The sequence below is a fragment of the Pseudoalteromonas sp. S408 genome (assembly GCF_005886645.1).
GTDB lineage: Bacteria > Pseudomonadota > Gammaproteobacteria > Enterobacterales > Alteromonadaceae > Pseudoalteromonas.
The window spans coordinates 1-230,686 of the sequence record NZ_PNDY01000004.1 but is presented as its reverse complement, the minus strand read 5'-3'; the positions used below and the strand labels follow the sequence as shown (position 1 = coordinate 230,686).

Genomic DNA, 230,686 nt, shown 5'->3' with positions numbered 1-230,686 from the left:
AGTATTAATGCGCCACGCCGATGACCCTACCCCGCTTATTTGCAGCGCAAGCTGGGAAGGCGAAATTACACAAACCCAACATGGCGAAGGCGGGTTTGGTTACGACCCGGTATTTTTTGTTGAAGAGCAAAACTGTACCAGCGCCGAGTTAACCAAAGAGCAAAAAAATGCTGTGAGCCATCGCGGTCAAGCACTACAGGCTTTGCTAAATAAGCTACAACTAAAAGGCGGCCTGTGACTCTTCCTCCTCTAAGTTTATATGTGCACGTACCTTGGTGCGTGCAAAAATGCCCTTATTGCGACTTTAATAGCCACGGGCAAAAAGGCGACATACCAGAAGCCGAATATGTTCAGCATTTAATAGACGATTTAAAAGCCGACTTACACTTAGTCCAAGGGCGAAAAATTCACAGTATATTTATTGGTGGCGGTACCCCAAGTTTATTGACCGGTGATGCTTATACACGCCTACTAAGCGAAGTAGATAGCCTTATAGGCCTTGCCGATAATTGTGAAATAACCCTCGAAGCAAACCCAGGCACAGTAGAAACGGGCCGATTTAAAGAGTATGTGAAAGCAGGTATAAACCGCATTTCAATTGGCATACAGAGCCTGCAAAGCGACAAGTTAAAAGCGCTTGGCCGCATTCATGGTGCTAACGAGGCAACCTATGCAGCAGAGCAAGCCAAAGAAGCTGGTTTAAATAGCTTTAATCTTGATTTAATGCACGGCTTACCAGGGCAAACCTTAGACGATGCATTAAGTGATTTAAAGCAAATTATTGCCCTCGATCCGCCACATATTTCGTGGTACCAACTTACCATAGAGCCTAATACTCAGTTTGCATCTAAACCGCCAACACTTCCTCAAGATGAAACTCTGTGGGATATTCAAGAACAAGGCCAAGCAATGCTTGCAGAAGCAGGTTATATACAATACGAAATTTCAGGGTATGCAAAACCGGGCTATCAATGCCAACATAACTTAAATTATTGGCGGTTTGGCGATTATCTGGGGATTGGCTGTGGTGCTCATGGTAAGGTTACCAATGCAAAAACCGGCATAATTACCCGAACTGAAAAGGTCAAACATCCCCGTGGCTACATGGATATGGTAAAGCCTTATTTGTATAAAAGCTGGCACGTTGAGCAAGACGATTTGGCTTTCGAGTTTTTTATGAATCGCTTTCGCCTTGTAGAGCCATGCCCGATTGAAGACTACAGTGCGCTGACTAATCAGCCATTGCAAAGCCAACAAGCAGCTTTAAATAAAGCCATAAAAACCGGTTTATTAATAGAAAAAGACGGTCACTGGCAAGTGAGCCTTAAAGGGCATCGCTTTTTAAATGACCTGCTAGAATTGTTCGTATAATGCATTGGGCGTTATACGTCATGTAAAGCGAATACATGAAAAATTAAAATACCCTAATGGGTTTCTAACAACAAAAGGGAAAACAATGCGTAAACTTACCTTTATTGCAGCAGCTGTGAGTGTTGCACTCCTTGCTGGTTGCCAACAAGCACCACAACAATCTGTAACCACTCCAATTGTACAAGCGCAACCTGTACAAAGCGAAATTGACAAAGCCAATGCGTTTTTTGAAGATACCTTTAACCGTGATGTGATGAGCAGCCCGGTTTACCAAACTTACATGGGTATTAAAAAAGATTACGATAAGTGGGATGACGGCAGCGAAGAGCAAAAACTCAAAGACCTCGCTGAAACTAAAGCCGACTTAGTTGCCCTAAACGCGATTAACCGCGACCTGCTAGACGATGCAACTAAAGTAAGCTACGACTTAAAAAAACAAGACTTAGAAAGCTCAATTGCTGACTTTAAATGGCGTTACCACAACTACCCTGTAAACCAAATGTTTGGTACACACTCTATGGTGCCTGCTTTTTTAATAAACCAACATTCAATTAGTAATGTTAAAGAAGCAAAAGACTACATTTCGCGTTTAAATGGGGTGCCTACGGTATTTGACCAATTAGTAACTGACTTAGAAACACGAGCAGATAAAGGCATTATTGCACCTAAGTTTGTGTTTCCACATGTTATTGATTCAAGCAAAAACATTATTCAAGGTGCACCATTTGAAAAAGGTGACGATTCAACACTTTTAGCAGACTTTAAACGTAAAGTAACGGCACTTGAAATCAGCCAAGACGAAAAAGATGCACTTATTAACGAAGCAACTGACGCGTTAAAATCGGCAGTTAAACCAGCTTACTCAAAGCTTATTAACTACCTAGCACAACTTGAAAAACGTGCTGACGACCGTGATGGTGCTTGGAAATTACCTGAAGGTAATACCTTTTACAATAATGCACTTAAACGCACAACCACCACTGATTTAACGGCAAAAGAAATTCATGCAATTGGCCTGTCTGAAGTAAGCCGTATACATGACGAAATGCGTGAAATTAAAGATAAAGTAGGCTTTAAGGGCGACCTAAAAGCGTTTATGCAGTTTATGAAAACTGATAAGCAATTTTACTACCCAAATACAGCAGAGGGTAAACAACGCTACCTTGACGAAGCAACAGCTATGATCGACACAATGAAAGTGCGTCTTGATGAGCTATTTATTGTGAAGCCAAAAGCCGACCTTAAAGTAAAAGCAGTTGAAGCTTTCCGTGAAAAAGCGGCGGGTAAAGCATTTTACCAACAGCCTGCGCCAGATGGTTCACGCCCAGGTATTTACTACGCAAACCTTTATGACATGGAAGCGATGCCAACGTACCAAATGGAAGCACTGGCTTACCATGAAGGTATTCCGGGTCACCACATGCAAATAGCTATTTCGCAAGAACTAGAAGGTGTGCCTAAGTTCCGTAAGTTTGGCGGCTACACAGCCTACATTGAAGGTTGGGGTTTATACTCTGAGCTTGTACCTAAAGAAATGGGTATGTACTCAGACCCATACTCAGACTTTGGTCGTCTTTCTATGGAATTATGGCGCGCGTGCCGTTTAGTGGTTGATACTGGTATTCACGCAATGAAGTGGACTCGCCAAGAAGGGATTGATTACTACGTGAATAACACCCCTAATGCCACTTCTGACGGCGTTAAAATGGTTGAACGTCACATTGTAATGCCTTCGCAAGCAACGGCTTACAAAGTAGGTATGTTGAAAATTTTAGAACTACGTGAAGACGCTAAAAAGCAACTTGGCGACAAGTTTGATATTCGTCAGTTCCACGATGTAGTGCTAAAAAATGGCCCTGTGCCACTAAACGTACTAGAAAACTTTGTAAATGAATGGGTAGCAAGCAAAAAAGCTTAATCCCAATTTATAAAGCTAACTAAAAGGTCGCTTATGCGACCTTTTTTGTATTTTGTACCATTTGGCAATAATAGGTTAAGCTAAACAAAAAGGTATTTAAAAGGCGCAAAAATTATGGAGTTATGCATACAGTTACTTAACGCACGTATTTCAAAGCATCAATTAAATGAACTTGATAATGATTTTAAGCAGTTAAGTCCAGCCCAACAAACACAGCAGCTTAATCATCTGTACGAAAGCGCTTTGCGTATGAGTATTAAGTACGATTTTATGCAAAATGTAGCAACACGTATTTTAGCAAGCAATACCCCACCTGCACCTTTTATCAATCAGTTAACAACCACAGATGCCTTGACGTTTTTTACTCCGGCGCTTAGAGAAAATAAGGGCTTCTTGGCACAAGATACCCAAGGCAATAATGTGTTACACACTGTATTTAAACACGCTAATGCCCAAAAGCTGGCATTTAACTATATACGCTCATTAATGTTATTTGAATCTAACGATGACTTAGTAAAAGCGCTTGCCCAACCCAATGCTCGTGGCCTAACACCTGTTGCTTGTTATATTGCGTATGCAAATAAACCAAGCACGCCGGTTAAGCATGAATTTTCGGCACTGTTAGCCTTGATGGAAATAGAACAAAAACAGAACCCAACAGCTAAACAGCAGTTGGCAAATATATTAAAAGGAACAGATCTTAACGAAACCAGTATTTTACTTAGTGCTGCTTACCTGCAACGTTCAACCGCGCAAGTTGCACATTTAGTTAAAGCGGTTTAGGACGTGAGAACCTTGATAGATTAAGCGTTGGCCAATCGAGTAACTATTTTACCAAGGTACCAAATTTGTAACCTAATGAGTTACATAAATACTAAACACACCGCTATAAATTTAACCTAGAATAATAAATAGATCCTAGTCGTTTAAGTAGTATTCAACAGTGGTTACGACTCTTACGTTTTTTATTTGTGGTGTATTTGAATCGCGATTAGTAATACTAAACTGCCCTTGGCGAGCTGTTTTTATTTTTCCTAGTTTTGAATTGGAATCCCTAGCAAACTTGTTAGCTACTTCGCGGGCTTTTTCAGTTGCTTGTTGAACCATGGCCGGTTTCACATCGTTTAGCCCTGTAAAAATATACTCAACACGTGTTTCGTAACTATCTTGTACTATGGCAATATTTTGTTTAGCTAATTGGCTTACTTTGCTCAGCGCATTTTGCACCTTGTCTACAGCGCTAGAATAAACGGTCATATTTGAACGAACAATGTACCTAAATTGCTGGTTTTCATTGCCGTACTCGCGCGCCTGTTTATCAACAATAGATTGGCTACCAAGTGATATTTCGGCGTCATCAAAACCATGCAGTTTTAAAAATGCGATCACGGCAGCGTTTTTTTTCTCAACCCTATTTACCAACTTTTCAAGGTCGTTATCTGCATCGCTAAATTGCAAAGGCCATATAACAGTATCGGCAATCACCTCTTGCTCTGCTAATCCTTTAACTTGAACTGTGCGCTCCATTTCTTTTACGTTTAGTGCTGCTCTTTTTAAAATAAACCCTAAGCTAATTAAGCCTAGGCTTAAAAAAATAGCCGCCAGCACAGTGTGAAAACCAGGTGTTTTAATCACAGTACACTCCTTGATTGATATCAATAATACGTATCTATAAACTCGAAATAACCTGTTAAACAGGGTACATTGAGACAATGTATAACGCAAAATTTAAAAGCTAAGGAAACGCAATGAGCCTAAAGCGAATTAGTCAGTTTTTTAACCCAAGCTCAGTGGCAGTAATAGGCGCGTCAAATAATGCCTCTCGTGCCGGTTTTGTCGTTATGCGTAATTTGTTACAAGGCGGCTTTAAAGGACCAATCATGCCTGTAACGCCAAGCTATAGCGCTGTTCATGGCGTACTTGCATACCCGTGTATTAATGATCTACCTAAAGTGCCTGACCTTGCCGTTATTTGTACCAATAAAAATACCCTGTTCGACATTATTAGCCAACTAGGCGAGCTGGGCTGTAAAAGCGCTATTATCATTGCCGATGGCTTAACGAACGATCAAAAAAGTGCGCTAAAAGCATGCGCCCATAAACACAACGTTACTTTATTAGGCCCTAATAGCTTGGGGCTATTAATTCCCCACATTGGGTTAAATGCCAGCTTTTCTCATACAGTGGCAAGCCCAGGTAAAATTGCCTTTGTGTCTCAATCTGCAGCAGTTTGTTCAACCATATTAGATTGGGCTAAAAATAAGGATATTGGCTTTTCGTACTTTGTTTCTGTGGGAGGGTGTTTAGATATTGATTTTGATGAGCTGCTCGACTTTTTAGGTCGTGATTCAAAAACTAAAGCTATTTTACTTTATATTGATAATATTGAAGACATCCGTGGCTTTATTTCGGCCGCAAGAGCGGCTGCATTTAGTAAACCTGTTATTGCCATAAAAACTGGAAAGACAAATGCTGGCGCTCTTGCGGCAGAGATCCATTCCGGTGGAAAACAAAGCTCTGATGCCGTATACGATGCCTTATTTCAACGTGCGGGTATGCTGCGCGTTAACGACCTACGAGAGCTATTTGCTGCAACACAAACGCTCGCCATGCACCCAAAATTATTGCAAGTTGAACAGCTCACTATTTTAACAAATGGAGGAGGCCCGGGTGTTATGGCGGTCGATGAGCTAATTCAACGATCTGGGAAATTAGCGGCGCTTAGTAGTGAAACACGCAGTGCGCTTAATCACGTTATTCCCCGCTCGGAAGCAACCTCCAACCCGATTGATATTTTTGGTGACTCGGCACCAGCGCGTTACAAACAAGCATTAGAAATATTATTGCATGCAAAAGAAGTAAAAAACTTATTGATAATACACACCCCATCGGCACTGGCTCCAAGTGAAGACTACGCCAATGTAATTGTTCAAGCGCTGCAAACGTTGCCCAAAATGGCTCGCCCTTATGTGTTTACCAACTTTATGGGTGAAGATGCTTCATTCGCAGCCAGAAAAATATGCGCTAATAATGCAATTCCTACTTATCGAACACCTGAAGGCGCTGTCGGTGCGTTTATGCACTTGGTATCGTATCGTCGAAACCAAAAACATTTAACGCAAACGCCAGAGTCGAACACCGACGATGCAAAAATAAACAAAGCTGCTGCCACAACGTTAATAACTGAATATTTAGATGAGGAACAAACCTATCTACCCACTCACAATGCAAGCCAAGTACTAAGCCACTATGGTGTTGAATGTATTGAAACTAAAGTGGCGTACACACCCACTGAGGCAAAAGAGCAAGCAATAGAGCTTGGTTTTCCCGTTGCGCTTAAGCTTATAAGCCCAAGTATTGCTTCTAAGTCTGAAGTCGGCGGCGTGGTTTTAAATCTCAACGATGCCAATGAAGTTGAGCAAACCGCATTTGCGATGCTTATTCGTATTAAAAACACTTATCCGGATGCGACGATTGATGGGTTTTCACTCCAAAAAATGGCACCGCGTGCAGGTGCAAACGAGCTGCGGATTGCAATTAAAACAGAGCCTAATTTTGGCCCCGTTATTTTACTTGGTGAGGCAGGTACAGGGCTTGAGTACGCTCAAGCGGCAGTAGCCCTCCCTCCCCTTAATATGAACTTGGCTAAATATTTAATTGCTGCCGCACATGATAAAGGCGTATTAAAAGATCGCATTTTACCTGAAAAGGTCGACAAATATCGTTTATGTGCGTTGCTCACGCGTATTTCACAGCTCGTTGTGGATCAACCCGATATTAGCGCAATGGAACTTAACCCAATACTTGCAAGTAACGGGCAATTTTTAGTACTTGATGCCACCATAACGCTAAATCGATATCAGTCAAAAAGTAACCGCAAACGGTTATGTATTCGCCCCTACCCTATAGATCTTGTAGAAATAGTAACGCTAAAAAATAATACTCAAGCAACGCTTAGGCCAATAAAACCTGAAGATGAACAAGCCCACAAGGCATTTGATCAATCACTCAATAAAGAAGATCGTTACAAACGCTTTTTTGGCGAGTTACCTCAATTTAACCACGATCAACTCGCTAAAATGACTCAAATTGATTACGACCGAGAAATGGCGTTTATTGTTTGCCAACGCTTAGAGGGAAAAACACGTACCTTAGGGGTGTCGCGTGTGATTATGGATCCCGACAACGTGCATGCTGAGTTTGCTATTGTGGTTCGTTCTGACTGCCAGGGCTTAGGGCTAGGTCGAATTTTAATGAATGCTGCAATTAACCATTGTAAACGCCAAGGCGTTGAATGGATTGAAGGTATAACACTACCAGAAAACACAGGTATGATTGAACTTGCCCGCAAGTTGGGCTTTAAAGTAAGCCGCGATTTTGAAGAAGGCAGCATTAACATGGTGCTCAACACAAAATAAACTCAGCCCAATAACTTACGTTATGTTCAGAGCGCCTAAAACCAGTAAGGCGCTATAATATTGCAACTTAACGTGCACTGTGCTCAAAAGGACTAGTAACACCATTTTGATATTTATGACCGCTTATCTATGATCCGCATGTAGGTTACTACCAAAAATACCTTGCCAGTCACGTACTATGAGCGCTGGTACATCTTCACTTGGAACAGGCTTACTAAATAAATAGCCCTGAAAATGCTTGCACCCTAACGCGGTTAAAAACAGAAGCTGCTGCTGGCTTTCAACTCCCTCAGCCACACACTCTTTGCCTAAACTGTGTGCCAATGTGAGTGTTGATTCAATAATTGCCTCATCATCAGAATCAATACCGATGTCTTGCACAAAACTTCGATCAATCTTAAGCACATCTATAGGAAAACGCTTTAAATAAGTCAGCGATGCATAGCCGGTACCAAAGTCGTCCATATAGAGTTTACAGCCTAACTCTTTTAACTTTTTCATACTTTGCAGTGCAAGGTTTGAGTCACGCATTAAAATAGATTCTGTTATTTCAAATACAATAGCCTCTGATGGCACGTTAGCATTAATAAGCGCTTTTTTAATCTCTGGCACAAGCTCTATAAATTCAAAATCTAATGCCGATAAGTTAATCGATAAATACAAATCAGGAGATGCTTTTCGCCATTCGTTAAGCTCATTCAATGCTCTGCCAAAGGTTTGTAGCATTATTTTAGTTATTAAACCAACACCTTCAGCCGCCAACGAAAACTCCTGTGTTTGGATTCGTTTATTTTCAGGCCAGCGAAGTAATACTTCAAAGCCTTCAGTTTGATGTGTGTGAGCATTTATAATAGGTTGGTAGTAATTACAAAACTCATGCTCTTGATAGGCTTTTGTTAACTGTGATTCTAAATGAAGGGCTTTTTGAACATGCTGATTCATTTCTTGTTTGTAAAATTGATAATTACTTTCAAGCGCACCTTTGGCATGATAGAGCGCAATGTTTGCCGCCTTCAGTAAGGCACCACTTTGTGTTGCATCATCAGGAGAAATAGCAACACCAATGCTTAAATTAATATTCACTACTTGGTCGTTAATACTTATATTTTGATTCACGCAATCCATAAGTTTGGTACAAATAAGTAATACCTCTTCTATTTGGTGAATATCTTCAACCAGAACCACGAATTCATCACCACCAAATCGTGCAATACTGTCTGATGTACGTAGTGAGCATTTTAATCGCTCTGCAACTTTTTTAATAAGTTCATCGGCAACTTCGTGGCCTAATGAATCATTAAAATATTTAAAGCGCTTAATATTAATATGTAAAAGCGCAGCTTTGCATAAGTGCTTTTGGGCTTGCTCAAGGGCATGCTCAACCCTATCATTAAACAACGTACGATTTGGTAAGCCGGTTAACACATCAAAGTTAGCGAGTTGGTGCAGTTCACTCTCTGCCAGTTTTTGTGCGTGTATATCAGTTAAAATAATCACGTAGCTGCTTAAGCGTTGTTCTGTATCAGCAACCGCACTTATTTTAACTAGCACATGGCGCGACTCTCCATTGTGAAGGCGTACCATATCTTCACAAGAAAAATGCTCCCCTTCTGAGAGCTTTTTCATAATACGTAAGTAATCAACACGGCTTTTAGGCGACATACCTAAGTTTAACGCCCTGCTTGAAATGGGCTCTGCAGCAAAGTTAAAAGCGGTTTGAAGTGATTTATTAGAGGCACGAACATTAAAGTTTTTATCGAGAATAAAAACCCAATCACGAGTTTGTTCAAAAGCAGCAGTAAATAAGCGTGCGTGCTCTTCAAATACCATTTCACGGGTCATGTTAGTGTATGTACCCGCTACTTTTTGAGGTGTTTTCTCATCCCACTCAACCACTTTGCCAAAGTCTTTATACCAACGCCAATAGCCTTTGGCATGGCGTACACGGTATGTGCAGTTAAAGTAGCCTTTATCGGTCGACAAAAACTCTAACCACTCTAAACGAAATAGTTGTTTTTCTTGCGGATGTATTTTAGCCAAGTATTCATCAAGGCTTACAGTATCGTGTTTATAACCCAGTTCATTACTTAAACGAGGCTGATAAATACTTGGGTTACTTGACTGCCAATCCCATACGCCAGACTCACTGCCTTCAAGGGCAAGCTTTAAACGCGACTCACTGTCTTTACTTTCTTTATGCGCAGCCAATAAGATACGTTGAATTTTATTACGTCGCCTGACCCACATGGCAATAAAAAATAAAAATAAAGCGCCGTATAACACCATAAAATAAGGCGCACGCCAAAGTGGGTATTTAACCTTTATTTTTAATGTAGCTGGCTTGGTAAAAATTCCCGTTAAGGGGTCTTTAGCCCAAACTTTTAATGTATAACTACCTGGGTTTAACTTAGGAAATAGTACTCGGTTGTTATTTCTTGCGTAGGTTTTTTGCCCGTTATCAAGCTGGTACTCATAGATAATACGTTCTTGATTACTAAAAGCCATTGCAGAAAAAGCCACTTCAAGACCAATGTCATCGTGGTTTAAAACGACTTCATTCAGAGGTTGCCTTAAATCGCGAGATAACTCTCGAGACATTAAATTTACCCGCGTTATATTTACATGCTCTATAAGCGGCTTATAACTTTGGTTTTCCATTGGATGAAAATACGTTATTCCTTTTAACCCCCCATATACAATGCGGCCATCGTTAAGCTGCGCCATTGCTGAGCTATTAAATTCAGCCGATAAAAGCCCCTCGGCTGTACTAAACTGCTGAAAGTGGAGCGTTTCTGGATTTAAACGCCAAATACCTTTATGGCTACTCATCCAAATCATACCGTCGTCGTCAAGCACCATACTATAAAGTAATGTACCTAGTTTATTCTTATCAAGATCAATAGTATGAAGGTGTTCATACGTTGATGAATCAATACCAATTAAGCCAAAGTTAGAAAGAGAGATCCACAACACGTTGTTATTATCAATTACGTATGAAAGCACACTAATTGCAACGTTTTCATGTTGTTTGGGTACTTTATAAATCATTTCTAACGCTAAGTTGTTAGGGTTTAATTGATATAAAATACCGGCATTAAAAAAGAGTGGCCAGTCAGGTTTATTTGGTAAAGCGGGTAAAAAACCATGCGCTAAAAAAGGGTTAAATTGTGCCAATTCACCGCCCAATCGTGTCACAATTTTGGTGTCTATATTATAAACAAACGCGCCATGGTCACGATGCATAAAATATAAATCGCCATTTGGCATTAAAGCAACACCGTGTACCCACCCTGAGATATGATCTTGGTTTGCCACATTTTTTGTTTTAGGTTCAGTGACTTGATACGTATTTGGATCAAAAATATACAAGCCTCGATTTGTATTAAGCCAAAGCATATTTTTATAGGGCATAATTTGCCAAACACTAAACTCGCGTGTGTAAGCGTCAGCTTTATAATCTTTTAAATATACTTTGCTGGTATTGGTTTTTAAATCAACCTCAGTTAAGCCATTATTGGTTGCAAGCCAGAGCTTTTCGTTAAATTCGGTTATTCCCCATATTGAATGGTGAGATAAACCTGCGCCACCCAGCACACTGCCATCAACATTGTTAAAATGATACGTATCTTTTGATAGATAAAAGGCACCATCACTTTTTGTGGCCACCCATACGCCACCAGACTTATCTTTGGCCATATCAATAATGCTGGTGTCGGCTAAGGTATACTTACTCTGTGTAATTCGTGTGTTTTTTATCAATTCACCGGTATTTAAATCAAATTTAAATAGCCCTTTATCTGTAGCTAGATCTATTTCACCTTGGTTGTAATCTATCTTCCACACATTAAGGTCGGCCAGTAATACCTTATTTTTAAAGGCAATATCAGGACGCTCAAACATGCTTGGCAAATCGCTAATATCAACCTGATACATCCCCTTTACGGCCCCCACTAATAACTGGCCATTTTCTCCCAACGCAAACGACTTCACGTTGTTTTGATAAATATGATCAGCTTCGCCCTTTAAATGCTGCAGTGGACGGGTTAAATTATTTGCAATATCATAAACATAGGCGCCATGAGAGGTCGCTATAAAAATGTAACCGTTATAATGAAACAAGCTTCTTACTAATGTATTTTTGTATTCTTTAGGCAGCTCAAAAACAGATTCAATCACACCGCTTTGAATATCGAGCTTCGCAAAATCTCGATCTCGTCCAATCCATAGTGTTTTTGAATCAGCCGCTAGCATGGTAAATACTGATTGATTAAAAATTTGCTCTTCGTTGCTTGGAGGACTTAAAAATTGCTTGTAAGTATCTGTGGCTGGATCATATCTAAAAAGACCCTCGAGTAATGAGGCAATCCAAATATAACCGTCTACGTCTTGGTATATTCTGTCAATAATTGCTTCTTCTAGCTCTCCATTTGGGCCATTAATCGGGGTTACTTGATACCCATCGTAACGGTTTAATCCCCCTTCGGTAGAAAGCCACAAATACCCGTTATTATCGATAAGTATGGTATTAACGTAACTTTGTGATAGGCCTTCACTGGGTGATAAACGCTTAACTTGTGCACCAGCCTGGCAACTCACTATAGTTATTAAAACTAAGCAGCAACTTAAAATCCAATTAACGCCCTTACTCATGGTCATTCCATATGGTTTTTTATTTTTATGGGTACTCTAGTGCGACAATATTACGGTGCTTATACATATCAAAAAGTACGTGTAGATCAGCAGTATATGTTAACACTTGGTTAAAACCAATACTGAGGTATAAATCGACTATGTTTTTAAATGCAAAGGTATAAACATGCATGTGTTGATGCTTCAAAAGATCAGTTATTAATTGCTTTGCTAGCCCTTTTGAGCGGTGTTCTTTAGCAACATAAACCGTGGATAAAAACAAAAAATTGTATTTATGTTGCACCCTACATGCAGCCACTATTTGCTCATCTAAGTATATAACCCATACTTGATCTTGCTTATTAGCGCGCCCGCTAGCCCCATGTAGTTTGTAAAATTTATTTACTAAGGGTGTTTTTACTTTATCTAATAATTGGGTGGTATACATTTTAACTAAGCATTAGTGCCAAATATTGCTCAAATTTTTGTTTTAATACCGTTTGCTCTGCTACTGGACGGCTATGGATTGTATTATAAACTTGCTCGCGTGTTTTTTTATTACGCTTAATTTGGTATGCCCAAAATGAGGCTTCATAGTCGAGCTGGATTTGGTACTTATCTTCACGTGGTAATAAACATAGGTTAAAACTCACAGGATTTCCTCATTCTTTATATGGCTTAGGGTGTAATACATAGCTTGCAGTGCTGGGCAAAAAGCAAGCACCTTGCTATTATACGCCTCTTATTAATTTATCTCAGCAGTAATTGGAAATGATAATGCAAAGACGCTGTAGTATGTTGTTTCTATTAATTAGTTTAATATTTAGCGCAGCCAGTTATAGCAACCAAAACACGCTCACATTTAACCGCCCTGATAACGTACCGCAAGCAAATTATGTTCTTGAGCTTCTTACACTCGCCTACAAGGACATAGGCTACGAAATACACCTTATCGATTTTAATCCCCAAAATGCTCTTCGCGCTGCTAATAATGGCACACTAGACGGACAGTTGGGTCGAGACAACAGTATAGAGGTAGATTTTCCTAATTTGCTGCCTGTTAACTACCCATTGTTCAAGTTTAAATTAATACTGTATAAAAACTGCCAGCAAAGCATATTAAACCGGCTCGATAACGTCGCTATTTTAGCTGATTGCCCCATACAAGCACAGTACATAAAAAATACGCAATTTGATGGTAATGTAATTGAAGTAAAAAATATAAGTACGCAACTAAACCTGCTTACTCAAGAAAAAGTAAAAGGTATATTGCTACTCGATTTTGCATCTGACAGTCTACCAATCCAGCATCCTGATGTTTGCTACCAAAAAGAGACACTACGTGTAACACCTGTTTATCATTACTTAAACAAACAAAATGCGCACCTAATTGAAGGCTTAGAAGCGGCACTCAATAAACTTCATAACAATGGCACGGCTTATGCGCTTAAAGCTAAGTACAATATGTATGATTAAAAATCGAATCCGTGCTGCTTTGTCGTGTTAGTTGCACTTTCAACTTGCTGTTTTTTGAGAAGATATCGCTTGTAGCGCTGCTGACATAGGCTCAAAACTTTTTTCTTTTGTGCATTGGTTAAAGAGTTCCATAAAAATCGCTCGTCACGACTACGGTAACACCCTTTGCAATACCCTCTATTGTTAACTAAGCAAATACTTTTACAAGGACTTGGAATATCAAATATTTCAATTTGTTGCATAGCATACACCGCTTAGTTAAGGTCATACTTGCAGTATAGCGTTATTTTTAAACAAAAAAAAAGTAGCAATACTATTGCTACTTTTTACTTTATTTACTTAATGCTAAAGCGATTCAGGGCTTTTAACATTTATTTGTGCTTTACGATGAAATGGTTTTGCATACATAGCCAATACAAGTGGCTTAAGCTCTTCAGGTACCTGCGCAATACGTTGTTCAAATGTTGCCGTATCTGGAGAGTTAATTACCGACTCTTTACAACCACCAGCAATATAATTGCCTGGATGTAAGTAAAATGAATCTATTATTTGCTGGTCAATAGTGTTAGCAAGTTCCTCAGCGCTATCGCATTGTGACTCAATAGGCTGCCCAAAAGCTAAATGAACATGGCCCTTTGCCGTACTAAAGCCTTCAACAATGCTTAAAATATCTTCACCCACCGACTTAACATATTCACCATGTTGTTGCTTATGATAAAGCTCTTTAGCTTTTGCTATAGCACATGGCTCATATTGATAAGAAATAGACACAGGCACAACTTTTAACTCTTTAATGTATTCACCAAACTCTTTCTTTTGCTTACGGCCATTAAGTTGCAACATTTTTAGTAATGCAGGATCGGTTTGATCAAAGCCATCTTTAGCGCGCCCTTCTTTTTGTGCAATCCAAATGGAGTGCCCGCCCATTAGTGAGTCATAAATATACGATGACAATTGCGTAAGGGCTTTTAGCATTTCTTTAGGGGCTTTAGCTGAGCGCTTAACAATAAAGCTTTTATTTAAACGCATCAGCTCTGTTATGTAGGGTATTTGCAGTAAATTATCGCCAATAGCTATTCGTACCGTTTTCATTTTATGTTGGTATAACCCCCAGTTAACAAGCGCAGGATCAAGCACTATATCGCGGTGGTTAGAAACAAATAAATAAGCTTGATTAGGATCTAATTTATCTAAACCTGAAAAGGTGACTTTTGACGTGGTGCGTTTTATAAGTTTATCTAAATACGTAGCAACTTCATTTTGAACATCTTCAACGCTCGTTACTTTTCCCCACTTTTTGCGTAGTTGGCTTCTTACCAATGGGCGGGCAATAAATGGCACTGCGGATAGAAAGCGCGGTAGGTTATACTTAGCAATGACATCTATAAATGCATCATCACTCATTAAACGCGCTAATGATGCGTTAACCTCATTGTCGTTGTAAGGTCTTATGTCTGCGTACTTGTCTTCTAATTCACTCATTACTGCATCTATAAAGTTAAAAAACGGCACGTAAAATACGTGCCGTTTGCATTATTGGTTCGAGTATAACTCAGGCAAACTAAAATGCGAACTAAGTCAGACTATTGCAATTTAATACACACTAATAAGCAAGCTTAAAAGTACTTATATAACAATAAATTAAGAAATGCTCTTACCAGTTACCTTTCGCTTTGCCTGTAGTGCTATGACAAGCAAACGCAGAATAAGTGCGATTAAAATTACACCACAAACAAAGCTTAGCCAATGGGGTAATACTTGATGCTCTTCACCTAGTAGGGGGGAAACAACGAAGCCAAACTCCGTTACTAAATAATCCGTTAAAAAACCAAAAATCAATGCAACCCCAATAACCCCTATGAGATAGGCGAATACAGCACGCTTACCAAGCTCATTAGCAACCACACCTAACGTAGCAATATTTGTTGCCGGCCCTGCGAGCATAAACACTAACACCGCTCCCGGCGATACTCCACTCAATAACAAGCCTGCGGCAATAGGCGTAGATGCAGTGGCACAAATATACATGGGTATACTGATCAAAATCACCACCAGCATAGCCAGAATCCCACTGCCCCACTGTGTTAAAAATGATTCTGGAACATAAGTTTGTACCAATGCGGCAAAGAATAAACCAATCATTAACCAGACCATGGTATCTGATAGTAGTTTATTGCAGCTAAAACTTATCGCTCGTCGTATCTTCTGCGATTGACTTTGCAATGCCTTGTTTGGTTTATCACAGCAACTGGTTTTGACTTCTGGCTCCGCCGTTTTAGACGCACAGCAACTGATTTTGACTTCTGGCTCCGCCGTTTTAGACGCACAGCAACTGATTTTTGTTTGCGCATCTGCCGTTGGCTTTGTCTGCTGCCTATCAGTATCTCGCCCCACTAACACACCTGCAACAATAGCACTGCAAATCGCAGCTATGGGACGAATAATAGCCATAAACGGACCTAATAACGCATACGACACAGACACAGAATCAACCCCCGTTTCAGGCGTCGATACTAAAAACGCTGTAGTCGCACTTTTTGAAGCTCCTGCGCGTCTTAAGCCTATTGCAGCAGGTATAACACCACATGAACACAACGGCATCGGTGCTCCAATTAAAGCCGCTTTCACTGTGGTCAAAAAGCCTTCTTTACCCAAATGTTTATTTAAAAAATTGGCCGGTAAATACACATTTAATAACCCAGCAATCAACAAACCCAGCATTAACCAAGGGGCAGATACTAAAAACAACTGCCAAAAATTATTAAATAAGTCCATCGATGTCCTCCAAGGTTGTTAATATTGAACAGTTATCAGCGGGCTCTTGTCCGCCACAGCACTTATCAGCAAGTACCGATAGCGATTGATGAAAACGTGTTAGCTCAGCAATGCGCTCTGCAACTAGATCACGCTTTTGTATCGTTAAATCTTTCACTTCATGGCACGAATGCTGGTGCTTTTTAAATTTTATTTGCAGTAACTCTTTGATCTCTAACAAGCTAAAACCAACATTTTTAGCACGTAAAATAAACTTCATTTGCTTCAGTGATGCCTCACCATAATCACGATAACCGGCTTCTGTTCGAGTTAATGGCGTTAACAAATTATGTTTTTCATAGTATCTTAGGGTATCTGTTGAGACACCTAACTGATTTGCAAACTCACCTATTTTCATTTGTTTCTCCAATGAGTGTATTCTCAACTGATGCCAACTATAAACCTTAGAGTACACACCAAGGTCAAGTATTAAAATTATTTTACTTAATTAGGATACATCATGAAAATTACCGTTCTCGATAACGCTACATTAGCAAATACATCTCTTGCCTGCATAGAGCAGTTGGGAAGCCTTACGACCTATGACCTTACCAGTCCAGAGCAAGTTATTGAGCACAGCAAAGAAGCTGACGTTTTAATTACTAATAAAGTGGTGTTAAATCGCGAAACAATTAGCCGGCTAAAAAATCTAAAACTAATATGTGTAAGCGCCACGGGCACTAATAATGTCGATTTAGAAGCCGCTAAAGAGCTTGGCATCGCAGTGACAAATGTTGCTGGTTACTCTACACCTTCAGTTGTTCAACACACCTTTTCTTTAATAACAAACCTACTTGGAAATACTCATCGTTATCAAGCTGATTGCCAACAAGGAGCATGGCAAAAAAGTGAGATGTTTTGTCGTCTTGATTACAGCTTTAATGATTTACAAGGTAAAACACTCACCATTATCGGCGGCGGCACGCTAGGGCAAGCCGTTGCAAAAGTAGCTGACGCATTTGGTGCTAATGTAGTTATGTCTGAGCGCAAAGGCGCAGCATGTCGTGATGGCCGAACGCCTTTTGATGAAGCTATTAAAACAGCCGATATAATTAGTGTTCATTGCCCACTAACAGACGATACCCGAGACCTAATCACGCTCAACGAATTTAATATGATGAAGCCCAACTGCCTTATTATTAACACAGCACGTGGCGGTATAATTAATGAGGCCGATTTAACAACGGCACTTGAGCAAAACATTATTGCTGGCGCAGGGGTCGATGTATTAACGAAAGAGCCCGCAGAACATTCAAATCCGCTAGCCAATTATAAAGGGGACAACCTATTACTCACACCCCATATTGCGTGGGCAAGCACTGAGTCAATCGTACGATTAGTTAAAGAAGTAAGTTTAAATATAAAAGCGTTCAAGCAAGGAGAATCTCGTAGCCGCTTAGTTTAGAACTTGTCTTAGCCAAGTAACCTGAGCTCTGAATAGTAAATAACTTAATCAGCGCTTAGGTTAAATAAACTAAAAAATGGTTTTTTTTGCTAATTTTTTTATTTTTTAAAATTAAAAAACAACCAAAAAACCATAAGCAACTGATTATAAATAAAATTTAAACTTGGCGTATACTTTGCCTTACTATCATTAATAATTAAGCAAAAACGATTAAGGTACATATAAAAATGAATAAATCTCTACTAGCAGCTGCACTTATTACTCCATTTTTAACGGGTTGTGTTATTGCCGTTTCTGATGGCGAAGCAGAAACGCACTGGGCAGGTAATGACTCAACGAGCTGGCAAACAAAACATAAAAATAATCGCGAAGCTATCTCAGAGCTAAAAATGGATAGTAGTTATCAGTCGGTATTAACAACGCTTAAAACCCCTAACTTTACCGAGTTATTAAAAAAAGGGGATGATGTTTATCAAGTCTTATTCTATGCGACTCATAGTATTCATTCAGATGGGAAAATGACTAAAGATGAGTGTACGCCACTGATATTTAAAAACGATAAACTAATCGGTATTGGTGATAGCGCATTAAATATGGTTAGCCACTAAAACACAAAAAGCGCCAGTACGTTACTGGCGCTTTTTTAATATTAGTGAGCGACCACTCTATTACGGCCTGCCTCTTTTGCTTCATACAACCCTAAATCAGCCTCTTCTAATAATGAATGCTCTGAGGTTGAGCGGCCACCTTCCATGGTTGCAACACCAATACTGATAGTTATGCACTGTGCATTTAAAGATGTTTTGTGCTCTATATTTAGTTCGTTTACTGCGTTTTTGAGTTTATTTGCAAACGCAATTGCGTCCTTTTTCGATACATCAGGTAAAATAGCAGCAAACTCTTCTCCACCGTAGCGGGCAATAAAGTCACTACCACGTTTACATTGTGATAAAAGAGATTGAGCAACCTTTTTTAAACATTCATCACCGGCTCTGTGGCCGTATGTATCGTTGTATCGCTTAAAATAATCTATATCTATTAAAAGTACAGATAGCCCCGAGCCACCTCGTTTGCTTCTTCGCCATTCTCGAGACAAATTTTCATCAAGGTAGCGTCGATTGGGTATTTCAGTTAATCCATCAATGGACGCTAACATTTCAAGTAAATCATTTTTTTGTTTTATCAATAATTGATTTCGTACTCGCACTCTTACTATAGAAGCACTGAATGGCTTAGTAATATAGTCCATCGCGCCGAGCTCTAACCCTTTTGATTCATCAGCATGCTCTTGGTTAGCAGAAATAAAAATAACTGGAATAGCCTGGGTAATAGGGTTTTCTTTTAACTTAACAATAAGTTCAAAGCCGTTCATAACGGGCATTACAATATCAAGTAAAATCAAATCTACATGTGTCGTTCTTACAAAAGCAAGCGCCTCCTCTGCACTTTTAGCTAACAACACCTCATGCTCTTCACCTAACGTTTTCTCAAGCACTAGCCTGTTAAGAGGATCGTCGTCAACTACAAGCACTTTGGCTTTATTTGACATCAACTGCCTCCAGACCTCTAATAAATACAATAACTTGTTTCAACTGCATAATAAGCTCTTTTAATATTTCATCTTCAGGATCATTCGTTGCTTTGAGGTTTTGCTCGCATTGCAGTGCACAAGACGATAACCGTTTAAAGCCCAAATTACCTGATACTCCTTTGATACTATGCACTAAACGTACCAAGTCACCTTTAGCGGTACATTCGTCAATTTGTTGTAATTGAGCTTCGCAAAGGTTGGCAAATTTATCCACCATATTGTTCAGTAAGGCCTCATCAGCACTAAACTGAGCTAAGGCAAACGCTCTATCAAAAAACATTGTTTTAGCTGGAAGTTGTGTATCAGCAATCGCATCAAGCAGTACCTTTGCTACAACAGGCTTAGTTAAATGTTTATTCATACCGCATTTTAGCGAACGCGCTACATCAGCAGGTTCACAATGTGCTGTTAGTGCAAATATAGGTAACTGCTTATCGTCAAACTGTTGACGAATCAATGCCGTAGCTTGGCAACCATCTATATGCGGCATTTGTACATCCATTAATATAAGATCAGGTTTCAAAATCTGCAGTAGCTCCATACCGTCAGAGGCATTAGTTGAAGTTACAACATTTACATTAGCCTTTTTTAGAACACTTCTTATAATTTCTAGGTTTAGTTGATTATCGTCAATTGCCAAGACCAATAAACCCGATACTTCTTTGTTTGGTTTAGCCGCATCTATATTTACATCACTGGCTATGTGCTTTAATGCAGCACTACTGCTCAAATCAAATAATCGCTGCCCTAGTCCAGATGCTTTAACATGCTGCGCTAATAAGCCTTCACTCATAGATGAACTAAAGGTCAGCTGATGATTAATAATAATCACCGATACTGCTTGTGAAGTAAGTGAGTCATGTATTGCTTTGACATTTAATAGCTCAGGTAAATCCGCCTCATCAACAATGAGCTGTGTACACCCCGAGAGTTTAATTGGGTAATTCAACGCTTCATCCAAGTCAATACTGGTTAATTCTGAATAGGCGTCTACCGCGCGTTTTAAAGCTCGGCTTCGCTGGGATATAATAGCCAAAGCATCAACAGGCAATAGCTGATTTTTTGTATCATCTACCTGTAAACTAATACTGAAGTAAAACTCACAACCAAGGCCTTTTTCACTGTTTAGGGCTATTTCTCCCCCCATAAGAGAAACCGCATGCTTAACAATAGCGAGCCCAAGCCCTACCCCTTGGTGAATTCTGGTTGATGATTCATCGCCTTGTGTAAATGCATCAAATAAACGCAGTTGATCGTCTTTACCTATTCCGCTACCTGTATCTATTACGCTAAAGCAAATTTCTTGCTCTTGGTTGTTGCCATCGATTAGCTCCATTTTTAAAGTTATTGAGCCTTTATGAGTAAATTTAACAGCATTCGTTAATAAATTACCCAATACTTGTTGCAACCTGATGTTGTCACACACTAAATTAGGGGAAATTAAAGGGTCAACGTCAATAATAAACTCTACACCTTTTTGCTCACACAAAGGTCCGGTTAAGCTATCGCATATATCAACTAATTCAACCACACTAAATGGGCTGAGTTTTAACTCAGCTTGCGCACTTTCTACTCTGGCAAAATCAAGCATACGGTTAAGCATAAGCAATAAGCTTTCTGCTGCTTGCTTGGCTTGATCTGTTTGCTGTAATTGTCTGTTTGTCAGCCCCTGCTCTATTAGCATATCGAGCAAACCTAAAACAGCATTCAATGGGGTACGAATCTCATGACTTAAATTCGCTATAAAGCGACTTTTGGCAAGGGTTGCACGCTCAGCATTATGCTTCGCTTTAGTTAGTGCACTCACGTCTTGTAAGTGGATAACGTAATATGAAGGTTCACGCTTTTCATCCCACACAAGCGATACGCTAAGTTGTAACCAACTCGTCAGCTTTCCTCGTGCTAGTGTTAAATGGTAGACCTCTTTCTTATCATCAAGCAATTGCGCTAACGTTGTTTTAATTTCCAGCCACTGACTGTCGTCAAACAGCGACTTAAGCTGTTCTCCTACCAATACATTGTGTTCAATAAACAGTTTTCGTGCTGCTTTGTTAACTTGCAAAATTGTTTGATCTAGTGATAACAGCACAACACTATTAGCTGCAAATTCAATAGCGCTTCTAAATTTAGACTCAGAAGCTTTAAGCGCGTGTAACGTTTGCTGCTGCTCAGTTATGTCTCTACCAATTCCCATTGTGCCAAGTAAGTGCTGATGTTCATTATAAAAAGGCGCAATCGTTAATTGATAGGACTTATCCTCATTATCAACACGCTGCTGAACATTACTTCTATTTTGTAACACTTGCTTTTCTAAAACACTTATTTGTTCATGCTCTGTGGTTATATCTTGTATACGCCTTCCCACTAACGCACTTTGACCGCGCCCAATATAGGCTTCAAACGCCTTGTTACATCCTAAAAATGATCCATCAATATTTTTAAAATATATAAAATCAGGAACACTATTTAACATTGTATTAAGTAATGCTAAGTGCCGCTCTTTAGCTTGATAACTTCGCGTTAGTTTTTCTGATTGAAGTTTAAGCTTTTCGTCTAACTCTCGGTTTACTTCCTGCAATGACTCCACCAGCTGTTGATTTTTAGCAAATACGTGCTTAATTTTAGTAAACCAGGGTTGCCAATTAATGGGGATTTGATAATTAGATTGCACTGTAGCGTCGGTATCGCTTTGCTCTAGGTAGTGCATTAAATGCGTCATAGGTTTCAAAAATATACGCTGGCTTAACCAAAAAAACACACTAAACATTAAACTTAAAAACAGTGTTAAAAATACAAATTCAAGTAAAACTTCATACCTAATTGTATTTACTAAGTTTGATTTAGGCTCATAAAATGCAGCATGAATAGGCAAGTTAGCTTTGGGCTGCATAAAGAAATTGGTACTGCTGGTTAATACTGTTAACTTTTCACCTGTGGTTGACACTTCAGGCCAATGTTCGTTTAATGTTAATCCCTGAGCTACAGGGCTTTGTGTACTGGCAATAACCTCATCAAAACGATTAATAAATATATATTCACCTTGGCTTGGTGTTATTTTTTTTAACCACGCAGACATAACTTCCACATCATAAATAACAATAATGTAGTCATTTGAGCCTAATTCTCGCTGGCGTCCAATTGAATAATAAGCCTTACCATCTATGTTAACTATAGGGCTAGAAGAGAGTAGATTGTTTTTAAAATCGGGCCTAAAACGCCCTTCAAGAATCTCTGTTAGTAACAGGCTTTTGCTTTTATTTCGTCTTGATACAAATGCAGCACCACTTTCATCAACATAGGCAACCGCAGTAAGTGATTGCATAAGTGCTAACGTAGTATTAAATGATGACCCTAGTTTCACAAGCTGTTGCCACTTTAAAAGCGAGTCTGGTGAAAGGTCAAAGTCTCCTTTTCCTACAATTTCTGTTCCTTGGACGGTAAAGTGCCGATAATAATACCCATCGTATTGATTAATGCCTTCAAGTAGCTTGCTGCTTGGTTTGCTAAAAGTGGGCTGCGCGTATAAATCCAGCATGCTAGCCATTAAATCGTTAATTGACTGCATACCATGGTTTATCTGAGCCGATACATTTAAAAAATCGGCTTCACGTTTTTCAACGGTGCGCTCAAGCTTAATATTATAAATATGTAAACACAGTAAAAATGCAACGATTAAAGGCACCAACAGGGCAATAATTAAAGAGCGGTAGTAATGTTTGAGAGGTAAAAAATTCACGTGAAATCTGCTATTTGGCCCGAAAATCAATCATTAGACTATCGAGCCAAATAGTTAAGCGCAAGTTATAAATTCTCTTCCGCAAATGAAGCTAATCGACTTCGTACAACACCATTGAGGTTTATAGTTGCGCTGCCTTCAAAGTTTTTAAAACGCTCCACAATATAGGTTAAACCTGATGTGACTGGGGTTAAGTAATTACTGTCTATTTGTGCCAAATTACCAGTACAAATGAGCTTAGTTCCTTCACCGCACCGAGTAATAATTGTTTTAAGTTGAGACGCTGTTAAATTTTGGCTTTCATCTAAAATAACAACCGCATTTTGAATACTGCGGCCACGCATAAAATTAACCGACTTAAACTGTACATTGGCCTTTTCCATAATGTAATTTCGGCTAGATATTGGGTTCTCGTCGCCTTTATGCAGTACCTCAAGCGTGTCGGTAATAGCGGCAAGCCACGGCGCCATTTTTTCCTCTTCCGTGCCAGGTAAAAAACCAATAGATTCTGCAATTTCAGGCGTGTTACGCGTTACAATAACTTTATCGTAAATACCTTTTTCAATAACCAATTCAAGCGCACAAGCAAGCGCTAGTAATGTTTTTCCACACCCTGCAGGTCCAGTTAATATTACCAATTCAATGCTAGTATCAAGTAATGCATCCAGCGCCATACCTTGATAAATATTTTTGGGCTTAACGCCCCATGCATGATGATGCATTAACCGCTCAACACTAATATCTTTTATAGTAATGTGTTCATCATCAAACGACTTTACCCTAGCCGCAAAGTGATTACCCTCATCAAGTAAATACTCATTACAAAATACATCGGGTATTAGATTTTTAGGCACATGATGAAACGTATCTCGCCCATGTTGCTCTGTGTTGCACTGCCCTACATGTCCCCAAAAATCACCTTCTATTTTTTTATAACCGCTAGTGAGCAAGCTAATATCATCAATAAGCTGATCAGTTCGGTAATCCTCTACATATTTAAGTCCTGCGCCTTTTGCTTTTAAACGCATGTTTATGTCTTTGGTAACCAATATCACTTTTGAGTCGCTATGCTGCTTTTGTAAATATACCGCACAATTAATAATCCGATGATCGTTTTCATTGCCCGGCAACCCCGAAATTGAGTCTGCAAATAAATGGTCATTAACAATAATGAGCGTACCGGCAGAACTCGATTTAGCCTTTTTATTACTTGGCAAAGCAACGCCTTGTAGCATTTGTTCAGGGGTTGCGTTTTTAAGTACCTCATCTAAACCACGAATTGCAACGCGGGCATCGCGGCTTACATCGTGTTTTCTATCCTTTATGTGATCCAGCTCTTCTAAAACAGTCATTGGGATAACCACGTTATGTTCTTGAAAAGACAAATAAGCGAGGGGCTCGTGGAGGAGTACGTTGGTGTCTAGCACATACATTTTACTTTCAAGGTTCGAAGCTTTTTCCATAGCACTTTCCTTACGTTTTATGATTTTTATGCTATACCAAAATAACTAAGTAAAACGGGCAAAAATCAAAACCTGCAATACTTAATTGCCAAGGCATATTGAAAGTTTAGTCTATTTGCCATAAAAGTCCGTTTTATTACAACCTGAATTTAGTTTTTATTTACCTTTTTAATAGGTTAAAAAATGGCGGTTTTATTCTTTATAATTAACACTTATAAAATTAATTAAAAGTGAGCTAAATAGCGCCTTGCAGTGGTGTTAGCTTACAGGTAACATAGCCGCCTTTTTCATCATAGACGAGACATACATGAATTTTTCCTTAGGTCAGCGTTGGATCAGTGATACAGAGTCAGATTTAGGATTAGGTACGGTTGTTGCCATTGAAGGCCGACAGGTCAGCATATTATTTCCAGCCAGTGGCGAAAACCGTGTTTACTCTACAGCAGAAGCACCGGTTACCCGTGTGGCATTTAATCCAGGCGATGTGATCAAAAGCGTTGAAGAATGGGAATTAGAAGTAGAGTCTATTGAAATTCAGGGTGAACTACTTTGTTACGTGGGCACCCGTGTTGATAATGGCGAAGAAGCAAAGTTAAAAGAAACTTTTTTAGATCATTTTATAAAGTTTAATAAGCCACAAGACCGTTTATTTGCCGGCCAAGTAGATCGTTTTGATCGTTACACACTGCGTTACCAAACATGGCAACATAAATTTGAACGTGAACAATCGCCCATTAAAGGGTTAATTGGTCAGCGTGCTAATCTTATACCCCACCAGCTTTATATTGCCCAAGAAGTAGGTAAACGTTTCGCACCACGCGTACTTTTATCTGATGAAGTAGGCCTTGGTAAAACGATTGAAGCAGGCATGATACTGCATCAGCAAATTATTAGTGGCCGCGCAAGCCGCGTACTTATTGTTGTACCTGAAAACCTGCAGCACCAATGGTTAGTCGAAATGCTACGCCGCTTTAACTTACGTTTTTCTATTTTTGATGAAGAGCGTTGCGACGAAGCCTTTGCCGATTCACCAAACGTATTTGATACAGAGCAGCTTGTGCTTACAAGCCTTGAGTTTTTAACCAAGAAAAAACGCTGGTTTGAACAAGCCACATTGGCTGATTGGGATCTATTAGTTGTTGATGAAGCACACCACTTAAGCATTAATAACGGTAAACCAAGCACTGAATATCAACGCATGGCTGAGCTTAGCCAAGATATCCCTGGCCTTATTTTACTTACTGCAACACCAGATCAGCTAGGCCATAGCAGTCACTTTGCGCGCTTACAATTACTCGACCCAGACCGCTTTTACGACTATGACGTATTTAAAGAAGAAGAAGCAAATTACAAAGACGTAGCGCAAGCGGCAAACCAGTTATTACAAGATCAAGCTCTTGACGATAATGCAAAAGCAACGCTTATTGAGCTATTAAAAGAAACCGACATTACCGTTATTCTTGAAAAAGCGCAGCAAGGCGATTTACCAGCGCGTAAAGAAATACTTAATATGTTGCTCGATCGTCACGGTACTGGCCGTATATTATTCAGAAACAGCCGCAGTGGCATTGATGGCTACCCAAGCCGCAAATTACATGCTTACCCTATGGCATTGCCAAAACAGTACAAAACGGCCATGTCTGTACTTGGTAGCATGAGCGGTATTCAAAATGCAGAACTAAGTGCACATCGCGCTCTTTTCCCTGAAAAAATATTTCAAGAGTTTGAAGGCGAAAGCGCAAGCTGGGGATTATTTGACCCACGTGTAGATTGGTTAATCGACACGCTTAAAACACTAAAACATGAAAAAGTTTTACTTATTTGTGCAAAAGCCGAAACCGCCATTAGCCTTGAGCAAATACTGCGTGAACGCGAAGCAATTAAAGCCTCGGTTTTCCACGAAGGTATGTCAATTATAGAGCGTGACCGCGCAGCAGCATTTTTTGCCGACGAATACGACAACGCACAAATACTATTGTGTTCAGAAATTGGCTCTGAAGGTCGTAACTTCCAGTTTTCGCATCATTTAGTGTTGTTTGATTTACCGCTAAACCCTGATTTACTTGAGCAACGTATTGGCCGTTTGGACCGCATTGGGCAAACGCAAGATGTGAATATTCACGTACCGTACTTTGAAAACACAGCGCAAGAAGTATTACTGCGTTGGTACAACGAAGGCCTTGATGCGTTTGAAACAACATCAACTACAGGGCAATTATTGTATAAAGAGTTTCGCGACGATTTACTTGAATACATTTCAGCGCATAACTGTGATGAAGACGAGCTAGATCCACTGCTTGAACAAGTTGCTCAGCAAAATGCTGTGCTACGTAAAAAAATGGAAAGCGGGCGAGATCGTTTATTAGAGCTGCATTCTTCTGGCCAAGGTGCTGCTGACTCTCTGGTTACTGACATAGAAAAACTCGATAACCAGTTTGAACTGCCAAGTTACATGATCAACGTGTTCGACACTTTTGGTGTAAGCCAAGAGGATAAAGGCGAGAACACCATTATTTTAAAGCCTACTGAACACATGTTAAACGCGTCATTCCCATCGCTTAAAGATGATGGAATGACAGTTACATTTGACCGCGACACCGCACTTTCACAAGAAGATGTACACTTTATCAGTTGGGATCACCCAATGGTGCAAGGCACAATGGACATGATTTGTGACGATGACTTTGGTAGCGCATCGGTAGCCTTACTTAAAAACAAAAAACTTCCCGCGGGCACTTTTTTTGTTGAGTTGATATTTGTTGCCGAAGCAATGGCGCCTAAAGTATTGCAAGTGGGCCGCTTTTTACCCCCTACGCCTATTCGTATATTACTTGATAAAGCCAGCAATAACTTAGGCGAAAACGTCGCATTTGACGGGTTTAACCAACAGCTTTCAGCCGTCGGTCGTCAAACAGCAAGTAAACTGGCAGGTGCATTGCAAAGCGCAATTCACCCAATGATCACGACTGCAAAAGACATGGCACAAGAAAAACTCGATGTTATTCGTGCAGCGTCGCTAGCTAAAATGCAAAGCACGCTAATTGAAGAACAATCTCGTTTAGAAGCCCTTAAACAAATTAACCCGAATATTCGCCAAGAAGAAATTACTTTCTTTGATAAGCAGCGCAGCGAGTTGACTACGCACATTGAAAAAGCGCAGTTACAACTAGATGCAATTCGCTTAATAGTTGTTTCTCACTAGGGGTTTTTGAGCTTTAAGTTTATAGCTGTCAGTCGTTAGTAAAAATGACAGCTTAATAAAGCGCGGTATTTATACCGCGCTTTTTTATATTCAAAAAATGCATATAAATTAGAAGCCTTTGTACAGACTATCAATGTTTTCCTTGAGCCTTTGCCCTTGCTCCCCTAAAATAGTGCCCTTCAAAATCATTAAGGTCGGCCGTGTTAGTTAATTACAATCCCCCAATGAACCCGTATTTAACCATACTTTTTCAAGACGACGACTTGCTCATTGTTAATAAACCCAGCGAATTATTGACCGTACCTGGTAAAGATCCTAAACATGCCGACAGCTTAATTAACCGAGTGAATCGCGTGTTTCCAACCGCACGAATTGTTCACCGCCTTGATATGGCAACTTCCGGCATACTTTGCCTTGCTATGAATAAAGCTGCCCATAGGCATTTAAGCATGCAGTTTCAAGAACGTGAAACTGCTAAGCGGTATATTGCTCGCGTATTTGGGCAACTTGAACAAGACAATGGTTCTGTTGACTTGCCACTTATTTGCGACTGGCCTAATCGCCCAAAGCAAATGGTGGATCATGAAAATGGTAAGCCATCGCTCACTCACTATAAAATACTTGAACGAGAAGAAAGCGCCACTCGCGTAGAGCTCACTCCTATTACTGGTCGTTCACATCAATTACGTGTACATATGCTAAGCCTTGGCCATCCTATTCTAGGTGACAGACTCTATGCCCACACAGAGGCGCTTGCAGCCGCTCCGCGTTTACAACTTCACGCACAAATGTTGCAACTAAAACACCCAGTCACCGAGCAAATAATGACCTTCGAAGCAGAACCCGAGTTTTAACGGGCTCAATTACTTAGCAAAGGGTTAAACTTTTAGTTAAACATGCCGATACCTAACTAATGACCACTAGCTGAGCGTGTTATGGTGTTTTTGCAATTAATTAAAAAGACTTTGTGTTACATGGCATATAGCTGCGTGGCCATTTTAGTAATGCCTGCAACTGCCGCTGAACATATTGCTCCGCCTTCTTTTTCGAGTGTTGAAAATAGCGATATTAAACGCCTTCTACCCAGCGATGAAGTGAAAACCTTATTGGCAGGTGAAACTGAGTTTTTAAGTTTGCACAGTGAATACATGAGTGCTGATTTTAGAGGGACTGTATTACTGATCCCCGACTGGCAATCAACCCCTACCAATAATTCAGGAATGAGTTACTTACGCAAGGAGCTTAACAATTTAGGCTACACCACCTATGCGATGACCACCCCTGATATTGATTGGCAAGCGAGTAAAATAGCAGAGACGGCCGCAGAAACAGCACCAAGCAATGCCACTGAAACAGAGAGTCAAGCCAACAGTGAATCAGAGCAGCCTAATGTTTCAAGTAAAAATGAAGCGCCTCACCATGTGGATGCTATTGAAGCCGTCAGTGATGAAGTACTCGACAACTACAAATTAAATTTACTGGCGCGCTACAAAGCCCTTTACCAAACAGCGATGGAAGAGCCTAGCAATATTGTTATTATTGCCCAAGGCACCAGTGCAGGGGTATTGACTGAATATTATGCAGATTTTCCGCAAGAACGCGTGGATGCGTTTATTAGTTTAAGTAGCTATTTACCCAATGCAAAACGCAATAAAAGCCTAAACCAAACAACGTCTCTTGTTACGCCTGCCCTTTTAGATATTTATTACGCCGGCGACAATCGCGATATTTTAATTAACCTAAAGAATCGCCAGCGCTGGGTTAACCGAAACGCTAAATTCGACTACCGCCAGCGCCAATTATTTGGGCTTCGTGATCAGCCGCAACAACATGCTCGGCTAACAAAAGAAATAGACGGCTTTTTACGCCGCCTTTTTTAAATATTCATAGGCCGCTTGAATATCTTGGCTTTTTTTAACGGCTAATTCCATCATATGCTTTGGTAAACCTTGCGATACTAATTTATCTGGGTGGTGTTGCGCCATTAACTTACGGTAAGCTACTTTTACTTCTCGCTCTGTTGCTCCTTCGTTAAGCCCTAAAAGCCCAAGCGCTTGAGTACGATTCATGTTGTTATTAGGTGGCACATGATGGCCTGAACCTTCTTTATAACTGCTACTTTGCCCTTGCTGCTGTTGATAACGCTGTTGCTGTTTTCTAAAATTAAACTCAGCTTGATAGCGTTTAAGCACAAACGCAAAATGAGTTTTAGAAATGCCTAGCTGTTTACTTACTTCACTCAGTAATTGCTTTTCTTGCTCAGCCAAAATGCCATCAGAAAACGCCATTTGAATTTGTATTTCTAAAAATAATTGCAGTAAATCATGACGCTTAGCAAAACGTTCTTTAAAATCATGAACGGTTTCTTTTAATGAAAAGTCACTTTGCTTACCCGCCTGAAACGCATGCTGAGCTTCGCGGCGCTCTTCGCCTTTTAAGCCCATTTCATCCATAAATAAGCTGGCGGCTTTTATATGTACTTCGCTTACTCGGCCGTTAGACTTTGCAATATGGCCCATCACTGCAAAGCAGCTGGAAAAAAATAACGCTTGGCGTTGATGAACATCGTCACCATTAAATAAACTTGAAAAGCCACCTGCTTTATCAAAATTATTTTTTAAACTTTTATCAAATAAATGCCCTAGATATAGACCTAAAATAGCACCAAAAATTTTGCCAAACATAAAGCCAAAACAAAATCCGAGTATTTTTCCCCACATGTAAACTGCTACTCCTATTAATTATGTGTCGGCCTGCGCCAAGCGCTCATTTAATGCCGTTAAACGCGCTGGTGTGCCTATGTCGTCCCAATTACCAATATAAAGCTCTGTTGACACTAAGTGTTTGCTTAGTTTTTCTCGTAGTAACGGCCCAAGTGGAAGAATGCCTGGCTCTAAACCATTAAAAAAATCAGCCTGATAACGGCTAATACCCGAGAACGTATACTTTGGACTCTCAGGCGATAAATGACTCAATGCAAAATCGCCATCAGGATTATGAGGTGGATTTTCAATAAGCACCAAATGCGCCTCTCCTGGCTGCAAATGCAATTGCATAAGTGAGCTTACATCGTAATCGGTAAATACATCGCCATTAATCACAATAAACGATTCACCTAATAAGGGAAGTGCTTGAATAATTCCCCCTGCGGTTTCAAGGCCGCCTTCAACCTCTTGGCTATACACAATACTTACACCAAATTGACTACCATCTTTGAAGTACGCTTTAATTTTATCACCTTGCCATGCAAGATTTATCACTATGTCGGTAATACCTGCGGCCTTCAAATTATTAACATGGTGCTCTATTAATGGTTTATTTTGCACTTTAAGCATAGGCTTAGGCATAGCGTGAGTGAGCGGCATCATACGCTGCCCACGTCCTGCAGCTAGAATCATGGCTTTCATAAGCTTACCTGCTCTAATTTTTTAATCACTTTTGGCGCTATTGTATTTTTAACCCAATCACCGAGCGCATTGAGCTCAGGGTAACGTGCAGCAATTTCTGTAATATACTCAAGGGTGGGCAAAATATTAGCTAAATAACCTGTTTTACCATCACGTAAATACAGCCGGCAAAATATACCAGCGGCTTTTAAATGACGCTGTAAACCGGTTAAGTCAAACCAAACTTTAAATTGCTCAAACGACGTGTTAGCGACTAAGCCTTGACGTTTAAATTCGTTATAACCAAATACTAATAGTTGAGCGAGCTCATCATCAGGTAGCTTAAAATAGCAATCGCGTAATAACGAAACTAAATCGTAACAAAGCGGCCCGCGCACGGTGTCTTGGTAATCTATTATCGCCCACTGCGAATTGCTGTGCATAATATTACGGCTATGATAGTCGCGATGCACTGTTACTGTGGGCTGTTCAAGCATGGCTTTAGTGAGTAGATCGCAGCTCGACTCCCACATTTTAAGTTGATTTTTATCAACGTTTTCAGCAATAAAATCTTTTACTAACCATTGGCTAAATATCGATAATTCAAGCGCTATAAAGTCTTTACCATAGGCCAACATATCTGAGGCTTCAGGCGTTTTTGCCCACTTGGCTGATAAACTTATTAACTGTGTGTAGTAACCGGTTCTATTTGCATCATTAAGCATGTCGGCTAAGTGTGTGCTGCCTAAATCAGTTAAAATAAAAAACCCTTGTTGTTCATCACTTTTAATAATATGCGGTAACAAAAAGCCTTGGTCGGTAAAAACTTGATTCAAAGATAAGTACGGTGCGTTATTAACCTTTAGTGGATCGGAGTCCATTACAATAAAGTGCTGATTATTAATTGTTAAGCGAAAATAACGCCTAAAGCTTGCATCTCCGGTTATGGCCTCAAGTGTATCTGGCTGTTTGCCAAAGTGGGCCATTATGAACTGTTGTAAATTATCAAAGCGTGTCATTTTATAAGATATCTATTTTTAACTAAGTTAATTAGGTCAATTACTGTATTTGCCATTATTTTCCTTTATTATGTGTAAATTATATTTATACACACAGCATTAGGGTCAATAAATGAGCAAAACCTGGGGCATTTTGATGCTAAGCGTAGTTAGCGCACCATCGCTTGCCGAAACTGAACTGACACACAAACTTTGTGGCACTTCAATGCAAACCAGAGCTTGGCAACCGCTACCTGGCATTAAGCTTGGTAATGTTGACATTAAAGCTGATGATGTAGAACTCCTTGGTACTCAAAGTGCCGAATTTAGCGGCAATGTTGATATTAACACCGTTAATATGAGTTTGTCCGCACAAACTGCATTGATAGACAAGCAACGTGGTTTACTTAATGCCACTGGCCCAATTGTATATCGCGATGCTGTAAGTAACGTAAATAGCTCTGGTTTAAATGCCGATTTAAATAATTCAGAAATAAGCTTACTAGGTGCTGATTACAAGCTTACAGAACAACAAGGCAAAGGTGGTGCTGAAAAGCTCACTATAAACGATTCTGGCTTAGTACTGATGAATGCAAGCTTTACTGCTTGTCCGGGAGAAACGCCAGCTTGGGAAATTGAAGCCGACGAGATTAACTTATCTCGCGAACAAGGCTGGGGCGAAACTCACAATGCCATACTGCGAATTTTAGATACCCCTGTTTTATATTTACCTTATTTTACTTTTCCATTAGACGAGCGCCGTAAGTCGGGATTACTCACGCCTAGTATTTCAAGCTCAGACAAGTATGGTTTAGAAACCATTACTCCTTACTATTGGAATATTGCACCTAACTTAGATGCCACTATCACGCCTCGTTATATGGCTAACAAAGGTTTACAGTTACAAACCGAGTTTAGATACTTAACCGAGCAACATGAAGGCCTAATAGGAATAGAATATCTAAACAAAGATGACTCAGAACCAGCGCTTGATGAGCGCTACATGTTCCATTGGCAGCAAAAAAGTTACTTTAATGAAAACTGGCGAGCAAGTGTAGACGTTACCAATGTAAGCGACGATAACTACATTACTGATTTAGAATCAAGTTATGCGAGTAAAACTGACACTCAACTTTATCGTACCGGCGTACTGACCCATTTAGGTGACACATGGCGGACCGATATAAAAGTACAAAACTTTGAGGTGCTGGGTGACCACTTAGAGTCGTACACAGCGATCCCACAAATTAGCTTTACACAAACAGCACCTTGGAAATTTGAGCATTTTGATTTTAGCGTGTCTGGCGAGTTGAGCCATTTTACCAATAGCTCAGCAATCATAGATCAAGCAACACGAGTTCATATTGAGCCAAAAGCGCGGTTTGATTACGATCAATACGCATGGTCATTTTTATCTGAAGTTAGCTTATTACAAACAAACTACGACCAACAAGGTGACCTATCTGGCACACAGTTTAAGCAAAGCGTATCGCGTACTTTGCCAAAAGTACGTTTATATTCTCAGCTTAATTTTGAGCGCGATACTTCCTACCTTGTAGAAGATGGTATTCAAACGTTAGAGCCACAAATTCAGTATTTATATACACCTAACAAGGATCAGTCTGATATTGGTTTATACGATACAACCAAATTACAAGACGACTATTACGGCTTATTTAGAGATACGCGTTTTTCTGGCGTTGATCGAATAGCCGCTGCAAATCAGTTTACGCTGGGTGCAACAACGCGTTTATTTGATAAAAAACAAGAAGAAATTTTTAACTTTAGTGCCGGACAAATATTTTATTTATCTGATGATGCCAAGCCAACCGAGCAAAATTTAAATTCAGATACAAATTACAATGCATTATTTGCAGCGCAAACCATGTTACATTGGCACCGTCGTTGGTATTTCTCTGCGGGGATACAATACAACACTGACAGCAAACAGATGATCCAATCAAATGCCACGTTAGATTACAAAGGTGATAATAATCAGCTAGTGCAATTGAACCATCGCTATGCAAATGATGTCTCAGGAAATACAATCGAGCAAACAGGTGTATTCACAAGTATTCCAATAAGTGATGAATGGCAGTTTATTGCAAGCTACCACCGTGACCTTGAAAACAACCGAAGCGTCGAAATATTAAGTGGATTACAGTATGAATCATGCTGTTGGGCGTTCCAGATTACTGGTCACCGCCAGATCGAAACTGATTTAAATCAGTCAATAGGTACAGAACAAGCCACCTTTGATTCAGGTATTAGTTTTAATTTTGTACTAAAAGGACTGGGTAGTAAAAGCCGCTATGATGCACAAAAACTATTACAACAAGGTATTTTTGGCTATCGTAGACCGTATTTTCTTAATAACTAGTATCACAAACATACTATTAGCAAGAGTAGTAAATAGAACATGACTTTAAAAAAATTATTAGTATCAACCGTTTTAAGTATCAGTCTGTGCCAAGGTGCATTTGCTGAACCAGTAGAAATAGACAAAGTTGTTGGCGTTGTAAACCAAGGTGTTATTTTACAAAGCGAAGTAAACTCCATTGTTGATCGTGTAAAAAAACAAGCAAAAGAACAAGGTCAGCAATTACCTAAAGACGAAACTTTACGTGTGCAAGCTATGGAGCGTTTAGTTAGCCAAGCACTAATGATGCAAATGGCAGAGCGCATGGGGTTACAAATTTCTGATAGCCAATTAGATCAAACGCTCGCTAACATAGCAAAAGAGCAAGGCGGCACAATTAGCGATTTACGACGCACAGTTGAAGCATCAGGCGATAGCTTTCAAGCATACCGTGAAGAAATACGTAAAGAGATCACAACACAACAGGTTACTCGCGCAAATGTTGATCGACGTATTTATATCAGTGAGCAAGAAGTCGATAATTTATTAAAAATTATGGCTAGCCAAGGTCAAAGTGCTGAAGAGTATGACATTGGCCACATCCTGATTGATATTCCTAACGAAGCAACAGCAGAAGAAATTTCAGCGGCTAAAACACGTGCTGATAAAGTTATTGAATTACTTAACGATGGCCAAGAATTTAAACGCATTGCAATCTCATCATCAAGCGGCTCAAAAGCACTTGAAGGAGGCCAATTAGGTTGGATGGGTATAAACGAAATGCCTTCTCTTTTCGCTGAAGCTGTAAAGAGCAAAAAGAAAGACGCTATTGTAGGACCGCTTCGCTCAGGTGCTGGTTTTCATATTATTAAAGTCCAAGATGTGCGTGGCCTACAAGTGGTAGAAACAACTGAGGTTCGCTCGCGCCATATACTTATTGAACCTTCGATAATTTTAAGCGAAGAAAAAGCACGTAACATGCTTGCTGGTTTTGCTAAAGACTTGCGTGCAGGCAACGCTGATTTTGGCGAACTCGCGAAAGAATATTCAGAAGATCCAGGCTCTGCACTTAAAGGCGGCGAATACGACTGGACTGATCCAACAACCTACGTTCCTGCGTTTAGAGATACATTACTATCGCTCAAGCAAGACGAGATTAGTGAGCCATTTAGAACCCAGTTTGGTTGGCATATAGTACAACTACTCGACAAACGTGTTGCTGATAAAACTGAGTTAGCTAAACGTAACCGCGCACATGGCATGCTATTTAACCGTAAATTTAAAGAAGAAAGCTTCAACTGGCAGCAAGAAATGCGCGAACAAGCCCATGTTGAAATTTTCCCTACAGACGAATAAATATGACCTTAAGAGTAGCAATTACACCAGGGGAACCTGCCGGTATTGGTCCAGATTTGCTTATTACGCTTGCTCAGCAAGCATGGGACGCACAACTTGTTGTGCTTGCTGATGCCAAACTATTAAAAGAACGAGCAAAGCTGTTAGGTTTACCTATCAACCTAATTGAGTTTGATGAAAACGCTCCCGCTAAAGCAACACCTGAAGGCTGTGTGTATATTCATCAAGTCAATTTAGGTGATGATGTAGAGCTAGGCGTACTTAACGATGCTAATGGCCAATACGTGTTAGACACCTTGCGTATCGCAAGCGAAAAAAACATGGATGGCACATTCGATGCTGTAGTTACAGGCCCTGTTCATAAAGGCATTATTAATAAAGCCGGTATTTCGTTCAGTGGCCATACTGAGTATTTTGCACAGCAGTCAAACACAGCAGATGTTGTCATGTTATTAGCCACTGAAGGACTTCGTGTTGCGCTTGTGACAACACATATTCCACTGGCTTATGTTTCTCGTGCAATCACCGAAGACCGCCTGACCAAGGTTGCCACTATTTTAGATCACGACTTACGTACCAAGTTTGGTATTGAAAAGCCGCGTATATTAGTCTGTGGGCTAAACCCACACGCAGGTGAAGATGGTCACTTAGGTCGTGAAGAAATAGATACAATTACCCCTACCCTTGATATTTTAAGAAGCCAGGGTATGAATTTAATTGGCCCACTACCTGCCGATACATTATTTCAAGATAAATACCTTTCTGAAGCCGATGCCGTACTTGCTATGTATCACGATCAGGGTTTACCTGTGCTAAAATACAAAGGATTTGGTAAATCGGTGAATATCACGTTGGGTTTACCTTTTATTCGCACTTCAGTTGACCACGGTACAGCGCTAGATTTAGCTGGTACAGGCACCGCTGATGTTGGAAGTTTTGAATTAGCGATCCGCGAAGCAATCAAGCTCGCCCATGAAAAAGCACAGAATCAATGACCGATAAAGTACATTTAGGACACCGCGCCCGAAAACGTTTTGGACAAAACTTTTTATTCAATGAAATGATCATCGATAAAATAGTTTCAGCAATCGATCCTAAACCAGAAGATAATTTAGTAGAAATAGGCCCAGGCCTAGGTGCAATCACCGAGCCTGTAGCTGAACTTAGCGGACACCTAACGGTTGTAGAGCTAGATAAAGACCTTGCAAAACGCTTAATTGAACACCCTTTTTTAGGGCCAAAATTAACAGTAAACCAAGGCGATGCAATGAAATACGACTTTGCAAGCTTAGTTAAAGATGACAAAAAGTTAAAAGTGTTTGGTAACTTACCTTATAACATCTCTACGCCATTGTTATTTCATCTTTTTGAGTTTGCCGATAACATTGAGCACATGCACTTTATGCTTCAAAAGGAAGTTGTAAAACGCATGGTTGCAGGCCCTGGTAGTAAAACGTTTGGTCGTTTAAGTGTAATGACTCAGTACTACTGTAATGCAATGCCTGTAATTGAAGTGCCACCAGAGTGCTTTAAGCCTGCCCCTAAGGTTGACTCTGCAGTTATTCGCTTAATTCCTAAAAAGCCAGAGCAACGTACAGCCAAAAGCGTAAAAATACTCAACACAGTCTGTTTAGAAGCGTTTAATCAACGTCGTAAAACATTACGAAACAGTCTTGGCAACTTACTAACAGCCGATGAAATGGCAAGCATAGGTATTGATGCTACATTACGTGCTGAAAGCTTGTCTCTACAACAATTTATCGATATAGCTAACTGGATTTATGACAAAGAGCAGTAATATTGGGTCACCTGTAAAGGTGTCTGTAGAAACATTTTATGTTGAAGGTCAATCGCAGCCTGAAATCGAAAAGTACGTATTTGCTTACTCTGTAACAATAAAAAATCATAGCTTATGCAGTGCTAAGCTATTGCACCGTTATTGGTTAATTACAGACGCAAACGGCAAAGAAGTTGAAGTTGAAGGCGAAGGCGTTGTTGGCGAAACCCCAACAATTGGCCCAGGTGAAAGTTACAAATACACCAGTGGTGCTATCCTAGACACTCCAGTAGGTACAATGCAAGGCCACTACACGCTACGCAACGAGTTTGGTGCAGAGTTTGAAGCACCTATCAATGTGTTTCGTTTAGCTTGCCCTAATATTTTGCATTAGCAAAAACGCTATATGGCCGATTATGCAATAGGTGATTTACAAGGGTGCTTTAAAGAATTTAGCACCTTATTACAACGGGTTGATTTTAACCCAAGTAAAGATCACCTATATTTAGTTGGTGACATTGTTGCCCGTGGGCCAGACTCACTTGCTTGCATTGATTTCATCTATCAACATCAAGATAGCATGACCATCACACTGGGTAATCATGACTTACACATGATTGCTTGCCACTTTTTAAATAAGCCGACTAACCCAAAAGATAAATTAGCCCCTATATTTAAAAGCAACTTGCTTAAACGTTACATCTCTTTTTTACAAACCCAACCACTCGCTTTATATTTAGAAACACATAATTGCTTTATTTCACACGCAGGACTTAATCCTGATTGGTCAATTGAAGAGGCATTGCAACACGCACAGTTTGCTCAAAGTTGTTATCAATCAGGGAATGCAAAAAACTTTTTTGAGCATATGTACTCTCCTCATCCTAAAGCGTGGTCAACAACACTTAATGACTATGAAAAATTTAGATACATAGTCAATTACTTTACCCGAATGCGTTTTCTAACCCGCAATAATATGCTTGACCTTAATGCAAAAGGCGCAATAGCAGATAGTAATTCGTTAACACCTTGGTTTATGCACCCTAACATTGCCATACTTAAGAATGATATTGTTTTTGGTCACTGGGCATCTCTTGAGGGTAAAACAGGGGTTAACCATATTCATGCCTTAGACACTGGCTGTGTATGGGGTAACGGGATGACGTTAATGGAACTTAAAACAAAAAATCTATTTATAGAAAAGTGACTCTTTTTACCTAAATAACCTGAAAAATTCCAATACATCTGTTAGATTTATAAACTAATAGTTAAAATTAATTAAAGTAATTGATTTTAATTACTTAACTTATCCGAATAAAAGCCGATAAGTTTTAATTAAAGTATCTTTGAGTGGAAATCCATATGAATCTAACAGTGAGCCAACGTATTTGGGGTGGTTTTATATTTATCACGCTATTACTTTTAATTATTGGCGGCAATTCGTTAATTAAAATAGCTAATATAGACCGTTCTACTCAGCAGGTGAACCAGCTATCATTACCTGCATTAAACAAAAGTTCAGAGCTACAAGCTGAATTCATATTAATGAGTAAAGCAGCACAAGCAAGTTTTTATACTTCATCGGCAAGTGAACTTGAACCCATTAAAAAAAGAGTATTCGAACAAAAAAAATCATTCAACGAGCTCCATGCACAGCTTCAGAGCGTTGTTAAAAACGATCCTGAACTAAGCAAAAGCAGCCAAAGTGTTGAGCAAACCTATGAAAACTTTTTAAGTATTGTCGAAAACTTACTCGAAGATAAAAATAAACAACTGGCGCTAAATAAAACACTCTCTGCACAAATTGAAGCCATTGAGCTTAGTGCTGAAGACGCTAACTCAGTCGTTTTAGACATAATAGATATAGAGGGGTTTGAACAAGACCACCCTCGCGCTTTTCAAGCTGCAAATAATTTAGAAAATAACTTTATGTCGGTGGTTACCAACAGTACCGATATGTTAACAGTAAAAACGTTAACCACATTAGATATCGTTAAAAGCGAGCAAACCTATTACCTTGAAGAAGTAACACGCACTGTTGCGCTAATTAAACCGGCTATTGAGCAAAGCCATAGCGACTTGTTTAATGACCTCAAAGAGCATGTTGAAGCACTTGAGAGTAACGTAAAAGGTAATAACAGTTTAGCCGCGAATAAAAAACGTTTAATTGATTCAATTGCGCTCACTGAAAAAGAGCTAGCCGATTCAGAAGCCGCAACAAAAATAGCGCTTAATCAAATTGACGAGTTAGTTTCGCAAGCAAGTAATGTTGCTTTTGAGCTGCAAAAAGGCGTTCGTAATGACGTAGACTCAGCAAATTTATGGACGTGGGTTGGCATGGTTATCGCAACTTTACTTGCCATCGCCATTGCATATATAACCGTAAGCCGTATTACAAAACCACTTGCCGAAGTAAACAGAATTTTAGATATTGTAGCCAGTGGTGATATGACTCAACGCTTAGATGACAGCGCTAAAGACGAATTTGGCGAGCTATCAAAAAGCTGTAATACCTTAATAGACAGCTTACGCAGCTTAATTAAAGGTATTATTTCTCGTTCTACTCAATTAGCAGCTGCATCAGAAGAAACCTCAGCCATTACTGCTGAATCAAGCCAAGCTATTAGCAATCAGCAGGCACAAGTGCAGCAAGCAGCAACAGCAACGACTGAAATGAGCAGCACATCGCAAACAGTAAGTAATAGTGCACAGCAAGCATTAAGCGAAATTAAAAACGCAGATAAAGAAGCTGAACGTGTTAAAGGTATTTCAAACAATAACAAAGCAACTATCGAGCAACTTGCGCGCGAAGTCGATGACGCTTCACAAGTTATTAATAAGCTTCATCAAGATAGCGCATCGATTGGCAGCATACTTGATGTTATTCGTGGTATTGCAGATCAAACTAACTTACTCGCGCTTAACGCCGCAATCGAAGCCGCCCGTGCAGGTGAATACGGCCGAGGCTTTGCCGTTGTAGCAGACGAAGTACGCTCACTGGCAAGTAAAACGCAAGAATCGACCCAAGAGATCCAATCAATGATTGAATCGCTACAAACTGGCGCAGAAGCGGCTGTAACAGCAATGACTAAAGGTAAGCAACGTGCGGTATCGTGTGTGGAGCAAACTGACCTAGCAAGTACCGCGCTTGATTCAATTACCTTTGCGGTATCACAAGCCCATGACGTGAGTGAAGAAATATCAACAGCAGCACTTGAACAACAACAAGTGGCTGAAGAAATTAGCGAACGTTTAGAGTCTATTGTTGCTATTGCAGAACAAACAGCTGAAGGCGCAAGTCAAACTAACATCTCAAGTTCTGAAGTTGCAAAACTAGCCGAAGAGCTGCGTTTATCGGTAGACGAATTTAAAGTATAAAACGCTTTGAATATATTAAAAACCCCGTTAGCACATTGTGTTAACGGGGTTTTCTTTGTAGCATTAAAAAAGTAAAGGTAGTTACTTTTGGCAATGTGAACAAAAAACGGTACTACGCTGCCCCAGCCTTATTTCTTCTAACTCATTATCACACGTTAAACAGGGCTTTCCTTTTCGCCCATACACTAATAACTCTTGTGCAAAATAGCCTGGCTTACCATCACTTTGTGCAAAATCTTTAAGGGTTGTACCACCTTGGGTAATAGCGGCCGCTAACGTGTCTTTTATTATCGGAATAAGTGCTTGATAGCGTTTAAGAGAAACCTTCCCAGCTTCGCGTTTTGGATGTATCCCTGCTTTAAACAATGACTCATTAGCGTAAATATTTCCTACACCAACAACCACAGCGTTATCCATAATAAACTGTTTAACCGGTACTTTTTTATTGCGCGACTGTTCGTACACCCGCTTTGCAAAAAAATCATCCGTAAGTGGCTCAGGCCCAAGCTTTGAAAGCAACTTATGTACTTGATCTGGCTCTTGCCACAAGCAGCAGCCAAAGCGGCGTGGATCGTTTAAGCGCAGTGCCTTATTATTACCAAATACAAATTCTACATGGTCGTGCTTTTTTAAAGGCTCGCTTTTATCTACAACCCGTAAGTTGCCCGACATACCTAAATGTAAAATAGTGCTACCAAGCTCACAATGCAGTAATAAATATTTTGCACGGCGCTCAATACTAGTAACCGTTAACCCTTCAAGCTGGTAAACATCATCAGGTACAGGCCAGCGCATACTGGCATTATAAATATTAACCTTAGTGACAACTTGGTTTTTTATATGGGGAGTGATCCCCATACGGCTCACCTCTACCTCTGGTAATTCAGGCATTAATTAGGCTCACTTAGTGAAAAATCATAACTAGGAAACAGCTGCTTTGCCGCATTTATATCAAGTGCAAATACACGCTGAGTACTTTTTTCTAGCAAGTAATACTGCTTATTTCCTTTGTAAAGTAAATATACCCAAGGCAAACTTTCTCCAGCTAGTTCAAATGTGGCAACAAACAAAGGCGCATTGGGGTTAAACACCACCGATTCATTAACCACCAAAAGCTGAATACCTTGCCAAAGGTTAACAAGCTCTTGTAATTGAAGTTCAGATGCAGACCAAAAAACAGGTGCGTCTTTCTTTATCGCAGTTGTACGCCAACTAGTACCAATACGCTCAATTTTTTGATCAACAAAACTGAGTGTTAAAACAAAGCTTTGTGCAGGTAATACAGCTTGCAATGTAGGCTCTTTTTCAGCACTTAAAAATTGCTTATGCCAGCCATTTAAAAAGAAAATCATAATCAACATCGAGAAGATTATAACGTTGTTCCACCCTTTACGGCCCAGTCGCATAGTTATACACCTAGTAAATTCAATATTTTAAAGTGTAACTAAAACTTAATTGCACTGTCTATATGTTAAAGAGCACAGACTTTGTTAGAATATCGACAAATTTAAAGGAGTTCCGTCAATGTCTATGTATGTAGTGGGCCATAAAATCCCAGATTCAGATTCTATTTGTGGTGCAATTGCACTGGCTTATTTAAAAAACCAAATTGATGAGCCGGCAATACCAACTCGTCTTGGTGATGTTTCACCAGAAACCCAATTTATCCTTGATAAATTTGGCTTCGAAGCCCCGGAGCTTAAACTAAGCTACGCTGGCGAAGATGTGTATATTGTGGATCACACAGAAAAAACACAAGCCCCTGATGATATCGACCAAGCCCGTGTTGTTGGCGTGGTAGATCACCATAAATTAGGTGACTTGACATCATCTACTCCGCTTGAATGTTGGATTCGCCCTGTAGGTTGTTCAAACACCATTATTAAAATGATGTACGATTTTTACAGCGTAGAAATCCCTAAAGACATCGCTGGTATTATGATGTGTGCAATTTTAAGCGACACCGTAATATTTAAATCACCTACCTGTACCACTGCCGATATTAAATGTGTTGAAGCACTTGCTGAAATTGCGGGTATTGAAGACTTTAAAGAACTAGGCATGGATATGTTCCGCGTTAAGTCTGCAGTAGAAGATACACCTGCACGTGACTTAGTTATGCGTGACTTTAAAGATTTCAATATGAACGGTAACCTAGTAGGTATTGGCCAACTAGAAGTAATCGACCTGGCTGTATTTGACGATATTAAAGCTGACCTTGAAGCTGATATTGCTAAGTTAAAAGCAGAAGGCAACCGTCACTCTGTATTTTTACTGCTTACCGATATCATGAAAGAAGGCTCAGAGATGCTAATTGTATCTGACGATGCAAACCTAGTTGAGCAGGCTTACGGCGTAAAGCCAGAAAATGATAAAGTATGGTTAGACGGTGTATTAAGCCGTAAAAAGCAAGTAGTACCACCACTACAAGATGCGTTTGCTAAAGCCTAATAGCTTTAATAAATAACACTAAAAAGCCGATAGTGCATATGCAGTATCGGCTTTTTTGTTTTAAAACTTAAAGCACAAACTACAATCCCGCAGTAAGCCTTAATCAAGTCGAGGAAAAATATAACTCAAATAATATTTAAAACGCCTAATTTAGGACAATTATTTTTACTAAATTTTTGCCTTGTTATCAATGAGATTTAATTACCAAAATCGAACACTAGATTGAACAAACAAGTTTTAGATTTTACTTTTTAGTTCATCATAAACTTTTGCATGGCTTTTTGAGAGTTCGACATTATCTATATCTATTTTATTTAACCACAAAGTTGCTTGCGTTTTATTACCCAGCTCCCAATATGATTGCGCTAAACGTAAACTGTAGGTTGCGTGGTAAATGCTATCCGGTTCGATGTAATTGAACGCAGTTTTGAAATATTTTACAGCGTTATTAAAGTCATTATGTTTAAAATAAGAAAACGCTAAATTACCTAATGCTATTGCCGTTTTTGCATCATGCTCTGTATTTTTTATAGCGTTATAGGCTTTTAAGTTACTTTCTATCGCTTGAGGGTACTGTTGCCAGTTATAAAAAATATGCCCTTTATTAATGTGTAACTCAAAGTGAAAAATAACATCATTACTTTTTGCATAGCGCTGCTCAGCATCGAGCAATACACGAAGAGCCTTTTTTTTATCACCAAATATGTGCTGTAAATTAGCCAGCTCTACAAGCCTTAAAGGATCACCAAATACATTATAAATTTCATCAAGTTGAGCAAATGCTTTTGCCGCATAGGCTTTTGCTTGTTGTTTATTACCTAAGTAATTAAGTGATTTAGCATAATAAAAATAAACTTGTATTTTAAATGCACCAGGTAATTCTTCTTGGTCAACAAAGGGGCTTAATGCGCTATGAAGGTTATCGAATTCTTGATAATCAAAATAATAGTCAAATTCGTATGTTTTCAATTTATACCAATTAGAGGAGTTCTTTTGCGCATTTAAAAGGCGAGATTTAATGTAGGTTAAGCAATCTTGGTCTGATTGCATACAAAACACTTCATGATCACTTAAATTTTCAGAGGCCTTTACACCCTGGCTTATATAAAAAAGCAAAAAACCAATTAAAACATGCTTTAACATCAGAACACTCATATTAACCACACAAGTGGTAAGTGTAATATGAGTGCGCTGTATTTAACAATGAATAAAATAACTACGCGTATTGCCCCGCTGCAAAGCCACAACTCCAAGCGTACTGAAAGTTATACCCACCAAGCCAACCAGTTACATCGGTAACTTCCCCTATAAAATACAAGCCTTTTGATTTTTTGGCTTCAAACGTTTTAGAGCTTAGTTCATCTGTATTTATACCACCAAGGGTGACTTCAGCCGTCCTATACCCTTCAGTTCCATTAGGTTTTATTTGCCACGCGTGGATATAATTAGCAAGCTCGTCAATTTGACTATGAGTAAGCTGATTAATATTACAATCAGGTATTGCAGCGCTTTCATGTAATATTTCAATAAAACGTTTAGGTAGTATTGTTGCTAGGCTATTTTTTAATGATTTTTGCGATTGCGTTTCTCGCCAATCTGCAAGCTGCTGTTTTAAATCTATCTCTGGAAGTAGGTTAATGGTAACAGCTTGCCCTGCACGCCAAAAAGAGCTTATTTGTAATATTGCAGGACCAGATAAGCCACGGTGCGTAAATAATATATTTTCTTTAAATGTGGTGCCGTCTTCGCTTGTGACTTCGCACGGAATACTCATACCCGATAGCCCTTCAAAGCGCTCTTTGTCGTGCTGATGAAGGGTAAATGGCACAAGCGCCGCCATAGTAGGTAATACGTTAAGCCCAAATTGCTCAGCAATTTTATAACCAATCGGTGTAGCACCTAATTTGGGCATAGTAAGCCCACCCGATGCAACCACTAACGACTCACAATGCAAAGTCTCTTGCTCTGTAGTAACGCTGTAACCCGACTCTGTTTTTTGAACATTAATCACTTCACTACGCAAGGCTATGTTTACACCCGCCCACTCGCATTCGGTAAGAAGTATATTAACAATATCTTGAGCACTATTATCGCAAAACAGCTGGCCTAACGTTTTATGATGGTATGCCAAACCGTGGCGGTCCACCAGCTCAATAAAGTCATGTTGTGTGTAACGGCTCAAACATGATTTAACAAAATGTGGATTACCGCATAAATAGTTTTCTGGTGCGGCGTTTTCGTTTGTAAAATTACAGCGCCCGCCACCACTGATTAAAATTTTACGACCCGGCTTTTTACCCATGTCTAGCACTGTAACATGTCGGCCTCGATATCCGGCTTGCGCCGCACACATTAATCCTGCCGCGCCCGCGCCAATTACAATTACATCTACCTGGGTCATTTATTCATCTCACTTAACAATTTGCTCGATTATAGCAAAATTTAATCGCCAGCAATGTACAGAATTAACTATTACAAATAACACAATAAATATACTTTCTACTTTTTAGAAGTATTAAAAATACAAATCAAAAAGCAATGCTTTTATCTCATTTTTGTTTTGTATGACAAATACAAAACAATGACAAACCCCTTTAAAACCCTCGTTATAACTAAATGAAATAGGGACATAATGATTTAGTATTTTAATTTTGTTAACACATAATTTACCTTTGTACCTGCATTGTGACAATCCATCACGATATAACTAATAAAAAATCTAGGGAAAATTATGACAACAAGTAAGACATTTAATAAGTGTGCATTAGCACTTACCATTAGTACGCTTTTTGCTACTGCATCAAGCATGGCTAACCCAGCACAAGCAATTGGCCCTTCAGTGGCAGATACAACGGCTAAACTTCAAAATCAAAGTGGCTTTGAAACGCAATTCATCATTAAATATAAAAATAACAATTTTGACGCACTGAGTTATTCAACTGCAGATGAAAGCCCTGTAAACATGAAAGCGCGTGCAAAAAACTTTGTTAAAAACTTTGCTTCTAAAAAAGGAAAGGTTAAAGCAAAATACATTCGCGCAATGGCACTCAATAACCACCACGTTATGCGAGCTGATAAAAAGCTTAGCGCAGCAGAAGCGCAAGAGTTTATGCAAGAAATGGTTGATTCAGGCAACGTTGAGTACATTGAAGTTGACCAAATGTTAAAACCTTTTGCGACACCTAACGATCCGCGCTATGGCGACCAGTGGCACTACTATGAGCAAGCTGGCGGTCTAAACTTACCAACGGCTTGGGACACCGCAACAGGTAGTGGTGTAGTAGTGGCTGTTCTTGATACAGGTTACCGCCCTCATGCCGATTTAAACGCTAATATTTTGCCAGGCTACGATATGATTTCTAACCTGTCAGTTGCTAATGATGGCGGCGGACGTGATAGCGATGCACGTGATCCGGGCGATGCAGTAGCAGCCGGTGAATGTGGAAATAATGGTGCGCAAGGTTCTAGCTGGCATGGTACTCACGTTGCAGGTACTGTTGCGGCCGTTACAAATAATGGTGAAGGCGTAGCCGGTGTTGCTTATGATGCGAAAGTAGTTCCAGTGCGTGTACTTGGTAAATGTGGTGGTTTAACATCTGATATTGCTGACGGCATTATTTGGGCATCTGGCGGTAACGTATCGGGCATCCCTGGAAACCCTAATCCAGCTGATGTTATTAACATGAGCTTAGGTGGCAGCGGCTCTTGTAGTTCTACAACACAAAATGCAATCAATACAGCTCGCAGCAATGGCGCTGTTGTTGTTATTGCAGCAGGTAACGACAACGATAACTCAGCTAACTACAACCCAGGTAACTGTAGTGGTGTAGTTAATGTGGCATCTGTTGGCCGAAATGGTGGCCGTGCTTATTACTCAAACTACGGTAGCAATATTGATGTTGCAGCACCAGGTGGCGCGCAAAGCTTCGCTAACGACTCTGAAGGTGTTCTGTCTACGTATAACTCAGGATCGTCTTCTCCATCGACTGATAGCTACTCATTCTCTCAAGGTACATCTATGGCGGCTCCGCACGTAGCGGGTGTAGCTGCACTTATCAAGCAAGCAAAGCCAAATGCTACACCTGATGAAATAGAGAGTATTTTAAAATCGTCTACACGCTCATTCCCTGCAACATGTAACAACTGTGGTACAGGTATTGTTGATGCAGCAGCTGCTGTTGCCGCAGCAAGTGGCGGCACAACACCACCTACAACAGGTGATAGTGAACTTGTTGATGGCGAAGCTAAAACAGGGTTAAGCGGTGGTGCTAACGCACAAGACTTTTACACAATGACCGTGCCAAGCGGAGCAACGAATGTTACGTTTACAATGAGCGGTGGCACAGGTGATGCCGATCTATACGTTCGTGCTGGAAGCCAACCAACGACATCAAGCTACGACTGTCGTCCTTACAAAGGCGGCAACAGCGAAGAGTGTTCTATCGATAATCCAACAGCAGGCACATACCATGTAATGCTTCGTGGTTACTCTGCTTATTCAGGTGTTAGTTTAGTCGGTAATATTACAGGTGCATCTTCTGGTGGCGGTTCAGGCACACCTGAAGCAGGTGGCGGTACTGTGAGTGATGTAAGTGCAAGTGCTGGTCAGTGGAAACACTACACGCTAGATGTACCTGCGGGCATGTCTACATTTACTGTAACCAGCTCTGGTGGCACGGGGGATGCTGATTTATTTGTGAAGTTTGGTAGTCAACCAACATCGTCTAGCTACGATTGTCGTCCATATAAAAACGGTAATGCTGAAACATGTACCTTCAATAACCCGCAAGCCGGTACATGGCATTTAAGTGTAAATGCTTACAGAACCTTTTCTGGTTTAACTATTAGCGGACAATACCAACCATAATAGTAAATTCATAATCTTTAGGATAGCAAAGGCCAAACTGACTGTTTGGCCTTTTTTATGAGTAAGAAGGTTTCAGCTTATTTGGGTTTAATGCTTACTCGCTTAATTAGGTGGCCTATTTTGAGGATGGAAAAGCGTGTTGATAGCTAGGCAAAAAATTGCTATTTAGTTATTCTAAATGAAGGGGGTTAACGCAGGTAGCGACACGTTTAGCCCCGCAAAATGATTAAGTATTATTGCTGATTGGTATTAGCGTCAGGTTTAGCTTTTTAAATTGATTGGTACTGTGGCTGGTTTGATATAAGTACTAGTTCAAATATATTGCTAACTCACCACCAGAAAACAAAAAACCCAGCCTAAGCTGGGTTTTTATATTCTAAAAGAACTAAAATTATTTAATTTTAGCTTCTTTAAAAACAACATGTTTACGAATCTTTGGATCAAACTTTTTGATTTCCATCTTCTCAGGCATGTTACGTTTGTTTTTGTCAGTAGTGTAGAAAAAACCAGTACCGGCAGTTGAAACTAAACGGATTTTATCGCGCATGATTCAGATCCTTAAACTTTAACGCCGCGAGCACGGATTTCAGTAAGAACCGTGTCGATGCCTTTTTTATCAATAATACGCATACCTTTAGTAGTAGTGCGTAATGTTACAAAACGTTTTTCACTTTCAACCCAAAAACGGTGTGTTTGTAGGTTAGGTAGGAAACGACGTCTAGTCGCGTTTCTCGCGTGTGAACGGTGATTACCAACCGCTGGACGCTTACCTGTAACTTGACATACTTTAGACATGTCTATATATCTCCAATAACTTCGCTCGAGCTTAATTTAATCTAAGGCCGTGTATTTCTGCCCTAGATAAATCGAAGGGCGCTCTTTATACAGCTTTTACAGGCAAAGATCAAATACTGATCTATCCAACCAGCTCATATGTAAATTTGATAGCGGCCAATTATAAAGATCGAATGCCCTTAGGGAAAGTAAAAACTGCATTTAAATTAAACTAATTTGCTAAAATGCATTAAACCGCTCATTTTTAGCACATTTCTATATTAAAGAGAGTTAAATAAGGCCTCGCTCGGCAAACGAAACGCATGTTTCACCTCCCACAATGATATGATCAAGTACGTTTATGTCTACTAATTGCAGTGCTTGCTGTAATTTATTAGTAATAAGTTTATCGGCTTGGCTAGGCTCTGCAATCCCACTTGGGTGATTATGGGCAAAAATAACGGCCGCGGCATTATTTTTCAGTGCAGCTTTAACCACCTCACGAGGGTACACACTAGCAGCATTAATTGTGCCGTAAAAAAGAATTTCATCTTTTACTAAGCGGTTTTGGCTATCAAGATAAAGCACCATAAACACTTCCTGCTGTAGCCCACGCATTTGAATCGTCAAATAATCATATACTGAGTTGGGGGAGTTAAACACGGCATCGCGTTGGCAGCGCTCCAACATATAACGCTGGCTTAATTCAAGCACCGCTTGTAATTGAACGTACTTTGCCGTTCCCAACCCTTTTTGTGAACAAAACTCATCCATACTGGCATTAAACAAGTTATGTAAGGTTTTATTTTCGTTCAGTAAGTGTTGAGCTAACTCAATCACATTCATTCCCGGGAGCCCTGTACGTAAAAATATGGCGAGAAGTTCTGCATCACTTAGCGCTTTAGCGCCTTTTTCAATGAGCTTTTCACGCGGGCGCAAAGAATTAGGCAGAGAGGTCAATTGCATTTTTCATCCTTGAGTAACAAGCTGTCTTATAAATGTAATGCAAAATTAAAATTTAGCCTGCAATTTTAAATTAAAAACTTAGCTGAACCGTAAAAGATTTGTTATTTTAGGCGCAATATTTAATAAGATTGATAGACAACCATGATGACGTTAACAAACAAAAAAATTGTATTGGGTATTAGCGGTGGAATTGCAGCTTATAAATGCGCTGAGCTTGTAAGACGATTAAAAGACCATGGTTGTGAAGTAAAGGTTGTTATGACCGAATCGGCTAAGCATTTTATTACACCACTCACAATGCAAGCCGTTAGCGGCGAAATAGCATCGGATTCATTGCTCGACCCTGCGGCCGAAGCTGCAATGGGACACATTGAGTTTGCCAAATGGGCTGACCTTATTTTAGTTGCTCCTGCAACGTGTAATATTATTGCTAAAATGGCATCTGGTATTGCAGACGATTTACTGACTACCCTACTACTTGCGACCCCAGCAAAAGTTGCCGTAGCCCCAGCCATGAACCAGCAAATGTATGCACATGCAGCAACGCAAGCAAACCTAACCACCTTAAAAGCACGTAACGTACTTATTTGGGGCCCGGGTAAAGGAGAGCAAGCCTGCGGAGATGTAGGTGCAGGACGTATGCTTGAACCACATGAGTTAGTAGCGCTGTGTGTTGAAAAGCAACCTCCTCAAATTTTAACCGGTAAAACAATTACTATAACGGCAGGCCCAACCCGTGAGCCTCTTGATCCTGTTAGGTTTATATCAAACCATAGCTCTGGAAAAATGGGTTACGCACTTGCAGAAGCGGCGTTACTACTCGGTGCTAACGTTAATTTAATTTCAGGCCCTGTAACTATTAAAGCCCCTACTGGCGTAAACCTGATAAATATAGAAAGTGCAGAGCAATTATTAAATGAAGCACTAATCTATGCACCACAGTCAGATGCGTTTATAGGCTGTGCAGCTGTTGCAGATTACAGAGCCGCAGAAGTAGCGACTCAAAAAATGAAAAAACAAGGCGACGAACTAACACTCACCTTGGTAAAAAACCCTGATGTTATTGCCGCCGTTGCTAATATTAAACATAACCGCCCATACACTGTTGGATTTGCCGCCGAAACGCAAAACGTAGAAAGCTATGCAAAAGGTAAGCTAGTCAATAAAAACCTCGATATGATTTGTGCAAACGACGTATCGCTAAGTGGCTTGGGCTTTAATTCTGACCAAAACGCGCTTACCCTATATTGGCAAAATGAACAGTTAGAATTGGCTGTAAATAGCAAAACGGAAATTGCCCTAAAAGTGATCGAACAGCTGGCTAAACATCTATAAAAAGGCTGGAAACAAACTGAATAAAACATTAACATACGTCTTTCATTTGAACAAAAAATGATTAGCGCTAGCTAAAAATAACTAATAAAAAAGGAATGTTCATGCCTGCGACAAAAAGAAGTAATCGCAAAGAGCAAATACTACAAGCACTCGCACAAATGTTAGAAACAAGCCCGGGCCAGCGTATCACCACAGCAAAATTAGCTGCAGAGGTAGGCGTATCTGAAGCGGCACTTTATCGTCACTTCCCTAGCAAAGCGCGCATGTTTGAAGGCTTGATTGAGTTTATTGAAGATACTCTTTTATCGCGCATCAACCTCATTTTAGAAAACGAAAAAGAAAGCCAAACTCGCATTTATAATATTCTACTCTTGCTTTTAACGTTCGCCGAAAAAAACCCAGGTATTACTCGTATTCTAACAGGTGATGCACTACAAGGTGAGCAAGAGCGCTTACGTGAACGCGTACAAAGCTTTTTTGAAAAATTAGAAACTCAACTTAAGCAAGTCCTCAGAGAACGAAAACTTCGTGAAGGTAAAAACTTTCAAAGTGATGAACTTACACTAGCTAACTTTTTACTTGCTTACGTTGAAGGAAAAATGAATCAATTTGTTCGCAGTGACTTTAAGACGAAGCCCAGTGTTCAGTTTGAAAAACAATGGCCTGAGCTACAAAAAATCTGGCTTTAAACTCATTTAAATTGCCAAGTTTAATCTAAATAAAACGACCAAATGGTCGTTTTATTGTTTATACCTGTTACTTATCGTCGCTACCTGCCTTTTTATCCTATCTGGTCGAAATATTAGCCAAACTCGTTACAATCAAATAATGTTAAAAAACGAGACTCAATAATGAAAACAAAGCTCACCCTACTCAGTAGCGCATTTATTACTAGCTTAGTCAGCACCGCGCCTAGTGCAAAAGATGCATTAGAATTTACAGACGTATTTAACTTCAAATCAGCCAAAGGCACACAGCTGTCTGAAGATGGCCGTATTTTATCTTTGAGTGCTACGCCATATCGCGGCAATGCGACAGGGCAAGTATACTCTTTAACAAATAACAGCTTAATAAGTGAAGTTGAACGAGGTACAAAGCCGCTTATAAACAAAGCGGCTAACTGGGTTGCTTTTACGCAAGTACCCACATTACTCGAAAAAGAAACCACCAAGAAAAAAAACACGCTTAAAAATAACTTAGTGCTAGTGAATACTGAAACAGGTGAGCAAAAAAGTTTTGAAAATGTAAAAGACTACGCATTATCAAACGATGGGGTATGGCTTGCTTATCGCTCAGATATAAAAGCAGATAAAACTGATAATGAAGAAAAAAAAACCAAGGATGAGAGTGAAGAGGAAGACAGCAGCGCCATTTCACCTGACAAAAAAGACAAGGTTTACCCGCTCGTTATTATTAATTTAAAAAACCAACAAAGTGAAACTATTGATAACGTTTTTAGTTACAGTATAAGTGCTACTAATGATCAGCTTTTGCTAAGCCAAAGTTACCCTGATGGTAACGACAACCAAATAAAGCTAATCTCACTAACATCTTTTAAAAGTGAAGTGCTAATTGATGAACCCGGTGTTGTTGCGAATAAAATAGCGTGGCACCCAATCGAAACAACCGTGGCATTTACATTGGGTAATTATGTAAACGAAGATACTCGCCGACGAAACCACTCACTACAATTATGGAAAAACGAAACACTTTTAACTATTGAATCTTCAAACAAAGAGTGGACTATAGGCAAAACTGCAAAACTAAGCTGGTCAGAAAACGGCAAACGCTTATACTTTGAAAACCGACCAAAACTTGCAGCGAAAGTAAAAGCAAAAGAATTCGTAGATGAAACCTCACTCTATGACATTGAGACCATTCGCGAGCAAAAAGGCTTGGATATTTGGCATAACAAAGACCCAGAGATAAAACCACGCGAGAAACAACAATGGAACGCGGTTAATAAGCACCGTCACTACGAAGCCGTATATCATGTAAATTCACAAGAAGTAGTTCAACTGAGTACCCCTGCAATGCCGAGTGTTGCTCTTAATACAGAGCGCGATACTTCCTTGCTGGGCTCGTCAAACACTCCCTATTTAGAAAAAATAATGTATGGCGGCTTTTTTGCAGATTACTACGCCGTAAACATCAATACAGGCAAGCAAACTCCTATTGTGACTAACAGCCCTTTTAGACCTTCTCTTTCTCCTAATGGCTTATTTTCGGCTTACTTTGCCGACAACCAAATACAACTAAAAGAATTAGCTAACAATAAGGTTACTCCGGTTACACAAGCCCTAAAAGCAATCTTTGCCGACGACAAACACGATTACCCATCAGATCAACCAGGCTATGGTTTTGCAGGCTGGATGAGCGATAGCAGCCAAGTACTTGCTTATAGCAAATATGATATTTGGGCGTTTAATGTAAACACCAAGCAAGCTAAACGCTTAACAAATGGAAAGCAGACTAATACACAGTATCGCGTCATTAAGCTTGATAGAAACCAGGTAGGCTTTAAACAAGATGAAACACTGCTAGTTACTGCTGTTAACCTTCAAACAAAGCAAAGCGAAGTGGCTAAGCTTGATTTAGAAAACACGACCATCACTAAAGTACTCAGTGGTGATAAACGTTTTGATATTGTTAAAAAAGCCAAGAAAGCAGATAAATACCTATTTACAGAACAGACTTATCATCAGTTCCCAGATTTTTATCAAACCGACTTAAGCTTTTTAAGCACACAAAAAGTAACTGATTTGAACCCTCAAACCGCAAATTTTGCTTGGGGTGAAAAACCTGAACTGATTAGCTACAAAGGCTTTGATGGTGAAGACTTGCAAGGTGTTTTAATAAAACCTGACGGTTACAAAAAAGGCGATAAAGTGCCTGTTGTCGTTTATTTTTATCGTTACATGAGCCAGCGTATGTTTGATTTTCCTAAAATGGAGTTAAATCATCGCCCTAATTTCCCAATGTTTACATCAAATGGCTACGCCATCTTTTTACCCGATATTCGTTTTGAAATAGGTCACCCGGGCAAATCGTCAACGCAAACCATGATCAACGCTACCCAAAAGTTAATAGATCTTGGTATTGCCGATCCAAACAAAATTGGCTTGCAAGGTCACTCATGGGCCGGGTACCAAAGTGCATTTATGATCACCCAAACAGATATGTTTAAAGCGGTTGTATCAGGCGCGCCGGTATCTAACATGACCAGCGCATACAGTGGCATACGCTTAAAGTCAGGCCTTGCTCGCCAGTTTCAGTACGAAACAGGGCAAAGCCGCATAGGTAAAAACTTATTTGAGGCGCCAGAGTTGTATATTGAAAACTCACCCGTATTTTTTGCTGATAAAGTAAATACGCCAATCTTAATTATGTTTGGTGACAAAGACGATGCGGTGCCTTGGCACGAAGGCGTACAGTATTATTTAGCACTTCGTCGTGCAGGCAAAGATGCGACCTTTTTACAGTACGAAGGCGAACCACATCACTTGAAAAAGTTTCCTAATCAGGTCGATTTTTCAGTCCGTATGATGCAGTACTTCGATCATTACCTAAAAGGTCAGCCTGCAGCTAAATGGATGATTGAAGGTGAAGCATTTATAAGTGAGTGAACTGAGACATTCATAAATAAACATGATAAAAGCTGATCAGAGTACTCAGACAGATAGAGGCCGATATTACTCAGTAATATCGGCCTCTAAATAGTCAATTATTTTTCCAGCAAAAAAAAAGCCGCGATAATCGCGGCTTTTTTTAAATTACTAATAATTACAAACCAGCACGGTCTTTAATTACAGGAATAAGCGCAGAACCTGCGTGATTGCCTTCAGCCCAGGCTATGTCGGCACCGTCTGACAATGAACTTTTAGATAAGTTTTTAACAATATACTCACCTGCATCTACAGCATTGCTGGCAACGGCATGACGCAATAAGTTATTACCGTTACATTGAATAGAATCATATATGTTACGAATTTTTACACGAGAGCTTTTTAACTTGCTACGTAAACGGTTTTTATCATCTGCTGCGATATACTCGCAAATAGATAGCGCTAGTTGATCATTTGCCTTTACAGGAGCTGTGTACGAAAGTGAACCTGCAGCAATAGCAGAAATAACAACTAACTTTGATAATTTAAACATTGTTGACCCTTGTTTGGTACTTTATTCCTACGTTAACTGGTTAATATTGTACCAACCTAGTTAACCTTACGCAATAATGTTAGCAGTATTTATACAAAGTTACGAATTTATAACTATGTTTATTTTTTTCGTCTGGCAGTTTAACTTGCTCTTCTTTCACTTCCCAATTTGCAATAGCTTGGTAATCGGGGAACTGTGTATCGCCTTCAACATCGAGATCAATAAAGGTTAAATATAAGCGCTCAGCTTGTGTTAAAAACTGCTGATAAACATTTCCACCACCAATAACCATCACTTCTTCAACATCACAAACCAAGCTCAGCGCGGCCTCTGGGCTTGTTACCGTTTCAATACCTTCGGCCTTATATTCAGTGTTGCGCGTAATAATAATATTGCGTCTACCAGGTAAAGGACGGCCAATAGACTCAAAAGTTTTACGACCCATGATCACAGGCTTGCCTGTAGTAACGGCTTTAAAATGTTGGAGATCTGCAGGTAAATGCCACGGCATTTTATTATCAAGACCAATAACACGGTTATTTGCCATGGCGGCAATCATTGAAATAATCACATTAAATACCTAATACTTTACTATTAAAAAACAAAAAAGGAGCCACTGCTCCTTTTTATATTTAATTAAAATTAACGTTCGTAGACTACTTCTACATCGTAATCATCTTCATCCCAGTCATCCCAATCATCATCGTCGCCTTTGGTGGCTTTTTGATGGTAGGTATCCCACTTAAATTCTATTTCTTCATCTTCAACTTGCTCAAACTTCTCTTTAGGCATGCTGTCAAGCAATGTCATAATGTCGTGTATAAGCGGTTGAGTATGCAGCTTGTTAATAGCTGAAATTTTATAGATATTTTCAGACTCACCTAGCTCTTGTGCAATCGCATCGCATAATGCTTGTGCTTCATCTTCAGGCAATAAGTCTATTTTATTAAACACTAACCAACGCGGCTTTTCTGCAAGCTTAGGACTGTATTGATGCAGTTCGTTTATAATTGCAAACGCATTATCGACTGGATTTGATCCATCCACAGGCATTACGTCAATGATGTGCAATAACACACGACAGCGCTCTAAATGCTTTAAGAAACGAATACCTAAACCAGCACCATCAGATGCACCTTCAATTAACCCTGGTATATCAGCTATTACAAATGACTTGTTAGCTTCAGGGCGCACCACACCTAAATTAGGAATAAGTGTTGTAAATGGGTAATCGGCTACTTTTGGCCTTGCTGCTGACACACTGCGGATAAACGTTGATTTACCTGCATTTGGTAAACCTAATAAGCCCACATCGGCTAATAGTAGTAGCTCTAGTTTTAAGTTACGTACTTCACCGGGGGTACCTAATGTTTTTTGACGAGGCGCTCGGTTAGTACTTGATTTAAAACGTGCATTCCCCAAGCCGTGGAAACCACCTTTTGCAACCAAAATTCGTTGACCATGTTGAGTCAAATCCCCAAGCCCTTCTTGCGTATCAACATCGGTAATACGCGTACCCACTGGCACCATTACAAATAAATCATCTGCTTTTTTACCTGTACAGTTTCGGCTACGCCCGTTTGTACCGCGCTCAGCTCTGTGAAAGCGCTCAAACTGATAATCAATCAGGGTATTTAAGTTTTCATCAGCCTGTAGATAAACACTACCACCGTCTCCACCGTCACCGCCGTCAGGCCCACCATCTGGGACATATTTTTCACGTCGGAAAGACACGATACCGCTTCCGCCGTCTCCGGCCTCTGCGCGAATTTCTACTTCATCTACAAACTTCATGATTACTCACTTTAGGGATTGGCTTGCTAATTTATACATTATATACCGAAGCCAAGCCGATTGCAGGCTTGGCTTTGGTATATATTTTTTTCTCAAAACAAAAAACCCCGCAAAGGCGGGGTTTTTTAACTACCTTACTGATTACTCAGTTACGATAGTTACGTATTTACGGTTTAAAGGACCTTTTTGTTCAAACTGAACTTTACCATCTGCTTTTGCGAAGATAGTGTGGTCTTTACCGATACCTACGTTTGTACCAGGGTGGAAACGTGTTCCACGCTGACGAACAATGATGCTACCCGCTAGAACTGATTCGCCACCAAAACGCTTAACACCTAGGCGTTTGCTTTCTGAATCGCGACCGTTACGAGTACTACCAGCTGCTTTTTTATGTGCCATTTCTAAGTACCTCTAATTAAGCGCTAATGCCAGTGATTTTAACTTCTGTGAACCATTGACGGTGGCCCATTTGCTTACGAGAATGCTTACGGCGTCTAAATTTAACAACCTTAATCTTCTCACCGCGACCATGTGAAACAACCTCAGCTGTTATCTTACCACCGTTTACGAACGGTACACCGATCTCGATCTTCTCACCATCAGCAACTAAAAGCACTGAATCAAATTCAACTGCCGCACCAGTTTCAACGTCTAATTTTTCAAGACGAATCGTTTGACCTTCAGTCACACGATGCTGTTTACCACCACTTTGGAAAACCGCGTACATAATTAACTCCGTCTGTGCACCCTCAAATCGGTGCAACTAAAATATTCTTCGATAGGGCGCGAAGTTTACGCTAACGCGAAATAACTAGCAAGCCTATTTTGTAATTAAAATGAATAAAAAGTAGCTGCTTTGAGAGCAATTCAATATTTTCTCTATTTTATATTAATTAAGCCTTTTGCCAAGCGCTTTTTAACTCTTTGTAAAAATAATCCTACTGAGCAAAATGCAACCTGTGCAGTTCATTCTTCAAACTCAAAAATCACTTTTACTGCCCAATAATTAAACAGACTTGTTATTAAATTAAGCACTTATTAAGCACTTTAAGTGGGTTTTTTAAATCAATCGTCACAAAATATCGAGCTAGTGCGTTTTTTGTTGTACAATCTGCGCCGTTCACACATAAAAATTGGCTCGGAGATCAATGGATATAAAAGCTATCCAGGCGTTAATAGAAAGCGATATGAATGACGTCAATCAACTTATACATGCGCAAATGCGCTCAGATGTGGCGTTAGTAAACCAACTTGGTTTATACATAGTTAACAGCGGCGGCAAACGCGTTCGCCCTATGTTAGCTATTCTAGCAGCCAAAGCGCTAGGATATACAGGTAAAGACCACATTACGCTTGCGACCATTGTTGAGTTTATTCACACCGCGACCTTATTACACGACGACGTTGTTGACGAGTCAAATTTGCGCCGAGGCACGCCTACAGCTAACGCTGAATTTGGTAATGCTGCAAGCGTATTAGTTGGCGACTTTATCTACACGCGCTCATTTCAGTTGATGGTCGGTTTGGGCAAAATGCAAATTATGCAAATACTTGCTGATGCAACCAATATTATTGCTGAAGGTGAAGTGCTGCAACTTATGAATTGCAACGATCCAGACACAACCGAAGCCAGCTATATGCAAGTTATTTACTCTAAAACAGCTAAGTTGTTTGAAGCTGCAACTGGGCTTGCAGCCATTATTACCGACAATGATGAAGCCACTCTCAATGCGTTAAACTTGTATGGCATGCACCTAGGCACGGCATTTCAACTTGTTGACGATGTGCTGGATTATAATGCCGATGCAGACCAGCTAGGTAAAAATATTGGTGATGATTTAGCCGAGGGAAAACCTACCCTACCGCTCATATATGCGATGCAACATGGTAACAGTGAGCAAAAACAGCTTATCCGAGACGCCATTGAGCACAGTAACGGAATGGACAATTTAGAGGCTATATTAGATGCGTTAAAGCATACCAATGCTTTAGAGTTCACAATGAAAAAAGCCGAATTAGAAGCTGATAAAGCAATTGCTTGCCTAAACTTTTTACCTGAATCTGATTACAAACACGCATTAGTCAGCTTAGCCCGCATAGCAGTGGACCGTGACCATTAATATTTAGTGGCTCGATGTAAATAAATTTAGATCAACAAAAAAGCCTGCAAATGCAGGCTTTTTTAATGCTCAATTTGGCTATTACGCCATGAAATCAACACCTTCTTTGATGTCTTTTTTCAGAGTCTCAAGCATGTCGTTTTTCGCTTTTTCTTCAAAAGCGCTAAGTTCGCCGTAAGAAAGAATTTCTTCAACGCCGTTTTTACCTAAGCGTACTGGGTGTGCAAAATACTCTGCATCACCATCTTCAACAGCAACATATGCGTAGTCTACAACTTCTTCACCTTGTAGGCCTTTAACTAAAGACATACAAAAACGTGCTGCAGCAGCACCCATTGATAATGTAGCTGAACCACCACCGGCTTTAGCATTTACTACTTCAGTACCTGCATTTTGGATACGTGGAGTAAGCGCAGCAACTTCGTCTTCAGTGAAAGTAACACCTTCAACTTGAGAAAGAAGAGGAAGAATAGTTGTGCCAGAGTGACCACCAATTACAGGTACTTTAACTGTAGCAACGTCTACACCTTTAAGTTCAGCAACAAATGCTTCTGAACGAATGACGTCAAGCGTAGTAATACCAAATACACGGCTTGCATCGTATGTGCCTGCTTTTTTAAACACTTCAGCAACAATAGGTACGGTGCCGTTTACTGGGTTAGTAATAATACCCACAAGTGCTTTAGGACAGCTAGCAACAATGCCTTCAGCTAGTGTTTTGATGATACCGGCATTTACATTAAATAAATCTGCACGATCCATACCTGGTTTACGTGGCATACCCGCTGGGATTAAAACAATGTCAGCACCTTCAAGCGCTTTGTTTAAATCGTCTGCGCCAAAACCTGCTACTTTAACATCAGTTGGGATGTGTGATAGGTCAACAGCAACACCTGGTACAACTGGTGCAACATCGTAAAGTGATAATTCAGAACCAGCCGGTAAGCCTGTTTTTAATAGTAAAGACAATGCTTGACCGATACCGCCTGCAGCACCTAATACAGCAACTTTCATTGGAATTCTCCGTCATTTGAGGTAGGAAATACTTGTGGCCCTTAAGATAATGAAATTAGCGCCTAAAAACAAATTTATCGGGCCTATTTTGCGATATTTTCGACCATAGTTGTAAACTTTGGTGGTTTATCGCATCAAACTGTCAAGTTGACTAAACAACTGCTGCATAATTATTCATTTTTGTGTAGTATTTACAGCATAAATAACAATAATGAATAAAGACTATGCAACCTCAAGATAAACAAGAAGCATTGGTAAAAGCGTTTAAGTCTCTTTTAAAAGAAGAAAACTTTGGCTCTCAGGGCGAAATAGTTGATGCTCTCAAAGAGCAAGGCTTTGATAATATAAGCCAGAGTAAAGTGTCACGCATGTTAAGTAAGTTTGGCGCTGTGCGTACCCGTAATGCTAAGCAAGAAATGGTTTACTGCCTCCCCGCTGAAATGGGAGTGCCTACAGCTAAAAGCCCATTACGCCAGTTAGTAATTGATATTATGCATAATGAAATGATGATCATTATTCGCACAAGCCCAGGTGCTGCGCAGCTTATTGCCCGCTTACTTGACTCGTTAGGAAAGGCCGATGGTGTACTCGGTACTATTGCCGGAGACGATACTATATTTATTGCTCCAGCAAAAATTTCTGAAATAGACGTAACACTTGAACGTGTACGTATTTTGTTTGATACGGTTTAAATTTGCTTTAAAAACCCAACTGAGGGGGCAAAAAAAGCTGACCCCATATCGGCTTGAGTAAAATCAAGCCAGTGGTCGTAACACTCCCCCTCACCTAAACGGCTATTCAATACAGCCTCAAATGCAGTCCCAGTGCTTGCGCAGCTTATGCATAACATCCCTTGTTCATAAACATCACCATAAGGCATACTTTGATTCAACAAAAGGGGTTGCCCTTCTTCATCTTTTAATTCACTGCGCGTGGCATGGCTCGTATTTAACGCAGGGGTTATTAACGTGTTATCTAGGCGTGTACGGCCCATTATTTGTTCTTGTTCACTGAGCGATAAATGCTGCCAAACAGTTAAGTCGTGTTTGTAGCGTTGAACATGAATATAACTTCCCTGATCTTCAAAACACCCTGGTTTATTAATTAACGCGGTTGCTCGTTTTTTTCTACCATGTGGCATATCGCCACCATAAATAAAGCCGTTAAAGTCTCGGCCATCTAAAAAGCGAAAGTTACGAATTTGCTCCACCAGCTCTACATCAGGTGCAAAAAGCTTTAAAACTTGCAGTGCAAATAAGTGATTTACATCTTCTCTATCGGAACGCACCTGCACAAACAAGTCACACGGTTGGACACTCATTTGGTGATCTGAATGATTTATATTGGGAAAGCTTTGCAGCTCACTAGGAATATATTCAGGAAGGATATGAGGCCAATATTGGGCACCAATGGCAACAACACATGACAACATTGACTCTGAAAACTGATCGTTAAACTCTTCTTCAATAGCGCTTACTTGCTTTAGTTTAGCGCGCAATGATTCGTCTTGACCATCAAACACATTAAAAAATAAATGCAAACCATGTAGGTTTGCTTCAGCACAAATCCCAGATTGCGCTTGCGCCATTGTTATTCCTCAGTTTTACAGATATAAACACAGTAAATAACATTTGATTACGATTCAAAAAAGTTCACTGTGTGGGGTTTTATTTTTATTATAACCTGCTCATTGATTTCAAATGATTGGCCATATTGCGCTGCAACTTCAAGCGTTTGCTCGGCTATGACAACTTTATAAATATGAGCAGAACCAATAAAGCGACGACTTAATATTGTAGCCCGTTTACTGAGTTTGTCACTTTGACACTCTTTCACCAGTTCAATTTGATGAGGTCGCACATATAACTCACCACTACATGAATTGTGGCTTGCTTGCGTATCAGACTCAACAGTACCAAAAGGTGTTTTATATTCAGTTGCCGTTAATGCTTGTGCGGGTAAGTATATGCCTTGACCAAGAAACTCTGCAACCACCTTTGACCTAGGCGCAGCAAAAAGCTGCTCTGGCGTGCCTTGTTGGGCAACTTTTCCACGATGCATAATGGCAAGCGTGTCTGAAAAAGCAAACGCCTCTTCTTTGGAATGGGTAACAAATACCGCTGATACTTGTTGCGCCTTAATAATGCGGCGAATATCAGCAATTAACTCAAACCTAACTTGAGTATCTATATTAGAAAAGGGCTCGTCGAGTAATAACAAACTAGGTTTGTAGGCCAATGCACGTGCAATCGCAACACGTTGCTGCTGCCCTCCGGAAAGCTGGTGAGGAAACCTATCGGCACAACCCGACAAATGCACTAACTGAAGCATTTCATCTACACGTTGTTGTTTTTCGGATTGGCTCATTTTACCTAACCCAAACGCAATGTTATCTGCTACGCTCAAATGAGGAAACAACGCGTAATCTTGAAACATCATACCTATATTTCGGTGCTCTGGTGCAATAAATGTTGATTCATCACTGACAAGTTTACCATCAATAAATACACTTCCTTGCTTAGCCTCAACTAAACCTGCAATGGCTTTTAGTGTGGTGGTTTTGCCGCAGCCACTTGCACCAAGTAAACACACAATCTCATCTTTACCCACCGTTAAATCTAAGTCTTCGATCACCTTTGTACCGTTATAGTGATAGCTTACACCTTGCAAAATTAAACTACTCATTTAACTGTGTTGCTCCATAGAACGATTAATAAAATACAAAGGGATAAATCCAACAATAACAATAAACAAAGCAGATATAGAAGCCAGCTCTAATTGCTCATCACTCACATACTGGAAAACATGCGTTGCTAGGCTTTCAAAATTAAATGGCCTCAGGAGTAAAGCTGCGGGCAGCTCTTTCATGCATTCAATAAACACTAATAACGCAGCGGTCAGTAAGCCTCGTCTTAATAAAGGTAGGTGCACTAAGCGCAAAGTTTGGCCTTGGCTTTTACCCATAGACTGGCTTGCCATATCAAGCGATGGACTAATACGCACAAAACTCGACTCTATTGCACCGTGAGCAATCGCATAAAACCGAACGACATAAGCAATCACTATAGTAAGCACACTGCCTGTTAGCAGCAGACCTATGTCTAAATTGTATGACTCTAATGCTGCATTAATGCCATTTTCTAACACGGTAAGAGGTAATAACACAGCAATGGCTAACACGGTTCCAGGTAGCGCATAACCCGTACTCGCTAGTCGCCCAGGAATAAGTGGGTACGAATGTGATGCTATGCGTTGATAAAAAACAACAAATACACCCAATGCAATTGTTATTAGACTCACAGCACCTGCCACTTTTAGGCTTTGCCATGCATAATTGAAAAACTCAGCATTCCACGCTTTCTCAAAATAGGTAATCGCGTAATTAAGTAATACCGCAATGGGGATCACAAAAGACACAAGCAAAACCACACTACAAAATGCAGTCGCTAACCAAGCCGACTTACCCTTTAAAATGTAAAGTGCCTCGCTATTTACACCCGATTGACGCTCAAATACGGCTTGATTACGACGACTAAAGCGCTCTGCCATAAGCGCTAAAAATAGCAATAACAACATAACACCTGATATTTTTGCAGCGGCAGTCAATGAGTAATACCCAAACCATGTGTCGTAAACCGCCGTTGTTAGCGTGCTAACAGCGAAATAACTAACGGTTGCAAAATCAGCCATTGTTTCCATACTGATCAGCGCAAGGGCCGCAACAATAGAGCCGCGAGATAATACAAGACTCACTTTAAAAAAACTTTTAGTTGGGGAAAGTCCCATTAATTGGCTTGCCTGTACCAATTTAAAAGACTGTTCTCTCAAAGCTGTTTTAAAAATTAAAAATAAATAGGGGTAAAGTACCAAAGCAATCATGACTATTGCACCAGGCAAAGTGCGAATATCAAAAAACCAGTAATCACTGGGTGACTGCCAGCCAAACCACTCCCTTAGAGTAATTTGCACGGGCCCAGCATAATCTAGTAAATCGGTATACACGTAGGCAATAATGTAAGTAGGCATGGCAAGAGGCAGCATGAGCGCCCATTCAAAGTGTTTTTTACCTGGGAAGTTACAGTAAGCGGTTAGCCAACCAAGTGGCAAAGCGATAACACTACTGAGTACACACACCCCTAAAATAAGTAGTACAGTATTAGCAATGTAATCCAAAAGCACCGTATCCCAAAGGTGAGTAAAAACCTCGGAGTTGCCTTGTAGCGATTCAAATAAGAGGAAAAACAACGGGGCCGACAAAACCAAGCCTGTCGACCACGCGAATAGCTGCCATTTAGACAGCTTAAATTTATAAGTCATTAAAGATCGAACTTCACCTCATCAATTAACTTTAGCGCTAACGGACGATATTTACTGATCTCATCAAGTGGTAAGCTATCTTCTTTAAAGCTTCCCCAAGATGCAACCAAACTAGATAATTGCACACCAGGCTTAACTGGGTATTCCATATTAAGCGATGCATACATGTTTTGCGCTTTATTGTCGGTCATATACTCTATGAGTTTCAAGGCATTTTCAGGGTTTTTAGCATATTTAGTAATAACAGCTCCCGATACATTGATATGCGAGCCGCGATTAATTTGATTAGGAAAGTTAATGTGCACTGCCTCTGCCCATGTTTTTTGCTCTTCGTCTTGTAACATTTTACCTAAGTAGTAACTATTACCTAACGCAAGATTGCACAGCCCTTCTTTAACAGCTTTTACCTGAGCACGGTCATTACCTTGTGGCTTACGTGCTAAATTAACCTTAACGCCCTCAAGCCATGTTTTAGTTTGCACTTCACCATGGTGAGCAATCATTGAAGCAACCAACCCTAAGTTATACGGATGTTTACCTGAACGAGTGCAAATTTGCCCTTTATATTTTGGATCAGCCAGTTCTTCGTAAGTTAGTTTTGGTAATGCGCCCAAACGATCTTTTGATGAATATACATTTCGCACGCGTTTTGTTAACGCGACCCATTGTCCATCACCATCACGAAAGGCAGAAGGTACGTTACTATCAACGTGAGTGCTATTAATTGTTTGAGTTAAATTTAAATCTTCCAATTGAATAAGTGCACTAAAATTAGACGTTAAAACTAAATCGGCTTTACTATGTTTACCTTCACGTTTTACACGCTCAATTAATCCTTTTTTAGCAAACACAACATTTGTTTTAATACCGGTTTGCTTTGTAAAATCGTCTAAAATAGGTTGTATTAAAAAAGGTTGGCGAAAAGAGTAAATATTAACAACATCATTTGCAAAGGCTGGCGCCGATGCGATAAACCCTAAAGCGATAGCGAGTGTTTTCTTCATTATTCCACCTAAATAGTAATTATTATCAATAATTCTACCGTGAACAGTTAAAAAGTGCACACCCTAAATAGCCATAAATACCAAAAAAACGTCCAAAACAGAAATACCTTGTAAGAGATATCTCACGGGTGTGCCAGCTTATAAGTAAAACGCCGATTAAAAACCTACCAAAAAAAACTTAAACCATTGATAAAATTAACCTTTATAGTATTTAACAATAATAATACATAAACTGTATCGTGTTTTTGTCCTACTTTAGTTAGGCCATTCGCCTATACTTAACCCATCAATTAAGCAATGACGCTTAACGAGTAAAAGGACAGGGATTAATTACTCGATAAACCAGTGACTGGTTATAAATGACAACACGGAGTTAGGACAGGCTCAGGATGAGCATCGCAATGGATTGTTAATAAAAGGACAGCATCAGGAAGATGCATAAAGGAGTGTAACATTGGAACGTTGCTTAACAGGATGTTGAAGGAATAAAAAGGACAGGCCTTATTAACAGGCAACACAATGGATTGATAACAACATGGAAGCACTAGGAAGTGCAAATGAAGGATTTGGTAATAGGTTTTACCACAACAGGACGTTTAGGAATAAAGGATACAAGCCCGGATTGGCTTACATTGCATAGAACTAAAAAGTAATATAGCAATAAACATGGAACAGTAAAAATTGGAGTTGATTAAGTTCAATTGCAGGATGCAAAAAATTAGAAGATTCCGCAAGCGCGCCTAGAAATAGAGCGCGCTTTTCTTTGCCCAAAATTTAATACTCATAGCCAATGCAATCGATATTAAATAGACTCCGGTCTGCCTTTATTTCGTTTTCCCATAAGATACGCATCTCGAAACTTTATAAAGTGATCTTCAAGCTTTTCAGCGGCCTCTATTTCACCAGCGAGTGCTAGCACTAAAATACCTACCTCAGCTGTACCTAACTGATGCGCATGCGGCGCAACACGTAAACGGTAGTCTGATAACTTATCAGCTGTAATAGACAATACGGGCAAGTTATCTAGATATGGGCTTTTGCGAATCATTTTTTTCGCTTCACGCCATGTGCCATCCAAAAAGATAAACAGCGGCCTTTTACCAGGCTCAATATTTACTTGTGTAATTGCCCGCCCCGCTTCTACATCTTCAGCAGGAAAAATAACCATTGGCTGATATTGCTCGTCATTAATGAGCGCTATTAGCGCATCATCTGGGTTAGTTCTATCCCATTTAAAAGCATGGTTATCAGGTATAATTTCGGCAATTAAACGCCCAGTATTCGAAGGTTTAAAACTTTCGTTATGGTACATCAATAAACACACTGCAGCATTGCATTGCGCTTTCTCTACACCTTCACAAATACAATAATGCTTTGCAATTAAGCATTGCTCACAACGTGCTAGCTTAGCGCCACGGGCATTAAATTCGCGACGAGATTCACTAATTTGCTGAGCGCGTAATACCAGTACTGAATTATGGGATGAGTGAGTCACAATGATTAATTACCTATAAATTGTTCGGCGCGTATTGTAGCTAAAAACATGATGAATAGATATCAGCTATCAGCTATCAGCTATCAGCTATCAGCTATCAGCTATCAGCTATCAGCTATCAGCTATCAGCTCAAAATAAAATGGCACTTTATCAAAGCAAGCTTTGCTTATTTTTAAAATTAACAGTTATAAAAACAAAAAACCCAAGCCGTAGCTTGGGTTTTAAAAAAGCGGTGTTAGTTAAAAGAAATTACTTCTTCTTTTTAACTGCTTTTTTATTTGGTAAATCAGTGATTGAACCTTCAAAAATTTCAGCTGCAAGGCCAATTGACTCGTTCAATGTTGGGTGAGCATGAATAGTAAGCGCTAAATCTTCACCATCTGCCCCCATTTCAATACCTAAACCGATTTCGCCAAGCATTTCGCCCGCGTTAATACCAATCATGGCACCACCGATTATACGGCCGCTTTCTTTATCAAAAATAAGCTTAGTAGAACCTTCAGTACGAGAAGATGCAATTGCACGGCCTGATGCAGCCCACGGGAATACCGCAGTTTCAATGCTTAAACCTTGCTCTTTAGCTTCTTTCTCAGTAACACCTACCCATGCAATTTCTGGGTCAGTGTAGGCAATTGAAGGAATACATTTAGGGTCGAAGAAATGCTTCTGACCAGAGATAACCTCAGCAGCAACATGACCTTCGTGAACCGCTTTATGCGCAAGCATTGGTTGGCCAACTAAGTCACCAATTGCAAAAATATTGCTTACATTAGTGCGCAACTGTTTATCAACGTTAATAAAGCCACGCTCATCTACATTTACGCCTGCTTTTTCAGCATCAAGTAAATTACCGTTAGGCGTACGACCTACTGCAACAAGTACTTTGTCGTAACGTACTGGCTCAGCTGGTGCGTTTTTGCCTTCAAATGTAACGTATAAGCCATCATCTTTCGCTTCAACACCCACAACCTTAGTTGAAAGCATAACGTTAAATTTATTGCTTACGTATTTTTGGTAAATTTTGATGATGTCTTTATCAGCTGCAGGAACTAATTGATCAGCAAATTCTACAACATCAATAGCAGAACCTAACGCGCGGTAAACAGTACCCATTTCAAGACCGATAATACCACCACCTAAAACAAGTAGTTTTTCAGGTATATCTTTAAGCTCTAATGCGCCCGTTGAGTCAATTACACGATCATCTTCTGGGATGAAAGGTAAGTTAACTGGTTTTGAACCTGCGGCAATAATCGCGTTGTCGAATGTAATAGTTGTTGTGCCGTCAGCACCTTCAACAGCTAAAGTGTTGCTACCCGTAAATTTACCATAACCTGGTACAACTTTAACTTTACGCATTTTAGCCATGCCGTCTAAGCCGCCCGTAAGCTGACCAACAACAGACTCTTTCCAAGAGCGGATTTTGTCTAAGTCAATTTGTGGTGCGCCAAAAGTAACACCATGAGATGACATTTCAGCTGCGTCATCAATTACTTTAGCTACGTGTAAAAGTGCTTTTGAAGGAATACAACCAACATTAAGACAAACACCGCCTAATGTTTCACGTGATTCTACTAGTGTAACTTCTAAGCCCAAGTCAGCAGCACGGAAAGCTGCAGAGTAACCACCCGGGCCACCGCCTAGTACAACAACTTGAGTTTTTAATTCGTTGCTCATGCTATTACCTTAATTGTTTGAACGGGACACTGCCCTAAAATTTAACTGCCATGTTTCTGCATGGGCAGAAAATCAGAGCAATTCACAAATAGTGCAAAGATTGTATCATTGCATATAGTAAAAATCCCAGCTAAAAACAACTGGCTGGGATTTGATTTTGTTTTTCTTACAAACATCAATTGAATTAAATTAGCGAGCAATTATCGCGACAGGAAAATAGCGCTATAACAAGGTAGAAATTACGCTGTATAGTTTTTCCTATATGAGTAATTTCTGACGCCGTTAACGTGCTATTTAATTCGCTAGAATGATCGCCTTTTTAATAAAATTGGTGTTACATCACTAATTGACGTATATCGCTCATGTAGCTTGCAAGTGTTGCTGTACAACGTGCTGCTAGTGCGCCATCAATCACTCGGTGATCGTACGACATAGATAACGGAACCATTAACTTAGGCTCAAACTCTTTACCGTTCCACTTAGGCTTAATCTCAGATTTAGATACACCTAAAATAGCTACCTCTGGTGCGTTAACAATCGGCGTAAATGCCGTACCGCCAATTCCACCAAGGCTTGAAATAGTAAAACAGCCGCCTTGCATGTCTGATGCAGTTAGCTTGCCTTCACGCGCTTTTTTAGACACGTCCATTAGCTCGCGAGATAACTCAATAATGCCTTTTTTGTCCACGTCTTTAAACACAGGAACAACTAAGCCATTAGGCGTATCTACTGCCACACCTATATTAATATATTTTTTAAGTATCAAGCTTTCGCCATCTTCAGATAGCGACGAGTTAAACGTTGGGAACTCTGCAAGTACTTTAGCTGCAGCTTTCATCACAAACACAAGTGGTGTAATTTTAACGCCCAGCTTCTTCTTCTCACTTAACACGTTCTGTTCTTTACGGAACGCTTCAAGACTTGTGATATCCGCTTCGTCAAACTGTGTTACATGTGGGATTTGTACCCAGTTACGGTGTAAGTTTTTACCCGATAACTTTTGGATGCGAGATAATTTTTTCTCTTCAATTTCGCCAAACTTAGCAAAATCTACTTTAGGCCAAGGAATTAAGCCCAGCTCACTACCACCGGCGTTACCTGCTGATGCTGAAACCTGACCAGACTCAACTTGCTTAACTAAGTTTTTAACATAGTTTTGCACGTCTTCTTTAACCACACGGTTTTTACGACCCGTGCCTTTTACATTAGCTAAGTTAATACCAAACTCACGCGCTAAACGACGAACAACTGGCGATGCATGTGCATACGCGCTGTTGTTTTCAAAGCTTTCATTGTTAGCTTTAGCAACAGGTGCAGCTTGTGCTGGTGCCGACTCGGGTTTTGCAGGTGCAGCCGCTGGTTTTTGCTCAGCAGGCGCAGACGCTTTTGCTGGTGCACTGCCGGCCACTTCAAAAACAAAAATAAGTGAGCCTGTTTTAACTTTATCGCCAGTAGCTACTTTAATTTCTTTTACAGTACCTGCAAATGGTGCAGGTAATTCCATAGCCGCTTTGTCGCCTTCAACGTTTAAGATAGATTGCTCTTCTTCTACGCTATCGCCAACAGCAACCATGATTTCGGTTACTTCAACTTCGTCGTCGCCAATATCTGGTACGTTTACATCTTTTGTACTTGTTGCAGAACTTTCAGCTTGCGCTGCTGGTGCAGACTCTTGCTTAGGTTCATCTGATGTAGGAGCGCTTGAACCAGCAACTTCAAAAACAAATACTAAAGAACCCGTTTTAACTGTATCGCCAGTAGCTACTTTAATTTCTTTTACAGTACCTGCAAACGGTGCAGGCACTTCCATAGCCGCTTTGTCACCTTCAACGTTTAAGATAGATTGCTCTTCTTCTACACTGTCGCCAACAGCAACCATGATTTCGGTTACTTCAACTTCATCATCACCAATATCTGGTACGGTTACTTCTTTAGTTGAAGAACCTGAAGCTTGAGCTGGTGCTGTTGATTCAGCAGGTGCTTCTGGTGCTGCATCAGCACCAGCGCTTTCGCCTTCAAATATAAACACTAAAGAGCCCGTTGTTACCGTGTCGCCAACATTTACTTTAATTTCTTTTACAGTACCCGCTTGCGCAGCAGGCACTTCCATTGAAGCTTTATCGCCTTCAACAGTCAGTAAAGATTGGTCAACATCTACTTTGTCACCAACGCTTACTAAGATTTCGGTTACTTCTACGTCATCGCCACCGATATCTGGAACATTAATTTCAATACTCATTGCAAACCTCTTATGCGTACAGTGGGTTTAGTTTATTGGTGTCGATATCGAACTTCTTAAGTGCGTCAACAACCACAGACTTTTCAACTTCACCGCGTTTAGCAAGTTCAGATAACGTTGCAACAACAACGTAGCTTGCGTTAACTTCAAAGTGACGACGTAAGTTTTCACGACTATCAGAACGTCCGTAACCATCTGTACCCAACACTTTATAGTTATTGCTAGGAATAAATGAACGGGCTTGCTCTGCGTAGTTTTTCATGTAATCGGTAGCGGCAACAGTTACTGAGTCGTTTAATACGCTCGTAATGTAAGCTGTTTTTTGCTCGCTTTCTGGGTTAAGCATGTTGAAACGCTCAACATCTTGACCATCACGGGTAAGCTCATTGAATGACGTTACAGAGTAAACGTCTGATGCAATACCGTAATCGTCACTTAAAATGGCCGCTGCTTTGCGTACTTCCGTCATGATAGTACCTGAGCTTAATAGCTGTACATTGGCTTTTTTACCTTCGTAGCTTTCAAGCTTGTAAATACCTTTACGAATACCTTCTTCAGCGCCTTCTGGCATTGCTGGCTGATGGTAGTTTTCGTTCATAAGCGTTAGGTAGTAGTAAATGTTTTCTTGGTTTTCACCGTACATACGACGAATACCATCTTGAACAATGACTGCTACTTCAAATGCGTACGTTGGGTCGTAAGAAATACAGTTAGGAACCGTATTTGCAAGAATATGGCTGTGGCCATCTTCATGCTGCAGGCCTTCACCATTTAGCGTAGTACGACCGGCAGTAGCACCTAATAAGAAACCACGTGCTTGTTGGTCACCCGCCATCCATGCCATGTCGCCAACACGTTGGAAACCGAACATAGAATAGTAAATGTAGAACGGGATCATTGGTAAATCGTTCGTGCTGTATGATGTTGCAGCAGCCACCCATGACGACATTGCACCTAGCTCGTTAATACCTTCTTGAAGTACCTGCCCTGATGTTGCTTCTTTGTAGTAAGAAACAATATCACGGTCTTGAGGGGTGTAGTTTTGACCATGCGGGTTGTAAATACCAATCTGGCGGAATAAACCTTCCATACCAAAGGTACGCGCTTCATCGGCAATAATAGGAACAATATTTTTACCAATGCCTTTATCTTTTAATAGAATATTAAGTGCACGAACAAAGCCCATTGTGGTTGAAATATCACGTTTTTGCTCTTCAAGTAATGGCTTAAACGCTTCGACTTCTGGCAACTGTAACTTCTCAGAAAATTCTGCAATACGCGTTGGTGTATAACCTTTTAAGTCTTTACGACGAGCATGCAAGTACTTGTACTCTTCAGAGCTTTCATCAAGCTCTAGGTAAGGTAAGTCTTTAATTGCTTCTTCAGAGACTAAATCTTGTAGGCCTAAACGGTCACGTAAGTGTTCAACATGGCTCATGTCCATTTTTTTCACTTGGTGCGCAATGTTTTTACCTTCAGCTGCTTCACCCATGCCGTAACCTTTTACCGTTTTAGCTAGGATCACAGTAGGACGGTCGTTAGTTTGCTCGGCCTTTTTGAATGCTGCGTAAAGTTTTGATGGCTCATGACCACCACGCTTAAGTGCAAAAATTTCGTCATCGGTCATATCTGCAACAAGGGCTGCTGTTTCTGGATAACGACCAAAGAAATGCTCACGAACGTACGCGCCATCTTTTGCTTTGTATGTTTGGTAATCGCCGTCAATAGTTTCGTTCATTAACTGCAGTAATTTACCTGTTGTATCTTTAGCAAGCAGAATATCCCAGCCGCTTCCCCATACAACCTTAATTACGTTCCAACCAGCGCCTTTAAATAGGCCTTCTAGTTCTTGAATAATTTTACCATTACCCATTACTGGGCCATCTAAACGCTGTAAGTTACAGTTAATTAAGTAACATAAGTTGTCTAGCTTTTCACGAGCAGCAAACGAGATTGCACCACGTGATTCTGGCTCATCCATTTCACCGTCACCTAAAAACGCATATACACGTTGGTTTTTAGTGTCTTTTAAGCCACGGCCGTCTAAATATTTTAAGAAACGCGCTTGGTAAATAGATGCAATTGGGCCTAAACCCATTGATACTGTAGGGAACTGCCAAAATTCAGGCATTAATTTAGGGTGTGGGTACGACGGTAAACCTTTACCATCAACTTCTTGGCGGAAGTTATCTAGTTGAGCAGCGCTTAAACGCCCTTCAACAAATGCACGAGCATAAATACCCGGAGAAATATGGCCTTGGTAATAAACTAAGTCGCCACCGTCTACGTCGTTTGGTGCTTTGAAGAAGTGGTTAAAACACACTTCGTAAAAAGCAGCTGACGATTGGTAAGACGCCATATGGCCGCCTAAGTCGAGATCTTTTTTAGATGCACGCAGAACGATCATAATCGCGTTCCAACGAATAATTGAACGAATACGACGTTCAAGATTCACATCACCTGGGTAAGCAGGCTCTTGATCTACAGGAATAGTATTAACGTAGTTCGTGGTAATACCCGTTGGCATATCAACGCCGTCTAAGCGGGCTTGCTCTAATACTTGCTCAAGTAAGTACTGAGCTCGTTCAACACCTTCTTCGCGCACAACTGATTCAAGAGCTTGTAACCACTCTTGTGTTTCTAGCGCGTCTACGTCAATTTTATTGACTTCAGACATATGGAGGTTTCCTTATGTTTAAAATACGAATGTTGTTAATTTAATACAACTGATACTTAACTTAGTGTGTTCAAGTAATAGAGTATTAGCTTAATTTTGTTTGGTGCGTCTTAAACTACGTTCAATTCGCGAATATTCTTTGCCCGCTTCAAGCAATGCTTCTTCAATAAACGCTAAATGCGCATTACTTGCTAAACGAGCTTGCTCTGGATTGCCGTCAATAACCGCATCCATTAACAAACGCCTGTGCTGAGCTAACTGACTGCTAATATCTGGCTTTTCTAATAAAACCGTTAAATTTTGCAATACATTTTGTTCAAGCAGCGCTTGCATACCTCTAACCAAGTGCAATAACACAACATTATGTGAGGCTTCAGCCACACTAAAATGAAAGGCATTAATTGCTTTTGCTTTTTGCTGTAAGTCATCTTGCGATAGCGCAATTTGATCAAAGCTTTGTTTTACTTTAGTAAAATCATTACTCGTTCCTCGTAGTGCTGCATAGTAAGCAGCAATACCTTCTAATGCATGACGAAATTCGAGTAAATCAAATTGTGATTCAGGGTGTTTACTTATTAGCTCAAATAATGGATCAGTTAGCCCTTCTTCAAGCTGATTTTTTACAAACGTGCCACCGCCTTGACGACGCGTAACGAGCCCTTTTGCCTCTAACTTTTGGATGGCCTCGCGCAGCGAAGGACGAGACACTTCAAACTGTTTTGCTAGTTCACGCTCTGGAGGCAGCTTTTCTCCTGGTGCTAACGAGCCCTCAAGAATCATATTCTCGAGTTGCTGTAAAATAACATCAGATAATTTTGCTGCTTTAATCTTTAAAGACATGAATCAACGTCCGCGTTGTATAAATACCAAGCCCTAAAATTGGGGCTTAAAGTTATAAGATTTACCCAAAAGGTAAATTGGTCATACCAAGAATTTGCAATACGTTATCAAAAACCCATATAGCTGTCAATTTACTGGTTACTTGCACGGGGATATTAGCGTAACGCATTTTGAACGAAGATCAAACAATACACAATATAGCTTAATTTTGAGTAACTGATAAGGTAGCCATTCAAATGGTCTGACCAGATAAGTTTAGAGTTTTAGCTCTATTTTAAAGGAGGGGCTAATCGCAATGTTTAAGTAAGAAAGATAACCAAAAGGCAAAGCACTTTGGGGTAAATAAGTGCTTTGCTTTTAAATTGGCTGTAAAAATAAATAAGGTGTTAAGACAAACCACCAAACAGGGTAAGTAATGCAATTAAAACTAAATAAAAGAGCACATTACGCTTAACTAATTTAATCATACACGTTACCTCGTAAGTGCAACCATAATAACGCTTTTCTACTTGCTCTGCTGCAAGCGCAGTATAGGTGACGACCTTTCGGTTAGGGCTTGAAAAATCAAGCGCATAATGTAACCAGCAGCTAGTGCCTTTATTAAAGTTACCAATCACTAAATAACCAAAACTCGCTATACGTGCGGGTAACCAATCCAACCAAAAAAGTAGTTTATGTATTAGCTTAAAATGTTTAGCAAATATGACTTTGTGGTTGTCTCGGACTAAATCAGCAAAGGTACGCACAAGAGCATATAAAACAGCGCCTGGTGCACCCAAAACCACAAACCAAAAAATAACCGCACAGTAAAATCTAAAGTTTACCCAAGCAAGCGTTTGCCCAAAGGTTTCACCGCCTTGTGGATCTTCAGTGCGTTTTTGCCCCATTTGCAATGCATATGAAGAGGCTGCAGTACCATCATCTCGTGTGAGTGCGTTTAGATAGGCTTTATATAAAGCACGCTGCTTTGCACAGCCAAAACAAATAAGTAAAACAGCAATATTAATAGCCAGCTCCCACAACACAAAGTTTGACAAGCTATAAATGCATGCCATGGCTACTACAGGTAAAAATAGCCAAATTAAAAAGCCAATTGCCGAACTAAATAAACCATTACGGGCAAGTAAGCGGTTGGAGCGCTTTAAATAGCCATTGGCGTAATAGCTTATTTGCCAATAGTTAGACCGTGCCCCTAAACGCTCTAAAATTAACGCTAAAATAATAGATACTAAAATCATGACAGTGACTCTCTCAACTTGGTTGCTCAAGCATATTTAAAAATAATGGCCAGTTAAAGCTAAGGCCGGGGTCTGTTTTACGACCAGATGCAATATCGCAGTGCCCCACAATACGCGAAGGGGTAATTTTTGGATAGCGCTGCATTATAGATTTACTTAAATGACATAACGAGGCGTACTGAGCGCTGGTATAAGCCGTTGTATCGGTGCCTTCAAGCTCAATACCAATACTATAATTATTGCATGCAGTTTGCCCTGCAAATTCAGATACGCCCGCATGCCAAGCCCGCTTACTAAATGGCACGTATTGGACCACCTCACCAGTGCGTTTAATAAAGGAATGTGCTGAGACGCGCAGCCCTTTTAAATCACTAAAGCTTTGATGAGCATTGCAGTCAATACACCCCATAAATAAATCATCCACAAAGGGGGTACCAAACTGCCCTGCTGGTAATGAAATATTATGAATGACCAACAAGGTAATATCTGTGTGTTCAGGGCGCTCATCATAGTGAGTACATGCTCGCTGAGTTGCAGCTTTTAAAACCCCATTTAAATCTATTGCCATTACATTATTACCAAACTATTCATAACCTTGATGCTAAAGGATTTGTAAAAATAATGATAGTGACTAAGCCCCGCCTAAATAGGTAAGCAATTAAAAGTGGCTTACATTTTACTATTAAAGTCCTAAGCTATACGCTAATAATTAAAAGCGCTTCTATTCATTATTTAAACATAGTAAAATTTTCTTTAATTTATTAATGCTTATGAGCTTTTAGCCATGTCTATTTCGCACACTTTACTTAGTCAACTTGTTACCCTTGCGCTCGACGAAGACTTAAACTACCAAACCGCAGCCGATGGTGACATAACCGCTCAGCTTATCCCACAAAACGAGCAAGCTAGTGCAAAAGTTATAACTCGTGAAGATTGCATATTTTGTGGAAAAGACATCATAATTGAAGTATTTAAGCAAGTGGACCCAACAGTACAAGTATCAGTACTTGTTAGCGATGGCGACTTTGTAACGGCCAACAGCCCCCTGTTTACAGCAAAAGGTTCAGCCCGCGCAATTTTAACGGCAGAGCGAACCGCTCTTAACTTTGTACAAACTTTATCTGGCACAGCAACCACCACAGCGCATTATGTAAAAGAACTCAGCGGCACAACGACCCAGCTACTCGATACCCGCAAAACTATTCCGGGGCTCAGAGCCTTACAAAAATATGCAGTAAAATGCGGCGGTGGCGCAAACCACCGCATAGGATTATTTGATGCGTTTTTAATTAAAGAAAACCACATAGCAGCCTGCGGCGGTATAGATAAAGCCGTTACTCAGGCCAAACTAAACCACCCGAGTAAACCGGTTGAAGTTGAGGTTGAATCACTTCAAGAGCTAAAGCAAGCCATAGACGCAGGCGCCGATATTATCATGCTTGATAACTTTAGCGTTGAGCAAATTAAGCAAGCAGTTATTTTAACTGACAAACGCGCTAAATTAGAAGTATCTGGCAATATGACGTTAGCAACACTCAAAACCTATTCTCAAGCGGGAGTTGACTTTATATCCAGCGGCGCATTAACAAAAAACTTACAATCAATCGATTTATCGATGCGGTTTGAATAATATATAGCCAATATAATAATTTAGTTCTACATTTAATGAATGCTAAAGCGTTGACAAGTTAAAACAAAAGTAATTTAATAGTTAAAAATAACTAGTTGTAACAACTTGTTAAATTAATTAGCTGTTTTAGGAAAAGTAACGTGCTATTAACTAAAATAAAATGATACACTTGTATTGTTTTATTATAAAAGCTCGTCATAAATAATGAGTTATTAACGTTTAAATTAAAGTTAATAAGCAACTTATGTTATTTATTCCTACACTTTTATTGGCTGCTGGTAGACTTTATTTGCATCCAATTTATAAATAGCAAGTTACATATAAAATATAATGAATTCACACCTAGCTTTTGTATTTCATACCCTAAAGCTAAAGTGCAAATGTAGCGCGGATAATCTCATTCAAACCGAGAGATAGCGCAAAAAGTTTATTTTAAGCAAAACTGTAAAGTAAATCAGTTAAATTAAGCTCGGCATAATGCCAATTAAGTGATTTAACTTACACAATCTATCCTTTAGGAGAGGAAACATGAAAACAATGACTCAAAAACAACAGGGTTTCACCCTAATTGAATTAATGATTGTAGTAGCAATCATCGGTATTCTTGCTGCGGTAGCATTGCCAGCGTATTCTAATTATCAGGCAACATCCAAGTTGACTGCTGGTTTAGCTGAAATTTCAGCAGGAAAAACAGGTTATGAAATTGCGGTAAATAATGGTGAAACAGCGACTCTTGCAGCTGCTGGACTAATATCACAAACTCAAAATTGTGATATTGATGTAGACACAACCGTTACTGGGATTAGCTGCAAAGTAAGAAATGCTCCAACACAAGTTGACGGCGCGGTAATCTCTCTAACTAGATCTTCTGCAGGAGCTTGGACTTGCTCTATTTCAGACATAACAGGTGATGCAAGCTTAGCTCCGAAAAGCTGTCCTGCAGCAGCTAGTACTGGAACTGGAACTGGAACTGGTACTGGTACTGGTAGTTAAAAATACATAATCACTTATTAAAGACGCTCATTTGAGCGTCTTTTTTGCCAAAATAGTACAAATATGTAAAATTTAGTAGTCCAAATATCGAGTAGAGTGTTCTTTATGGCAAAAAAACAACAAGATAAAGGCCTCGATACATTTCAGTGGGTCGGTGTAAGTGCCCGAGGGAAGAAACTTGAAGGAGAACTCACAGGTAATAGCATTGCACTTGTAAAAGCACAATTACGTAAGCAGGGTATTACGCCATCAAAAGTAAAGCGTAAGCCAAAGCCTTTATTTGGCATTCAAAGTGTTCAAAAAATCACCCCTAAAGATATAGCGCTTGTTACCCGCCAAATTGCCACCATGCTAATGGCGGGTGTACCGCTTATACAAGCTATTGAAATGATTGGCTCTGGTTCAACCAATAAAAGTGTTGGTAAACTAATGGAAACCATAGGCGATGAAGTAAAAGCAGGTCAGCCTTTATCGCAAGCACTTAGAAAACACCCTCGTTATTTTGACGACTTATATTGTGATTTAGTGGCGTCGGGCGAGCAATCCGGTGCACTCGATAAAATATTTGACCGTGTTGCGTTATACAAAGAAAAATCGGAAGCGCTTAAATCAAAAATAAAAAAAGCAATGTTTTACCCAATATCTGTATTAGTAATAGCAGGTATTGTAACTTCTATTTTGCTAATATTTGTAGTGCCACAGTTTCAAGATATATTCTCAGGCTTTGGCGCTGAACTCCCAGCATTTACTTTATTTGTAATCAGTATATCTGAATTTATGCAAGAGTATTGGTGGATGATTTTAATTGCAATTGTTGGTTTTGGTTATGCATTTAAAGAAGCTAAGCTCAGAAGCTTAAAGCTCAGAGATGCAACCGATAGAGCCATATTAAAACTCCCTGTTATTGGCACGATTTTAAACAAAGCCGCTGTTGCCCGTTATGCGCGTACACTTTCAACCACTTTTGCGGCAGGTGTACCCCTTGTTGATGCGCTTGACTCTGCTGCAGGTGCCTCGGGTAACGCAGTGTACCGTTATGCTATTTTAGATATTAAAGCCGAGGTAAGCTCGGGTAACCAAATGAACTGGGCTATGCGTAACTCTAAAATATTCCCTGATATGGTGATTCAAATGGTGGCCATTGGTGAAGAATCTGGCTCACTCGATGGCATGTTGGCTAAAGTAGCGACTATTTACGAGCAAGAGGTTGACGATGCGGTTGATGGCCTTTCAAGCCTGTTAGAACCACTTATTATGGCGGTACTTGGTGTGCTTGTTGGTGGGTTAATTGTGGCTATGTACTTACCAATTTTCCAGTTAGGCTCTGTAATTTAATTAATAAAAATTTACAGGAATTAAAGAGAGCCTTGTTTTTATAAGGTTGGCGGCTAACGTCTTCTCATTGATTCTCTATCACTTTTTTTTAAAGCAGTTTTCAGGTTTATAATGCAAAGTATTATTGAAGTAATGCAAAGCCAACTCTGGTTTTATTTAACCACTGTTGGCTTAGTTAGTTTATGTGTAGGCAGTTTTTTAAACGTTGTTATTTACCGTTTGCCACTTATGATGCAACGTGAATGGCAAAGCGAGTGTAGGCTATTATTAGGTGACGAGCTAAATACCAATACACCTAAACCCAAAAATACCAGCGAGCCTTTAAATCTTGTAAAACCCAACTCTACCTGCCCTAAATGCAAAACGGCCATTAAGCCTTGGCAGAATATACCCGTTATTAGTTGGGTCTTACTAAAAGGTAAATGCGCAAGCTGTAGTCACCCTATCTCTATTCGTTACCCTGCGGTTGAGGCTATTACGGCTCTATTAAGCTTAGTGGTTGCTTATACCTTTGGCGCAACAGAACAAGCATTATTATACATAGTGATCACGTGGGCACTTGTGGCACTGACCTTTATTGATATAGATCACATGTTACTGCCCGATCAGCTAACTTTGCCGCTTGTTTGGCTGGCACTTATTGCCGCCGTTGCCGGAATTACAATTACGCCAACTAATGCCATTATGGGTGCCGCCTTTGGTTATTTAAGCTTGTGGAGTGTTTTTTGGTTATTTAAACTGTTAACAGGCAAGGAAGGCATGGGCTATGGCGACTTTAAACTTTTAGCTTTATTTGGTGCACTATTGGGCTGGCAATCGTTACTCACCATAATACTGCTTTCAAGTGTTGTTGGCGCCATTATTGGTATCGCTTTGTTAAGTATTCAGGGTAAAGACAAAGCAACCCCCATCCCATTTGGGCCCTACCTAGCAATTGCTGGTTGGATCACGTTACTGTGGGGTAACCAATTGCAAAACGCGTATTTTAACTTAATTGGTTACTAACTTGAGTGCGCACTAAAATGAGCAAATCTGATATTAAAACATCACCTTGGGTTCTTGGCTTAACAGGCGGTATAGGCTGTGGCAAAACAGCGGTAAGTAATATGTTTGAGCAACTGGGTATAACAATAGTTGATGCCGACATTATTGCGCGCCAAGTTGTGAAGCCTAAAAGCGATGGTTTAAATGCCATTGTGAGTAAATTTGGTCAAGGTATTTTATTGAGCGATGGCACACTCAACAGAAGCGCTCTGCGTGAACGTATTTTTACTAACAATGCAGACAAAGAATGGCTAAACACTCTATTACATCCACTTATTAGAAACAAAATACATAACGATATTACTACCGCTAAAAGTGCATACGTTGTTCTTGTAGCGCCACTTTTGTTTGAAAACGGCCTTGATAAACTGTGTAATCGAACGCTACTGATTGATATACCTCAAAGTGTGCAAATAGAGCGCACGGCTTCGCGTGATAATGTAAGTGTTGAGCAAGTAAAAGCGATTATTGCAGCGCAAATGTCACGCGAAGACAAACAAAAAAAAGCAGATGATATTTTAAATAACGACCGCGCACTTAACGACGTTAACCACGACTTATTAACGCTTCATAAAAGTTATCTACACATGGCACAAATGCCAGCAACTTAAATTGTAAAACCGAATCAAAACAAACTAATCTCCTATATTAATTAATAAATTTAGCCTAGATTGTGAAGAGTAATGTAATCCCCTTCTTTTTTCTGATAAATTACTCTCTCTGAAGGATTAAAAAGGTGCGCAATGAATATTAACTCACCGTTATTAAGAAAGTTTCTTACGCTTGGGCGTATTGATGCCGATACGGTAAAAGCAAAGCAGCAAGAGTTTGCCTCAACAGCTGAACTGATTTCTAAATGCGGAAAAATAGACAGTAAAGAGTTAGCAGAGCAATGTATTGATTTGTTCCGTGTTCCCTATTTTGATTTAAAAGACTTTGACCCTGCGTCTATTCCTGCCGACCTTGTAAAAGAAAAACTGATCCGCAAGCACCATATTTTACCGTTGGTCCAAAAAGGCCGAAAGGTTTATGTGGCAGCCTCTGATCCAACCGATTACGGCGCATTCGAAAACTTTGAATTTAGTACCGGCTTTTCATGCGAAATTGTCGTTGTTGATTATATTCAGCTCGATAATAAAATTGAGCAATTGCTAGACGCAACCGGCAGCTTAGATTTAAGCGATGATGAGTTTAAAGAATTTGCCGACCTTGACACAGAAAACCAAAAAGAATCTACACCACAAGATGATGATAAAGACGATGCGCCTATTATTGTTTACATTAACAAAATTTTAATGGACGCGATAAAAAAAGGTGCATCGGATCTACATTTTGAACCTTACGAGCACAAGTACCGCATTCGTTTTCGTATTGATGGCATTTTACACGAAGTAGCAAGCCCACCTAATACATTAGCAACTAAGCTTTCTGCTCGTATTAAAGTAATGTCGCGACTTGATATTGCCGAAAAGCGCAAACCACAAGATGGCCGAATCAAATTAAAAATTACTGAGCGAAAAAGTATCGATTTTCGTGTCAGTACGATGCCAACGCTGTGGGGCGAAAAAATAGTAATGCGTATTCTTGATTCATCAAGCGCTATGCTAGGCATTGATGTACTTGGTTACGAAGAAGAACAGAAAAAGCTATACATGGATGCACTTGGTCAACCACAAGGTATGATACTGGTTACAGGCCCAACCGGGTCAGGTAAAACGGTATCGCTTTATACGGGTTTAAACATACTAAACCAACCTGAGCGAAACATTAGTACCGCTGAGGATCCGGTTGAAATAAACCTGGAGGGAATAAACCAAGTACAAATTAACCCTAAAGCCGACATGACGTTTGCTAATGCGCTACGTGCGTTTTTACGTCAAGATCCCGACGTGGTAATGGTGGGTGAAATACGTGACCTTGAAACCGCAGAAATTTCAATAAAAGCAGCGCAAACGGGTCACTTGGTTTTATCTACGTTGCATACTAATTCAGCACCAGAAACCATTACCCGACTATTAAATATGGGCGTTCCCGCTTATAACGTAGCCAGCTCTATTAGTTTGATTATTGCACAGCGCTTAGCACGTCGTTTATGCCCAAAATGTAAAACGCCAGAGCAATTGCCAAGTGAAGAGCTATCTCGCCAAGGGTTTAGCACAGCGCAAATTGACGATATGACTCTATATGCACCTAAAGGCTGTGATAGCTGTACCGATGGTTACAAAGGCCGTGTCGGTATTTACGAAGTGATGCAAATTACACCAGAAATTGCACAAATAATTATGCGCGGCGGTAACTCATTAGAAATCGCTGAGGTATCATTAAAAGCCGGTTTTAATAATTTACGCCTATCGGGTTTACGTAAAGCCGCTGATGGTTTAACGTCACTTGCAGAAATAAACCGCGTAACCAATATGTAAAGCTATTTAGCGCTTTTTATTTTATAGCGAGCGCTAATGACTAACCTAAGCTCTGGAAATAAATAAGTTTAACCAGTCCTTAGGCTAAGAAAAATGTAGAGAGTAAAACATGCCTACTGTTGTAAACTGTCCAACCTGTAAAACAAATGTAGAGTGGTCTGAGCAAAACCCTCATCGCCCATTTTGTTCTAAGCGTTGCCAACTCATTGATCTAGGTGAATGGTCGTTTGAAAATAATAAAATTTCAGCGCCCATTACATCAGCAGATCAAATAAACCAAGACATGATTGAAGACATAGAAGCCATGATGGCCAAAAACGAAGATGACTTTTTTAAGTAATGTCATAAAGTATCTATAAAAACAAAAGCCAGCTAATTGCTGGCTTTTTAGTGCTTAAGCTAAAATATAAGGTTGTGACAACCTATATTTTGGCAAATTAACCTCTTTGCTTCCGGTGCTTTTTGCCCATACGCTTTTGCATTTTAGCAAACTTCTCTTGCTGCTCAGCGTTAAGTACCTGCATTACTTGGTGCTGCGTTTTTAGCTTAATTAAACCAAACTCTTCGCCTTTACTTTGGCTTGCATTCAATAGCTCTTTAGCTGCATTTTCATCAAATGTTGCAGCGCTAAGTAATGCATCCATTTTGGCTTTATGCGTTTCACGCATTTCTTTAAGTGCTTCTTTATCGCCGCCTCTTAAGGCTTTCATTTGCGTTTTTTGTGCTTCAAAAATAGCTTTAAGCTTAGTTTGCTGCTCGTCGGTTAAATCAAGCTTGTTGGCGCCGCGCTCAGAGAGTAAAAAACGCGCTTGAGAGTGGCCTTGCTTATCATGCATGCCGCCTTTAGCTAATACGCTGCCTGCGCCAAGAGTGGCTGTTGCTAGGCCACAAATAAGTACTAATTTTGAAAGTGTATTTACTTTAGTCATAATCATCACCTTAACTGTTGGGTTGGTTGTGGTTAGCTGTCGTTGTGACTGCTTAGCCTGTGAGTTAACTATAACTAACTCAACGCAAAGTAACGCAAAGCAGTGTAAAGGTTGTGTAAAGATTCACTTTTGACCAATTAAGGGCGTAAAATAAAGAAATGACATATTACCTAAGGGTTTGTAAATGAAACTATTAATGATTGACGATGATACGGGTCTTTGTGAATTACTAAGCGAATACCTTTCTACCCAAGGGTTTGAAGTACAGAGCGTACACGACGGCGCACAAGGCCTAAAGCTGGCACAAAACAACGAGTATGCATTAATATTGCTTGACGTAATGCTACCTACTTTAGATGGTTTTGAAGTACTAAAACAGCTTAGGCAAACAAAACTTACGCCCGTTATTATGCTTACTGCGAAAGGGGAAGACTTTGACCGTATTTTTGGATTAGAGCTTGGCGCTGACGACTATATACCAAAGCCGTTTAATCACAGAGAGTTACTAGCCCGCGTAAAAGCAATTACTCGCCGCATTGAACATATAAATAGTTTAGGTGTTACTAACACAAATAAGCTGCTTGTGAATGGGGTGACGATAAACCTTGGGGCAAGGGAAGCATTAATAAATGAGCACACGCTCACGCTTACTGGCACAGAGTACGAAATACTCGCGCTTTTATGTAAAAATGCTAGCGAAGTTGTTAGTAAAGAACAAATAAGTGAAGAGGTATTAGGCAGACGTTTAGCATCGTTCGACCGCTCTATTGATATGCATGTTAGTAATATCCGGAAAAAAATAGCAGAGCACATCAAAACCGAACGAATTAAAACAATGAGAGGCACGGGTTATGTTTTCATTCAAGGCGAATAAGCCCTGCGCTTTTTATTGGCTTAAGCACCCTCAGCATTACTTATTTTTTAAAATATTTACATGGTTTTGGGTGACTATAATCGGCACTGTTACCGCGCTTATTTTTTTTAGTAATATAGGCGCTCTTAACTTAGTGAGTAACGAGCCATTACAAGGGCCAATAGAAAAAAACTTAGCCTATACCGCTAAAAGCATAGAACGCTCTGCATTTAAGCATAAGCGTTCGCTTAATAGTATTCTTTCACATCCACGACTTTCTAAACGTAAGCTATTATATTTAAGCGCTGAGCAATCTGAAGACTCGCTAACTAATAAAACCGTTCCAGCAAATATAGATTTAAGCTTGCTTAATTTTACAAAAAACATGCCGCCACAAGTTGTGTTTACAGAGCAATACCAAGCATTTGGCCCTGTTCAATTAACACTACCCGAAGGCACTTTTTATTTATATGAAATAGACATAAACAATCAGCCTCCTTTATTTATACGCTTAAAGCTAATGCCTGGCTGGATAAAAATATCAATTGCTATTAGCGCGTCTTTAATTTTAAGCTTTTTGTTTAGCCGCAATTTAATAGCGCCTATAAATAGCTTAAAAAAAGCGGCTGTAAAACTATCTTCTGGTGACTTAAGCGCACGCGCTTCTATTTCAGCAAACCGAAAAGACGAATTGGGTGTTCTTGGCCGTGACTTTAACAGCATGGCAAACCAATTAGAGCTGCTAATAAGCTCACAAAAACGTTTGCTCGCCGATATATCTCATGAATTGCGATCCCCTCTTACTCGATTAAAAATGGCAACAGGGTTAGCACAAATGCAAGCAAACGAAGCAAGTCAGCCGTACTTAGTAAGAATAGAAAAAGAAGCGAACCAGCTCGACAAAATGATTGCTGACGTTTTGCAAGTCTCTCGTTTAGAGGCGAAAAGCCAAACTCTTTCGCTGCAAAAACAATCGCTACAAGTTATTGTTGAACACGTATTGAACGATGCACAGTTTGAAGCAAAGCAATGTAATAAACAGCTCACAATATCTGGCGATACAAAAGTAACCATTAACTGCGATGAGGCCCTGATTGCCAGCGCGCTTGAAAACCTACTGCGTAATGCCATTAAATATGCAAATAACACCATAAATGTAACGTTATCGCACGCAGATACCGTACATATTGAAATATGTGATGATGGCCCTGGTGTACCAAATAACCAGCTTGATAAGCTATGTGAGCCGTTTTTTAGGCAATCTGATGCAAGAGATAGAGTCAGTGGCGGAACCGGTTTAGGCTTAGCTATCGCAAAAAATGCAATTACAGCTCATAATGGCACCTTAGTTTTATCTAATAAAGATCAGGGCGGCTTGTGTGCTAATATCACACTGCCAATAATCAAAGAGTAAACCATGTTTTATAGTAGTGAGCGCGAGCTTAAAGGTAACCAATCAGCCATTAATGATTTTTATCAAAATACATTAGTTAAAGCGTATTTAAATACGCCTAATGGGCAGTTATTTTACGCGCATGCCCAGCCGGATAAAGCTCATGTTGCCATAGTTGTTAGCTCGGGCAGAATCGAAGGGCTCGATAAATACAAAGAGTTATTATGGGAGCTTTACACTAATAATTTTGCTGTATTCATTGTTGACCACCAAGGACAAGGTCGCTCTTACCGCTATTTAAAAAATAAACATAAAGGCTATGTAAATAATTTTGGTGACTACAGTGCCGATCTTAATTTATTTAACACTCAAATAGTCGACACCGTTTGGCAAGGTAAAAAGCTATTAGTGAGCCACTCGATGGGAGGTGCTATTGCATTTGATTATTTGGCAAACTATGAGCATAGTTTTAGCGGTGCGTTTTTATCAGCTCCCATGTTTGATATACACACCAAAGGGATCCCAAAGCCTTTAGCCCGAATAATTGCAAGTAATGCCGTACGCCTTGGTTTTCAGTTTAGCTATGCACTTGGGCAAACCGATTATATCCCTGAGGAATTTCCTTTAAACGTATTAACAAGCTGCGAATTACGCTATAGCTTATTTAGGCAAACTTATAACGAGGAGCCTTTATTGCAACTTGGCGGGGTTACCTATGGGTGGCTACACTCTACCTTTACTTTTTTAGCCTCAATAGATGAGCTCAATGTTGATATTCCAGTTTATATTGCCAGCGCTAAAAACGATGTGGTTGTCGATAATGAAGCGCACTATAGACTGGCCAATAAGCACGCAAATATTACCCTAGAAAGCTTTGCTGACGCTAAACATGAACTATTTTTTGAATGTGATGAAATACGCCAGCCAGTGCTTAACAGCTTGTATCAGTTTTGTGAGTCGGTGACGGCTTAGTCAGAACCGACAGCGGATCGAGGTGGATTAATATATCAACCTCTGATTCAAAACGAGCACCTATCATCGCTTCAACTTCATCGGCCACAGTATGAGCTCGGATCAGGCTTAAATGGTCATCAAGCTCTAAATGCATTTGAATAAACTTAATTTTACCACCTTGGCGAGTACGAATTCCGTGTACACCATGCACGTCGGTATGCTCTTTAGCAATATCAAAAATACTTTGCTTTTCATCGTCGGGGAGTTCTTTATCCATTAAATGATCGGCACTATCTCTGGCAATATCCCAACTGTTATACAGTAGGTAGCCTGCGACCCCTATTGCAAAAATAGGATCGGCATACATCATTCCGTAATAAGATAAAGCAATCGCAATTAAAACGGCGGCATTTAAAATCAAATCACCTTTGTAGTGCACCGAATCTGCTTTTATAGCAATAGACTCTGTATGTTTAATTACTTTGGTTTGCACAAAAACAATCACCAAAGTACAAGCAATAGCAAAAGCACTTACCCATACACCTAATAATGAATGTGTAAGCTCTATAGGATTAAATAAACGCTCTATACCATGGAATGCCAGTAAACAGCCCGAACCTGCTATAAACGCAGCTTGCCCAAGCCCTGCTAATGCCTCGGCTTTACCGTGACCAAACCGGTGATCATCGTCGGCAGGACGCAGTGCGTAACCCAAAACTAAGAAGCTCATGAATGTAGCGGTAATGTCCATTAATGAGTCTGTTAACGAGCCAAGCATTGAAGCTGAGCCTGAAGCAAGCCAAGCCCACGCTTTTGCTGCAATCATTAAACTCACCATTACAATAGTAATAATGCTAGAAGCTTTAACCCAAAATTCGTAACTGCGGTTATGCACGTTTTTATCCGCTAATAAGAGTATTCATGCTGTGAGTATATCATTTTTTTTAAGGGTTTCGTGTATACTGCTTCCGTCAAATACCGTTAATTAAAAAGGCTAATTATGCTGGATATTGTTTTATACCAACCTGAAATTCCACCTAACACGGGGAATATTATCCGCCTTTGTGCGAATACCGGTTTTTCGTTGCATTTAATTGAGCCTTTAGGGTTTGAGTGGGACGATAAACGTGTAAAGCGTGCAGGCCTTGATTACCATGAGTTCAGTCATGTTCAGCGCCATGCATCATTTGAAGCCTACCTTGAAAAATGTAAACCCAAAAAGGTATATGCGTGTACGACTAAAGGTAGCCAATTTCATCATGAAGCACGTTATGAAGCAGGCGACTGCCTAGTATTTGGACCTGAAACACGCGGCCTTCCCGATGAGATGATTCAAGCGCTACCAAACGATCAGCGCGTGCGTATTCCAATGCAACCCAATAGCCGAAGCATGAACCTATCAAACGCGGTAGCGGTATTTGTTTACGAATCATGGCGACAGCTGGGCTTTCCAAACGCGCAGTAATACCTGCTTTATTAAAGCAAACAAAAAACCGACATTACGTCGGTTTTTTAGTTTTACTCACAATGATGAAAGCTATTCTGAGCGTTGCTCTCTTCCTAGCAATGCCATAGCAGCGGCTTTCATGTCTTTATTTTCATAAAGTACTTTATAGATTTGTTCAGTGATAGGCATTTCAACGCCTGCACGCTGGGCAAGTAAATACACTTCTTTGGTGTTTCTAAAGCCTTCTACCACTTGGCCTATCGACTCAATAGCGGCTTCAACACTTTCACCTTTACCCAGTGCTAGACCAAAACGACGATTACGCGATTGGTTATCAGTACAGGTTAAAATTAAGTCACCCAAACCCGCCATCCCCATAAAGGTTTCTGGCTTAGCTCCAAGTGCACAACCTAACCGAGTCAGTTCAGCAAGGCCTCGAGTGATCAAGGCTGTGCGAGCATTCGCTCCAAAACCTACGCCATCAGAAATACCCGCGCCAATAGCAATTACATTTTTAACCGCACCGCCCAGTTGGATACCAATAAAGTCATCATTGTTGTACACACGAAACGAGCGACCACAATGCAGTAAATCGGCGAGCTGCTGTGCAAACTCAGGTGAAGTAGACGAAACAGAAATAGCTGTTGGTGAACCCATTGCCATTTCTTTAGCAAATGTAGGACCCGAAAGTACCGCAAGCGCCATTTCATCACCCAACTCTTGCTGTGCAACTTCTTGTAATAAGCGCCCCGTATTGGGCTCAAGGCCCTTAGTCGCCCATGCTACTTTTGCATCGGCTTGCAACGCAGGCTTTATCTGCGCAAGCGTGTCGCCAAATGCATGGCTAGGCACAACAACGAGCACAATAGCACTGCATGCAACTGCACGTTGTAAATCGGCTTCTAGTTTTAGCGTTTCTGGGAATGGTGCGTCAGGTAAGTAACGTTGATTTTTCCGCTCAGCTGCAAGCGTGGCAACGTCGTCGCTATTGCGTCCCCAAAGCGTCACATTATGACCATTTCGGGCTAAACAAATAGCAAGGGCGGTGCCATAAGACCCCGCCCCTAATACAGTAACAGCTGAAGTTGCTGTACTCATAAGTTATGCGTCTGCTGTAACCTGGTCAGCTTGCGTAGTACGTTGTTGCATGTACTGTGCAAATAACGCGTCAAAATTTACTGGCGCAAGGTTCAGCTGTGGGAAAGTGCCACGGTTAACTAGGTTAGATACTGCTTCACGTGCATATGGGAACAATACGTTAGGACAAAATGCACCTAGCATATGAGCAAGCTGTACTTCTTCAACCTCAGCAATAGTAAAAATACCCGCTTGTTGAATTTCACATAAAAACGCAGTTTCTTCGCCAATTGATGCTGTAACCGTTAATGCTAAAACAACTTCAAATACACCTTCGTCTAACTTGTTAGAGCGAGTATCTAGGTCTAGCTTAACTTCTGGCGTCCATTCTTTTTGAAAAATCGCCGGAGAGTTTGGCGTTTCAAACGACACGTCTTTAGTGTAAATACGTTGAATAGTAAATTGTGCGCCTGCGTCTTGTGCCGCTGCTGCGTTTTGAGTTTCTTCGTTCATTGTTATTCCTAACTTGTTCGTTATTATAATTAAATTAAGCGTGTAGCTTAGCGTCAAGTTTGCCTTGCGCTTCAATAGCCATCATGTCGTCACAGCCACCGATATGTTCATCATTAATAAAAATTTGCGGTACAGTGCTTGCGCCACCTGCTTTAGTGATCATTTCATCACGAAGCTCAGGTTGTACACCAATATCATAATTAGTGAACTCAACGCCTTTGCTTTTTAAAAGCGCCATAGCGCGCTGACAAAATGGACAATATGCCTTGGTGTATAAAACAACGTTACTCATAATAAATCCTCTATCGGTCTAGCTAAATGTGATTAGCGACCTGTTATCGTTGGTAAGCTAGCAGATTGCCATGCACCCATTCCGCCTGCTAATACATAAACCTGCTCAAAACCGGCTTTATGCATTGCTGTAGCAGTACCTTGGGCTGTCATACCTGTAGTACATACTAATATAATGGGTTTAGTCTTGTACTTTTCAAGGGCTGAAAAGTCAGATTTTTTTGCATTTTCAGGGCTTAAATGTTCAGCACCCGAAATACGACCAGACGTAAACTCTTTTTGTGCACGCATATCGACTACTTGACCGTCTTCACGATTAATAAGTAGCGTTAGCTGCTGAGGGTTTATTTGACGGATAGCTGAAAACTTACTTTTTATCCAACCACTGACAATAAGAAAAACAATACCAACCCAAGCTAGGCTTAAAATAGGGTGATTGCTTATAAATTCAATATATTGATCCATTCGACTTCCACTATAAATTACATCCCAAAACGCAATGTTTTAGACATTTTAGACTTTAGCCACGCAAGTATACCCAAACCAACTTAAAATGCGAGTTTACACAGAGTTTAAAAGTACTAAAAACACCCCATATAAAGGTTATTAACCGCACATCGTCATCAATACGATATTCAATTAAGTGAAAAAATTTAATATGCTGTTTTGTATGCTGATTCAAGTAACAAAACACGGTATGCTAAAGCTAAACAGGTGCTAACTTTTAGGAGTGACTATGACTGAACATAAAAAACCACTGGTATTAATGATTTTAGACGGTTGGGGATATCGTGAAGACGAGCAAAGCAACGCAATACTCGCTGCAAACACCCCAGTATTAGACGATTTATGGGCGACTCGCCCTCGCACGTTAATTTCAGCGTCTGGTTTTGATGTAGGTCTCCCTGATGGACAAATGGGTAACTCTGAGGTTGGGCACGTAAACTTAGGGGCTGGTCGTATCGTGTATCAAGACTTTACTCGGATCACCAAAGCGATAAATGACGGTGAATTTGACTCAACCCCTGCACTTGTTGAAAATATTGATAAAGCAGTAAACGCTGGTAAAGCTGTTCATGTTATGGGGCTATTGAGCCCGGGTGGCGTTCATAGCCATGAAGACCATATTGTTGCAACCATAGAGCTGGCTGCTAAACGCGGTGCTAAGGAACTCTATTTTCATGCATTTTTAGATGGTCGTGATACACCACCGCGCAGTGCCAAAGCATCTATTGAGCGTATAGAATCGTTATTCGCAAAACTTAATTGTGGACGATTAGCAACACTCGTTGGTCGTTATTATGCAATGGATAGAGATAACCGCTGGAATCGTGTAGAAAAAGCCTATGATGTAATGACCTCTGGCATTGGAGAATTTAACTACGCCAATGGCGTAAACGCATTAAATGCAGCGTATGAGCGCGATGAAAACGACGAGTTTGTTGCTCCTACAACTATTACACCAGAAGGTACCGAAGCGGCGCAGATTAATGATGGCGACACCGTTATTTTTGCAAACTTTAGGGCAGACCGAGCACGTGAAATTACACGCGCCTTTGTAGAGCCTGAGTTTGACGGCTTTACCAAGAAAAAATCTCCGGCTCTTAGCGCATTTGTCATGATGACAGAATATGCGGCCGATATAGACGCACCCGTTGCATTTGGCCCAACTCCTCTTACTAACGTATTAGGGGAATGGCTTGAAAAGCAAGGTAAAACGCAATTACGTATTTCTGAAACAGAAAAATACGCACACGTTACCTTCTTTTTTAGTGGCGGACGAGAAGACGAATTTGAAGGTGAAACGCGTGAATTAATCCCTTCACCACAAGTAGCAACCTACGATTTACAACCTGAAATGAACTCAGAAATGCTGACCGACAAACTCGTAGAAGCTATTAAAAGTGGGAAATACGACGCCATTATATGTAACTACCCTAATGGCGATATGGTTGGCCACTCAGGTGTATTTGATGCCGCCGTAAAAGCCTGTGAAGCCGTTGACGCATGTATTGGCCGTGTAGTTGATGCATTAAATGAATTTGGCGGTGAAGCGCTGATCACGGCCGATCATGGTAATGCAGAACAAATGGCTAACCTTAAAACGGGCCAAGCACATACCGCGCATACAAGTGAACCGGTGCCATTTATTTATGTTGGTCGCGATGCTACACCATCAGAGGGTAAAGCATTAAGTGATGTTGCCCCTACTATGCTGCACTTAATGGGCATGGAGCAGCCAAGTGAAATGACTGGCACGCCCATCATGACGTTGAAATAACCCATGATTAAACGTGTTAACCGATACTTTAAGTGCGGCTTAATACTCGCCTCATTGGTGACTGCATCAGCAGTTGCCAATGAAGATCGCACTAAAAAAGATCTCTCGCAGGTGAAACAAGCACTTGAACAAAGCCAATCTGAGTATAATCAACAACGAAAAAAAATATCTCAACTTCAAAAAAACCTTAAAAGCCATGAGCTTGAAATAGCTAAAAACGCTAAAGCACTCAACATGGCTGAGCAGTCTGTTAAAGAAACCCAGCAACAGCAAAATCAACAACAAAAAAAAGCTGATGAGCTAGATAAAAAACATATCGAATTTCAACGTATTTTAGGGGCGCAGTTAAAAAGTGCTTACATGGCAGGTGGTGATGACTACTCTAAAATGTTACTGAATCAAGAAAACACAGCGCAATTTGAGCGCACACTGAGCTATTATAATTACCTCAACAAAGCACGAATTGAACAGATAGAAGAATTAAAAGAACTTAAACAACAAATCACGTTAAACCAAATTGCCCTAAATAAAACAAAAGAAAAGCTATTCGCTTTGTACGATGAGCAAAAAAGACGTCAAACAGCCTTAGTAAATGCACAAAGTGAACGCCAGGCAAACCTCAGGAACCTCCAAGCTCAGCTTACAAGTACTAAAAGCTCAATCGATTATTTAAAAGAAAATCAGCAAATATTGGTTACCACTATTGAAGAACTTGAAAAAGAAAAAACAGAAAAAATAGAATTACTTGGTCTTAATAAAAATAAAGGGAAATTAAACTGGCCGAGTAAAGGGAAATTACAGCACACATTTGGCCAACGAAAGCATGGCGGCATTGACTGGAAAGGCGTGCTTATAGGTGCAAAAGAAGGTACCAATGTAAATAGTGTCCACAATGGGCAAGTTGTATTTGCAGATTGGTTAAAAGGTTATGGCTGGGTAATTGTAGTCGATCATGGTGAAGGCTTTATGAGCTTGTATGGCCATGCCCAAACGCTACTAAGAGACGTAGGTGACATGGTACGACAAGGTGAAACATTAGCGTTGGTTGGTCAAAGCGGCGGGCAGGCAAGTTCTGGTCTATACTTTGAAATACGACACAAAGGACGCGCAGTAAATCCCGTAAAATGGTGCAGACGAATTTAATTGACTAAACCGCTGCTCCGCTGAGGAGCAGCTGATGAAAAACAATAATGTAATACCCGCATTTAAAAAAGCAGGCTATGTTTCCAGCCTGCTTTTATTCACTTTTATTTTAGTATTTAACAGTGCACTCGCAAGCTCAGTAAAAAATCTAAAAAGCCAACAAATCGATGAAATTTTATTTAACATACACGCTTATTATGTTGACGATTTAGATCTACAAAACAGCCATTATGTACAATACAACAACAAACAATTTGAGCGCTTATACTCAAAGCTAGACCCCTACTCTAAATACTTAAATCAACACGAGTTAGACGCCTTATTTGACAATACCAATGGCCGCTACACAGGCATTGGTATTGAGGTTAAAAAAGTTAATAAAGATATAAAAATTGTCAATGTGGTGAGTAACTCTCCAGCCAAAAAAGCCGGAATATTAGCAAACGATATTATTGTAAGTGTTAATCAAGAGGCGGTAAGCACTCTTGGCGTTGAAGAGGTAGCCGCTTTAATAAAAAAAAATCAATTTACAACGATTAACCTCACTGTTAGGCGCAATGAAAGCCCAGACCTTGTGTCGTTTAACGTAGCTCGTACGCAAATACAACTAGAAAGTGTAACCAGTAAAATTTTAGAGTCAGGCATTGGCTACTTAGCTATCAATAGTTTTTCTAATCACACGCTACATGAAGTAGCACTGCAAATTGCAGCAATGCAAAATAATTACGATTCCCCATTATTAGGACTTGTTATTGATTTACGTGATAACCCCGGTGGCACGTTAAAAAGTGCGATTGCGGTCTCGGATCTTTTTTTACAAAGTGGAACAATAGTTACAACTAAGGGCCGATACTTTGACGCTAACCAAGCCTTTTATGCTAAACGGGGCGACATACTCAAAGGCGCCCCAATTGTTGTACTTATTAACGAAAACTCAGCTTCTGCGGCCGAAATTTTAGCCGGCGCCTTAAAAGACAACCACAGAGCAAAAGTGGTTGGAAGCCAATCGTTTGGGAAAGGGTCGGTGCAATCACTTATACCACTAGGGAATGGTAACACTGCATTAAAGCTCACCACCGCAAAGTATTTTACCCCTTCTGGTAAATCAATTGATGGCGTTGGAATAACACCCGATGTGACGATTAATCAAACAATACTTCCACAAAACAATAAAGCCGTTATAATAAAAAATGAGCAAGCAAAAAATAACCAAAACCAGCTTGTTAATACCTTAGCTGATTTACAATTAGTTAAAGCGAAACAATTACTCAGCATGCAGTAACAGTTAAATTCTGGCATTTACTGAGAAAAAGATAATAAAAATTATAAACGTGAATACTATTAACAAAAACATACGAATGTGGCTTTTTATCAGCATATGTATTGCTTGCTTTAGCGCTAACGCCAACGCTAAACAAATAGCGATAGTCATTGATGATATAGGCTACCACCAAAGAGACTTAGAGTTTTTAACCTTACCTGGGCAATTGACCTATTCAATTTTGCCCCACACACCCTATTCACAAATTTTTGCAACACGTGCTAGCAAAGCAAATAAAGAGTTACTTTTACATGTGCCTATGCAGGCGCTAAACGGCAAAGCGCTTGGGCCAGGTGCGCTAACCCTTGATATGGACAAAGCTCAACTACAACAAACCCTAGGAACAGCACTAGCAAGTTTGCCGCAGGTCAGAGGCGTGAATAATCACATGGGCTCGGCATTAACTCAGCAAAGCCAAGCCATGAAATGGACAATGGAAGTACTAAAAAAGCGTCAGTTATACTTTTTAGATAGCCGGACAACAGGCCAAAGCCAAGCACAAAATGCCGCCAATTTTTTTGGGGTCGAAAATGTTAGTCGTCATGTTTTTTTAGACAACATAACAACTACAGATCAGCTTCAGCTTAGGCTCGATGAACTAAAACAAAAAGCAACTAAACACAACTTTGCTATTGCCATTGCCCACCCCTACCCAGAGACGATAGATTTTTTGCGTAAAGCACTGCCAGAGCTGAGCCAACAAGGCTATGAATTAGTGCCAGTTTCTCAGTTAGTACAACGCAAATACATTCAGTTAGCGCAGGCTCAAGGAAAAACAATTAGCGCGCGATAATTAAATCAAATAAGGTATTTGTCTCTTATGCTTTATAATACCCATCCGCAATGATACTTAATCATTTTGCGGAACTAAATGTGTCGCTAACTGCGTGAAAAAATTCTCATTTAGAACAAATAAATAGCAATTTTTCTGCCTAGCTATCAACACGTTTTCCGGCCCCATAAGTGAATCGGCATGATATTTGTGTACATTATTAATTTTCAACAAAAAAGCCCTGCATTTTCATGCAGGGCTTTTAAAATGCTACGCTTTTAGAACGTATCAACTCATAGCGCTTTGAAGCTTTTTCATTGCTGTTTTTTCAAGCTGACGAACACGCTCAGCTGATACGCTGTATTTCTCAGCAAGCTCTTGCAGTGTTGCTTTATCGTCTGACAACCAACGAGCACTAACTATATCTTGTGAACGCTCATCAAGTGTTTTAAGTGCGCTGAACAAACGAGTATGTGATTGTTCTTGCCATTGCTGTTGTTCAATGTCATCTGCTAAATCAGCAGAACCATCTGTTAAATATTGTACCGGTGAATAAGTGCTTGTTGGGGCGTCATCGTTATCGTCACCCGTTAAATCAAACCCCATATCTTGACCGCTCATGCGAGATTCCATTTCACGCACTTCTTTTTCACTTACACCCAGCTCACTAGCAACCGTGCTAACCTCTGCTTGGTTAAACCAGCCTAGACGCTTTTTATTTTTACGAAGATTAAAAAATAATTTACGCTGTGCTTTAGTTGTAGCTACTTTAACAATACGCCAATTCTTCAGAACAAATTCGTGTATTTCAGCTTTAATCCAGTGCACTGCAAATGAGACTAAACGAACACCCACGCTTGGGTCGAAACGTTTAACCGCTTTCATCAGGCCTATATTACCTTCTTGAATAAGGTCAGCTTGTGGTAAACCGTATCCCGAGTAGCTTTTTGCTATATGCGCTACAAAACGTAAATGCGACATAATGAGTTGCTTTGCAGCACTAAGATCGCCTTCTTCCTGAAGCTTTTTAGCAAGTTCTTGCTCTTCTTCAACTTTAAGCATAGGTATAGTGCTCACCGCTTGAAGATAGCCATCCATGCTTGCGCTTTGTTGTCCAACTGTAAGTGCCATTGCGTATAAATCTTTACTCATTTTTCACCTCGGTGATAAATATTTGAAACCATCTTAGCACTCTTTCTCTAAGAGTGCTAACCCCAATTTAAAACTTTTTTAAAGCATAAATCAAGCGGTTTTTTAGCGTTATTAAAGTCTACTATAAGCGACTGAATAAGCGATGAATTAAGGGATTGCAGGTGGTTAACGTGAGTTTTTCACCTTATTTACAATTCATGCCAAATATGGAGGGTAGTAGATAAATGTGACAGTTTATATAGAGGCTGTACAACCCAACTAGTTAGCATACGCGCTAAGCACTGAGTTAGTTCACTTATATAAGTTTGTGTAGATGAGGAAGAGAGCAACACACTCATAAAGTTAAATGTCTATTCAAAAAAGTTTCACTTTAAAGTGAATAAAACATCAATAGCATAACCTATATAGCTCGCTTAATTAGCAACGAGCTATGCAGGTACCTATTACACTTTGTCTGGCTCTATTTCTTTAATGTATCTATTTACAGATAAGTAAGAGCCAACAAATCCCAAGCTTGTAGCAAGTAAAACCAAAAAGCCAAATTCGCTAAGCGTTAAACCAATGAGTAAAAAGTTAGTTTGATACACACCAGCCACGCTATTTACGGCTGAAGAAAGCCACCACATCATTAGCGCAACGGATATAAAAGCAAACAATCCACCAATAACGCCATACCAAATACCGGTCCATAAAAATGGCGCGTGTATAAATGTATTTGTAGCACCTACAAGCTTCATTACTTGTATTTCTTCTTTTTTGTCCATGATAGATAAGCGAATAGTGTTACCTATTATGAGCGTTACAGACGTTAATAATAACAAGGTAATGGTTATTACACTTTCTTTTAGCAAGCCAAGTAGTGCATTTAAGCGCTCTAACCAGGCTATATCAAGCTTGCCAAAATCAACCTCACGCTCCGCTTCTAACTTAGTTAAAAGCACTTTTGCAGCATTAGGCTGGCTGTGCCGCTTGGTGGGTGTGACTAGCACAACATCGGGTAATGGATTGCTATCTAGATATTCTAGCGCTTGCCCAAAACCTGACACTTCCTGAAACTCTTTTAATGCTTGCTGCTTAGAAATGAACGTTACGCTCTCTACTTCAGGGTATAAGGCTAAGCGCTTAACTAACGTTGCTGTTTCTTGTTCCGTCATTGTTTGTTTTACAAATAACGATATTTCACTGGCCTCTTCAAAGCCACTGCTTACTTGCTGCACGTTTTTAACCACTAAGTAAAGTGTGGCAGGAAGCGTTAAGCTTAATCCAAGTACCGCAATTGTCATCATAGATGCCAGTGGTGTTCGCCACATTTCACCCAGACTATGAATCCCTTGACGGAAAATATTAACGATAAAAAAATAGCCATTTGAAATAAATGATTTTTTTTGTTTTTCGTTTTTGTTTTGGCGGCTTTTAAACAATAAACTCATAATGCCCCCTGCGCTAATGGATCTTCAAGCATTCTGCCATCCTTTAACGTTAAGCTCCTATACTTCATGCGCGCAACAAGCCCTAAGTCATGGGTAGCAATAAGTACGGTTGTGCCGTGTTTATTAAAGTCTTCAAATAATTTAAGTATTTCCATAGACAGTTCAGGATCTAGGTTACCCGTTGGCTCATCAGCAAGTAAAATTGGCGGAGAATTAACAATAGCACGTGCAATACCAACTCGCTGTTGCTCACCACCTGACAACATAGATGGGTGACATTTAACCTTATCGATTAAACCCACTTTATCGAGCGCACCATGAACACGCTTTGCAATTTGATTACGGTGAGTACCTTCAATGATCAACGGTAGCGCAACATTATCAAATACAGTGTATCGCTCTAGTAATCGATGATTTTGAAAAATAATACCAATATCTCGTCGTGCATAAGGAATTTGACGCGAATTAACTTTATTCAAATCAATACCATTAATAAACACATTACCGGCAGAAGGGCGTTCCATTAAACTAATTAATTTTAAAAGCGTACTTTTACCTGCGCCACTGTGACCTGTTAAAAAGGCAAGTTCGCCGGGCTTGATATGAAAATTAACTTTTTCGAGGGCTCGATGCCCACCTGGATAGGTTTTACTTACTTGCTGAAAGTTTATCATTTTTTATTATGCCAACCTCATTAAAGTGTTAATGCAATTGGTATTCCTTGCAATTAAAAAGGGAGCAAGCTCCCTTCTTGGTAAATTAAACGTCGTCCTCATCTTGGCTAAATAATGCATCAATAAAGTCATCGCTCTTGAAAGAACGTAAATCATCAATACCTTCACCAACACCAATATAACGAATTGGAATGTTAAACTTATCCGCTACTGCAAAAATAACCCCACCTTTTGCTGTACCATCAAGTTTTGACAAAGTAATACCCGTTAAACCTACACATTGGTTAAACAAGTTTACTTGGCTAATCGCATTTTGCCCTGTGCCAGCATCTATTGTTAGCATAACTTCATGCGGTGCATCAGGATCTATTTTTTTCATTACGCGAGCTATTTTTTCAAGCTCTTGCATTAAATTATCTTTATTTTGCAGACGGCCAGCTGTATCAGCAATTAACACATCAACATTACGCGCCTTTGCAGCCTGAAAAGCATCAAATACCACCGATGCACTATCGGCTCCGGTGTGCTGTGCTATAACCGGGATGCTGTTACGCTCACCCCATACTTGAAGTTGCTCAACCGCAGCGGCTCTAAAAGTGTCGCCCGCAGCAAGCATGACCGACTTACCTTCATTTTGAAACTGTTTTGCCAACTTACCAATGGTCGTTGTTTTACCAACACCGTTTACACCTACCATTAAAATCACAAACGGTTTTTTTTCTGCGGGTATTATTAATGGCTGCTCAGCAGTCTTGAGCATGCTGGCCATCTCTTGCTTCATTAATTCATACAGTGCATCGCCGTCTTTCAGCTGCTTTCTATTTGCACCATCCGTTAATCTATCGATTAACTTCATGGTCGTATCAACACCTAAATCAGCCGTTAATAATTGAGTTTCAAGCTCTTCAAAAAGGTCATCGTCTATTTTTTTACCGCTAAAAATAGATGAAAAGCCAGCGCCTATATTAACGCGAGTTTTTATTAACCCTTTTTTAAGACGAGAGAAAAACCCTTCTTTTTTAGGTTTTTCTTCTTGCTTGCTCTTTTCTGCTTGCTTAGCTTTTTCTGAAGCAAGGCGCTCTTGCTCTAAACGTTGCGCCTCTGCTTGCTCTGCAGCTATACGTTCTTGTTCTACACGCTGGGCTTCTGCTTGCTCAGCTGCAATACGCTCTTGCTCTAAACGCTGCGCTTCTGCTTGCTCTGCTGCAACACGTTCTTGTTCTAAACGCTGCGCTTCTGCTTGCTCTGCAAGGCGATTTTGCAGCTCCACTCTCTGCTGCTCGGCTTCCGCCTGTTCTTTTGCTAGCAGTTCAGCATTTGCTTGTTCTATTGCTAATTTTTCAGCTTGCTCTACAGCAACACGCTCTTGTTCGGCTTTTTCAGCGACAACGCGTTCTTCTTCTAAGCGTTTAGCTTCCTGCTCTGCTAAAGCTTGTTGTTTATCAGCCTCTGCTTTTTGTTCGGCTTGTTTCTTATCTGACTTACCAAAGCCGAGCCAAGACATTAATTTACTTTTTTTTGCCATACTTGCTAATAACCACTTATAAAAATCTGATAAACTAAAATTTGAAAATAGCTTGGAAGAGCCAACATACTTTGCCAGCCAAACAACCATTCAAAACATAAGTGTTCAATAGTAACACTTTTAATGCGGTTGAAAAATGAAGCTATACGTAATCTACTACAATATTATCTGAGCTAGATCCCAGATACCATTTTTTAGTGAGCTAAATGAGAAATAAAACAACTAAAAATAAAGCAATTAGCAAATCTACTGATGGCTTTATTAGAGTGATAAGTGGGCAATTTCGGGGCCGTAAGCTTCCAGTAAAAGACGTACAAGGCTTACGCCCCACAACCGACAGAATCAAAGAAACGGTATTTAACTGGTTGATGCAAGACACGCGCGACGCAAATGTTCTCGATTGTTTTGCAGGATCAGGGGGATTAGGATTTGAAGCACTTTCACGGTTTGCAAGCAACGCTACATTTTTAGAACTTGACCCAAGTGCAGCAAAGCAACTAGAGCAGAATATCTCAACGCTAAAACTGATCAATGCGCAGGTAAAACATACAAACTCACTTTCATTTTTAGAACAAAAAAATATTAACACGCCATTTGATTTGGTTTTTGTTGACCCGCCTTTTCGCAAAAATTTAGCCCAAACTAGCTGTAACTTATTAGAAATAAATAACTGGCTTAACGAAGATGCGCTTATTTATGTTGAAGTTGAGAGCGATCTAAATACATTCAACATCCCAACTAACTGGCTGTTAATTAAAGAAAAAAAATCTGGACAAGTGTTTAGCAGGCTCTACCGTCGCCAAACAAATTAAGACTGTTTAACGCTATGGGTTTCTGTTAATATTATCCTTTACATGTGGTGTTGCTTCGGATTACAATACCGCACCATTTTTGAACCACTTGATCAATGTTTGATCAACTTGAGCAACGCTCATAATTTAGGTAGGTGAATTTTTAATGCCAGTAATTAAAGTAAGAGAGAACGAACCGTTTGACGTAGCACTTCGTCGCTTCAAGCGTTCATGTGAAAAAGCAGGTATCCTTTCAGAAGTTCGTCGTCGCGAGCACTATGAAAAGCCAACAGCTGAGCGTAAGCGTAAAAAAGCTGCAGCAGTTAAGCGTCACATGAAAAAACTTTCTCGTGATAACGCTCGTCGCGTTAAATTATACTAATACATTTGGTCTTGTATAAATGAGCCTTTTAATAACGCTAAAAGATGCGCAAAAAGATGCGATGAGAGCTAAAGACAGACAACGTCTTAACCCTATTCGCATGGTACTTGCTGCAATCAAGCAACGTGAGATTGACGAGCAGATAACACTAGACGACGCAGGTATTACCTCCGTTATAGTAAAGCTTGTTAAACAGCGTCGCGACTCTTACACTCAGTATAAAGATGCTGGGCGTGATGATTTAGCTGAAATTGAAGCCAATGAAATAACAGCACTTGAAGCCTTCTTACCTCAACAATTGAGCGAAGAAGAAATCATAGCTCTCATTGACGCGGCTATTGCTGATACTAACGCAGCAGGTATGCAAGACATGGGTAAAGTGATGGGTATAATCAAAAGCAAAGCTGAAGGTCGCGCCGATATGGGCAAGATCTCTGGTTTAATTAAGCAAAGATTAACTGCTTAACACTCCCTATACGTAAAGTATAATTGAAGTAAACCGAGCCTTGCGCTCGGTTTCTTTGTTTTTACGTCACTAAAAAGTAAACTTTAGGCCTATATTCAAAAAATGAAATTATTCATACTGACTCTATTTATTTAGCCGTCATTTTGCTAAGTTAAGGTCCAATTGTTTATACCTCACTAGTATAAATTGTGAGTTTCACTTTCGTTATTCTTCTTAATATTTCAGGACTGTATTTTACTAATGGCTGGAAAGATCCCACGAAGTTTTATAGATGATTTACTTGCCAGAACCGATATTGTCGATCTGATAGACTCCAAAGTTGGCCTAAAAAAAGCCGGCAAGGACTATCAGGCATGTTGCCCTTTTCATAACGAAAAATCACCTTCATTTACTGTATCGCAAGATAAACAGTTTTATCATTGCTTTGGCTGTGGCGCTAACGGGAATGCGATTTCGTTTGTTATGGAGTACGAAAAGCTTGAGTTTGTTGATGCTATTGAAGAAATAGCCAGTATGCTTAACTTAGACGTGCCTCGCGAACAAGGGGGTAGTTCGGCGCCAGAACGTACCGCAGCGCAAAAACGCTCAGATTACGATTTGATGCTTCATACAGCTCGCTTTTATCAGCACCAACTTAAGCACCACGCTAACTCGGCCGCAGTCATTGACTATGTTAAAGGTAGAGGACTGAGTGGCGAAACCGTTAAAAAGTTTATGGTTGGCTACGCCCCTAGCGAATGGGATGGTTTATGTTTGCAACTTGGTCGTAATAAAGAACAAAAAGAGCAACTCGTAGAATTAAAGCTCGCCTCAGAAAAAACACCCGGCAGGCAGTTCGACTTTTTCCGCGACCGCTTAATGTTTCCTATTCGTGATAAACGCGGCAGAGTAGTCGCTTTTGGCGGACGCGTTATGCAAGCTGATCAAGGCCCTAAATATTTAAACTCTCCAGAAACCCGAATTTTTCATAAAGGGTTTGAACTTTACGGTCTTTATGAAGCAAAACAAGCGCACAAAAAGTTAGAGCACATTCTTATTGTAGAAGGCTACATGGATGTTGTTGCACTTGCAGAAAAAGAGATTGAATACGCCGTTGCAGCACTGGGAACAGCAACAACAAGCGAGCACATGCATACCTTATTCAGAACAACCGATAAGGTCATTTGTTGTTATGATGGCGACCGAGCTGGACGCGACGCAGCTTGGCGAGCACTTGAAAATGCACTCCCCTATTTAAATGACGGTAAAGCATTAAATTTTGTATTTTTACCTGACGGAGAAGACCCCGATTCATTAGTGCAAAAAGAAGGTAAAGATGCATTCGAACAGCGTTTAAGTGAGGCCGATGACTTTACTAAAGTTATGTTTAATAAATTAAGCCAAGAAATTGATTTAACATTAGATTCAGGTAAAGCAAAATTACTTAGTGCAGCGTTGCCACTCATTGAAAAAATTCCGAGTGAATTTTATCAAGAAAACATTTTAGAGCAATTAGGCCGATTAATTGGGCGCACGCGTGAACAACTTAATAACCGCTTAAAAACACCAAAACAACAGCACGCTATTGAGCGAAAATTTAAAATAACCCCGATGCGACAGGCTATCGGTATTTTAGTTCAACATCCCAACTTAGCTAAAAGCGTTCCTTATTTACCAGAACTTGCACAAATGAACATTGCAGGTATTGGTTTATTGCTTCGCTTGCAGCAACAAGCACTTGAAAAAGAGAATATCACTACGGCTCAGCTACTCGAGTTTTTTAGAGATACTGACGATTATGAGCCTCTTATTAAGCTCGCTACTTGGCAACATGAAATAAATGAAGAGCGTTTAGAGACTGTTTTTAAAAATACTTTTAAATTTATTGAAGATCAGTGTTTAAATTATCGACTAGAGACCCTATTAATAAAGGACAAGACACAAGGTCTAAATAGCGACGAAAGGCTAGAATGTCATTTACTAATGACAGCGTTAAAAGCGACTAACAGCTAGTCAGATCTAGTTTTGGATGTTATACTGTGCTATTCACTGCGTCACATTGTTCTGGTTGGCATTAATGTAAACCAAGTGATGGCGCCTGTTGTATCAACTTATCAGAGTGGAAGAAACAATCTCTATGGATCCAACTCCTCAGTCACAATTAAAACTTCTGATTCAAAAAGGTAAAGAGCAAGGCTACTTAACTTTTGCAGAAGTAAATGATCACCTTCCACAAGACATAATTGACTCAGATCAAGTAGAAGATATCATAAGCATGATTAATGACATGGGTATTAAGGTTAGCGAAAATGCGCCTGATGCCGATGAATTAATGATGCAAGAAACAACGACAGACGAAGACGCAGCTGAAGCTGCCGCTGCTGCACTTGCTACGGTAGAAAAAGAAATTGGCCGCACTACCGATCCCGTTCGCATGTACATGCGCGAAATGGGCACCGTTGAACTTCTTACACGCGAAGGCGAAATTGTAATCGCTAAGCGTATTGAAGAAGGGATCAACCAAGTACAAATTTCGGTTGCTGAATACCCTGAAGCAATCACTTACCTACTAGAGCAGTGGGATAAGTTTGAAGCAGAAGAAATGCGTTTAAGCGATATCATCGTAGGATTCATTGATCCAAACGAAGACGAAGCGCCAATTTCAGCAACTAACATTGGTTCAGAATTAAGTGAAAAACAACTTGATGACGACGATGACGACGAAGATAAAAGCGACGACGATGAAGATGAAGAAGAAGTAGACACAGGCCCAGATCCTGAAGAAGCTCGAATTCATTTTGAAAACTTACGTGATTTATACAATAAAGCACGTGATACGTTTGAAGCTAAAGGTCGTTCACATCCTGATTCACAAGCTGCTATTTTTGAAATTGGCGAGCTTTTCAGAACCTTTAAACTAATTCCTAAACAGTTTGATCGCATGGTAAATAACATGCGCGAAATGATGGATCGCGTTCGTGTTCAAGAACGCCTAATCATGAAACAAGCTGTACAAATTGCTAAGCTACCTAAAAAAGCATTCGTTAAGCACTTTGCTAATAACGAAACTGACGCTTCGTGGGTTGATTTAGAAATTTCAAATAATGAAAAGTACTCAGCTAAACTAGAAGAAGTTAAACCTGAAATAATTCGCTGTATTAATAAGCTATCTATTATAGAGCAGACAACAGGTTTAAGTATTGAGCGCATTAAAGACATTAACCGTCGAATGAGCATTGGTGAAGCAAAGGCCCGCCGTGCGAAAAAAGAAATGGTTGAAGCAAACTTACGTCTTGTAATTTCAATTGCTAAAAAATACACAAACCGTGGCTTACAATTCTTAGATTTAATCCAAGAAGGTAACATTGGCTTGATGAAAGCAGTAGATAAGTTTGAATACCGCCGTGGTTATAAGTTCTCTACTTATGCTACGTGGTGGATACGCCAGGCTATTACTCGCTCTATTGCTGACCAAGCAAGAACTATCCGTATTCCGGTACATATGATTGAAACGATCAATAAACTTAATCGCATCTCTCGTCAAATGTTACAAGAAATGGGTCGTGAGCCAAATCCAGAAGAATTAGCAGAACGCATGATGATGCCTGAGGATAAAATCCGTAAGGTACTTAAAATTGCTAAAGAGCCAATTTCGATGGAAACACCTATTGGTGATGATGAAGATTCGCACTTAGGTGACTTTATTGAAGATACCACCATTGATTCGCCAATCGATTCGGCAACAATGGAGTCGCTTCGTGGCGCAACTAACGATGTACTAGCTGGACTTACAGCGCGTGAAGCAAAAGTACTTCGTATGCGTTTTGGTATTGATATGAATACCGACCACACTTTAGAAGAAGTAGGTAAGCAATTTGACGTAACACGTGAGCGTATTCGTCAAATAGAAGCGAAAGCGCTGCGTAAATTACGCCACCCTTCTCGCTCAGATTTACTGAAAAGCTTTTTAGACGCTAAATAATTTAGCGCTATGTAAAAACTAAAAAGGCCGCTGTTGCGGCCTTTTTTCTATTTAAAGGAAAAAATCATGGCTTGGATCCAAATCCGTATCAATGCCAATGCTGCAACGGCAGATGCAGTAAGTGACCTATTAATGGAGTCAGGCAGTGCGTCTGTTACTTTTATAGATGCTAAAGACACCCCTATTTACGAGCCTAAAATTGGCACTGTAGAGTTTTGGGCAGACACCACCGTAATTGGTCTATTCGAAGCTAATCACGATATGAACGAAGTGATTGCATTATTAAAGCGCCATGATGAAATAAACGAATCTCTCATATACAAAATTGAGCAGCTCGAAGATAAAGATTGGGAACGTGAGTGGATGGATAACTTCCACCCTATTCAATTTGGCGAGAAGCTATGGATTTGTCCTAGCTGGCGCGACATTCCAGACCCTGAAGCTGTTAACGTTTTGCTTGATCCAGGCCTTGCGTTTGGCACAGGCACGCACGCAACAACTGCTTTGTGTCTAAAATGGCTAGAAAGCCAAGACCTAACCGGTAAAACCGTAGTCGATTTTGGATGTGGCTCAGGCATTCTAGGTATTGCTGCTATTAAACTTGGTGCTGAGCGCATGATTGGGATTGATATTGATCCACAAGCACTCGAGGCAAGCCTTGATAACGCAAATAGAAATGGCGTTGCAGACAAGTTAGAAGTATACCTTCCGGAAAATCAACCTGAGTTTACTGCCGATATTGTTGTTGCCAATATTTTAGCTCAACCGCTACGCGAACTGCACAGTGTAATTTTAGGGTTGTTAAAACCCGGTGGTAAAATTGCCATGTCGGGTATATTAGAAGAGCAAGCCCAGTCAGTAGCTGATATCTATGCCCCCTTTATTGAGCTAGATGATATTGCCGTTGAAGGTGATTGGACCCGTGTTAGCGGTACAAAAAATAGCTAATCACGTACATTAACAATTTTAGAGTATTAACTCAAAAGTCGTATGTAAAGCCTGTATTTAACAGGCTTTACTATTTTTTTACAAAAAAAAAAATAAACAATATTTATTATAAAAACATCATTCGTTCAAATTTCACCCAAATAAACCCTTTCGTCATACGGTTATCAAATGTCAATACGAAAAGAGCAAAAAAAAGTCACTTTTGTTCAATTTATAGCCTTTGATTTTTGTCAAAAAAGCCGTAAACTTAGCGCCCCTTGAAAAGAGGCCTATTGAATACAGTGCGTATCGGTATATACCAACTTGAGAATAATGTAATTGTTGCGCCTATGGCCGGCATTACAGACAGACCATTTAGACAACTCTGCCGTCGTTTAGGCGCCGGGCTTGCTGTGTCTGAAATGTTATCGTCAAACCCAAAGGTTTGGAAAACTGAAAAGTCGATGAACCGTATGGATCACAGCGGTGAGTCGGGTATACGCGCGGTGCAAATTGCAGGAGCTGATCCTGAGCTTATGGCGCAGGCCGCACAATTCAATGTTGCTAACGGTGCACAAATCATAGATATAAATATGGGGTGCCCAGCAAAAAAAGTGAACAAGAAACTCGCAGGCTCTGCCTTATTACAGTTTCCTGAACTCGTGGAAGAGATTATTGATGCAGTCGTTAATGCTGTTGATATACCTGTGACACTTAAAATCCGTACTGGATGGGATCCGGATAACCGTAATGGTGTAGAGATTGCGAGAATAGCTGAACGTTATGGCATTGCATCACTGGCTGTACATGGGCGAACACGCGCATGTATGTATAAAGGTGAAGCAGAGTACGCCACGATTAGGGATATAAAGCGTTCAGTGTCGATTCCTGTTGTTGCAAATGGTGATATAACTTCACCAGAAAAAGCAAGACAGGTTTTAGACTATACGGGTGCAGATGCCATTATGATTGGTCGAGCCGCCCAAGGTCGCCCTTGGATATTTAGGGAGATAGACCACTATTTGCGAACTGGTGAACACATGCAGCCACCTGCTATTGAAGAGGTGCGCAGTATTTTAATGGAGCATTTAACAAACCTCCATGCGTTTTACGGTGAGCCAATGGGCGCGCGAATTGCTCGCAAACATGTATCTTGGTATTTGCAAACCCATGACAGTGATGGTCAGTTTAGGCGAGTATTTAATGCGCTCGACAACCCACAAGCACAGGTCGTCGCATTAGAGCAATACTTTAAAACACTAGCAGCTAACTAAGAAAGAAAGAGACTTTATAATGTTCGAACAAAACGTGACTTCTCCATTTATCACAAACCCTCATGTTCAGTCACACGAGAAACCGCAGCCATTGCGTGATGCAGTAAAAAAAGCTGTTCACCACTACTTAAAACAGCTTAACGGTCAAGATGTGCAAGACGTATACGACCTTGTTCTTTCAGAGCTAGAAGCGCCATTACTTGAAGAAGTAATGACATACACACGTGGTAACCAAACTCGTGCAGCTATTTTACTAGGTATAAACCGTGGTACTTTACGTAAAAAGCTTAAAAAATACGGCATGAACTAATACCAATTATATTGAAAGCGTAAGCATTCTAACGAGCTAAACAAGCCCATAACGGCGTTAAAAAGTTCTTATGTAGAATAACTACACTGTAAAATTTTTGCCTTGTTATAGACTTGTTTTTCTATCGTTATAACTGCTTACTAATCCAATACAATTGGTATCATGCAAAAAAAGCACCTTAGGGTGCTTTTTTTATGCGTACAATTTAGTAGAGATGTTGCAAAATGCTCACGCTTATTGGCGCTTTAAAAGTCGTTTTTTGAGTCGTAATCAGTTAAAATGCCCGCTTCTAAGCTAGCTCATTAACTGAGGAAATCAAACTACAATGGATACTCATCGTCCCATTCGTCGCGCACTATTAAGTGTGTCTGATAAAACCGGTATTGTTGAATTTGCACGCGCACTAGAAGCGCAAGGCGTTGATATATTATCAACTGGCGGTACGTGTAAACTCCTTGCTGATAACGGCATAAAAGTGACTGAAGTTTCAGATCACACCGGTCACCCTGAAATCATGGATGGCCGCGTAAAAACCCTTCACCCTAAAATTCACGGCGGTATTTTAGCCCGTCGCGGACAAGATGAAGATGTAATGGCAGATAACAACATTTCTGCAATCGACATAGTTGTAGTTAACTTATACCCCTTTGCGAATACCGTCGCTCAAGAAAACTGCAGCCTTGAAGATGCCATTGAAAATATTGATATTGGCGGTCCTACCATGGTTCGCGCAGCAGCTAAAAACCATAAAGATGTAACAATTGTGGTAAACGCGAGCGACTACGACCGTGTTATTAGTGAAATGCAAAACAACAGTGGCTCAACAACGTATAAAACACGTTTTGATTTAGCTATTGCCGCTTATGAGCATACAGCACAGTACGATGGCATGATTGCTAACTACTTTGGTAAAATGGTGCCTGATTACACCGAAGAAGCTGCTGAAGATACTAAATTCCCTCGCACTATTAATATGCAGTTTACTAAAAAGCAAGACATGCGATACGGTGAAAACTCACATCAAGACGCAGCTTTTTACGTTGAAAATGATGTAAGTGAAGCATCAGTGGCAACAGCAACTCAGCTACAAGGTAAAGCGCTTTCGTTTAATAACATTGCAGACACCGATGCAGCGCTTGAGTGTGTTAAAGAATTTGATGTACCAGCGTGTGTCATTGTAAAACATGCAAACCCGTGTGGCGTATCGATTGGTGAAAACATTCTTGCAGCTTACGAGCGTGCATTTAAAACAGACCCAACATCAGCGTTTGGCGGAATTATTGCCTTTAACCGTGAGCTTGATGCGCAAACAGCTCAAGCTATTGTTGACCGCCAATTTGTTGAAGTAATTATTGCACCAAGCGTTTCGAGCGAAGCGGCAAAAATTGTTGAAGCGAAAAAGAACGTGCGTTTATTAGAGTGCGGGCAGTGGAGTGGTAAAGCAACCGGTCACGACATTAAACGTGTAAATGGCGGTGTACTAGTTCAGGACCGTGATTTAGGTATGGTTACCCAAGGCGACTTAAAAGTCGTCTCTAAGCGTCAACCTTCTGAGCAAGAACTTAAAGATTTACTATTTTGTTGGAAAGTCGCTAAATTTGTTAAATCAAACGCGATTGTTTATGCCCGTGACGGTATGACCATTGGCGTAGGCGCAGGTCAAATGAGCCGTGTTTACTCTGCAAAAGTTGCAGGTATCAAAGCTGCTGATGAAAACCTAGAAGTCCCGGGCTCTGTTATGGCGTCGGATGCGTTTTTCCCATTCCGCGATGGCATAGACGCTGCTGCAGAAGCAGGGATTACTGCCGTAATTCAACCAGGTGGCTCAATGCGCGATGAAGAAGTTATTGCCGCAGCTGACGAAGCAGGCATGGCCATGGTCTTCACTGGCATGCGTCACTTTCGCCACTAATCACAAAAAGGGTTAAGCTCAACGTTTAACCCTTTTTGTTTGCAAGCAATTCACGTATTCTGATTATTCTAACTCCTAATTTTAATGTGAAGGAACAAACGATGAAATTTGCACTAAAGTCTTTACTTGTTGCTAGCCTAGCACTTACTTCAACAATGGCATTAAGCCATAACCATGAATCAAGCCTAAGCCACGCAATAAAAGCAAGCGAGCGAAGCGCTAAAAATAGTGCTCGTGATGAATATCGCCACCCTGAGCAAACATTGGCATTTTTTGGCTTTAAACCGTCAATGACCGTTGTTGAAATTGCGCCAGGCGGTGGTTGGTACAGTGAAATTTTAGCGCCTGCATTGAAAGAGCAAGGCTTATATTACGCTGCTCATTTCCCTAGCGACTCATCGGTTGGTTACTATCAACGTTCATTAGCGGCGTTTAAACAAAAAGTAGCTGAAGACGAACGCTTTAGTAATGTTAAAATTACAGAGTTTGCCCCTTTAACCCACCTAGATATTGCACCTGCAGAATCTGCCGATATGGTACTTACCTTCCGCAATGTGCATAACTGGTACATGGGTAAAGATACAGACGGTGCATTAAGCGCATTTAAAGCGTTTTATAAAGCACTAAAACCAGGTGGTACATTGGGTGTAGTTGAGCATCGTTTAGCCGAAAACCGTGCTGACGACGATCAGAAAACATCAGGTTATATGAAACAGAGCTACGTGGTTGACCTTGCAAAGCAAGCAGGATTTGAGCTAGCAGCAACTAGTGAAATTAATGCTAATCCAAAAGATACAGCCGATCATCCTAAAGGGGTGTGGACGCTACCACCTAGCTTAAGACTTGGCGAACAAGACGCTGAAAAATATAAAGCTATTGGTGAAAGCGACCGTATGACGCTTAAATTTAAAAAACCGCTTTAAATAGGAATAGTACGCCATGAATGTATTAGTCATTGGCAGCGGCGGCCGCGAACACGCACTTGCGTTCAAAGCCGCTCAAAACACAAAAGTAAACACGGTATTTGTAGCTCCAGGTAATGCGGGTACAGCCCTTGAACCTAAACTCGAAAATGTTGCAATTAATGTTGAAGATTTAGATGGGTTATTAAACTTTGCTCAGCAAAATAATGTTGAACTTACCATTGTAGGGCCTGAAGTACCGTTAGTATTGGGTGTTGTGGATAAATTTCGTGAACATAATATGGCTATATTTGGTCCAACAGCGGGTGCTGCCCAGCTTGAAGGTTCGAAGTCATTCACGAAAGATTTTTTAGCACGCCACAATATTCCTACTGGCGACTACCAAACATTTGAACAAATAGACCCTGCCCTTGCATATTTAAAAGAAAAAGGCGCGCCAATTGTAATTAAAGCTGACGGTTTAGCCGCAGGTAAAGGCGTTATTGTCGCAATGGACGAGCGCGAAGCTGAAGACGCTATTCGCGATATGCTAGCGGGCAATGCCTTTGGTGATGCAGGTAGCCGCGTAGTAATTGAAGAGTTTTTGGATGGCGAAGAAGCGTCTTTCATTGTGATGGTAGATGGTAAAAACGTTCTACCGTTTGCAACAAGCCAAGACCATAAACGTGCTTATAATGGCGATGCGGGTCCGAATACTGGCGGTATGGGTGCCTACTCTCCTGCGCCAGTGGTGACAAACGAAATCCACCAACGCATTATGGATGAAGTGATCATCCCGACAGTAAAAGGCATGGCAAAAGAAGGTCATCCGTACACTGGCTTTTTATACGCAGGTTTAATGATAGACAGCTCAGGTACACCTAAAGTGATTGAGTATAACTGTCGTTTTGGCGACCCTGAAACACAACCTATGATGCTACGTTTACAATCAGATTTAGTTGAGCTGATAGAAGCGGCTAATCGTGTAGAGCTTGATAAAACCACCATTGAGTTTGACCCACGCGCAGCGGTAGGTGTCGTGCTTGCGGCTAAAGGTTACCCAGGAGATTATCCTAAAGGTGATGCTATTTCAGGCTTACAAGTTAACTACCCTGCTGGCGAAAAAGTATTTCATGCAGGTACTAAACAAAGCGGTAATGACGTTGTGACTGCTGGCGGACGCGTTTTATGTGCAACTGCGCTAGGTAATACCGTAACCGAGGCTCAAGCACGTGCTTATGAGCTGATTAAAGGTATTAACTGGGACGGCATGGAATACCGTACTGATATTGCTTATCGTGCCATTGCCCGTGAGCAGTAAGTTAGTAATAATTGATTGGTATAACCAGTTAATTTAACTAAAAAAGCGCAGTTCGCCTGCGCTTTTTTAGTGCTACACTAATTAAAAGTTTTTAAAAAGTAAGCATACATTGGAACTTAGAACTTTACGCTACCATTCACTAGCTGTTGCCATTTTGATATTTATATTTTTTATTATCAATACATTGGCTTCTAATTTAGTAGTGCCTACTCGTTACACAATTGATAAAACATCACCAATGTACCTCAATCACGCCTACTACATTGATGAAACCAAAAGCAAAACATTCGATACAATTATTAAGCAACCGAATTTACTCACCCATGCCCCTTTTTCAGAAATTCCTTGGAGCTTTACTCAGCAAAATTATTGGCTGTTTCTTGATTTAGAAAACAAAAGCCAAAAAAGTCAAAAGGTGGTGGCTCACTTTGATAACCCAATGGCCGATCACTTAACAGTCTATCGCTTAGACAAACAAAACCAGATACTACAAACATATAAATTGGGCGATAGAGAAGAAAAACTGACTTTGTTTCAGTACAGCGTGCCACACATCAACTTTTTAATGGAGCAAAAGTCATCGCAGCGCCTCGTAATTAAGGTAGATACGGTAGGCATTAGTAAAACACCTATCAATTTATACCGCGATAAAGAATTTGTAGATCTCATGCGTTCTCAAACAGGTATTTGGGGAATATTTGCTGGCGTATTACTCATGGCTGCACTGTACAACCTAGTACTCTATTTTGGCATAAAAGACCGTGTTTACCTTGTTTATATTGGTTACATAATTAGCGCACTGATACTAATGGGTATTGTGCTTGGATTTGGTTTTTACCTCTGGCCTTTAGAGTGGCAACTATTTTTTCATCACAAAGTCATTGTGAGTAATTACGCAGTTTCGTTTTTTACTCTCGCCTTTTGTACTATGTTTTTACGCTACCATAAAGATAAGTGCTGGCGATACACAATGAGCAAAGCCTTGCTTTATCTTATGTTTATTTTGGGGGTAGCTAGCTTTTTTATTCCTGAAAACATTGCTGCGCCACTCTTTTTTTGTGTATTAGCACTACTATATGTTGCATGTTTTATATTAATTTATAAAAAACTGCGTAGTGGTTTTAGATGGGCTAAATTTTACGTTTTTTCGTGGGTGCCACTTATTTTAGGTGCATTAATACAACCACTAGAGCTCACAGGCGTTATTGATTACAGTTTTACCTCTCGCCACGCCTTTTTGGTGGCAATTTTATGTGAAATTGTATTAATGGCTATGGCGCTGGCAGATCGCGTACGCTATCAACGAGAACGTGCTTTATATCATGCTACCCACACTCAGCAAACTAAGTTGCTCAATAGCTCTAAGCTCAAACAAGCATTTATGGCACTGCAAAGCCAAAACCGCTCTACCACTTTGTGCCTAATTAAAATATGTCATTTCAATTCGCTTAATACCATTATTACATCAACCCAAGGTTATACCCTCATAAAGCATATTGCTGAGCGACTAGAAAATGAATTAATGCATGAAAGAGAGTTTGCAAATCTTGAAACCGATTTAAATAACAGTCCTCGGCTGGCTGATTTAAACAGTGGTGTATTTGCTTGTATTTCAACTAAAACTCAAAACTCAGATATACTCAAAACGGTGCTTGCAAAAGTAATTAGTAACCTTCCTAAACAATATGAAATTAAAGGTTTAAGCCTGCAGCTCAATTACACAATAGGCATTAGTAGTGCAAACCAAAGTAATGATTTTGAATACTGGTTAAAGCGCGGTTATTTAGCCTTAAAAGATGCAAAAGGGCGTGTAGATCGCGTTGCGTCGTCCGCGGTTAATAACAACATAATAATGGATGTTAGTTTGGCAGCTCATTTGCAAAAAGCGATCAAAACAAACCAACTTGCCCTGTATTACCAGCCACAAATAAATTTAGTCAATAATCAAGTCACAGGAGCTGAAGCACTTCTTCGCTGGCCTGACCCAACCTATAATAATATTTCGATTGAAGAGCTTATAACTTTGGCTGAACATACAGGCATAATTAACGAGCTCACCTTATGGGTTATTGAACAAGCTTGTAAAGATATTGTAGAGCTAATAAACAGCGGCCATAAAGAGCACACGATTAGTGTTAACTTAAGTGCTAAAAACTTAGCCATTAATAACTTAGCTGAAAAAATAGAAAATATATTAATTAAGCATCAGGCTCCCGCTCACTTACTTAAGTTTGAATTAACTGAATCTGCTTTTGTAGAAAGCCAAAACGTGCTTATTAAATTAGTTGATGAATTATCAGCTTTGGGCATAAAAGTTGTACTGGATGACTTTGGCACAGGTTACGCATCATTGAGCTACCTTGTTAATTACCATTTTAGCGAACTAAAAATAGACAAGTCATTCGTTTTTGACTTAGTCAATAATCCAGCTCACCAAGTCATAGTGCAAACATCAATTGATATGGCGCATCAGCTTAATTTATCAATTACTGTAGAAGGTGTTGAAACCCAAGAGATCCACCAGCTATTAAAACAAATGAATGCAGACCGCGCACAAGGCTATTTATACGCTAAAGCATTACCTTATCCTGAGTACATTAACTTCTTAAAAAGCCAATACAGTTTAAAAATGTTAGACTCTTCTTTTTAAACATCTTTAGGGGCTATGTAAAGATGCAAGGCACACTGCGTAAATTAAAATCGAGTTTAACAGAACCCGTTCAATATCATCTTCCCGTTGGTGAAGAGCTAGTTGACTTAAATGCCTTTATAGGTAAAGAGCTAACGCTTACTTTTAGCGGCACTATTTTGTGCGCTAACTGCGGTAAAAAAACCAAAAAAAGTTATTCTCAAGGCCATTGTTTTGTGTGCATGCGTAAGCTGGCTAGCTGCGATATGTGCATCATGAAACCTGAAACTTGCCATTACGATCAAGGCACATGCAGAGAGCCACAGTGGGGCGAAGAAAACTGTATGATCCCACATTATGTGTATTTAGCTAATACCTCAGGCTTAAAGGTGGGAATCACACGCCATACACAAATTCCTACGCGTTGGGTTGATCAAGGCGCCACTCAGGCTTTACCTATATTTAAAGTGCAAACACGCTTGCAGTCGGGCTTGGTAGAAGTTGCATTAGCCGAGTTTATTGCCGATAAAACTAATTGGCGTAATATGCTTAAAGGTCAGAACGAAGTTATAGATCTCAAAGCCGCTGCCGCTGAACTTATTCCGCAAATTAGCGAAAAATTAAACGAGCTTAGTGAGCTATTTGGCGCAACAGCCATAGAGCAATTAGATGAAAACGTGGTTGATTTAAACTTTCCAGTCACTGAATACCCAACCAAAATCAGCTCATTTAACTTTGATAAAAACCCCGTTGTAAGCGGTATTTTACAAGGTATTAAAGGCCAATATTTAATATTTGATAACGGCGTTATTAATATACGAAAATTTACCTCATACGAAGTAACCGTAGGCTAACTATGTTAAACAGCTTTCCACAGTTAATGGTTATCTATAATGAGCTTGAAATAGCACACAACCAGCAAGAGCAAAATGAGTGCTTACATGGCATTACATCAAGTGAACTGAACGATGTGAGAGTGCTTAATAAACAAGGTGAATACCTTAACTTGCAGGGTCAACTTTTCTCAGCCTTAACTGAAGAACAGCTAGCACAGCTTGTTACTGCTCATTTACTAAATGAAGGGCGTTGTTGTCTAGGTAAAATTAAAACGCTAACTACTTCACAGGCATTTGATTTACTCGGGCTTTAAACACAGTGTTAATACTATTTCTCGCTAAGCACTTTAATATGCGCTACAGCACTTCTACCCAATGCTGATAGCGCATAACCTCCTTCCAGATACGATACAATCCCGCTACAGCCGTTTTCTTTTGCAACTTTGCATAGCTGTTCAGTTAACCAAATATAATCGTCTTCTACAAAGTTCAGACTTGCCATGTCATCTTCTACATGTGCGTCAAAACCTGCACTTATAAATAACAACTCGGGCTTAAAAGCCTTTAATTTTTCTAACCATTGAGTATTAAACACCTCTTTTAAATCGTCGCCATTACTGGCAATGGGTAACGGCGAATTAACAATATGGCTATTGTTTTTTACAGCTGTATTTGGGTAAAACGGGTATTGAAATAACGAGCAAAGCAATACACTTTCATCATCAATAAAAATATCTTGGGTTCCATTGCCATGGTGCACATCAAAATCAGCAATCGCAATTCGTTTAACTCCTTTGCTTTGGGCATACTTAACAGCAATAGCTAAGTTGTTAAATACGCAAAATCCAGATGATGCGTTTTTGTTTGCGTGATGACCAGGCGGGCGTACAGAGCAAAAAGCCGCATCTAGCTTATCTGCTAGTATTTCATCTACAGCTAACAGCCCGGCACCTACAGCGCGCTCAATCGCTTTAAATGAGTCAGGGCAAAGCCATGTATCGCCATCGAGGCTATTTAACCCCTTTTGAGGAATTAAGCGCTCAACTAAGTTTACAAGCGACTCATCGTGCGCTAATAAATAATGTTCTCGCTGAGCTTTAGGGGCTTGTAAATGCTTTAGCCCCACATCGACGCCACTGGCGAGTAAGCGGTCGGTAATTGCATCTAAGCGCTCGGGGCACTCTGGGTGGTCGTCTATCATTTTATGTTTACGGCAATGAGGGTGTGAAATAACTGCAGTACGCATAAAATGCTCCTAAGTAAACTAGTATGAGCGTTTAATATAACAAAGCCACCTAACGGTGGCTTTGCGACTTTGGTGTATAACTATATAACCCGAGCGTTAATCATTTGGTTTTTAAATTTAGGTTTCTAAAGTCAAAACTAAAGTCGGTAACCGCTGTTGAAACCGCCTGCATGCTCGCACGCTTTACACGGTTTGCAGTGCTCATTTCAAAATGTATAAACGCATCGGCCTCAAGTAGCTTTTCGTCCCACTTAACAATAAACGTGTTGCCAGTGTAGTGCTCAAGCTCCCCTTTTAAACGCTTTGTATGAGTAAAATCAATTCGTAACTTACCATCTAGCTCTTCAATAATGACATCGCCATACCAATCGTCATGCAATGTGCCCGTGTAATTTATATTAGGTAACTGTGGCTGATAATCCGCAGGTGCAGATGGTGTAGCATTAGCGTACGCATTTTGTTTTCCTTCAAAATGCTTTTTGGCCAAATCTTCGACCCAATCTTTGTCCTCTAGATTGAGCACATCCTCAAGTACTTCGTGTGTAACTGCACTTAAGGCACTAAATGCTTGCTGGTTAGACAAAATAACAATACCGAGTTTTTTTTCTGGAAGCAAAGTGACTTGCGACACCATCCCTAAAATACCACCACCGTGGCCTAGTTTTTTAAACCCGTGGTAGTCCTCTATACTCCAACCTAACCCATAGCCTCTAAACTGTTGATGATATGCCTCAAAGGCACTTTTAGACGCCATAGAGGTTATATGTGGGTGCCACATTTGCGCTTGTTGTTTTTCACTAAACAATTGCTCGCCATTGGGCATTTTGCCACCAGCGAGTTGAGTTAGTAGCCATTGACTCATATCGCTTACACTGGATGCGATAGCGCCTGCTCCTCTAAAATCTTCTAAGTAATTTACAAAAAATGGATGCAGGCTCCCCTCCATTGGAATATGCCCTATTGCCCAGTTTTTGTTACTTTTTGGAATACGCGAAAAACCTGCGCGTGAATTGGTCATTTTTAGCGGCTGTAAAATATGTTTTTCAACGTAATCGTTCCAACTCATTCCAGATACACGCGCTACAACTTCACCCGCAGTCACAAACATTAGGTTGTTATATGCGTACCTACTACGAAAACTGCTAGCTGGTTTTAAATATTTTAACCCCGATAGAATATCATCGACTGATTTATCTGTGCTTGGCCATATCATTAAGTCGCCTTGCCCAAGCCCTAAGCCACTGCGGTGGCTTAATAAATCACGAACTCGCATTTCACGGGTTACATATGAGTCGTATAACCTAAATTCGGGTAAATGGTCTATTACGCGGTCATCCCAGCGCAATTTCCCCTCATCGACTAATTTAGCTAACGCGGCACTGGTAAATGCTTTTGTATTTGATGCTATACCAAATAACGTATCTTTATTTACTTCAGCCTTTGTATTTAGGTTTGCCGTACCAAACCCCTTTGCTAGCACAACCTCGTTATTTTCAACAATCGCAACCGCCATTCCCGGTACATCAAAGCGTGCCATAGAGGTTTTAATTACGTCTTCTATTTTGTTGGTATCAACCTGTGCCCAACTGCTAAAAGTAGTACTGGCTAGCAGTGCAAAAGCCGCTAATTTGGTCAGTTTCATATCAGTCCTTTTATTATTGATGCACTGCAAATTCAATTGCCGCGCGTTCTTTATTAGGATCGCTCTTTTGTGGGCGATTAAGTATGGCATTACTGTAAGCCTTTGGTACGCCCGCTTCAAGTGCTCCGCGATGAACGTGTTTAACGTACCAATCGTAGGGTAAAATACTCTCGTCATGAGTATTAGCAATATAACAATGAGTATCAATAATTTCCCCGGTTAACAGCTCAACCTTTATATCTACACAATCGTAACCAGGGCCTTCTATTGCATCTAAAGTGACCTTTTCGTTAGCGTTAATTTCATATACTACACCGTATACTAAGGCATCCGCTTTATCAGCTTTTTGAATGCTGCATTTACCTGAGCCATCAGAAAAAAGCATATCAAAGGTTAACTCATACCCTTTAAGCACTGCTGTACCAATACGCTTAGCATTTGGCAAACGTGCCAACAAACGATTAGACGACATGTTAGATCCAAACGAAAAATTATATAAGGGCATATTTACTCCTACTTGTATTGCATAAATTAAATAACAACGCGAATAGCCAACGCAATTAAAATAACGCCAATACCTCGGTCAAACCAGTAGCCGTGTTGCTGAAAAAAACCACGAACATAGGCTTTAGAAAGTACCAACGAGAGCGCAGAAAACCATGCCCATGTGGCAAGCGCCATATAAATACCGTAACCAATTTGTATACTCAGTGGCGTTGTTTGGCTTATCACCAAGGTAAATAACGACATAAAAAATAACGTTGCTTTTGGATTTAGTGCATTAGTGAAAAAACCACGCCTAAAAGCAACCCAAATAGACTCTTCAGGGGCTTGTTTGTTTTCAATATTTTCGGCTGATGATTCACTCGGCTTAGCGGCTCTTAATGCTTGTATGCCAAGGTAAGTCAAATAAGCGCCTGCAACATACTTAAGTGCCATAAATAAGCTGGGCGATTGAGATAAAATAAGCGCCACACCTAATACACAATAAGCGATGTGTAACAAAATAGCGCCGCCAACACCTGCACTCGTCCATAATGCGTTTCGCCTACCTTGTTGTACACTTTGCTTAAGCACAACAGCAAAATCAGGACCTGGGCTCGCAACAGCAAAAAAGTGAGCAATCACAATTAATAAAAATTCATCTAGGTATTCCATACTTGTCCTTGCTAGTTTGGCGAAATGGCGCTAAAGTTTTTTTCCTCCAATGCTAAGGATGGGTGATTGGGTGTAGTAAATATTGCTGCACCTAAAGTGGCACCCACTAGAAATTTATCCGCGTACGCATCTTTTAAGGTCATATTACGACTTGGTTGAACAGCGGTTTGCTCTGCTACTATTTGTGAACAACTACACAAAATAAGTGTAAAAATGGCAATTAGCCCAAAATGAGGTCTTTTCATGTGAGTCATAGTATCAACTTTTTGGTCAATTATATTTTATAAGATTCATTGTAATGAAAATTACCTTCATTGCAGTTTATTTCAATGGTACTGCTATTATGTTTTTTAGTGAATTTACTCTACTCAGGCTTTATAAAAGGATGTCCAAAATAGAGTGGCTTAAATTTTTTGTTGACGTTATTGCGGGGGGGGGGGTAATTTATGTTTAGGCAGTGTTTTTTAGCCTATTAACTCAAGTTAAACAAAAAAGGAATTTTAATATGAAGGAGCTGTTTTCTAACATGATAAAAGGATTATTTTCAATTATAGTCGTTTTATCCATATTCCCAACAATCGCTGAGGCGAGCGGTCGTACAAAAACCCTTGCTTGTGATACTTGTAACTACAACGATGCCCTTGACTTGGCACAACAGTATCATGTAGCTCCATCATGTACTGCTTCTGATACTGATATATTCTTAGGACAAACGACATTTACTTGTCCAGCTACATCCAAAGATATCATTGTCTCTAATCCAATCACACAACGTAGTTTTAAATTTACAGTGCGTACAGAGCAGCTTTATAATTGGGCCCCAGCATATGATATTGTCGTTGAAGACGCTACTGTAACCGTTGCTGAAAACAATGCATTGCATATGTTTTATGACATTGACGACGACTTCAGACAAGCAATGGCGCACAATGAAACTGTTGGTTTTTCTGCAGCAACCTCTTCATTCGCTATTCAATCAACTAAAATATTCAGCACCAGCTCAATTACCGCTTCTACAAACTCTGACGCAAGTTGTAATAGCCATGCCTCAAATGTATTTGCCAATGACCCTAGCTTTCGAAACGATATTCGAAAGGGCTTTTCTGACAGAATTACCGAGGCGATGGGGCTTCAGTCTTGGGGTGAATTCACGTCCGAACGGAGAACTTCGGGGAGTTTGAGTATAGGAATGAGTACTGGAATAACTATCGATTTCAGTCACGTCGAAAGAAAATACTTTGTCACTCAAACTTGGCCAAACGGTGATAAGCTTGTATATCAAGTCAATTATAATGGTGAAACGCGCAATATAGTGCAAAAAGGAAGAGCGCGAACAATAAGGGAGCGTTTTCTTAATCTTTCGTACAGCCCAAGACCAGGCTCATCTCGTATTGATAACCTTCCGCTTACTGAACTCACGAGAGGAATTATAGATTTAACCAATCTTCCCATTTCAGTTTGTTTAGCTAATCAACTTTCAGAGGTATTAGACGATGTGAAAGTAGTAGGGGGAGCTGCTGGTGATGGTGATTTGATTGACATCGTAGGTGCAGCTGCATCAAACGGTGGAACCCTAATTCCACCGGCAGGTATCTGGGTTAACTTAGCGGGTTGTCGTATTGTTGAATCAAAGGGAAGAATTTGTAGAGATGATACAGGCGACTGCATTCATGTCGTTGCTCGATATGTAGACTGCTAAGTTGAAACGTAAAGTCTTGGTGTTAGTACGAATTAGTTGTGGCAGCCTATTGGTTGTCACAACTTGTTTTTATGAATTCAATGCTTCAAAAAACTCATGTTTTGTAAGTGGAATTAATGTTATTTGCTACCCTCTGTTACAGCTGAATTTAAGATTGCTACAAGTCTTTGTGAAGATGATCTAAGAATTTTTGATAATGAAACAGTTTTTAGTCTTTGAACGCAAGCATTGTCACTACGGCAGAGCCTATTTCTTGTGTCGGTGACAATAATCAGACTATTTAAGTATTAATCTAGCTGAATTGTAACTCATACCAAGCTGTGTTCAGACGACACTTCTTTGTCGCTGCCTCTATCACCAAGGCGTTTGTCGTTAAACAGCAAACTGCCTTTTTCATTTTCACCGCGCCAAAACACACCAGAATCAAGCACTTTTAAATTAGCTTAAGGCACACTCTAGTCAGCCCTAGAACCAAAAGTTGAAGTGCGAGTATGCGAAAAAGGATGAGGTCTGCGGGCCTTGGCTTGTTTACCACCCACCGAGCTAGGCACAAATTCACTCCTTGCTTGCGATACCGATTGATTGACCAAACTGTTTGCCATAAGACGTGCTAAGTTAATAACAGCGGGTTAGCTGAGTTATTTACCAATGCTTTAATCTCTTTTTGTGCTTTTTTAAACTGACCACGTAAGTGGGGCTTTAAGTGTTTTTTAGAGAGGGTGTCTTTTTTAAAGTAGCAAACTAATGCATGCATAAATACCGTATGTGTTTCGCTCAATTGTGCTTCACGGTTTGCGTACGGGTTATAACAAGAGCCACATCCGCCTTTAAACTGATACACCGTATTGCTCATCATTACACCAAACCCTAAAAAGCAGGCAAGCGCATCAGCTGCTTGAGGTAAAAATTCTTTTCCACCTGGGGGTAATACACCAACATGATGAATCATAATTGTAGCCAGAGTTCCGGCAAAGCTGGCTACTAAATCTTGCGGCTGATTTATTTGATTAGGGTTAAACGAAATATTAATAGCATGGCTCGGCGGCACAATTAACTGACAGCCCTCTCCACGAATTGCACTACTAAACTCAAAACGTGGAAACACTTGCGGTTGTAATTGCTGGGGCGCAACTAATTGAATTGGCCATGCGCTCATTCCCGCATAAGAAGTGACTCGTTTAAATACGCTTGTGGCCATTTGCTCAATACTTGATACCGAATCAGGAAAGTATTGCCCTGTAGGCAATACTATCTGTGTGTGTTTGGTAAAAAACTCAGCATCAAAATTTTCGACAGCCCAAATAAAAGTATCAATAAGCCATTGTTGCTCTTGTTGCTCTAACAAGGGCGCTGATTTAAATAACGCTAACATAGTGTGCTCTTAATTTAGTTATTCTTGTTCTTGTGCCCATTGCCACGCCTTTGTGTTATATAGCGGTACAGTTGATAATGCGTGGTGATGGCTGCCGCTCGACTCTTTTGTTGAATACGACAAGTACAATAAAGTACGCGTTTTTGCATCGTATATTCGACGCACTTTTAACGATTTAAATAAAATGCTCTTTGATGACTTAAACACCACCTCACCAGACTTACTACGATCAATTTCTTGTAATTGCTCCGCGGTTATAGGCCCTGTTTGACGACACGCAATCGACATGTCTGACGGATCAGAAAAGTCTAAGTCGGCCTCAACATGACTGATGTGACACGTTACGCCTTTAATAATCGGATCTTGCTGCGAGTTCACCACCACATCTTTTGTAGTAAACAAACCTAAGCTCACTGACGCAACATCATCAGAGCAGGCACTTAACGTAACCACTGCGCCCATAAGCAGGGCAAAACGTTTAATTTTTTGCTGAAGTTTCATATTCATCCTTAACTTAAACTCGGTTTTTATACGCTTATTTCAATAAGCTTGGGTTCACTTGTGTGTTTTTATACTAACATCAAAAATCAGCACAACTAAATTAGTTTAAAACAAACATTTTAGCCGTATGGGGTTTAGCGAGTCCTCGTGTATTTGTTACAATTAACGACACGCTTAATGCCGTAACCAATAGGAACCACCCGCATGCCGCACATTATTATTGAGCACTCAGAAGACCTCCCTGTATTACCTCAAGTACTGGTAGAAAAAATCCATAAATGCACATTCGAAAGCGGTTTATTTGATTTAGAAACTATAAAAACTCGCGCAGTTGCATATCAGCAGTATCAATTGGGTGTGGGTAAAGAAGGGTTTATACATGTGCAAGCACACATTATGGCAGGGCGAACAGTAGAGCAAAAGCAAACTCTGAGTGAGCACCTACTTGCGTGTTTAAAAACCTATTGCAGGGAGTCTGACAGTTTAAGCGTTAATATTTACGACATGGACCACGAGATATATCGTAAAAATTAACACAATTCAGGCCTTGTACTCATCATCACAAGGCCACTCGTCTTCAGTCAAAATATGCTTTGCCAATAGCGATGCCCTAAGCGCCATTATTTTACTTTTTAACTCATCACGTATCAGCCTTATTGCAGGCGAAATAAACTGCCGGCTCGGAAGCACTAACCACATTTCTGTTAAGGGTATTTTATAATCGGGTATTATTCGTTTGAGCTTACCGCTAAGCAAATCATCTGCTACATCAATGGCTGACTTTTTTGCAATCCCAGCACCATCAACACACCAGCGTCTAACAATATCACCATCGTTTACAGCTCTATCGCTGTTCATTTTAACTTTGTATTGCTGTGTATTATCATAAAACTCCCAATCAGCGTGCACTACTTCGTAAAGTTTGTAGAGTAATGCGTTGTGCTCGCTCAAATCGTTCGGCACTAACGGCTCGCCATTCAGTTTTAAGTAACTAGGTGAAGCGCACACCACGTGTGGAATATTACAAATTTTAAATCCATATAAATTAAGCTCCTCAGCTACACCTTTTTTCATCGCTCTTAATGCAACATCAATTCCATCACGATAAAAATCAGCACGGCTATCACTTGCATGCAACCTCAAAGTTATAGAACTATGATTATCCATAAGCTCATTAAGCAAAACACGCATTAAATTACGTCCCATTTCAGACGAAACAGCCATTCGCACTTCGCCTGTAATACACTCCTGCTTTTCATTAATAACCGCTTGCCCTTGCATTAGTAGCCCAAGCGCCTGTTCGCATAATGGTAAGTAACGCTCACCTTCAGCGGTCAATCTTATCTTTCTAGTAGTGCGAACAAATAGTTGTGTACCAAGAGCTTGCTCTATTCGTTTAATAGAGACACTCGCTGCCGACGAGCTCATATCCAACTGATGCGCAGCCGCTGTTATTGATTGAAGCTGCGCAACTTTTAGTAATACGCGTAAATCTGCAATTTTCATATCCGCCCCTTTATAAAGCTATTCGTTGATGCTGCCAATTATCCACGTTTTAACGAAACTGTATTAAACATTAGCCTGTTTATGGAATGAAAAATACTCGCTATTGTGTCTCTATCCCAACGCAAAGGAAAATATTTATGAAATGTAGAATTGTCCTATCAGCTTTAATACTCACAACTTCGCTTATATCTGTACCTACTTTTGCAGACGAGCACGAATCAAAAGTAATACCTGCAAACAAAGTCAAATGGGGCTATTTAAACCCATTAAGAGGCGAGCAAAGTCCCGGTGCAGCCGATTTATGGGGCGATCGTACCGCAGATACTGCAACAGGTATGCTAGTACGCTTTAAAAAAGGGTTCGAGTCCCCGCCGCATATTCATAACATTACTTACCGAGGTATTGTAATTGAAGGCCAAATGCACAATGACGACCCCACAGCTGAAAAAATGTGGATGCCTGCGGGATCATTTTGGACACAACCTGCCGGTGAAAACCATACTACTGCAGCCAATGGCACTACAAATCTAATTTACCTAGAAATAGACTCAGGCCCTTATTTAGTAAAACCAACAAACAAACAGTTTGATAATGGTGAACGCCCATTAAACGTACATAAAGACAACTTAGTTTGGCTAGACAAAAGCGACGTAAGCAATATTAATGCTAATGCAGTACAAACAACGTTTCTATGGGGAAATACAGATGCAAGCTATGGCTCAATGATAAAACTACCAGCTGGTTTTAAGGGGGAAATTAGCACAAATGCAAATGAGTTTCGTGCAGTAATAATTGCAGGCAGTGTGCAATACAGCTCAAAAGGTAACTTACAAAACCTAAGTGCAGGCAGCTATATAGAATCTGCGGGAAAATTCATTCACTCGCTTGAAAACAAAAGCAATATCCCAGCAACTATTTACATTCGTAGTAATGAAGCATATCAAGTAAATTAGGAAGTGCTAATTGCCTAAAGCAACATAAACAATTAAGCGCACCTCTTCGTGCGCTCAATTAACTGCTGGTGATTAAAAGCTGTAACGTGCTGTTAAGCTAATATAATCTAAATCATCTATTGTGGTGTAGCTGGTACCTACAGAAAAGTTTGTATTTATATAATAACGAGCACCTAACGTAATAGCTGTTTCACTGTCATCTGCAATATCAATGTAACCTAAGCGGCCATCAATTTCGATGCTATCAGTTAGCATTGATCTAACACCCACAGATAATCCATAGCCATTTTCATCATCCGAAAAATCACTACCGCTGTACGATACTTCAGTTTCTATGTTTTCATACGTTACTAAACCATAAAAATCAGTGCTTTCACTCATTGCAGTACGGTAACCTACGCCTGCGCTCAACCAGTTAAGATCTACATCTAAACCATCTTCTGAGTCGCCTACAGTCTTATATTGACCAGACACAAAAAAATTATCGCCTAGTAATTTACTACCATCAAGCGTCCAACCATTTGCATCATCGCCATCAAGATCTGCATTTAAGTAACCGCCAGACACATAATTAAAGTGAGGTGTTTCTGCAAATGCAGCTGGGGTGGCAAAAACGGAGCTTAATAATAAGAGTGCGACTTTATTCATTTTCATGGTACTTCCTTTTAGATATATTTAAACAACACATTGTTGTACCCAATAAAATACACACCTATATTATTGATTTAAAAAAGAAAGTTAATAGATTAATTAAGAATCAAGATATAAGTTAAGCAAAATAAATAATATAGAAATTAGCGTTTTGAGTGTGTAATAAATTGGTATTTACTAGAATATACTTATGAAGATTTGAAAAGTGGTGGCCCCTCCCAGTATAAATACAGCTGTTTTTCAGCGTTTTCAGGATGGTTTTAGCACTGTTTTTTAAGGAAAAAGCATCTTTTTTTACACCTTTTCTCAATGTAAAAAAAGGTGTAAAAAAATGACTCAACCAACAAAATTCAAATTTACTGACCGACGTATAAAGATGTTATTACCAGAAAGTAAAACGAGAACATACTCGGACATATCTCTAGTTAATCTAAAGTTAACGTTAACACCATCAGGTACAAAAACATTTTATGTGCGCTTTAAAGTGAGTGCACAAGATATTAATCATAAGTTGGGTAATGCAGAAAAAATTACTGTAGATGATGCTAAGAGTAGAGCAATAAGCTTTATGAACTTAAAGTCAGCGCAAAAGTTCGAACATAATTCAGGATTAACAATCAATGACATCTTTAAAATTTATAAAGAAAATGAGCTTTCAGCAAGAAAGACTTTGGCAGGAAGAACGCATGCGCTAGAGGTGTCATATCGAACTCACTTGAAGCCGAAAATTGGCAAAACACCCATTGAAGAAATTACCAGAAAAGAAGCAAGAAACTTATTCTGTGAGCTGGAGAAATTAGGTTACTCAGTACACAATAGGTGTTTAACTTCAATTAAGTCAGCATTTACTTATGTTATTGACTTTGAAGATGATCTAAACATCGGACTTAACCCTTTTATTGGTATTAAGAAAATGCGCGAAGTCCAACGAAATCGCTACCTAACCGAAGACGAAGCCAAACGACTTTTAAAATCTTTGGAGCATGAGAACAATCAAGATATGGCTGATATCTACAGGGTCGCACTCTTTACAGGAGCAAGGCTATCGAATGTTAAAATGATGAAGTGGCATGAAATAGACTTCTCTAGCTGTCAATGGTTAATACCTGCAACAAATACGAAAACCAGTAAAACATATCAAATCCCTCTACATAGTTTTGTGATTAACCTATTGAATCGTCGAAAACTGTTAGCTCACGATTCACCATATATTTTTGCATCTAAGCGTTCTAAATATGGCTATATCACAGGTGGAGACAAGGTGTGGAAGTCAGCAATTAAAAAAGCTGGCTTATATCACGAAAATCCAAACATCAGGCCGAGGCCACATGACTTGCGAAGGACGTTTGCAACGTGGCAAATTCAATCTGGAGCTGACATTAGTGTGGTATCAAAAGCGCTTTGTCATACATCTCTACAGCATACAATGATTTATGCCCATACAAGTACCAATCAGGTAAGAAATTCTATAGATACTGCATTTCGATTCTTAATTTAACGACTCTCAAAGAAGTGATAGGTTGAAATAAATATTTTAAAATCGGTTCGATAACTAAAAATACGGTAAGGCATATTAAATAACAGTTAATTTAATGGGGTTTATGAAAAGGATATTCTTACCTCCTTAAAAAATATACTCCTCTTAATAGTGAACGATTCATTATTGCAGCTAATAAGTTAACAGTACTCACCGAAGAAGCAGCTACAAAATATTCGGTAATTTAATTTAAAACTTTGACTATTTCAAAATCTCAACTGGGTGAGCTGTGATATAATAAACTTGTCTTTAAGATTATGGAGAAAATTAACATGGAAGAAATTGACGAACGCTATACAACTATGGAATTAATTTACAGCTTCGAGAATCAAACTCACGCTATTCCTGATGTACATTCCAAGTTGTTCCAGACGCTATACCACGGCACTACTATCGAAGAAGCACTTACGATCTTATCTACTGGAGAAATCTCAGGGGATAGTGGTCTACATGCAAACTTTGCAATTATGCCTCGTCCTGATATTGCCAAATCATCAGAAGTGTTTCTTATGTTTGAATTTGCAGGACATCATCGAGCAGCAATCTCCTGGGTTGGAAAGGAAAGACTCTACTTCACAAAGTGTACTGACAATGTAGTTTATCACATTTATACTACAGGTTCGGAATTAGACACGGACAGTGGCTTCCTGGACAACTATTGGCAATCTATAATTTTTCCAGAAACAAAAGGGCTAAAATTTTTAGGTCTTCACGAGCCCGTTAACAAATCGCAAACTGATTTATTTACCACATTTGTCGGTAAAGAGATTGCTATTAAAGGCCTTGATAGTCAATCGCATTTTAAAGAGATACCAACAGAGTTTTATGAAGCAGCACAAGCTACACTGACAAAGTAATACTTTAATGAAAAGCAGATTACATGTGGTAATCTGCTTTTATTAAAAATAGACATCCAGATGACGAATACTAAATTCGCCCTTACTGTTAACTAGTTTCGACCATTTTTAACATCTCAAACCGTCAAAAGTAAACTCAGCTGAAAATCATCAAATTAATTCTAAAAATGTCACCGAATAAAACAAAGTAATTATGTTGTGCTTGCCCACAGTTGACCCGCTGCAATAGTCCAGACATTATCAATGTGATCACCTAAATCTTGCTACAGATTATCGATATTAAATTCGGAGCTTACACTCCATTGTAAAAAGTTTAATTCATATAACTTACACACTCTAAACCCCATCCTTTCAGCCCAATAGTTTTTTACGATGTAATTTTGCCCGACTTAATCTGCTTTAGTAACCCTACAATATTTGGAAGCACTCCAATCTTAATACATAAGTTAAATGCTTTTTACAATGGGGTATAGCAGCACTTATTATTGCAAAAGGATAAATTTGCTATAGACACCTATTTTATATTCGCTTTAAACAATACTTTCTCTATTTCTTCACAAGCCAGCATAAAACCTTAGTACAACATTTATGCTGTTAAGGAACTAAAAGTATAGCAACTATCGATCACAAGATAGTCTTTGCATATTATTGCTAAATTAGCTAATTTAGCTAAATGATAAAAAATAAGTCCTGAACATGTCTGAACAAATAATTTTTGAGCAAATTAAGTTGGCACTCGCTGATGCACCACGTAATCAGTATACAGCGGAGCTACACCTGCAAATGATCAAATATGCCGATGAACTAAAGCACATCACTTCAAAAGAATTTTGTGAAGGTGTGGGGCTTAAACAAAGCTTAGGAACAGAGTTCAGCAAAATGCGTAATTTAACGACCCGGCTTAAGACTGCGGGGTTAAATACCGACAGAATTTAATTGAAGAGATATAATTGCCCCCAAGTTAGAATTTTTCATGCGTGTCGAGTTACACGTATTAGTAACAGTTTAATAGGAATAACAAATGACAAGCACCCAACAACGTGCCGAACTTCAACGCCAAATATGGGCGATTGCCAACGATGTACGAGGCTCAGTGGATGGCTGGGATTTTAAGCAATATGTACTGGGTACGCTGTTCTACCGTTTTATCAGTGAAAACTTTGTCAACTACATCACAGGCGGCGATGACAGCGTTAATTATGCGGCCATGCTCGATGATGATGAAAACATCGGTTTTGCCAAAGAAGATGCCATTAAAACCAAAGGCTATTTTCTTTACCCTAGCCAGTTGTTTAGCAATGTGGCGGCCAACGCACACAAGAACGAAAATTTAAATACTGATTTGGCAGCAATTTTTGCGGCAATCGAAAACTCAGCCAATGGCTATGATTCAGAAAAAGACATCAAAGGCTTGTTTGCGGATTTTGATACCACCAGTAATCGCTTAGGTAATACGGTAGAGGCAAAAAACAAACGCCTTGCTGCTGTATTAAAAGGCGTAGCTGGACTCAACATCACTCAATTTGAAGATAACGAAAACGATCTGTTTGGTGATGCTTACGAGTTCCTGATTTCAAACTATGCTGCCAATGCGGGTAAATCAGGTGGCGAATTTTTTACGCCTCAGCACGTTTCAAAATTGATCGCTCAGCTGGCCATGCACGGCCAAACCAGTGTGAATAAAATCTATGACCCTGCGGCGGGTTCTGGTTCGTTGCTGCTACAAGCCAAAAAGCATTTTGATGCGCATATCATTGAAAATGGTTTTTTTGGTCAAGAGCTCAACCACACCACCTACAACTTGGCGCGTATGAACATGTTTTTACATAACATTAACTACGACAAGTTCAATATTCAATTGGGTGATACCTTAACCGAACCGCACTTTTTAGACGACAAGCCGTTTGATGCGATTGTCTCTAATCCACCTTATTCAGTGAAATGGATTGGTAGCGACGACCCAACCTTAATTAACGATGACCGCTTTGCGCCCGCTGGCGTATTAGCGCCTAAATCAAAAGCCGACTTTGCTTTTGTATTGCATGCGCTGAGTTACCTATCAAGTAAAGGCCGTGCGGCGATTGTTTGTTTTCCTGGGATTTTCTATCGTGGTGGCGCAGAACAAAAAATTCGCCAGTACTTGGTTGATAACAACTACGTTGAAACTGTGATTTCACTGGCACCTAACCTGTTCTTTGGCACCACCATTGCGGTGAATATTTTGGTGCTGTCTAAGCACAAAACCGACACCACCACCCAGTTCATTGACGCCAGTGGCGAAGCTTACTTTAAAAAAGAAACCAATACCAACGTTATCACTAATCAGCACATTGAAGACATCATGAATGTGTTTGCCAGCAAAAAGAATGTGGAGCATTTTGCTAAATCGGTTGATTTGGATGTTATCGCAGGCAACAGCTACAACCTTTCGGTAAGCAGTTATGTAGAAGCCAAAGACACACGCGAAATCATCGATATTACCCAGCTCAACGCCGAACTTAAAACCACCGTTGCGAAAATCGACCAGCTTCGCAGTGAGATTGATGCCATTGTTGCGGAGATTGAAGGTGAGGAGCTTGAGGCATGAGTCAGTTGAACTATTTAGATAAACTGCTGGATGGGGTTGAGGTTGAGTGGAAGCCTTTAGATAAGCTTTTTGATATTTATGCTGGTGGCGATGTGCCTAAAGATGCTTTATCTGGTGTTGAAACCGAAGAGTTTAATATCCCTATTCTTTCCAATGGCATTGGTGATAAATCACTTTATGGATGGACAAATAAAGCCAAAATTGAAAAGCCAAGCTTAACCATATCAGCAAGAGGAACAATAGGGTGGACTAGTTATAGAGATCGGCCATTTTTTCCTATCGTTCGTTTATTGGTACTTACACCTAAGGTTGAATTGAACCTTAGGTATGCTTATTACTTTATGAAAATGATTGAAAATAATTATAAAGTTGCTCCAGCAGGTATTCCTCAGCTTACAAAGCCAATGCTTAAAAATATTTTGAGCCCCATCCCATGCCCAAATAACCCAGAAAAATCGCTGGCAATACAAACTGAAATTGTGCGCATTCTGGACGCATTTACTGCCATGACCGCCGAGCTGACCGCCGAGCTGACCGCCGAGCTTGACATGCGGAAAAAACAATACAACTACTACCGCGACCAGTTGTTGAGCTTTGAAGATGGCGAAGTTGAGTGGAAGACGTTAGGTGAGCTTGCAGAAAATCTAGACTCAAAGCGTAAACCAATTACCAGTGGGCTGAGAGAAGCTGGCGATATTCCATACTACGGCGCATCTGGTATTGTCGATTATGTTAAGGATTACATATTTGATGGTGATTACTTATTAGTCTCTGAGGATGGCGCAAATCTATTAGCCCGTAATACTCCTATAGCATTTAGTATTAGTGGTAAAACATGGGTAAATAATCATGCTCACGTGCTCAAATTTGAAACTTATGCGGAGAGAAAGTACGTTGAATACTATCTGAATAGTATCGACTTAACTCCTTACATTTCCGGCGCAGCCCAGCCCAAGTTGAATAAGAAGAACTTAGGAAGTATCAAAATTCCAAATCCTACTCCAAAAGAAAAAGAACGCATTGTTGCTATCTTAGATAAATTTGACTCCTTGACCTGTTCTATTAAAGAAGGTCTCCCACGCGAAATCGAATTACGCCAAAAGCAATACGAGTACTATCGTGACCTGTTGTTGAGCTTCCCGAAATCTTATTCAGATGAGGCCGCTTAATGAGTAAAACGCTAACGGAAATAGCAGAGTTGTTGCAAGCGTCCGACAAAAAGGTGCAGTTGATCTATGCCTTTAACGGCACAGGTAAAACGCGTTTGTCGCGTGAATTTAAAGAGATCATTGCGCCGAAAGACGATGGGCAAGATGCGCTTATTGATGCAGAGCAAGCGCCTCTGTCGCGCCACAAGATTTTATATTACAACGCGTTTACAGAAGACTTGTTTTACTGGGATAACGACTTAGATGCAGATGCAGAACCTAAGTTAAAAATCCAACCCAATACGTTTATCGATTGGATATTAAAAGTACAAGGTCAAGAGGCTAACATCACCAGGTTGTTTCAGCGTTATAGCAACGAGAAGTTGACGCCTCATTTTAATGAAGACTTTACTCAAGTAACGTTTTCATTTGAGCGAGGAAATGCTGAAAGGGCACAGCATGTAAAAATATCTAAGGGCGAAGAAAGTAACTTTGTCTGGAGTATTTTTCATGGGCTTCTAGAGCAAGTTGTTAGGGTCATGAATAACCCTGATGAAGAGGATGATGAGAGCTTCAATCAGCTAGAATATGTGTTCATTGATGACCCCGTCAGCTCATTAGATGAAAACCATTTAATTGAACTTGCAGTTAATTTGGCGGAACTAATCAAGTTAAGCAAATCTGAGAAGCTTAAATTTATCATATCGACACATAATCCACTATTTTACAATGTGTTACACAATGAGCTTAATGCGAAAATTTGTTACTTATTGCAACGATTTGAAGATGGGACCTTTGATCTAAAAGAAAAAAAAGGTGGCGCGAATACCAGTTTTTCATATCACTTGTATATCAAGCAATTGATTGAACAAGCTATTACGAACAATGAAATACAGCGTTTCCACTTCAATTTGCTGCGCAACCTTTATGAGAAAGTCGCAGCATTTTTGGGGTACGCAGATTGGACAGCGTTATTACCCGAAAGCCGCGAGCTATACGCCAAACGAGTGATGCACTTTTATAGTCATCGTTCATTATCAAACGAAGAAGTTGCAGAACCTACCGAACCTGAGAAGCAGATTGTTAAGTTTCTACTTGAACATTTATTAAATAACTATGGTTTCAAACTGCAAGGAGAAGCCAATGCCTAACATCAGCCTACAAGATCAAACTTCTGAATTTTTACTTTACACCGCGCCTAACGGTGATGTGAAAGTAGAAGTATTACTCAGTGGCGAAACCATTTGGCTGACCCAAAAGCGTATTGCTGAATTATTTGGTGTGGGTGTGCCTGCTATTTCTAAGCATTTGAAAAATATTTTTGAAAGTGGCGAATTACAAGAAGAACTGGTTATTTCCATTTTGGAAAATACCACTGCACATGGTGCTATTGCTGATAAGACTCAAACAAAGCCAGTGAAGTACTACAACCTAGATGCCGTTATTTCGGTTGGTTATCGGGTTAATTCAGCGCAGGCCACACAGTTTAGAATTTGGGCAACACAGTTGATTAAAGACTACATCATCAAAGGCTTTGCCATGGATGATGAGCGCCTCAAGAATGGCCGTTTATTTGGTAAAGATTATTTTAAAGAGCTGCTAGAGCGTGTTCGCTCCATTCGTGCCAGTGAACGACGCATTTATCAGCAGATCACCGATATTTTTGCTGAATGCAGTATTGATTACGATGCAAAATCAGAAACTACGCGTTTATTTTACGCCCACGTGCAAGACAAGTTTCACTTTGCGATTACCGGCCATACTGCGGCTGAAATTATTGCACTTAAAGCCGATGCCAGTCAGCCATTAATGGGTATGACAACTTATAAAAATGCACCTGAGGGGCGGATACTTAAATCAGACACTACGGTTGCGAAAAACTATCTGGCAGAAGATGAAATTAAAAAGCTCGAACGCGCTGTGTCAGCATTTTTTGATTACATAGAAGGTATTATTGAACGCCGTAATACTTTTACCATGGAAGCCTTCGCTGAAAGTGTGAATAAGTTTTTAGCCTTTAATGAGTACCAAGTGTTAGAAGGCTATGGCAATGTAACCCGCAAGGCGGCTGAGCAAAAAGCCCATACTGCTTATGAGCAATTTAACAAACAACAAAAAATAGAATCTGACTTTGACCGCGAAGTTAAAAAGCTACTTGGGCATGGAAGTAAGAAAAAGGATGTAAACGAATGACGACTTATAAAACGGTGGCAGAATCCAATAATTTTATTGTTTTAGATAAATACACTAAAGATTGGAAAGTAGCAGAAAACTTTCAGAGCGAAGGTGATTTAGAGCGAGAGCTGATTCAGGACCTAAAAAATCAGGGCTATGAGTATTTACCTGCGCTAACCACGCCTGATGCCATGATGGTGAATGTGCGCAAACAGCTACAAGCGCTCAATAAAGTTGAGTTTACTGATGCCGAATGGGTTCGCTTTTGCGATCAATACCTGAACACACCCAGCGACAATATTCTCGACAAAACCCGCAAGGTGCATAGTGACTATATCTTCGATTTTGTGTTTGATGATGGCCATATAGAAAACATCTACCTGTTCGACAAGAAGACCATTGCTCGTAACAAAGTGCAGGTGATTAAGCAGTTTGAGCAAACGGGAAGCCATGCCAACCGCTACGATGTGACGATTTTGGTCAATGGTTTACCTTTGGTGCAAATTGAACTGAAAAAGCGTGGTGTGGCGATCCGCGAGGCGTTTAACCAAATACATAGGTACAGCAAAGAGAGCTTTAATGCCGAGAACTCTTTGTACAAGTTCTTGCAGCTGTTTGTGATCTCTAATGGCACCGACACGCGCTATTTTGCCAATACCACGAAACGTGACAAAAACAGCTTCGACTTTACGATGAACTGGGCAAAATCTGACAATACGCTTATTAAGGATTTAAAAGACTTTACCGCCACTTTTTTCCAGAAAGAGACGTTGCTTGAAGTAATATTGCGTTACTCGGTGTTTGATGTCAGCAATACTTTGCTGGTAATGCGCCCCTACCAGATTGCCGCCACAGAGCGTATTTTATGGAAGATAAAGAGCGCGTTTAACGCTAAAGATTGGGCTAAGCCTGAAAGTGGCGGATACATTTGGCACACCACGGGTTCAGGAAAAACACTCACCAGCTTTAAAGCGGCACGTTTAGCCACCGATTTAGACAGTATTGATAAAGTCTTTTTTGTGGTAGACAGAAAAGATCTCGATTTTCAAACTATGAAAGAATATCAGCGATTTTCGCCTGATAGTGTGAATGGTTCAGACAGTACCGCAGGGCTAAAAAGCAACCTGGATAAAGACGATAACAAGATTGTTGTTACCACTATTCAAAAGCTCAACAATTTAATAAAGAATGAGAGCGATTTAGCGATATACAACAAGCAAGTGGTGTTTATTTTTGATGAGTGTCACCGCAGCCAATTCGGTGAGGCGCAAAAAAACCTCAAGAAGAAATTCAAAAAGTACTACCAGTTTGGCTTTACCGGTACGCCAATTTTCCCTGAAAACGCCTTGGGTGCAGAAACCACGGGCGACGTGTTTGGCCAGCAGTTGCATACATATGTTATCACGGATGCCATTCGTGATGAAAAAGTACTTAAATTCAAAGTGGACTATAACGATGTTCGTCCGCAATTTAAGAGCATTGAGACTGAACAAGACGATAAAAAACTCAGTGCCGCCGAGAATAAGAAAGCGTTTTTACATCCCATGCGAATTAGTGAAATCTCGCGGTATATTCTGAGCCATTTTAACCAGAAAACTCATCGAGCCTATTCTGGTGCAAAAGGGTTTAACGCCATGTTTGCGGTCAGTAGTGTTGATGCAGCGAAAGCGTACTATGAAACCTTCAAAACATTGCAGGCCGAGGCAGAAAATAGCCCCACAAGTAAACCTCTGCGCATTGCGACTATCTTCTCATTTGCTGCTAATGAAGAGCAGGACGCCATTGGTGATATTTTAGATGAGAGCTTTGAAGTCAATGCCATGAATAGTAGCGCAAAAGAGTTTTTGAGCGCCGCGATTAACGATTACAACGCCATGTTTAAATCTAACTACGGCGTAGACAGTAATGGCTTTCAGAACTACTACCGTGACCTTGCCCAACGAGTTAAGAACCAAGAAATAGACTTGCTCATCGTAGTGGGTATGTTTTTAACGGGCTTTGATGCGCCTACGCTTAACACCTTGTTCGTTGATAAGAATTTACGCTATCACGGTTTGATGCAGGCGTTTTCTCGCACTAACCGTATTTATGATGCGACTAAGACTTTTGGCAATATTGTTACCTTCCGTGATTTAGAACAGGCAACCATTGATGCCATCACCTTGTTTGGTGACAAAAACACCAAAAACGTGGTATTGGAGAAGAGCTACAAGGAATACATGGAAGGCTTCTACGATATTGTTAACAAACAAGCGCGTCGAGGGTTTGTTGATATCGTTAAAGAGCTGCAAGAACGCTTTCCAAACCCAGAAAGTATTGAGAAAGAGCAAGATAAAAAAGAATTTGCAAAGCTGTTTGGTGAATACCTGAAAGCAGAAAACATTTTACAAAACTATGATGAATTTGCTGGTTTAAAAGCGCTGCAAAGCCTAGATACCAATGATGAACAAGCAGTTGAAGAGTTTAAATCAAAGTTCTATCTGGACGATGATGACATCGAGGCAATGCAAGCCATCAACATGCCTAGCGAACGTGCTATTCAAGATTATCGCTCTACTTACAACGATACGCGCGACTGGTTACGACGCGATAAAGAAGGTCAGAATAAAGATAAGTCAACTGTAGACTGGGACGATGTGGTCTTTGAAGTTGATTTGCTTAAATCTCAAGAAATCAACCTCGATTACATTCTTGAACTGATTTTTGATCACAATAAGAAGAACAAGAGCAAAGAAGGCTTGATAGAAGAAGTCCGTCGTATGATCCGTGGTAGCCTTGGCAATAGATCTAAAGAGAGCTTAGTGGTTGATTTTATTAACCAAACAAACCTTGATGAGATCAATGACAAAGCCAGCATTATCGACGCCTTCTTCAAGTTTGCTCAGGCGGAGCAGAAGCACGAAGCCGATACCATTATTGCCTCTGAAAAGCTAAATGAAGATGCAGCCAAACGCTATATTGCGTCATCACTCAAACGAGAGTATGCCTCTGAGAATGGCACTGCACTTAATGAGGCGCTACCAAAACTTAGCCCATTGAACCCACAGTACCGAACCCAGAAGCAAACCGTGTTTCAGAAAATCGCCGCTTTTGTAGAGAAGTTTAAAGGAGTGGGTGGACAAGTTTAATATTATTTATACAACAATAACAACAAATGGGCTCGTTGAGCCCTTTCTGTTACGTGTTAATTTAAGCAAGTTCTGACACATTAACAGAGTGAAAAAAGTCGAAGAACTTGAAAAGTAGCTTTTAAATCAAGATTACCCACCTTCATTCAAAAATCAAATTAAAGAATGAATATAGTTGTGATTTAAAGCCTCTGACTTACATCGAACTAAGTCTTCACTTTTTAAATACTCAGAAGCTAATTTAGGACTACTTTCTCTGGACATACATGCAGCCATAGCAGTAAGCAATTTTAAAGGTTTGTTTGGTTCATTTTGATAAGAAAGTGGTACGTACTCTTCAAGATCTGATGCATTGCCAAATATGGTTGCCTTCTCTTTATGTCTAGAGCAAGCAACATAAGTATTTGCCCTGTCCATTGAGCTATCGTAGTAAACAAAAGTTTCTCCATTTACAGTAATCCCTTGACTTGCATATACCGTTCGCGCGTAAGCTGGAATTAAATACAACCTTCCTTTCTCGTCGCAATACTCTGAAGCTCTTATTTTTACAGTCCTACCGATATCTAATTTGATAAGTAAGACAACTTCATCATCTAAATTGCGTTTTACCTCTATTACAGTTCCTGTATGGCCGTTTGTTAGATTCTTAGCATAATCATTTTTAGTTAATCGTAGCCGCTCACCAATAGAAACCTTAAACTCAACTGCATGTTTACTTACAATGCCACTTACACTTATATCTTCCTTACCGAGTTTATCTAATGATTTTAAATGAAGGCGTGCGGCTTCATTTAGTTCATTAACAACCGCCCATCGTTTTGCCAACATTAAGCACTCCTTGCCTGAATTCTTTTTTATAAATTCTTTCCATGCATCAACTAATAAAGCCAGCGTTTCATCATGATCCCTGCCTATGTGAACTTGGTTTCGCTTTACATATTGAGCCAATGCCTTATCTGCAAGGCCATCTCGGAAATTTGCAACCGACTGCCTGTCCCAATCTTGCCTTTGCCGTTTTATCGTTTCTATTTTTGTAGTTCCAATAACGTTTGGTGATGAAAGATACTTTAATACCCCTCCATGTTGGATCGCATCTAACTGCTTATCTTCACCAACCATCAGTAACTTAAATTCCATCCGTTTGGCATATCTCATCAATTCCAGCATTTGAAAGGTACCTATTTGGCCTGCCTCATCTAATATTAAGACATCCCCCCTTTTTAAAGGCGGTTTATTAGAGCCAAGCAATTTAAGTAGAAGGCAAATAGTACAGCCTTCGACACTTGCTTGCTTTTCTAGGTTAAAAGCAGCCGCTTTAGTATTAGCGGCACCTACAACTTTACTTCCAAGTTTCTCATAAACATCAACGACAACCTTCATCAGCGTAGTTTTTCCGGCACCTGCTGAACCTTGAACGATAGATAAGCAACTCGGAGAACACACTTTGTATGCTGCCTCCCTCTGCTCATAAGTTAAGGCAAAAGGCTGCGCATCAAAAGCTTCTACTAAAGCATGATCTAAAATGCTGTATTGGAAATTTGAAGAACTAAGTTGTTTAGCTAACGATATCATCTCCTGTTCAGCAGCTATGACCTCTTTTGTTGAAAATAATATATTTTGCCCTTTATCCACTTCAAGCTTAACGAGTTCCTTATTCTCAAAGGTTTTCTGCACAAGTAATTGTGCCTGATATGCACTATAACCAGTCCTTAAAGCAAGAAGAGATGCCTCAGTATAAAGATCACATTCTCTAAATACAGACTTGCTTTCGACAAGCACTTGAAGCAATGATTCCACACAAAATTTTTCATCTGGGTTAGCCGTCTCAATTAACTTTCGTTCATTAGACTTTATATTTGAATTATCAAATCCCTGTTCAGCTAACTCCCTTTGCCAACTTGAAAACAAAGCAGGACGGTCAACTTTTTCCTTAGTTTTACGGGTACTTCTAGCTATTTTATCTCCAAGCTTAGATGCACGATTACTACTACCATATCTTTCCATATTTTTTTCAATTTGCATTGAGCGCTTAGAAAAATGCTTTGAGATTGATTTGGGTACACCTAAAACTTCAAACGCTTTTCCATTTTCAGAAACTTTAAGGCTATATCCTAAACTAGCCATTTGCTTGGCAAGTTGACTTTGATAAACAGCATCAGCAGCTGCACTCCAGGTATAAAGAAAGCGACCAACAATTGCCCCCCAAGTGCCATCGTCACGATTGGCCAAATTCATGATTACCGAATGAATATGCAAATGCATATCCTGCTCTCGGCTCGTACTGTGTTCATACATACCAATTAGGAATCCTGATAGCTTTTCTAGCGAAGCTCCATTATGGCCTCGCCTTGAAAATGATGCATGCTCTTCTAAGAATCTTAATGCCGCCTTCACAGCAGAGTTATTAGCCGCTTGAATAGCTACTCTCTCATCGAGTTCACTACAGGACCATATTATTGAAATGCTTTTATGGGGGCTGTAAACAATGTCGTAGGCAGGAACCCTATTGTCACTACCTGCATTTTGACAGAGTTTAGTTTTTCCTTTTGGACAGAAACCTCTCATAAGGTTATTAAATTGTTTGTCATTCACTGAACTACCTAACCCAAATTCCTGAACAAGCTCACCAAAAAACTCTCCTGGTGGCTCCCCCCCTTTTAGGTAGTAGTCTGCTGAAGAAGATTGTTGATAATAACAAATATTTTTGACTGGTACTGGATTGCTCATATCAACTACCTTTAATAAATGGATTTGTAGTTACCTTACTTTTGGCAACATTGATGCTTAATTTTTTTTCCATTTCAATTGGTCCTGGTTCAAATCCAAGAGCTATTTTAGGTAACTCAGGATATGGCCATTTGAGTTCATACACAGCGTTTGTACCGGATATAGAGAGAAAACCTGTAACCCCTTTCTTATCAGGCCTAGGAACATGAATTAGCTGCTCAGCAGTTACAACTGGGATTTCTTGCTCTGAATACGTTACTGATTTTTTTTTAGAGCTATCAATACTAGTGGAGGTAATAATTACCCTTCGCCTCCCCATAGCTTGGCTCGCAATACCAGCAGAATGCCCAGCAGCGCCAACTCTGAGAGCTATCACGGTAGAGAACAAACTAAGGATGGTTTCTGAGTCCTTATCTCCATAAATAGACTGTAATTGCGAAACACTCTGAGTCCCAGCAATAGTACGAGCACCTTTAGAGCGACAACGTGATAACCACACCTCTATACTGTCGTTTTTTGGTATAGCTGCAATCTCGTCTAAAACAAGCCAAACTTCTCGCCGTGAACAATCGGGCAATGCCAATATTTGATTAGTCAGCATTGATAATGCTGCGGAAAACAGGGACTGACTCATATTTCTATACGAAGGGTTGGTTTGAACTATTACTTTTTTTGCTATGTCAGCATTCATCCAATTCTTAAATGAAAATGTTTTTGCATTTGAGCATTGCACTTCAGATAAGTATCGAACCCAGCTCAATTGTGAGGAGACAACTGCTAGAACACTCGCACTAGTCTTGTTTTCTGGATCTGCAAACAATGCAGCCTCAGGAAAGAATAATCCCAACTCCTTTTGTAAGGCCTTAGCGTCTTTAAATAAAAGGTTGTGTAATTCCTTCCATCCCCAGGGCATTTCTTTGCGTATTAAACACATCAATGCACCAGTGACAATTAAACGAGCTGAATCAGACCAGAAAGGTTCATTCGATGTTTGATGTATAATTGCCTCTGAGAATGTGCGAGCAGAACTAATATCATTTATGTCTGCTGATAAGTCCCAAATAACACTTCTCTTATCACCAGGGCTAAGCAAAACTATGCTTTCATCATAAAACAGCTCTGTATATTCTCTTTTTTCATCATAAATAAGAATGGGAATCGTTCGCTGTATTAACTGATTAAGCCAGTACTTAATAATTGTAGATTTACCAGCTCCCTGCATTCCAAACACGAAGAAATTACCACATTCATCTTGTTTTTTTAGTACAATTTTAGGATGCACTTTAATTCCACGAACCCCATTATCTGTCTTCAAGGCATGAGATGCGTGCTTAATTGCAGATCGTCCGCAAAGCATCTCTGGCCCCGAGACATGCTGATATCGTTCTTGCTGCCTAATAAAGGGAAATAGTAATAAACCAACAATTAATGCAACTGGAATAGATATTTTTAGGGTTTGCTCAATAACCTCTTTCATTATCGAGGTTGATAATTGAAAAGGGTTAGAACCTGTATAATGTAGCAAATGAAAACAAAGTACAGGTATCGTAATAAGAGCCACCAAGGGTAAGATGATTTTTAGAAACTTCATCAATTTACCCCTTACCTTTTAAGAGTTCATTAACTTTTTCCCCATATTCAATACGCCCCTGCTCATCATGATTGACTAGTATTGTCAGCATCGCGAACGTTGCACGAGTCAGCTTTCGCTCAAGGTCCACAAATCGCTTTTCCACTAACTCTTCAGCTTTTGAAGCTTGAAGCCCATTTACGACTAACTTAGAAGCGGCCGCTGTATGGTTATCGCCATTGCTATCTGCGAGCTCACGAAGACACTCAAACTCCACATTACTTAGTCGAATACATACACTTTTTTTTGCATTTTTTGGCATTGTTGATCTCCTTGCCTAGTTGATATTCGCGCTATCCTGCGCTGTGTTTAACTTTAGACCTTTTTACATGTTTAAATTGCTAGCAGTTTACTGTTTGCTTTTCTGCCGTGCCTACTGGCCTAGCACTGATAGACCTATGTTTTGAATAGCATCATAGATGCCATGTATGTCAGTACCATTCCTCTGTATTTTCTTTCACTCCTCCAAACAACTTCCTAAATGTCAATGAGCCAAACTTTTAATCCTGAGCTCATGCACACTTTCTATATCATGACAGGTTTTTCTGGATCGGACTGAAACAAAGTAAATTTTTTTTATATATAAAATGTACTGTCATCCCAAGGGTTTAAATAATTATTTAAAGAATAAAGCGAACAAATTTAATTTTTAAAAAAATATCACTGAATAAAACCAATTAAAAAACAAACCTAATACATTGATAAATAATATTTATTTTTTATCGGTCCAGTTCTGTCTAATACGCTAACATCTACATCGCCTCCAGGAAGGGGTGTTATAAAGGATGAATGCGCATGGATGCGATAGAGAATTTAGTGCTCAATGGGCACGTTGCAAATCAAAAAGTTCGAGCAGCTAGAAACAACGTACTTGCTTTAGGATTGAATAAATCGGAGTTGAATCAGCTAGTTGCTGAATTAGCGCTAGCCGCCACTGATTTAACTAATATGAAAGAAAACGCGAATCTAGGTAAAAATTGCAATGTTGTGAATATTGCAGCTGGTACTGCTGATAGCCAGATAAAATTAAGCTCTCAGGTTATTACCCGACTACCTAATGAAACAAAAGATTTAAATATAAAAGAGTTTATTCAGACGTTTGAAGGAAAGCCTAAAGTGTTAAAAGGCTACCCTGGTATGTCAATCAAAGTATCGCGCAAAGAAAAAATCATTCAACTAAGAGATGGTGGTGATGGTCAATATTTTAAGCTGATTTCATATCCGGTAGAGCACCTATTCACTAAGGAGGACATACAGACAATAATTGATGCACACAAGCGATTTATAGATAGACGAAAAGCCAAAATGCCATGGAAAGAGCGAGGTTACCTTCTAGGTGGTAGCTATCGTGAGTTGAGCACATTCCATGACTTGTTCGAATTTTATAAGGAATTAGCTTCAAAAAAACGTGCTGGTGCGATTAGCCGTATTCAAACACGATATTTTTCTGGTCAATGGGGAGAGAAAATAATGGCCAACTACAGCATTGCAACATTCAGAACTGATTACTTAGACAGGTCCGTTTCATCTCGCTGTAAATCCGATCGGAATGAAATTATTAAAATGGTAAGAGCCGCTGTTAACAAAGCTAAAGCTAGTGAAAGTATCAAAATCAATGTTCAAGAATTAATCATGAGGGGGGAGCGCTCTAGAGCTGATAAAACAGATAAAACGATACCTAAGATGTCGACGTTAACTCAATTTATAATTGAAGCTTATAAGAGCAATTACAACTCATTGGGACTAAAACTAATTATTCAGTTTATGGCATCAACTCGTGAGAGGAATACTAACGAACGGCAGTGGACTCGCGTCAACTTAGATGACCAGTCTATTGAAGTGCCCGCCCCTGAAAGTAAAACTGGGTTTAGACGACACCCTATCCCTGAGCGACTAGTTGATATACTGAGTACAGAAAAAAGTAAACAACAAAGGGATGTGAACGTAACTAAGGATTGTAATGGTGAGCCCTTGTTCATGTTTGAAAGTCCATACAACCGCGGTAAGGTTGATACAACTCTAAACAAACAATTTAGCGATGTGAAAGCTAGCCTATTAGCTAAAAAGGAGCGATTAGGATCAACTAAAGCAGATTTAAAAAGCATAAGTAGTTTCACTCAGCACAGGATCAGAGATTTAGTAGAGCAAGCACTACTTGATGTTTCAGCCTCAGAAGGGCAAAAAGAAAAATGTTTGGGCCGTTTACCTCGAGAGCAAGCAGAATCGTATGGAAATCACAGTATTGAAAAGCTCAGCGAATTGAAAGACCGCATGGTAGAGAAAGCGGAACTGGAATTCCCAGAGCTAAAAGCATTATTTCAACGTCTAATAGACAAAGAAATTGAGCAATGATAACTTATAGGGGTGTAAAAAAAGGTGTAAAAAAATTTCTGAATATACTTTAACTATCTGATAGTGATTATGTTAAAGGTTAAAAGTGGTGGCCCCTCCCAGACTCGAACTGGGGACCTAACGATTATGAGTCGTGTGCTCTAACCAACTGAGCTAAGGGGCCAACTTTATATAACTGCAAGGCAGTTAATTTTTGAAGCGTTTAGCCACAGAGCGACTAAAGCGGGTTGCAGTATAAAAACTTTTTTAGGGCTTGTCACTACCAAAAACCTTTATTTTAACAATCAGTAAGCTAACTGCTTAAATTGTAATCTTTTAAAGGGGCTGAGTGGCTAAATTTGGGGAAATTTTGAGTGGGTGCGGTAAAAACTATTAAAAATAATATTTATTAATTGAATGCGCTGAGCGATATTTACTTACAACTAGCATAAATATAACTCAGCAACGCATTATTTTTTAGCAATAATATAAATTGCATGTATTAACCCTGGGAAGTAACCCAACAGCGTTAATAAAATATTAATCCAAAAATGCATACCTAAGCCCACTTGTAAAAAAACACCCAGTGGTGGCAGCAAAACAGACAGTATTATACGAATGATATCCATTATTTAGCTCCTTCAAACAATTAAAAACAAAAAGCCCAGCAATGCTGGGCTTTGAGTATAACGTTATTCAGCTACGATAGATAAGTTATCTACCACATCACGAACGTCTTCAGCATTTTTAGCAATTTCGATTGCCAACTGCTTCTCCGCTGATGATTCAACCGAACCGTTTAATGTAACAACACCATTATCGGTATCTACATCAATATCGGTTCCACCTACTTCTGAATCAAATAGGAAACGTGTTGTAATAACGGTGGTGATTTTAGCGTCCGTTAGGTCGTTATCATCATCCATCATTTTAGAATCTGTATGTTTAGCGCTCATGTTTTTAACAACGGTTAGGCTGTTTTCAACGTCCATGACGCCATCTAGACTAAGTACAAGTTCTTCTGCTAGCTCTTTTTCTACTTCGCTATCAACTTTACCTGTAAGTACTACCTTGCCATTTGTTACATCAGTGTTTATGTCAAAGTTGTTTAGGTCTGTGTTCATAAGAAGCACAGTTTCTGCCTTGCCATCAATCCAAGCATCTTTACTTTCGTTTTCCCAGCTGTTTGCATGTGCACCCATTGCTGTTGTACCAAGAACTAACGCGGCGATAATAGATTTGTTAAATGTTTTCATAATCTTTCTCCTTTTGATTAAAGACACTTTAACTAATGCGAACATCAAGCCAACTTTATTTAACATTAAAAATCAATCACTTAATGATAAATTTGTATTGTTACAGCTTTGGCGTATTCCCCCTATTTACAGGGAAGTGAGTAAAACTTTCTCAAAGTGTGAAAATTACTAGATTATTGCTATTTTGGTTAATGTATCGTTAATATAACAACTAACAATTCAGCACTATAAAACTAAATCATTGATTATAAATAAAATTAATTGTGGTATACGGTTTGCTATCTAGTTAGCTAATAGCAAATACAATAAGGAATTACTCATGTCAGTTAAAGTTGAAGACCGCCCAATAGAGCAAGTACGCGAACAGGTGATTGATCAGTTAATTTATAACTATAGCCATGGCGTTATATCGGTTGAGGCATTTGAAAGACGATTAGATCAAGCAATGGACGCCAAAGACAATTTAGTGCTGCTAACGTTAGTAGAAGACCTAACACTTAATACCGACAAGCAATACAAAGCTGAAAAACAATCGCAGTTTACGCCAAATTACAGTGCACAACAGCATAGTGATGACGATATTACACTTCGTAGTATTTTGGGCTCAAACGAGAGAAGCGGACAATGGGTAGTGCCTAAAAATATTTACCTAAATAATTATATGGGCTCTGTGGTACTCGATTTCACCGACGCTATATTTACACATCAAAACGTGACAATTCATGTTAATTGTATTTTTGGTAGCGACGAAATTTATGTACCCGAGCATGTTAATGTAGTGTCTAAAATGTTTTGTATTTTAAGCACCTTAGAAAACAAATCAGTCACATTAAATAAGCGCCAAGGCCCTACCATTCATATTGAAGGCAAAGCAATATTAGGGTCGGTTGAAGTAAAGGTAAAGCGTACCATAAAAGAAAAGTTTATTAGCTTTGCAAACGATTTGAAGGCACAGCTAGGGGTAAGTAACAAATAAGTACAACCGTATTTGCTTTAATATGGCTGCTTTTTAGCAGCCATATTATAATTGCAGGCTTATAAATCATTATTTCGCTCAGCAGGAACATCGGACAAATACTCTACAAACTCAACCTCAAAACCCGAAGGGTCTCTGAAGTAGATGTTTTTTCTAAATGGATTTTTAGTACCGTGCTTATATGCTGCAAAACCCGCTTTATTTAAACGTGATACCGTATTATCTAAATTAGCCGTTACGTAAGCAAAGTGAGCAAAACCAACTTGATGTCCTGAAAGCGCTCTGTTTTCACCCTCACCATGATCGCTCATTGCTATATATTGCGTGTCGTCACCAAAGTGGATCCAACGCCTTGGTTTTCCATACCAATCACCCCGTCCTTCGCTTCGTATTACCCAATGCGGGAAAATAGCTTGGTAAAAACGAATCATGGTATCGATGTTTTTAACAACTAAGTTTACGTGTTCTAAATACATACTGTGTCCTTGTGAGTTAATTTAAACGCATCATAAAACCTCAAGCTAACTTTAGGTAAAGTGCTTTTTTATAGTTTTTATATGTAATAGAGCAGATACACGATGATTTAAATTAAATGTGCAACACTTTCAATGCTGTACAAAAAACACTCACAAGTATTTAGGGTTTATTGTTTACTTTATGTCAAAAGTCGCTAAAATACGCCGGCTGAAATATACAAACGTTCTTTTACAACCCAAAGGTAACTCCATGCATCCAATGTTAAACATTGCGGTTCGCGCTGCGCGTAACGCAGGCAAAATTTTACTTCGCGCTAGCGAAGACTTATCAAAAGTTGAAGTGCAACAAAAAGGCGCTAACGACTTAGTAACTAATATTGATAAAGAAGCCGAAGCCGTAATCCGTGACACTATTTTACAGTCTTACCCTACTCACTCTGTTGTGGGCGAAGAACTAGGTGAACACAAAGGCAAGGATGATGATTACCAATGGATTGTAGATCCTATCGATGGAACAACAAACTTCATCAAAGGTATCCCACATTACGCAATCTCTATTGCACTTAAAGTTAAAGGTCGTTTAGACCAAGCCGTTATTTATGATCCAATCCGTGGTGAGCTTTTCACTGCATCTAAAGGTCAAGGCGCACAACTTAACAGCAAACGTTTACGCGTAAGCAAAACAACCGTTCTTGCTGGTACAGTTTTAGCAACGGGCTTCCCTTTTAAGCATAAACAACATACAGACGCATACACTGAAGCGTTTAAAGCATTATTTGTTCATACTGCTGATATTCGTCGTGCAGGTTGTTCTGCATTAGACATGGCGTATGTTGCAGCTGGCCGTGTTGATGGCTTTTTTGAAATTGGCTTAAAACCTTGGCACTCTGCTGCAGGCGAGCTAATGGTTAAAGAAGCGGGTGGTATGGTTGTCGATTTTGCTGGTGGTAATAACTATAACCACAGTGGCAATATCATTTGTGGCGCACCAAAACTGACTCAAGCTATTATTCGCGAAATTCGCCCAGTGTTAACTGAGTCGTTACTTCGCTAATAAATTGCTTTTACCAATATAATTGGTACAACTAAAAAAGGAGCCTAGGCTCCTTTTTTGTTTTTAAAAGTAAGGGTTTACCAATTTAATTTCAATAGTTTCCCCTTTTGTATAAGGAAGGGAGTTTAAATCTGTTGCAAAGTATTCATAAAATAGCGCATCAAACTCGCCATTTTTCTGCATTATTTTTATTCCCTGCTCAACCGCTTTCGCTAATTCGGGCTTATCCTTAGAAACAAAATAATACAGCGCTGTTGGGTAGCTAATATATAAATTAGGCACAACACGTAAATTTTTATGCTGTGGCTCTAAAAGCTCAGAATTTACTTCAATAAATGAGCGCGGAAAATAATCTATGCGGCCTTGGCTAGTAAGCACAAACATGGCTTTTAGGTTTGATAATGGCCTCACGTTTAAACCGTTATTAACCAATATGCGCATATCAGGCCAGTCGTGCCCCTGTACCGAACTAAGCTTTGATAATTGCTCAAGCGTTTTTATGTCTTTAAATTTATCTAAATTGTCTTTATTTGTAACTAGCGCTCTTTTACCTATATAACCTTTAAACAATGGAATTTTGATGGCGGTTGCCAATGACTCTCGTTCAGGGCTACTCATGCTCCAATATAAATCAAGCGAGCCGTCATCAAGTGACATTAAGTTACGCTGCTGATGCGGGTGTACATCAACAAGCTCTATTTCGGCAGGGTATTGGGCTCTTATCAATGCCTTGGTTAGCATATCATAGAGGTAATCATCACGAGCAAAATGCGCATGTTGATCTTTCGGAATTTTTACAGTATTGACTTCGCTTGCTACAGCACTTCCAATCAACAAGCTAACTACGCATACGATACACTTTAATGGCAACATCATGATCACCTATTAGTAAATTACCTTTTTACTAGTTGCTAATCGCACTACTGCAGGCCCTGGGCGCCTTCGCTTGCATGTAAAAAGATAGCTATGACGAAATCGTTTGGCTTCTTTTTTTGCATCCGTTGCTAATGCTGCAACCTGATGGCTATTTTTACACTGCTGTAAATCGGGTTCAACTAATCCTATTGATAAGGTAAGTAACGGTACAAACTGCTTTTCACCTTCTCGGTTTGTAGCCCAATAACCTTTACTGGCTATATGGTCGGGCGTAAAAAAGGTACGAGAACGATGTTCAAACTGTTCAATAATACGGTTACAAATACTTACCGCATCATTTTGATCAAAAACAACCATAAAATCGTCACCACCAATATGCCCTACAAAGTTAGCACTATTTACACAGGCTTGCACTGTTACATCAGCCAATAATTTAATGACACTGTCGCCACTAGCGTAGCCATAAAGATCGTTAAACTGTTTAAAGTGATTCAGATCAATATAAGCTAGGTGAAATTTATTTTTATTGCGTAACCTTTGCTCTATAGCCTCGTTAATAGCGACATTACCTGGCAGCATTGTTAGCGGATTAGCGTGCTGTGCGTGGCGAATTTTTTCTTCTGTTATGTGTTTTAAAATATCTCTTAGTGGCGCGAGCCCTAAATAATTGCTATCTCTAGTAATAACAATATGGCGCCTAATATCGAAGTCTTGCTCAGTTATTTGCTTACTCACCGTATCTAGCTTTTGGTCTTCATCAACAATTAGGGGTTGTTTATCCATTAACTCTATAACAGGGCGCTTATCATAAAGGGCATGACCGTAGGGTGCTGCAAACACCTCGGTAAGTTGGTCTTTATGTAGTAAGCCAACAGGCCGCCCCTGTTGATTGATTACTGGTATGCTAATAATTGTTTTATCTTGCTCAAAAAGTAAATGCGCGTTTTTGCAACGGGTATCACTTGCAATAGCTTTTTGTGGCTGGCTTAGCGCACCAATTGCCATTGATTGGTCAAACTGATCACATAATTTAAATGTAAGGGCTTGTATTTGCGCAGAGCTAAAATCACGGCTTGGTTTCAAGTTAGGTCGTTCAAATAAAAAACCTTGTACGTTATTAATGCCTAAACTTTCAACCAATGCTAGCTCTTCAGAGCGTTCAATGCCCTCTGCAATCACTAAGGTGTTTGTTGCTTTAGCTAAAACAATAATTGATTTTAAAAACTCTTTTTTTACCTCACTTTGATCGCAATGATCGATAAAATAGCGGTCTATTTTTACATAGTCGGGACGCAGTGCCGACCACTGTTTCAAGCCAGAGTAGCCAGCCCCTAAATCATCAATCGCAATGGTAAAGCCCAGTTCTCGGTAATGCGCAATGGTTTTAATTAATAAGTCGTCGTTATCTACTTTGTCTTGCTCTGTCACTTCTATAACAACACGATTAGTCGCTAAACCAAAATGCTCGGTTAGGTGTCGTGTTTCGCCTTTTGGGTGGCAAGGATCGAGTAACGTTTTTGGGCTTACATTTAAAAAAAGCTTACCTTGCAGATTTAGCTTAACAAAGTTTTCTATTGCTTTTGAGCGGCACAGCAGCTCTAACTCAGAAATAAGGCCTTCTTGATGCGCAGCTTTAAATAACGAGTTGGGCATTCCTAATGGGCTACTTTGAGGACCGCGACTAAGTGCCTCATAACCAAGAATGAGCTGACCAGATATATCTAAAATAGGCTGAAATAACGTGGTTACTTCTCCGCTATATAAAATAGCCTCTAAGGCTTGTCGTTGAAGGGTCACTACTGGGCTCAATTATCATTTTGATTAGAGCAATAAAATAGCAACTGTGTATGACATATTTATTTCAAATTCTTATATTTCAGGCAACAAAAAACCGCTCATTGAGCGGTTTTTTTAATGCATTTAAGATTATGGCATTGCCATTGGATCTTGATCTGCACCTTCTTTTTCTATTACTTCTGGTATTAAATCTTCTTTACTCACCCCCATTGCAAGCGCAACTGAGCTTGCAACATATACAGATGAATACGTACCAATAAATACACCAAACAATAATGCAGTAGCAAAACCATGAATAGTTTGTCCGCCCCATACAAACAATGCAATCAATACCAAAATAGTGGTGATTGATGTAACAAGAGTACGGTTAAGTGTTTGCGTGAGTGAAATATCGATAATTTCAACGGTATCGTCGATGCGTACTTTACGGAAGTTTTCACGAATACGGTCAGATACAACAATAGTATCATTAAGTGAGTAACCTATTACCGCCAATATTGCCGCTAATATAGTTAAATCGAACTCTAAACCCAAAATTGAAAACAAACCTAACGTAATAATTACATCGTGTAATAGCGCGCCTACAGCACCAACAGCAAATCGCCATTCAAAGCGAAATGCAACGTAGATTAAGATACAAATAAGCGCAGTTAACATGGCTAGGCCACCCTGCTCTTTTAAGTCTTCACCGACACTTGGGCCAACAAACTCAATACGGCGCATTACTACGCTGTCGTCCGCTTTTTTTAGTGCATCAATTACTTGGTTACCAATCACTTCTGCTTTTACGTCGCTACCACGTGGAGCTAAACGCACTAATATATCTTGGCTTGAACCAAATAATTGCACTGACGCATCAGCAAACCCATTCTCAGCTAATACATTACGCACTTTTTTAAGGTCTGCCGGCTGAGAAAACCCCACTTCTACCGCGGTGCCGCCAGTAAAATCAAGACCAAAATTCAAGCCCTTCGTGAACATTGAAACTATCGACGCTACAATTAATAGCGTAGAAAAGCCCATTGCTACTTTTCGAAGAGACATGAAACGAAGGGTTCTACTACCCAAACTTAAAATTTGCATGTCTGCTCCTTAAATAGAAAGTTTATCAATGCGTTTACCACCAATAAATAAGTTGATCACCGCTCGGGTACCAACAATGGCTGTAAACATTGAAGTTAAAATACCAATAGCCAATGTAACCGCAAAGCCTGCAATTGGGCCTGTGCCCACAGCAAACAATATAATTGCCGCAATTAGCGTAGTGATATTAGCATCAAATATAGTGCTAAATGCGCTATCGTAACCAAAATGAACGGCTTGTTGCGGGCTACGACCATCGGCTAGCTCTTCACGAATACGTTCAAAAATAAGTACGTTAGCGTCAACCGCCATACCGACTGTAAGTACAATACCTGCAATACCCGGTAGGGTTAACGTAGCACCCGGAATAAGTGACATTATTCCAACAATAAGCACTAAGTTAGCAGCAAGCGCTAAGTTAGCTACTAAACCAAAGCCGTTGTAGTAGATAAGCATAAAGGCAAGTACAAACGCAAAACCAAGTGCAACCGCAGTCATACCCGCTTCAATGTTTTCTTGGCCTAGGCTTGGGCCTACTGTGCGCTCTTCAACAATCTGAATTGGCGCAACAAGCGCACCGGCACGAAGCAGTAAACTTAAGTTATGTGCTTCTGCTGGGTTATCGATACCTGTAATACGAAAAGAGCGATCTAAACGAGCTTGAATCGTTGCCACGTTAATAACCTCTTCGACCTTAATAGGCGGAAGTGCTTTTCCGTTTTCGTCTTTTTTACCTGATGGTTTGTATTCAATAAATACCGTTGCCATACGCTTGCCAATAGCACGCTTAGTAAAGGCATTCATTTTTGAACCCCCTTTACTGTCGAGTGAAATGCTTACCTGTGGACGTTGGTATTCATCTGCGCCAGATTGCGCGCCAGTGATGTGGCTACCTTCAAGAATAATGCGTTTTTTAAGTACTACAGGGTAACCGTCGCGGCTCATGATCATTTCAGTACCCGCTGGGATACGGCCTTGAGCTGCTGCGCTTGGGTCAGCGTTTTCGTCTACTTCACGAAATTCAAGTGTCGCCGTAGCGCCTAAAATTTCTTTAGCACGAGCGGTATCTTGCACACCAGGTAATTGCACAATAATACGTTCAGCACCTTGGCGTTGTACGTTGGGCTCTGCAACACCAATTTGATTAATACGGTTACGAATAATTGTTTCGTTTTGCTTGATGGCGTAATCACGAATCTCTTTTAGCTTTTGCTCACTCATGGTGGCAAAAAATGCATTATCGTTACTGCTGTCATCAATGTATACGTTAAGTGGATAACGAGATTCTAGAAAGCGCTCTGCGGCGTCTTTATCTTCTTCGTTACGCATTTCAACACGCATGCGGTCAGAGCCGGCTACACGACGAACGCTGCGATAGCGAAGTTTTTCTTCACGCAGATCGCTACGGAAATCTTGTTCCATTTGCTCAAGCTGGTTATCAACCGCTGTTGCCATGTCGATTTCCATAGTGAAATGTACACCACCACTTAAATCTAGACCTAGCTTCATTGGGTTTCCACCAAGGGATTTTAACCAAAGAGGTTGAGCAGGCGCCATATTAATGGCTGAAATGTAATCGTCACTTAGCGAGTCACGCAATAAGTCTTGCGCTTTTAATTGTTCTTCAACATTTTTGAAACGAACAAGTATTTGCCCGCCTTCAAGCTTGGTTGATTTAACCGCTACGTTATGTTTTTTAAGGGTTTCATTTACTTTGTCTACAACACTGAGATCAACATCAGCACCTTTAGCACCCGAAACTTGTATAGCCGGATCACGGCCATACAAGTTTGGAGAAGCATATAAAAGGCCAATGGCAACCACAGCTAAAACAAGTAAATACTTCCACACTGGAAACTTGTTTAACACGGGGTCGTCCTTATTATTTTTATAGCGACTTCATTGTGCCTTTTGGCAATACAGCAGATACAGATGCTTTTTGTACTGTCACTTCTGCTTGCTCATTTAAAGAGATAACGATGAAATCTTTATCTTCAGCAATTTTAACAATCTTACCAACTAAACCACCTTGGGTTAGTACTTCATCGCCTTTAGCCATCGCATTCATTAAGCCTTTATGCTCTTTAACGCGCTTAGCTTGTGGGCGGTAAATTAAAAAGTAAAAAACTAAACCGAAAATAGCTAACATAATTAGCATTTCCATACCGCCACCGGCTGCAGGTGCACCAGCTGATGCGTGTGCGTTTGAAATAAATAAACTCATAATACTTCCTCTTTAAATTTAAAGTTTAATTTTTTATATCTGCAAGCTCTGGCACGTCTTGGCCGCGGCGAGCGTAAAAATCTTTTACAAATTCTTCTAGTTTACCTTCGCTAATTGCATTGCGCAGGCCTTCCATAACACGCTGATAGTAACGTAAGTTATGTATTGTGTTTAGTCGTGCACCTAAAATTTCGTTACATTTATCAAGGTGATGTAAATAAGCGCGCGAGTAATTTTTACACGTATGGCAATCACAATCAGGGTCAAGTGGACCGGTATCTGTTTTATGCACAGCGTTACGGATTTTAATAATACCCGTAGTAATAAATAAGTGACCGTTACGCGCATTGCGCGTTGGCATAACACAGTCAAACATATCTATGCCGCGACGTACCGATTCAACTAAGTCTTCTGGTTTACCCACACCCATTAAGTATCGTGGTTTATCTTCGGGCATTTTGTACGCACAATGATCAAGAATATTCATCATTTCGTTTTTAGGTTCACCAACTGATAAACCACCTAGTGCATAACCATCAAAGCCAATTTCTTCTAGACCAGCTTGCGATTGTGCACGTAATTCTGGGTACATGCCACCTTGAATAATACCAAATAACGCAGATGGGTTATCGCCGTGACCTTCTTTTGAGCGTTTTGCCCAACGAAGAGACAGCTCCATTGAATCTTTAGCTTCTTTTTCAGTTGCTGGATACGGCGTACATTCGTCAAATATCATTACAATATCTGAGCCTAAATCACGCTGTACTTCCATTGACTTTTCTGGCGACATCATTATTTGATCACCGTTTACTGGTGATTGAAATAAAACACCTTCTTCGGTAATTTTACGCATTGCGCCAAGGCTAAATACTTGGAAACCGCCTGAGTCAGTTAAAATTGGAAAATCCCAATTCATAAAGTCGTGTAAGTCGCCGTGCTGCTTAATAATTTCAGTACCAGGTCGAAGCATTAAGTGAAAGGTATTACCTAAACAAATTTGTGCACCTGTTGCTTTTACTTCGTCAGGTGTCATACCTTTAACAGTACCGTAAGTACCTACAGGCATAAATGCGGGCGTTTCTATTACACCACGGTCAAAAATCAGGCGGCCGCGGCGCGCTTTACCGTCGGTGCGGTCTAATTCAAATTTCATATCATCCTCAATGTCGGAAAAACAGTCCAACAAGCTATAATTTAACCGCTCGATTCTACCCTTTTTGCACAGCTAATACTATTAGCTGCGGTAAATTCGCTCGTGATAATCACCTACAACTAAAAACCCCAGCTAGTATGCTGGGGTTGAGTGTTACTTTTATTTAATAATAAATAAAACAGCGCTATTTACGTGTTAAAAACATAGCATCGCCATAACTAAAAAAGCGATATTTTTGTTCTATTGCAGTGTTATAAGCACCCATAATATTGTCTTGTCCGCTAAACGCGCTCACTAACATAATCAACGTTGACTCAGGTAAATGGAAATTAGTGACCATGGCATCGACGACGTTAAATTGGTAACCCGGAAAAATAAAGATATCGGTATCGCCAAAGTAAGTATCTAGCTTGCCGCCATGTATTTTGGCAGCCGACTCTAGTGAACGCATTGATGTGGTGCCAACAGCGATAACACGCCCGCCATTTGCTTTAGTTTGTGCAACGGCGTCTACCACATCTTGTGGAACTTCAATATATTCTGAATGCATTACGTGTTCGTCAATCGTCTCTACACGAACGGGCTGAAATGTACCTGCACCTACGTGTAACGTAACGAACGCCATTTTTACACCTTTATTTTTAAGCGCAGCCATAAGCGACTCGTCAAAATGCAAGCCTGCTGTAGGCGCTGCCACAGCCCCAGGCTTTTCACCGTAGACTGTTTGATACCGTTCGCGATCAGCTTCATTATCTGGTCGGTCTATATAAGGCGGTAATGGCATGTGGCCAATATCGTTAAGTGTATCGAGTACATTTTTGCTGTGATCAAATTCAAGTTCGAATAAAGTATCGTGACGGGCAATCATAATGGCTTTAGCTTTGCCTTCTAAAATAACCTCATTACCTGGTTTTAATGATTTACTTGCACGAACATGGGCAAGTACACGGTGCTCATCCAATACCCGTTCTACAAGGACCTCAACCTTACCGCCCGATGCTTTTTGACCAAACATACGCGCGGGTATTACTCGCGTATTATTAAAGATGAGTAGGTCGTTTTCGTTAACTAGCTCAAGAATATCACTAAATACTTTATGGCTTATCTCCCCTGTTGGACCATCAAGGCTTAATAAGCGGCTGCTCGTACGATCTTTTTTAGGAAAGCGAGCAATTAATTCATCGGGTAAGTCAAAACTAAAGTCAGCTACGCGCATAGTTGGTAATCCACATCATTAAAAATCGCGCCAAGTGTATATCTATCGTGAATTAAGCTCAAGAAGCCAGCTCAACTTCTGTAAACCTAAGCGTCCTTCTATTCAAAGTGATTATTCAAATCTACTTGTTCTTGCTAACAAAACTCATTACCCTTAGGAATGGTAGTAAGTTACGATTTTTAGGACCTCCTGCGTGGCAGAACAATTAAATTTGCTAATTTTAAATGCAAGCCGTGCTGAGCGCAGGGTAATTAAAGATACTTTAAAAAAGCTTAACGTATTTAGTTTTATTGAAGCAAACGATAGCCAGGAAGCCCTTAAAACTCTAAAGCAACAACCCGTTGATATTATTATCACGGGGCTGAATGTGGGGAAAATAGACGGTTGGCGTTTTTCTCGTATGATTCGCTCCGGTCTATTAAAAACCCCTAAAAACACCCCTATTTTGCTTATGCCACCGACTTACTGCGAACGAATTGCAGAAACAACCGCCCGTAGTTATGGAATCGATGCTGTTTTACCTTTTGAAAACCAAGACATGCTACCGCAAGTTTTGGCTAATGTTTTATCTACACATTTAGAAAAAAGCAGTCGACTCAACCTACTTTTGCTAGAGCCCGATGCCAGTAAAGTTGAGTCTATAAGTGAAGAACTAAAACTCAACTTTGCTATTACACATGTTACAACGTGTAAAGCCGCACTTAACCAATACAATCAGCAAAAATTCTCTATTGTGTTACTTGATACCACGCAAGAAAAAGCCGATGAATCTAGCTTACTCGTTGAAAATATTTTACAGCACAACCCTAAGCAAGCCATTGTAACTATTATAGATAATGCTGATGCAGACTATGCCGAGCAGCTTTTGTTATCGGGCGTAACCGATTTTATTCGCGCACCTTACGAACCTTCATTTTTAAATAAAGTATGTGATCATGCCGCTCGCCGAGAAGACTTTATGGTGAGCTACGCCGAATTTGCACAAAAAGTAGAGCAGTTAAGCGTAAGCGAAGTAAGGTATAAAGAACTATTTTCAGCTCATCAGCGCATATTATTGCATCTTAATACTGTTGTACTTGAGCTCGACCAGTTAGGAAAAATTCGCTTTATAAACCCAGCTTGGGAAACCTTAAGTGGATTTGGCGTTAAATCGAGCCTACAAAAAAGCCTTACTCAATTTTATACTGGCGAATGCCAAATAAAGCTAAAAGCAACCATCGACGATATACTCGGAGGTGGAACCGATCATCAACAAATAGAAATAAAACTCCAACATAAAAAGGGAGGCCAAATTTGGGTTGAATGTCGGTTGCAGCTAATTAAAAACAGACGTAATAATGCAACGATCACTGTCACTATTGATAACATTCACGAACGTAAGCAAGCCGAACTTCAATTACGCCACCTTGCGCTACATGATCCATTAACTGGCCTACACAACCGATACCACTTTGACCAAGAGCTAAGTCGTATTTGTAAACCCAAACATACTCACAGCGATGTTGAGCATGCCTTGATTTACATTGACCTTGATCATTTTAAAATTATTAATGATAGCCAAGGCCATCATCAAGGCGACCTGGTCTTAAAAGATGTGGCACAGCTGTTTAAAGACAACATTGAAAAAGAACATTTAGTGTGTCGTATTGGTGGCGATGAATTTGCCGTCATTCTAAAAAATATGAACCTACTCGATGCGCACCTTATTGCAGAAGGTGTTTGTAGTGCCATAGAGCAGCATACCTTTAAGTCTAAAGAGCAAAGCTACACAATAAGCTGCTCTATCGGCTTAACGCAAATTACAGTAAACAATAACGACCCAAATGAGTGCTTAAAGCAAGCCGATATTGCTTTGTATATTGCAAAAAACTTAGGCCGTAATTTAGTTCATTGCTACTCAAAAGAAGATGCGCAAAACAACACGCTTCAAACAGGTCTTGAGTGGGGGCACGAAATCCGCCAAGCACTTCAACAAAATAATATTGAATTACATTACCAGCCTATATGGGATTTTAAAGCAGAAAAAGTTGCGTACTTTGAGGCGCTATTGCGGTTAAAACTTAAAGGCACTCTCATTTACCCTAATCAGTTTATTCCGTCACTAGAAATGCTGAACGACACTTTTTTAATGGACCAGTGCGTAATTAGAAATGCGATTGAAAGTGTTGCAAAATACCCTCAACTTAGCCAAGTTGCTATTAATCTATCTGCGCAATCATTCTTAGATGAGCGACTGCTACCACTCATTGAGTCGAACCTTGAAAAGTACAATGTTCCCGCCACTCGGATAATTTTTGAGATCACCGAATCCGCAAGCATAAATAACATACAAGCTACACGTAAGATGATTGAAAAACTCAACTCTTTAGGTTGCCACTTTTCAATAGACGATTTTGGAACCGGCTTTAGTACTTTTAGTTACCTAAAACAGCTGCCTGCTCAACATGTAAAAATAGATGGCTCGTTTGTTCGCGACATGCTTAATGACCCTATTGACCTTGCTTTAGTAAAAGCAATTAACGATATTAGCCGCTCACTTGATAAGTACTCTGTTGCAGAGTATGTTGAAAATAAAGAAATATTTTCTACTTTAAAAGATATTGGTGTGGACTACGGGCAAGGTTACTTTATTGCTCGCCCAGTGCCCGTTGAAAAAATAAATGATGAGCTTGAAAAAATTTATCAAAATAAAAGTATTACCAACAATAGCCTAGATTAAAACTAACAAATTCGAACAATTTCACGTCACTTTTTTCTTCCATTATCTTCTTTCTTGCCTATACTTTCTTTATCAGATAAAGAGGATGTCATGTAATTTAAAGGATTACACTGTATAAACATGACATTACCCACTAGCAACACATCGTTAATTTTAAGCTACAAGGGTTTTAGGGAGGCAGGTATGGCGCAACTAGTTATATTATTACTGATCATTCACTTTATTATTGCTTACCAATGTTACAGGTATGCAAGTTTAAAAGGTTACCCCGTTAAGGTGTTTACTGCATTAGGGTGCATACCCTACTTTAATGTAGTGGTATGGATTTACTTACTTTTTTTACCTGAACTGGAACCATTTGAAAGCCACGTTGAACGTCTAAAGCAGCCATTGTAGGCTGCTTTAACTTTTTAATAGCGGTTAATTTTATTTGTCTGGCTCATTAAAGTTTAAACTACATTGGTGCTGTAAAAACACCTCAAGCTGCTGGCTAAACAATTTAAAATCGCGAATACGTCCTGTTGTTTTTCGCCAGAGAATACCAATATCGCGATAGGCATCGCTTTGTGAAGGCGTGGCTACCATCTGTTTATTATCTAAAATACCGGCATTAATTGCCATTTGTGGTAAAAAGGTCACCCCGAGCTGGTGTTCAACCATACTGAGTAACGTATGCAAGCTTGCCGCTTCAAATGGGTTAATACAACTAGAGCGGTTTAAATGGCACGCACTCAGCGCGTGACCCGTCATACAGTGCTCTCGCTCTAACAAAAACACACTGGCATCTGGTAATAAATTAAAGTCTTCTACACCCTTTGCTGGCATATAATCTTTATGGTGCACCAGACTAAAATGATCTTTCGCTAAAATTTGAGTATGAAACTTATCGGTTGCATACGGTAGTGCCAATAACGCTAAATCAATGTGTCCATGCTCTAACTTATCCAATAACTTATCGCTGGTATCTTCAATTAATACCAACTCTAATTCACAAAAAGTTTGCTGGCAAAAATGATACAAAGGCGCAGCAATAAAGCTAGCAATAGTCGGGATCACGCCAACGGTTAATTTCCCGCTAAGCGGCGTTAAAAAACTTTTTGTAAGCTCTTTTAGGCTGATAGTGTCATTGATTATTTTTCGTGAACGCTCAACAACCTCTTCTCCTATGCTTGTAAACATAAGGCTTCGGTTTTCACGCTCAATAAGTTGACAACCTAGCGTTTCTTCAAGGTTTTGAATGGCACTGCTTAGTGTCGACTGGCCAATAAAACAGGCACTGGCTGCGCGGCCAAAGTGCTGGTGCTGATGAACAGCAAGTAAATACTGAAGCTGTTTAATACTCGGAAGATTGGTCATTTTTTCTTTCCACAAATAAAAAGACCCCAATACCTAGGGCATTGAGATCTTTTCAAGCTAAAAGTCTTTTAGTACTTTTTTGTTAAACCCCAAATGCGGTTCTCAGTACGTAGAAGATAACAATAGCAAGGGCAGCACCAACTGGCAACGTTATTACCCAAGAAACTACAATGTTTCTGATAACGCTCATGTTAAGTGCACCAATACCACGCGCCATACCTACACCTAATACCGCACCCACTAAGGTTTGAGTAGTAGATATTGGCATACCAGTTCCTGATGCAATAACAACAGTAGAGGCAGCGGCAAGTTCTGCAGCAAAACCACGGCTAGGCGTTAAATGTGTAATGCCTTCACCAATTGTTTTAATTACTTTTTTACCTAAAATAGCAAGACCTGCAACAATACCAAAACCACCTAGAGGAAGAATCCACCAAGCAATCGCTGCTTTCTTAGCAATTTCACCATTGTTTTCAACAATGTTTACAACAGCAGCTAGTGGACCAATTGCATTAGCAACGTCGTTAGACCCGTGAGCAAATGCCATACAACAAGCCGTTAGTACCATTAATACCGCAAACACTTTTTCTACGTTATTAAATTGCATTTGCTTGTCAGCTTTAGGGTCGATGTTTAAGCGAGAGATAGCAATTTTACCAATAATGGCAACAACCACTGCAACACCAATTGAAAGCGCGTAGCCTTCAACAGAACCTAGGTTAATACCAACGTGCTTTAAACCTTTTTTGATCGTAACTAAAGCCATGATAAAACCGGCTAAACCCATGTAGATTGGTACGTAGCGCTTAGCGTTCTTTAATGGTGCATCGGTATCAAATATAAGCTTTTGTGCGCTCATGAATATTAGGTACGCAATAAAGCCGGATATCGCTGGTGTAATGATCCAGCTTCCCACAATACCGCCTACTTTATTCCACTGGATTGCTTCTGTACCCACTGCAACTAGCGCAAAACCAATGATTGCACCAATAATAGAGTGAGTTGTTGATACTGGCCAACCTAAGAATGAAGCGATTAATAGCCATGAACCCGCAGCAAATAATGCGGCAATCATACCTAGTACCATCAGTTCAGGAATGTTTGCAAACGGTGCAGCATCAATTATTCCTTTACGAATAGTTGATGTAACTTCACCCCCTGCTAAATAAGCACCAGCAAACTCAAAAACCATGGCTATTAAAATAGCTTGTTTAATTGTTAATGCTTTTGAACCTACAGATGTACCCATGGCGTTCGCAACGTCGTTCGCGCCAATACCATAAGCCATGAAAAAACCAACAGCCGCGGCAATTAAAACTAATACCGTGCCGTAAGATGCAATGATATCCATTGTATAACCTTAATCTTTCGTGTTTGAACTGATTTTAAATTAACGAGCTAACATCAGCTCAAGACGTGATCCTACGCGCTCTGCAATATCTGCAAGCTCGCCAACCCATTCAATAATGCTGTATAAAAACATTACATCTACAGGATTAAGCTCACCTTCTACTTCACGTAGTTGGCGGCGTACTTTAATTTGCATGTCATCCGTGTCTTGTTCTATTGCATCCAATTCAACGAGCATTTTTTCTACTAAGGTCACTTCGCGACCTTTAAAGCCTGTTTCTAATAGCTCTTCTAACTCGTTTATCGCTTTAGATGCTTGTTTAGTTGCATCTACACAACGAGTTAAGTAAGCCAAGAAATCAGCTTGCATGACTGCTGGTATGGTCATTTCACGACCGATTACACGTCCAGCAATGTCTTTTGCTTTATTTGCAATTTTGTCTTGTTGAGTTACTAATTCGAGCAGATCTGTACGTTCTACCGGCATAAATAAACCGCGTGGTAACTGTAAACGTATGTCTCTTTTCATGTCATCGGCTTCACGCTCTAAATTACGAATAGTAATACGAAGCTCTTCTGCTTGTGTCCACTCTTCTTTAAAAACGTGATTAAAAAAAGGTATCAAAGCTTTACTCGCTTGATGAACTTTTTTGATGTGATCTTCCATTGGTTTGAAAGGAGATTTTGCAAAAACTCCTAAAAACGCGTTTGTAGGCATAACTGACCCTTTAATCAAATTACATGCGTGCAACATGCGATTTTACAGTATTCACAACAATTGTGAACGGTTTTTATTATTTAACTTATAGCTAAATAAACAAAGCGGCCTATAGCCGCTTTGTTAAAAATGCGCTAATGAACTTTAAAGCGATTTTTCAATATCTTCCTGTGATATATGGCGAATATCTTTACCATTTACAAAGTAGATAATGTACTCGGCAATGTTCTGACAGCGGTCACCAATTCGCTCTAATGAACGCACTGACCAAACTAAATCCATAATTTTTGGAATTGAACGTGGATCTTCCATCATGTATGTCATAATTTGACGTGTTATTGCTTCATATTCACGATCAACTTTAGCATCTTCTTTGTGTACTTCAAATGCGCGTTGCACATCCATGCGTGCAAACGCATCAAGTACATCATGCAACATTTTTAGAACCTGACGACCCATATTTTCAATATTCACCAACAAATCTTGTTGATCTTTAGTGAAGGAATCAAGAGCCACTTTTGCAATACGCTCAGCTTCATCACCAATACGCTCTAAGTCAGCAATGGTTTTTGCAATAGCAATCACCAAACGTAAATCGCTTGCCGCGGGCTGGCGACGCGCAATAATACGCGTACATTCTTCGTCAATACTCACTTCCATGGCATTAACTTTGTAGTCGTTTTGACGCACTTTTTCTGCAAGTTCTGCATCATTTGTGCTTACCGCATCAAGTGCACTACTTAGTTGCTGTTCAACTAATCCACCCATGCTTAGTACATGGTTACGAACATTTTCAAGCTCTTGATTAAAGCGGCCAGAAATATGCTTATTAATATTATGTTCCATAATTACCTTCTCTCTAAATCTTGTACAACACAGTACTGTTAATTATTTAGCCGTAACGACCTGTAATATAATCTTCAGTCTTTTTCTTCGTTGGTGTTGTAAATAAGGTATTTGTATCTGAGTACTCAATCAGCTCACCCATGTACATAAAGGCTGTTTGGTCAGATACTCGCGCTGCTTGTTGCATGTTATGCGTAACAATAACAACGGTAAATTTGTTCTTTAAATCGTTAATTAACTCTTCAATAACTAAAGTAGAAATTGGATCAAGTGCCGACGTTGGTTCATCTAACAATAAAACCTCAGGCTCTATCGCAATAGAACGAGCAATCACTAAACGCTGTTGCTGACCGCCTGATAAACCAAAGGCACTGTCGTGTAATCTATCTTTTACTTCATCCCATAAAGCTGCGCCACGTAATGACTGCTCTACTACTTCGTCTAACTTACGCTTTTCTTTAATGCCCTGTAAGCGTAGACCATAGACTACATTTTCATAAATCGATTTTGGAAATGGATTTGGGCGCTGAAACACCATTCCCACGTTACGGCGAAGCGCCGCAACATCTACATTTTTATCGTAAATATTTTGCCCATGAAGGAGTATTTCACCTTCAATTCGACAAATATCAACTAAGTCATTCATTCGGTTAATACAACGCAGTAATGTTGATTTACCACAACCAGATGGGCCGATAAACGCCGTTACTTGGCCTTTTGGAATGTTCATATTAACTTTACTAAGCGCTTGTTTATCACCATAGTAAAGATCGAGATCTTTAATCTCTAACGCTTTTTGCTCGTCTGTTAAATTGTCTAAATCTAACTTCATGCCCAAATTGGCTTGGTTTACTTTTGGAGCGACTGTAATCATGTTTGTTACCTATTAAATCTTTACTAATTAGTGTTCAAGCGATCTGAATTTTTCACGTAAATGGTTACGTATACCAATGGCCGTTATATTGAGTGTAATGATAACCGACACAAGTAAAAATGCCGTTGCATATACCAGCGGACGTGCCGCTTCAACATTCGGGCTTTGGAAGCCAACATCGTAAATATGAAAGCCTAAGTGCATGAACTTTCTGTCTAAGTGAAAATACGGAAAGTTGCCGTCTAGTGGTAACGTGGGTGCCATTTTAACAACACCTACCAACATCAGTGGCGCAACTTCGCCTGCTGCACGTGCAACAGCCAGTATTAAACCCGTCATAATTGCAGGGCTTGCCATTGGAATTACGATACGCCATAGGGTTTCAACTTTAGTTGCACCCAATGCCAACGAACCGTCACGCACAGTGCTTGGAATACGTGATAAACCTTCTTCCGTAGATACAATAACAACGGGTAAAGTTAGTATTGCCAATGTTAATGCAGACCACATTACACCCGGTGTGCCAAATACTGGCGTTGGTGAAGACTCTGGGTAAAACAACTGGTCAATACTGCCACCAAGCATGTATACAAAAAAGCCTAAACCGAATACACCATAAACAATGGAAGGTACACCCGCCAAGTTGATTACCGCGATACGAATCATTTTTGTGACCGCATTTTTAGCCGCGTATTCGTGCAAGTAAATAGCAGCAACAACACCAAACGGCGTAACTATCACGGCCATCAACATAACCATAAATACAGTACCAAATATAGCAGGGAATACACCCCCTTCAGTATTTGCTTCGCGTGGATCGTCAGATACAAACTTGCCTAATTGACCAAAGTAATGACCTAGCTTTGCAAAAAAGCCCATGTCGTTCGGAAACCACACATCCAGTACTTGATACATTGGGATCGTGACTATTTCGCCGCGCATATCTTTTACCGTAACATGGTCGCGCTTAGCCTGTTTACGCAGTGCAAATAACTCTTTTTCAAGTTCGCCGTACTCTGCACGTAATTCTGCGCGCATTTTTGCAAGCTCTGCAACACGTTCATCTGTTAACTGGTTGTCAAGTAGGTAGCTTTTCTCTTTTAAACGTAGACGCTCAAGTTCATAGTTAATATGACCTATATCGCCATTTTGTAAATCCAATGCTTCATCGTTTAAATCTACAGCACGCTCAACAAGGTCATATAAAGCATCAACTTTATCACCCTCTACTGGTTTACCATCTTTAAATACACTTTCTACATAGCCGTAAAAGTTACCATTTTTGCTACGTTCAAATACTGCAAGCGTAGCGGGTGTAGACTTTGCTTTTATGTCGGTTTCAAGTATCCAACGAAAATCTAAATCTACGTATTCACGGTTACCTGTTTTAATAAGTAAGCGTTCAAATTCTTCTTTATCAAATGCTGAAACATCAACACCTGTTGCTGCCAAACGCTCTTTAGGTACGAGTTCACGGTCGTAAACTTCACCAATAACGGTTTGCTTTGCAATTGAGCCTTCAAGCTCAAACTGTACAACTTGAGAAGGCCAGAAAAAACTCAATCCCTTCCAGGCTATCATTGCTAATATACCTAAAACCGAAATCAAGCTGATGCTCACTGCACCGCCGGTCATCCAAATCCAAGGAGAACCAGACTTAAACCACTGCTTTACCATGTCGTGTCTCTCCACTTACATTGAGCTGTATTTTTCACGTAACTGCTGACGAACAAACTCAGCTAACGTGTTAAATACAAAGGTGAATATGAATAGTACAAAGGCTGCTAAAAACAATATTCTGTAATGCGAGCTACCTACTTCTGATTCAGGCATTTCTACCGCAATATTAGCCGCCAGCGTTCTCATGCCTTGGAAAATACTCCAGTCCATAATCGGTGTGTTACCTGTTGCCATGAGTACAATCATGGTTTCGCCCACGGCACGGCCAAGGCCCATCATTACCGCAGAAAATATACCAGGGCTTGCAGTTAACAGCACAACACGAACTAGTGTTTGCCATTGAGTTGCACCCAATGCTAGTGAACCATTTGATAAGTGCTTAGGTACGCTAAATACAGCGTCTTCCGCAATAGAGAAGATAGTAGGCACCACTGCAAAACCCATTGCTATACCGACTACCAATGAATTACGTTGGTCAAATGTCATGCCTAACTCGTTTGTTAGATACTGACGTACATTCCCGTCAAACATCCACAGCTCTACTGTTTCGCTCATCGCAAACGATAACCAACCAACCACTAATACAACAGGAATCAAAATAATTGAATGAGACCCTTCAGGTATTTTATGGCGAATACTCGCTGGTAATTTTGTCCAAGCAAGTGCTGAACCTAAAATACCCACAGGTAATAAAATGAGTAAGCCAACAATTGCAGGTAAGTGCTCTTCAATTAATGGGGCTAACCAAAGACCCGCTAAAAAGCCCAAAATAACAGTAGGAAGTGCTTCCATTATTTCAACGGTTGGCTTTACAACTTTACGTAACCCACTCGACATAAAATACGCAGTGTAAATTGCCGACGAAATCGCAATAGGTACTGCAAATAGCATGGCGTAAAAAGCCGCTTTAATTGTACCGAACGAAATAGGTACAAGCGAAAACTTAGATTCAAAGTCATCACTTGCAGAAGTTGATTGCCAAATATATGCAGGCTCTGGGTAACCTTCGTACCATACTTCTTGCCATAACGCAGACCAGGTTACTTCAGGGTGCTCGTTGTGAACTTCTAATACCGTTAACTTGCCATCCGCTAAAATTAACGCTGCATTTGAGCGCGGTGCAATTGCAAAGTGTTTAATTTCGCCTTCACTTACTTTACCTTGCCACAACTTAGCTTCGCTTGTTGTGTAGTAAACACCCAGCTCACCGTTACTACTAGTAGTGAAAAAAGTACGACGATAAAATTCTGTAAATATATTTAATTTACTTTGTTTAGTTGTTTCAAACGCACGAATTTTTTGAAACTGACGGCCAATATCTGTGTTTACTTCAAACCACTGCGATACTTCGCCGTTATCGTTAGCAAGCATTAATGAGTTTGCACCCGCTAGTAACTGAGCCGACACTATATTAGCGCTTTCTTCATTAGCTGATAATAATTGAATTTGCTCTACTTCACTTGGGTCGCGCGTGTCATAAACGTAAATTTGATTAGCTGAACGAATAAACGTACGTGTTGTATCTGGCGAAATTAAAAGCTCATCTACACGGCCTTCAATATCAAGCTCTGTTCTCTCAACAACCCACTCAACTTCACCCGTAAACATGTTTTCTTCGGCAACAAAACTGCTAAATAAAACACGCTTATCTGCGGTTAATGCAACAACCGCCGTTTTATCTTCATAATGAGTAAACGCAAAACGTTTAATTGCAGCGCCTTGAGCATCAACTTCTAACGCCATTTCACCAAGCGGGTAATCAACGCGTGGCGTTAATTTGCGTTCGTTATTTGGAAAGGTAACTAAAAATTTAGGTACAACCACCATTACAGTGCCGTTTTCTAAACCATAGGCGTATTGGCCCTGAAACGGTGCACTCGTTGCAAAGCTTGTTACTTCGCTTGGAAGAGCAACATTAAGCGTCTTGAGTTTTTTACCAAAACTTGCTTTTTCTACATTGTAAAAGTCAACTTGGCCTTGTTGGCTTAGTAAATAAGCAACTTCGGTTTGCTCTTCAACACCTAAGCCAACTATTTGATCTGCGTTACTTACTGTGAAGCTGTCACGCTTTTCAACTTTAGCTGACTCAAAAATTGGCTGTACTACATAAAGAAGGTAGAAAAATATTAACAACAGCGCTATTAATACCATTACTCCACCGGCGGTTATGCCAAATTTGGCAAACCTGTCTTTAAATAGACGGCTTCGATCCGTATTAAAAGACGGTTTATTCGGATTGGAAGTCATCAAAACACCTTTAAATCTTAACGTTCTATAAATTATATTTCATCAAGATGACAGTAATGTTACAACGGTCATAATAAGCACTCTAATTAAAGGTATATCTAAGGTGGCATAAGTTATTGTATTAATTAAGCGTTAGATTAGTCATTTATAAGGGAACTAAATAACAAAAATAATTGGACAAAGCATTTAACGAGGTTAATACTCAAATGGTAAATTAAGGGATGCGCTTACCTTTCTATCATTCACGTTAAATTAATTATTAACATAATAAAATCATTAACCTATAAAAGCGCGTCAGCATCAAAACATATTTTATTTAATGCCTACGCATTTACATTCTTCGGGCTTAAAAAGAGGCACAATTTATGAAACAGTTGGTAATAACTATTTTAGGAAAGGATCGTCCAGGCTTAGTAGAAGATATTTCATCGGTAGTTTTAAAAAATCACGGCAACTGGTTATGTAGTAACCTTAGCCATCTATTAGGTCATTTTGCAGGGATTATTCAGTTAGAAGTTGCTGAAGAGCATTTTCAGGAACTGCAAAACGCGCTTACCGCTTTACCAAAACTTGAAGTGCGTATTGAAGCTGGCAATACTGAAATTGAACCTTCACCACGTGAACAAATCAATTTAGTGATCACAGGAAACGATCGCCCTGGTATTGTCCAAGAGCTCGCGAGCGTAATACGACACAAAGGAGCAAGTATTACTCATTTAAATTCTAGACAACAAAGCGCACCTAATTGGGGAGTCCCTATTTTTAGCGCTGTTGCAACCGTTACCTTACCTAACGGAATGGATAAAGACGAAGTAATTGATGCGCTTGAGTCAATAACCAGCGACTTAATAGTAGACACAGAAGAAGCATAATTTTTTATTGCGTGTCATACAAGTGACACGCATGTCATTTTAATGTCATTAAATTGTTCTATATTTAACTCAGCGTTAGATAATGGAATATAATATGAATGCCCACATAGAACATACTCAAACCGTTGAATACTTTGCTAAAGAGCTTAGTTGGCTGTCATTCAACGAGCGCGTTCTACAAGAGGCTAAAGACAAAAATAATCCAATAATTGAACGCATGCGGTTTTTGGGGATTTTTTCTAATAACCTTGATGAATTTTTTAGGGTGCGTGTTGCCGACGTTAAACGCCGTATTTTATTAAACAAACTTCCCGATGCTAATTTTGAAGAAGACGAAGCTTTATTAAGTCAAATTCAACAAAAAGTTTTGCAGCTAGGCAAAAAATTTAACCTAATACACCAACAAATTTTAAACGATTTAACCACTCATAATATCCATGTAGATCGCCCCGAAAAATTAACAGACTTTCATCTTAATTGGCTTAAAGCGTATTTTCATGACAAGGTTTTACAGCATATATCACCCATTTTACTTAATGAAAATAAAGATTACTCAGACTATATAAACGACACAATGACTTACTTGTTTATTGAAATGAGTGACGAAAAAAGCCACTACGCTATGCTTGAAGTCCCCACAGACCGAGTACCCCGTTTTATTATATTACCGCCTGAAAAGACACGTCGTCGTAAAACCATTGTTATGCTTGATGACGTTATTTCTTACTTCTTAAATGATGTTTTTAGTAACTTTTTTCACTTTGATAAAATTCAAGGTCATGCAATAAAACTCACACGAGACGCAGAATACAATTTAGACGATGAGCTAGAAGAAGGTCTGCTCGATAAAATGTCTAAGGGCCTTAAACAACGTATTTATGCAGAGCCTGTGCGCCTTGTTTACGACGAGAGCATGCCAGAAAGTATGTTAAAAGTGATGAAAAAACGTTTAAACGTGAGTCATCATGATGCGCTGATACCCGCGGGTCGATACCGTAACTTTAGAGATTTTATTGCTTTTCCTAATGTGGGTCGCCAATACCTTGAAAACAAAACACTTCCAGCCATACAAAGCACAGCTTTTAACAAACACAGCAGCGTATTTGACGCAATAAGCGAGCAAGACATACTGCTCTACTACCCATATCACACATTTAATCATTTACTGGAGTATGTTCGCCAAGCCGCATTTGATCCTATGGTGACGCAGATTAAAGTAAATATTTATCGAGTGGCGAGTAAGTCTCGGCTTATTTCTTTACTCATCAATGCCGCTAAAAATGGCAAAAGTGTCACGGTAATGGTTGAGCTTAAAGCACGCTTTGATGAACAGAACAATATTGAATGGGCTAAAGTTCTTAGCAGTGCTGGAATAAAAGTTATTTTTGGTATTCCAGCCCTAAAAGTGCATAGCAAACTATGTGTTATTCACCGTAAAGAAAAAAACAAAATAGTTAAATACGCCCATATCGGTACCGGAAACTTTCACGAAAAAACAGCTAAAATCTACACTGACTTTAGCCTTTTCACAAAACATAACGGTATTTGTGAAGAATGCGATAGCGTATTTAAGTTTATAGAAAGCAGCTACAAGCCCTTTAATTTTGAATATTTAATGCTCTCCCCTATTAATGCTCGCGACACTTTATTGGATTTAATTGATAAAGAGATTCAGCATGTTGAAGATGGTTTCACAGGAAAAATTACAATTAAAGTAAATAATTTAGTTGATAAACAACTTGTAGATAAACTTTATTATGCCGGTCGTCGTGGAGTAAAAATCCGAATTATTGTACGTGGTATGTGTTCATTAATACCGGGGGTGGCTCACTTTAGCGAAAACATAAAAGTGATCAGTATTGTTGATCGCTTTTTAGAGCATCCTCGCGTAATGGTATTTGGCAATAATGGCAATGAAAAGGTGTATATTTCTTCCGCTGATTGGATGACTCGCAATCTTGATCAACGCGTTGAAGTGGGAGTGCCCATTTTAAATAATAAATTAAAACAGCTCATTCTGGACATTTTAGAGCTACAATTTAAAGACCGCACAAAAGCTCGGCTAATCGATAGCGAGCAAAAAAATACCTATGTTAGGCGCGGTAACAGAAAAAAAATTCGCTCACAAATAGCAATATACGATCACTTAAAAAAATGGGAGAGTAATTATAATAATGAATGATCACCCATCAATAGCGGCCGTCGATCTAGGTTCGAATAGCTTTCACTTGGTCGTTGCGCGCGAAGTGGATGGCACATTACAAATTCTGCATAAAGAGAAACAGCGTGTTTATTTAGCCGATGGCTTAGACGATAAATTAAGACTAAACCAAGCAGCCATAGACCGTGCACTACTTGTACTTAAGCAGTTTGCAAACACCCTTGAAGACTTTCCTCCTGGTAATGTAAAAGTAGCTGCTACATACACTTTTAGGCGCGCCAAAAATATTCATGCCTTTTTAACTCAGGCGAGTAAGGTATTTCCATTTCATATTGATGTGATCCCAGGGCAAGAAGAAGCTCGGCTTATTTATCAAGGTGTGGCTCATTATGTACATAACGAAGAGAACCGCCTTATTATCGATATTGGCGGAGGCAGTACCGAACTAATTATTGGTAAGCACTTCAAACATAAGCTTCTTACCAGCCGTAATATGGGCTGTGTTAGCTACACAAAACAGTTTTTTAGTGGTGGAGCTATTACGGCTAAGCGTTTTAATCGAGCTGAAATAAAAGCGGAACAAGAAATCGAAGTTATTTTTGCCAACTACATTAACGAAGGTTGGCAAGATGTAATTGGTACATCAGGCACTATTAAATCAATTTTAACCATGGTGTGCGCACAAAACCCGCAACAAACATGTGTAAGTATTGACGATTTACTGGCTCTTAAGCAGCAATGCATTGCCGCTAAACATATCGATAATATAAGTATAGAAGGATTAACGCCTGAGCGTCAGCAGAGTCTATGTGGAGGACTTGCCATTCTTATTGCTGTTTTTAAAGAGTTTTCAATCAATCAGCTCTCTTATAGTGACTTCTCTTTAAGAGAGGGGCTACTTCATGAAATGCAGCAAAAACTCGCCGATAAAGACATTCGCAGCAATACAATCAATAACCTGAGTGAACGATACACCGTAGATAAAGCCCATGCCTCACGCGTTGCTAATACAGCTACTTGGATATACGAGCGCCTTAGCAAAGCGTGGCAACTAAATGATAATAACGACATAGCGCTTCTTAATTGGGCTGCTAAGCTACACGAAATTGGCTTATCTATTAACTCTTCAGGTATTAATAAACACAGCGCTTACATTGTGGCAAATAGCCAGCTTCCTGGTTTTACTCAGCAAGAGCAACTCATTTTAAGCTCGCTAATTCGCTTTTACCGAAAAAAAATTAAACGTGATGAATTACCAGAGTTCACAACAATCGCGCAGCAACATGTAATTAAGCTTGTTACTATTTTACGCTTAGCTGTTTTATTTAATCAAAAACGCCAAATTAGCCAGCAACCTAATATGAATATTAGCGCTAATGCCACAGGGCTTTTTATTAAATTTTACGATAATTATTTACAAACACACACGTTACTTAATGCAGATTTAGAACTAGAACAACGTTATTTAAAAAAGGTAGGAATAAGTCTTAACTGCTCATAATATTTTGAAGAGTAAATAATTAAGTAGGGTGCAAATACACCCTACTTTTAGCTAAGTATACTTTAGCTAATTACATATCCATATGGCGATTTGTACTTTGCATCATTTGTTTAAGCCCTTGCTTTTCAAGCTCTAGTAGCTGCGCTAGCTTCTCTTGCGCATTTTGCGTTTCTGCACGCTCGAGAAGGTAATCGTAAAGCGCGATAACTTTTTGATGCTGACTCGATAAGTAATCTTGAATTGCTTTTTCATCTAACTGCTTATCTTTGCTGATATCGTTAAACGTAATAAGTTCGGGGTTACTGGCAAAGTACTCATAACAAAATGTGTCGAGCGTGTTAATTTCGGTAATCGCTTTAAAACCCACTAAATCTTCAGCGAGTTTTTTTTCGTAATTAAGGTAATAATCCACCAGCATGGCATTACGCTCATCAAGTATTGGTTTAACGCTATGAAAGTTAGCCGCCATTTGCGTATGAAATAATACTGTCCAATCGTATACCTCTTTAATTGTTTTAACTTGCATGTGCATTCCTTACTTAGTTAACTTATGAGTTACTAGTTGCTTGAATCATGCCAATAAAAACCACAATTAAAAACAATGGGTTACACTTTAAAAATAAATTAAAATACAAATTAATAGAATAACTTACAGACAATAGGTAATTTTTATAGGGCAATGATAAGTCATTACCCTATCACTGTTACTTAATAGCCTTTTTTCTCCATAATAGGTAAACCGCAGGAATAACTAATAAGGTCAACATTATTGCGCTTACCATACCACCTACCATAGGCGCTGCAATTCGGCTCATTACTTCACTACCGCTACCCGTACCATAAAGCACAGGTAATAAACCAATAACAATAGTAGCCACCGTCATCATTACAGGACGCACACGTAACCCGGCACCTTCAATAATTGCCTGCTGTAACTGAGCTAACGAAAGTGGTTTATCAGCTCGCTTAGCAGTTAAGCACATGTTTTGATATGCCTGATTTAAGTAAACCAGCATAATCACCCCAATCTCCACAGCAACACCGGCCAGTGCAATAAAACCAACCCCTACGGCGACTGAAAAGTTAAAACCTTGAAGGTACATGAGCCATACACCACCTATCATAGCCAATGGCAGTGTGCACATAATAATAGTTACTTCAGCAAAGCTTTTAAAATTAAGATAGAGCAGCACAACAATAATGGCCAAAGTGAGAGGCACTACGTAGGCGAGCTTCTCTTTTGCACGTTGCATATATTCATACTGCCCAGCCCATGAAATAGAATACCCCGATGGCAGCGTTAAATGCTCATCGAGCAAGGCTCTCGCGCTTTCAACATAGCTACCAATGTCTACGCCATCTATATCAATATAAACCCAACCATTTAAACGTGCATTTTCACTTTTAATGCCAGACGGGCCATTTTCAATAAATACATTAGCGACATCTCCAAGCGCAATATGCTGTCCTTGTGGCGTCACAATGGGCAATAACATAAGGGCGTCAGGAGAATCCCTAAAAACTTGCGGATAACGCACGTTAACCGAATAACGAGCCTGCCCTTCTATTGTTTGTGTTACATTTTTACCACCAACTGCCGTTGCTATAACTTGCTGTATATCGCTTATGTTTAAATTATAACGCGCTGCTTTTTCACGGTTTATATCAATTTTTACGTAGCGCCCACCAGCCACTCGTTCAGAGTAAACAGATACAGTGCCTTGAATATCAGCAAGTAGCGTTTCTATTTGCTCACCAATTTTTTGAATTTCACTTAACTGTGGACCTGCCACTTTAATACCTATTGGTGTTTTAATACCGGTTGCCAACATGTCTATGCGTGTTTTAATTGGCATAACCCACGCATTAGTTAAACCAGGAAACGTGACTAATGCATCAAGTTCGGCTTTGAGTTTTTCAAGAGTCATTCCCTCTCGCCACTCGTCTTTGGGCTTTAATTGAATAAACGTTTCAATCATTGTCAGTGGAGCGGGATCGGTGGCTGTTTCAGCTCGCCCGACTTTACCAAAAACTGTTTTAACTTCCGGTACGGTTGCGATTAACTTATCTGTTTGCTGCAAAATCTCTCGAGCTTTAGCTATTGATATACTTGGGTATGTAGTGGGCATATACATTAAATCACCCTCATCAAGTGGCGGAATAAACTCGCTACCTATTTTGTTAAGTGGGTAAAAACCTACCAAGGTCATAACTAAGGCAAATATTAAGGTTGTTTTTGGAAAATTAAGCACCCATCTGAGCAAAGGCCGATAAGCCGCTACAAGCAATCTATTTACGGGATTTTTATTTTCAGGTATTACCTTACCTCTTATAAAATAACCCATTAATACAGGCACTAGGGTGATCGCTAACCCTGCTGAGGCCGCCATTGCATAAGTTTTAGTGTAAGCAAGAGGTGAGAACATTCGCCCTTCCTGCGCTTCTAAAATAAATACAGGCAAAAAACTCACGGTAATAATTAATAAACTAAAAAACAGCGCAGGGCCTACTTCGCTTGTCGCTTTAATAACGACTTCCCAACGGTTTTGATCAGTCAGAGGCGTTTTTTCCATATGCTTATGCATATTTTCAATCATTACTATGGCGCCATCGGTCATTGCCCCTATGGCAATCGCAATCCCGCCCAAAGACATAATATTAGCGTTAATTCCTTGCCAATACATCACAATAAACGCCGTTAAAATACCCAGCGGTAAGGTAACAATAGCCACCAAAGATGAGCGCACATGAAACAAAAACACAACACACACAAGCGCTACAACAATCAGCTCTTCAACAAGTTTACTTGTCAGATTACTTATTGCGTTGTTAATTAAGTTTGAGCGGTCGTAAACGGGAATAATCTCAACGCCCTCTGGTAATCCTTTTTTAAGGGATTCGAGTTTAGCCTTAACCAGTTCAATGGTTTTTTGTGCATTTTCGCCGTAGCGCATAACAACAATACCACCGGTAGCTTCGCCTTCACCGTTAAGATCACTCACGCCACGGCGCATTTGTGGGCCTAGGCGAATATTTGCGACATCACGTAACTGCAAAGCAGTGCCATTTGCATTAGTACCTAATGGAATAGCCTCTAAATCGGCAACACTTTTTATGTACCCTGTGCTGGTAACCATGTATTCCGCTTCGGCCATTTCAATAACAGAGGCGCCTGTTTCTTGGTTTCCTTGCTGTATTGCAGTTTGAATAAGACTCAACGGAATGCCGTAAGCACGCAGCTTATTAGGATCTACATTTACTTGATACTGCTTAACCATTCCCCCTACAGAGGCTACTTCAGAAACACCCGGAACAGTTTGTAATTCAAACTTTAAAAACCAATCTTGTAAGTCTCGCAATTGGCTAATATCAAGCGTATTTGTTTTATCAATAAGGGCATATAGGTAAACCCAACCAACACCCGTTGCATCAGGTCCAAGCTCTGGCGTTGCACCTTCAGGCAGACGGTTTGCAGCTTGGGTTAGGTATTCTTGCACTCGGCTACGCGCCCAGTACAAATCAGTGCTGTCATCAAAAATAATATAAACATACGAGTCGCCAAAAAATGAAAAGCCTCTTACGGTTTTTGCCCCTGGCACCGATAACATAGCAGTAGTAAGCACATAAGTAACTTGGTCTTGAACCACTTGTGGTGCTTGCCCTGGATACGATGTTTTTACAATAACTTGCACATCAGATAAATCGGGCAAGGCATCTACGGGCGTATTTTTAACGGCAAACACACCACCGCCCACTAAAATTAATGTAAGCAACAATACCAATAACCGGTTATGAACAGACCAGCGGATAACAGCAGTAATCATTTTACTTCCTCGCCCATCGTATGTTGCATTGAGGAGTGATCTATTGCGTCTATATTATTTAAAGCGGTGATCACAAAATCATCATTAATAATACTAAACGTGAAATCAATGGTTTGACCTTTAATAAGAGAGTTAACCTCTATATGCGGTGCCAGAACAAAATTCATTGTTGCTGGACCTCGGTTCCACTTTGGAATAGCTTCACGACTAATATTTACAACTCGAGTTGCTGCATCAATTGTATTTATAACGCCATTTACGGTTGCACTTTGAGAGTTGTCATCGTTACTACTATCAGCAGCTGGCATCTCCATTCGCTTAAAGTCTGAAAGCTTACTCGACTCAGAATCTATTAAAAATTGTGCAGAGGTAACCACGCTATCGTTTACCACCACACCTGATAAAATAATCGTTTCATCAACGCTTGTTTGTCCTACTTGTACTTCAACAGATTTAAAGCGCCCTTCGCCTAATGCTATAACTACGCGGTTTTGATGTTGCGTAAGAATTACAGCTTCTTTTGGTACTACAAGCTGAGGTTCACTCGCTTTTGTATGAATAGTCACCTGAGCAAACATATTCGCTTTTAGCTTAAGGTCTTTATTTGTAAATCGGAGCCTAACCCGGAGTGTTCTATTTTGAGCATCAAGCGCCGGATAAATATAATCGACCTGTCCTTGCCATATTTTTCCCTTAAAATAATCAAGGGTCATGGTTACCGGTAGGCCAACACTAATAAGCGACGATTGACGTTCAAATATTTCCGCCTCCACCCATACTTCATCAAGTTGAGCAATACTCATCATAGATGTACCCGGCTTTACATAAAAACCTTCTCGCACATTCAGCTCATCAACAATCCCACTTTGACGCGCATAAAAGGTAATATTTTGCATTATTTTCTTATTTTTTTGTAAGCGCTCAATAAATTCAGCAGATACATTTAACGACTCTAAACGTGCCTTTGCAGCACGAATTAGTACATTGTTATTTCTATTTACTGCCAATAAAAACTCTTCTTGTGCATTAACTAGCTGCGGTGAATATAAGGTATACAAAGGTTCGCCGGCGTTTACCTTATCGCCTTGCGCTTTTACATATAAATCCTCAAGCCACCCTTCTACACGAGGGTGAATATGAGTAATTTTATCTTGGTTATATTGCACATAACCCACTGTATTGATGTTACTTTGCAGTGTTTTTAACTGCACCTTAGTGGTTTTCACTCCTAAATTATTAATCACCACTGGCGAAATAGTAATCGCTCCTTTTTCACTTTCACTATTACCAACTTCGTCGTAAACGGGCACTAAACCCATCCCCATAGGAGAGAGACCTGGAGCGTCACGCCTATAATTGCTGTCCATGGGCGCCACCCAATATAAGGGTTGTTTTACGGCCGGTTTTTCATCAATTATAATTTGCGTAAAAGCAGCCCATAAACCAGCCCCTACAATAGCGGCAATGAATAGTTTCAAATTAGTGTTCATCAGGCTGCTCCTCACGTAGTTCGCCCATAACTTGAGAATCTAAGCTACTCATATAATAATTTAAGCGTGCAATAATAATGTGTTGATCGACTTGGATATTGAGCGCGTCAATTTTGGCATTTAACTCACTAATACGTGCTTGCATAACATCAGAAAAGTCACCGTCATCACGCGTATAAGCATTCAAGTTTGCTTGTGATTGCTCAGCCATTTGTACTAATAAAATATTTTGATATAGCGTATTTCGTTTTTGTAACTGGGATAGCTGACTATATTCTTTAAAATACATACCTTTGAGCTTTTGCAAAGCGACCCTTTTTTGTGTTTTAGTCGCTTCCGTAATAGATATAGCCGATTTAACGTGTTGGTCTTGCCTGTTATCCGTAAATAAAGGGAGATCAATGCTAACTCCCACAGAAAGTAAATCGGCTCTTGATTGGCCCATTGGGGTGTCTGCTCGATAGCCATACCCCACATTAACCCCTATCTGTGGCTTATAACTTTGTTTCGCTAAGCTCACTTGTGTTTGCTTTGCCAACACACTTTGCTCTATAGCAACAATAGCTGGATGAGCCATAAGTAATTGCATAAGTTGACTAAATTCAAGGGTATTAAAATCAGTAAGCGCCACAGGAGGTATAAATTTATCGTCTAAAGATTTTACTAACATTGTTATGGGTAACCATTGCGCTAGCCGGTTTTTAGCACTGTGAAGTTGCTGTTCAAGTATGAGTAGCTTATCTTCTAAGCGGGTAAGCTCTAACTGAGCACGAATAATATCTTGCTGGCGTGTTTTACCCTGCGTACTTGCATAGCTGGCCTCAGTTATTTGAATAAGCTGAGTAAATAACTCTTTGTCTTTCTCAATCAAATTAATACTGTACTGAGCCCTATAAGCATTTAACCAAAACTCAGTAACCATCGCTTTGACTTGAGCCAGCCTATCAGCTCGCTGCCATGGATATTACTTAGACGACTGAAAAAGCGACTTTTGTTTCAGTGACAGGCTATCACCGCGGCTAAATTTTTGGTTTAGACTCACTTTAAATTGAGTCATCCCTTCTTGGTCAAACGCATAACCATTTGTTGGTAAGTTCATAAGACCAAGCGTTAGTGTTGGGTCGGGTAAAGTACCCGCCATAATACTTTGCGCCATAATGGCTTGCTCTTGGTGGCGGCTTGCAGATAACCACGGATCATTTGCAAGTGCATAACTAAGTGCGTGAGATAAGTTTAGCGTTCTCTGTGAGTTATACTTATCCGTTGCGCCTTTTGTGTTTTCTTCTTGGGTATTCGCCGCACTGCTGAACAAAGTCAAACAACATAGCACTGCGTTTATTTTCAAAGCGTAATTCATCGCTTGCTCCATTTAAAAATTAATAAAAATTTAAATTGGCAAGAAAGGTGTTTATATCAGCCGCACCGAATACGAAAACTAATCACGTTTTCAAAGGGTCAAAATCAGCTAGAGGTTCATAAAATTTAGACACACCTATCCTGCTATTTAAGCAAACATAGGAGGGCGGTAAAGTGATTTGGGAGAGGTTGTTTGAGCACTTAACTCGGGCGTATTCACTTTTTCAGTAATAATAACTGCAGTAACTAATAAAATATCAACATTAAGCATTGAGTTAGCGGTACAGCCATTAACGGGGCAACTGCATTCGTTTTGAGCCGTCGCCTCGTCATCGCAGCAATCCATTTGCATCATGGTATGGTGAGCGCTGTTGTTCCCTTCGTTGGTATTGCCCAAATGCATATTAACGTGAGCATTAGACTGATGAGGCATTTCACATTCACTTGCTACAGACGCAAAAGACTGACCCACAAACGTGAGTAGTAAAGTAAGCGTCAGTAAAATAGTGTACATGCGTTGCAAAGTGATACCCCTATCAAAAAAGAGAGTTTAAAGTAACTTATAAACGACTACAAATAATTTAGGGCGTGTTATGTAGTTTGGTTTGAGTTTTAATTAAATAGCTGGCAGTAACTGCAAATAGACAATAGGCTCCAAAGTACCAAAACCCTTCACCAAACTGTGCATTCATAACAAGTAATTCACCACTTTTAGCGTGTGCATTGCCTGCTAAATACGTAACAATTAATGCTATTACAAATACATCAACCATACTCCATTTGCTGAGCGCACACACAATATTGCCACAAACTTGCTTAAGCTTATTCACTGGTAAACAGCAATACAGTAGCTGTAATAATAACTTTAGGCTTGGTACCACCACTGAAAAAAGACCAACCAAGATAGCAACAAGCAAATTATTATTATTTGCTAGGTCTTTAATAGTGCCGTAAATACTTTGCGTTTTGCTATAGGCGCTAATCTCGCCTTCTAACTTATCTAGCCCCAACATGTTTGAAAACATCATTAGCATACTGCGCGTTCGGCCATCGCCTTCTTCTGCTAACATTTCAATACCCGCTTGAGCAAGTTTTGATTTATCAATATTTCCCTCAATTGTTAGCACTGGTTTTGTAATACCCGGAAATAACAAACATAAAGCAATAACCACACTTACAACAGATAAAAAATTACGCATCTTATTCGCTCATAACTTCTATTACATCATCACTATAAAGCATTGACTCTAATATAAAACTGTATACTTTTTCTATTTCCATCTCTGGGTTAACCAGCTTAAGTTGTGTTTCAACCATTGGCCAATTTTTAGTTTCAATCGCTTTTGTAAGCAATAAGCAATCACCCAACAAACCGGTTTGCATTAGCAAAGCATCTGTAATGCTTTTATCAAGCGTAAACTCTTTTACAATAGTTGCTAGTTCAATATCTAATATTGCATCAAGCATCGAAAACAACCCCACCAAGTAACCTTGCTGAGATAAATTCTTGTTTGTTTCTGTTAATATAAGTTCCATTAACCGAGCGCGTACAAGAGCAAATTTAGTTAACTCTGTGGGTTTATCTATTCCTAAATCGCTAACAGCTAATACGCGCACAAATTGGCGAATTACGTCTTCACCTAAATAAACAACAGCTTGCGATATAGACGTGATAACTAAATTACTATTACCAGAGCGCGCATTTGCTAAACGTAAAATTCGCGCCGTTATTCCTACATCTTTAGCTACACGCTGATGAATTTCTTCAAAGCATAACGATTCTTTTGCTATTGCTTTAAGGAGTTCGAAAACGGTAACTTTTGAAGGGTCGACTCCACTGTAAGTGAGCATTTCTGGGCGAGCAAAAAAGAACCCCTGAAAATAATCACACCCTGCATCGCGTAAGTTTATAAACTGATCGTAGGTTTCTATTCGCTCTACAATTATTTTGCAATGAGGGTAGCTACGTTTTAACTTTTTAACCCGCATGTTAGTTTTAATAATAGGCTCTTCAGCTTCAATTTTTATGTAGTTAACAAGGGCGAGTAGCGGCTCCCATTTTTCATCGCCGTCATAATCGTCCAGTGCAAATATATACCCCTGACCTTTTAGTGTTTTAATACGACTGGCAACCGCTGCAATATTTACCGTACGCTCTACAATCTCAATGACAGTATGCTCTGGGTTTAATAATTTAGGGAATTCATCTAACAAGGCATCTGTAGAAAGATTCACAAAAGCAAGTTGGTGGGCAGTGAGCTTTTCTGCGCCAACCAGCATCAGCGTATTAAAAAACAAACGGCTGGTTGCGTGCTCATCACTCGTACCGACAGGAAACGCATTATTTGCTGAGTTTCGGTAAAGTAGCTCGTAAGCAAACACTGCTTTTTCGGCATTAAATATTGGTTGCCGAGCAACATATTGTGTCAAAGTAGGTGTTAGCGATGGAGTATCAGACACGTTCAATATAATTCGCCTATAAGGTTATATAAGATTAAGCTTACTCCTTTGAGTCTAATCTATGTTGGATACTAAAAGTATAGTAAAAATATCTTAATCGTTGCAATACTATGCAAAGTAAATAAAACTAGTAAAAAATTTCTTAGCGAAGGAGGAAGTTTGACTTGTTTGAAATGGTTACTAATAACGTGCTGTGCAATATGCTCGCTTTCTACTTTGGCAACAGAAAAACAGAATACGTTAAAATACAATATTAGCTCATCTGGGAGTCACTACCCTTATTACACAAATAACCCAGATCACCCTGGCGTATTACCTGAAATCATTGAAAAAGTCCTTGTTGATGCCAACATAACTGCTTATCACGAACCTCTACCTACAAAACGAATCACCAAATATCTTAATGAAGGCATCATAGACTTTGATGTTATTTCGCTTAATTGGCTACCCCAAAGCGAGCGCAATAACACCATGTATGTGTTTTCAGACCCTTTAATTACGGTCACCGAAATGCTTGTAACCTTGCCCGAAAACTCAAGCAAATGGAAAAACATCTCAAATCTAACAGGTAAAAATGTAGGCACCGTATTAGGGTATTATTACCATAGTGATGATTCATTTAATCGAGTGGATTTCCCCTCAGAAAAAGAACTCATGGAAGCGCTTGTTCGTAAAAGAGTCGATGTTGCCATTATAAGTAAACTACCTGCCTTATATTGGTCACAACAGCTAAATGTGAGTATGGGTTTTGGTGCTCAATATTCTCATGGCTTTTTAAGAATTCGCTTATTGAGTAAACACAAACACTTATTACCGGTTATTAATAAAACAATAAAAAATCTACATGGCAACGGCTACATAACAAATGCAGCTAAAAAATACATGCAAGATATACCCACACAAAATTAAGGGATTTATAACACACTCTCAGTGTGCTGAGTTATACTACGCAAAAATATCAACTCGACCAAAAAAGTAGTCCCTATGAGTATTGAAAAAGCTTTAATTGAACGCAGCAATAACCAATGTGAATTATGTACAGCTACCAATGACTTATCTGTTTATGAAGTTCCGCCGGTTACGGATACCCATTCAGATAAATGCATTTACACTTGCCAAACATGCAAAGAACAAATTGAAAACACAGTAGATATAACGCCAACACATTGGCACTGTTTAAACGACAGCATGTGGAGCCAAACACCTGCAGTTCAAGTTGTTGCGTATAGAATGCTATCTCGCTTAGCGCCAGATAATGGCTGGGCACAAGACGCTCTAGACATGGTATACCTTGAAGAAGAGACCTTGGCTTGGGCTAAAAAAGCACTTGCAGAAGATGACGACGTGAAGCATATCGATAGTAATGGCGTGGTTCTTCAAGCTGGCGATACCGTGACACTCATAAAAGACTTGGATGTAAAAGGCAGTAGTCTTACAGCAAAACGCGGCACTGCGGTACGCAATATTGGTTTAACCAGTAACCCAGAGCACATTGAAGGGCGTGTTGATGGCCAGCGAATTGTGATTCTTACTAAATTTGTAAAAAAGTAAGTGCAAAATAATTCACACTATTTTCGCTTTTAACCGAAAGTAATACAGTAGAACAAAAATGCCCAGCAATACTGGGCATTTTTATGAACAGTCGTTATTCGTCGACGAGTTGCTCGCACCTATAAAAGCCGCTTGGTTTACTTAGTAACGAAACTAACTCAGGTAATACCGCATCCATAGTTTGTTTAAGCTTCCATGGCGGATTAATCACTATCATACCGGATGCAGTCATACCATGGACGTCAGTATCAGCCTCTGTTCCCAACTCGAATAACTGAATATTTCGCATACCGGAGTCAATTAAACCCTGCTCCATGTTGTTAATGCGCTCTCGGTCAACAACCGGATACCAAATCATGTATGTACCCGTTGCAAATCGTTGATGCGCTTTAACTAATGTTTTTACAACGCACTCATAATCATCTTTAACTTCGTATGGCGGGTCGATTAATACACATGCCCTGCGTGATGCAGGTGGCAGTAACCCAACTAAACCAGTAAACCCGTTTTCGCCGCGCACTCGAATAGAACGCTTACCCTGCATATTATCCTCTAAAAGCAATAAGTCTCGCGGGTGCAATTCAAAAAACCAGCCTTTATCTTGGCGGCGTAAATAATGTTCAGCAATTTTTGGCGAGCCCGGATAAAAATCGAGGTCACTCGTATTATTGAACGATTTAATTAGCTCAATGTATTCGTTAAGTGCTTCATGCTGGCTTGTGTGAGTCCACAATTTTTCAATACCGTCTTGATATTCTTGCGTTTTTTGGGCATCAGCTGCAGCAAGTTCAAAAAAACCGGCGCCAGAATGCGTATCAATGTAATCAAGCGGCTTATCTTTAATTGTTTGATATTTAAGGACCTGAGCCAACACAAGGTGTTTAAGAACATCGGCCGGATTACCCGCATGAAATGAGTGTCTGTAACTAAGCATTATTTTATTTTCGCCATACGCAATTTAATATCGCAAGTGAACCATAAGCACTGGGCTTTAGCAACTTGCACTAGGGTCTGTTAACCTTTCAAGGTTAAACTTTCAGCAGCTTATTGGATTTTCAGGCAAGGTAGAACCTACATAGTGTGGTTATTCTTACATGAATGTAATTCAGAGAGTAACGCAGGAGCAGTCATCGAGTCCACTGGGTTACAAACCTCGCGCTGCGATTAAATAGCCCCTAATTTAAACAACTTTCAATCCGCAAAGTCCAATAACGCCTCGGATAAGGGGCGCTTAAATGAACCATTTCTGAACAAAAAAGCACGTTGTATGAATTATCCCTTAACAAAGAAGAAAAATCAGCTAAAACTGGCGTAAATGCTAGTAAATCAATGCACTTTGCTTTACATTTGCAAGACATTAATTACAGTTATATGAGCGCCTTATGGACAACACTACTCTTCAACAACTCGAACAACTGATCGATTCACTTATTGAACGCAATAATCAATTACAAACTGATGTTGCTAGCTTAAAAGAGCAAAATAGTAAACTCGCTGATGATAATGAACTTTTACAACTAGAATCGCTTGAAAACGAAGAAAAGCAAAAAGATGCCAGCACAACGTTATCTGGCTTACTAGATAAATTACAAAGCGCACAACAGGCTAGCTAATGTCTGAGCTGCAAAACCAGCGGGTCACTGTTGAGTTGCTAGGTAAAGAGCAGCAATTTGCTTGTCCGCAAGGACAAGAAGAGGCATTGATAGCAGCAGCTAAAAATCTAAACGACTTAGTTGAACAAATGAAACAGCGTTCAACCGTTCGAAACGATCAAAAAGCATTGCTTATGGCAGCACTTAATTTAAGCCACGATTTGCTTGAAGCAAAAACACAAGCAACTGTTGAGCAGAAACATCAAGACCAGCTTGTTGATAAACTGAGTCAACATTTGGCAAATGACCCAAAACAAACAAAATAAAAAGCGCAACCTGCGCTTTTTGTTTATCATTAGGGTAATAATTGGCCTGCAAGAGATAGTTAATGAAGTACTCCTTACCTGGTATTCACTCATCGTTAAAATGTACATTCCTAATAATATGTTTACTTTTTTTCACAGCCAATTCAAATGCAGCCATTAGCTGGCAAACCATTAACAACAACATCCAATTTTTAAAACAACAAGACGCTCTACGTTTTTACGACTCTAACCAAGTATTAATTGAGGGTGATGAATGCGCTTTACTAGTAGATACCAGTGGAAATTTTGCAGGTGTTGAACAACTTGTTGTTGAACTAAAAAAACGCCTTAAAACGCCTCTTTGTTATTTGGTTGCAACCCATTATCATGACGATCACTTACTGGGCATGGCAGTTATTCAACACTTTTATCCTAATGCCAAACTTATCACCCACCAGCAAGTAAGCGCAGACTTTAAAACCTATCAAAAAGCCTACACTGATAAACTCGACAGCTATGAAAAAAGCATTGAACTGAGCTATCAGCGCTTAGCATCAATCCCCAAAGAAGAACAAACAGCATGGCGAGAAAAGCTAGAGTTGGCTAAAACACGACTTTTTCGTTGGCGCGAGTACCAACTTAGCCCTCCAGACATAGCATTGGCAGTAAGTACAACACTTGACCTAGGCAGTTTTGAATTAAATATTACCCCCCATATAGCGCACACTAATGGCGATTTAACCGTTACTACAAACAATGAAAGCATACTTATTGGTGGCGACATTGTTGATTGGCTTCCCTATCCGGGACACGGTGAACTTGAAAGTTGGCAAACTTTATTAAAGCAATATATTGGCAATGAAAAGCTATCACTAATTATACCCGGGCATGGCGGCATACTTAACAAGCAACAACTCAAGCAGCCTCTGGCATTTTTAAATGCACTCACTGAGCACGTCGAAAGTAATCAAAATCTAACGACTGAATCACTCATAGAAACGTTTCCACAAAAAGTGCTCGCTCCCTACCAGCAAGACACGCTTAACAAAAGGTCGAGTCAGTTATTTTTACAAGCGGGACTTAACCGCGCTAAAAGCTTAAAATAACCCAACACAACGGATTGTGTTAAAATAATAAAAGGAATTGACTAAAGTGATCATTATGCGCAGTTTGATATTATGCTTTTTAGGACTCTTTTTGTTTGGTTGTGAATCAACCGAGCAAAAGCAGACGGAAGCGCCTCAAATATTTACTCATTTTGAGCCTGATTACGCAAATCACGAAAACGTAACTGCCACAGTAAACCCAGAGCAACAAACCAGTCTTATTGAAAAAAACACTCCCTCACTCAAACTTAAAAATAGAGTTGTAAAAAAGCGCCCAGCAAAAACAACGGATTTGTGGGTGCATATTGCCAACAACTTACATTTTACGGTTTATCAAAATCGAGCTTTAAAGAAACGCATTAACTGGTATTTAAAACAGCCTAAATACCTAACCACGGTAAGCAAACGTGCAGCGCCTTATTTGTATCACATAGTAAAAAAAATAGAGCAAAGAAACCTACCAATGGAAATAGCACTGCTACCTTTTGTAGAAAGTGACTTTAGGCCCACGGTTGCCTCATCGCAACAAGCCGTTGGGGTATGGCAACTTGTAGGGGCGACAGCATATCACTTTGGTATTAAGTCAGATCAATGGTACGACGGTCGCCAAGATGTATTAGCCTCTACTGATGCGGCACTTGATTACTTGAGCTATTTACATAAGCGTTTTAACGGCAATTGGCTACATGCATTGGCAGCCTACAATAGCGGTGAAGGACGCGTAAAGCGGGCCATAGAGAAAAATACTAAACGAGGAAAAAGCACTGACTTTAGGTCGCTAAGCTTGCCAAAAGAGACCGCCGATTACGTGCCAAAATTGCTCGCTTTAAGTTATTTAGTTAAGCATCCACAAAAAGGTATGAAGCAGCCAAAACTTGCCTATAAACCACTCACCACACAAATGAATATAGGCCAGCAATTCGATTTTTCGGTTATTGCCAAGCTGTCAGGTATTGGGTCAAAGCAGCTGCATGCGATAAACCAAGGGTATTTAAAAAATCAAAGCTCGCCAAACGGACCACATACCTTATTGCTACCAATAGGCCAAGAAGCATTATTAAAAAGTCAGTTTTTTAAATCTAATTTTGCAGGTGAATACAGAGTAAAACAAAACGACACACTTTATGCTATTGCCAAACGCTTTAGCATGTCGGTAAAAATGCTAAAACAACTCAATAACAAAACCAACAACTTTATTGGCGTAGGCGAAAAGCTACTGGTTGGGCAACCCAAAACCCTACCAAGCTCCTTAACTATAGATTACAAAATAAGCCCTTATTTAGAACACCAAGAAGACATTGCTATCCCAACCATAGAAATAGACTACACCGTAAAAACCGGTGATAGCCTGTGGAGCATTAGCCAACTTTACGATGTACCACATAGCGATTTGGCCAAATGGAATAAACTGTCGGCATCCAGCATTTTAAAACCCGGCCGTCAGTTAGTGCTTTATATCCCTCAAGCAGAAAAACCACAAGCGCAGCCAATCAAACAAGATTTACTACATGATTTGCAAAAAACACTAAATCAACCACGTTAAGTTTATAAACCAATCTATTTCGCGTAAAATCACGCCCAACATAGTTATTTTAAAGAGAACAGCATGCAAATTAGTAAAAATTCGGCAGTAGAGTTTCACTACACACTTAGTGAAGCGGGTGAACAAATTGAAAGCAGTGTAAATGATGCGCCACTTAGCTACATTCATGGCAGCGAAGGTATGTTACCTGGTTTAGAAAAAGCCCTTGAGGGTAAAAACGCTGGCGAAAAATTTAGTGTAACGCTTGAGCCAAGTGAATCTTATGGTGAGCGTGTTGATGACTTAATTCAACGTATACCACTTAAGCACTTACAAGGCGATGTTAAAGTATGGAAGCCAGGTATGACTGCAATGGTTCAGTCTAACCAAGGCCGTCATCAGGTGACGATTGTTAAAGTAGGTCGTTTTAATGCCGATTGTGACTTGAATCACCCATTTGCAGGTAAAACACTGACATTTGATGTAGAAGTTGTATCGGTACGCGAAGCAACTAGCGAAGAAATTTCGCATGGCCATGTTCATGCTGAAGGCGGCTGTGGCCACGCTCACTAATTAGCTAAAAAGGAACCCGTATGTCAAAAGTTGCAATTGTAACAGGTGGAACGAAAGGGATTGGCCTAGCGGTAATAAAACGCCTGCTAAGTAGTGGCTATGAGGTTCACAACCTTGATATCACACCGAGCGATGTGGGCGTTTTTCATCATTGCGATGTAAGTGATGTGGATGCTGTTCGACGCTCTATCAAAGCGGTATATAAACAATCTCAACGTATTGATGTACTGGTTTCTAATGCTGGAAAACACCTAAGCGCAAATATAGAAAGCACTGATGAGCAAACGCTCGATGCGCTATTTGCGCTTAATGTAAAAGGTGCCTACGCGGCTGTACAAAGTGTACTACCCTGTATGAAAGCAAATAATGCGGGTTCTATTATATTAATAGCGTCTGACCAAGCATTAATTGCTAAGCACAATTCATTTGCCTACAACCTTACTAAGCATGCTCTCGCCTCTATGGCAAAAACCACGGCACTTGATTACGCACGCTTTAACATTCGTGCTAATGCAGTGTGCCCAGGCACAATTGAAACCCCTTTATTTCATAACGCAATTGACGCTTACTGCGATAAAAGTGGTGCAAACAAAGCCGATATAGTGGCAGAAGAAGCAAGCCTGCAACCGCTAAACCGATTAGGCCAAGCCGATGAAGTAGCCGCTCTTGTGAGTTTTTTAGCAAGTGACGACGCAAGCTTTATTACTGGTAGCTTACAAAGTATTGATGGCGGCTATACAGCCCAATGAGTACCAAGATAATTGACCCGCATGTTCATTTTTTTAATTTACTTGATGGTCAGTACACTTGGTTACAAGGCAAAAACCCACCAGCATGGCCCAATTTAGACAAAATAAAACAACCAATAAGTGCAGAGCAACTTGTTAAAAGTACTGATTTTGAACTTGCGGGTATTGTACACATAGAAGCGGGCTTTGATAATTCGGCCCCTATCAATGAACTTAATTGGCTAAGTAAGCATTTAAGTGAAGTGCCATTTAAAGCCATTAGTTTTAACCAAATAGATGCGCTTGCTGAGCAATTTAGTGACGCGCTCGATGCGCTGGCGCATTCGAGCCTATGTGGCATTAGAGATATAACAGAAGGCGATGATGCTATAAGGCTAAAAAGCCCTCGTTGTATTCATAATCTTGATTTATTAGCGACAAATAAACTGCATTTTGAAGCGCAATTTGAACTACACAACGTTAGCGTAGCTAATCATATTGCTCACTGTGCAAAGCAATTACCTCATCTACAAATTATTCTTAATCATGCAGGGTTGCCTGATGACTTAGCCTCTTGGCAACAAAGCGTTGAATTACTCGCCCAACATAAAAACATTGCTATTAAATTTTCTGGCTTTGAGTTATTAAGCCTGACACAAGCACAACAAGAAGCATGCTTTAAATGGCTTTTACAACACTTTGGCGAGCAGCGTATTATGTTTGCTAGTAACTTTCCGGTATGCCAAATAAACACTCATTACAATGCGCTATGGCATCAGCATTACGCGCTGTGTAAAAGCCATAGCCTATGGCATAAGCTCAGCTATGCAAATGCAATGCACTACTACCAAGTGTAAGTAAAAGTCGTTATATTTAAATTCTATTATGCTTAAAATGGCGTAGGTTTTATGAAAAATACATTATTCATTGTGAGCTTAGCCTGGTGCGCCTTATTAAGTGGCTGTGTGTCGCAACGCGCTGAACCAACCCCCAAATTACAACATGCACTACTTTTAGCGCCTAATCAAAGCGCGGTTAACAAAGTAATTAGTACCATTACGAATATGCAAAACATAACGTTAGCTGACGATGTATTTACAAAAAATAGTGTGGTTACGCTGGGGAATCTAAACAAAAATAACATTATAAAAAGTCATCAGCTTAATCCGCCCGACCAATTTGAACTGATGATAAAAAATAAACAATGCTTTATACGCCACGTAGATAGCAAAGCCACGCGAGAGCTCAAAGATGTTGAGTGCGTAATGAACGAATTACCTTAATGTTGCTAATAAAAAGCCGATAAGTGAATAGTCACTTACCGGCTTTTTAAATTAAGACAAAGCTTAGTTATTATTTTATTTCTACTCGTTGTGAACGCATCACAATTTCATCGTTTAACTCAATACCTAAACCTGGCTCCTCAGACACTTCAAAGAAACCATTTTTAGGTTGTGGATCTTGTAAACACAATTCACGGTTCCACTTTTTAATCGCATAAGTATGATGCTCATGTATCAAAAAGTTAGGAATAGCGGTTTCTAGGTGTAACGATGCAGCTGTCGCAACAGGTCCACCACACACGTGCGCCTGAATACGTACATCAAAAATATCGGCGTAATCACATACTTTTTTAGTTTCAGTAAAACCACCACATAACCCTATATCTGGCTGAAGCACGTCAATACTCTGATCTTCTAAATAAGGACGAACCCCCCAGCGGTTGTACAAGCGCTCACCGCCCGCAATGGGTACGTTAACTTTATCCGCTACTTTGGCATGCAACGAGTGATTTAAGTAGTTCACAGGCTCTTCAAAATACATACAATCAAATTCTTCGGCTATTTCACCAATTTGAATAGCTGATGTGGCACCCGGTAAACTATGACATTCAAAAATAATATCGACTTCATCGCCCACAGCTTCACGAATAGCTTGCATACGCGCGCGGTATAACTTCATTTCTGGGCGTGAAATAATATTAGTGCGATCGTAATACGTATTACCGTCTTTATCGTATTGAATTGGATCTACTTTTACTGCATCGTAACCCTCTGCTATGGCTTTTAATGCCGCCTCTGCATACTCTTGTGGCTGTACTAGTGCTTTAAATTCGCTATCCCAGTCAAACTGCAGTTGCGATGCATAAGTACGAAGTTTATCGTTAACCTTACCACCCAGTAATTGATAGACCGGTAACCCAAGCGCTTTACCTTTAATATCCCAAAGCGCGGTATCAATAGCACTCATTGCAGCGTACACAACGGGTCCACCGCCTAAACCCCAAAAGCTTTCTCGTAACATACGAGACCACAGCTTTTCTGTTTGAAACGGGTCGTGACCAATTAAAAAGGCATCTGCCATTTCTTTGATCATGGCGGCGGCCGCGCTATGGCCTAAATCGTAAGCAAGACCGGCTTCACCCACACCACTAATGCCCTCATCAGTATGGATGCGAACAAATACAGGTGTCCACGCTGGGCGCTCTGGACAGTGAATATCAAATACTTCTACGCGATTTACCTTCATAAAAATTCCTTATTAACCTGTTCGGGTTATTTTGCAAAACTGGGATCAAGCCGATATGCTTTTCGTAACATCGCAGGCCAAGCAAGCTGGCCTCCAGTGCTGCCGCTGTGTACCACGTTGGCTTGGTTATAAATATTGTCGATAATGGGTTGAGGTACAGGAATAACTTCTTGCGAGCTAGCTTGCAGCGCTAATTGTATTTCGCAGGCGCGTTGTAAGTCGTAAAAACGCATAAACGCATCGCCTACGGTCGGGCCTACCGTTAAGCCACCATGGTTGACTAATAACATATGATTAGTTGAACCTAAGTCATCCTGTAGTACTTTGCGCTCATCATCATTAACTGCAAGGCCTTCGTAACCATGATATGAAAGCGACGGTAACGAAAACATTGAATACTGGCTCAATGGCAATAAACCCTTTTTTTGGGTAGCCACAGCAATGGTTTCTTTGGTGTGTAAATGAATAACGCAATGCGCGTCTTCTCTGACCTCGTGTATTGCACTGTGAATAGTAAAGCCAGCAGGGTTAATGCTAAAGGGAGTGTCGTCAATTATATTCCCGTTTAGGTCAACCTTAACTAAGTTTGAAGCGGTTACTTCGTCGAATGTTAACCCAAAAGCGTTAACTAGATAATGGTCAGTCCCGGGCAAACGAGCCGATAAATGCGTATAAATTAAATCTCCCCAACGAAAATGCTCCACTAGCCGGTAACATGCTGCAAGATCGACACGTAGTTGCCACTCTTGAGCAGACACTTTATTTTTTAAATCAAGTTGGGGTAAATCAAACATAATAAACCTTTTAAAATACGCAGATAATGAATGCGAATAGATGTTTAGAAGTCTAAAACACTCTGCGTTTTATAGCAATCAACAAACAAAAACAGCCACACGTTTGTGTGGCTGTTTTTTAAGGGTTAATAACTACTTTGAGTTATTTTACTTTAGATAAGTAGTCTGCAATAGCTTCAAACTCTTCGTCAGTTACGGTAGCAACCATTGCCTTCATAGCCATAGACATACCATTATTACGTGCACCCGACTTAATATCTTTCATTTGTGCAACTAAATAATCTTTGTTTTGACCATTAAGTTTAGGATACATACCCATGATTGGTGCTTTACCATCTGCACCATGACAGGTTTGACAATTTTTTGCAGTGTATAATGCGGCACCATCAGCGGCAGCTGCATTAAACGAGAAACTTGCGGCTAAGCTAATGCCCGCGCCTAGTAGTAGTGTTTTCATCTTGCTCATTGTATTTACTCTTCTTTTTGACGGTTAGAAAAAACTGTTCAATTGATTGTAGTCAATAATCAAATAAAAAGCATACGTTAGAAACGATGCTAGACGATCAACTTAAACCTGCACTGCTAGCTCGTTTCTATTTACCTAAAACTAGTTTAGCAAACAAAAATGAGCAGACGCTTAATTGATTGTTACCAAACTAAATCGTCTGGTACCTCAAAATCTGCGTATGGGTCGTCCTCATCTTTAGGCTTGTTTTCAGGTTCAACATGAAAAACAATGTATTTTTCGTCTACTTCAGCCACTTTACGTGCTGGCTCGTCTTCTAATACGTAAAACTGCCCCTCTAGAACACAGATCGCTAAACGACCACCCGACAATGCTTTTTGAGTTTTTTCATTCACTTCAATACTTTTTACTTTTTTATCGTAAGTAAAATTAAAGGTTCGCTCACCACGAATAGCATCTTGATTGTTGTGTTCTAAAATTTGCTTAACACGCGCTTCTTGCTCACGCTGTTTTAAAGTCACTTGGCGGGCTTGGTTTAACTCTTCCGCCTTTTTTTGCTGCTCAAGCTTAGTTTGTTGAATATGCTTTTGCAGATCATTAGGGTTACTTGTTGCCCCTTTTTTCTGTTTTTTTTGTTGCTTACGTTTTTCTGATTTAGCAACTTTAGCTTTATGCGATGTTGTTAACCCTGCTTGCAGCAATTGGTCTTGTAATGAACCCATGGCATTGTTCCAATAAAAACTAGTATTAGCGTTATTTTAATCACCTACGAGTTTAAATAACAGCGCTATCGACATTAATCTAATAAACTCCTTTATACTTAGCATGATATGGGACAACAGCGTACTTTATAATTATCAATTCTGGGGGATTTTTAATACAATAAAAAAGCCAACTAGTTACCTAAAAGCCAAATAATGCGCTTAATTCACCTACTTGCTTGCTCTGTTGTTATATTTTTCGTGCTTTACGCACCTCAGCCTCTACTCGGCCTATTTGCTAGTGAGTTTGGTGTATCGCCTGCCACAGCAGGCAGCTTAATGACGGCAACAATGTTGCCCTTAGCTATTGCACCATTAGTGTATGGCCTGTTTCTAGCCAAACAAAATCCTTTAAAAATACTTCGTATTGCAATGATAGTACTGGGCTTTAGCTGCTTACTATTTATTTGGGTACCAAGTTTTGAGCTCTTACTATTAGTACGATTTTTACAAGGCCTTACCCTTCCTGCAGCATTAACTGCCATGACCAGCTTTATAGGAATAAGTTTCACCGCTGATACACTTCAAAAAAATATGACTCTTTATATAGGCAGCAGTATTGCAGGCGGTTATTTTGGAAGGGTACTTGCTGCGCTATTTAGCGACTTATGGCATTGGCAAAGCTTTTATTACTTAATTGCTTTTATGCTTGTTTTTTTAGCTATGCTAATTAAGCCCCATAAATTCAACAACATTGGTACTCACGCTCAAAAATCGCCTCTAGATTACATCAAACAACTTAAGGATGGCCCTGTTTTAAAAGTTTATGGCGCTGTATTTTGTATGTTTTTTTGTTTTGCAGCCTTACTTAATTATTTGCCATTTATACTGCAAAGTACATTTTTAATTACAAACACGCGTGATATTGGTTTGGTTTACAGTGGCTACTTAATTGGAGCCTTGGCTTCTATTACCACGCCTTGGCTATTAAAAAAAGCGCCTTCAGCTTGGCACGTATTAGGGGCGACCTTCATTTTTTACAGCCTGAGTATTGTTGTGCTCATGAGCCACCAGCTTAGCGTCTTTTTAACTGCATTCACGCTATTTTGTGCGGCTATGTTTATTATTCATTCAACCGCAGCCCCACTGGTTAATAAAATAAGTGAAGCACCACCAAGCGTGACAAATGGAGGGTATGTTTCATTTTACTACAGTGGAGGTGCCATTGGCTCGTTATTACCAGGTGTGGTATACCAAAAATACGGACAAACACCCTTTATGCTAACCCTGCTTATTATGTGTTTGTGCGGATTATTGCTTGTGATTTGGGCTCACTTTGACGGTAAAAACATAACTCGCGGTTGATGTGATGTGTATTCAAAAAAAGCTTCCAAGTCTGGTTTGCTCAAAATCCACGTTTGTGTATTTTCAAATGGGTGGCAATGAAATAGATCGCCAAACCAAATATCTTGATCTAACCATACGGTTACCGCACTTTGTTTGTCGTTAAGTAACGCAAGCATTGATACGCACCCTGGCGCAACTTTTAAATAGGTTGCTAAACGCTCGCTTGAAGCAAACCCTAAACGCGACAAACCTTGCTGTTTTGAAAGCGCTTTTAGATCTAACTGCTTATTGTGAGCTGTAATAACTAAAAAATGACGTTTACCTTCGTTATCACGCAAAAATAAATTTTTTAAACGTGTACCTGGACGTTCAAGCAATAATTCATCAGCTGCTAAACTAGTATGCAAAGGTGGATGTTCAATAACGTCGTAATTGATATCTAAATGCGCTAAACACGCCTCTAACTTTGTTTTGTCCGCTAACATAGTTACAAACAACGCCCTCTTAGTTGCACACTGAGATCTCGCCATAGAACTTCTGTTATTTCATGTTTGTTAGCGCAATACTCACGCGTTTTAAGCTCTTGCTTTAATAATTCAACGGCCCTGTCTTCTAACTTAAGCTTTAACACACTCGACTCTTCAAAGTGTTCTTGCTCAATATATTCTTTAACCTCACTGCGAGAAGGCCTGTTATTGCGTCCACGATCAAGGTTAAAGTTTTCACGGTGCTTAGCTTTAACCGATACAACATAAGCAAATACATTATTTCCTTGCTCGTCTTGTTTTTCAAAAAACTGTTTAGTGTTTATTTCAAAAGGCGGCTCTTCATTTGACGCACAACCCGAAAGTAAAACCATCAGTACCAAAACGCTTTTTTTCATTATTTTCTGTCGTTTTAATGAGTAATTAAGCCGAGTCTATCAAAAATTCATCTAAACTGTGAAAATTAGCGAAAAAATACTTGACCAAATTTATAAAAAAACTTAAAGTTCGTCCCGCTTGGAACTCAGCAGCCAAGCGTTTATGTTATGCATAAACTAGGAATGTGGGGCTATAGCTCAGCTGGGAGAGCGCCTGCCTTGCACGCAGGAGGTCAGCAGTTCGATCCTGCTTAGCTCCACCACTTTCCTACTCCTTTCTCAAATATATTCTTTACTTCAAAAACACCCTAATTCATTCATTTTATTTTGTTTTTCATTTATCTCTATTACCTTGAGTCTTTATCAATTATTAGCTATACATACTTGTATATCTAATAATGCCTTAGGTAAATCATGGACTCTCCAAAACGCTCAACACTTAAAAAACTCGCAGCTATAGGCTTAACTGCAGGCGCTATAACGCATGTTCCTTATGTTTTTGCTCGAAATAAGGTCACAATAAGAGTGCTTGGCACACATGTAACGTTACAAGATGCAATTCGTAAGCAAGCCATGAGTGATTTAGGCATTAATATTGAATTTACGCCCGCTGGCAGTGCCGCTGTTTTGCAAAGAGCCTCAATGGACCCCAGCTCATTTGATTTATACGAGCAGTGGTCAAACAGTATTAATGTGTTGTGGAACGCAGGCTCAATACAACCCATAGAAAAAAAACGCCTTACTTATTTTAACGAAATAAATAGCCTTACAAAAACAGGAAAGTTATCAGAAGATGCCAATATAGGTGCAGGTGACGCTCCCTTCAAAATATTAAACGTACAACCCGATGGCACACTCAGTGAGCAAGAAAGCGACTTAATAAGCTTTTTACCCTATGTTCATAATGTTGACTCTTTTGGTTATAACACTAAATTTATTAAACCTGGTATTGCCTATGAAACAGAAAGCTGGGGATGGTTATTGGATGAGCAGCATAGGGGAAAAGTAGGTATTGTAAATGCACCAACTATTGGTTTATTTGACTTAGCGCTTGCTGCTAAAGCTAAAGGGCTTGTTAAAATTAACAATATTGGAGCAATGACTCGCATTGAGTTAGATAACTTATTTAAGGTACTACTTGAGCTCAAACGCCAAGGCCACTTTAGCGGTTATTGGAACTCAGTGCCTGAATCTGTTCAGTATATGAAAGATGAACGCGTTCATATTGAAAGTATGTTTTCTCCTGCGGTATCTGCGCTAAAAGGCCAAGGCATAAATGTGCGCTTTGCAGCACCTAAAGAAGGCTACAGAGGCTGGCATGGTGTAATGTGCTTGTCGTCACAAACCCATGATAGTGTAAAAGATGCATCTTACGATTATATGAATTGGTGGTTATCTGGATGGCCCGGTGCTTTTATTGCTCGTCAAGGTTATTACATAAGTAACCCACAACGCTCTAAACCACTACTTTCACAGGATGAATGGGACTATTGGTATGACGGCAAAATCGCAAACACTGATTTACTAGAAACAAATGGTAATATTGCGGTTAGAAAAGGCGAACAAAGAAATGGTGGAAGTTACACTAAACGCTTCAGTAATGTTGCAGTATGGAATACCGTTATGCCAACCTACGACTACAGTTTACAAAAGTGGTATGAGTTAATAAGTCGATAATGCGTTCTATTAAATCAAAAATAATTGCGACCTTAGCGGTACTAGCTGGACTGCTTTTTATACAAAGCTATTTATTTAATCACTTACAAAAATCGTTAACCAGCTTACAAAACATTCAAAACAATGCAATTAGCCAAAGTGAGGCTGTAGTAAAACTAGAAAGAGATGTAATGGCCTTACAAAGCCATGCCGTTGCATTTATTGATGACGCTAATAAAAATAATATTGCAAAGTTTAAAACATATTTAGACCAAGCAAATATTCATTTAGGGCAATTAACATTAAACACGCTAGACAAAACCCCTGAATATAAAAATATGCTTACTCGCCTCAGCGAGCACCTAAAAAACTATGAAACAACATTTGAAAAAGTAGTTATTAACAGACAAAAGCGCGAGCAAATATACTCATCTGGATTTAAGCTGCCCATTGAAGAGCTGCAAAAAAAGGTAATGGCACTTGAGTCAGTATCAAACAATGATAAAAAAATTCTATACAATGATATTTTACTAACCATTAGTAACCTTAAGCATGCAGCTGTCAGCTACCTTTACAAACCTAATTTTGATGAAGCTCAAAATGTGAAGCAAAACCTAGCGTTTTTGCACACAAAAATTAACCGTATGTCGGCTATTAATGACTCCTTGCTTGATAAAACAATTAATCTTAAAAAAACACATAACCAACTAATACTGCTAACACGTAGTTACACCTACTCTGTAAATGTAGTGCTGACAGGGATCGAAAACGAACTTTTATACCTAACTAATAAAATTAAAAGCGCTGAAGAAAAAAAATTAAATTTGGTTAAGTCGCAATTTAATAGTGAATTAACGAAAAAAACCAAGCAAAGCAGCCTATTTACCTTTCTAATTCTGATTATTATTTTGCTGCTTTGTTATTTTATTGTTGCTTTTGTTATTAAACCCCTATCACAGCTTACCTTGCTACTTAATAGTATGAATGAAGGTGAGCCAATTACACTAAAAAATAAGCATACAAAGCTGAGCGAAATTGCATCTGTGTTAAAAGCGGCTAATACACTTTATTTAAAAAGTGAGGAAACGAAGCAATTACTTGATGAAACACGCGCTTTAAATGTAAAAATGGAAGCCATGAATACAGAGCTTACTCAAGCAATAGAGGAAACAAACAAGGCTAATAAAACAAAAATCGACTTTGTGGCAAATATGAGCCATGAACTTCGCACACCAATGAACGGCATATTGGGTATGCTTCAACTCTTACAAAGTAGTGAAATGCCCGCAAAGCAGGAGCAATACGCTAAAAAAGCGTTTTCCAGCGCGCAAAGTTTACTGCAAGTTTTAAACAATATTTTAGACTTTTCAAAACTCGACTCTAATAACGTCAAACTTGAGAAAATCCCTTTCACACTCGATACGATCGTATCTAACGTCCAAGATTTATTTTCGATTAATGCACAACAAAAAGGACTAGCTCTAAATTGTGTTGTGCATGCCGACAGACACCTGACTCTGTTGGGCGATCCTATACAGCTAAATCAAATAATTAATAATTGCATTGGTAATGCCATTAAGTTTACCGATAAGGGTGAGGTGTCATTAACCATAGAAGTCATTTTTCAAAAAGAAAACAAAGTACAGTTGCGCTTTAGCATTAGTGATACCGGAATTGGTATGACGCAAGCCCAATCTGATAGGGTGTTTGAATCATTTGCTCAAGGCGACTCAAGTACAACAAGAAAGTACGGGGGTACAGGGCTTGGCCTAACAATTAGTAAACAGTTAACCAAATTATTAGGTGGTGACTTACAAGTAAAAAGTGAACTTGGTAAAGGGAGTGAGTTTTTATTTACCCTTCCATTCACCATTGCTGAACAGCGCGCTGCTCACACTAATAACAAAAAGGCCCCTTTACCTGCAACGGTAGACCTGCCAAAACTAGCGGCCTATCAGGCACTTGTTGTAGATGATAATAAACTTAACCAAGAAATAACCTCTGCAATGCTAAGTAAATTTGATCTTAATACAACAATTGCAAACGATGGGCTAGACGCTATAGATAAAGTATCGGCTCAACATTTTGATATTGTATTTATGGATATACAAATGCCCAATATGGACGGCCTTGAAGCAACAAAAGAGCTAAGAGCTAAAGGCTACAATATGCCTATTATTGCTTTAAGTGCCGCTGTAGAGCCCAGAGACAGAAAAGCAGCCGCTGATGCAGGTATGGATGACTTTTTGGTTAAACCCATTGTATTTGACGCGCTTTACGAAAGCTTAGATAAACACCTAAAAAGTAGAGATAATTTGCAAACAATAAATTTAGTAAAAGCAAAGCAAAACGTTGATAACAATGAAACCTTACTCGTGACATTGCTTACTCGGTTTATAGATGGTAATAATAACTTTTCAGCGAAGGCTGATTTATTAATAAACAATAATGATGTTGCTACTTTAAAGCGAACGGTGCATACACTGAAGGGGTTAGCGGGTACATTAGGGCTAGAGAAGCTGCAAAAGTGTGCATTAGAGACTGAAAAAGCACTACTTGAGGAAAGTTCGCTTAATATAGATTTATTAAAAGAAAATTTGGCAGCAACGCTTTTTTCTATTAAAGAATTATTAGCGACACTCAATTTGGAAAATATAGAGCCGAAACGACACAATCTCGAAGATGAGCTGGTAGTGATAAATGAGATTCACTCACTAGCATTAGCGTCTCGTCCTATCCCAAACGACCTAAAAAGGCATTTAGAAGCGAATAGCTATGATACTGAACACGGCTTATCTAAATTAATAGAGGCGATTAATAGTTTCGACTATCCGTCTGTAATTTCGATTATTGAAACATATAAAGCAGACACAAAGCATTAATGATTGAGCGATTCAGAATTTAAATACTATGTAAAAAGGATTAACAGTGCACTTAACTCATTCCACCATAAATAAAAGTGAACAAAAAGCGCAGCGACAAAAGCCTTTAATTCTAATTGTTGATGACGAACCAAGTAACTTACATATTTTGGTAGAAGGGCTTTCAACCGACTACGATGTTCGAATATCGACAAGTGGAGAGCAAGCTCTAACGTTTATTGAGTCTACCCGTCCAGATTTAATTTTACTCGACATAATGATGCCGGGAATGAATGGTTATGAAGTGTGCACTATACTAAAAGGGAAACCCAAAACAAAAGGCATTCCCATCATCTTTGTTACGGCGCTTACAGAAGAAGAGTCTGAAGAAAAAGGCTTTGCTATGGGCGCCATAGATTATATTCACAAGCCTTATAAATTAGCCTTGGTCAGAGCTCGCATTCGTACACATATAACAGCGCAAGGTATGCTAGACCGATTAATAGAGAAAAACTTTGACCTACATGACAAGCTGCTTGAAATAGAATCTTTAGCAATGGAGCTGGATGTTAGAGAAAAAGAATTAAAGCAGTTATCATCTAAACATCAACTCTTTTTTCACGCACTAACGAGTACAGCTGACGGTGTTGTGATAACTAACAGTACAGGCAAAATAATCGCGGTTAATCCTTCTTTTTGCCGCATCACGGGTTACGATGAAGCTAATTCGTTAAATATGCATATTCACGATATCAAACAAAATAACCAGCCAAATATAAACTTTGAACAAGTATGGCAACACGCAAGTGAAGCCGGCTACTGGAGTGGTGAGTTAGTTACCCGACGCAAAAGTGGTGAGTTATACCCAGAATTGCTAACGTTGAGCCTTGTAAAAAATGAACACGATACCAACGATCACTACATCGGTGTATTTAGCGATATATCAAGCCTAAAAGTGACCCAGGAGCGAATAGATTACTTAACTTGGCATGACGAATTAACCGCCCTACCTAACCGTAACAGCTTCTTAAAGCAGTTAGAGCAGCAATTACAAAGCTGTTCCACTGACAAAAATTTTGCCTATATTTTTATTATCGATGTAGATGGGTTTCACTCGTTTAATGATGGAATGGGCCTGCTAGCCGGTGACCATGTCCTAAAAGAACTAACTAAGCGTATCCATACAAATACTGATAATAATGATATTATTGCTCGCTTGGGAAGCGATGCCTTTGCAACGTTGTCTGTCCTAGATAAAGGCATTGGCAGAGCAAGAGCCCAAATTATTGCAGAGAAAAAAGCACAAAAAATTATTACATCCGTAAGACTGCCTTTTTTTGTTGATTTAAAGGAAGTTAGCCTAACAGTAAGTATTGGTATGTACATATTCCCGCAACATGGGCAATGGGAAAGCGCTATCGAGACTATCAGAAACTGTGAAGCTGCCTGCTATAAAGCAAAAGAGAAAGGGGGCAACCGAGTTACATTTTTTGACACCTCATTTGGTGAACAAGCAAAAAGACGTTTTGAAATTGAGCAAGACCTACGTAAAGCAATCGCTTATAACGAGTTATCACTTCATTTACAGTCCCAATATGATAGTAATCAAATTTTAAAAGGAGCTGAGGTTTTACTGCGTTGGAAACACACAACGAAAGGCTTTATTAGCCCCAGTGAGTTTATTTCTATTGCAGAAGAGTCTGACGTTATTTATGACTTAGATTGCTGGGTATGTGAAAATGCTTTAAAAACATTAGCTAAGATTAATCAAACGCACCCTCACTTAAGTTTATCAATAAACATAAGTGGTCGACATTTCCATGAGCCACGCTTTTTAGCCTTTTTAGTTGAACAGCTAACAATTAATAATGTTATTACGTCGCAACTCACTATAGAGATTATTGAAGGTACGCTACTAAATAATATGGACTCTGCTATTGAAGCTGTGCATAACCTCAAAAAATTGGGTGTAAAAGTATCAATTGATGATTTTGGTACTGGCTATTCAAGCCTCACATATTTAAAGCAATTACCGATTCAAGAACTTAAAATAGACCGTTCTTTTGTGCTCGAAGCGCCAACAAATAAAAATGATAAACTAATAATAGATATGATCGTGAGTTTGGGACGTTTATTTGAATTAGACGTTGTTGCAGAGGGTGTCGAAAACCAATCGCACTTCGATTTACTACAGGAATATCCGGAGGTGATACTACAGGGTTATCATTTGCATAAACCTGAGCCAGTAAACGATTGGCTGGCTAAATTAAAATGATTTTTGTCATTAAAATAAAAAGCCGAGCTATGCTCGGCTTTTTGCTAAATTAATATAAAATTTATTCGCGAACTTGACCTTCGCCATTCACTAAATACTTTTCTGTAGTAAGTGATTCAAGTCCCATAGGACCGTACGCATGAAGCTTAGACGTTGCAATGCCAATTTCTGCGCCTAACCCCAATTGCGAACCATCAGAAAAACGAGATGATGCATTTACCATCACGACTGACGCATCTACGCTGCGCTGAAACAGCTCAGCTGCGGCTTGGTTCTTAGTACAAATAACTTCTGTATGATTTGAGCCAAATTGAGCAATGTGCTCAACCGCGGCTGAAAATGTAGGCACTACGCGTATCGCAATCTCTAAATCAAGGTATTCTTCACCGAATTCATTGTCAGCCAACACCGTTGCATTATCAAAGTATTTAGCCGCAAAACTATCTGCGTTGATCTTTACACCTTCCTGACGAAGCACTACAGCACACAGGTTTAAGAGTTCATCGGCGATATCTTCGTGTACAACCAAGCCTTCAAGTGCATTACATACACCCGTTCGTTGTGTTTTACCGTTAAGTAATAAATTAATCGCAACCTCTAAATCAGCATCTTTATCTACGTACAGGTGACAAACGCCCTTGTAATGCTGAATAACAGGAATCGTACTATTCTCGGTAACAAAGTTAATTAAACCTTCACCGCCGCGAGGAATGATTAAATCGATGCTATCACGTTGTTGCATTAACTCCATAAGAAGTCCACGATCGGGATCTGGAATAACTGAGATTAATGAAACAGGTAAGTTGTGCTTTTCAAGTACAGTGTGCATTACACTTGCAATAGCTTGTGAGCTTTTAAGTGCCTCTTTACCACCGCGTAAAATAACCCCATTACCCGATTTAAAGCACAAAGCACCGGCATCTGCTGTAACATTAGGGCGTGCTTCATAAATCATACAAACAACACCTAGCGGAACGCGCATTTTACGAATTTTTATACCATTAGGTCGTTCCGTAATTTCACGAAGTTGGCCCACTGGATCATCAAGGCTCACTATTACTTCGATACCTTCAGCCATCGATTCAATGCGTTCATCGTTCAGTGTTAAACGATCAACCATTGCCGCGGGTAGATTGTTGTCGCGAGCAGCGCTTAAGTCACTTTCGTTTTCTTGAATTATAAATGCTTTTTGCTCTCTTAATGCCGCAGCCATTTCTGTTAACACTTGGTTTTTTGTCTCGGTGTCGAGTAAAGCAAGTGTATTTGCAGCTTTAGCTGCCTGACGCGAAATATCCGTAATTAAACTCATGACTTCTCCAATAATGCGATATCTTTTTCTGAAATAACAGGTCCAATAGAATCCTGCATTTTTTCACTAAATTCACTTTGTTCGTTGTCTGCAATGAAATTCAACAAACAACTACTGTAATTTGCGGTCGCTTTAGCTAAACGCGTACCATCTTCACTTCTAACAAGTATGGTGTCACCAATTGCAAACTCACCATGTACTTCAACAATTTCATCACCGCGAATAATGCCTGTTTCACCTTCAATTGACTCATCAAACGATCCATCAACCACAACTTCACCCTGCTCATTTGCAGTATGTGTCATCCAGTGCACCGAGTCTTGCATTGGTTTTTCGTATGGTGAAAATATCGTGCCTGGATTGTCGCCCGCGAGTAAGCGATTAAATGTTTCTTCTTTAAAACCATTGATAATGTACGTTGCAATACCATGCGATGTTGCCTTTTCTGCAGCTTCAATCTTAGTCTTCATTCCGCCAGTACCTACAGAGCTTGTAGCACATCCTGCCATGGCATAAATAGACTCATCAATTGATTTTATTTCAGGTAATAAAACAGCATCGTCATGAAGATTCGGATTTTTATCGTATAAACCATCAACATCTGAAAAAATAAGTAAAGCGTCTGCATCGGCAGCAGCTGCCACCATTGCTGATAAATTATCGTTATCACCCACTTTTAGATCATCAGTTGTTACTGCATCATTTTCGTTAATAATTGGCAGTACACCATGTTCAAGCAAAGTAAATACAGTTTCACGAATGCTCTGATAGCGCTCACGGTCACGCAAATCACCATGAGTTAACAAAAGCTGGGCAGATGGAAAATCAAAGAAGCGGTCCCACATAGCAATCATTTCAGTTTGACCCGCTGCGGCCATTGCCTTTTTCAATACAACTGAACGAGGCTGGTCTGATGGAAATAGATGCGAGCCCGCTGCAACCGAACCTGATGAAACTAAAATTACTTCAATGCCGCGAGCACGACAACGAACAATAAACTGTGCGATAGTAAGTATGTAACGAGAACGACAGCCGTCTTGATCTGGTGCAATTAGTGCACTACCTACTTTTAATACAATGCGTCGCCAATTTAACTTTTGCATAAGTCTTCTACTTTCCATTTTATCTGTGCTCAGTGCTAATGAGCTAAACTAAATAGCTACCCGTAAATGCAGCTTCGAATTTGTGTTTTTCAGCAACACTTTTAAACGCACACAAGTAAGCCAAAATCTAAAAGTAATGTTTTAAATTTAAGCTCAGATATAAAAGAGCAGATACCTTGCAATGAAAGTAGTGCCTATAAGAAAGTTTAAAAAGTGTTGTTTATGCATCGCTGTAAAAAGCCTTGGTGGCTTTTCTATTAACAACATACATAGAGCCTCTAAAGTCTGGTACACCAACAGATAGGGTGAAGACTATAGGACCGAGATTTAACCGCCACGATGGGGATTAAACATTGAAAGATATCAATTCAACTCAAACTTTATATAGCTGAGATAAACCGTATCAAGTAATCGAATAAATTAAATTTTAGATGTTCAAATACTCAACTAGCTTCTAAATAACGATTATACCTAGCAAATATGACCGTAACATTAACGGTAAATTTATTTCCTAAATAATTTAATTAGATACCTAATTATTTGAACTCGAAGTATAATACGCCAAATAAGGGGGTAAGATCAAGGCTAAAATTCAGACGACCACATTATAAAACATTTAAAATTAGAGATTTTTAATTTTAAAACAATGAGATAGCAACGATTATTGATAATTTATAAAATATTTAGCTACGCTAACCATAATTAATACGTACTAATATTGTATAAGCGGCTAAAATTAATTAGCAATAGTTGATTTTCCCGTGTATACCCCTTTAATAACAATTAATAACGTTATACTTTAGATAAAATCATAATAAGGAATTCTTAATCTATGTCAGCAATTTACATAGCCGGTATCGCACTTTGCTCTGTGCTTGCCCAATGGGTGGCCTGGGCATTTAGAGTACCCGCTATTCTTTTTTTATTGCTCACTGGCCTCTTACTTGGGCCATTTAGTGGTGTTTTAGACCCTGATGCACTTTTAGGCGACTTACTTTTTCCAGTTGTGTCATTGAGTGTGGCTGTTATTTTATTTGAAGGTGCTCTTACTCTTCACTTTAGAGAGCTAAAAGGGATTAGTAAAGTAGTCAGAAACCTTTGCTCCATTGGTATGATTGCAACCTGTGTTGTTATTAGTTTAAGTGCTTATTGGTTACTTGAGCTCAATTGGCGAGTTGCTGCGGTGCTTGGCGCTGTTTTGGTTGTAACGGGCCCTACAGTAATAGCACCGTTATTAAATTCCATGCGCCCGACTCAAGACATAGACCGCATTTTACGCTGGGAAGGAATTGTTATTGACCCTATCGGGGCATTATTTGCTGTACTGGTTTTTGAAGCTGTCATGCTTGTTGGGCAAGGAGAAGTATTAAGCCATACTGTTATCGCCTTAGTTAAAACAGTGGGTGTTGGCTTAACAATAGGTGTTGTAGCTGGCTGGGTGACAACCCAATTAATGCGCCGTGAGTGGCTACCGTTTGAATTACATAAATTTGGTATTTTAGCACTGGTATTAATCAGTTTTTCTGTATCAAATTACTTAAGCCACGAGTCAGGCTTACTGGCAGTTACTGTGTTTGGCATTTGGCTTGCTAATCAAGACGACTTAGAAATAGATTCTGTTTTAGAGTTTAAAGAAGACTTGTCGATGATACTTATCTCAACATTGTTTATCTTACTCGCAGCCCGTCTACAGCTTTCCGATTTAATGATGTTAGACAGTGATGTATTTATATTTTTAGCAATTGTGTTATTCGTAGCACGCCCTTTATGTATTGCTATCTCAACGTTTGGCACAGACCTGCCAATTAAGTCTCGCTTAGTGCTCGCTTGGATTGCACCAAGGGGTATTGTAGCCGCAGCAGTTGGCTCGGTGTTTGCGCTGAGTATGATGGAAGCAGGTGTGGCCGATGCAGAAAAAATAGTCCCTCTTATATTTACCGTTATTATTATCACTGTGGTACTACAAAGCCTAACGGCTATACCTGTGGCTAAGCTACTCGGTGTGCGCCAACCATCGCCTAATACTATATTAATCATTGGGGCTAACCATGTGTCACGTGCAATAGGACGTGGTTTGAAAGAGCAAAATATTCCTGTACACCTTTCAGATCCAGCCTGGGAGAACTGCAAAATGGCGCGCATGGATGGCCTACCTTGCTACTACGGTAATCCACAATCAGAGCACGCTGAACGATACTTACCGCTCACCACTATTCGAAGTGTTTTAGCGCTTTCACCAAACCGTCACCATAATGCGTTAGGTGTGCAATACTTTTCTCATTTACTCAATGAAAAAAACGTGTTTTCGCTACGCTCATCGACAACACATGCTAAAGCCAACAAAGACAGTGCAACTTTTTTATCGCGTCAAATTTTATTTGGTGATGAAGGCTCATATGCTCGTTTAAGCAGCGTGATTGCTAAAGGCGGAAAAGTGAGTGCTACACGTATTTCAGATGAGTTTAGTTGGGAGCAATACCAAGAAATGAACCCTGAGGCTATTCCTTTGTTTATTCTTAAAGGGGATAAAGACAGCGATGACGATACACCAGCTAAAGTAACACCATTTACAATTAATATGGAAAAACCACCACAAGAAGGTGAGCGAATTGTTGCATTGCAACCACCAAAAATGTCGTTATTAAAAGACCCGCAGCCTAAAGACAAAGAACAAAGTTAAATAAAGTAATTTCCACAAAAAAAGCCCTAATTATGTTAGGGCTTTTGTTTTGTTAGATTTACAGTAACGCTTAATTAAGGTTTACTGCAGATTGCTATTACATAGGTAACCGTGCACGCTCTACGACACTATTTGGCATTTTTTGAGCCAGCTTTGTTAAGGCGCTTTCAATTTTCTTATGCGTTGCTTTATCTGCCACCATAGAATTAAATAACCAGCGGTACGCATCTTCAAAATCGCGTGGACTACCATAGCCATCATTAAACAACTTCACTAATCGTAGCTGCGCTTTTAAATTACCTTGCGCTGAAGCCTCGCGTAAATAGGTAATTGCCATTGCTTTATCTTGCTGCACTAACCTTCCAGTATCGTAATAGCGACCTAACTGCTCAAGCGCTGCCGCTAAACCTTGCTCAGCAGACTTTCTCATATAATACACACCTAGCTCTACGTTTCGCTCAACACACACGTTATAAGCAAGCATGTCGCCATATAAAAACTGATACGAAGGCAATGCCATTTTATTGGCTCGCGCTTCAATATCTTGAACTAGCTGGCAATCATCTGCCTTTACACGCTGCAAATGCACATTTTTATTTATAAGCGCGATAAGCTCTGACTCAGTGTATAACGGCACTGCGGCAGGCGATTCATCCGCTAACGTATTGGAAGATATAAATAAAGATACTGGCACTAACGATACAGCTAATACTGAATTTCTTAAAAATAGACGCATATTCACCACGTGCAAAAATAATCTTACCAAATAATATACAAAGATCGTTCCAAGGTGAATTTTAGACACAAAAAAAGCTGCATTAAGCAGCTTTTTTACATTTTAGGTTATTACGCAAATGGATTGCGAAGTACCATCGTTTCTACACGATCTGGACCGGTAGAAATAATATCAATTGGAACACCTGTGATTTCTTCAATACGTTTGATGTAATCAATTGCAGCTTTTGGTAAGCCTTCAAGTGAAGTTACACCTACGGTATTCTCAGACCAACCTGGCATTTCTTCATATACTGGTGTTACTTTCTCGTAACCTTCAGCAGCTAATGGTGTTACGTTTGTAACTGTACCATCTTCAAGCTGGTAGCCAGTACAGATTTTAAGTGTTTCTAAGCCATCTAAAACATCAAGCTTAGTTAAACAAAAACCCGAAATACTATTGATTTGAACCGCACGACGCATTGCTACAGCATCTAACCAACCAGTACGACGAAGTCGACCTGTTGTTGCGCCAAACTCATGGCCTTTATCACCTAAGTGCTTACCAACCGGATCTTGCTTATCAAGACCATCGTAAAGCTCTGTAGGGAAAGGACCTGAACCAACACGTGTTGTGTATGCTTTAATAATACCTAACACATAATCAAGGTTTAATGGACCAAAACCAGCACCAGTAGCAACGCCACCAGCTGTCGTGTTTGAAGAAGTTACGTAAGGGTAAGTACCATGATCAATATCAAGTAATGTACCTTGCGCACCTTCAAATAAAATGTGCTCACCTGCTAAACGTGTTTGGTCTAAAAGCTCAGTTACATCAACAACCATTGCTTTTAAGATATCTGCAACAGCCATTGCATCATCAAACGTTTTTTGGAAATCTACAGCATCTACTTTGTAGTAATTAACTAATGTGAAGTTATGATATTCAAGTACTTCTTTTAGTTTAGCTGCAAATAATTCTGGATTAAATAAGTCGCCTACGCGTAAACCACGACGTGCTACTTTATCTTCGTACGCAGGACCGATACCACGGCCAGTTGTACCAATTGGCTTATCGCCACGAGCAGTTTCACGGGCTACATCTAATGCTACATGGAAAGGCAAAATTAGCGGGCATGCTTCACTTATCAAAAGACGCTCGCGTACTGGTACGCCACGTTCTTCAAGCATGCCAATTTCTTTCATTAGCGCTTCTGGTGATAAAACAACACCATTACCAATCACACATTTAACATTGTCACGTAATACACCCGATGGAATAAGGTGTAGAACCGTCTTTTTACCTTCGATAACTAAAGTATGACCTGCATTGTGGCCACCTTGATAACGAACTACTAAAGATGCTTTGTCCGTAAGGAGGTCAACTACCTTACCCTTACCTTCGTCACCCCATTGGGTGCCTAATACAACAACGTTTTTACCCATTGTAAATTCACTTAGAGAAAATTAGGACGAGATTTTACCAGAAAACCCAAGTAAAGATCACCCCTGTTCAGCTTATTTTTTCTGCGAAGAATTATTAAATTAAAATATGAGTAGATAACCACATATATAACAGTGATTTAAAGTTCTAGATTGTATTTAACAAAAAGCCCCGCATGTGCGAGGCTTTATATTTTAAAAGTAAAAAATATAGTCTACTGCGCTTTAGCGCCTTTCATATACTGGAAGAAGTCACTGTCTGGTGAAAGTACCATAACGTCTTGCTTACCTTTAAATGTTTTCTTATACGCTTCTAAAGAACGTACAAAGCTAAAAAACTCTGGATCTTTGTTATACGCATTTGCATAAATAGCCGCAGCATCTGCATCACCTTGACCACGCACTGAACGAGAATTACGCTCAGCGTCTGCAAGCATAACCGTTACTCGACGGTCAACGCTTGCACGAATAGTCTCTGCTTTTTCCTGACCTTCAGAGCGGTGTTCTTTAGCAACAGCAGTACGCTCAGCACGCATACGTTGATAAATTGAACTACTTACTTCTTGAGGTAAGTTAATTTGCTTAACACGTACATCAAGCACCTCAATGCCTAACTCTCGAGCACTCTCAGATGCTTGAACTAATGCCTCTTCCATAAGCTCACTTCGCTCACCCGATACAATTTCACGAATTGTACGTGTACCAAAGTTAGTACGAAGGCCATTGTTAACCTTTTGCTCAAGTAGCGTTTCAGCATATTGCTTATCGCCACGGGCACGCAGGTAAAAAGCACTAAAGTCATTAACGCGCCATTTAACAAACGAATCAACAATTAAGTCTTTTTTCTCACTCGTAACAAAACGATCCGGCGTACCATCTAGCGTTTGTATACGCGCATCAATACGACGTACTTGGCTAAAAAATGGGACTTTCAAATGCAGACCCGGGCCATAAACAACCGCTTGATCATCGTTATCTTTTTGTACTTTACTAAACAATAGCACAATTGCTTTTTGCCCTTCAGGTACAACAAATACCGACGAGAAAGACATCACAATGGCAACTAGTAATATTACTAAACTAAAATTTTTCATTATGCTTATCTCCCCTAGTTAAAGCGATCGTTGTTAAAGCGGTCATTGCTGCTATTAACGGTGCTATTACGTGATGTATTTACTTTGTTCCTTAAGTCTTGAATGTCACTTGAGCTTGGTAGTGCAACACGTGTTGCTGTGCCTTGCTTTTCCATGATTTTATCAAGAGGTAAGTACATCATGTTATTACCACCCTTCACATCAACTAACACCTTAGAACTACTGCCTAACACTTCTTCCATTGCATCAATGTATAAGCGTTCGCGGGTTACTTCTTTAGCCGCTAGATACTCCGGTAATAGTTTCTCAAAACGAGCAACCTCACCTTGTGCTTCTAATGTAATGCGCTCTTGGTAACCTTCAGCTTCTTGCGTCATACGTGTTACTTGACCACGTGCACGCGGTTCAATTTCACGCGCATATGCTTCTGCTTCACGGATGAAACGTTCTTCATCTTCTTGTGCTGCAATCGCATCATCAAACGCATCTTTAACTTCAGTCGGTGGACGAGAATCTTTAAAGTTAACATCAGTAACAATTAAACCAAGATTGTATGGTTCGATTACCTTGTTAAGCTCATCCCATGTATTTTGACGCACCACTTCACGGCCGTTGGTTAAAACTTGGTCCATTTTTGCATGACCAACAACATAACGTAGTGCACTATCTAACGCTTCTTCTAAGCTGCTATCAGCATTCGTTACGCTAAACTTGTAAAGGTATGGGTCAATAACACGGTATTGCACCTGAAACTCAACGCTTACCACGTTTTCATCTTCAGTAAGCATAAAACCAGACGCCGACAGTGAACGAACGGCTTCAATATCAACTGGGATAACCGTTTCAATAAATGTCATTTTCCAACGCAGGCCTGGTTCAGCAATTCGGTCATACTTACCAAATTGTAAAACAACACCACGTTCGGCTTCTTTAACCGTGTAAATACCACTTAACGCCCACACAATAGCAGCGATAATGAGGATAAATGAAATACCGGCTCCGCCAAGTCCGCCACCGCTTCCATTGCCGGATTTTTTACCGCCAAATAAGCCGCCGAACTTGTTACTAAACTTGCGGAACACCTCGTCTAAATCAGGTGGGCCTTGATCACGTCCGCCTTTATTGTTCCACGGATCTTTGTCATTGCCATTATTACCCGGTTCATTCCAGGCCATAGCTATACTCCATTGTTATCTAAATAAATTAGGGAATTGTGTTAAATCTATCAAATCTACCGCGTTTCTCATACAAAAACCGACATTTAAACGTCAATTTTTAGTCTTAGTTGATAAAACCAACAATTTCAGGACCAAATTCTTTAATTAAGCGATTCCATTCAACCATTGGCATCCTAACATCTAGCAGCCAATTACCTTGTTCATCAAATCGCTCTTCATGCACCGCATTTAAGCTAAACAGTGAAGCCCTTAAACGCCCGTATAAAGGGGTTAATAAAAGCGTTTCACTAAACATTTTTTTAGCAAGCAACTCACTAATGGCTTCGCTTAGTAATTCACACCCTTCACCTGTTTGTGCAGACAACCATACTCTTATAGGTTGGCCTTCACTATCTCGATCAATACGCGGAGCAACATTATCAAGCGCGTCAATTTTATTATAAATTAATAGCTGCGGGACGTCATCGGCTTCAATCTCTTTAAGCACCGATTGCACTTGCTCAATATTTTCTTTAATTCGCGAATCAGCAGCATCTATTACATGTAGCTGTAAATCGGCTTCACGTGTTTCGGTTAATGTAGCTTTAAATGCAGCCACTAAATCATGAGGTAAATGACGAATAAAGCCCACGGTATCAGCTAAAATCACTTGACCAACATCACCCAACTCAAGTTTACGTAAAGTTGGATCAAGCGTCGCGAAAAGCTGGTCGGCAGCATATACCTCAGAGTCAGTTATACGATTAAATAATGTAGATTTACCCGCATTGGTGTAACCAACTAACGATACCGTTGGAATTTCATTACGATTACGCGCACGTCTGCCTTGCTCACGTTGAACAGCCACTTTTTGTAATCGCGCTCGAATACTTTGAATACGTACACGTAATAAACGTCTATCTGTTTCTAGTTGAGTTTCACCTGGTCCACGTAAACCAATACCGCCCTTTTGACGTTCAAGGTGGGTCCAACCTCGGATCAGCCGAGTAGACATGTGACGAAGTTGTGCCAATTCAACCTGAAGTTTACCCTCATGGGTACGTGCACGCTGAGCAAAAATATCAAGGATAAGGGTCGTTCTATCAAGCACACGACACTCACAAACACGCTCTAAATTACGTTCTTGTGACGGTCTGAGTTGATGATTAAAAATAACGACATCTGCATTGTGGATTTTGACAATCTCAGCTATTTCTTCTGCTTTACCGGTACCGACGAATAGTTTCGGATGTGGTGCTTGACGGCTGCCTTGCACAACCGCCAAACTACTAACACCAGCAGAAGATACCAACATTTCTAATTCATGAAGATCTTCACGATCCCCTTCTTTAGGTAAGTCGATATGAACTAAAATTGCCTGTTCGCCGGATTCATAGCGGTCAAACAAGCATTACGCTCCTAATTAAAAGTTTCCAGCTTCTGGTTCTTCAGTGTCATCGCTCCCTTGAACACCTTGGAAGTTGACTGCGCGAGCAGGTACAACTGTTGAAATTGCGTGTTTGTAAACCATTTGGTTTACCGTGTTTTCAAGTAAAATAACAAATTGATCAAATGACTGGATTTTACCTTGTAATTTTATGCCATTAACCAAAAAGATTGATACCGGAATGCGCTCACGACGTAGTGCATTCAAAAATGGGTCTTGTAACGATTGGCCTTTTGCCATGTTATTCTTCCTTCGTTCTAGGTGTTATTATAATTAAGTGGCTGAACTCATTTAATAAAGCTAAATCATATCCAACTACTACTAGCTTAGCGAACTTACTACATGATGCAAGTTTTCTTCATCGCCGGTTGTTAACCAAGTAACATCAGGCCAACTTCTCAACCAGGTTAATTGACGCTTAGCCAATTGCCGAGTTGCTGCAATACCTCGAAATACCATTTCATCATGACTTACTTCACCCGCAAGGTAATCCCACATCTGTCTATAGCCCACACAACGAATAGAAGGCATATTGTGGTGTAAATCTTTACGTAGATATAAGGCCGAAACTTCATTTTCAAACCCTTGATCTATCATTATTTTAAACCTTTCTTCAATTCGCTGGTGTAATTCACTTCGCTCTTGCGGCGCAATGGCAAATTGATGAAAAGTATACGGTAAAGGCGGCTGCTTTTGCTTTTGCAGTTCAGTCATTGTTTTACCGGTTAATCGATATACCTCTAGCGCACGGTTAATTCTTTGCGAGTCGTTTTTGCTCATTTTTTGTGCCGCTTGTGGATCTACCTTTACTAGTTCTTGGTACAAATGTGGCCAGCCAAACTCACTAGCCTCTGATTCAAGTTGAGCCCTTATAGCCGGGTTTGCCTCAGGTAAAGGCGATAAACCATCTATAAGTGCTTTGAAGTACAGCATTGTACCTCCAACCAGTACAGGAACTTTACCTTGTTGATGAAATTCATCAATTTTTTTTATTGCATCGCGTCTAAAATCTGCAACAGAATACGTTTCACTCGGGTCAAGCAGATCAATAAGATGATGTGGGGCGCGAGCTAATTCTTCTGCGTCAGGTTTTGCGGTGCCAATATCCATACCTTTATACACTAATGCTGAATCGACGCTGATTATCTCTGTATTTAAGTGTTCACACAAAGAAATAGCCAATGCTGTTTTACCTGCAGCAGTGGGACCCATTAAAAATATAACTGGTAATTGACTCAACACGAACACCCTAATTTAATTGCGCTAAATACTGACTTAGCTCTATTTTAACTGCTTTTTCACGCAAGCGTTCAATAGTTTGCGGATTATTTTGTAAGCGCATTTGTTGAGTTATAAATACATTGCTTGCATAAAAGCGCGGCGGTATACATTCTACCTGCCATTTTAACCAGCTCTCTATGTTTTCAAGCGATTTTTTACATGCACTGAGCAGTTCGTCAACGGCATTACTTACATCAAGTAAATACAAGCATGAAGGCAACTTTTTAACCATAACAAATTGCTTTTCAATTACTAATTCAAAGCCTAACAGCGTGAACCACGATTGCTGTGCTTCTATTAGTAAACAATCCTCTTTTGATAAATTAACCCGTACAGGCAATAACAATGCTTTACCTTCAAGGCTCCCCAGCTCCTTAATTTGTTCATGCCAATCATCAACCAAGACGTATTTAAAATGTGAGCAATAAAGTTGCTGCTGGGCACCAAAAACGCAATTTCCATCATTCAGGCTAATAATAGACACCCTATTCATAGTACTTTGCTTAGGTGCTAATGAATCTTGCTGAGTGGTTTGCGCCACCGCATCAAAGTGTGCTGCGTGTTGTTCACTCACTCCCTGATAAAACGCATTCACGTCTTGATGGTTTGCACTGGATGGAGCCCTGTACTCACCACCACTATTTTTAGCCCCAGGAGCACCTGATGAGCCCGAACTAGCTGAGTAACTTGGTTGTAACTGAGACTTAGGATAGTCGAAATTGCCTCTGGCTTCGTCTTTAAATGTTGACGAATGCACAGCATGAGTAAAGGGAAGCAAATGCTCATCCGTTGTCATTACTGCTTCATTGTTAAACTCACCTTGTAATGGCACAACAACTTGCTTAATAGCTTGTAATATAAAGTCGTGAACCAAACGGCCTTGGTGAAAACGTACCTCGTGCTTTGCTGGGTGCACATTTACATCAACTTGGCGTGGGTCAATATCAATATAAATCACAAACCCAGGTAACTCTTGTACCCCACTCACTTCTTCAAACGCCTGACGAATAGCGTGTAATATTAGCTTATCGCGCATCATACGATTATTTACGTACGTGTACTGTGTTGTATTAGCTGAGCCAACAGGTAAAACCCAGCCATGCAGTTGTAAACCAGCTTCTCCAGATTGGATATGGAGCCCTTGCTCTGCAAACGCTTTACCTGCAACTTGTGCAACACGCGTTATTGCTTGAGCGGGATCTGTTTTTGCACGGTATTGCCTAACTACTTTTTCGTTATGGGTCAACGTAATCGATACATCAAACCGGCTCAGCGCTATGCGCTTAATAAGCTCATCTATATGGGTAAACTCTGTTTTTTCGGTACGTAAAAATTTACGCCGTGCAGGGGTATTAAAAAATAAATCTTTAACCTCAATCGTTGTACCATCAGGATGGGCAATCGGCTTAACTTGTACAGCCATATCACGACCCTCTGCAAATGCTTGCCACGCAGCGTCTTGAGTTTTAGGTTTGGAGCTGAGTGTTAATCGCGATACTGAGCTAATAGAGGCCAATGCCTCGCCTCTAAAGCCAAGTGAGCAAATATTTTCTAAATCATCAAGTGACTTTAGCTTGCTTGTTGCATGACGGGAAAGCGCCAGTGTGAGCTCTTCTTTACCTATGCCAGAGCCATTATCACGTATACGAATTAGCTTATGACCGCCACGCTCTATATCAATTTGAATACGCGTTGCACCTGCATCAAGGCTATTTTCAACAAGCTCTTTTACTACCGACGCTGGGCGCTCAACCACTTCACCTGCGGCAATTTGGTTGGCTAAACGAGCGGGTAGTATTTCAATATTCATGATATTTCCTAGCAAACTGCATACTGATTTATGTGATTAACTTTGCGGTATGTCGAGCTCTTGACCAATAAAAAGCGTGTTTGAGCTCAGCTTATTTACTTTTTTTATTTTACTGATGCTCACCCCATAGCGATTTGCCAACATGCTTAAAGACTCACCCGGACGTACTTTATGTTTGGTGGGGTATTGCGACTTTAGTTTTGCAAACAACGAATCATCCGGTGGATTTTTCAAATAGTAATTTTTAATGGACGTGAATATCGCTTTTGCTAACCGCTCTTGATGATTTGGACTTTTTAGTAATTTTTCTTCTCGAGGGTTAGATATAAACCCAGTTTCGACCAAAATAGACGGAATATCAGGCGACTTAAGTACAGACAAACTAGCATGCTGCGGGTCTTTTTTATGAAGTTTAGCAACTTTACGAAGTTCTTTAACCACTTCTTCGGCAACGTTTAAGCCGGTTTTCATTGAATGATCCATCGACATATCAAGCAATGCTTGCGCTAAGTATTTTTCGTTAGTGGCATCTTTGATTACATCAGCCGCACCACCCAGTAACTCAGAGTGTTTTTCCTTATCCTCTATCCATTTGGCCGTTTCAGAGTTGGCTCTACGCAGTGATAAAACCCAAACGGATGCACCATTAGGGCCTGGGCTTGTGAAAGCATCAGCATGAATAGATACAAAAAAATCTGCTTTTTTCTGACGAGCTCGATGTGTACGTGTATTAAGTTTTACAAAGTAATCGCCGCTTCGTACCATTCGCGAAATCATGCCTCGTTCAGCGTCGATCATTCGCTCAAGGCGTTTAGCAATTTGCAATGTAATCGTCTTTTCATACGTACCAGATGGCCCTATTGAGCCAGGATCTTCACCGCCATGCCCTGCATCAATAGCAATTACAATATCTCGCTCTTGGCTAAGTTGGCGTTTTTTAGCAGCTTTTTGTGCAGGTGAAGGAACCACCTTAGGCTCACTTTTATTATACAAATCTACCACAAGCCTATTTTTGTAAGGCCCCGTAGGCGCAAGTGCAAAGAGTACCGGTTTTACAGGCTCGCTTAGTTCAAACACTAAGCGAACACTTTGTTTATTTTTAGGCTTTGAGTAACGTAATTTGCTAACAATCTGGTGCTTAGGTGGTACACCCGGTAGTATTTTAAGCTCTTTGGTGTTTTCTAAATCGACCACTAAACGGCTTGGGTTTTTAAGCATAAAGTAGCTAAAATCAGGTTTATCGTCTAAATCAAATACGACGCGTGTACTATCAGGAGATGGCCAAACACGTACACTATTTATTGTATTTTGTGCCCACAAAGAAAAGCTCATGGTAAAAACCATGAGGTAAACTAATCGTTTAATTACACCTCGATTCATTTGATAATTACTGCCTTCACTATTTTATTATTTGTTTTTTAGTTTATCGACAATTGCTGCACCACGCTCACTGGCACTATTGATTACAATTTTACGCTCGTCACCTACATAGCTTAGCGTTATATCTAAATCAGGCACAGGAATAAATTCCCCCCCCTTTTCCGGCCACTCTACAACACAAATAGCCTGTGGTGAAAAATAATCGCGTATTCCCATAAATTCGAGTTCTTCTGGATCACCTAAACGATACAAGTCAAAGTGATACACGTTCGCACGCTCAAGTTCGTAAGGTTCAACCAGTGTATAAGTTGGACTCTTAACTTTGCCTGTATGGCCAAAGCCTTGCACTACACCACGTGTAAACGTTGTTTTACCAGCGCCTAAATCACCATGTAAATAAATCACAGCACCTTGCTCAATAATCGCTGCTACTTGGTTACCCATTGCAACAGTTGCAAGTTCATCATTTAAGTGAGATTCAAAACTACGGGTCATTACTACCTCAAAATTAACTTAAAAGCGCGTATTGGCTAATCATACCAGATTATTTATTTATGGCGATAAATTGAAGTTTCAGGCATAAAAAAACCGACCTAAGCCGGTTTTTATATTTTAGGAAGATTACAAACCTAACTTTTTCTCAAGGTAGTGAATATTAGTTCCACCATTTTGAAAATTCTCATCTGCAAGAATACGCTTATGCAAAGGCGTGTTTGTTTTAATCCCATCGATTACTAATTCGTTTAGTGCATTGCGTGCACGGGCAATAGCCACATCACGGTTTTCGCCGTAAGTAATCAGCTTACCAATCATCGAATCATAGTGCGGTGGTACTGTGTAGTCAGCATAAATATGGCTGTCCCAACGAATACCTAACCCACCAGCTGGGTGAAAACGTGTAATTTTACCCGGTGACGGGATAAACGTTTCAGGGTCTTCAGCATTAATTCGACACTCAATGGCATGGCCACGAATAACGACGTCGTCTTGCGTGAACGATAATGGCTGACCCGCTGCTATTTTTAGCTGCTCTTTGATCAAGTCGATACCTGTAACCATTTCTGTTACTGGGTGCTCAACTTGAATACGGGTATTCATTTCAATGAAATAAAACTCGCCGTTTTCGTATAAAAACTCAAACGTACCCGCACCGCGGTAGCCAATTTCAATACATGCACGTGTACAGCGCTCACCAATAAACTTACGTGTTTCAGCTGTTATACCTGGTGCAGGAGCCTCTTCAACAACCTTTTGATGACGACGCTGCATTGAACAGTCGCGCTCACCTAAGTGAACTGCATTACCTTGTCCGTCGGCTAGTACTTGTACTTCGATATGACGTGGGTTTTCAAGGTATTTCTCCATGTAAACCATACCGTTACCAAAAAACTGTTTAGCTTCTTGCTGCGTTAACGAAATTGAATTTACTAATTCAGCTTCATTACGCACTACACGCATACCACGGCCACCACCGCCACCAGCGGCTTTAATAATAACCGGATAACCAATGCGCTTAGCAATTTGCATGTTGCGTTCGTTATCGTCTGTTACAGGACCATCAGAACCCGGTACACAGGGAACGCCGGCTTTACGCATTGCGGCAATAGCAGATACTTTATCGCCCATTAGGCGAATTGTGTCGCCTTTTGGCCCAATAAATACAAAACCACTTTGCTCAACTTGATCTGCAAAATCTGCGTTTTCTGCAAGAAAACCATAACCTGGGTGAATCGCTACCGCATCAGTTATTTCGGCCGCAGCAATAATGCGCGGTATATCTAAATAACTTTCTGTTGCTGATGGCTTACCAATACAGATGGTTTCATCTGCAAGCAATACATGCTTAAGATCGCGATCCGCCGTTGAATGAACAGCAACCGTTTTGATCCCAAGCTCTTTGCAGGCGCGCAATATACGAAGTGCTATTTCACCTCGGTTTGCTATGACTACTTTATCTAACATTAGAGTTGGCCTTTTACGTTATGCTATTAGTCAATGATGAATAGAGGTTGGTCAAATTCAATTGGCTCGCCGTTTTCAGCTAAAATTGCGCGTACAGTACCCGCTTTATCAGCTTCAATTTGGTTCATCATTTTCATGGCTTCAATGATACATAAAGTATCGCCTACATTAACTTTAGAGCCCACTTCTACGTAAGCAGGTGCCTCTGGAGAAGATGCTGAGTAAAATGAGCCAACCATAGGTGATTTAACCTGATGACCCGTTGGTGCAGCAGGTGCTGCTTCTGCTTCAACTGCTACAGGTGCTGCTGGAGCTGGAGCCTGCTGTGCAGGAGCTGGTGCATATTGTTGTGGAGCAAATTGTGGGTAAGCTGGACCCGCGCTCATGTTATTACGGTTTATGCGTACTGACTCTTCACCTTCAGTGATTTCTAGCTCAGCAATGCCCGATTCTTCTACTAATTCGATCAGTTTTTTTATCTTGCGAATATCCATTACACGACCCGCCTGTTAGTTTGTTAGTGTGTTAATTTTTAAAATTAAATTGCGTTTTGCGACCGGTTAACTGCTGCATTTAATGCTGCGTGGTAACCCATTGCACCTAATCCACATATCACGCCTTGTGCCACATCTGAAAAATAAGAATGATGGCGAAAAGCTTCACGTGCGTGCACATTACTCAAGTGCACCTCATAAAACGGAATATCAACACTTAACAATGCATCACGTAATGCAACGCTTGTATGCGTAAATGCTGCGGGGTTAATAATAATAAAATCAACCGCTTGCCAAGCATTATGAATTCGTTCTATGAGCGCTTGCTCACCATTACTTTGAAAGTGCGTAAGTTCAACATTTAGACTATTAGCGGTATCTGTTAGTTCGCTCATAATCTCGCTAAGTGTTTGCGTACCGTACTTTTCTGGTTCGCGCTTTCCTAGCATGTTTAAATTTGGACCATTAACAACTAAAATCTTTAATTTTGCAGCCATAATACGCGATATACCCTCTAAGTAATGAGTTAAGCCATTGCCAGCTATTTTTTCACTTTAAACTAAGCATAAAAAAGCTAAATTGCAACATTTTCTCACGTTAGCTGGGTATTATAGTGATTTCGACGTAAATAACAGCAAAATACTGGTCCAATCACTATTATGGGTACATTTTGAAAGGTATGAAGAACAAAGCCACTTAGTAAACTTAAGTGGCTTTATTGCACTATTATTGTGCGCTGGCACGCACTGTAGCAAGATGTTTAGCAAAATCGTCAGCATTTAAAAAGCCCGTCACACGCAACGCACTTAGCTCTTGTCCTTGAGTATTAAAAAATAAAATACTCGGTAAACCGAATACGTCATACTCTTCCATTAGCGCTATGGTTTTACTGTCACTTTCAGTTAAATCGATTTGGATTAACTGATAATGACTAAACTCTTTTTGCACTCTTTCATCAGGAAAGGTGTAATGTTCAAACTCTTTACATGCCACACACCAGTCGGCGTACAAGTCGACCATAACAAGTCGGTCTTGTTTATTTGCGTCAGCAATCGCGACTTTTAGCTCGGCTAAATTGGCAACGTGTTTAAACTCATTGTTTTGTGAACTTGCTTGAATTTGTACAGGCCAAAAATAGTCTTTAGCTAAGCTAAAGCCAGTAAATACCAACAACATGGCCGCGAACCATAGCGCTGTTTTTAATTTACTTTGCTGTTGACTACTTTGCCAATGGTGTAAGTACAAAGCAGCAGCTAACGCCAATATACCTGCCATAAGTAATATAATGTTGGCACTGACCAAGCGCTCTAATAATATTAGCGGAACTACCAACATCACAAAGCCAAATAACGTTTTAACTTGCTCCATCCAACCACCCGCTTTAGGCAGTAATTTACCGCCCGATGTACCAAGCAATAATAAAGGTAGCCCCATCCCTAAACTCAATACATACAACGTCAAGCCGCCCACTAAGTAGTCACCACTTTGCGCAACGTATAATAAAGCGGCTGATAGCGGCGCCGTGGTACAAGGGGATGCAATTAAACCAGATAATACCCCCATCAAAAATACGCCAACATAATTGCCGCCTTTTTGATTATTACTTACCTGCGTGAGCTTACTCATCATGCTGCTAGGGAGTTTTATTTCGTACCACCCAAACATCGACATAGCCAGTAATACAAATAATAAGCTAAAGCTAATAAGTACGTAGGGATGCTGTATATACCCCTGTACTTGCCCACCTAATGCTGCAACAACTAATCCAAGCGCCGCATAAGTCACCGCCATACCTTGTATATATATGAACGAAAGTGCAAAGGCTTTTTTAGTTGATAAGTTTTTTTGCCCTGCAATTAAACTCGACAATATAGGAAACATCGGGAACACACACGGCGTAAAAGCAAGCCCAACCCCCACTGCAAAAAATACGAATAAATTAATCGCTAAACTTTGTCTAGCTAGTTGCTCTGTAAAAGTAAGGTCTTTTTTGAGTGCTGCGGCATCTGGTTGCGATGTTGAGTCGGTTAAGGCACTTGCGGTACTAGACGTTGCTGCACTTTGCGGTTGCTCGCCCGCAATAACACTTAATGGGATTGAGATAACTTCTGGGGGGTAACATAGCCCAGCCTCAGCGCAGCCTTGATAACGCACCTTTACTACAGCGCCTTCATTGACGTTACTCAGTTTGCTGATAATACTAACGCTTTGAAAAAACACCTCTGTTTTACCAAAAAATTCATCTTCGATAATTTCGCCATCACCTAAGTTTCCTACTTCAATGCTGGCGTCTTTAGCGAGTATTTCTATTTTTTGTTTATATAAATAGTAACCTGGCGCAATATCCCACCCAATAAACAAGGTGCGGCCTTGCTGATCAAAGTCAAACTCAAACGCTTGTGTTACCGGTAAAAAGGTTTGCTGCGTGGGCGCTAATAAATCGTTAAGCACATTATTTGGTGTAGCCTTCGCAGGGGCTATTAATAATGTCACTAATAGCAAAAACAAAAAGCGCATTAATGTAATACCTCATCCATCCAATTAAAATAGGCTAAGTTTCCGGTTGTTATGTCAATAACTTGTATTTCGGGTACTTCGTAACTATGCATCGCTTTTATCGTTAAAAACACATCGTTCATTTTCTCTGTTTTGGTTTTCACTAGCATTTTAACTTCTGTCATTTCTTTCACCTCGCCTTCCCACATATAAATAGAAGACATTTCGGGTAAAATATTTACACACGCAGCCAGCTTTTTTTCTACCAAGGCTTTGCCAAGCATGCGTGCTTCAGCTTCGTTTTTACAGGTAGTAAAAATTAATTTAAATTGTGTATTCATTATGAACCTTTACTTATTGAACGATGTCTAGCTTCATAGTATCTGATAGGTAAGCCAATGTGTAGAAATCCAGTTAAATGACACCACCTACTCATTAACCTTGAAAAGAGACCTATCAACCCTCACTTATATTTCATCAACTCTTACGAGTACCCTATTTAGAGAGCATTATGTTTAGATTTTTATTTGTGTTGTTTATTATCATTCCTATTATCGAAATCGCATTGTTAATTCAAGTCAGCGACGTAATAGGCGGTGTAGCGACTATTGCATTGGTTGTTATTACTGCAGTTTTAGGCGCTAAAATGGTTAAGCAACAAGGCATGGGCGCACTACAAAATGCGCAAACGCAAATGGCGCAAGGCCAAATGCCTGCTAAAGAATTATTTACGGGAATATGCGTTATTATTGCCGGTGTACTACTGTTAACGCCAGGCATTATGACAGACGTTTTTGGCTTACTTTTATTAACCCCTGCAATTCGTAATAAATTAGCTGCAGGCCTTGCAAGTCAAGCAACTGTACGAATGAGTGCGGGTATGCAACAAGGCGCTTCACCTTATACTCAACAACCACATTCAATGCGTGACCAACATCAAACCGAACAACCAACAACCATTGATGGTGAGTTTGAACGAAAAGATTAAAAAATTATCATTTTTTCTCTTGGAATTTTTCACTCTACCCCCATTAATGAATGCAAATTAGAAAAGCTTTTTTCTGTATTGTTCAGAAACTGTTAGGAGAACTAAAAAACATGAACATTCGTCCTTTACAAGATCGCGTAATCGTTAAACGTCTAGAAGAAGAAACAAAATCTGCTGGCGGTATTGTATTAACTGGCTCTGCAGCTGAAAAATCAACTCGCGGAGAAGTAGTAGCCGTAGGTAATGGTCGTATTTTAGATAACGGTGACGTTAGAGCTTTAGAAGTAAAAGCCGGTGACACTGTGTTATTTGGCTCATATGTTGAGAAAACTGAAAAGATCGAAGGTCAAGAGTACCTGATCATGCGTGAAGACAACATTTTAGGCATTGTGGGCTAAGCCTACTTTTCGTTTAACACATATTTAAGAATTTAGAGGAATTTAAAACATGGCAGCTAAAGAAGTACTTTTTGCAGGCGACGCACGCGCTAAAATGCTAACGGGCGTAAACATCCTAGCAAACGCAGTAAAAGTTACATTAGGTCCTAAAGGCCGTAACGTTATACTAGATAAATCGTTTGGCTCTCCAGTGATCACCAAAGATGGTGTATCTGTAGCAAAAGAAATCGAACTTGAAGACAAGTTTGAAAACATGGGCGCGCAAATGGTTAAAGAAGTTGCATCTAAAGCAAATGATGCAGCAGGCGATGGTACAACTACCGCTACAGTACTTGCACAATCTATTGTTAATGAAGGCCTTAAAGCGGTTGCTGCAGGCATGAACCCAATGGATCTTAAGCGCGGTATCGACAAAGCAGTCATTGCGGCTGTTGCAGAACTTAAAGCGCTTTCAGTTCCTTGTGCTGATACTAAAGCTATCGCTCAAGTAGGTACTATTTCAGCTAACTCTGATAAAGAAATTGGCGACATCATTGCAGAGGCAATGGAAAAAGTAGGCCGTAATACAGGTGTTATTACCGTTGAAGAAGGTCAATCACTTGAAAACGAACTAGATGTTGTAGAAGGCATGCAGTTTGACCGTGGTTACCTATCTCCTTACTTCATCAACAACGCTGAAAAAGGCGCCGTTGAGTTAGATAACCCATTTATTCTACTTGTAGATAAAAAAGTATCTAACATCCGTGAGTTACTACCAACACTTGAAGCCGTTGCTAAAGCAAGCAAGCCACTACTTATCATTGCAGAAGACCTTGAAGGCGAAGCACTTGCAACACTAGTAGTGAACAACATGCGCGGCATTGTTAAAGTATCTGCTGTTAAAGCACCTGGCTTTGGTGACCGTCGTAAAGCAATGTTACAAGATATTGCTGTATTAACTGGCGGTACTGTTATTTCAGAAGAAATTGGCCTTGAGCTTGAAAAAGCAACGGTTGAAGACCTAGGTACAGCTAAGCGCGTTGTTATCACTAAAGACGATACAACTATTATCGATGGTGCTGGCGAAGAAGAAGGCATTACCGGTCGTGTTGCTCAAATTAAAGCACAAATTGAAGAAGCAACATCAGACTACGATAAAGAAAAACTACAAGAGCGTATGGCTAAACTTGCCGGCGGTGTTGCAGTAATTAAAGTAGGCGCTGCGACTGAAATTGAAATGAAAGAGAAAAAAGACCGTGTTGAAGATGCATTACATGCAACGCGTGCAGCGGTTGAAGAAGGCGTAGTACCGGGTGGTGGTGTTGCCCTAGTACGTGCAGCTAGCAAGCTAGTTGAACTACTTGGCGACAACGAAGATCAAAACCACGGTATTAAAGTTGCACTTCGTGCAATGGAAGCCCCACTTCGTCAAATCGTAACTAACGCGGGTGATGAAGCATCTGTTGTTATTAACGCAGTTAAAGGCGGCGAAGGTAACTACGGTTACAATGCAGCAACTGGCGAATACAACGACATGATTGAAATGGGTATCTTAGATCCAACTAAAGTAACGCGCTCTGCACTACAGTTTGCAGGTTCTATTGCGGGTCTAATGATCACAACCGAAGCTATGGTTGCTGAAATCCCTAAAGATGAATCTGCTGGTGCACCTGATATGGGTGGCATGGGCGGAATGGGTGGAATGGGCGGCATGATGTAATCATCACCGTTTAAGCACCTTGCTTATATAAAAACCCAGCTTCGGCTGGGTTTTTGCTTTTTAATACTTTTGTTATTGATATTGTTCAATTTACCCCCAAAGTAGTAATAACGTATAAGTTAAAAAGCGACACCATGGACATACTTAATAGTAATGGAATTACTTTCTTCTCGGTGCTTGTGACCCTAGTCTCGGTATTGCTGCTTTTAATAGCTTGGCTTTTGTTAAAAATGATAGCGTAGGGCAAAAGTATGCCAAAGGGGGCATATCTATTTTTAGCGTTTTTCCCGCTTATCTCATTGATGCCTATTCCGCCACCTACCTACGAAAATGTTCAAAAAGCTAAACAAGAGCAAAGAAAACGTAAAGAAGACACAGGCGACCCGCCGGATGAAGAAATAGAATAAATGATTACGTATATTAGCTAACAATAGACAAGTACTTGCGAAACACTGTACATTTATTATTAATAATTTATGAAGTTAATTACTAAATGCAGCAACGTAAAAAATTTAAAAACCCTTATATAGGGATAAGCAAAGAAGATTTTGTTGAGTTAAGCGGCAGTAAAAAAGAATTACTGACGGCCGAAATAGAGCTGGCAGACAGTAAAGGAGAGTCACTCGCTTACTTTAGAATTGATGGTGACTTTTTCTATGATGATATTTATTATTCGGCTGATATTTTAGTTCCGAAAACACATTGGTTAGACTCTCGCGATGAAAATCAAAAAAAACTCTGGATAGCTGTTATTTACAACGTACCTTACGGTGAGTATTTAGATGCAGAGTTTGATTTTAATAAAATTGAGGACCCTAACTTTGGGGTAGTAAAACCTGTATTGGTTAGTGAGCTCAATAAAAGCGAGCTCGCCTATGAAAAAGTAAAGCGCCTAGAGATGTTTGCTAATATTGAAAAAGCAGCGACTGAAGATAAACTCCTTCAGGCAGAAAAAGATCTCATACTGACCAAGCTTTTAAGCAAAGTTACTAAACACTAATCTAATGAAAGTCAGTTTAACAGCCGTCTTACTATGCTAAATAAATCTGAGGGGAGCATACCCCGCTGCCCGTCTCGCTCACTGGCGATATCACCGGCTTTAGCGTGCAGTGTTACACCATAACGCGCTGCTTCATCAATATTTAAACCCTGAGCCAGTAAGGCGCCAATAATACCAGTGAGTACATCGCCACTACCACCAACGGCCAGTGCCGGATTACCGTCTTTACACACCCACGTATTCTCTGCATTATCAATTAATGTGCCTGCACCTTTTAATACACAAGTCGCGTTATAGCGCTTAGCACACAGTCGGGCATTTTCAAATCTATTAGATTCAATTTCCTGAGTCGTTACACTTAATAGCCTTGATGCTTCTCCTGGGTGTGGTGTAAGTACGCATTGCTTTAACGTGTAAGATGAGGTTTGTTTAGCTAATAAATTTAGCGCATCGGCATCAATAACCAGTGGTATGCTATTAGTTTGGCAATAATATATAACCTCTATAAACGTGTGTTGTGCCCATTTATTTTGCCCAAGGCCGGGCCCTATTACCACACTACTAGCCCATTCAAGCGCTTGTTGTAGGTTGCCACTGCTTACCATCAATTCTGGCCTACCAATGCTTACAGGCACTACAGAACTTGAATGCGTATATACTTTTACCATACCCGCTCCTGCTCTAAGTGCAGCTTCACTGGTTAATCGGATTGCACCGGCCGTTCCCTCATTGCCGCCTACACAGAGGAGTTTACCATGAGTTCCTTTATGGCTATTTAGGTTGCGCGCACCAAGCTTTTTAAAGCTCTTAATATTTATAAGTGTGCCGTTTGAAGTAGCGAGCTCAAGAAATGCAGGTCCAATATTTAGATCGTCAAATATTAACTCCCCGCAATGTTGTTTACCTATAGCCGTTGCTAGCCCCTGCTTAATACCCACAAAGGTTATTGTTTTACTTGCTTGTATAGCAATACCTAAAGGTTGGCCAGTATCTGCGCTAATACCTGAGGGAACATCTATACTCAGTACAGGTTTATTACTGGCGTTAATTTCATTAATAATTTTAATAAAATTATTGCGAACCGAGCTTGTGACCCCTGTACCTAGCATTGCATCTATAATTAAATCACTTCGGTTTAATAACTCACTCGTATAAGCATTAACTTCACCGCCTTCATCACGCCACAATTTAAACGCTTTTGCAGCATCTCCTGTGAGTGCTTTTTCAGGGTTAACGGCACACAAAGTTACTCGCTCACCCGCTTGCTTAATTAGGCTCGCGGTAATATAACCGTCCCCAGCGTTATTACCATGACCCACAACGACTAAGGTATGCTTTGCATTAAAGTTTTTCCACGCGTTGAATACAGCCTCCCCTGCGCGCTGCATGAGTGTAAATAACTCACAATCGCTATTTTTGGCTGCCAGAGCCTCGTTACCCTTAACTTCCTTTGCAGTAAAAATTAGGTTATTTAGCATGAGGACTCCTTTAATCAGTGACACTTTACCTTATCAAATACACATATCTAGGGGCTAGCTTTGTGAGCTTTTTTAATCGGGATTAATTCGTTTATTAAAGTGCACTACAGGCTGAGTAATTATCGGGGTCAGATCATTTTACTAATAACTGATAGCTGAAAACTAAACCCTTTTCTTCAGACATTAAAAAACCCGAGACTAAGCTCGGGTTTTTTTAGTATTAATTAACTAAAACGTTAATTATTACTCAACGATAGTTGCTACAACACCAGCACCTACAGTACGGCCACCTTCACGGATAGCAAAACGAAGACCTTCGTCCATCGCGATTGGTGCGATT

Annotated in this window: 204 protein-coding genes, 2 tRNA genes and 1 pseudogene (1 of these 207 cut by a window edge); 94 read left to right on the top strand and 113 right to left on the bottom strand. The window is 39.9% G+C overall.

All coding sequences use genetic code 11. The features are described from left to right. The 4 genes from CWB62_RS04930 to CWB62_RS04915 all read left to right on the top strand — a co-directional run. On the top strand, window positions 1–238 hold the end of the coding sequence (locus CWB62_RS04930) for an XTP/dITP diphosphatase (protein ID WP_008132404.1). It extends 362 nt beyond the left edge of the window; 238 of the gene's 600 nt are visible here — the last part of the coding sequence; the start codon falls outside the window, past its left edge; its stop codon occupies window positions 236–238. Beyond that, complete coding sequence (hemW, locus tag CWB62_RS04925; RefSeq protein WP_138529112.1) at window positions 235–1,371, top strand: radical SAM family heme chaperone HemW; 1,137 nt, start codon at window positions 235–237, stop codon at window positions 1,369–1,371. Before CWB62_RS04930 ends, hemW begins: the two co-directional genes overlap by 4 nt. A gap of 85 nt (window positions 1,372–1,456) precedes the next feature. Then, window positions 1,457–3,289, top strand: coding sequence for a DUF885 domain-containing protein (locus CWB62_RS04920; RefSeq protein ID WP_006793198.1), 1,833 nt, complete (start codon window positions 1,457–1,459; stop codon window positions 3,287–3,289). 114 nt (window positions 3,290–3,403) lie between these two features. After that, complete coding sequence (locus CWB62_RS04915; protein WP_008132407.1) at window positions 3,404–4,072, top strand: hypothetical protein; 669 nt, start codon at window positions 3,404–3,406, stop codon at window positions 4,070–4,072. A 135-nt stretch (window positions 4,073–4,207) separates the two neighbouring features. On the opposite strand, the gene CWB62_RS04910 is transcribed toward CWB62_RS04915, so the two are convergent. Continuing rightward, complete coding sequence (locus CWB62_RS04910) at window positions 4,208–4,924, bottom strand: SIMPL domain-containing protein (protein WP_138529114.1); 717 nt, start codon at window positions 4,922–4,924, stop codon at window positions 4,208–4,210. A 113-nt stretch (window positions 4,925–5,037) separates the two neighbouring features. Here CWB62_RS04910 and CWB62_RS04905 point away from each other — a divergent pair, with 113 nt between their 5' ends. Continuing rightward, window positions 5,038–7,707, top strand: coding sequence for a bifunctional acetate--CoA ligase family protein/GNAT family N-acetyltransferase (locus CWB62_RS04905; RefSeq protein ID WP_138529116.1), 2,670 nt, complete (start codon window positions 5,038–5,040; stop codon window positions 7,705–7,707). Window positions 7,708–7,830: 123 nt separating this feature from the next. On the opposite strand, the gene CWB62_RS04900 is transcribed toward CWB62_RS04905, so the two are convergent. From CWB62_RS04900 to CWB62_RS04890, 3 genes are read right to left on the bottom strand one after another with little or no spacing between them, the layout of a single operon-like run. Beyond that, window positions 7,831–12,357 carry an EAL domain-containing protein gene (locus CWB62_RS04900; protein ID WP_138529117.1) on the bottom strand — a complete coding sequence of 1,509 codons (4,527 nt, stop codon included), beginning with the start codon at window positions 12,355–12,357 and terminating at the stop codon, window positions 7,831–7,833. A gap of 25 nt (window positions 12,358–12,382) precedes the next feature. Continuing rightward, a complete protein-coding gene (locus CWB62_RS04895) occupies window positions 12,383–12,784 on the bottom strand; it encodes a GNAT family N-acetyltransferase (RefSeq protein ID WP_039038277.1) in 402 nt (133 codons plus the stop codon). A gap of 1 nt (window position 12,785) precedes the next feature. Next, a complete protein-coding gene (locus CWB62_RS04890; protein ID WP_006793205.1) occupies window positions 12,786–12,989 on the bottom strand; it encodes a DUF3283 family protein in 204 nt (67 codons plus the stop codon). Window positions 12,990–13,113: 124 nt separating this feature from the next. Here CWB62_RS04890 and CWB62_RS04885 point away from each other — a divergent pair, with 124 nt between their 5' ends. Then, the gene (locus CWB62_RS04885) at window positions 13,114–13,812 is read left to right on the top strand and encodes a transporter substrate-binding domain-containing protein (RefSeq protein WP_138529119.1); all 699 of its coding nucleotides are present in this window, start codon (window positions 13,114–13,116) and stop codon (window positions 13,810–13,812) included. On the opposite strand, the gene CWB62_RS04880 is transcribed toward CWB62_RS04885, so the two are convergent. From CWB62_RS04880 to zntR, 4 genes are all read right to left on the bottom strand, one after another. Further along, complete coding sequence (locus tag CWB62_RS04880) at window positions 13,809–14,054, bottom strand: DUF1289 domain-containing protein (protein WP_138529121.1); 246 nt, start codon at window positions 14,052–14,054, stop codon at window positions 13,809–13,811. The two genes, CWB62_RS04885 and CWB62_RS04880, sit on opposite strands and share 4 nt — an antisense overlap. 103 nt (window positions 14,055–14,157) lie before the next feature. Next, the gene (locus CWB62_RS04875; protein ID WP_033019396.1) at window positions 14,158–15,294 is read right to left on the bottom strand and encodes a 1-acyl-sn-glycerol-3-phosphate acyltransferase; all 1,137 of its coding nucleotides are present in this window, start codon (window positions 15,292–15,294) and stop codon (window positions 14,158–14,160) included. Between the two features lie 159 nt (window positions 15,295–15,453). Next, a complete protein-coding gene (locus CWB62_RS04870) occupies window positions 15,454–16,587 on the bottom strand; it encodes an SO_0444 family Cu/Zn efflux transporter (RefSeq protein WP_138529122.1) in 1,134 nt (377 codons plus the stop codon). Further along, a complete protein-coding gene (gene zntR, locus CWB62_RS04865; RefSeq protein ID WP_138529124.1) occupies window positions 16,574–16,984 on the bottom strand; it encodes a Zn(2+)-responsive transcriptional regulator in 411 nt (136 codons plus the stop codon). The genes CWB62_RS04870 and zntR overlap by 14 nt, the downstream gene beginning before the upstream one ends. A gap of 102 nt (window positions 16,985–17,086) precedes the next feature. Between zntR and CWB62_RS04860 the strand changes: the two genes are divergently transcribed. Both CWB62_RS04860 and CWB62_RS04855 read left to right on the top strand, forming a co-directional pair. Next, entirely contained in the window at window positions 17,087–18,031 is a 945-nt protein-coding gene (locus tag CWB62_RS04860) for a D-2-hydroxyacid dehydrogenase (RefSeq protein ID WP_138529126.1), read from the top strand. Between the two features lie 227 nt (window positions 18,032–18,258). Further along, a complete protein-coding gene (locus CWB62_RS04855; RefSeq protein ID WP_058405812.1) occupies window positions 18,259–18,639 on the top strand; it encodes a DUF3192 domain-containing protein in 381 nt (126 codons plus the stop codon). Window positions 18,640–18,680: 41 nt separating this feature from the next. On the opposite strand, the gene CWB62_RS04850 is transcribed toward CWB62_RS04855, so the two are convergent. The 3 genes from CWB62_RS04850 to CWB62_RS04840 all read right to left on the bottom strand — a co-directional run bounded on the left by CWB62_RS04850 (window position 18,681) and on the right by CWB62_RS04840 (window position 24,821). Continuing rightward, window positions 18,681–19,580, bottom strand: coding sequence for a diguanylate cyclase (locus tag CWB62_RS04850; RefSeq protein ID WP_058405811.1), 900 nt, complete (start codon window positions 19,578–19,580; stop codon window positions 18,681–18,683). Then, window positions 19,570–23,358, bottom strand: coding sequence for a hybrid sensor histidine kinase/response regulator (locus tag CWB62_RS04845; RefSeq protein WP_138529128.1), 3,789 nt, complete (start codon window positions 23,356–23,358; stop codon window positions 19,570–19,572). Before CWB62_RS04845 ends, CWB62_RS04850 begins: the two co-directional genes overlap by 11 nt. Window positions 23,359–23,423: 65 nt before the next feature. Beyond that, complete coding sequence (locus CWB62_RS04840) at window positions 23,424–24,821, bottom strand: PhoH family protein (RefSeq protein WP_138529130.1); 1,398 nt, start codon at window positions 24,819–24,821, stop codon at window positions 23,424–23,426. Window positions 24,822–25,128: 307 nt separating this feature from the next. Between CWB62_RS04840 and rapA the strand changes: the two genes are divergently transcribed. The 3 genes from rapA to CWB62_RS04825 all read left to right on the top strand — a co-directional run bounded on the left by rapA (window position 25,129) and on the right by CWB62_RS04825 (window position 29,903). Beyond that, a complete protein-coding gene (rapA, locus tag CWB62_RS04835) occupies window positions 25,129–28,023 on the top strand; it encodes an RNA polymerase-associated protein RapA (RefSeq protein WP_058405773.1) in 2,895 nt (964 codons plus the stop codon). 200 nt (window positions 28,024–28,223) lie between these two features. Next, window positions 28,224–28,877 (top strand): bifunctional tRNA pseudouridine(32) synthase/23S rRNA pseudouridine(746) synthase RluA, encoded by a 654-nt coding sequence (gene rluA / locus CWB62_RS04830; RefSeq protein WP_058405772.1) that lies wholly within the window; start codon window positions 28,224–28,226, stop codon window positions 28,875–28,877. A gap of 120 nt (window positions 28,878–28,997) precedes the next feature. Further along, a complete protein-coding gene (locus CWB62_RS04825; protein WP_138529131.1) occupies window positions 28,998–29,903 on the top strand; it encodes a DUF3530 family protein in 906 nt (301 codons plus the stop codon). Here CWB62_RS04825 and djlA read toward each other — a convergent pair. Genes djlA through CWB62_RS04810 form a run of 3 tightly spaced genes read right to left on the bottom strand, consistent with a single transcriptional unit; the run spans window position 29,886 to window position 32,428 of the window. Further along, complete coding sequence (gene djlA / locus CWB62_RS04820) at window positions 29,886–30,743, bottom strand: co-chaperone DjlA (protein ID WP_058405770.1); 858 nt, start codon at window positions 30,741–30,743, stop codon at window positions 29,886–29,888. The two genes, CWB62_RS04825 and djlA, sit on opposite strands and share 18 nt — an antisense overlap. A 21-nt stretch (window positions 30,744–30,764) precedes the next feature. Then, a complete protein-coding gene (gene murU, locus CWB62_RS04815; protein ID WP_138529133.1) occupies window positions 30,765–31,430 on the bottom strand; it encodes an N-acetylmuramate alpha-1-phosphate uridylyltransferase MurU in 666 nt (221 codons plus the stop codon). Further along, on the bottom strand, window positions 31,427–32,428 hold the full coding sequence (locus CWB62_RS04810; protein WP_058405768.1) for an aminoglycoside phosphotransferase family protein: 1,002 nt from the start codon (window positions 32,426–32,428) through the stop codon (window positions 31,427–31,429). Before CWB62_RS04810 ends, murU begins: the two co-directional genes overlap by 4 nt. A 112-nt stretch (window positions 32,429–32,540) precedes the next feature. On the opposite strand from CWB62_RS04810, the gene lptD reads away from it, so the two are divergent. From lptD to CWB62_RS04775, 7 genes are all read left to right on the top strand, one after another. Beyond that, complete coding sequence (lptD, locus tag CWB62_RS04805) at window positions 32,541–34,787, top strand: LPS assembly protein LptD (protein ID WP_138529135.1); 2,247 nt, start codon at window positions 32,541–32,543, stop codon at window positions 34,785–34,787. A 39-nt stretch (window positions 34,788–34,826) separates the two neighbouring features. Further along, complete coding sequence (gene surA / locus CWB62_RS04800; RefSeq protein WP_058405766.1) at window positions 34,827–36,122, top strand: peptidylprolyl isomerase SurA; 1,296 nt, start codon at window positions 34,827–34,829, stop codon at window positions 36,120–36,122. A gap of 2 nt (window positions 36,123–36,124) precedes the next feature. Then, on the top strand, window positions 36,125–37,117 hold the full coding sequence (gene pdxA / locus CWB62_RS04795) for a 4-hydroxythreonine-4-phosphate dehydrogenase PdxA (RefSeq protein ID WP_058405765.1): 993 nt from the start codon (window positions 36,125–36,127) through the stop codon (window positions 37,115–37,117). Further along, a complete protein-coding gene (gene rsmA / locus CWB62_RS04790) occupies window positions 37,114–37,920 on the top strand; it encodes a 16S rRNA (adenine(1518)-N(6)/adenine(1519)-N(6))-dimethyltransferase RsmA (protein ID WP_058405764.1) in 807 nt (268 codons plus the stop codon). The genes pdxA and rsmA overlap by 4 nt, the downstream gene beginning before the upstream one ends. Continuing rightward, a complete protein-coding gene (gene apaG, locus CWB62_RS04785) occupies window positions 37,904–38,293 on the top strand; it encodes a Co2+/Mg2+ efflux facilitator ApaG/CorD (protein WP_006793227.1) in 390 nt (129 codons plus the stop codon). Before rsmA ends, apaG begins: the two co-directional genes overlap by 17 nt. A gap of 12 nt (window positions 38,294–38,305) precedes the next feature. Then, complete coding sequence (locus CWB62_RS04780) at window positions 38,306–39,106, top strand: symmetrical bis(5'-nucleosyl)-tetraphosphatase (protein ID WP_138529138.1); 801 nt, start codon at window positions 38,306–38,308, stop codon at window positions 39,104–39,106. Window positions 39,107–39,261: 155 nt separating this feature from the next. Then, entirely contained in the window at window positions 39,262–41,277 is a 2,016-nt protein-coding gene (locus CWB62_RS04775; protein WP_058405762.1) for a methyl-accepting chemotaxis protein, read from the top strand. 81 nt (window positions 41,278–41,358) lie between these two features. Here the strand turns inward: CWB62_RS04775 and mutM are convergent, their stop codons facing one another. Both mutM and CWB62_RS04765 read right to left on the bottom strand, forming a co-directional pair. Further along, the gene (gene mutM / locus CWB62_RS04770) at window positions 41,359–42,168 is read right to left on the bottom strand and encodes a bifunctional DNA-formamidopyrimidine glycosylase/DNA-(apurinic or apyrimidinic site) lyase (protein ID WP_058405761.1); all 810 of its coding nucleotides are present in this window, start codon (window positions 42,166–42,168) and stop codon (window positions 41,359–41,361) included. Continuing rightward, window positions 42,168–42,683 carry a hypothetical protein gene (locus CWB62_RS04765; RefSeq protein ID WP_058405760.1) on the bottom strand — a complete coding sequence of 172 codons (516 nt, stop codon included), beginning with the start codon at window positions 42,681–42,683 and terminating at the stop codon, window positions 42,168–42,170. The genes mutM and CWB62_RS04765 overlap by 1 nt, the downstream gene beginning before the upstream one ends. 118 nt (window positions 42,684–42,801) lie before the next feature. On the opposite strand from CWB62_RS04765, the gene CWB62_RS04760 reads away from it, so the two are divergent. Then, the gene (locus CWB62_RS04760) at window positions 42,802–43,728 is read left to right on the top strand and encodes a manganese-dependent inorganic pyrophosphatase (RefSeq protein ID WP_138529140.1); all 927 of its coding nucleotides are present in this window, start codon (window positions 42,802–42,804) and stop codon (window positions 43,726–43,728) included. 237 nt (window positions 43,729–43,965) lie between these two features. On the opposite strand, the gene CWB62_RS04755 is transcribed toward CWB62_RS04760, so the two are convergent. Together CWB62_RS04755 and CWB62_RS04750 are read right to left on the bottom strand one after the other, a co-directional pair. Next, the gene (locus CWB62_RS04755; protein ID WP_235591518.1) at window positions 43,966–44,778 is read right to left on the bottom strand and encodes a tetratricopeptide repeat protein; all 813 of its coding nucleotides are present in this window, start codon (window positions 44,776–44,778) and stop codon (window positions 43,966–43,968) included. 166 nt (window positions 44,779–44,944) lie between these two features. Then, window positions 44,945–46,129 (bottom strand): BaiN/RdsA family NAD(P)/FAD-dependent oxidoreductase, encoded by a 1,185-nt coding sequence (locus CWB62_RS04750; RefSeq protein ID WP_138529142.1) that lies wholly within the window; start codon window positions 46,127–46,129, stop codon window positions 44,945–44,947. Window positions 46,130–46,459: 330 nt separating this feature from the next. On the opposite strand from CWB62_RS04750, the gene CWB62_RS04745 reads away from it, so the two are divergent. After that, entirely contained in the window at window positions 46,460–48,595 is a 2,136-nt protein-coding gene (locus CWB62_RS04745) for a S8 family peptidase (protein WP_138529144.1), read from the top strand. 391 nt (window positions 48,596–48,986) lie between these two features. On the opposite strand, the gene rpmG is transcribed toward CWB62_RS04745, so the two are convergent. From rpmG to radC, 3 genes are all read right to left on the bottom strand, one after another. After that, the gene (gene rpmG / locus CWB62_RS04740) at window positions 48,987–49,142 is read right to left on the bottom strand and encodes a 50S ribosomal protein L33 (RefSeq protein WP_058404491.1); all 156 of its coding nucleotides are present in this window, start codon (window positions 49,140–49,142) and stop codon (window positions 48,987–48,989) included. A gap of 11 nt (window positions 49,143–49,153) precedes the next feature. Beyond that, complete coding sequence (gene rpmB / locus CWB62_RS04735) at window positions 49,154–49,390, bottom strand: 50S ribosomal protein L28 (RefSeq protein ID WP_004335549.1); 237 nt, start codon at window positions 49,388–49,390, stop codon at window positions 49,154–49,156. A gap of 270 nt (window positions 49,391–49,660) precedes the next feature. Next, entirely contained in the window at window positions 49,661–50,335 is a 675-nt protein-coding gene (gene radC / locus CWB62_RS04730) for a RadC family protein (protein ID WP_138529146.1), read from the bottom strand. A gap of 141 nt (window positions 50,336–50,476) precedes the next feature. Between radC and coaBC the strand changes: the two genes are divergently transcribed. From coaBC to CWB62_RS04715, 3 genes are all read left to right on the top strand, one after another. Next, window positions 50,477–51,670 carry a bifunctional phosphopantothenoylcysteine decarboxylase/phosphopantothenate--cysteine ligase CoaBC gene (gene coaBC / locus CWB62_RS04725; RefSeq protein ID WP_138529148.1) on the top strand — a complete coding sequence of 398 codons (1,194 nt, stop codon included), beginning with the start codon at window positions 50,477–50,479 and terminating at the stop codon, window positions 51,668–51,670. 101 nt (window positions 51,671–51,771) lie between these two features. Beyond that, on the top strand, window positions 51,772–52,359 hold the full coding sequence (gene slmA / locus CWB62_RS04720; RefSeq protein ID WP_058404494.1) for a nucleoid occlusion factor SlmA: 588 nt from the start codon (window positions 51,772–51,774) through the stop codon (window positions 52,357–52,359). Between the two features lie 162 nt (window positions 52,360–52,521). Then, complete coding sequence (locus CWB62_RS04715; RefSeq protein ID WP_138529150.1) at window positions 52,522–55,296, top strand: S9 family peptidase; 2,775 nt, start codon at window positions 52,522–52,524, stop codon at window positions 55,294–55,296. A 157-nt stretch (window positions 55,297–55,453) separates the two neighbouring features. On the opposite strand, the gene CWB62_RS04710 is transcribed toward CWB62_RS04715, so the two are convergent. The 5 genes from CWB62_RS04710 to rplU form a co-directional block, all read right to left on the bottom strand. Continuing rightward, on the bottom strand, window positions 55,454–55,828 hold the full coding sequence (locus CWB62_RS04710; protein WP_058404496.1) for a DUF3718 domain-containing protein: 375 nt from the start codon (window positions 55,826–55,828) through the stop codon (window positions 55,454–55,456). Window positions 55,829–55,907: 79 nt separating this feature from the next. Continuing rightward, complete coding sequence (gene folA, locus CWB62_RS04705; RefSeq protein WP_058404497.1) at window positions 55,908–56,399, bottom strand: type 3 dihydrofolate reductase; 492 nt, start codon at window positions 56,397–56,399, stop codon at window positions 55,908–55,910. A 71-nt stretch (window positions 56,400–56,470) separates the two neighbouring features. Next, the gene (gene cgtA / locus CWB62_RS04700; RefSeq protein ID WP_058404498.1) at window positions 56,471–57,622 is read right to left on the bottom strand and encodes an Obg family GTPase CgtA; all 1,152 of its coding nucleotides are present in this window, start codon (window positions 57,620–57,622) and stop codon (window positions 56,471–56,473) included. A 141-nt stretch (window positions 57,623–57,763) separates the two neighbouring features. After that, on the bottom strand, window positions 57,764–58,021 hold the full coding sequence (gene rpmA, locus CWB62_RS04695) for a 50S ribosomal protein L27 (protein ID WP_002957747.1): 258 nt from the start codon (window positions 58,019–58,021) through the stop codon (window positions 57,764–57,766). 16 nt (window positions 58,022–58,037) lie between these two features. Beyond that, window positions 58,038–58,349, bottom strand: coding sequence for a 50S ribosomal protein L21 (rplU, locus tag CWB62_RS04690; protein ID WP_006794538.1), 312 nt, complete (start codon window positions 58,347–58,349; stop codon window positions 58,038–58,040). Between the two features lie 421 nt (window positions 58,350–58,770). Between rplU and ispB the strand changes: the two genes are divergently transcribed. Continuing rightward, on the top strand, window positions 58,771–59,742 hold the full coding sequence (gene ispB / locus CWB62_RS04685; RefSeq protein ID WP_058404499.1) for an octaprenyl diphosphate synthase: 972 nt from the start codon (window positions 58,771–58,773) through the stop codon (window positions 59,740–59,742). A gap of 81 nt (window positions 59,743–59,823) precedes the next feature. Here ispB and mdh read toward each other — a convergent pair whose 3' ends face one another. Continuing rightward, a complete protein-coding gene (gene mdh, locus CWB62_RS04680) occupies window positions 59,824–60,756 on the bottom strand; it encodes a malate dehydrogenase (RefSeq protein ID WP_058404500.1) in 933 nt (310 codons plus the stop codon). 224 nt (window positions 60,757–60,980) lie between these two features. On the opposite strand from mdh, the gene argR reads away from it, so the two are divergent. Next, the gene (argR, locus tag CWB62_RS04675) at window positions 60,981–61,448 is read left to right on the top strand and encodes a transcriptional regulator ArgR (protein WP_006794541.1); all 468 of its coding nucleotides are present in this window, start codon (window positions 60,981–60,983) and stop codon (window positions 61,446–61,448) included. Here argR and CWB62_RS04670 read toward each other — a convergent pair. The 11 genes from CWB62_RS04670 to ampD all read right to left on the bottom strand — a co-directional run bounded on the left by CWB62_RS04670 (window position 61,445) and on the right by ampD (window position 76,812). Then, complete coding sequence (locus CWB62_RS04670; protein ID WP_058404501.1) at window positions 61,445–62,344, bottom strand: Dyp-type peroxidase; 900 nt, start codon at window positions 62,342–62,344, stop codon at window positions 61,445–61,447. The two genes, argR and CWB62_RS04670, sit on opposite strands and share 4 nt — an antisense overlap. A gap of 47 nt (window positions 62,345–62,391) precedes the next feature. Beyond that, window positions 62,392–63,441, bottom strand: coding sequence for an ABC transporter ATP-binding protein (locus CWB62_RS04665; RefSeq protein WP_138529152.1), 1,050 nt, complete (start codon window positions 63,439–63,441; stop codon window positions 62,392–62,394). Next, window positions 63,442–65,073: an ABC transporter permease gene (locus CWB62_RS04660; RefSeq protein WP_138529154.1), complete on the bottom strand. Its 1,632-nt coding sequence runs from the start codon at window positions 65,071–65,073 to the stop codon at window positions 63,442–63,444. After that, window positions 65,073–66,077, bottom strand: coding sequence for a Fe(3+) ABC transporter substrate-binding protein (locus CWB62_RS04655; RefSeq protein WP_138529156.1), 1,005 nt, complete (start codon window positions 66,075–66,077; stop codon window positions 65,073–65,075). The genes CWB62_RS04660 and CWB62_RS04655 overlap by 1 nt, the downstream gene beginning before the upstream one ends. Window positions 66,078–66,879: 802 nt before the next feature. Continuing rightward, complete coding sequence (locus CWB62_RS04650; protein ID WP_058404505.1) at window positions 66,880–67,572, bottom strand: tRNA-uridine aminocarboxypropyltransferase; 693 nt, start codon at window positions 67,570–67,572, stop codon at window positions 66,880–66,882. A 250-nt stretch (window positions 67,573–67,822) separates the two neighbouring features. After that, a complete protein-coding gene (gene lpdA / locus CWB62_RS04645) occupies window positions 67,823–69,250 on the bottom strand; it encodes a dihydrolipoyl dehydrogenase (RefSeq protein ID WP_138531061.1) in 1,428 nt (475 codons plus the stop codon). A gap of 334 nt (window positions 69,251–69,584) precedes the next feature. Continuing rightward, window positions 69,585–71,489, bottom strand: a complete 1,905-nt coding sequence (gene aceF / locus CWB62_RS04640; protein WP_138556283.1) for a pyruvate dehydrogenase complex dihydrolipoyllysine-residue acetyltransferase — start codon at window positions 71,487–71,489, stop codon at window positions 69,585–69,587. 10 nt (window positions 71,490–71,499) lie between these two features. Further along, window positions 71,500–74,166: a pyruvate dehydrogenase (acetyl-transferring), homodimeric type gene (aceE, locus tag CWB62_RS04635; protein WP_058404507.1), complete on the bottom strand. Its 2,667-nt coding sequence runs from the start codon at window positions 74,164–74,166 to the stop codon at window positions 71,500–71,502. 90 nt (window positions 74,167–74,256) lie between these two features. Further along, a complete protein-coding gene (gene pdhR / locus CWB62_RS04630) occupies window positions 74,257–75,006 on the bottom strand; it encodes a pyruvate dehydrogenase complex transcriptional repressor PdhR (protein WP_138530562.1) in 750 nt (249 codons plus the stop codon). A 386-nt stretch (window positions 75,007–75,392) separates the two neighbouring features. Then, window positions 75,393–76,244 (bottom strand): beta-lactamase regulator AmpE, encoded by an 852-nt coding sequence (gene ampE / locus CWB62_RS04625; protein WP_138530564.1) that lies wholly within the window; start codon window positions 76,242–76,244, stop codon window positions 75,393–75,395. 13 nt (window positions 76,245–76,257) lie between these two features. Further along, window positions 76,258–76,812, bottom strand: coding sequence for a 1,6-anhydro-N-acetylmuramyl-L-alanine amidase AmpD (ampD, locus tag CWB62_RS04620; protein WP_138530566.1), 555 nt, complete (start codon window positions 76,810–76,812; stop codon window positions 76,258–76,260). A gap of 216 nt (window positions 76,813–77,028) precedes the next feature. Between ampD and nadC the strand changes: the two genes are divergently transcribed. From nadC to yacG, 7 genes are all read left to right on the top strand, one after another. Next, window positions 77,029–77,874, top strand: a complete 846-nt coding sequence (gene nadC / locus CWB62_RS04615; RefSeq protein ID WP_138530568.1) for a carboxylating nicotinate-nucleotide diphosphorylase — start codon at window positions 77,029–77,031, stop codon at window positions 77,872–77,874. A gap of 528 nt (window positions 77,875–78,402) precedes the next feature. Beyond that, window positions 78,403–78,867, top strand: a complete 465-nt coding sequence (locus tag CWB62_RS04610) for a pilin (protein ID WP_138530570.1) — start codon at window positions 78,403–78,405, stop codon at window positions 78,865–78,867. Between the two features lie 105 nt (window positions 78,868–78,972). Next, entirely contained in the window at window positions 78,973–80,202 is a 1,230-nt protein-coding gene (locus CWB62_RS04605; RefSeq protein WP_138530572.1) for a type II secretion system F family protein, read from the top strand. A 111-nt stretch (window positions 80,203–80,313) separates the two neighbouring features. Continuing rightward, the gene (locus CWB62_RS04600; protein ID WP_138530574.1) at window positions 80,314–81,207 is read left to right on the top strand and encodes a prepilin peptidase; all 894 of its coding nucleotides are present in this window, start codon (window positions 80,314–80,316) and stop codon (window positions 81,205–81,207) included. 17 nt (window positions 81,208–81,224) lie between these two features. Beyond that, a complete protein-coding gene (gene coaE / locus CWB62_RS04595; RefSeq protein WP_138530576.1) occupies window positions 81,225–81,857 on the top strand; it encodes a dephospho-CoA kinase in 633 nt (210 codons plus the stop codon). 132 nt (window positions 81,858–81,989) lie between these two features. Next, window positions 81,990–83,666, top strand: coding sequence for a type IV-A pilus assembly ATPase PilB (pilB, locus tag CWB62_RS04590; protein ID WP_138530578.1), 1,677 nt, complete (start codon window positions 81,990–81,992; stop codon window positions 83,664–83,666). 109 nt (window positions 83,667–83,775) lie between these two features. Then, the gene (yacG, locus tag CWB62_RS04585) at window positions 83,776–84,006 is read left to right on the top strand and encodes a DNA gyrase inhibitor YacG (RefSeq protein ID WP_138530580.1); all 231 of its coding nucleotides are present in this window, start codon (window positions 83,776–83,778) and stop codon (window positions 84,004–84,006) included. A 97-nt stretch (window positions 84,007–84,103) separates the two neighbouring features. Here the strand turns inward: yacG and CWB62_RS04580 are convergent, their stop codons facing one another. Then, the gene (locus tag CWB62_RS04580; protein ID WP_138530582.1) at window positions 84,104–84,595 is read right to left on the bottom strand and encodes a Spy/CpxP family protein refolding chaperone; all 492 of its coding nucleotides are present in this window, start codon (window positions 84,593–84,595) and stop codon (window positions 84,104–84,106) included. Window positions 84,596–84,779: 184 nt separating this feature from the next. Here CWB62_RS04580 and CWB62_RS04575 point away from each other — a divergent pair, with 184 nt between their 5' ends. Genes CWB62_RS04575 through CWB62_RS04565 form a run of 3 tightly spaced genes read left to right on the top strand, consistent with a single transcriptional unit; the run spans window position 84,780 to window position 87,813 of the window. Continuing rightward, window positions 84,780–85,469 carry a response regulator transcription factor gene (locus tag CWB62_RS04575; protein WP_138530584.1) on the top strand — a complete coding sequence of 230 codons (690 nt, stop codon included), beginning with the start codon at window positions 84,780–84,782 and terminating at the stop codon, window positions 85,467–85,469. Then, window positions 85,447–86,862 carry an ATP-binding protein gene (locus tag CWB62_RS04570; RefSeq protein WP_138530586.1) on the top strand — a complete coding sequence of 472 codons (1,416 nt, stop codon included), beginning with the start codon at window positions 85,447–85,449 and terminating at the stop codon, window positions 86,860–86,862. The genes CWB62_RS04575 and CWB62_RS04570 overlap by 23 nt, the downstream gene beginning before the upstream one ends. Before the next feature lie 3 nt (window positions 86,863–86,865). After that, entirely contained in the window at window positions 86,866–87,813 is a 948-nt protein-coding gene (locus tag CWB62_RS04565; protein ID WP_138530588.1) for an alpha/beta fold hydrolase, read from the top strand. Here the strand turns inward: CWB62_RS04565 and CWB62_RS04560 are convergent. Continuing rightward, window positions 87,773–88,690, bottom strand: a complete 918-nt coding sequence (locus tag CWB62_RS04560; protein WP_138530590.1) for a cation diffusion facilitator family transporter — start codon at window positions 88,688–88,690, stop codon at window positions 87,773–87,775. The two genes, CWB62_RS04565 and CWB62_RS04560, sit on opposite strands and share 41 nt — an antisense overlap. A 105-nt stretch (window positions 88,691–88,795) precedes the next feature. Here CWB62_RS04560 and trmL point away from each other — a divergent pair, with 105 nt between their 5' ends. Then, window positions 88,796–89,260, top strand: a complete 465-nt coding sequence (trmL, locus tag CWB62_RS04555) for a tRNA (uridine(34)/cytosine(34)/5-carboxymethylaminomethyluridine(34)-2'-O)-methyltransferase TrmL (RefSeq protein ID WP_058404519.1) — start codon at window positions 88,796–88,798, stop codon at window positions 89,258–89,260. A 72-nt stretch (window positions 89,261–89,332) separates the two neighbouring features. On the opposite strand, the gene gpsA is transcribed toward trmL, so the two are convergent. Genes gpsA through CWB62_RS04535 form a run of 4 tightly spaced genes read right to left on the bottom strand, consistent with a single transcriptional unit; the run spans window position 89,333 to window position 91,588 of the window. Further along, complete coding sequence (gpsA, locus tag CWB62_RS04550) at window positions 89,333–90,340, bottom strand: NAD(P)H-dependent glycerol-3-phosphate dehydrogenase (RefSeq protein ID WP_058404520.1); 1,008 nt, start codon at window positions 90,338–90,340, stop codon at window positions 89,333–89,335. 3 nt (window positions 90,341–90,343) lie between these two features. Further along, entirely contained in the window at window positions 90,344–90,832 is a 489-nt protein-coding gene (gene secB, locus CWB62_RS04545) for a protein-export chaperone SecB (RefSeq protein WP_058404521.1), read from the bottom strand. Between the two features lie 34 nt (window positions 90,833–90,866). Further along, window positions 90,867–91,124, bottom strand: a complete 258-nt coding sequence (gene grxC / locus CWB62_RS04540) for a glutaredoxin 3 (RefSeq protein WP_058404522.1) — start codon at window positions 91,122–91,124, stop codon at window positions 90,867–90,869. 32 nt (window positions 91,125–91,156) lie between these two features. Further along, on the bottom strand, window positions 91,157–91,588 hold the full coding sequence (locus CWB62_RS04535) for a rhodanese-like domain-containing protein (protein WP_058404523.1): 432 nt from the start codon (window positions 91,586–91,588) through the stop codon (window positions 91,157–91,159). Between the two features lie 271 nt (window positions 91,589–91,859). Between CWB62_RS04535 and gpmM the strand changes: the two genes are divergently transcribed. From gpmM to CWB62_RS04515, 4 genes are all read left to right on the top strand, one after another. Beyond that, a complete protein-coding gene (gene gpmM, locus CWB62_RS04530) occupies window positions 91,860–93,404 on the top strand; it encodes a 2,3-bisphosphoglycerate-independent phosphoglycerate mutase (RefSeq protein WP_138530592.1) in 1,545 nt (514 codons plus the stop codon). Between the two features lie 3 nt (window positions 93,405–93,407). After that, window positions 93,408–94,547, top strand: a complete 1,140-nt coding sequence (locus tag CWB62_RS04525) for a murein hydrolase activator EnvC family protein (RefSeq protein WP_058404525.1) — start codon at window positions 93,408–93,410, stop codon at window positions 94,545–94,547. Window positions 94,548–94,581: 34 nt separating this feature from the next. Continuing rightward, window positions 94,582–95,829, top strand: a complete 1,248-nt coding sequence (locus CWB62_RS04520) for a S41 family peptidase (RefSeq protein ID WP_138530594.1) — start codon at window positions 94,582–94,584, stop codon at window positions 95,827–95,829. A 76-nt stretch (window positions 95,830–95,905) separates the two neighbouring features. Then, entirely contained in the window at window positions 95,906–96,661 is a 756-nt protein-coding gene (locus CWB62_RS04515) for a divergent polysaccharide deacetylase family protein (protein WP_058404532.1), read from the top strand. Window positions 96,662–96,928: 267 nt separating this feature from the next. Here the strand turns inward: CWB62_RS04515 and rpoH are convergent, their stop codons facing one another. The 4 genes from rpoH to ftsY form a co-directional block, all read right to left on the bottom strand. Next, entirely contained in the window at window positions 96,929–97,792 is an 864-nt protein-coding gene (gene rpoH, locus CWB62_RS04510; RefSeq protein WP_008128777.1) for an RNA polymerase sigma factor RpoH, read from the bottom strand. Between the two features lie 443 nt (window positions 97,793–98,235). Beyond that, window positions 98,236–99,222: a permease-like cell division protein FtsX gene (ftsX, locus tag CWB62_RS04505; protein ID WP_138530596.1), complete on the bottom strand. Its 987-nt coding sequence runs from the start codon at window positions 99,220–99,222 to the stop codon at window positions 98,236–98,238. Next, window positions 99,219–99,896, bottom strand: coding sequence for a cell division ATP-binding protein FtsE (gene ftsE / locus CWB62_RS04500; RefSeq protein ID WP_058404528.1), 678 nt, complete (start codon window positions 99,894–99,896; stop codon window positions 99,219–99,221). The genes ftsX and ftsE overlap by 4 nt, the downstream gene beginning before the upstream one ends. Before the next feature lie 85 nt (window positions 99,897–99,981). Then, the gene (gene ftsY, locus CWB62_RS04495; protein WP_138556282.1) at window positions 99,982–101,421 is read right to left on the bottom strand and encodes a signal recognition particle-docking protein FtsY; all 1,440 of its coding nucleotides are present in this window, start codon (window positions 101,419–101,421) and stop codon (window positions 99,982–99,984) included. A 206-nt stretch (window positions 101,422–101,627) separates the two neighbouring features. Here ftsY and rsmD point away from each other — a divergent pair, with 206 nt between their 5' ends. The 14 genes from rsmD (at window position 101,628) to CWB62_RS04425 (ending at window position 117,446) form a co-directional block, all read left to right on the top strand. Beyond that, window positions 101,628–102,233 carry a 16S rRNA (guanine(966)-N(2))-methyltransferase RsmD gene (gene rsmD, locus CWB62_RS04490; protein ID WP_138530600.1) on the top strand — a complete coding sequence of 202 codons (606 nt, stop codon included), beginning with the start codon at window positions 101,628–101,630 and terminating at the stop codon, window positions 102,231–102,233. 145 nt (window positions 102,234–102,378) lie between these two features. Further along, window positions 102,379–102,594, top strand: a complete 216-nt coding sequence (gene rpsU, locus CWB62_RS04485) for a 30S ribosomal protein S21 (protein WP_002957797.1) — start codon at window positions 102,379–102,381, stop codon at window positions 102,592–102,594. Window positions 102,595–102,613: 19 nt separating this feature from the next. Continuing rightward, a complete protein-coding gene (locus tag CWB62_RS04480) occupies window positions 102,614–103,060 on the top strand; it encodes a GatB/YqeY domain-containing protein (RefSeq protein ID WP_138530602.1) in 447 nt (148 codons plus the stop codon). Window positions 103,061–103,300: 240 nt separating this feature from the next. After that, window positions 103,301–105,052 carry a DNA primase gene (gene dnaG / locus CWB62_RS04475; protein WP_138530604.1) on the top strand — a complete coding sequence of 584 codons (1,752 nt, stop codon included), beginning with the start codon at window positions 103,301–103,303 and terminating at the stop codon, window positions 105,050–105,052. 124 nt (window positions 105,053–105,176) lie between these two features. After that, on the top strand, window positions 105,177–107,021 hold the full coding sequence (gene rpoD, locus CWB62_RS04470; RefSeq protein ID WP_058403752.1) for an RNA polymerase sigma factor RpoD: 1,845 nt from the start codon (window positions 105,177–105,179) through the stop codon (window positions 107,019–107,021). 66 nt (window positions 107,022–107,087) lie between these two features. After that, entirely contained in the window at window positions 107,088–107,969 is an 882-nt protein-coding gene (prmA, locus tag CWB62_RS04465) for a 50S ribosomal protein L11 methyltransferase (protein ID WP_058403753.1), read from the top strand. A gap of 281 nt (window positions 107,970–108,250) precedes the next feature. After that, window positions 108,251–109,222, top strand: a complete 972-nt coding sequence (dusB, locus tag CWB62_RS04460; RefSeq protein ID WP_171034628.1) for a tRNA dihydrouridine synthase DusB — start codon at window positions 108,251–108,253, stop codon at window positions 109,220–109,222. A gap of 19 nt (window positions 109,223–109,241) precedes the next feature. Then, on the top strand, window positions 109,242–109,532 hold the full coding sequence (fis, locus tag CWB62_RS04455) for a DNA-binding transcriptional regulator Fis (protein ID WP_002957804.1): 291 nt from the start codon (window positions 109,242–109,244) through the stop codon (window positions 109,530–109,532). Between the two features lie 325 nt (window positions 109,533–109,857). After that, window positions 109,858–111,444 carry a bifunctional phosphoribosylaminoimidazolecarboxamide formyltransferase/IMP cyclohydrolase gene (gene purH, locus CWB62_RS04450; RefSeq protein ID WP_138530608.1) on the top strand — a complete coding sequence of 529 codons (1,587 nt, stop codon included), beginning with the start codon at window positions 109,858–109,860 and terminating at the stop codon, window positions 111,442–111,444. A gap of 101 nt (window positions 111,445–111,545) precedes the next feature. Further along, a complete protein-coding gene (locus CWB62_RS04445; RefSeq protein ID WP_058403755.1) occupies window positions 111,546–112,367 on the top strand; it encodes a class I SAM-dependent methyltransferase in 822 nt (273 codons plus the stop codon). A 16-nt stretch (window positions 112,368–112,383) separates the two neighbouring features. Then, window positions 112,384–113,667, top strand: a complete 1,284-nt coding sequence (gene purD / locus CWB62_RS04440; protein ID WP_138530610.1) for a phosphoribosylamine--glycine ligase — start codon at window positions 112,384–112,386, stop codon at window positions 113,665–113,667. Window positions 113,668–113,776: 109 nt separating this feature from the next. Beyond that, the gene (locus tag CWB62_RS04435; RefSeq protein ID WP_058403757.1) at window positions 113,777–116,317 is read left to right on the top strand and encodes an EAL domain-containing protein; all 2,541 of its coding nucleotides are present in this window, start codon (window positions 113,777–113,779) and stop codon (window positions 116,315–116,317) included. 23 nt (window positions 116,318–116,340) lie between these two features. Beyond that, on the top strand, window positions 116,341–117,150 hold the full coding sequence (locus CWB62_RS04430) for a DUF2797 domain-containing protein (RefSeq protein WP_058403758.1): 810 nt from the start codon (window positions 116,341–116,343) through the stop codon (window positions 117,148–117,150). 2 nt (window positions 117,151–117,152) lie between these two features. Beyond that, window positions 117,153–117,446, top strand: a complete 294-nt coding sequence (locus CWB62_RS04425) for a DUF4144 family protein (protein WP_138530612.1) — start codon at window positions 117,153–117,155, stop codon at window positions 117,444–117,446. 14 nt (window positions 117,447–117,460) lie between these two features. Here the strand turns inward: CWB62_RS04425 and CWB62_RS04420 are convergent, their stop codons facing one another. The 5 genes from CWB62_RS04420 to CWB62_RS04400 form a co-directional block, all read right to left on the bottom strand. Continuing rightward, a complete protein-coding gene (locus CWB62_RS04420; protein ID WP_058403760.1) occupies window positions 117,461–118,378 on the bottom strand; it encodes a histone deacetylase family protein in 918 nt (305 codons plus the stop codon). 100 nt (window positions 118,379–118,478) lie between these two features. Next, window positions 118,479–120,020 (bottom strand): serine hydrolase, encoded by a 1,542-nt coding sequence (locus CWB62_RS04415; protein WP_138530614.1) that lies wholly within the window; start codon window positions 120,018–120,020, stop codon window positions 118,479–118,481. A gap of 13 nt (window positions 120,021–120,033) precedes the next feature. Further along, window positions 120,034–120,525 (bottom strand): gamma-glutamylcyclotransferase family protein, encoded by a 492-nt coding sequence (locus CWB62_RS04410; RefSeq protein WP_058403762.1) that lies wholly within the window; start codon window positions 120,523–120,525, stop codon window positions 120,034–120,036. Window positions 120,526–120,551: 26 nt separating this feature from the next. Continuing rightward, on the bottom strand, window positions 120,552–121,178 hold the full coding sequence (locus CWB62_RS04405) for a LysE family translocator (RefSeq protein ID WP_058403763.1): 627 nt from the start codon (window positions 121,176–121,178) through the stop codon (window positions 120,552–120,554). Window positions 121,179–121,189: 11 nt separating this feature from the next. Then, entirely contained in the window at window positions 121,190–121,423 is a 234-nt protein-coding gene (locus CWB62_RS04400; protein WP_138530616.1) for a hypothetical protein, read from the bottom strand. Window positions 121,424–121,683: 260 nt separating this feature from the next. On the opposite strand from CWB62_RS04400, the gene CWB62_RS04395 reads away from it, so the two are divergent. Next, on the top strand, window positions 121,684–122,877 hold the full coding sequence (locus CWB62_RS04395) for a hypothetical protein (protein WP_138529449.1): 1,194 nt from the start codon (window positions 121,684–121,686) through the stop codon (window positions 122,875–122,877). 308 nt (window positions 122,878–123,185) lie between these two features. Here the strand turns inward: CWB62_RS04395 and CWB62_RS18935 are convergent, their stop codons facing one another. Genes CWB62_RS18935 through CWB62_RS04385 form a run of 4 tightly spaced genes read right to left on the bottom strand, consistent with a single transcriptional unit; the run spans window position 123,186 to window position 124,750 of the window. Then, on the bottom strand, window positions 123,186–123,308 hold the full coding sequence (locus tag CWB62_RS18935; RefSeq protein ID WP_257903615.1) for a hypothetical protein: 123 nt from the start codon (window positions 123,306–123,308) through the stop codon (window positions 123,186–123,188). A gap of 24 nt (window positions 123,309–123,332) precedes the next feature. Further along, window positions 123,333–123,479 (bottom strand): hypothetical protein, encoded by a 147-nt coding sequence (locus CWB62_RS18620; RefSeq protein WP_171034609.1) that lies wholly within the window; start codon window positions 123,477–123,479, stop codon window positions 123,333–123,335. A gap of 8 nt (window positions 123,480–123,487) precedes the next feature. Continuing rightward, the gene (locus CWB62_RS04390) at window positions 123,488–124,249 is read right to left on the bottom strand and encodes a hypothetical protein (protein WP_138529451.1); all 762 of its coding nucleotides are present in this window, start codon (window positions 124,247–124,249) and stop codon (window positions 123,488–123,490) included. A gap of 18 nt (window positions 124,250–124,267) precedes the next feature. Beyond that, complete coding sequence (locus CWB62_RS04385; RefSeq protein WP_058552547.1) at window positions 124,268–124,750, bottom strand: CreA family protein; 483 nt, start codon at window positions 124,748–124,750, stop codon at window positions 124,268–124,270. Between the two features lie 204 nt (window positions 124,751–124,954). Here CWB62_RS04385 and CWB62_RS04380 point away from each other — a divergent pair, with 204 nt between their 5' ends. Next, a complete protein-coding gene (locus CWB62_RS04380) occupies window positions 124,955–125,284 on the top strand; it encodes a 5-carboxymethyl-2-hydroxymuconate Delta-isomerase (protein WP_006791175.1) in 330 nt (109 codons plus the stop codon). A gap of 6 nt (window positions 125,285–125,290) precedes the next feature. Here CWB62_RS04380 and CWB62_RS04375 read toward each other — a convergent pair whose 3' ends face one another. Further along, entirely contained in the window at window positions 125,291–126,256 is a 966-nt protein-coding gene (locus CWB62_RS04375) for a LysR family transcriptional regulator (RefSeq protein ID WP_039037988.1), read from the bottom strand. Between the two features lie 137 nt (window positions 126,257–126,393). Here CWB62_RS04375 and CWB62_RS04370 point away from each other — a divergent pair, with 137 nt between their 5' ends. Then, window positions 126,394–127,209, top strand: coding sequence for a DUF4437 domain-containing protein (locus tag CWB62_RS04370; RefSeq protein WP_138529453.1), 816 nt, complete (start codon window positions 126,394–126,396; stop codon window positions 127,207–127,209). A 72-nt stretch (window positions 127,210–127,281) separates the two neighbouring features. Here CWB62_RS04370 and CWB62_RS04365 read toward each other — a convergent pair whose 3' ends face one another. Continuing rightward, window positions 127,282–127,863 (bottom strand): porin family protein, encoded by a 582-nt coding sequence (locus tag CWB62_RS04365; protein ID WP_138529455.1) that lies wholly within the window; start codon window positions 127,861–127,863, stop codon window positions 127,282–127,284. A gap of 328 nt (window positions 127,864–128,191) precedes the next feature. Here CWB62_RS04365 and CWB62_RS04360 point away from each other — a divergent pair, with 328 nt between their 5' ends. From CWB62_RS04360 to CWB62_RS04325, 8 genes are all read left to right on the top strand, one after another. After that, a complete protein-coding gene (locus CWB62_RS04360; protein ID WP_138529457.1) occupies window positions 128,192–129,358 on the top strand; it encodes a site-specific integrase in 1,167 nt (388 codons plus the stop codon). A 311-nt stretch (window positions 129,359–129,669) separates the two neighbouring features. Next, the gene (locus CWB62_RS04355; RefSeq protein ID WP_138529459.1) at window positions 129,670–130,254 is read left to right on the top strand and encodes a hypothetical protein; all 585 of its coding nucleotides are present in this window, start codon (window positions 129,670–129,672) and stop codon (window positions 130,252–130,254) included. 696 nt (window positions 130,255–130,950) lie between these two features. Further along, window positions 130,951–131,190, top strand: coding sequence for an HTH-like domain-containing protein (locus CWB62_RS04350; RefSeq protein WP_138529461.1), 240 nt, complete (start codon window positions 130,951–130,953; stop codon window positions 131,188–131,190). Window positions 131,191–131,275: 85 nt separating this feature from the next. Beyond that, the gene (locus tag CWB62_RS04345; protein WP_138529463.1) at window positions 131,276–132,841 is read left to right on the top strand and encodes a type I restriction-modification system subunit M; all 1,566 of its coding nucleotides are present in this window, start codon (window positions 131,276–131,278) and stop codon (window positions 132,839–132,841) included. Beyond that, complete coding sequence (locus CWB62_RS04340) at window positions 132,838–134,010, top strand: restriction endonuclease subunit S (protein WP_138532866.1); 1,173 nt, start codon at window positions 132,838–132,840, stop codon at window positions 134,008–134,010. Before CWB62_RS04345 ends, CWB62_RS04340 begins: the two co-directional genes overlap by 4 nt. Next, a complete protein-coding gene (locus CWB62_RS04335; RefSeq protein ID WP_138530743.1) occupies window positions 134,010–135,140 on the top strand; it encodes an AAA family ATPase in 1,131 nt (376 codons plus the stop codon). Before CWB62_RS04340 ends, CWB62_RS04335 begins: the two co-directional genes overlap by 1 nt. Continuing rightward, complete coding sequence (locus CWB62_RS04330) at window positions 135,133–136,182, top strand: virulence RhuM family protein (protein WP_138530741.1); 1,050 nt, start codon at window positions 135,133–135,135, stop codon at window positions 136,180–136,182. The genes CWB62_RS04335 and CWB62_RS04330 overlap by 8 nt, the downstream gene beginning before the upstream one ends. Continuing rightward, window positions 136,179–139,292: an HsdR family type I site-specific deoxyribonuclease gene (locus CWB62_RS04325; RefSeq protein ID WP_138530739.1), complete on the top strand. Its 3,114-nt coding sequence runs from the start codon at window positions 136,179–136,181 to the stop codon at window positions 139,290–139,292. The genes CWB62_RS04330 and CWB62_RS04325 overlap by 4 nt, the downstream gene beginning before the upstream one ends. Window positions 139,293–139,445: 153 nt before the next feature. On the opposite strand, the gene mobF is transcribed toward CWB62_RS04325, so the two are convergent. From mobF to CWB62_RS04310, 3 genes are read right to left on the bottom strand one after another with little or no spacing between them, the layout of a single operon-like run. Then, complete coding sequence (gene mobF, locus CWB62_RS04320; RefSeq protein WP_138530737.1) at window positions 139,446–142,019, bottom strand: MobF family relaxase; 2,574 nt, start codon at window positions 142,017–142,019, stop codon at window positions 139,446–139,448. 1 nt (window position 142,020) lies between these two features. Further along, the gene (locus tag CWB62_RS04315) at window positions 142,021–143,610 is read right to left on the bottom strand and encodes a type IV secretion system DNA-binding domain-containing protein (protein WP_138530735.1); all 1,590 of its coding nucleotides are present in this window, start codon (window positions 143,608–143,610) and stop codon (window positions 142,021–142,023) included. Window positions 143,611–143,614: 4 nt separating this feature from the next. After that, window positions 143,615–143,911, bottom strand: a complete 297-nt coding sequence (locus CWB62_RS04310; RefSeq protein ID WP_138530733.1) for a hypothetical protein — start codon at window positions 143,909–143,911, stop codon at window positions 143,615–143,617. Between the two features lie 533 nt (window positions 143,912–144,444). On the opposite strand from CWB62_RS04310, the gene CWB62_RS04305 reads away from it, so the two are divergent. Further along, window positions 144,445–146,001 carry a hypothetical protein gene (locus tag CWB62_RS04305; RefSeq protein WP_138530731.1) on the top strand — a complete coding sequence of 519 codons (1,557 nt, stop codon included), beginning with the start codon at window positions 144,445–144,447 and terminating at the stop codon, window positions 145,999–146,001. 86 nt (window positions 146,002–146,087) lie between these two features. Here the strand turns inward: CWB62_RS04305 and CWB62_RS04300 are convergent. From CWB62_RS04300 to CWB62_RS04290, 3 genes are all read right to left on the bottom strand, one after another. After that, window positions 146,088–146,164, bottom strand: a tRNA-Ile gene (locus tag CWB62_RS04300). A gap of 286 nt (window positions 146,165–146,450) precedes the next feature. Beyond that, on the bottom strand, window positions 146,451–146,609 hold the full coding sequence (locus tag CWB62_RS04295; protein ID WP_006791179.1) for a YqaE/Pmp3 family membrane protein: 159 nt from the start codon (window positions 146,607–146,609) through the stop codon (window positions 146,451–146,453). Between the two features lie 63 nt (window positions 146,610–146,672). Next, the gene (locus CWB62_RS04290; protein WP_058403771.1) at window positions 146,673–147,236 is read right to left on the bottom strand and encodes a BON domain-containing protein; all 564 of its coding nucleotides are present in this window, start codon (window positions 147,234–147,236) and stop codon (window positions 146,673–146,675) included. A 319-nt stretch (window positions 147,237–147,555) separates the two neighbouring features. Between CWB62_RS04290 and CWB62_RS04285 the strand changes: the two genes are divergently transcribed. Further along, window positions 147,556–148,212, top strand: a complete 657-nt coding sequence (locus CWB62_RS04285) for a LiaF domain-containing protein (protein WP_138530729.1) — start codon at window positions 147,556–147,558, stop codon at window positions 148,210–148,212. A 59-nt stretch (window positions 148,213–148,271) separates the two neighbouring features. Here CWB62_RS04285 and CWB62_RS04280 read toward each other — a convergent pair whose 3' ends face one another. Beyond that, entirely contained in the window at window positions 148,272–148,688 is a 417-nt protein-coding gene (locus tag CWB62_RS04280) for a VOC family protein (RefSeq protein WP_138530727.1), read from the bottom strand. A gap of 250 nt (window positions 148,689–148,938) precedes the next feature. Between CWB62_RS04280 and suhB the strand changes: the two genes are divergently transcribed. Further along, on the top strand, window positions 148,939–149,742 hold the full coding sequence (gene suhB, locus CWB62_RS04275; protein WP_058403774.1) for an inositol-1-monophosphatase: 804 nt from the start codon (window positions 148,939–148,941) through the stop codon (window positions 149,740–149,742). Window positions 149,743–149,805: 63 nt separating this feature from the next. On the opposite strand, the gene CWB62_RS04270 is transcribed toward suhB, so the two are convergent. The 7 genes from CWB62_RS04270 to queA all read right to left on the bottom strand — a co-directional run bounded on the left by CWB62_RS04270 (window position 149,806) and on the right by queA (window position 158,091). Beyond that, window positions 149,806–150,615 (bottom strand): substrate-binding periplasmic protein, encoded by an 810-nt coding sequence (locus CWB62_RS04270; protein WP_138530745.1) that lies wholly within the window; start codon window positions 150,613–150,615, stop codon window positions 149,806–149,808. A 12-nt stretch (window positions 150,616–150,627) separates the two neighbouring features. After that, window positions 150,628–152,415, bottom strand: coding sequence for a bifunctional diguanylate cyclase/phosphodiesterase (locus CWB62_RS04265; RefSeq protein ID WP_138530725.1), 1,788 nt, complete (start codon window positions 152,413–152,415; stop codon window positions 150,628–150,630). A 129-nt stretch (window positions 152,416–152,544) separates the two neighbouring features. After that, a complete protein-coding gene (secF, locus tag CWB62_RS04260) occupies window positions 152,545–153,498 on the bottom strand; it encodes a protein translocase subunit SecF (RefSeq protein ID WP_058403777.1) in 954 nt (317 codons plus the stop codon). A gap of 9 nt (window positions 153,499–153,507) precedes the next feature. After that, a complete protein-coding gene (secD, locus tag CWB62_RS04255) occupies window positions 153,508–155,367 on the bottom strand; it encodes a protein translocase subunit SecD (protein WP_138530723.1) in 1,860 nt (619 codons plus the stop codon). A gap of 19 nt (window positions 155,368–155,386) precedes the next feature. After that, window positions 155,387–155,722, bottom strand: a complete 336-nt coding sequence (gene yajC, locus CWB62_RS04250) for a preprotein translocase subunit YajC (protein ID WP_006791188.1) — start codon at window positions 155,720–155,722, stop codon at window positions 155,387–155,389. Window positions 155,723–155,747: 25 nt separating this feature from the next. Next, the gene (gene tgt / locus CWB62_RS04245) at window positions 155,748–156,875 is read right to left on the bottom strand and encodes a tRNA guanosine(34) transglycosylase Tgt (protein ID WP_058403779.1); all 1,128 of its coding nucleotides are present in this window, start codon (window positions 156,873–156,875) and stop codon (window positions 155,748–155,750) included. Window positions 156,876–157,059: 184 nt separating this feature from the next. After that, window positions 157,060–158,091 carry a tRNA preQ1(34) S-adenosylmethionine ribosyltransferase-isomerase QueA gene (gene queA, locus CWB62_RS04240; RefSeq protein ID WP_058403780.1) on the bottom strand — a complete coding sequence of 344 codons (1,032 nt, stop codon included), beginning with the start codon at window positions 158,089–158,091 and terminating at the stop codon, window positions 157,060–157,062. Window positions 158,092–158,284: 193 nt separating this feature from the next. Here queA and CWB62_RS04235 point away from each other — a divergent pair, with 193 nt between their 5' ends. Continuing rightward, the gene (locus CWB62_RS04235) at window positions 158,285–160,810 is read left to right on the top strand and encodes an EAL domain-containing protein (RefSeq protein WP_138530721.1); all 2,526 of its coding nucleotides are present in this window, start codon (window positions 158,285–158,287) and stop codon (window positions 160,808–160,810) included. A gap of 183 nt (window positions 160,811–160,993) precedes the next feature. Next, the gene (locus CWB62_RS04230; protein WP_138530719.1) at window positions 160,994–161,206 is read left to right on the top strand and encodes a hypothetical protein; all 213 of its coding nucleotides are present in this window, start codon (window positions 160,994–160,996) and stop codon (window positions 161,204–161,206) included. 30 nt (window positions 161,207–161,236) lie between these two features. Here the strand turns inward: CWB62_RS04230 and CWB62_RS04225 are convergent, their stop codons facing one another. The 7 genes from CWB62_RS04225 to CWB62_RS04195 all read right to left on the bottom strand — a co-directional run bounded on the left by CWB62_RS04225 (window position 161,237) and on the right by CWB62_RS04195 (window position 169,881). Next, entirely contained in the window at window positions 161,237–162,166 is a 930-nt protein-coding gene (locus CWB62_RS04225; protein WP_058403782.1) for a hydrogen peroxide-inducible genes activator, read from the bottom strand. 82 nt (window positions 162,167–162,248) lie between these two features. Then, window positions 162,249–163,517, bottom strand: coding sequence for an inorganic phosphate transporter (locus CWB62_RS04220; RefSeq protein WP_010556661.1), 1,269 nt, complete (start codon window positions 163,515–163,517; stop codon window positions 162,249–162,251). Between the two features lie 39 nt (window positions 163,518–163,556). After that, window positions 163,557–164,234: a TIGR00153 family protein gene (locus tag CWB62_RS04215; protein WP_058403783.1), complete on the bottom strand. Its 678-nt coding sequence runs from the start codon at window positions 164,232–164,234 to the stop codon at window positions 163,557–163,559. A 144-nt stretch (window positions 164,235–164,378) separates the two neighbouring features. Further along, on the bottom strand, window positions 164,379–165,080 hold the full coding sequence (gene phoU / locus CWB62_RS04210) for a phosphate signaling complex protein PhoU (RefSeq protein ID WP_058403784.1): 702 nt from the start codon (window positions 165,078–165,080) through the stop codon (window positions 164,379–164,381). Window positions 165,081–165,126: 46 nt separating this feature from the next. After that, window positions 165,127–165,954 carry a phosphate ABC transporter ATP-binding protein PstB gene (pstB, locus tag CWB62_RS04205; protein ID WP_006791197.1) on the bottom strand — a complete coding sequence of 276 codons (828 nt, stop codon included), beginning with the start codon at window positions 165,952–165,954 and terminating at the stop codon, window positions 165,127–165,129. A gap of 27 nt (window positions 165,955–165,981) precedes the next feature. Continuing rightward, window positions 165,982–167,631: a phosphate ABC transporter permease PstA gene (pstA, locus tag CWB62_RS04200; protein ID WP_058403785.1), complete on the bottom strand. Its 1,650-nt coding sequence runs from the start codon at window positions 167,629–167,631 to the stop codon at window positions 165,982–165,984. Between the two features lie 15 nt (window positions 167,632–167,646). Beyond that, window positions 167,647–169,881, bottom strand: coding sequence for an ABC transporter permease subunit (locus CWB62_RS04195; RefSeq protein WP_138530717.1), 2,235 nt, complete (start codon window positions 169,879–169,881; stop codon window positions 167,647–167,649). A gap of 365 nt (window positions 169,882–170,246) precedes the next feature. Between CWB62_RS04195 and CWB62_RS04190 the strand changes: the two genes are divergently transcribed. The 3 genes from CWB62_RS04190 to CWB62_RS04180 all read left to right on the top strand — a co-directional run bounded on the left by CWB62_RS04190 (window position 170,247) and on the right by CWB62_RS04180 (window position 174,415). Continuing rightward, window positions 170,247–170,753 carry a glycine cleavage system transcriptional repressor gene (locus tag CWB62_RS04190; RefSeq protein WP_006791200.1) on the top strand — a complete coding sequence of 169 codons (507 nt, stop codon included), beginning with the start codon at window positions 170,247–170,249 and terminating at the stop codon, window positions 170,751–170,753. Window positions 170,754–170,847: 94 nt separating this feature from the next. Continuing rightward, window positions 170,848–172,935, top strand: coding sequence for a polyphosphate kinase 1 (ppk1, locus tag CWB62_RS04185; RefSeq protein WP_010556663.1), 2,088 nt, complete (start codon window positions 170,848–170,850; stop codon window positions 172,933–172,935). Beyond that, entirely contained in the window at window positions 172,928–174,415 is a 1,488-nt protein-coding gene (locus CWB62_RS04180) for a Ppx/GppA phosphatase family protein (RefSeq protein ID WP_006791202.1), read from the top strand. The genes ppk1 and CWB62_RS04180 overlap by 8 nt, the downstream gene beginning before the upstream one ends. Before the next feature lie 70 nt (window positions 174,416–174,485). Here CWB62_RS04180 and CWB62_RS04175 read toward each other — a convergent pair whose 3' ends face one another. The 7 genes and pseudogenes from CWB62_RS04175 to CWB62_RS04145 all read right to left on the bottom strand — a co-directional run bounded on the left by CWB62_RS04175 (window position 174,486) and on the right by CWB62_RS04145 (window position 183,551). Then, on the bottom strand, window positions 174,486–174,941 hold the full coding sequence (locus tag CWB62_RS04175) for a hypothetical protein (RefSeq protein WP_006791203.1): 456 nt from the start codon (window positions 174,939–174,941) through the stop codon (window positions 174,486–174,488). A 178-nt stretch (window positions 174,942–175,119) separates the two neighbouring features. Then, complete coding sequence (locus CWB62_RS04170; protein WP_138530715.1) at window positions 175,120–178,239, bottom strand: efflux RND transporter permease subunit; 3,120 nt, start codon at window positions 178,237–178,239, stop codon at window positions 175,120–175,122. Beyond that, window positions 178,236–179,729, bottom strand: coding sequence for an efflux RND transporter periplasmic adaptor subunit (locus CWB62_RS04165; protein ID WP_008130455.1), 1,494 nt, complete (start codon window positions 179,727–179,729; stop codon window positions 178,236–178,238). Before CWB62_RS04165 ends, CWB62_RS04170 begins: the two co-directional genes overlap by 4 nt. Next, window positions 179,719–181,086, bottom strand: a pseudogene (locus tag CWB62_RS04160) (TolC family protein). Before CWB62_RS04160 ends, CWB62_RS04165 begins: the two are co-directional and overlap by 11 nt. Window positions 181,087–181,233: 147 nt before the next feature. Next, window positions 181,234–181,599, bottom strand: coding sequence for a hypothetical protein (locus CWB62_RS04155; protein WP_249310808.1), 366 nt, complete (start codon window positions 181,597–181,599; stop codon window positions 181,234–181,236). Window positions 181,600–181,666: 67 nt separating this feature from the next. Continuing rightward, on the bottom strand, window positions 181,667–182,284 hold the full coding sequence (locus CWB62_RS04150; protein ID WP_138530711.1) for a paraquat-inducible protein A: 618 nt from the start codon (window positions 182,282–182,284) through the stop codon (window positions 181,667–181,669). Between the two features lies 1 nt (window position 182,285). Beyond that, window positions 182,286–183,551 carry an EAL and HDOD domain-containing protein gene (locus CWB62_RS04145; protein ID WP_138530709.1) on the bottom strand — a complete coding sequence of 422 codons (1,266 nt, stop codon included), beginning with the start codon at window positions 183,549–183,551 and terminating at the stop codon, window positions 182,286–182,288. 153 nt (window positions 183,552–183,704) lie between these two features. Here CWB62_RS04145 and CWB62_RS04140 point away from each other — a divergent pair, with 153 nt between their 5' ends. After that, window positions 183,705–184,454, top strand: coding sequence for a substrate-binding periplasmic protein (locus CWB62_RS04140; RefSeq protein WP_138530707.1), 750 nt, complete (start codon window positions 183,705–183,707; stop codon window positions 184,452–184,454). Between the two features lie 75 nt (window positions 184,455–184,529). Further along, window positions 184,530–185,096 carry a PhnA domain-containing protein gene (locus CWB62_RS04135; protein ID WP_138530705.1) on the top strand — a complete coding sequence of 189 codons (567 nt, stop codon included), beginning with the start codon at window positions 184,530–184,532 and terminating at the stop codon, window positions 185,094–185,096. Between the two features lie 94 nt (window positions 185,097–185,190). Here CWB62_RS04135 and CWB62_RS04130 read toward each other — a convergent pair whose 3' ends face one another. Next, on the bottom strand, window positions 185,191–186,030 hold the full coding sequence (locus CWB62_RS04130) for a 23S rRNA (adenine(2030)-N(6))-methyltransferase RlmJ (RefSeq protein ID WP_058403799.1): 840 nt from the start codon (window positions 186,028–186,030) through the stop codon (window positions 185,191–185,193). A gap of 448 nt (window positions 186,031–186,478) precedes the next feature. Here CWB62_RS04130 and CWB62_RS04125 point away from each other — a divergent pair, with 448 nt between their 5' ends. The 8 genes from CWB62_RS04125 (at window position 186,479) to CWB62_RS04090 (ending at window position 192,205) form a co-directional block, all read left to right on the top strand. Then, a complete protein-coding gene (locus CWB62_RS04125) occupies window positions 186,479–186,709 on the top strand; it encodes a cell division protein ZapB (RefSeq protein ID WP_138530703.1) in 231 nt (76 codons plus the stop codon). Continuing rightward, window positions 186,709–187,014, top strand: coding sequence for a cell division protein ZapA (locus CWB62_RS04120; RefSeq protein ID WP_138530701.1), 306 nt, complete (start codon window positions 186,709–186,711; stop codon window positions 187,012–187,014). Before CWB62_RS04125 ends, CWB62_RS04120 begins: the two co-directional genes overlap by 1 nt. 62 nt (window positions 187,015–187,076) lie before the next feature. Further along, window positions 187,077–188,099, top strand: a complete 1,023-nt coding sequence (locus CWB62_RS04115) for an MBL fold metallo-hydrolase (RefSeq protein WP_138530699.1) — start codon at window positions 187,077–187,079, stop codon at window positions 188,097–188,099. Window positions 188,100–188,154: 55 nt separating this feature from the next. Next, complete coding sequence (locus tag CWB62_RS04110) at window positions 188,155–189,642, top strand: LysM peptidoglycan-binding domain-containing protein (protein ID WP_138530697.1); 1,488 nt, start codon at window positions 188,155–188,157, stop codon at window positions 189,640–189,642. 63 nt (window positions 189,643–189,705) lie between these two features. Beyond that, window positions 189,706–190,194, top strand: coding sequence for an FKBP-type peptidyl-prolyl cis-trans isomerase (locus tag CWB62_RS04105; RefSeq protein WP_058552576.1), 489 nt, complete (start codon window positions 189,706–189,708; stop codon window positions 190,192–190,194). A 20-nt stretch (window positions 190,195–190,214) separates the two neighbouring features. After that, on the top strand, window positions 190,215–190,943 hold the full coding sequence (locus CWB62_RS04100; RefSeq protein WP_058403805.1) for an SDR family NAD(P)-dependent oxidoreductase: 729 nt from the start codon (window positions 190,215–190,217) through the stop codon (window positions 190,941–190,943). After that, complete coding sequence (locus tag CWB62_RS04095; protein ID WP_138530695.1) at window positions 190,940–191,779, top strand: amidohydrolase family protein; 840 nt, start codon at window positions 190,940–190,942, stop codon at window positions 191,777–191,779. The genes CWB62_RS04100 and CWB62_RS04095 overlap by 4 nt, the downstream gene beginning before the upstream one ends. A gap of 51 nt (window positions 191,780–191,830) precedes the next feature. Next, a complete protein-coding gene (locus CWB62_RS04090) occupies window positions 191,831–192,205 on the top strand; it encodes a hypothetical protein (RefSeq protein WP_138530693.1) in 375 nt (124 codons plus the stop codon). Between the two features lie 70 nt (window positions 192,206–192,275). On the opposite strand, the gene CWB62_RS04085 is transcribed toward CWB62_RS04090, so the two are convergent. From CWB62_RS04085 to CWB62_RS04070, 4 genes are all read right to left on the bottom strand, one after another. Continuing rightward, the gene (locus CWB62_RS04085) at window positions 192,276–193,451 is read right to left on the bottom strand and encodes a mandelate racemase/muconate lactonizing enzyme family protein (RefSeq protein WP_010556678.1); all 1,176 of its coding nucleotides are present in this window, start codon (window positions 193,449–193,451) and stop codon (window positions 192,276–192,278) included. A 26-nt stretch (window positions 193,452–193,477) separates the two neighbouring features. Further along, window positions 193,478–194,245 carry a class II aldolase/adducin family protein gene (locus CWB62_RS04080; RefSeq protein WP_058552580.1) on the bottom strand — a complete coding sequence of 256 codons (768 nt, stop codon included), beginning with the start codon at window positions 194,243–194,245 and terminating at the stop codon, window positions 193,478–193,480. Window positions 194,246–194,387: 142 nt separating this feature from the next. Next, the gene (locus tag CWB62_RS04075; RefSeq protein WP_058403809.1) at window positions 194,388–194,711 is read right to left on the bottom strand and encodes a c-type cytochrome; all 324 of its coding nucleotides are present in this window, start codon (window positions 194,709–194,711) and stop codon (window positions 194,388–194,390) included. A gap of 182 nt (window positions 194,712–194,893) precedes the next feature. Continuing rightward, entirely contained in the window at window positions 194,894–195,433 is a 540-nt protein-coding gene (locus tag CWB62_RS04070; RefSeq protein ID WP_058403810.1) for a DUF2058 domain-containing protein, read from the bottom strand. Window positions 195,434–195,628: 195 nt separating this feature from the next. Here CWB62_RS04070 and CWB62_RS04065 point away from each other — a divergent pair, with 195 nt between their 5' ends. Continuing rightward, window positions 195,629–196,777 (top strand): MFS transporter, encoded by a 1,149-nt coding sequence (locus tag CWB62_RS04065; RefSeq protein WP_138530691.1) that lies wholly within the window; start codon window positions 195,629–195,631, stop codon window positions 196,775–196,777. Here the strand turns inward: CWB62_RS04065 and CWB62_RS04060 are convergent. Together CWB62_RS04060 and CWB62_RS04055 are read right to left on the bottom strand one after the other, a co-directional pair. Further along, window positions 196,744–197,244: a prolyl-tRNA synthetase associated domain-containing protein gene (locus tag CWB62_RS04060; protein WP_138530689.1), complete on the bottom strand. Its 501-nt coding sequence runs from the start codon at window positions 197,242–197,244 to the stop codon at window positions 196,744–196,746. The genes CWB62_RS04065 and CWB62_RS04060 overlap by 34 nt on opposite strands. 2 nt (window positions 197,245–197,246) lie before the next feature. Next, window positions 197,247–197,642 carry a putative periplasmic lipoprotein gene (locus CWB62_RS04055; RefSeq protein ID WP_138530687.1) on the bottom strand — a complete coding sequence of 132 codons (396 nt, stop codon included), beginning with the start codon at window positions 197,640–197,642 and terminating at the stop codon, window positions 197,247–197,249. Between the two features lie 166 nt (window positions 197,643–197,808). Between CWB62_RS04055 and CWB62_RS04050 the strand changes: the two genes are divergently transcribed. The 4 genes from CWB62_RS04050 to CWB62_RS04035 all read left to right on the top strand — a co-directional run bounded on the left by CWB62_RS04050 (window position 197,809) and on the right by CWB62_RS04035 (window position 204,413). Beyond that, window positions 197,809–197,884, top strand: a tRNA-Ala gene (locus CWB62_RS04050). A gap of 151 nt (window positions 197,885–198,035) precedes the next feature. Continuing rightward, the gene (locus tag CWB62_RS04045) at window positions 198,036–199,298 is read left to right on the top strand and encodes an ABC transporter substrate-binding protein (RefSeq protein WP_138530685.1); all 1,263 of its coding nucleotides are present in this window, start codon (window positions 198,036–198,038) and stop codon (window positions 199,296–199,298) included. Beyond that, on the top strand, window positions 199,298–202,159 hold the full coding sequence (locus CWB62_RS04040; RefSeq protein WP_138530683.1) for a response regulator: 2,862 nt from the start codon (window positions 199,298–199,300) through the stop codon (window positions 202,157–202,159). Before CWB62_RS04045 ends, CWB62_RS04040 begins: the two co-directional genes overlap by 1 nt. Before the next feature lie 46 nt (window positions 202,160–202,205). Then, window positions 202,206–204,413, top strand: a complete 2,208-nt coding sequence (locus tag CWB62_RS04035; RefSeq protein ID WP_138530681.1) for a two-component system response regulator — start codon at window positions 202,206–202,208, stop codon at window positions 204,411–204,413. A 61-nt stretch (window positions 204,414–204,474) separates the two neighbouring features. Here the strand turns inward: CWB62_RS04035 and CWB62_RS04030 are convergent, their stop codons facing one another. Together CWB62_RS04030 and proB are read right to left on the bottom strand one after the other, a co-directional pair. After that, window positions 204,475–205,722, bottom strand: a complete 1,248-nt coding sequence (locus tag CWB62_RS04030; RefSeq protein ID WP_138530680.1) for a glutamate-5-semialdehyde dehydrogenase — start codon at window positions 205,720–205,722, stop codon at window positions 204,475–204,477. Continuing rightward, complete coding sequence (proB, locus tag CWB62_RS04025; RefSeq protein WP_058403834.1) at window positions 205,719–206,825, bottom strand: glutamate 5-kinase; 1,107 nt, start codon at window positions 206,823–206,825, stop codon at window positions 205,719–205,721. The genes CWB62_RS04030 and proB overlap by 4 nt, the downstream gene beginning before the upstream one ends. 832 nt (window positions 206,826–207,657) lie before the next feature. Here proB and CWB62_RS04020 point away from each other — a divergent pair. Further along, window positions 207,658–209,505: a cation:proton antiporter gene (locus tag CWB62_RS04020; protein WP_058403818.1), complete on the top strand. Its 1,848-nt coding sequence runs from the start codon at window positions 207,658–207,660 to the stop codon at window positions 209,503–209,505. A gap of 97 nt (window positions 209,506–209,602) precedes the next feature. Here CWB62_RS04020 and CWB62_RS04015 read toward each other — a convergent pair whose 3' ends face one another. The 15 genes from CWB62_RS04015 to cutA form a co-directional block, all read right to left on the bottom strand. Continuing rightward, on the bottom strand, window positions 209,603–210,241 hold the full coding sequence (locus tag CWB62_RS04015) for a tetratricopeptide repeat protein (RefSeq protein WP_058403819.1): 639 nt from the start codon (window positions 210,239–210,241) through the stop codon (window positions 209,603–209,605). A gap of 110 nt (window positions 210,242–210,351) precedes the next feature. Further along, the gene (locus CWB62_RS04010; protein WP_008128387.1) at window positions 210,352–211,665 is read right to left on the bottom strand and encodes an adenylosuccinate synthase; all 1,314 of its coding nucleotides are present in this window, start codon (window positions 211,663–211,665) and stop codon (window positions 210,352–210,354) included. A 212-nt stretch (window positions 211,666–211,877) separates the two neighbouring features. Continuing rightward, on the bottom strand, window positions 211,878–212,756 hold the full coding sequence (hflC, locus tag CWB62_RS04005) for a protease modulator HflC (RefSeq protein ID WP_058403820.1): 879 nt from the start codon (window positions 212,754–212,756) through the stop codon (window positions 211,878–211,880). Between the two features lie 14 nt (window positions 212,757–212,770). Next, a complete protein-coding gene (gene hflK, locus CWB62_RS04000) occupies window positions 212,771–213,931 on the bottom strand; it encodes an FtsH protease activity modulator HflK (protein ID WP_138530678.1) in 1,161 nt (386 codons plus the stop codon). Between the two features lie 106 nt (window positions 213,932–214,037). Next, entirely contained in the window at window positions 214,038–215,321 is a 1,284-nt protein-coding gene (gene hflX, locus CWB62_RS03995; protein WP_058403822.1) for a ribosome rescue GTPase HflX, read from the bottom strand. A 15-nt stretch (window positions 215,322–215,336) separates the two neighbouring features. After that, complete coding sequence (gene hfq / locus CWB62_RS03990; RefSeq protein ID WP_006791241.1) at window positions 215,337–215,600, bottom strand: RNA chaperone Hfq; 264 nt, start codon at window positions 215,598–215,600, stop codon at window positions 215,337–215,339. Window positions 215,601–215,681: 81 nt separating this feature from the next. Beyond that, window positions 215,682–216,599: a tRNA (adenosine(37)-N6)-dimethylallyltransferase MiaA gene (gene miaA, locus CWB62_RS03985; RefSeq protein WP_058403835.1), complete on the bottom strand. Its 918-nt coding sequence runs from the start codon at window positions 216,597–216,599 to the stop codon at window positions 215,682–215,684. Between the two features lie 10 nt (window positions 216,600–216,609). Further along, window positions 216,610–218,451 (bottom strand): DNA mismatch repair endonuclease MutL, encoded by a 1,842-nt coding sequence (mutL, locus tag CWB62_RS03980; RefSeq protein ID WP_138530675.1) that lies wholly within the window; start codon window positions 218,449–218,451, stop codon window positions 216,610–216,612. Window positions 218,452–218,487: 36 nt separating this feature from the next. Next, window positions 218,488–219,831, bottom strand: coding sequence for an N-acetylmuramoyl-L-alanine amidase (locus tag CWB62_RS03975; protein WP_138530673.1), 1,344 nt, complete (start codon window positions 219,829–219,831; stop codon window positions 218,488–218,490). Window positions 219,832–219,858: 27 nt separating this feature from the next. Further along, window positions 219,859–220,326: a tRNA (adenosine(37)-N6)-threonylcarbamoyltransferase complex ATPase subunit type 1 TsaE gene (gene tsaE, locus CWB62_RS03970; protein WP_138530671.1), complete on the bottom strand. Its 468-nt coding sequence runs from the start codon at window positions 220,324–220,326 to the stop codon at window positions 219,859–219,861. A gap of 126 nt (window positions 220,327–220,452) precedes the next feature. Continuing rightward, window positions 220,453–221,793, bottom strand: coding sequence for an acetyl-CoA carboxylase biotin carboxylase subunit (gene accC, locus CWB62_RS03965; protein WP_058403826.1), 1,341 nt, complete (start codon window positions 221,791–221,793; stop codon window positions 220,453–220,455). Window positions 221,794–221,819: 26 nt separating this feature from the next. After that, complete coding sequence (gene accB / locus CWB62_RS03960) at window positions 221,820–222,287, bottom strand: acetyl-CoA carboxylase biotin carboxyl carrier protein (protein ID WP_008128370.1); 468 nt, start codon at window positions 222,285–222,287, stop codon at window positions 221,820–221,822. 44 nt (window positions 222,288–222,331) lie between these two features. Beyond that, window positions 222,332–222,784 (bottom strand): type II 3-dehydroquinate dehydratase, encoded by a 453-nt coding sequence (aroQ, locus tag CWB62_RS03955; protein ID WP_058403827.1) that lies wholly within the window; start codon window positions 222,782–222,784, stop codon window positions 222,332–222,334. Between the two features lie 229 nt (window positions 222,785–223,013). Then, the gene (locus CWB62_RS03950) at window positions 223,014–224,804 is read right to left on the bottom strand and encodes a protein-disulfide reductase DsbD (RefSeq protein WP_138530669.1); all 1,791 of its coding nucleotides are present in this window, start codon (window positions 224,802–224,804) and stop codon (window positions 223,014–223,016) included. Continuing rightward, entirely contained in the window at window positions 224,804–225,124 is a 321-nt protein-coding gene (cutA, locus tag CWB62_RS03945; protein WP_058403829.1) for a divalent-cation tolerance protein CutA, read from the bottom strand. The genes CWB62_RS03950 and cutA overlap by 1 nt, the downstream gene beginning before the upstream one ends. Before the next feature lie 170 nt (window positions 225,125–225,294). Between cutA and CWB62_RS03940 the strand changes: the two genes are divergently transcribed. The 5 genes from CWB62_RS03940 to CWB62_RS03925 all read left to right on the top strand — a co-directional run bounded on the left by CWB62_RS03940 (window position 225,295) and on the right by CWB62_RS03925 (window position 228,868). Beyond that, window positions 225,295–225,771 (top strand): FxsA family protein, encoded by a 477-nt coding sequence (locus tag CWB62_RS03940; RefSeq protein ID WP_058403830.1) that lies wholly within the window; start codon window positions 225,295–225,297, stop codon window positions 225,769–225,771. Window positions 225,772–225,881: 110 nt separating this feature from the next. Next, window positions 225,882–226,169 carry a co-chaperone GroES gene (locus tag CWB62_RS03935; protein ID WP_006791252.1) on the top strand — a complete coding sequence of 96 codons (288 nt, stop codon included), beginning with the start codon at window positions 225,882–225,884 and terminating at the stop codon, window positions 226,167–226,169. Between the two features lie 49 nt (window positions 226,170–226,218). Then, window positions 226,219–227,868, top strand: a complete 1,650-nt coding sequence (gene groL, locus CWB62_RS03930; RefSeq protein ID WP_058403831.1) for a chaperonin GroEL — start codon at window positions 226,219–226,221, stop codon at window positions 227,866–227,868. 251 nt (window positions 227,869–228,119) lie between these two features. Further along, on the top strand, window positions 228,120–228,275 hold the full coding sequence (locus CWB62_RS18615) for a hypothetical protein (protein ID WP_171034630.1): 156 nt from the start codon (window positions 228,120–228,122) through the stop codon (window positions 228,273–228,275). Window positions 228,276–228,361: 86 nt separating this feature from the next. Next, window positions 228,362–228,868 (top strand): hypothetical protein, encoded by a 507-nt coding sequence (locus CWB62_RS03925; protein WP_058405445.1) that lies wholly within the window; start codon window positions 228,362–228,364, stop codon window positions 228,866–228,868. A gap of 11 nt (window positions 228,869–228,879) precedes the next feature. On the opposite strand, the gene CWB62_RS03920 is transcribed toward CWB62_RS03925, so the two are convergent. Beyond that, a complete protein-coding gene (locus tag CWB62_RS03920) occupies window positions 228,880–230,346 on the bottom strand; it encodes an NAD(P)H-hydrate dehydratase (RefSeq protein WP_138530667.1) in 1,467 nt (488 codons plus the stop codon). A gap of 243 nt (window positions 230,347–230,589) precedes the next feature. Further along, a partial coding sequence (locus tag CWB62_RS03915) for an EF-Tu C-terminal domain-related protein (protein WP_463530598.1) occupies window positions 230,590–230,686 on the bottom strand: 97 nt, incomplete at its 5' end.

Coding starts and splice junctions, on each gene's coding strand:
- CWB62_RS04920 (WP_006793198.1), top strand. CDS start 1,457: ATGCGTAAACTTACCTTTATTGCAGCAGCTGTGAGTGTTGCACTCCTT.
- CWB62_RS04915 (WP_008132407.1), top strand. CDS start 3,404: ATGGAGTTATGCATACAGTTACTTAACGCACGTATTTCAAAGCATCAA.
- CWB62_RS04905 (WP_138529116.1), top strand. CDS start 5,038: ATGAGCCTAAAGCGAATTAGTCAGTTTTTTAACCCAAGCTCAGTGGCA.
- CWB62_RS04900 (WP_138529117.1), bottom strand. CDS start 12,357: ATGAGTAAGGGCGTTAATTGGATTTTAAGTTGCTGCTTAGTTTTAATA.
- CWB62_RS04895 (WP_039038277.1), bottom strand. CDS start 12,784: ATGTATACCACCCAATTATTAGATAAAGTAAAAACACCCTTAGTAAAT.
- CWB62_RS04885 (WP_138529119.1), top strand. CDS start 13,114: ATGCAAAGACGCTGTAGTATGTTGTTTCTATTAATTAGTTTAATATTT.
- CWB62_RS04880 (WP_138529121.1), bottom strand. CDS start 14,054: ATGCAACAAATTGAAATATTTGATATTCCAAGTCCTTGTAAAAGTATT.
- CWB62_RS04875 (WP_033019396.1), bottom strand. CDS start 15,294: ATGAGTGAATTAGAAGACAAGTACGCAGACATAAGACCTTACAACGAC.
- CWB62_RS04870 (WP_138529122.1), bottom strand. CDS start 16,587: ATGGACTTATTTAATAATTTTTGGCAGTTGTTTTTAGTATCTGCCCCT.
- zntR (WP_138529124.1), bottom strand. CDS start 16,984: ATGAAAATAGGTGAGTTTGCAAATCAGTTAGGTGTCTCAACAGATACC.
- CWB62_RS04860 (WP_138529126.1), top strand. CDS start 17,087: ATGAAAATTACCGTTCTCGATAACGCTACATTAGCAAATACATCTCTT.
- CWB62_RS04855 (WP_058405812.1), top strand. CDS start 18,259: ATGAATAAATCTCTACTAGCAGCTGCACTTATTACTCCATTTTTAACG.
- CWB62_RS04850 (WP_058405811.1), bottom strand. CDS start 19,580: ATGTCAAATAAAGCCAAAGTGCTTGTAGTTGACGACGATCCTCTTAAC.
- CWB62_RS04840 (WP_138529130.1), bottom strand. CDS start 24,821: ATGGAAAAAGCTTCGAACCTTGAAAGTAAAATGTATGTGCTAGACACC.
- rapA (WP_058405773.1), top strand. CDS start 25,129: ATGAATTTTTCCTTAGGTCAGCGTTGGATCAGTGATACAGAGTCAGAT.
- CWB62_RS04825 (WP_138529131.1), top strand. CDS start 28,998: ATGGCATATAGCTGCGTGGCCATTTTAGTAATGCCTGCAACTGCCGCT.
- djlA (WP_058405770.1), bottom strand. CDS start 30,743: ATGTGGGGAAAAATACTCGGATTTTGTTTTGGCTTTATGTTTGGCAAA.
- murU (WP_138529133.1), bottom strand. CDS start 31,430: ATGAAAGCCATGATTCTAGCTGCAGGACGTGGGCAGCGTATGATGCCG.
- CWB62_RS04810 (WP_058405768.1), bottom strand. CDS start 32,428: ATGACACGCTTTGATAATTTACAACAGTTCATAATGGCCCACTTTGGC.
- lptD (WP_138529135.1), top strand. CDS start 32,541: ATGAGCAAAACCTGGGGCATTTTGATGCTAAGCGTAGTTAGCGCACCA.
- surA (WP_058405766.1), top strand. CDS start 34,827: ATGACTTTAAAAAAATTATTAGTATCAACCGTTTTAAGTATCAGTCTG.
- pdxA (WP_058405765.1), top strand. CDS start 36,125: ATGACCTTAAGAGTAGCAATTACACCAGGGGAACCTGCCGGTATTGGT.
- rsmA (WP_058405764.1), top strand. CDS start 37,114: ATGACCGATAAAGTACATTTAGGACACCGCGCCCGAAAACGTTTTGGA.
- apaG (WP_006793227.1), top strand. CDS start 37,904: ATGACAAAGAGCAGTAATATTGGGTCACCTGTAAAGGTGTCTGTAGAA.
- CWB62_RS04780 (WP_138529138.1), top strand. CDS start 38,306: ATGGCCGATTATGCAATAGGTGATTTACAAGGGTGCTTTAAAGAATTT.
- CWB62_RS04775 (WP_058405762.1), top strand. CDS start 39,262: ATGAATCTAACAGTGAGCCAACGTATTTGGGGTGGTTTTATATTTATC.
- mutM (WP_058405761.1), bottom strand. CDS start 42,168: ATGCCTGAATTACCAGAGGTAGAGGTGAGCCGTATGGGGATCACTCCC.
- CWB62_RS04765 (WP_058405760.1), bottom strand. CDS start 42,683: ATGCGACTGGGCCGTAAAGGGTGGAACAACGTTATAATCTTCTCGATG.
- CWB62_RS04760 (WP_138529140.1), top strand. CDS start 42,802: ATGTCTATGTATGTAGTGGGCCATAAAATCCCAGATTCAGATTCTATT.
- CWB62_RS04755 (WP_235591518.1), bottom strand. CDS start 44,778: ATGCAATCAGACCAAGATTGCTTAACCTACATTAAATCTCGCCTTTTA.
- CWB62_RS04750 (WP_138529142.1), bottom strand. CDS start 46,129: ATGACCCAGGTAGATGTAATTGTAATTGGCGCGGGCGCGGCAGGATTA.
- CWB62_RS04745 (WP_138529144.1), top strand. CDS start 46,460: ATGACAACAAGTAAGACATTTAATAAGTGTGCATTAGCACTTACCATT.
- rpmG (WP_058404491.1), bottom strand. CDS start 49,142: ATGCGCGATAAAATCCGTTTAGTTTCAACTGCCGGTACTGGTTTTTTC.
- rpmB (WP_004335549.1), bottom strand. CDS start 49,390: ATGTCTAAAGTATGTCAAGTTACAGGTAAGCGTCCAGCGGTTGGTAAT.
- radC (WP_138529146.1), bottom strand. CDS start 50,335: ATGCAATTGACCTCTCTGCCTAATTCTTTGCGCCCGCGTGAAAAGCTC.
- coaBC (WP_138529148.1), top strand. CDS start 50,477: ATGATGACGTTAACAAACAAAAAAATTGTATTGGGTATTAGCGGTGGA.
- slmA (WP_058404494.1), top strand. CDS start 51,772: ATGCCTGCGACAAAAAGAAGTAATCGCAAAGAGCAAATACTACAAGCA.
- CWB62_RS04715 (WP_138529150.1), top strand. CDS start 52,522: ATGAAAACAAAGCTCACCCTACTCAGTAGCGCATTTATTACTAGCTTA.
- CWB62_RS04710 (WP_058404496.1), bottom strand. CDS start 55,828: ATGTTTAAATTATCAAAGTTAGTTGTTATTTCTGCTATTGCTGCAGGT.
- cgtA (WP_058404498.1), bottom strand. CDS start 57,622: ATGAAGTTTGTAGATGAAGTAGAAATTCGCGCAGAGGCCGGAGACGGC.
- rpmA (WP_002957747.1), bottom strand. CDS start 58,021: ATGGCACATAAAAAAGCAGCTGGTAGTACTCGTAACGGTCGCGATTCA.
- rplU (WP_006794538.1), bottom strand. CDS start 58,349: ATGTACGCGGTTTTCCAAAGTGGTGGTAAACAGCATCGTGTGACTGAA.
- ispB (WP_058404499.1), top strand. CDS start 58,771: ATGGATATAAAAGCTATCCAGGCGTTAATAGAAAGCGATATGAATGAC.
- mdh (WP_058404500.1), bottom strand. CDS start 60,756: ATGAAAGTTGCTGTATTAGGTGCTGCAGGCGGTATCGGTCAAGCATTG.
- argR (WP_006794541.1), top strand. CDS start 60,981: ATGCAACCTCAAGATAAACAAGAAGCATTGGTAAAAGCGTTTAAGTCT.
- CWB62_RS04670 (WP_058404501.1), bottom strand. CDS start 62,344: ATGGCGCAAGCGCAATCTGGGATTTGTGCTGAAGCAAACCTACATGGT.
- CWB62_RS04665 (WP_138529152.1), bottom strand. CDS start 63,441: ATGAGTAGTTTAATTTTGCAAGGTGTAAGCTATCACTATAACGGTACA.
- CWB62_RS04660 (WP_138529154.1), bottom strand. CDS start 65,073: ATGACTTATAAATTTAAGCTGTCTAAATGGCAGCTATTCGCGTGGTCG.
- CWB62_RS04655 (WP_138529156.1), bottom strand. CDS start 66,077: ATGAAGAAAACACTCGCTATCGCTTTAGGGTTTATCGCATCGGCGCCA.
- lpdA (WP_138531061.1), bottom strand. CDS start 69,250: ATGAGCAACGAATTAAAAACTCAAGTTGTTGTACTAGGCGGTGGCCCG.
- aceF (WP_138556283.1), bottom strand. CDS start 71,489: ATGAGTATTGAAATTAATGTTCCAGATATCGGTGGCGATGACGTAGAA.
- aceE (WP_058404507.1), bottom strand. CDS start 74,166: ATGTCTGAAGTCAATAAAATTGACGTAGACGCGCTAGAAACACAAGAG.
- pdhR (WP_138530562.1), bottom strand. CDS start 75,006: ATGTCTTTAAAGATTAAAGCAGCAAAATTATCTGATGTTATTTTACAG.
- ampE (WP_138530564.1), bottom strand. CDS start 76,244: ATGATTTTAGTATCTATTATTTTAGCGTTAATTTTAGAGCGTTTAGGG.
- ampD (WP_138530566.1), bottom strand. CDS start 76,812: ATGGCAATAGATTTAAATGGGGTTTTAAAAGCTGCAACTCAGCGAGCA.
- nadC (WP_138530568.1), top strand. CDS start 77,029: ATGTCTATTTCGCACACTTTACTTAGTCAACTTGTTACCCTTGCGCTC.
- CWB62_RS04610 (WP_138530570.1), top strand. CDS start 78,403: ATGAAAACAATGACTCAAAAACAACAGGGTTTCACCCTAATTGAATTA.
- CWB62_RS04605 (WP_138530572.1), top strand. CDS start 78,973: ATGGCAAAAAAACAACAAGATAAAGGCCTCGATACATTTCAGTGGGTC.
- CWB62_RS04600 (WP_138530574.1), top strand. CDS start 80,314: ATGCAAAGTATTATTGAAGTAATGCAAAGCCAACTCTGGTTTTATTTA.
- coaE (WP_138530576.1), top strand. CDS start 81,225: ATGAGCAAATCTGATATTAAAACATCACCTTGGGTTCTTGGCTTAACA.
- pilB (WP_138530578.1), top strand. CDS start 81,990: ATGAATATTAACTCACCGTTATTAAGAAAGTTTCTTACGCTTGGGCGT.
- yacG (WP_138530580.1), top strand. CDS start 83,776: ATGCCTACTGTTGTAAACTGTCCAACCTGTAAAACAAATGTAGAGTGG.
- CWB62_RS04580 (WP_138530582.1), bottom strand. CDS start 84,595: ATGACTAAAGTAAATACACTTTCAAAATTAGTACTTATTTGTGGCCTA.
- CWB62_RS04575 (WP_138530584.1), top strand. CDS start 84,780: ATGAAACTATTAATGATTGACGATGATACGGGTCTTTGTGAATTACTA.
- CWB62_RS04570 (WP_138530586.1), top strand. CDS start 85,447: ATGTTTTCATTCAAGGCGAATAAGCCCTGCGCTTTTTATTGGCTTAAG.
- CWB62_RS04565 (WP_138530588.1), top strand. CDS start 86,866: ATGTTTTATAGTAGTGAGCGCGAGCTTAAAGGTAACCAATCAGCCATT.
- trmL (WP_058404519.1), top strand. CDS start 88,796: ATGCTGGATATTGTTTTATACCAACCTGAAATTCCACCTAACACGGGG.
- gpsA (WP_058404520.1), bottom strand. CDS start 90,340: ATGAGTACAGCAACTTCAGCTGTTACTGTATTAGGGGCGGGGTCTTAT.
- secB (WP_058404521.1), bottom strand. CDS start 90,832: ATGAACGAAGAAACTCAAAACGCAGCAGCGGCACAAGACGCAGGCGCA.
- grxC (WP_058404522.1), bottom strand. CDS start 91,124: ATGAGTAACGTTGTTTTATACACCAAGGCATATTGTCCATTTTGTCAG.
- CWB62_RS04535 (WP_058404523.1), bottom strand. CDS start 91,588: ATGGATCAATATATTGAATTTATAAGCAATCACCCTATTTTAAGCCTA.
- gpmM (WP_138530592.1), top strand. CDS start 91,860: ATGACTGAACATAAAAAACCACTGGTATTAATGATTTTAGACGGTTGG.
- CWB62_RS04525 (WP_058404525.1), top strand. CDS start 93,408: ATGATTAAACGTGTTAACCGATACTTTAAGTGCGGCTTAATACTCGCC.
- CWB62_RS04520 (WP_138530594.1), top strand. CDS start 94,582: ATGAAAAACAATAATGTAATACCCGCATTTAAAAAAGCAGGCTATGTT.
- CWB62_RS04515 (WP_058404532.1), top strand. CDS start 95,906: ATGTGGCTTTTTATCAGCATATGTATTGCTTGCTTTAGCGCTAACGCC.
- rpoH (WP_008128777.1), bottom strand. CDS start 97,792: ATGAGTAAAGATTTATACGCAATGGCACTTACAGTTGGACAACAAAGC.
- ftsX (WP_138530596.1), bottom strand. CDS start 99,222: ATGAGTTTATTGTTTAAAAGCCGCCAAAACAAAAACGAAAAACAAAAA.
- ftsE (WP_058404528.1), bottom strand. CDS start 99,896: ATGATAAACTTTCAGCAAGTAAGTAAAACCTATCCAGGTGGGCATCGA.
- ftsY (WP_138556282.1), bottom strand. CDS start 101,421: ATGGCAAAAAAAAGTAAATTAATGTCTTGGCTCGGCTTTGGTAAGTCA.
- rsmD (WP_138530600.1), top strand. CDS start 101,628: ATGAGAAATAAAACAACTAAAAATAAAGCAATTAGCAAATCTACTGAT.
- rpsU (WP_002957797.1), top strand. CDS start 102,379: ATGCCAGTAATTAAAGTAAGAGAGAACGAACCGTTTGACGTAGCACTT.
- CWB62_RS04480 (WP_138530602.1), top strand. CDS start 102,614: ATGAGCCTTTTAATAACGCTAAAAGATGCGCAAAAAGATGCGATGAGA.
- dnaG (WP_138530604.1), top strand. CDS start 103,301: ATGGCTGGAAAGATCCCACGAAGTTTTATAGATGATTTACTTGCCAGA.
- rpoD (WP_058403752.1), top strand. CDS start 105,177: ATGGATCCAACTCCTCAGTCACAATTAAAACTTCTGATTCAAAAAGGT.
- prmA (WP_058403753.1), top strand. CDS start 107,088: ATGGCTTGGATCCAAATCCGTATCAATGCCAATGCTGCAACGGCAGAT.
- fis (WP_002957804.1), top strand. CDS start 109,242: ATGTTCGAACAAAACGTGACTTCTCCATTTATCACAAACCCTCATGTT.
- purH (WP_138530608.1), top strand. CDS start 109,858: ATGGATACTCATCGTCCCATTCGTCGCGCACTATTAAGTGTGTCTGAT.
- CWB62_RS04445 (WP_058403755.1), top strand. CDS start 111,546: ATGAAATTTGCACTAAAGTCTTTACTTGTTGCTAGCCTAGCACTTACT.
- purD (WP_138530610.1), top strand. CDS start 112,384: ATGAATGTATTAGTCATTGGCAGCGGCGGCCGCGAACACGCACTTGCG.
- CWB62_RS04430 (WP_058403758.1), top strand. CDS start 116,341: ATGCAAGGCACACTGCGTAAATTAAAATCGAGTTTAACAGAACCCGTT.
- CWB62_RS04425 (WP_138530612.1), top strand. CDS start 117,153: ATGTTAAACAGCTTTCCACAGTTAATGGTTATCTATAATGAGCTTGAA.
- CWB62_RS04420 (WP_058403760.1), bottom strand. CDS start 118,378: ATGCGTACTGCAGTTATTTCACACCCTCATTGCCGTAAACATAAAATG.
- CWB62_RS04415 (WP_138530614.1), bottom strand. CDS start 120,020: ATGAAACTGACCAAATTAGCGGCTTTTGCACTGCTAGCCAGTACTACT.
- CWB62_RS04410 (WP_058403762.1), bottom strand. CDS start 120,525: ATGCCCTTATATAATTTTTCGTTTGGATCTAACATGTCGTCTAATCGT.
- CWB62_RS04405 (WP_058403763.1), bottom strand. CDS start 121,178: ATGGAATACCTAGATGAATTTTTATTAATTGTGATTGCTCACTTTTTT.
- CWB62_RS04400 (WP_138530616.1), bottom strand. CDS start 121,423: ATGAAAAGACCTCATTTTGGGCTAATTGCCATTTTTACACTTATTTTG.
- CWB62_RS04395 (WP_138529449.1), top strand. CDS start 121,684: ATGAAGGAGCTGTTTTCTAACATGATAAAAGGATTATTTTCAATTATA.
- CWB62_RS18620 (WP_171034609.1), bottom strand. CDS start 123,479: ATGGCAAACAGTTTGGTCAATCAATCGGTATCGCAAGCAAGGAGTGAA.
- CWB62_RS04390 (WP_138529451.1), bottom strand. CDS start 124,249: ATGTTAGCGTTATTTAAATCAGCGCCCTTGTTAGAGCAACAAGAGCAA.
- CWB62_RS04385 (WP_058552547.1), bottom strand. CDS start 124,750: ATGAAACTTCAGCAAAAAATTAAACGTTTTGCCCTGCTTATGGGCGCA.
- CWB62_RS04380 (WP_006791175.1), top strand. CDS start 124,955: ATGCCGCACATTATTATTGAGCACTCAGAAGACCTCCCTGTATTACCT.
- CWB62_RS04375 (WP_039037988.1), bottom strand. CDS start 126,256: ATGAAAATTGCAGATTTACGCGTATTACTAAAAGTTGCGCAGCTTCAA.
- CWB62_RS04370 (WP_138529453.1), top strand. CDS start 126,394: ATGAAATGTAGAATTGTCCTATCAGCTTTAATACTCACAACTTCGCTT.
- CWB62_RS04365 (WP_138529455.1), bottom strand. CDS start 127,863: ATGAAAATGAATAAAGTCGCACTCTTATTATTAAGCTCCGTTTTTGCC.
- CWB62_RS04360 (WP_138529457.1), top strand. CDS start 128,192: ATGACTCAACCAACAAAATTCAAATTTACTGACCGACGTATAAAGATG.
- CWB62_RS04355 (WP_138529459.1), top strand. CDS start 129,670: ATGGAAGAAATTGACGAACGCTATACAACTATGGAATTAATTTACAGC.
- CWB62_RS04350 (WP_138529461.1), top strand. CDS start 130,951: ATGTCTGAACAAATAATTTTTGAGCAAATTAAGTTGGCACTCGCTGAT.
- CWB62_RS04345 (WP_138529463.1), top strand. CDS start 131,276: ATGACAAGCACCCAACAACGTGCCGAACTTCAACGCCAAATATGGGCG.
- CWB62_RS04340 (WP_138532866.1), top strand. CDS start 132,838: ATGAGTCAGTTGAACTATTTAGATAAACTGCTGGATGGGGTTGAGGTT.
- CWB62_RS04335 (WP_138530743.1), top strand. CDS start 134,010: ATGAGTAAAACGCTAACGGAAATAGCAGAGTTGTTGCAAGCGTCCGAC.
- CWB62_RS04330 (WP_138530741.1), top strand. CDS start 135,133: ATGCCTAACATCAGCCTACAAGATCAAACTTCTGAATTTTTACTTTAC.
- CWB62_RS04325 (WP_138530739.1), top strand. CDS start 136,179: ATGACGACTTATAAAACGGTGGCAGAATCCAATAATTTTATTGTTTTA.
- mobF (WP_138530737.1), bottom strand. CDS start 142,019: ATGAGCAATCCAGTACCAGTCAAAAATATTTGTTATTATCAACAATCT.
- CWB62_RS04315 (WP_138530735.1), bottom strand. CDS start 143,610: ATGAAGTTTCTAAAAATCATCTTACCCTTGGTGGCTCTTATTACGATA.
- CWB62_RS04310 (WP_138530733.1), bottom strand. CDS start 143,911: ATGCCAAAAAATGCAAAAAAAAGTGTATGTATTCGACTAAGTAATGTG.
- CWB62_RS04305 (WP_138530731.1), top strand. CDS start 144,445: ATGGATGCGATAGAGAATTTAGTGCTCAATGGGCACGTTGCAAATCAA.
- CWB62_RS04295 (WP_006791179.1), bottom strand. CDS start 146,609: ATGGATATCATTCGTATAATACTGTCTGTTTTGCTGCCACCACTGGGT.
- CWB62_RS04290 (WP_058403771.1), bottom strand. CDS start 147,236: ATGAAAACATTTAACAAATCTATTATCGCCGCGTTAGTTCTTGGTACA.
- CWB62_RS04285 (WP_138530729.1), top strand. CDS start 147,556: ATGTCAGTTAAAGTTGAAGACCGCCCAATAGAGCAAGTACGCGAACAG.
- CWB62_RS04280 (WP_138530727.1), bottom strand. CDS start 148,688: ATGTATTTAGAACACGTAAACTTAGTTGTTAAAAACATCGATACCATG.
- suhB (WP_058403774.1), top strand. CDS start 148,939: ATGCATCCAATGTTAAACATTGCGGTTCGCGCTGCGCGTAACGCAGGC.
- CWB62_RS04270 (WP_138530745.1), bottom strand. CDS start 150,615: ATGTTGCCATTAAAGTGTATCGTATGCGTAGTTAGCTTGTTGATTGGA.
- secF (WP_058403777.1), bottom strand. CDS start 153,498: ATGCAAATTTTAAGTTTGGGTAGTAGAACCCTTCGTTTCATGTCTCTT.
- yajC (WP_006791188.1), bottom strand. CDS start 155,722: ATGAGTTTATTTATTTCAAACGCACACGCATCAGCTGGTGCACCTGCA.
- tgt (WP_058403779.1), bottom strand. CDS start 156,875: ATGAAATTTGAATTAGACCGCACCGACGGTAAAGCGCGCCGCGGCCGC.
- queA (WP_058403780.1), bottom strand. CDS start 158,091: ATGCGCGTAGCTGACTTTAGTTTTGACTTACCCGATGAATTAATTGCT.
- CWB62_RS04230 (WP_138530719.1), top strand. CDS start 160,994: ATGGCGCAACTAGTTATATTATTACTGATCATTCACTTTATTATTGCT.
- CWB62_RS04225 (WP_058403782.1), bottom strand. CDS start 162,166: ATGACCAATCTTCCGAGTATTAAACAGCTTCAGTATTTACTTGCTGTT.
- CWB62_RS04220 (WP_010556661.1), bottom strand. CDS start 163,517: ATGGATATCATTGCATCTTACGGCACGGTATTAGTTTTAATTGCCGCG.
- CWB62_RS04215 (WP_058403783.1), bottom strand. CDS start 164,234: ATGCCTACAAACGCGTTTTTAGGAGTTTTTGCAAAATCTCCTTTCAAA.
- phoU (WP_058403784.1), bottom strand. CDS start 165,080: ATGGAACATAATATTAATAAGCATATTTCTGGCCGCTTTAATCAAGAG.
- pstB (WP_006791197.1), bottom strand. CDS start 165,954: ATGATTACAGTCGCTCCAAAAGTAAACCAAGCCAATTTGGGCATGAAG.
- pstA (WP_058403785.1), bottom strand. CDS start 167,631: ATGGTAAAGCAGTGGTTTAAGTCTGGTTCTCCTTGGATTTGGATGACC.
- CWB62_RS04195 (WP_138530717.1), bottom strand. CDS start 169,881: ATGACTTCCAATCCGAATAAACCGTCTTTTAATACGGATCGAAGCCGT.
- CWB62_RS04190 (WP_006791200.1), top strand. CDS start 170,247: ATGAAACAGTTGGTAATAACTATTTTAGGAAAGGATCGTCCAGGCTTA.
- ppk1 (WP_010556663.1), top strand. CDS start 170,848: ATGAATGCCCACATAGAACATACTCAAACCGTTGAATACTTTGCTAAA.
- CWB62_RS04180 (WP_006791202.1), top strand. CDS start 172,928: ATGAATGATCACCCATCAATAGCGGCCGTCGATCTAGGTTCGAATAGC.
- CWB62_RS04175 (WP_006791203.1), bottom strand. CDS start 174,941: ATGCAAGTTAAAACAATTAAAGAGGTATACGATTGGACAGTATTATTT.
- CWB62_RS04170 (WP_138530715.1), bottom strand. CDS start 178,239: ATGATTACTGCTGTTATCCGCTGGTCTGTTCATAACCGGTTATTGGTA.
- CWB62_RS04165 (WP_008130455.1), bottom strand. CDS start 179,729: ATGAACACTAATTTGAAACTATTCATTGCCGCTATTGTAGGGGCTGGT.
- CWB62_RS04155 (WP_249310808.1), bottom strand. CDS start 181,599: ATGTACACTATTTTACTGACGCTTACTTTACTACTCACGTTTGTGGGT.
- CWB62_RS04150 (WP_138530711.1), bottom strand. CDS start 182,284: ATGCGTAATTTTTTATCTGTTGTAAGTGTGGTTATTGCTTTATGTTTG.
- CWB62_RS04135 (WP_138530705.1), top strand. CDS start 184,530: ATGAGTATTGAAAAAGCTTTAATTGAACGCAGCAATAACCAATGTGAA.
- CWB62_RS04130 (WP_058403799.1), bottom strand. CDS start 186,030: ATGCTTAGTTACAGACACTCATTTCATGCGGGTAATCCGGCCGATGTT.
- CWB62_RS04125 (WP_138530703.1), top strand. CDS start 186,479: ATGGACAACACTACTCTTCAACAACTCGAACAACTGATCGATTCACTT.
- CWB62_RS04120 (WP_138530701.1), top strand. CDS start 186,709: ATGTCTGAGCTGCAAAACCAGCGGGTCACTGTTGAGTTGCTAGGTAAA.
- CWB62_RS04115 (WP_138530699.1), top strand. CDS start 187,077: ATGAAGTACTCCTTACCTGGTATTCACTCATCGTTAAAATGTACATTC.
- CWB62_RS04110 (WP_138530697.1), top strand. CDS start 188,155: ATGCGCAGTTTGATATTATGCTTTTTAGGACTCTTTTTGTTTGGTTGT.
- CWB62_RS04105 (WP_058552576.1), top strand. CDS start 189,706: ATGCAAATTAGTAAAAATTCGGCAGTAGAGTTTCACTACACACTTAGT.
- CWB62_RS04100 (WP_058403805.1), top strand. CDS start 190,215: ATGTCAAAAGTTGCAATTGTAACAGGTGGAACGAAAGGGATTGGCCTA.
- CWB62_RS04095 (WP_138530695.1), top strand. CDS start 190,940: ATGAGTACCAAGATAATTGACCCGCATGTTCATTTTTTTAATTTACTT.
- CWB62_RS04090 (WP_138530693.1), top strand. CDS start 191,831: ATGAAAAATACATTATTCATTGTGAGCTTAGCCTGGTGCGCCTTATTA.
- CWB62_RS04085 (WP_010556678.1), bottom strand. CDS start 193,451: ATGAAGGTAAATCGCGTAGAAGTATTTGATATTCACTGTCCAGAGCGC.
- CWB62_RS04080 (WP_058552580.1), bottom strand. CDS start 194,245: ATGTTTGATTTACCCCAACTTGATTTAAAAAATAAAGTGTCTGCTCAA.
- CWB62_RS04075 (WP_058403809.1), bottom strand. CDS start 194,711: ATGAGCAAGATGAAAACACTACTACTAGGCGCGGGCATTAGCTTAGCC.
- CWB62_RS04070 (WP_058403810.1), bottom strand. CDS start 195,433: ATGGGTTCATTACAAGACCAATTGCTGCAAGCAGGGTTAACAACATCG.
- CWB62_RS04065 (WP_138530691.1), top strand. CDS start 195,629: ATGCGCTTAATTCACCTACTTGCTTGCTCTGTTGTTATATTTTTCGTG.
- CWB62_RS04060 (WP_138530689.1), bottom strand. CDS start 197,244: ATGTTAGCGGACAAAACAAAGTTAGAGGCGTGTTTAGCGCATTTAGAT.
- CWB62_RS04055 (WP_138530687.1), bottom strand. CDS start 197,642: ATGAAAAAAAGCGTTTTGGTACTGATGGTTTTACTTTCGGGTTGTGCG.
- CWB62_RS04045 (WP_138530685.1), top strand. CDS start 198,036: ATGGACTCTCCAAAACGCTCAACACTTAAAAAACTCGCAGCTATAGGC.
- CWB62_RS04040 (WP_138530683.1), top strand. CDS start 199,298: ATGCGTTCTATTAAATCAAAAATAATTGCGACCTTAGCGGTACTAGCT.
- CWB62_RS04030 (WP_138530680.1), bottom strand. CDS start 205,722: ATGAGTTTAATTACGGATATTTCGCGTCAGGCAGCTAAAGCTGCAAAT.
- proB (WP_058403834.1), bottom strand. CDS start 206,825: ATGCAAAAGTTAAATTGGCGACGCATTGTATTAAAAGTAGGTAGTGCA.
- CWB62_RS04020 (WP_058403818.1), top strand. CDS start 207,658: ATGTCAGCAATTTACATAGCCGGTATCGCACTTTGCTCTGTGCTTGCC.
- CWB62_RS04015 (WP_058403819.1), bottom strand. CDS start 210,241: ATGCGTCTATTTTTAAGAAATTCAGTATTAGCTGTATCGTTAGTGCCA.
- CWB62_RS04010 (WP_008128387.1), bottom strand. CDS start 211,665: ATGGGTAAAAACGTTGTTGTATTAGGCACCCAATGGGGTGACGAAGGT.
- hflC (WP_058403820.1), bottom strand. CDS start 212,756: ATGAAAAATTTTAGTTTAGTAATATTACTAGTTGCCATTGTGATGTCT.
- hflK (WP_138530678.1), bottom strand. CDS start 213,931: ATGGCCTGGAATGAACCGGGTAATAATGGCAATGACAAAGATCCGTGG.
- hfq (WP_006791241.1), bottom strand. CDS start 215,600: ATGGCAAAAGGCCAATCGTTACAAGACCCATTTTTGAATGCACTACGT.
- mutL (WP_138530675.1), bottom strand. CDS start 218,451: ATGAATATTGAAATACTACCCGCTCGTTTAGCCAACCAAATTGCCGCA.
- CWB62_RS03975 (WP_138530673.1), bottom strand. CDS start 219,831: ATGAATCGAGGTGTAATTAAACGATTAGTTTACCTCATGGTTTTTACC.
- tsaE (WP_138530671.1), bottom strand. CDS start 220,326: ATGACCCGTAGTTTTGAATCTCACTTAAATGATGAACTTGCAACTGTT.
- accC (WP_058403826.1), bottom strand. CDS start 221,793: ATGTTAGATAAAGTAGTCATAGCAAACCGAGGTGAAATAGCACTTCGT.
- accB (WP_008128370.1), bottom strand. CDS start 222,287: ATGGATATTCGCAAGATAAAAAAACTGATCGAATTAGTAGAAGAATCG.
- aroQ (WP_058403827.1), bottom strand. CDS start 222,784: ATGGCTGCAAAATTAAAGATTTTAGTTGTTAATGGTCCAAATTTAAAC.
- CWB62_RS03950 (WP_138530669.1), bottom strand. CDS start 224,804: ATGCGCTTTTTGTTTTTGCTATTAGTGACATTATTAATAGCCCCTGCG.
- cutA (WP_058403829.1), bottom strand. CDS start 225,124: ATGAATACACAATTTAAATTAATTTTTACTACCTGTAAAAACGAAGCT.
- CWB62_RS03940 (WP_058403830.1), top strand. CDS start 225,295: ATGTTTAGATTTTTATTTGTGTTGTTTATTATCATTCCTATTATCGAA.
- CWB62_RS03935 (WP_006791252.1), top strand. CDS start 225,882: ATGAACATTCGTCCTTTACAAGATCGCGTAATCGTTAAACGTCTAGAA.
- groL (WP_058403831.1), top strand. CDS start 226,219: ATGGCAGCTAAAGAAGTACTTTTTGCAGGCGACGCACGCGCTAAAATG.
- CWB62_RS18615 (WP_171034630.1), top strand. CDS start 228,120: ATGCCAAAGGGGGCATATCTATTTTTAGCGTTTTTCCCGCTTATCTCA.
- CWB62_RS03925 (WP_058405445.1), top strand. CDS start 228,362: ATGCAGCAACGTAAAAAATTTAAAAACCCTTATATAGGGATAAGCAAA.
- CWB62_RS03920 (WP_138530667.1), bottom strand. CDS start 230,346: ATGCTAAATAACCTAATTTTTACTGCAAAGGAAGTTAAGGGTAACGAG.